The organism is Candidatus Nanosynbacter featherlites, assembly GCF_037013405.1.
GTDB lineage: Bacteria > Patescibacteriota > Saccharimonadia > Saccharimonadales > Saccharimonadaceae > Nanosynbacter > Nanosynbacter featherlites_B.
In genome coordinates this window covers 229,582-456,326 of sequence record NZ_CP146064.1, presented here as the reverse complement: position 1 = coordinate 456,326, position 226,745 = coordinate 229,582, and the positions used below count along the sequence as shown (strand labels likewise).

249 protein-coding genes, 11 tRNA genes, 2 pseudogenes and 1 other annotated feature (2 of these 263 only partly in view) are annotated in these 226,745 nt (G+C 49.0%); of the genes and pseudogenes, 189 read left to right on the top strand and 73 right to left on the bottom strand.

Annotated features, from left to right (window positions below; translation table 11 throughout):
* From typA to V4210_RS02480, 7 genes are all read right to left on the bottom strand, one after another.
* Positions 1-1,764 carry the 5' portion of a translational GTPase TypA gene (gene typA, locus V4210_RS02510; RefSeq protein ID WP_338520475.1) on the bottom strand. The gene continues 60 nt to the left of window position 1, outside the view, so 1,764 of the gene's 1,824 nt are visible here — the first part of the coding sequence; its start codon is at positions 1,762-1,764; its stop codon lies beyond the left edge, outside the window.
* A gap of 44 nt (positions 1,765-1,808) precedes the next feature.
* Complete coding sequence (locus V4210_RS02505; RefSeq protein ID WP_138079080.1) at positions 1,809-2,336, bottom strand: hypothetical protein; 528 nt, start codon at positions 2,334-2,336, stop codon at positions 1,809-1,811.
* A 20-nt stretch (positions 2,337-2,356) separates the two neighbouring features.
* On the bottom strand, positions 2,357-2,818 hold the full coding sequence (locus V4210_RS02500; protein ID WP_338520473.1) for a hypothetical protein: 462 nt from the start codon (positions 2,816-2,818) through the stop codon (positions 2,357-2,359).
* A 61-nt stretch (positions 2,819-2,879) separates the two neighbouring features.
* A complete protein-coding gene (locus V4210_RS02495) occupies positions 2,880-3,542 on the bottom strand; it encodes a hypothetical protein (RefSeq protein WP_338520472.1) in 663 nt (220 codons plus the stop codon).
* A tRNA-Val gene (locus V4210_RS02490) sits at positions 3,507-3,583 on the bottom strand. The genes V4210_RS02495 and V4210_RS02490 overlap by 36 nt, the downstream gene beginning before the upstream one ends.
* Positions 3,584-3,604: 21 nt before the next feature.
* Complete coding sequence (locus V4210_RS02485) at positions 3,605-5,335, bottom strand: LamG-like jellyroll fold domain-containing protein (protein WP_338520471.1); 1,731 nt, start codon at positions 5,333-5,335, stop codon at positions 3,605-3,607.
* 41 nt (positions 5,336-5,376) lie between these two features.
* Positions 5,377-6,006 carry a hypothetical protein gene (locus V4210_RS02480; RefSeq protein WP_138079072.1) on the bottom strand — a complete coding sequence of 210 codons (630 nt, stop codon included), beginning with the start codon at positions 6,004-6,006 and terminating at the stop codon, positions 5,377-5,379.
* Between the two features lie 555 nt (positions 6,007-6,561).
* Here V4210_RS02480 and V4210_RS02475 point away from each other — a divergent pair.
* Positions 6,562-7,854 carry a hypothetical protein gene (locus V4210_RS02475; protein WP_138079070.1) on the top strand — a complete coding sequence of 431 codons (1,293 nt, stop codon included), beginning with the start codon at positions 6,562-6,564 and terminating at the stop codon, positions 7,852-7,854.
* A 73-nt stretch (positions 7,855-7,927) separates the two neighbouring features.
* Positions 7,928-8,012: transfer RNA gene (locus V4210_RS02470), tRNA-Leu, on the top strand.
* A 342-nt stretch (positions 8,013-8,354) separates the two neighbouring features.
* On the opposite strand, the gene V4210_RS02465 is transcribed toward V4210_RS02470, so the two are convergent.
* Positions 8,355-8,726 (bottom strand): EXLDI protein, encoded by a 372-nt coding sequence (locus V4210_RS02465; RefSeq protein WP_138079068.1) that lies wholly within the window; start codon positions 8,724-8,726, stop codon positions 8,355-8,357.
* A 177-nt stretch (positions 8,727-8,903) separates the two neighbouring features.
* Here V4210_RS02465 and V4210_RS02460 point away from each other — a divergent pair, with 177 nt between their 5' ends.
* The 6 genes from V4210_RS02460 to V4210_RS02435 all read left to right on the top strand — a co-directional run bounded on the left by V4210_RS02460 (position 8,904) and on the right by V4210_RS02435 (position 12,928).
* Complete coding sequence (locus V4210_RS02460) at positions 8,904-9,374, top strand: tyrosine-type recombinase/integrase (RefSeq protein ID WP_338521239.1); 471 nt, start codon at positions 8,904-8,906, stop codon at positions 9,372-9,374.
* Positions 9,375-9,626: 252 nt separating this feature from the next.
* Positions 9,627-11,231 carry an FAD-binding oxidoreductase gene (locus V4210_RS02455; RefSeq protein WP_338520470.1) on the top strand — a complete coding sequence of 535 codons (1,605 nt, stop codon included), beginning with the start codon at positions 9,627-9,629 and terminating at the stop codon, positions 11,229-11,231.
* A gap of 63 nt (positions 11,232-11,294) precedes the next feature.
* Positions 11,295-11,381 (top strand) — tRNA-Leu (locus V4210_RS02450).
* An 83-nt stretch (positions 11,382-11,464) separates the two neighbouring features.
* A complete protein-coding gene (locus V4210_RS02445; protein ID WP_138079062.1) occupies positions 11,465-12,205 on the top strand; it encodes a helix-turn-helix domain-containing protein in 741 nt (246 codons plus the stop codon).
* Positions 12,206-12,272: 67 nt separating this feature from the next.
* Positions 12,273-12,647 carry a VOC family protein gene (locus V4210_RS02440; protein ID WP_138079060.1) on the top strand — a complete coding sequence of 125 codons (375 nt, stop codon included), beginning with the start codon at positions 12,273-12,275 and terminating at the stop codon, positions 12,645-12,647.
* Between the two features lie 2 nt (positions 12,648-12,649).
* Complete coding sequence (locus tag V4210_RS02435) at positions 12,650-12,928, top strand: DUF1905 domain-containing protein (protein WP_138079057.1); 279 nt, start codon at positions 12,650-12,652, stop codon at positions 12,926-12,928.
* Positions 12,929-13,200: 272 nt separating this feature from the next.
* On the opposite strand, the gene V4210_RS02430 is transcribed toward V4210_RS02435, so the two are convergent.
* Together V4210_RS02430 and V4210_RS02425 are read right to left on the bottom strand one after the other, a co-directional pair.
* Complete coding sequence (locus V4210_RS02430; RefSeq protein ID WP_338520469.1) at positions 13,201-13,857, bottom strand: hypothetical protein; 657 nt, start codon at positions 13,855-13,857, stop codon at positions 13,201-13,203.
* Between the two features lie 162 nt (positions 13,858-14,019).
* Positions 14,020-14,448: a hypothetical protein gene (locus V4210_RS02425; RefSeq protein ID WP_338520468.1), complete on the bottom strand. Its 429-nt coding sequence runs from the start codon at positions 14,446-14,448 to the stop codon at positions 14,020-14,022.
* A gap of 244 nt (positions 14,449-14,692) precedes the next feature.
* Here V4210_RS02425 and V4210_RS02420 point away from each other — a divergent pair, with 244 nt between their 5' ends.
* Positions 14,693-15,238 (top strand): TrmH family RNA methyltransferase, encoded by a 546-nt coding sequence (locus V4210_RS02420; protein ID WP_338520467.1) that lies wholly within the window; start codon positions 14,693-14,695, stop codon positions 15,236-15,238.
* 3 nt (positions 15,239-15,241) lie between these two features.
* Here the strand turns inward: V4210_RS02420 and V4210_RS02415 are convergent, their stop codons facing one another.
* Positions 15,242-15,625 carry a hypothetical protein gene (locus V4210_RS02415; protein WP_338520466.1) on the bottom strand — a complete coding sequence of 128 codons (384 nt, stop codon included), beginning with the start codon at positions 15,623-15,625 and terminating at the stop codon, positions 15,242-15,244.
* Between the two features lie 551 nt (positions 15,626-16,176).
* A complete protein-coding gene (locus V4210_RS02410) occupies positions 16,177-16,578 on the bottom strand; it encodes a hypothetical protein (RefSeq protein WP_338520465.1) in 402 nt (133 codons plus the stop codon).
* Positions 16,579-17,543: 965 nt separating this feature from the next.
* On the opposite strand from V4210_RS02410, the gene V4210_RS02405 reads away from it, so the two are divergent.
* The 15 genes and pseudogenes from V4210_RS02405 to V4210_RS04365 all read left to right on the top strand — a co-directional run.
* The gene (locus V4210_RS02405) at positions 17,544-17,747 is read left to right on the top strand and encodes a hypothetical protein (protein WP_338520464.1); all 204 of its coding nucleotides are present in this window, start codon (positions 17,544-17,546) and stop codon (positions 17,745-17,747) included.
* A gap of 2 nt (positions 17,748-17,749) precedes the next feature.
* A complete protein-coding gene (locus tag V4210_RS02400) occupies positions 17,750-17,950 on the top strand; it encodes a hypothetical protein (protein WP_338520463.1) in 201 nt (66 codons plus the stop codon).
* A gap of 115 nt (positions 17,951-18,065) precedes the next feature.
* Positions 18,066-18,788 (top strand): PD-(D/E)XK nuclease-like domain-containing protein, encoded by a 723-nt coding sequence (locus V4210_RS02395; RefSeq protein WP_411912118.1) that lies wholly within the window; start codon positions 18,066-18,068, stop codon positions 18,786-18,788.
* A 13-nt stretch (positions 18,789-18,801) separates the two neighbouring features.
* Positions 18,802-19,629, top strand: coding sequence for an ATP-binding protein (locus tag V4210_RS02390; protein ID WP_338520461.1), 828 nt, complete (start codon positions 18,802-18,804; stop codon positions 19,627-19,629).
* 9 nt (positions 19,630-19,638) lie between these two features.
* Positions 19,639-20,445, top strand: coding sequence for a hypothetical protein (locus tag V4210_RS02385; protein WP_338520460.1), 807 nt, complete (start codon positions 19,639-19,641; stop codon positions 20,443-20,445).
* A gap of 2 nt (positions 20,446-20,447) precedes the next feature.
* Positions 20,448-20,906, top strand: coding sequence for a single-stranded DNA-binding protein (locus V4210_RS02380; protein ID WP_338520459.1), 459 nt, complete (start codon positions 20,448-20,450; stop codon positions 20,904-20,906).
* A gap of 13 nt (positions 20,907-20,919) precedes the next feature.
* The gene (locus V4210_RS02375; protein ID WP_338520458.1) at positions 20,920-21,246 is read left to right on the top strand and encodes a general stress protein; all 327 of its coding nucleotides are present in this window, start codon (positions 20,920-20,922) and stop codon (positions 21,244-21,246) included.
* 68 nt (positions 21,247-21,314) lie between these two features.
* Positions 21,315-21,554 carry a hypothetical protein gene (locus V4210_RS02370; protein WP_338520457.1) on the top strand — a complete coding sequence of 80 codons (240 nt, stop codon included), beginning with the start codon at positions 21,315-21,317 and terminating at the stop codon, positions 21,552-21,554.
* Positions 21,542-22,525, top strand: a complete 984-nt coding sequence (locus tag V4210_RS02365; protein WP_338520456.1) for a hypothetical protein — start codon at positions 21,542-21,544, stop codon at positions 22,523-22,525. The genes V4210_RS02370 and V4210_RS02365 overlap by 13 nt, the downstream gene beginning before the upstream one ends.
* Before the next feature lie 653 nt (positions 22,526-23,178).
* Entirely contained in the window at positions 23,179-23,397 is a 219-nt protein-coding gene (locus V4210_RS02360) for a hypothetical protein (RefSeq protein ID WP_338520454.1), read from the top strand.
* Positions 23,390-23,833: a hypothetical protein gene (locus tag V4210_RS02355; protein WP_338520453.1), complete on the top strand. Its 444-nt coding sequence runs from the start codon at positions 23,390-23,392 to the stop codon at positions 23,831-23,833. The genes V4210_RS02360 and V4210_RS02355 overlap by 8 nt, the downstream gene beginning before the upstream one ends.
* A 118-nt stretch (positions 23,834-23,951) precedes the next feature.
* Positions 23,952-24,275: a hypothetical protein gene (locus V4210_RS02350; protein WP_338520452.1), complete on the top strand. Its 324-nt coding sequence runs from the start codon at positions 23,952-23,954 to the stop codon at positions 24,273-24,275.
* Positions 24,250-24,534 carry a hypothetical protein gene (locus tag V4210_RS02345; RefSeq protein ID WP_338520451.1) on the top strand — a complete coding sequence of 95 codons (285 nt, stop codon included), beginning with the start codon at positions 24,250-24,252 and terminating at the stop codon, positions 24,532-24,534. Before V4210_RS02350 ends, V4210_RS02345 begins: the two co-directional genes overlap by 26 nt.
* On the top strand, positions 24,527-24,952 hold the full coding sequence (locus V4210_RS02340; protein WP_338520450.1) for a VRR-NUC domain-containing protein: 426 nt from the start codon (positions 24,527-24,529) through the stop codon (positions 24,950-24,952). Before V4210_RS02345 ends, V4210_RS02340 begins: the two co-directional genes overlap by 8 nt.
* 9 nt (positions 24,953-24,961) lie before the next feature.
* A pseudogene (locus V4210_RS04365) lies at positions 24,962-25,213 on the top strand (pentapeptide repeat-containing protein); the annotation flags it as partial.
* Here the strand turns inward: V4210_RS04365 and V4210_RS04360 are convergent.
* Positions 25,120-25,443 (bottom strand): annotated as a pseudogene (locus tag V4210_RS04360) (pentapeptide repeat-containing protein); the annotation flags it as partial. The pseudogenes V4210_RS04365 and V4210_RS04360 sit on opposite strands and share 94 nt — an antisense overlap.
* Here V4210_RS04360 and V4210_RS04355 point away from each other — a divergent pair.
* The 14 genes from V4210_RS04355 (at position 25,337) to V4210_RS02270 (ending at position 35,903) form a co-directional block, all read left to right on the top strand.
* Positions 25,337-25,921 (top strand): pentapeptide repeat-containing protein, encoded by a 585-nt coding sequence (locus V4210_RS04355; protein ID WP_411912129.1) that lies wholly within the window; start codon positions 25,337-25,339, stop codon positions 25,919-25,921. The pseudogene V4210_RS04360 and the gene V4210_RS04355 sit on opposite strands and share 107 nt — an antisense overlap.
* Before the next feature lie 149 nt (positions 25,922-26,070).
* Positions 26,071-26,391 carry a hypothetical protein gene (locus V4210_RS02330; protein WP_338520448.1) on the top strand — a complete coding sequence of 107 codons (321 nt, stop codon included), beginning with the start codon at positions 26,071-26,073 and terminating at the stop codon, positions 26,389-26,391.
* 10 nt (positions 26,392-26,401) lie between these two features.
* Positions 26,402-26,947 carry a hypothetical protein gene (locus V4210_RS02325; protein ID WP_338520447.1) on the top strand — a complete coding sequence of 182 codons (546 nt, stop codon included), beginning with the start codon at positions 26,402-26,404 and terminating at the stop codon, positions 26,945-26,947.
* A 3-nt stretch (positions 26,948-26,950) separates the two neighbouring features.
* Positions 26,951-28,348, top strand: a complete 1,398-nt coding sequence (locus V4210_RS02320) for a hypothetical protein (RefSeq protein WP_338520446.1) — start codon at positions 26,951-26,953, stop codon at positions 28,346-28,348.
* Positions 28,349-28,375: 27 nt separating this feature from the next.
* Positions 28,376-28,579 carry a hypothetical protein gene (locus V4210_RS02315; protein ID WP_338520445.1) on the top strand — a complete coding sequence of 68 codons (204 nt, stop codon included), beginning with the start codon at positions 28,376-28,378 and terminating at the stop codon, positions 28,577-28,579.
* Entirely contained in the window at positions 28,580-30,892 is a 2,313-nt protein-coding gene (locus V4210_RS02310) for a phage portal protein (RefSeq protein ID WP_338520444.1), read from the top strand.
* 90 nt (positions 30,893-30,982) lie between these two features.
* A complete protein-coding gene (locus V4210_RS02305; RefSeq protein ID WP_338520443.1) occupies positions 30,983-32,881 on the top strand; it encodes a head maturation protease, ClpP-related in 1,899 nt (632 codons plus the stop codon).
* A gap of 18 nt (positions 32,882-32,899) precedes the next feature.
* Positions 32,900-33,550 (top strand): hypothetical protein, encoded by a 651-nt coding sequence (locus tag V4210_RS02300; protein WP_338520442.1) that lies wholly within the window; start codon positions 32,900-32,902, stop codon positions 33,548-33,550.
* Entirely contained in the window at positions 33,534-33,881 is a 348-nt protein-coding gene (locus tag V4210_RS02295) for a hypothetical protein (RefSeq protein WP_338520441.1), read from the top strand. Before V4210_RS02300 ends, V4210_RS02295 begins: the two co-directional genes overlap by 17 nt.
* A 2-nt stretch (positions 33,882-33,883) precedes the next feature.
* The gene (locus tag V4210_RS02290) at positions 33,884-34,225 is read left to right on the top strand and encodes a hypothetical protein (protein WP_338520440.1); all 342 of its coding nucleotides are present in this window, start codon (positions 33,884-33,886) and stop codon (positions 34,223-34,225) included.
* Complete coding sequence (locus V4210_RS02285) at positions 34,222-34,608, top strand: hypothetical protein (RefSeq protein ID WP_338520439.1); 387 nt, start codon at positions 34,222-34,224, stop codon at positions 34,606-34,608. The genes V4210_RS02290 and V4210_RS02285 overlap by 4 nt, the downstream gene beginning before the upstream one ends.
* 19 nt (positions 34,609-34,627) lie before the next feature.
* Positions 34,628-35,134, top strand: a complete 507-nt coding sequence (locus tag V4210_RS02280; protein ID WP_338520438.1) for a hypothetical protein — start codon at positions 34,628-34,630, stop codon at positions 35,132-35,134.
* A gap of 89 nt (positions 35,135-35,223) precedes the next feature.
* Complete coding sequence (locus tag V4210_RS02275) at positions 35,224-35,607, top strand: hypothetical protein (RefSeq protein WP_338520437.1); 384 nt, start codon at positions 35,224-35,226, stop codon at positions 35,605-35,607.
* Positions 35,607-35,903: a hypothetical protein gene (locus V4210_RS02270; protein WP_338520436.1), complete on the top strand. Its 297-nt coding sequence runs from the start codon at positions 35,607-35,609 to the stop codon at positions 35,901-35,903. Before V4210_RS02275 ends, V4210_RS02270 begins: the two co-directional genes overlap by 1 nt.
* Positions 35,904-35,905: 2 nt before the next feature.
* On the opposite strand, the gene V4210_RS02265 is transcribed toward V4210_RS02270, so the two are convergent.
* A complete protein-coding gene (locus tag V4210_RS02265) occupies positions 35,906-36,247 on the bottom strand; it encodes a hypothetical protein (RefSeq protein WP_338520435.1) in 342 nt (113 codons plus the stop codon).
* Positions 36,248-36,303: 56 nt separating this feature from the next.
* Here V4210_RS02265 and V4210_RS02260 point away from each other — a divergent pair, with 56 nt between their 5' ends.
* From V4210_RS02260 to V4210_RS02205, 12 genes are all read left to right on the top strand, one after another.
* Positions 36,304-38,448, top strand: coding sequence for a tape measure protein (locus V4210_RS02260; protein ID WP_338520433.1), 2,145 nt, complete (start codon positions 36,304-36,306; stop codon positions 38,446-38,448).
* Between the two features lie 2 nt (positions 38,449-38,450).
* Entirely contained in the window at positions 38,451-39,338 is an 888-nt protein-coding gene (locus tag V4210_RS02255) for a phage distal tail protein (RefSeq protein WP_338520432.1), read from the top strand.
* On the top strand, positions 39,338-40,426 hold the full coding sequence (locus V4210_RS02250; RefSeq protein ID WP_338520431.1) for a hypothetical protein: 1,089 nt from the start codon (positions 39,338-39,340) through the stop codon (positions 40,424-40,426). Before V4210_RS02255 ends, V4210_RS02250 begins: the two co-directional genes overlap by 1 nt.
* The gene (locus tag V4210_RS02245; protein WP_338520430.1) at positions 40,423-40,923 is read left to right on the top strand and encodes a hypothetical protein; all 501 of its coding nucleotides are present in this window, start codon (positions 40,423-40,425) and stop codon (positions 40,921-40,923) included. The genes V4210_RS02250 and V4210_RS02245 overlap by 4 nt, the downstream gene beginning before the upstream one ends.
* A complete protein-coding gene (locus V4210_RS02240) occupies positions 40,920-41,375 on the top strand; it encodes a hypothetical protein (protein WP_338520429.1) in 456 nt (151 codons plus the stop codon). The genes V4210_RS02245 and V4210_RS02240 overlap by 4 nt, the downstream gene beginning before the upstream one ends.
* Positions 41,372-41,794, top strand: coding sequence for a hypothetical protein (locus V4210_RS02235; RefSeq protein WP_338520428.1), 423 nt, complete (start codon positions 41,372-41,374; stop codon positions 41,792-41,794). The genes V4210_RS02240 and V4210_RS02235 overlap by 4 nt, the downstream gene beginning before the upstream one ends.
* Positions 41,795-41,815: 21 nt before the next feature.
* Positions 41,816-42,148 carry a hypothetical protein gene (locus V4210_RS02230; protein ID WP_338520427.1) on the top strand — a complete coding sequence of 111 codons (333 nt, stop codon included), beginning with the start codon at positions 41,816-41,818 and terminating at the stop codon, positions 42,146-42,148.
* 23 nt (positions 42,149-42,171) lie between these two features.
* Positions 42,172-43,155, top strand: a complete 984-nt coding sequence (locus V4210_RS02225; RefSeq protein WP_338520426.1) for a GH25 family lysozyme — start codon at positions 42,172-42,174, stop codon at positions 43,153-43,155.
* Entirely contained in the window at positions 43,155-43,475 is a 321-nt protein-coding gene (locus V4210_RS02220) for a hypothetical protein (RefSeq protein ID WP_338520425.1), read from the top strand. The genes V4210_RS02225 and V4210_RS02220 overlap by 1 nt, the downstream gene beginning before the upstream one ends.
* A gap of 12 nt (positions 43,476-43,487) precedes the next feature.
* The gene (locus V4210_RS02215) at positions 43,488-43,745 is read left to right on the top strand and encodes a hypothetical protein (protein ID WP_338520424.1); all 258 of its coding nucleotides are present in this window, start codon (positions 43,488-43,490) and stop codon (positions 43,743-43,745) included.
* Positions 43,746-44,335: 590 nt separating this feature from the next.
* On the top strand, positions 44,336-44,638 hold the full coding sequence (locus tag V4210_RS02210) for a hypothetical protein (protein ID WP_338520423.1): 303 nt from the start codon (positions 44,336-44,338) through the stop codon (positions 44,636-44,638).
* Positions 44,639-44,640: 2 nt separating this feature from the next.
* A complete protein-coding gene (locus V4210_RS02205; protein ID WP_338520422.1) occupies positions 44,641-45,618 on the top strand; it encodes a hypothetical protein in 978 nt (325 codons plus the stop codon).
* Here V4210_RS02205 and V4210_RS02200 read toward each other — a convergent pair.
* On the bottom strand, positions 45,615-45,965 hold the full coding sequence (locus V4210_RS02200) for a hypothetical protein (RefSeq protein ID WP_338520421.1): 351 nt from the start codon (positions 45,963-45,965) through the stop codon (positions 45,615-45,617). The two genes, V4210_RS02205 and V4210_RS02200, sit on opposite strands and share 4 nt — an antisense overlap.
* 359 nt (positions 45,966-46,324) lie before the next feature.
* Between V4210_RS02200 and V4210_RS02195 the strand changes: the two genes are divergently transcribed.
* The 9 genes from V4210_RS02195 to V4210_RS02160 all read left to right on the top strand — a co-directional run bounded on the left by V4210_RS02195 (position 46,325) and on the right by V4210_RS02160 (position 54,364).
* Entirely contained in the window at positions 46,325-46,756 is a 432-nt protein-coding gene (locus V4210_RS02195; protein ID WP_338520419.1) for a hypothetical protein, read from the top strand.
* 98 nt (positions 46,757-46,854) lie between these two features.
* Positions 46,855-46,953: a hypothetical protein gene (locus V4210_RS04350; RefSeq protein ID WP_411912128.1), complete on the top strand. Its 99-nt coding sequence runs from the start codon at positions 46,855-46,857 to the stop codon at positions 46,951-46,953.
* A 238-nt stretch (positions 46,954-47,191) separates the two neighbouring features.
* Positions 47,192-47,569, top strand: coding sequence for a hypothetical protein (locus V4210_RS02190; RefSeq protein ID WP_338520418.1), 378 nt, complete (start codon positions 47,192-47,194; stop codon positions 47,567-47,569).
* Between the two features lie 294 nt (positions 47,570-47,863).
* Positions 47,864-48,730: a tyrosine-type recombinase/integrase gene (locus V4210_RS02185; protein WP_338520417.1), complete on the top strand. Its 867-nt coding sequence runs from the start codon at positions 47,864-47,866 to the stop codon at positions 48,728-48,730.
* Positions 48,731-49,150: 420 nt separating this feature from the next.
* The gene (hisS, locus tag V4210_RS02180) at positions 49,151-50,488 is read left to right on the top strand and encodes a histidine--tRNA ligase (RefSeq protein WP_338520416.1); all 1,338 of its coding nucleotides are present in this window, start codon (positions 49,151-49,153) and stop codon (positions 50,486-50,488) included.
* A 26-nt stretch (positions 50,489-50,514) separates the two neighbouring features.
* Entirely contained in the window at positions 50,515-51,798 is a 1,284-nt protein-coding gene (tig, locus tag V4210_RS02175) for a trigger factor (protein ID WP_338520415.1), read from the top strand.
* An 85-nt stretch (positions 51,799-51,883) separates the two neighbouring features.
* Positions 51,884-52,330 (top strand): twin-arginine translocation signal domain-containing protein, encoded by a 447-nt coding sequence (locus V4210_RS02170; protein WP_338520414.1) that lies wholly within the window; start codon positions 51,884-51,886, stop codon positions 52,328-52,330.
* Between the two features lie 41 nt (positions 52,331-52,371).
* Positions 52,372-53,343 carry a hypothetical protein gene (locus V4210_RS02165; protein ID WP_338520413.1) on the top strand — a complete coding sequence of 324 codons (972 nt, stop codon included), beginning with the start codon at positions 52,372-52,374 and terminating at the stop codon, positions 53,341-53,343.
* An 88-nt stretch (positions 53,344-53,431) separates the two neighbouring features.
* Positions 53,432-54,364 carry a thymidylate synthase gene (locus V4210_RS02160; RefSeq protein WP_338521236.1) on the top strand — a complete coding sequence of 311 codons (933 nt, stop codon included), beginning with the start codon at positions 53,432-53,434 and terminating at the stop codon, positions 54,362-54,364.
* Positions 54,365-54,371: 7 nt separating this feature from the next.
* On the opposite strand, the gene V4210_RS02155 is transcribed toward V4210_RS02160, so the two are convergent.
* Positions 54,372-54,875, bottom strand: a complete 504-nt coding sequence (locus V4210_RS02155; RefSeq protein WP_338521235.1) for a dihydrofolate reductase — start codon at positions 54,873-54,875, stop codon at positions 54,372-54,374.
* 47 nt (positions 54,876-54,922) lie between these two features.
* Here V4210_RS02155 and V4210_RS02150 point away from each other — a divergent pair, with 47 nt between their 5' ends.
* Positions 54,923-55,519: an ATP-dependent Clp protease proteolytic subunit gene (locus V4210_RS02150; RefSeq protein WP_338521234.1), complete on the top strand. Its 597-nt coding sequence runs from the start codon at positions 54,923-54,925 to the stop codon at positions 55,517-55,519.
* 1 nt (position 55,520) lies between these two features.
* Here the strand turns inward: V4210_RS02150 and V4210_RS02145 are convergent, their stop codons facing one another.
* Positions 55,521-57,056, bottom strand: coding sequence for a hypothetical protein (locus V4210_RS02145; RefSeq protein WP_338521233.1), 1,536 nt, complete (start codon positions 57,054-57,056; stop codon positions 55,521-55,523).
* A 65-nt stretch (positions 57,057-57,121) separates the two neighbouring features.
* Positions 57,122-57,529 carry a hypothetical protein gene (locus tag V4210_RS02140; RefSeq protein ID WP_338521231.1) on the bottom strand — a complete coding sequence of 136 codons (408 nt, stop codon included), beginning with the start codon at positions 57,527-57,529 and terminating at the stop codon, positions 57,122-57,124.
* A gap of 184 nt (positions 57,530-57,713) precedes the next feature.
* Between V4210_RS02140 and V4210_RS02135 the strand changes: the two genes are divergently transcribed.
* The 11 genes from V4210_RS02135 (at position 57,714) to V4210_RS02085 (ending at position 72,740) form a co-directional block, all read left to right on the top strand.
* The gene (locus V4210_RS02135; protein ID WP_338521229.1) at positions 57,714-58,151 is read left to right on the top strand and encodes an HIT family protein; all 438 of its coding nucleotides are present in this window, start codon (positions 57,714-57,716) and stop codon (positions 58,149-58,151) included.
* Positions 58,152-58,154: 3 nt separating this feature from the next.
* Positions 58,155-58,874, top strand: a complete 720-nt coding sequence (locus V4210_RS02130) for a dCTP deaminase (RefSeq protein WP_338521228.1) — start codon at positions 58,155-58,157, stop codon at positions 58,872-58,874.
* Positions 58,874-59,542 carry a dTMP kinase gene (gene tmk, locus V4210_RS02125; protein ID WP_338521226.1) on the top strand — a complete coding sequence of 223 codons (669 nt, stop codon included), beginning with the start codon at positions 58,874-58,876 and terminating at the stop codon, positions 59,540-59,542. Before V4210_RS02130 ends, tmk begins: the two co-directional genes overlap by 1 nt.
* A gap of 151 nt (positions 59,543-59,693) precedes the next feature.
* Positions 59,694-63,044 (top strand): DNA-directed RNA polymerase subunit beta, encoded by a 3,351-nt coding sequence (locus tag V4210_RS02120; protein ID WP_338521224.1) that lies wholly within the window; start codon positions 59,694-59,696, stop codon positions 63,042-63,044.
* A 1-nt stretch (position 63,045) separates the two neighbouring features.
* Entirely contained in the window at positions 63,046-66,882 is a 3,837-nt protein-coding gene (rpoC, locus tag V4210_RS02115) for a DNA-directed RNA polymerase subunit beta' (RefSeq protein WP_338521223.1), read from the top strand.
* Between the two features lie 91 nt (positions 66,883-66,973).
* Entirely contained in the window at positions 66,974-67,927 is a 954-nt protein-coding gene (locus V4210_RS02110; RefSeq protein WP_338521221.1) for a hypothetical protein, read from the top strand.
* 239 nt (positions 67,928-68,166) lie between these two features.
* Positions 68,167-68,580 (top strand): 30S ribosomal protein S12, encoded by a 414-nt coding sequence (rpsL, locus tag V4210_RS02105; protein ID WP_039327447.1) that lies wholly within the window; start codon positions 68,167-68,169, stop codon positions 68,578-68,580.
* 2 nt (positions 68,581-68,582) lie between these two features.
* Positions 68,583-69,062: a 30S ribosomal protein S7 gene (gene rpsG / locus V4210_RS02100; protein WP_138079010.1), complete on the top strand. Its 480-nt coding sequence runs from the start codon at positions 68,583-68,585 to the stop codon at positions 69,060-69,062.
* Between the two features lie 84 nt (positions 69,063-69,146).
* Positions 69,147-69,821 (top strand): hypothetical protein, encoded by a 675-nt coding sequence (locus V4210_RS02095; RefSeq protein ID WP_338521219.1) that lies wholly within the window; start codon positions 69,147-69,149, stop codon positions 69,819-69,821.
* Positions 69,822-69,942: 121 nt separating this feature from the next.
* On the top strand, positions 69,943-72,033 hold the full coding sequence (gene fusA / locus V4210_RS02090) for an elongation factor G (RefSeq protein ID WP_338521218.1): 2,091 nt from the start codon (positions 69,943-69,945) through the stop codon (positions 72,031-72,033).
* 53 nt (positions 72,034-72,086) lie between these two features.
* Positions 72,087-72,740 (top strand): hypothetical protein, encoded by a 654-nt coding sequence (locus V4210_RS02085; RefSeq protein ID WP_338521216.1) that lies wholly within the window; start codon positions 72,087-72,089, stop codon positions 72,738-72,740.
* Here V4210_RS02085 and V4210_RS02080 read toward each other — a convergent pair.
* From V4210_RS02080 to V4210_RS02065, 4 genes are all read right to left on the bottom strand, one after another.
* Positions 72,700-74,103 (bottom strand): threonine/serine ThrE exporter family protein, encoded by a 1,404-nt coding sequence (locus tag V4210_RS02080; RefSeq protein ID WP_338521215.1) that lies wholly within the window; start codon positions 74,101-74,103, stop codon positions 72,700-72,702. The genes V4210_RS02085 and V4210_RS02080 overlap by 41 nt on opposite strands.
* Positions 74,104-74,231: 128 nt before the next feature.
* Positions 74,232-74,447 (bottom strand): hypothetical protein, encoded by a 216-nt coding sequence (locus V4210_RS02075; protein ID WP_338521213.1) that lies wholly within the window; start codon positions 74,445-74,447, stop codon positions 74,232-74,234.
* 274 nt (positions 74,448-74,721) lie between these two features.
* The gene (locus tag V4210_RS02070; protein WP_338521211.1) at positions 74,722-74,979 is read right to left on the bottom strand and encodes a hypothetical protein; all 258 of its coding nucleotides are present in this window, start codon (positions 74,977-74,979) and stop codon (positions 74,722-74,724) included.
* A 155-nt stretch (positions 74,980-75,134) separates the two neighbouring features.
* A complete protein-coding gene (locus tag V4210_RS02065) occupies positions 75,135-77,102 on the bottom strand; it encodes an alpha-amylase family glycosyl hydrolase (protein ID WP_338521209.1) in 1,968 nt (655 codons plus the stop codon).
* Positions 77,103-77,173: 71 nt separating this feature from the next.
* Between V4210_RS02065 and V4210_RS02060 the strand changes: the two genes are divergently transcribed.
* The 23 genes from V4210_RS02060 to V4210_RS01950 all read left to right on the top strand — a co-directional run bounded on the left by V4210_RS02060 (position 77,174) and on the right by V4210_RS01950 (position 90,224).
* A complete protein-coding gene (locus V4210_RS02060) occupies positions 77,174-78,862 on the top strand; it encodes a hypothetical protein (RefSeq protein ID WP_338521208.1) in 1,689 nt (562 codons plus the stop codon).
* Between the two features lie 176 nt (positions 78,863-79,038).
* Positions 79,039-80,223: an elongation factor Tu gene (gene tuf, locus V4210_RS02055; protein WP_338521207.1), complete on the top strand. Its 1,185-nt coding sequence runs from the start codon at positions 79,039-79,041 to the stop codon at positions 80,221-80,223.
* Positions 80,224-80,357: 134 nt separating this feature from the next.
* Entirely contained in the window at positions 80,358-80,951 is a 594-nt protein-coding gene (locus V4210_RS02050; protein WP_338521206.1) for a hypothetical protein, read from the top strand.
* Between the two features lie 32 nt (positions 80,952-80,983).
* The gene (locus V4210_RS02045; protein ID WP_338521204.1) at positions 80,984-81,919 is read left to right on the top strand and encodes an L-lactate dehydrogenase; all 936 of its coding nucleotides are present in this window, start codon (positions 80,984-80,986) and stop codon (positions 81,917-81,919) included.
* A gap of 104 nt (positions 81,920-82,023) precedes the next feature.
* On the top strand, positions 82,024-82,341 hold the full coding sequence (gene rpsJ, locus V4210_RS02040) for a 30S ribosomal protein S10 (protein WP_039327423.1): 318 nt from the start codon (positions 82,024-82,026) through the stop codon (positions 82,339-82,341).
* Between the two features lie 70 nt (positions 82,342-82,411).
* Complete coding sequence (locus tag V4210_RS02035) at positions 82,412-82,744, top strand: hypothetical protein (protein WP_338521201.1); 333 nt, start codon at positions 82,412-82,414, stop codon at positions 82,742-82,744.
* 184 nt (positions 82,745-82,928) lie between these two features.
* Positions 82,929-83,543, top strand: coding sequence for a 50S ribosomal protein L3 (rplC, locus tag V4210_RS02030; RefSeq protein WP_338521200.1), 615 nt, complete (start codon positions 82,929-82,931; stop codon positions 83,541-83,543).
* Positions 83,543-84,148, top strand: coding sequence for a 50S ribosomal protein L4 (rplD, locus tag V4210_RS02025; RefSeq protein ID WP_338521198.1), 606 nt, complete (start codon positions 83,543-83,545; stop codon positions 84,146-84,148). Before rplC ends, rplD begins: the two co-directional genes overlap by 1 nt.
* A gap of 1 nt (position 84,149) precedes the next feature.
* Positions 84,150-84,470 (top strand): 50S ribosomal protein L23, encoded by a 321-nt coding sequence (locus V4210_RS02020; protein ID WP_138078981.1) that lies wholly within the window; start codon positions 84,150-84,152, stop codon positions 84,468-84,470.
* Positions 84,470-85,309 (top strand): 50S ribosomal protein L2, encoded by an 840-nt coding sequence (rplB, locus tag V4210_RS02015; protein WP_338521196.1) that lies wholly within the window; start codon positions 84,470-84,472, stop codon positions 85,307-85,309. Before V4210_RS02020 ends, rplB begins: the two co-directional genes overlap by 1 nt.
* A 6-nt stretch (positions 85,310-85,315) precedes the next feature.
* Positions 85,316-85,582 carry a 30S ribosomal protein S19 gene (gene rpsS, locus V4210_RS02010; RefSeq protein ID WP_138076977.1) on the top strand — a complete coding sequence of 89 codons (267 nt, stop codon included), beginning with the start codon at positions 85,316-85,318 and terminating at the stop codon, positions 85,580-85,582.
* Between the two features lie 2 nt (positions 85,583-85,584).
* The gene (gene rplV / locus V4210_RS02005) at positions 85,585-86,022 is read left to right on the top strand and encodes a 50S ribosomal protein L22 (protein WP_338521194.1); all 438 of its coding nucleotides are present in this window, start codon (positions 85,585-85,587) and stop codon (positions 86,020-86,022) included.
* Positions 86,022-86,195, top strand: a complete 174-nt coding sequence (locus tag V4210_RS02000) for a hypothetical protein (protein WP_338521192.1) — start codon at positions 86,022-86,024, stop codon at positions 86,193-86,195. The genes rplV and V4210_RS02000 overlap by 1 nt, the downstream gene beginning before the upstream one ends.
* The gene (gene rpsC / locus V4210_RS01995; RefSeq protein ID WP_039327413.1) at positions 86,196-86,831 is read left to right on the top strand and encodes a 30S ribosomal protein S3; all 636 of its coding nucleotides are present in this window, start codon (positions 86,196-86,198) and stop codon (positions 86,829-86,831) included.
* On the top strand, positions 86,832-87,245 hold the full coding sequence (gene rplP / locus V4210_RS01990; RefSeq protein ID WP_338521190.1) for a 50S ribosomal protein L16: 414 nt from the start codon (positions 86,832-86,834) through the stop codon (positions 87,243-87,245).
* Positions 87,245-87,451, top strand: a complete 207-nt coding sequence (gene rpmC / locus V4210_RS01985; protein ID WP_338521188.1) for a 50S ribosomal protein L29 — start codon at positions 87,245-87,247, stop codon at positions 87,449-87,451. The genes rplP and rpmC overlap by 1 nt, the downstream gene beginning before the upstream one ends.
* Positions 87,451-87,762 carry a 30S ribosomal protein S17 gene (gene rpsQ / locus V4210_RS01980; RefSeq protein WP_162324207.1) on the top strand — a complete coding sequence of 104 codons (312 nt, stop codon included), beginning with the start codon at positions 87,451-87,453 and terminating at the stop codon, positions 87,760-87,762. The genes rpmC and rpsQ overlap by 1 nt, the downstream gene beginning before the upstream one ends.
* The gene (gene rplN / locus V4210_RS01975; RefSeq protein WP_138078968.1) at positions 87,759-88,127 is read left to right on the top strand and encodes a 50S ribosomal protein L14; all 369 of its coding nucleotides are present in this window, start codon (positions 87,759-87,761) and stop codon (positions 88,125-88,127) included. The genes rpsQ and rplN overlap by 4 nt, the downstream gene beginning before the upstream one ends.
* On the top strand, positions 88,127-88,447 hold the full coding sequence (gene rplX, locus V4210_RS01970) for a 50S ribosomal protein L24 (protein ID WP_039327403.1): 321 nt from the start codon (positions 88,127-88,129) through the stop codon (positions 88,445-88,447). Before rplN ends, rplX begins: the two co-directional genes overlap by 1 nt.
* Positions 88,447-89,031, top strand: coding sequence for a 50S ribosomal protein L5 (gene rplE, locus V4210_RS01965; protein ID WP_338521186.1), 585 nt, complete (start codon positions 88,447-88,449; stop codon positions 89,029-89,031). Before rplX ends, rplE begins: the two co-directional genes overlap by 1 nt.
* Positions 89,031-89,300 carry a 30S ribosomal protein S14 gene (gene rpsN / locus V4210_RS01960; protein ID WP_338521185.1) on the top strand — a complete coding sequence of 90 codons (270 nt, stop codon included), beginning with the start codon at positions 89,031-89,033 and terminating at the stop codon, positions 89,298-89,300. Before rplE ends, rpsN begins: the two co-directional genes overlap by 1 nt.
* A gap of 20 nt (positions 89,301-89,320) precedes the next feature.
* Positions 89,321-89,722, top strand: a complete 402-nt coding sequence (rpsH, locus tag V4210_RS01955; RefSeq protein ID WP_338521184.1) for a 30S ribosomal protein S8 — start codon at positions 89,321-89,323, stop codon at positions 89,720-89,722.
* A gap of 67 nt (positions 89,723-89,789) precedes the next feature.
* Positions 89,790-90,224, top strand: coding sequence for an NUDIX hydrolase (locus V4210_RS01950; protein WP_338521183.1), 435 nt, complete (start codon positions 89,790-89,792; stop codon positions 90,222-90,224).
* Here the strand turns inward: V4210_RS01950 and cyaB are convergent.
* Complete coding sequence (gene cyaB / locus V4210_RS01945; RefSeq protein WP_338521182.1) at positions 90,163-90,750, bottom strand: class IV adenylate cyclase; 588 nt, start codon at positions 90,748-90,750, stop codon at positions 90,163-90,165. The two genes, V4210_RS01950 and cyaB, sit on opposite strands and share 62 nt — an antisense overlap.
* A 142-nt stretch (positions 90,751-90,892) precedes the next feature.
* Here cyaB and V4210_RS01940 point away from each other — a divergent pair, with 142 nt between their 5' ends.
* The 6 genes from V4210_RS01940 to secY all read left to right on the top strand — a co-directional run bounded on the left by V4210_RS01940 (position 90,893) and on the right by secY (position 95,098).
* Entirely contained in the window at positions 90,893-91,423 is a 531-nt protein-coding gene (locus V4210_RS01940) for a hypothetical protein (protein ID WP_338521181.1), read from the top strand.
* Positions 91,424-91,513: 90 nt separating this feature from the next.
* Positions 91,514-92,047, top strand: a complete 534-nt coding sequence (gene rplF / locus V4210_RS01935) for a 50S ribosomal protein L6 (RefSeq protein WP_138077895.1) — start codon at positions 91,514-91,516, stop codon at positions 92,045-92,047.
* Between the two features lie 2 nt (positions 92,048-92,049).
* Positions 92,050-92,400: a 50S ribosomal protein L18 gene (gene rplR, locus V4210_RS01930; protein ID WP_338521180.1), complete on the top strand. Its 351-nt coding sequence runs from the start codon at positions 92,050-92,052 to the stop codon at positions 92,398-92,400.
* Position 92,401: 1 nt separating this feature from the next.
* Positions 92,402-92,992, top strand: a complete 591-nt coding sequence (gene rpsE, locus V4210_RS01925) for a 30S ribosomal protein S5 (RefSeq protein ID WP_138078960.1) — start codon at positions 92,402-92,404, stop codon at positions 92,990-92,992.
* A complete protein-coding gene (gene rplO, locus V4210_RS01920; protein ID WP_138078958.1) occupies positions 92,992-93,471 on the top strand; it encodes a 50S ribosomal protein L15 in 480 nt (159 codons plus the stop codon). The genes rpsE and rplO overlap by 1 nt, the downstream gene beginning before the upstream one ends.
* 157 nt (positions 93,472-93,628) lie before the next feature.
* On the top strand, positions 93,629-95,098 hold the full coding sequence (secY, locus tag V4210_RS01915; RefSeq protein WP_338521179.1) for a preprotein translocase subunit SecY: 1,470 nt from the start codon (positions 93,629-93,631) through the stop codon (positions 95,096-95,098).
* A 52-nt stretch (positions 95,099-95,150) separates the two neighbouring features.
* Here the strand turns inward: secY and V4210_RS01910 are convergent, their stop codons facing one another.
* Positions 95,151-95,732, bottom strand: a complete 582-nt coding sequence (locus tag V4210_RS01910; RefSeq protein WP_338521177.1) for a hypothetical protein — start codon at positions 95,730-95,732, stop codon at positions 95,151-95,153.
* A gap of 164 nt (positions 95,733-95,896) precedes the next feature.
* Between V4210_RS01910 and V4210_RS01905 the strand changes: the two genes are divergently transcribed.
* The 20 genes from V4210_RS01905 (at position 95,897) to V4210_RS01810 (ending at position 109,008) form a co-directional block, all read left to right on the top strand.
* Positions 95,897-96,364: a CopY/TcrY family copper transport repressor gene (locus tag V4210_RS01905; RefSeq protein WP_338521176.1), complete on the top strand. Its 468-nt coding sequence runs from the start codon at positions 95,897-95,899 to the stop codon at positions 96,362-96,364.
* A 33-nt stretch (positions 96,365-96,397) separates the two neighbouring features.
* A complete protein-coding gene (locus V4210_RS01900; RefSeq protein WP_411912127.1) occupies positions 96,398-98,626 on the top strand; it encodes a heavy metal translocating P-type ATPase in 2,229 nt (742 codons plus the stop codon).
* A gap of 195 nt (positions 98,627-98,821) precedes the next feature.
* On the top strand, positions 98,822-99,067 hold the full coding sequence (gene infA, locus V4210_RS01895) for a translation initiation factor IF-1 (RefSeq protein WP_138078950.1): 246 nt from the start codon (positions 98,822-98,824) through the stop codon (positions 99,065-99,067).
* Positions 99,068-99,121: 54 nt separating this feature from the next.
* Positions 99,122-99,262 (top strand): 50S ribosomal protein L36, encoded by a 141-nt coding sequence (locus tag V4210_RS01890; protein WP_138078948.1) that lies wholly within the window; start codon positions 99,122-99,124, stop codon positions 99,260-99,262.
* Between the two features lie 2 nt (positions 99,263-99,264).
* The gene (gene rpsM / locus V4210_RS01885; protein WP_039327369.1) at positions 99,265-99,651 is read left to right on the top strand and encodes a 30S ribosomal protein S13; all 387 of its coding nucleotides are present in this window, start codon (positions 99,265-99,267) and stop codon (positions 99,649-99,651) included.
* Positions 99,652-99,666: 15 nt separating this feature from the next.
* Positions 99,667-100,056 carry a 30S ribosomal protein S11 gene (gene rpsK, locus V4210_RS01880; protein WP_138078946.1) on the top strand — a complete coding sequence of 130 codons (390 nt, stop codon included), beginning with the start codon at positions 99,667-99,669 and terminating at the stop codon, positions 100,054-100,056.
* A 2-nt stretch (positions 100,057-100,058) separates the two neighbouring features.
* Entirely contained in the window at positions 100,059-100,679 is a 621-nt protein-coding gene (gene rpsD, locus V4210_RS01875) for a 30S ribosomal protein S4 (protein ID WP_338521172.1), read from the top strand.
* Positions 100,680-100,699: 20 nt separating this feature from the next.
* A complete protein-coding gene (locus V4210_RS01870) occupies positions 100,700-101,620 on the top strand; it encodes a DNA-directed RNA polymerase subunit alpha (RefSeq protein ID WP_338521170.1) in 921 nt (306 codons plus the stop codon).
* Between the two features lie 2 nt (positions 101,621-101,622).
* On the top strand, positions 101,623-102,009 hold the full coding sequence (gene rplQ, locus V4210_RS01865; protein WP_338521168.1) for a 50S ribosomal protein L17: 387 nt from the start codon (positions 101,623-101,625) through the stop codon (positions 102,007-102,009).
* A gap of 1 nt (position 102,010) precedes the next feature.
* Positions 102,011-102,442, top strand: coding sequence for a 50S ribosomal protein L13 (gene rplM / locus V4210_RS01860; protein ID WP_138076931.1), 432 nt, complete (start codon positions 102,011-102,013; stop codon positions 102,440-102,442).
* 1 nt (position 102,443) lies between these two features.
* Positions 102,444-102,842: a 30S ribosomal protein S9 gene (gene rpsI / locus V4210_RS01855; protein WP_039327349.1), complete on the top strand. Its 399-nt coding sequence runs from the start codon at positions 102,444-102,446 to the stop codon at positions 102,840-102,842.
* Positions 102,843-102,914: 72 nt separating this feature from the next.
* On the top strand, positions 102,915-103,736 hold the full coding sequence (locus V4210_RS01850) for an alpha/beta fold hydrolase (RefSeq protein WP_338521164.1): 822 nt from the start codon (positions 102,915-102,917) through the stop codon (positions 103,734-103,736).
* Complete coding sequence (locus V4210_RS01845; RefSeq protein ID WP_338521163.1) at positions 103,723-104,685, top strand: RsmB/NOP family class I SAM-dependent RNA methyltransferase; 963 nt, start codon at positions 103,723-103,725, stop codon at positions 104,683-104,685. Before V4210_RS01850 ends, V4210_RS01845 begins: the two co-directional genes overlap by 14 nt.
* A 7-nt stretch (positions 104,686-104,692) precedes the next feature.
* Positions 104,693-105,739, top strand: a complete 1,047-nt coding sequence (gene trpS, locus V4210_RS01840; protein WP_338521161.1) for a tryptophan--tRNA ligase — start codon at positions 104,693-104,695, stop codon at positions 105,737-105,739.
* A gap of 10 nt (positions 105,740-105,749) precedes the next feature.
* Positions 105,750-106,922, top strand: coding sequence for an RluA family pseudouridine synthase (locus tag V4210_RS01835; RefSeq protein WP_338521159.1), 1,173 nt, complete (start codon positions 105,750-105,752; stop codon positions 106,920-106,922).
* On the top strand, positions 106,919-107,734 hold the full coding sequence (locus tag V4210_RS01830; protein WP_338521158.1) for a hypothetical protein: 816 nt from the start codon (positions 106,919-106,921) through the stop codon (positions 107,732-107,734). Before V4210_RS01835 ends, V4210_RS01830 begins: the two co-directional genes overlap by 4 nt.
* A 10-nt stretch (positions 107,735-107,744) precedes the next feature.
* On the top strand, positions 107,745-108,413 hold the full coding sequence (locus V4210_RS01825) for a tetratricopeptide repeat protein (protein WP_338521156.1): 669 nt from the start codon (positions 107,745-107,747) through the stop codon (positions 108,411-108,413).
* 38 nt (positions 108,414-108,451) lie between these two features.
* Positions 108,452-108,528 (top strand) — tRNA-Thr (locus V4210_RS01820).
* 7 nt (positions 108,529-108,535) lie between these two features.
* Positions 108,536-108,620: transfer RNA gene (locus V4210_RS01815), tRNA-Tyr, on the top strand.
* 103 nt (positions 108,621-108,723) lie between these two features.
* Positions 108,724-109,008: a hypothetical protein gene (locus V4210_RS01810; protein ID WP_338521154.1), complete on the top strand. Its 285-nt coding sequence runs from the start codon at positions 108,724-108,726 to the stop codon at positions 109,006-109,008.
* Between the two features lie 60 nt (positions 109,009-109,068).
* On the opposite strand, the gene V4210_RS01805 is transcribed toward V4210_RS01810, so the two are convergent.
* Positions 109,069-109,144, bottom strand: a tRNA-Thr gene (locus V4210_RS01805).
* A gap of 76 nt (positions 109,145-109,220) precedes the next feature.
* Here V4210_RS01805 and V4210_RS01800 point away from each other — a divergent pair.
* Positions 109,221-109,715, top strand: a complete 495-nt coding sequence (locus V4210_RS01800) for a YajQ family cyclic di-GMP-binding protein (RefSeq protein WP_338521153.1) — start codon at positions 109,221-109,223, stop codon at positions 109,713-109,715.
* A 75-nt stretch (positions 109,716-109,790) separates the two neighbouring features.
* On the opposite strand, the gene V4210_RS01795 is transcribed toward V4210_RS01800, so the two are convergent.
* The gene (locus tag V4210_RS01795) at positions 109,791-111,368 is read right to left on the bottom strand and encodes an isopeptide-forming domain-containing fimbrial protein (RefSeq protein WP_338521152.1); all 1,578 of its coding nucleotides are present in this window, start codon (positions 111,366-111,368) and stop codon (positions 109,791-109,793) included.
* A 175-nt stretch (positions 111,369-111,543) separates the two neighbouring features.
* Between V4210_RS01795 and rpmG the strand changes: the two genes are divergently transcribed.
* The gene (rpmG, locus tag V4210_RS01790; protein ID WP_338521150.1) at positions 111,544-111,762 is read left to right on the top strand and encodes a 50S ribosomal protein L33; all 219 of its coding nucleotides are present in this window, start codon (positions 111,544-111,546) and stop codon (positions 111,760-111,762) included.
* Between the two features lie 48 nt (positions 111,763-111,810).
* Here rpmG and V4210_RS01785 read toward each other — a convergent pair whose 3' ends face one another.
* Complete coding sequence (locus V4210_RS01785; protein ID WP_338521148.1) at positions 111,811-113,007, bottom strand: glycoside hydrolase family 57 protein; 1,197 nt, start codon at positions 113,005-113,007, stop codon at positions 111,811-111,813.
* Positions 113,004-114,203, bottom strand: coding sequence for a glycosyltransferase family 4 protein (locus V4210_RS01780; protein ID WP_338521238.1), 1,200 nt, complete (start codon positions 114,201-114,203; stop codon positions 113,004-113,006). The genes V4210_RS01785 and V4210_RS01780 overlap by 4 nt, the downstream gene beginning before the upstream one ends.
* 169 nt (positions 114,204-114,372) lie before the next feature.
* Here V4210_RS01780 and V4210_RS01775 point away from each other — a divergent pair.
* The 7 genes from V4210_RS01775 to V4210_RS01745 all read left to right on the top strand — a co-directional run bounded on the left by V4210_RS01775 (position 114,373) and on the right by V4210_RS01745 (position 118,889).
* A tRNA-Trp gene (locus V4210_RS01775) sits at positions 114,373-114,448 on the top strand.
* Between the two features lie 76 nt (positions 114,449-114,524).
* Positions 114,525-115,079, top strand: a complete 555-nt coding sequence (locus tag V4210_RS01770) for an AAA family ATPase (RefSeq protein WP_338521147.1) — start codon at positions 114,525-114,527, stop codon at positions 115,077-115,079.
* Positions 115,080-115,091: 12 nt separating this feature from the next.
* Complete coding sequence (locus tag V4210_RS01765) at positions 115,092-115,778, top strand: M48 family metallopeptidase (RefSeq protein ID WP_338521146.1); 687 nt, start codon at positions 115,092-115,094, stop codon at positions 115,776-115,778.
* Positions 115,779-115,800: 22 nt separating this feature from the next.
* On the top strand, positions 115,801-117,012 hold the full coding sequence (locus V4210_RS01760; RefSeq protein WP_338521145.1) for a sensor histidine kinase: 1,212 nt from the start codon (positions 115,801-115,803) through the stop codon (positions 117,010-117,012).
* Between the two features lie 90 nt (positions 117,013-117,102).
* Positions 117,103-117,429 (top strand): preprotein translocase subunit SecE, encoded by a 327-nt coding sequence (secE, locus tag V4210_RS01755; protein WP_338521143.1) that lies wholly within the window; start codon positions 117,103-117,105, stop codon positions 117,427-117,429.
* A gap of 18 nt (positions 117,430-117,447) precedes the next feature.
* A complete protein-coding gene (nusG, locus tag V4210_RS01750) occupies positions 117,448-117,993 on the top strand; it encodes a transcription termination/antitermination protein NusG (protein WP_138078902.1) in 546 nt (181 codons plus the stop codon).
* 59 nt (positions 117,994-118,052) lie between these two features.
* Positions 118,053-118,889 carry a hypothetical protein gene (locus V4210_RS01745; RefSeq protein WP_338521141.1) on the top strand — a complete coding sequence of 279 codons (837 nt, stop codon included), beginning with the start codon at positions 118,053-118,055 and terminating at the stop codon, positions 118,887-118,889.
* 16 nt (positions 118,890-118,905) lie between these two features.
* Here the strand turns inward: V4210_RS01745 and V4210_RS01740 are convergent, their stop codons facing one another.
* Positions 118,906-119,457, bottom strand: a complete 552-nt coding sequence (locus V4210_RS01740; protein ID WP_338521140.1) for a hypothetical protein — start codon at positions 119,455-119,457, stop codon at positions 118,906-118,908.
* Positions 119,458-119,545: 88 nt separating this feature from the next.
* On the opposite strand from V4210_RS01740, the gene rplK reads away from it, so the two are divergent.
* The 3 genes from rplK (at position 119,546) to V4210_RS01725 (ending at position 120,910) form a co-directional block, all read left to right on the top strand.
* The gene (gene rplK / locus V4210_RS01735) at positions 119,546-119,971 is read left to right on the top strand and encodes a 50S ribosomal protein L11 (protein ID WP_338521138.1); all 426 of its coding nucleotides are present in this window, start codon (positions 119,546-119,548) and stop codon (positions 119,969-119,971) included.
* An 82-nt stretch (positions 119,972-120,053) separates the two neighbouring features.
* Positions 120,054-120,341, top strand: coding sequence for a hypothetical protein (locus V4210_RS01730; protein ID WP_338521137.1), 288 nt, complete (start codon positions 120,054-120,056; stop codon positions 120,339-120,341).
* Between the two features lie 50 nt (positions 120,342-120,391).
* A complete protein-coding gene (locus V4210_RS01725) occupies positions 120,392-120,910 on the top strand; it encodes an L-threonylcarbamoyladenylate synthase (protein ID WP_338521136.1) in 519 nt (172 codons plus the stop codon).
* Positions 120,911-120,916: 6 nt separating this feature from the next.
* Here V4210_RS01725 and eno read toward each other — a convergent pair whose 3' ends face one another.
* Positions 120,917-122,209 carry a phosphopyruvate hydratase gene (gene eno, locus V4210_RS01720; RefSeq protein WP_338521134.1) on the bottom strand — a complete coding sequence of 431 codons (1,293 nt, stop codon included), beginning with the start codon at positions 122,207-122,209 and terminating at the stop codon, positions 120,917-120,919.
* A 33-nt stretch (positions 122,210-122,242) separates the two neighbouring features.
* Complete coding sequence (locus V4210_RS01715; RefSeq protein WP_338521133.1) at positions 122,243-122,698, bottom strand: hypothetical protein; 456 nt, start codon at positions 122,696-122,698, stop codon at positions 122,243-122,245.
* Positions 122,699-122,880: 182 nt separating this feature from the next.
* Between V4210_RS01715 and V4210_RS01710 the strand changes: the two genes are divergently transcribed.
* From V4210_RS01710 to V4210_RS01625, 18 genes are all read left to right on the top strand, one after another.
* Complete coding sequence (locus V4210_RS01710) at positions 122,881-124,068, top strand: hypothetical protein (RefSeq protein ID WP_338521132.1); 1,188 nt, start codon at positions 122,881-122,883, stop codon at positions 124,066-124,068.
* A gap of 355 nt (positions 124,069-124,423) precedes the next feature.
* Positions 124,424-125,146 (top strand): 50S ribosomal protein L1, encoded by a 723-nt coding sequence (gene rplA, locus V4210_RS01705; protein ID WP_411912126.1) that lies wholly within the window; start codon positions 124,424-124,426, stop codon positions 125,144-125,146.
* A 256-nt stretch (positions 125,147-125,402) separates the two neighbouring features.
* Positions 125,403-126,836: an Ig-like domain-containing protein gene (locus V4210_RS01700; protein WP_338521129.1), complete on the top strand. Its 1,434-nt coding sequence runs from the start codon at positions 125,403-125,405 to the stop codon at positions 126,834-126,836.
* Positions 126,837-126,994: 158 nt separating this feature from the next.
* Positions 126,995-127,133, top strand: a sequence feature (ribosomal protein L10 leader region).
* A 62-nt stretch (positions 127,134-127,195) separates the two neighbouring features.
* Positions 127,196-127,720, top strand: a complete 525-nt coding sequence (gene rplJ / locus V4210_RS01695) for a 50S ribosomal protein L10 (RefSeq protein ID WP_338521128.1) — start codon at positions 127,196-127,198, stop codon at positions 127,718-127,720.
* Between the two features lie 36 nt (positions 127,721-127,756).
* Positions 127,757-128,134 (top strand): 50S ribosomal protein L7/L12, encoded by a 378-nt coding sequence (rplL, locus tag V4210_RS01690; protein WP_338521126.1) that lies wholly within the window; start codon positions 127,757-127,759, stop codon positions 128,132-128,134.
* A 229-nt stretch (positions 128,135-128,363) separates the two neighbouring features.
* Positions 128,364-128,879 (top strand): hypothetical protein, encoded by a 516-nt coding sequence (locus tag V4210_RS01685; protein WP_138078880.1) that lies wholly within the window; start codon positions 128,364-128,366, stop codon positions 128,877-128,879.
* A 62-nt stretch (positions 128,880-128,941) separates the two neighbouring features.
* Positions 128,942-129,814, top strand: a complete 873-nt coding sequence (locus tag V4210_RS01680; RefSeq protein ID WP_338521124.1) for a DUF2797 domain-containing protein — start codon at positions 128,942-128,944, stop codon at positions 129,812-129,814.
* Positions 129,815-129,931: 117 nt separating this feature from the next.
* Positions 129,932-130,444, top strand: a complete 513-nt coding sequence (locus V4210_RS01675) for a GDSL-type esterase/lipase family protein (protein WP_411912123.1) — start codon at positions 129,932-129,934, stop codon at positions 130,442-130,444.
* A gap of 41 nt (positions 130,445-130,485) precedes the next feature.
* Entirely contained in the window at positions 130,486-130,929 is a 444-nt protein-coding gene (locus V4210_RS01670) for a lysophospholipid acyltransferase family protein (protein WP_338521120.1), read from the top strand.
* The gene (locus V4210_RS01665) at positions 130,877-131,191 is read left to right on the top strand and encodes a hypothetical protein (protein WP_338521119.1); all 315 of its coding nucleotides are present in this window, start codon (positions 130,877-130,879) and stop codon (positions 131,189-131,191) included. The genes V4210_RS01670 and V4210_RS01665 overlap by 53 nt, the downstream gene beginning before the upstream one ends.
* 42 nt (positions 131,192-131,233) lie before the next feature.
* Complete coding sequence (dnaX, locus tag V4210_RS01660) at positions 131,234-132,709, top strand: DNA polymerase III subunit gamma/tau (RefSeq protein WP_338521117.1); 1,476 nt, start codon at positions 131,234-131,236, stop codon at positions 132,707-132,709.
* On the top strand, positions 132,710-134,065 hold the full coding sequence (dnaB, locus tag V4210_RS01655) for a replicative DNA helicase (protein ID WP_338521115.1): 1,356 nt from the start codon (positions 132,710-132,712) through the stop codon (positions 134,063-134,065).
* 24 nt (positions 134,066-134,089) lie between these two features.
* Positions 134,090-135,562, top strand: a complete 1,473-nt coding sequence (locus V4210_RS01650) for a glycosyltransferase family 39 protein (RefSeq protein ID WP_338521114.1) — start codon at positions 134,090-134,092, stop codon at positions 135,560-135,562.
* A 38-nt stretch (positions 135,563-135,600) separates the two neighbouring features.
* Positions 135,601-135,891, top strand: coding sequence for a YbaB/EbfC family nucleoid-associated protein (locus tag V4210_RS01645; RefSeq protein ID WP_138078865.1), 291 nt, complete (start codon positions 135,601-135,603; stop codon positions 135,889-135,891).
* 8 nt (positions 135,892-135,899) lie between these two features.
* A complete protein-coding gene (gene recR / locus V4210_RS01640; protein WP_338521112.1) occupies positions 135,900-136,520 on the top strand; it encodes a recombination mediator RecR in 621 nt (206 codons plus the stop codon).
* A 35-nt stretch (positions 136,521-136,555) separates the two neighbouring features.
* Positions 136,556-137,653 carry a DUF3048 domain-containing protein gene (locus V4210_RS01635; RefSeq protein WP_338521110.1) on the top strand — a complete coding sequence of 366 codons (1,098 nt, stop codon included), beginning with the start codon at positions 136,556-136,558 and terminating at the stop codon, positions 137,651-137,653.
* Positions 137,644-139,170: a sensor histidine kinase gene (locus tag V4210_RS01630; protein ID WP_338521109.1), complete on the top strand. Its 1,527-nt coding sequence runs from the start codon at positions 137,644-137,646 to the stop codon at positions 139,168-139,170. The genes V4210_RS01635 and V4210_RS01630 overlap by 10 nt, the downstream gene beginning before the upstream one ends.
* A 2-nt stretch (positions 139,171-139,172) precedes the next feature.
* The gene (locus V4210_RS01625; protein ID WP_338521108.1) at positions 139,173-139,550 is read left to right on the top strand and encodes a response regulator transcription factor; all 378 of its coding nucleotides are present in this window, start codon (positions 139,173-139,175) and stop codon (positions 139,548-139,550) included.
* A gap of 81 nt (positions 139,551-139,631) precedes the next feature.
* On the opposite strand, the gene V4210_RS01620 is transcribed toward V4210_RS01625, so the two are convergent.
* A tRNA-Glu gene (locus V4210_RS01620) sits at positions 139,632-139,706 on the bottom strand.
* The gene (locus V4210_RS01615; RefSeq protein ID WP_338521107.1) at positions 139,692-139,814 is read right to left on the bottom strand and encodes a hypothetical protein; all 123 of its coding nucleotides are present in this window, start codon (positions 139,812-139,814) and stop codon (positions 139,692-139,694) included. The genes V4210_RS01620 and V4210_RS01615 overlap by 15 nt, the downstream gene beginning before the upstream one ends.
* On the opposite strand from V4210_RS01615, the gene V4210_RS01610 reads away from it, so the two are divergent.
* The 6 genes from V4210_RS01610 (at position 139,813) to V4210_RS01585 (ending at position 146,336) form a co-directional block, all read left to right on the top strand.
* Positions 139,813-141,792 carry an ATP-binding protein gene (locus V4210_RS01610; protein WP_338521106.1) on the top strand — a complete coding sequence of 660 codons (1,980 nt, stop codon included), beginning with the start codon at positions 139,813-139,815 and terminating at the stop codon, positions 141,790-141,792. The two genes, V4210_RS01615 and V4210_RS01610, sit on opposite strands and share 2 nt — an antisense overlap.
* Before the next feature lie 54 nt (positions 141,793-141,846).
* Positions 141,847-142,896, top strand: coding sequence for a response regulator transcription factor (locus V4210_RS01605; protein WP_338521105.1), 1,050 nt, complete (start codon positions 141,847-141,849; stop codon positions 142,894-142,896).
* On the top strand, positions 142,897-143,613 hold the full coding sequence (locus V4210_RS01600) for a pseudouridine synthase (RefSeq protein WP_338521104.1): 717 nt from the start codon (positions 142,897-142,899) through the stop codon (positions 143,611-143,613).
* A gap of 34 nt (positions 143,614-143,647) precedes the next feature.
* A complete protein-coding gene (locus V4210_RS01595; protein WP_338521103.1) occupies positions 143,648-144,076 on the top strand; it encodes a hypothetical protein in 429 nt (142 codons plus the stop codon).
* A 69-nt stretch (positions 144,077-144,145) separates the two neighbouring features.
* Entirely contained in the window at positions 144,146-145,579 is a 1,434-nt protein-coding gene (gene der, locus V4210_RS01590) for a ribosome biogenesis GTPase Der (protein ID WP_338521102.1), read from the top strand.
* Between the two features lie 103 nt (positions 145,580-145,682).
* On the top strand, positions 145,683-146,336 hold the full coding sequence (locus tag V4210_RS01585) for a hypothetical protein (RefSeq protein WP_338521101.1): 654 nt from the start codon (positions 145,683-145,685) through the stop codon (positions 146,334-146,336).
* Here the strand turns inward: V4210_RS01585 and V4210_RS01580 are convergent, their stop codons facing one another.
* Positions 146,337-147,308, bottom strand: coding sequence for a GTP-binding protein (locus tag V4210_RS01580; RefSeq protein ID WP_338521100.1), 972 nt, complete (start codon positions 147,306-147,308; stop codon positions 146,337-146,339).
* A gap of 44 nt (positions 147,309-147,352) precedes the next feature.
* On the opposite strand from V4210_RS01580, the gene pth reads away from it, so the two are divergent.
* On the top strand, positions 147,353-147,913 hold the full coding sequence (gene pth, locus V4210_RS01575; RefSeq protein WP_338521099.1) for an aminoacyl-tRNA hydrolase: 561 nt from the start codon (positions 147,353-147,355) through the stop codon (positions 147,911-147,913).
* A gap of 22 nt (positions 147,914-147,935) precedes the next feature.
* Here the strand turns inward: pth and V4210_RS01570 are convergent, their stop codons facing one another.
* From V4210_RS01570 to V4210_RS01555, 4 genes are read right to left on the bottom strand one after another with little or no spacing between them, the layout of a single operon-like run.
* Positions 147,936-149,009 (bottom strand): DUF475 domain-containing protein, encoded by a 1,074-nt coding sequence (locus tag V4210_RS01570; protein WP_338521098.1) that lies wholly within the window; start codon positions 149,007-149,009, stop codon positions 147,936-147,938.
* Between the two features lie 59 nt (positions 149,010-149,068).
* The gene (locus tag V4210_RS01565; RefSeq protein ID WP_338521097.1) at positions 149,069-149,614 is read right to left on the bottom strand and encodes a hypothetical protein; all 546 of its coding nucleotides are present in this window, start codon (positions 149,612-149,614) and stop codon (positions 149,069-149,071) included.
* Entirely contained in the window at positions 149,611-150,510 is a 900-nt protein-coding gene (locus V4210_RS01560) for a GTP-binding protein (RefSeq protein ID WP_338521096.1), read from the bottom strand. The genes V4210_RS01565 and V4210_RS01560 overlap by 4 nt, the downstream gene beginning before the upstream one ends.
* A 2-nt stretch (positions 150,511-150,512) precedes the next feature.
* Positions 150,513-151,274: a nicotianamine synthase family protein gene (locus V4210_RS01555; protein WP_338521095.1), complete on the bottom strand. Its 762-nt coding sequence runs from the start codon at positions 151,272-151,274 to the stop codon at positions 150,513-150,515.
* Positions 151,275-151,350: 76 nt separating this feature from the next.
* Between V4210_RS01555 and V4210_RS01550 the strand changes: the two genes are divergently transcribed.
* The 4 genes from V4210_RS01550 to topA all read left to right on the top strand — a co-directional run bounded on the left by V4210_RS01550 (position 151,351) and on the right by topA (position 156,125).
* Positions 151,351-151,770: a Fur family transcriptional regulator gene (locus V4210_RS01550; protein WP_338521094.1), complete on the top strand. Its 420-nt coding sequence runs from the start codon at positions 151,351-151,353 to the stop codon at positions 151,768-151,770.
* Positions 151,771-152,152: 382 nt separating this feature from the next.
* Positions 152,153-153,025 carry a DNA-processing protein DprA gene (gene dprA / locus V4210_RS01545; protein WP_338521093.1) on the top strand — a complete coding sequence of 291 codons (873 nt, stop codon included), beginning with the start codon at positions 152,153-152,155 and terminating at the stop codon, positions 153,023-153,025.
* A gap of 45 nt (positions 153,026-153,070) precedes the next feature.
* Complete coding sequence (locus V4210_RS01540; protein WP_338521092.1) at positions 153,071-153,712, top strand: CDP-alcohol phosphatidyltransferase family protein; 642 nt, start codon at positions 153,071-153,073, stop codon at positions 153,710-153,712.
* A 67-nt stretch (positions 153,713-153,779) separates the two neighbouring features.
* Positions 153,780-156,125, top strand: coding sequence for a type I DNA topoisomerase (topA, locus tag V4210_RS01535; RefSeq protein ID WP_338521091.1), 2,346 nt, complete (start codon positions 153,780-153,782; stop codon positions 156,123-156,125).
* 52 nt (positions 156,126-156,177) lie between these two features.
* On the opposite strand, the gene V4210_RS01530 is transcribed toward topA, so the two are convergent.
* Positions 156,178-157,332, bottom strand: a complete 1,155-nt coding sequence (locus V4210_RS01530; protein WP_338521090.1) for a PKD domain-containing protein — start codon at positions 157,330-157,332, stop codon at positions 156,178-156,180.
* 140 nt (positions 157,333-157,472) lie between these two features.
* Here V4210_RS01530 and V4210_RS01525 point away from each other — a divergent pair, with 140 nt between their 5' ends.
* Positions 157,473-158,462: a DHH family phosphoesterase gene (locus V4210_RS01525; protein ID WP_338521089.1), complete on the top strand. Its 990-nt coding sequence runs from the start codon at positions 157,473-157,475 to the stop codon at positions 158,460-158,462.
* Between the two features lie 17 nt (positions 158,463-158,479).
* On the opposite strand, the gene V4210_RS01520 is transcribed toward V4210_RS01525, so the two are convergent.
* Both V4210_RS01520 and V4210_RS01515 read right to left on the bottom strand, forming a co-directional pair.
* Positions 158,480-159,322 (bottom strand): hypothetical protein, encoded by an 843-nt coding sequence (locus tag V4210_RS01520; protein ID WP_338521088.1) that lies wholly within the window; start codon positions 159,320-159,322, stop codon positions 158,480-158,482.
* 64 nt (positions 159,323-159,386) lie between these two features.
* Entirely contained in the window at positions 159,387-160,271 is an 885-nt protein-coding gene (locus V4210_RS01515) for a hypothetical protein (protein ID WP_338521087.1), read from the bottom strand.
* A 337-nt stretch (positions 160,272-160,608) separates the two neighbouring features.
* On the opposite strand from V4210_RS01515, the gene V4210_RS01510 reads away from it, so the two are divergent.
* Positions 160,609-160,869 carry a hypothetical protein gene (locus V4210_RS01510; protein ID WP_338521086.1) on the top strand — a complete coding sequence of 87 codons (261 nt, stop codon included), beginning with the start codon at positions 160,609-160,611 and terminating at the stop codon, positions 160,867-160,869.
* Positions 160,870-161,034: 165 nt separating this feature from the next.
* Positions 161,035-162,468: a cysteine--tRNA ligase gene (cysS, locus tag V4210_RS01505; protein WP_338521085.1), complete on the top strand. Its 1,434-nt coding sequence runs from the start codon at positions 161,035-161,037 to the stop codon at positions 162,466-162,468.
* Between the two features lie 43 nt (positions 162,469-162,511).
* Here the strand turns inward: cysS and V4210_RS01500 are convergent, their stop codons facing one another.
* The 3 genes from V4210_RS01500 to V4210_RS01490 form a co-directional block, all read right to left on the bottom strand.
* Entirely contained in the window at positions 162,512-163,645 is a 1,134-nt protein-coding gene (locus tag V4210_RS01500; RefSeq protein ID WP_338521084.1) for an AI-2E family transporter, read from the bottom strand.
* A gap of 92 nt (positions 163,646-163,737) precedes the next feature.
* The gene (locus tag V4210_RS01495) at positions 163,738-164,973 is read right to left on the bottom strand and encodes an ABC transporter permease (RefSeq protein WP_338521083.1); all 1,236 of its coding nucleotides are present in this window, start codon (positions 164,971-164,973) and stop codon (positions 163,738-163,740) included.
* Positions 164,966-165,718, bottom strand: a complete 753-nt coding sequence (locus V4210_RS01490; RefSeq protein WP_338521082.1) for an ABC transporter ATP-binding protein — start codon at positions 165,716-165,718, stop codon at positions 164,966-164,968. Before V4210_RS01490 ends, V4210_RS01495 begins: the two co-directional genes overlap by 8 nt.
* A 74-nt stretch (positions 165,719-165,792) precedes the next feature.
* Between V4210_RS01490 and V4210_RS01485 the strand changes: the two genes are divergently transcribed.
* The 5 genes from V4210_RS01485 to V4210_RS01465 all read left to right on the top strand — a co-directional run bounded on the left by V4210_RS01485 (position 165,793) and on the right by V4210_RS01465 (position 171,663).
* Positions 165,793-166,467, top strand: a complete 675-nt coding sequence (locus tag V4210_RS01485) for a response regulator transcription factor (RefSeq protein WP_338521081.1) — start codon at positions 165,793-165,795, stop codon at positions 166,465-166,467.
* Positions 166,464-167,429, top strand: a complete 966-nt coding sequence (locus tag V4210_RS01480) for a sensor histidine kinase (protein ID WP_338521080.1) — start codon at positions 166,464-166,466, stop codon at positions 167,427-167,429. Before V4210_RS01485 ends, V4210_RS01480 begins: the two co-directional genes overlap by 4 nt.
* A gap of 74 nt (positions 167,430-167,503) precedes the next feature.
* Positions 167,504-167,971, top strand: coding sequence for a GreA/GreB family elongation factor (locus V4210_RS01475; RefSeq protein WP_338521079.1), 468 nt, complete (start codon positions 167,504-167,506; stop codon positions 167,969-167,971).
* Positions 167,972-168,067: 96 nt separating this feature from the next.
* The gene (locus tag V4210_RS01470; RefSeq protein WP_338521078.1) at positions 168,068-169,111 is read left to right on the top strand and encodes a hypothetical protein; all 1,044 of its coding nucleotides are present in this window, start codon (positions 168,068-168,070) and stop codon (positions 169,109-169,111) included.
* A gap of 50 nt (positions 169,112-169,161) precedes the next feature.
* Complete coding sequence (locus tag V4210_RS01465) at positions 169,162-171,663, top strand: cation-translocating P-type ATPase (protein WP_338521077.1); 2,502 nt, start codon at positions 169,162-169,164, stop codon at positions 171,661-171,663.
* A gap of 11 nt (positions 171,664-171,674) precedes the next feature.
* Here V4210_RS01465 and V4210_RS01460 read toward each other — a convergent pair whose 3' ends face one another.
* Complete coding sequence (locus tag V4210_RS01460) at positions 171,675-172,322, bottom strand: hypothetical protein (protein WP_338521076.1); 648 nt, start codon at positions 172,320-172,322, stop codon at positions 171,675-171,677.
* A gap of 280 nt (positions 172,323-172,602) precedes the next feature.
* Here V4210_RS01460 and V4210_RS01455 point away from each other — a divergent pair, with 280 nt between their 5' ends.
* Positions 172,603-176,214 carry a hypothetical protein gene (locus tag V4210_RS01455; RefSeq protein WP_338521075.1) on the top strand — a complete coding sequence of 1,204 codons (3,612 nt, stop codon included), beginning with the start codon at positions 172,603-172,605 and terminating at the stop codon, positions 176,212-176,214.
* 138 nt (positions 176,215-176,352) lie between these two features.
* On the opposite strand, the gene V4210_RS01450 is transcribed toward V4210_RS01455, so the two are convergent.
* Positions 176,353-176,427: transfer RNA gene (locus tag V4210_RS01450), tRNA-Gln, on the bottom strand.
* 102 nt (positions 176,428-176,529) lie between these two features.
* On the opposite strand from V4210_RS01450, the gene V4210_RS01445 reads away from it, so the two are divergent.
* Positions 176,530-176,991 (top strand): type II secretion system protein, encoded by a 462-nt coding sequence (locus V4210_RS01445; protein WP_338521074.1) that lies wholly within the window; start codon positions 176,530-176,532, stop codon positions 176,989-176,991.
* A gap of 52 nt (positions 176,992-177,043) precedes the next feature.
* A complete protein-coding gene (locus V4210_RS01440) occupies positions 177,044-178,378 on the top strand; it encodes a class I SAM-dependent RNA methyltransferase (RefSeq protein ID WP_338521073.1) in 1,335 nt (444 codons plus the stop codon).
* Here V4210_RS01440 and V4210_RS01435 read toward each other — a convergent pair.
* Positions 178,375-180,696, bottom strand: coding sequence for an HAD-IC family P-type ATPase (locus V4210_RS01435; RefSeq protein WP_338521072.1), 2,322 nt, complete (start codon positions 180,694-180,696; stop codon positions 178,375-178,377). The genes V4210_RS01440 and V4210_RS01435 overlap by 4 nt on opposite strands.
* Positions 180,696-181,181: a hypothetical protein gene (locus V4210_RS01430; protein ID WP_338521071.1), complete on the bottom strand. Its 486-nt coding sequence runs from the start codon at positions 181,179-181,181 to the stop codon at positions 180,696-180,698. Before V4210_RS01430 ends, V4210_RS01435 begins: the two co-directional genes overlap by 1 nt.
* 43 nt (positions 181,182-181,224) lie before the next feature.
* Between V4210_RS01430 and V4210_RS01425 the strand changes: the two genes are divergently transcribed.
* The 5 genes from V4210_RS01425 (at position 181,225) to V4210_RS01405 (ending at position 188,053) form a co-directional block, all read left to right on the top strand.
* Positions 181,225-184,488, top strand: coding sequence for an ATP-dependent helicase (locus V4210_RS01425; RefSeq protein ID WP_338521070.1), 3,264 nt, complete (start codon positions 181,225-181,227; stop codon positions 184,486-184,488).
* Between the two features lie 489 nt (positions 184,489-184,977).
* Positions 184,978-185,066 (top strand) — tRNA-OTHER (locus tag V4210_RS01420).
* Positions 185,067-185,514: 448 nt separating this feature from the next.
* Complete coding sequence (locus V4210_RS01415; RefSeq protein ID WP_411912125.1) at positions 185,515-186,630, top strand: tRNA dihydrouridine synthase; 1,116 nt, start codon at positions 185,515-185,517, stop codon at positions 186,628-186,630.
* Between the two features lies 1 nt (position 186,631).
* Positions 186,632-187,111 carry a hypothetical protein gene (locus V4210_RS01410; RefSeq protein ID WP_338521068.1) on the top strand — a complete coding sequence of 160 codons (480 nt, stop codon included), beginning with the start codon at positions 186,632-186,634 and terminating at the stop codon, positions 187,109-187,111.
* Between the two features lie 75 nt (positions 187,112-187,186).
* Positions 187,187-188,053, top strand: coding sequence for a hypothetical protein (locus V4210_RS01405; RefSeq protein ID WP_338521067.1), 867 nt, complete (start codon positions 187,187-187,189; stop codon positions 188,051-188,053).
* Here V4210_RS01405 and atpC read toward each other — a convergent pair.
* From atpC to V4210_RS01350, 11 genes are all read right to left on the bottom strand, one after another.
* The gene (gene atpC, locus V4210_RS01400) at positions 188,050-188,469 is read right to left on the bottom strand and encodes an ATP synthase F1 subunit epsilon (protein ID WP_338521066.1); all 420 of its coding nucleotides are present in this window, start codon (positions 188,467-188,469) and stop codon (positions 188,050-188,052) included. The genes V4210_RS01405 and atpC overlap by 4 nt on opposite strands.
* A 4-nt stretch (positions 188,470-188,473) precedes the next feature.
* Complete coding sequence (gene atpD, locus V4210_RS01395; protein ID WP_338521065.1) at positions 188,474-189,892, bottom strand: F0F1 ATP synthase subunit beta; 1,419 nt, start codon at positions 189,890-189,892, stop codon at positions 188,474-188,476.
* Positions 189,885-190,265 (bottom strand): nucleoside 2-deoxyribosyltransferase, encoded by a 381-nt coding sequence (locus V4210_RS01390; protein WP_338521064.1) that lies wholly within the window; start codon positions 190,263-190,265, stop codon positions 189,885-189,887. Before V4210_RS01390 ends, atpD begins: the two co-directional genes overlap by 8 nt.
* On the bottom strand, positions 190,262-191,143 hold the full coding sequence (atpG, locus tag V4210_RS01385; RefSeq protein WP_338521063.1) for an ATP synthase F1 subunit gamma: 882 nt from the start codon (positions 191,141-191,143) through the stop codon (positions 190,262-190,264). The genes V4210_RS01390 and atpG overlap by 4 nt, the downstream gene beginning before the upstream one ends.
* Positions 191,144-191,146: 3 nt before the next feature.
* The gene (gene atpA / locus V4210_RS01380; RefSeq protein ID WP_338521062.1) at positions 191,147-192,673 is read right to left on the bottom strand and encodes a F0F1 ATP synthase subunit alpha; all 1,527 of its coding nucleotides are present in this window, start codon (positions 192,671-192,673) and stop codon (positions 191,147-191,149) included.
* Between the two features lie 8 nt (positions 192,674-192,681).
* Positions 192,682-193,065 (bottom strand): F0F1 ATP synthase subunit delta, encoded by a 384-nt coding sequence (locus V4210_RS01375; protein WP_138078767.1) that lies wholly within the window; start codon positions 193,063-193,065, stop codon positions 192,682-192,684.
* Positions 193,065-193,613 (bottom strand): F0F1 ATP synthase subunit B, encoded by a 549-nt coding sequence (gene atpF, locus V4210_RS01370; RefSeq protein WP_338521061.1) that lies wholly within the window; start codon positions 193,611-193,613, stop codon positions 193,065-193,067. The genes V4210_RS01375 and atpF overlap by 1 nt, the downstream gene beginning before the upstream one ends.
* A gap of 14 nt (positions 193,614-193,627) precedes the next feature.
* Positions 193,628-193,840, bottom strand: a complete 213-nt coding sequence (locus V4210_RS01365; protein ID WP_138078763.1) for a H(+)-transporting ATPase — start codon at positions 193,838-193,840, stop codon at positions 193,628-193,630.
* A gap of 31 nt (positions 193,841-193,871) precedes the next feature.
* A complete protein-coding gene (locus V4210_RS01360; RefSeq protein ID WP_338521060.1) occupies positions 193,872-194,714 on the bottom strand; it encodes a F0F1 ATP synthase subunit A in 843 nt (280 codons plus the stop codon).
* The gene (locus tag V4210_RS01355; RefSeq protein ID WP_338521059.1) at positions 194,711-194,971 is read right to left on the bottom strand and encodes an AtpZ/AtpI family protein; all 261 of its coding nucleotides are present in this window, start codon (positions 194,969-194,971) and stop codon (positions 194,711-194,713) included. The genes V4210_RS01360 and V4210_RS01355 overlap by 4 nt, the downstream gene beginning before the upstream one ends.
* 262 nt (positions 194,972-195,233) lie before the next feature.
* Complete coding sequence (locus tag V4210_RS01350) at positions 195,234-197,453, bottom strand: ricin-type beta-trefoil lectin domain protein (RefSeq protein WP_338521058.1); 2,220 nt, start codon at positions 197,451-197,453, stop codon at positions 195,234-195,236.
* 82 nt (positions 197,454-197,535) lie between these two features.
* On the opposite strand from V4210_RS01350, the gene V4210_RS01345 reads away from it, so the two are divergent.
* Positions 197,536-197,820, top strand: a complete 285-nt coding sequence (locus V4210_RS01345) for a glutaredoxin family protein (RefSeq protein WP_138078753.1) — start codon at positions 197,536-197,538, stop codon at positions 197,818-197,820.
* Between the two features lie 48 nt (positions 197,821-197,868).
* Here the strand turns inward: V4210_RS01345 and V4210_RS01340 are convergent, their stop codons facing one another.
* Complete coding sequence (locus V4210_RS01340) at positions 197,869-199,653, bottom strand: ABC-F family ATP-binding cassette domain-containing protein (protein WP_338521057.1); 1,785 nt, start codon at positions 199,651-199,653, stop codon at positions 197,869-197,871.
* A 71-nt stretch (positions 199,654-199,724) separates the two neighbouring features.
* Here V4210_RS01340 and V4210_RS01335 point away from each other — a divergent pair, with 71 nt between their 5' ends.
* Complete coding sequence (locus V4210_RS01335) at positions 199,725-200,366, top strand: hypothetical protein (RefSeq protein WP_338521056.1); 642 nt, start codon at positions 199,725-199,727, stop codon at positions 200,364-200,366.
* A gap of 18 nt (positions 200,367-200,384) precedes the next feature.
* Positions 200,385-200,861 carry an SsrA-binding protein SmpB gene (gene smpB, locus V4210_RS01330; protein ID WP_338521055.1) on the top strand — a complete coding sequence of 159 codons (477 nt, stop codon included), beginning with the start codon at positions 200,385-200,387 and terminating at the stop codon, positions 200,859-200,861.
* Here the strand turns inward: smpB and V4210_RS01325 are convergent.
* Genes V4210_RS01325 through V4210_RS01315 form a run of 3 tightly spaced genes read right to left on the bottom strand, consistent with a single transcriptional unit; the run spans position 200,809 to position 203,875 of the window.
* Entirely contained in the window at positions 200,809-202,134 is a 1,326-nt protein-coding gene (locus V4210_RS01325) for a glycosyltransferase (protein ID WP_338521054.1), read from the bottom strand. The two genes, smpB and V4210_RS01325, sit on opposite strands and share 53 nt — an antisense overlap.
* Positions 202,131-203,159 (bottom strand): glycosyltransferase family 4 protein, encoded by a 1,029-nt coding sequence (locus tag V4210_RS01320; RefSeq protein WP_338521053.1) that lies wholly within the window; start codon positions 203,157-203,159, stop codon positions 202,131-202,133. The genes V4210_RS01325 and V4210_RS01320 overlap by 4 nt, the downstream gene beginning before the upstream one ends.
* 8 nt (positions 203,160-203,167) lie before the next feature.
* Complete coding sequence (locus tag V4210_RS01315) at positions 203,168-203,875, bottom strand: uridine monophosphate kinase (RefSeq protein ID WP_338521052.1); 708 nt, start codon at positions 203,873-203,875, stop codon at positions 203,168-203,170.
* Between the two features lie 90 nt (positions 203,876-203,965).
* On the opposite strand from V4210_RS01315, the gene V4210_RS01310 reads away from it, so the two are divergent.
* Positions 203,966-204,775, top strand: coding sequence for an exodeoxyribonuclease III (locus tag V4210_RS01310; RefSeq protein WP_338521051.1), 810 nt, complete (start codon positions 203,966-203,968; stop codon positions 204,773-204,775).
* Between the two features lie 56 nt (positions 204,776-204,831).
* Here the strand turns inward: V4210_RS01310 and V4210_RS01305 are convergent, their stop codons facing one another.
* A complete protein-coding gene (locus V4210_RS01305) occupies positions 204,832-206,097 on the bottom strand; it encodes a PKD domain-containing protein (RefSeq protein ID WP_338521050.1) in 1,266 nt (421 codons plus the stop codon).
* A 145-nt stretch (positions 206,098-206,242) separates the two neighbouring features.
* On the opposite strand from V4210_RS01305, the gene V4210_RS01300 reads away from it, so the two are divergent.
* From V4210_RS01300 to V4210_RS01290, 3 genes are read left to right on the top strand one after another with little or no spacing between them, the layout of a single operon-like run.
* On the top strand, positions 206,243-207,103 hold the full coding sequence (locus tag V4210_RS01300; protein WP_338521049.1) for a M15 family metallopeptidase: 861 nt from the start codon (positions 206,243-206,245) through the stop codon (positions 207,101-207,103).
* Complete coding sequence (locus V4210_RS01295) at positions 207,100-207,906, top strand: M15 family metallopeptidase (protein ID WP_338521048.1); 807 nt, start codon at positions 207,100-207,102, stop codon at positions 207,904-207,906. The genes V4210_RS01300 and V4210_RS01295 overlap by 4 nt, the downstream gene beginning before the upstream one ends.
* The gene (locus V4210_RS01290; protein WP_338521047.1) at positions 207,903-208,694 is read left to right on the top strand and encodes a hypothetical protein; all 792 of its coding nucleotides are present in this window, start codon (positions 207,903-207,905) and stop codon (positions 208,692-208,694) included. Before V4210_RS01295 ends, V4210_RS01290 begins: the two co-directional genes overlap by 4 nt.
* Before the next feature lie 449 nt (positions 208,695-209,143).
* Here the strand turns inward: V4210_RS01290 and V4210_RS01285 are convergent.
* Positions 209,144-209,230: transfer RNA gene (locus V4210_RS01285), tRNA-Leu, on the bottom strand.
* Positions 209,231-209,338: 108 nt separating this feature from the next.
* Between V4210_RS01285 and V4210_RS01280 the strand changes: the two genes are divergently transcribed.
* Positions 209,339-210,604 (top strand): sortase, encoded by a 1,266-nt coding sequence (locus tag V4210_RS01280; RefSeq protein WP_338521046.1) that lies wholly within the window; start codon positions 209,339-209,341, stop codon positions 210,602-210,604.
* A gap of 22 nt (positions 210,605-210,626) precedes the next feature.
* On the opposite strand, the gene V4210_RS01275 is transcribed toward V4210_RS01280, so the two are convergent.
* Positions 210,627-212,117 (bottom strand): PEGA domain-containing protein, encoded by a 1,491-nt coding sequence (locus V4210_RS01275; RefSeq protein WP_338521045.1) that lies wholly within the window; start codon positions 212,115-212,117, stop codon positions 210,627-210,629.
* Between the two features lie 100 nt (positions 212,118-212,217).
* On the opposite strand from V4210_RS01275, the gene V4210_RS01270 reads away from it, so the two are divergent.
* A complete protein-coding gene (locus V4210_RS01270) occupies positions 212,218-213,216 on the top strand; it encodes a hypothetical protein (RefSeq protein ID WP_338521044.1) in 999 nt (332 codons plus the stop codon).
* 12 nt (positions 213,217-213,228) lie between these two features.
* Positions 213,229-214,650 (top strand): glutamate--tRNA ligase, encoded by a 1,422-nt coding sequence (gene gltX / locus V4210_RS01265; RefSeq protein WP_338521043.1) that lies wholly within the window; start codon positions 213,229-213,231, stop codon positions 214,648-214,650.
* Between the two features lie 22 nt (positions 214,651-214,672).
* Here gltX and V4210_RS01260 read toward each other — a convergent pair whose 3' ends face one another.
* A complete protein-coding gene (locus V4210_RS01260) occupies positions 214,673-215,323 on the bottom strand; it encodes a WhiB family transcriptional regulator (RefSeq protein WP_338521042.1) in 651 nt (216 codons plus the stop codon).
* A gap of 244 nt (positions 215,324-215,567) precedes the next feature.
* Here V4210_RS01260 and V4210_RS01255 point away from each other — a divergent pair, with 244 nt between their 5' ends.
* Together V4210_RS01255 and V4210_RS01250 are read left to right on the top strand one after the other, a co-directional pair.
* A complete protein-coding gene (locus V4210_RS01255; RefSeq protein WP_338521041.1) occupies positions 215,568-216,623 on the top strand; it encodes a sigma factor-like helix-turn-helix DNA-binding protein in 1,056 nt (351 codons plus the stop codon).
* A 37-nt stretch (positions 216,624-216,660) separates the two neighbouring features.
* Complete coding sequence (locus V4210_RS01250; protein ID WP_338521040.1) at positions 216,661-219,303, top strand: type IV secretory system conjugative DNA transfer family protein; 2,643 nt, start codon at positions 216,661-216,663, stop codon at positions 219,301-219,303.
* 129 nt (positions 219,304-219,432) lie between these two features.
* On the opposite strand, the gene V4210_RS01245 is transcribed toward V4210_RS01250, so the two are convergent.
* The 6 genes from V4210_RS01245 to V4210_RS01220 form a co-directional block, all read right to left on the bottom strand.
* Entirely contained in the window at positions 219,433-219,888 is a 456-nt protein-coding gene (locus V4210_RS01245) for a nucleoside 2-deoxyribosyltransferase domain-containing protein (protein ID WP_338521039.1), read from the bottom strand.
* 902 nt (positions 219,889-220,790) lie between these two features.
* Positions 220,791-221,693, bottom strand: coding sequence for a hypothetical protein (locus tag V4210_RS01240; RefSeq protein ID WP_338521038.1), 903 nt, complete (start codon positions 221,691-221,693; stop codon positions 220,791-220,793).
* Positions 221,694-222,857, bottom strand: a complete 1,164-nt coding sequence (locus tag V4210_RS01235) for a UDP-N-acetylglucosamine--N-acetylmuramyl-(pentapeptide) pyrophosphoryl-undecaprenol N-acetylglucosamine transferase (protein WP_338521037.1) — start codon at positions 222,855-222,857, stop codon at positions 221,694-221,696.
* Positions 222,793-224,079: an FtsW/RodA/SpoVE family cell cycle protein gene (locus V4210_RS01230; RefSeq protein WP_338521036.1), complete on the bottom strand. Its 1,287-nt coding sequence runs from the start codon at positions 224,077-224,079 to the stop codon at positions 222,793-222,795. Before V4210_RS01230 ends, V4210_RS01235 begins: the two co-directional genes overlap by 65 nt.
* A complete protein-coding gene (mraY, locus tag V4210_RS01225) occupies positions 224,072-225,109 on the bottom strand; it encodes a phospho-N-acetylmuramoyl-pentapeptide-transferase (protein WP_338521035.1) in 1,038 nt (345 codons plus the stop codon). Before mraY ends, V4210_RS01230 begins: the two co-directional genes overlap by 8 nt.
* Positions 225,110-226,745, bottom strand: partial view of a peptidoglycan D,D-transpeptidase FtsI family protein gene (locus V4210_RS01220; protein ID WP_338521034.1) — the 3' portion only. Its footprint extends 110 nt past the window's final position; the window shows 1,636 of its 1,746 coding nt (coding positions 111-1,746); the start codon falls outside the window, past its right edge — the gene reads right to left on this strand; it ends in the stop codon at positions 225,110-225,112. It abuts the gene before it with no gap.

Here is a 226,745-nt window from a genome sequence, read left to right as displayed (position 1 = left end):
AGATTTTGGCGTCACTTCCAGCAGCTCGTCGTCCTCGATGAAATCGATGCATTGCTCCAGACTAAACTGCGTAAATGGTGTTAGCTGCACCGTGCCATCGGACGATTTGGAGCGCATGTTGGTGAGGTGCTTAGCCTTGCAGACGTTAATTTCGATGTCTTCTTGGCGGTTATAAATACCGACGATCATCCCGGCGTACACTTCCGTACCCGGCCCGACCAAAAGTTCGCCGCGCGCTTCGGCCGCCTGCAGAGCATATGGCGTGGTGGTGCCAGCTTCAAAGGCGATAAGTACGCCGCCGCGGGTCTTTGGCAATTTGCTGCCCAGCGGTTGATAGCCATACGGCAGGGAATTCATAATCACCGTGCCTTTGGTGGCGGTCAAGAGTACGTTGCGCAGGCCGATCAACGCTCTCGTCGGCAGCACATAGGTGATGCGGGTAGCGCCGCTAGCGGTGGTTTCTTGCGACTTCATTTCGGCGTGGCGGGCGCCGAGCTCTTGGCTGATTGCACCGATAAATTCGCTGCTAATCTCGATTTGTAGCTCTTCAATTGGCTCTTTTTCGACACCGTCCTCGGTGATAGTCACCACTTGCGGGCGGCCGACTTCAAACTCAAAGCCTTCGCGCCGCATGGTCTCGATCAAGACGCTCAGGTGTAGCTCGCCGCGGCCAGACACTGTAAAGCCGATGCCGTTTTCTTCGACGCGTAGCGCCACGTTGGTTTCCAGTTCTCGCCGCAAGCGGTCGCCAATCTGCCGCGAGGTGGTAAACTCACCCTCACGTCCTTTCATCGGGCTGGTGTTTGGGCCGAGGTACATGCTCAGCGTCGGCGCTTCGATGGCAATTGCTGGCAAGGCTTCTGGCTGTTCTTTGTCAGCAATCGTATCGCCGATGTGTGCCTCGCTGACGCCCACCAACGCCACAATGTCGCCAGCAAACGCCTCTCCAAGCTCTTCGCGGTTCAGCCCACGGTAACCAAAGACTTTCTCGATTCGCGCCGAGCCTGATACTTCACCCTGTTTCATCAGGCTAACCACCAGCCCGCGCTTGACCGACCCGCGAGCGATCCGCCCAATGGCATATTTACCTTGAAAGGTATCGTACTGCAGGCTGGTCACCAGCATCTGGAAACCGCCGTCAGCCGTGACGCTCGGTGCTGGGATATCGTTGATAATCGCTTCAAAAATTGGTGTGAGATCGGCGTCTTCAGTCGGGTCAGTAGGAATCTCCCGCCACGCCTTGCCATCGCGCCCAACGGCGTAATAAATCGGATAATGCAGCTGACTATCATCGGTCGCCAACTCCAAAAATAGATCGCTTAGCTCATCTTCAACCTCGGCAATTCGCCGGGCAGGTTTATCAATTTTATTAATCACCACCACTGGCTTCAAGCCCAGTTCTAGTGCCTTGCTCAATACAAACTTCGTCTGCGGCATCGGCCCTTCCTGCGCATCGACTATCAATAGCACACCGTCCGCCATCTGTAGCGTCCGCTCGACCTCGCCCGAGAAATCGGCGTGCCCCGGCGTGTCGATGATGTTGATTTTATAATCACCGTAAAAAATTGAAGTCTGTTTGGCGGTGATGGTGATACCGCGTTCGTGCTCCTGATCACCCGAATCCATGATCAGTTCTTGGCTCATCTCGGCCTGGTTGTCACGAAATGTGCGCGACTGTTTGAGTAGCCCATCAACCATGGTCGTCTTGCCGTGATCGACGTGGGCAATAATGGCAATATTTCGAATCTTGCTAGCGTCCTTCATAAAAATATGGTCTGATGTTAGTAGCAGACCTTCCTTTAGGGTTATTATAACACGTATGTCTGTGCTTCGTCCAATTGTTCAGGAGTAAATGTAACGGTACGCGTGATGCCATCTGGTCTTTCTTGCAGTTTAATTTCTGGCAGCTCCGGTCCGTTCATTTCCTCTGTTATACCATTCATCACCACAAAGAGACCACAAGCAGCCAAGTCTAGTTGTGTCTTGCTCACGCGCAGTCCACGCGGTAGCCTACCAAATTCTGTGAGGTCTGCTCCATAAACAGCGGGGATAGGGTGAAGCGGTGGATAGGCAAGGCCTACAGCAAGAAACGGTTCATCTGGTAAGAACGGTGTTTTGTCAGGATTCCATGACTTCCGCTCTGTCTTTAAAGGTGGATGTAATGATAAGAATTTTTCATAGCTTGACTGATGATTGCCACTTGGAGTAACTACCAAGTGAGCTGTTGTTTTCTCTAATGTTTGAGAAAATATCGCAAACCCAGCAGGGCGAGGATTTTCGCGCTTAACTTTGTCTGGCTCTAAGATGGTTGAAGTGAATGATAATGTTTCTTGCATGTATTCCTTGAATGGTTAAATTATAGTGCTATTTCTTTGGCCGCTCGGGCAATGGCGCGCCTGGATAGCTGCACGGTGCCCATGGTGTTTCTAAATGGGCCGAGATCATATCGCTCATACAAGACGACATGCAAGGCGCACAGCGCCAATCGTCGTGCTGGTTCAGCAACTGCCATGGTTTTTTCAGTGGTTTGCTTGAAAGGAATAATGCTCGGTAGCCTGTCAATATTCTCATCAAACACACCAAGTCCCAGCTCGGCGCTGTGATGCTGCTTTTCGTCGGGCATCGCTAATCGCTGTTTTGGTGTCAGATGGCGTAAATATGCAGCGTACAAATCTTCGTGCATTCCATCCGAACTGAGAACTAAATCTATGCCGTCTGGTTCACGAGCACCAGGGATCGCCAAGCCAATGGGTACTGTAGATGACTCGTGAGGAGGCACGTCAAATACGCCCACATTTACCGTAACTTTTCTAAACACTCAAAATATAATACTACAATGATTAGAAAAAGTCAATACTCATGCATGGTATATAGTTAGTCTAGAGGTAGGCCCGTTCAACGATCTTATTGAAGCTGTAAGCAGGTGCCCCCTCCACGTAGATAGCAGGGCGTTTTGCTGCTTCTAACGAAAGAATATCGTCATTAGTGAGCGGCACTTCATTTGGTAATTGTCCAGTTATTCGTACCGTACGCATAACATCCCGCAGTGCATAGCAGCCGATAGCTAAGACTTCTGGGACAATTTGCGCTTCTACACTGCGTGTATTAAGATGATCTTTGTCGTACCATGCACGAACAACCGAGTCAATCGACTGGGCGCTCACTCCTCTGGTTATGATGTCAACAATTGTCTTCTCTTTGCTTCCAGTGACGGATTTTTTGCTCCCGACGATTCGCTCAACGCTGTTTTGTGCCAAACGTAGATCTTTATGAACCCCTTCTTTTCGTACGTCCATGGTATAGCGCACGGAGTCAGGACTAATAGCTACTTGTCCGATGATGCCAAGGATTACGGGAGATTGCTCAGGAAGCGTGGGCTTGGCAGCCTCTCTGTGGCGCACCTCAAACTCCACTGGAACAGGTCTCTTACGGAACCCACCTCTTTCGACTGTCAGGGAAGAGGGTATAATCTTTTCGTCAATTACTTCAGGCATAATAGGTAACAATGGTGGGAAATACAGGGCTCGAACCTGTGACCTCACGAATGTGAATCGTGCGCTCTAGCCAACTGAGCTAATTTCCCATACTTATATATTATACACTATTATGACGCACCTGCCAAGTAGTGGTCACGAGCCTGTTGTTCGGTGAGGGCGGTTGTATAGACTGAGCTGTACTGCATGCTGCCGGTAAAATATTTAGGACCCTGGTAGTCACTGCCGTCAGCGTTTTTCCAATACGTCAATTTGCCGCAGCCAACTTTCCAATAGCCACCATTAGGTACATTTTCGCCGGCAGTCATGGATGGATTGGTATCTACTTTAGCACCGTCAAGATATAGTGCCGCGCCATTTGGCGACATAGTAGCAACGACGTGATGCCAGCGACCATCAGCATAGTTTACGCCAGCTTGTGAAGTGACGAGCCTGATGCTGCCACTGTAAACACCGAACACAACGCGCCCATCTTTATCAATGTAAATATGGCGATCACTTTGTCCGCCACCGTTATAATCACCTTCATACAGTGAGCTAAAACCCATCAGCCGTCCATTACTTTTCCTGGTAGTACTAAACCAGACTTCCAGGCTGAAGGTGTTTGGGGCTGGGTTGACCTTTTGGTCTGCTGACGTTCCGTGAGTCAAGCAGGCATTCACTCCGTTGAACACTGAAATACGGCGGTCGTCACGCACACAACCGGTGTTTGATACGCTGGCACGGCTAGGTGAGCCATCGCTTGGCGAAGGTTTGCCGTTGTTGCCGTTACCAGAGAGGTCCGTCACGACAGGATTAGCCGCATAGTCGCTATTGAGCGCCCAGGCAAAATACGGCTGAGGATTTGGACGGATCTGTGAACGGCTCCAGGTGGCCTCAGAGCACTTAAAGTAGGCGCGAGCTTGAACGTGGTTGGTGCTATTTTGTATGGTCGCGGTAAATCCTGCTAGGGAAGATAATTGTACGGTCAGAAGCACTACTTCAAACAAGATGATAATAGCGAGCAGTGCCATGTTGCGATTCCGCTCATGAACAAGTTGCAGCCCAGTGATTTCTTCTTCTGGTGGTGGCAATTTTACCAATAGCGCTATGAAGAGCGGCAACAGACACCACAACAGCGCAAACACCACGCCCGTTGGCCCAAGGGACGGTCGTGGCACGTAAATGTAATGCCCCTGCGCGTCAGTTTCGGTGGCGCGAACGATGGCAGTTTGACCAGTGTGAACACGGTTGCCGTCATCATCACGAATGGGGAAAATGCCCGTGTTGACAATGTGAAGTCGCACGTCATTTTTCTGGTGTGTAGCGATACTGAGCATGTCAGCGCGAAGCCATGGGTTGAGGATCAGCGTCGCCAAAATAACCACCAATGTCCCGCCAATGATGCGAACTGGCCAACGCCAGCGCTCGCGTAGCCGTTTGATGCACGAAAGCAAATAGACGATAAACCAGCCAATGAGCAAAATTGGTGCGGCCCGCCAGACCCAGCCCCACACAGGCGCAATCACCACCGCCTTGCCAATCACATCTCGGTTAGCCACCGGCAGAGAATCTTCTACGGCATTGAGGTCACCTTTAGTGGTGTAGCTGTGGTCGTCATTGATCTTAGTTAGGCGGTGAGTGTAGACGCTGCCGCTACGATAAAATGTGATGATGTCATCTTTGTTGTAAGATTGCTGCGGCTTAGTGACGACTAGTGTTCCGACTGGAGCGGTTTCGCCCATGCTTGGTGTTGCGATGGTAAAAAAGCGAAAACCAGCCAGGTGTAGTACGAGCACTGAGCCCAAACTCAGTAGGCTCAGTGCTGCGACTACCCAAATGCTGGTCTTACTAAATTTCATTACCCTTTAGTGTATCAGATTTTACGGCTATTTATGAGATGCTAGGCGCTGAATTGCCAGGTGATTGGCTGTGAGATTTGGCGACCCTGGAAGCTGGCGTCAGTGTTTGCTGGGAGTGCAGCGGTGATGATCAGTGTGACGGTCTCGTTCGGTGCAATTGGGTGACCAACGACTGTCTTGATGTCTTGTGCTGCTGCTTGCTGGAAAGCTTCTGCAGTACCAGTCCATACTTGTGTGCCGTTAGCACGGACGGTAACAGTCATTTTGCTACACAAATTACCAGTACCAGAGACTGATGCGCCTGGTGCGTTCTCAGTTGTACAGGTGCCACCCTTGACAGTAAAGGCGCTGGCAGCGATACTACCCTTGTTAGTGATTTTCACCGTGGTGTCAGTGCTGCCGCCTGGAACGAGTGCTTGGCCGCCATATTTGTTGATGGTTGCACAAGTCGCACTACCACTACCTGTAGTAGTACAGGTAACTGATCCATCCTGGTTCTTTTCTTCCATCACTAATGTACCAGTTGATGCGGTGTTTACGCTGTTGGTGATGGTTGCAACAACACCCGCAAACGTCGGTGTCAAGCTAAACGCTACCATCAGCGTCATGATACCACCGACAACCGCCAGGCCGATGCGTTGCCGCTGGAAATAATTATTTGCTTTGCTCATAGTGATATAAACCCTCCTCGACTACCTAAAAGTAGATGTCTTGTATTATTTTCTATCTTGGCGCGATTGTAGCATATGCGTTTTGATATAGTCAATAAGAATTTTTATTGTTGAGATCAGTCTGTATAAATCGCTTTGTAATAAGAAAAACATCACCATTATAGGCGATATTTTTGAATACCAATTCTGGTGCGGCAGAAAGGACTTGAACCTTCACGCCCGAAGGCACTAGCTCCTAAGGCTAGATAATTAAGTTTCCTTTTCACTTAGCGGAGGGAACTACGCACACTGCCGACAAGAGGCCTACAGCGGGCAAGTAATGGGCAATAAAGGCAAAATGATATAAGAGTTCTAACTCGTTGTTTTTGTTTGTTATTGTACGGGGCCGCAAGGAGTCAATTCTGGAGTCTAGGGCGGAGTTTAATTAGCCAAATTGAATAAGTAAAGTTCTCTACTCTTAGAGGTGGTCAATTTTAAAAACAAGGGTGATATAATGGTGTTTAAAGTTTTTAATAAGGAGTGGCGAATCAACTAAGTAAAAAGGAATAATGCTTCATGAGTAAATGGGAAGATCGTATACAGAATAGTGCCACATACACTGCAGCCAAGAAATTATTAGCCAGGTTTAATGAGATAGACTCTGACAGTATGTCTCTTGAAGCAATCGATGCTATCAATCGGGCAAAATTGGTCATTGAGCTTTTAGTGGATAGACTTGATAATACAGATAGTCGTCTATTATCAATATCAAATCTTGACAATATCAGCAGTCACCTTTCAAATGCAAGTTCGTGTTTTGATAACTGGCAAAACACTCGCGATGATATGTATCTAGGTATTTCTTACATGAATGGATATATCGATAATATATTGTCGTACATTCCTTCATTAACGCCCACTATGGACATAAAGGAAACTCGCAAGGCTATTGCGGGATTGAATAGGTCAGTCGGTCAATATAAGCGCGTAACAACAAAAGAGATTAATAATATATCTGTTAAAGGAACTGCCGCAGAAAAGACCATTGACGAAAAAGTTACTGAAGCTAAAAACGAGTTTGAAGCACTTGGTGTAAAAATAGATGAACTTAACAAAGATTTAAAAGACATAAAAGATTCATCAAATAGCATATCTACCGAGCAGCAACTATCATTTACAAAATCTGAAAATATACGTAATGAGGCGGTTAATAAATTCATCGAAGATCAGAAACGTACAATTGAAGAAACATTTAGCAAAAAGAGTGATGAAGCCGATCGCATTACGGATGACATAGATAAAAAGCTAAACGCTACTGAGGCGAAGGCAGAAGATAGTCTTGCTAGAATAGATGAATTATTGAATATGGCTGGAGATAAAACACTAATCCACGATTATTCTAGTAGTGCTAAGGAAGATAAAATAGCTGCTTATGTGTGGAGTGTAATAACAACGATTTTATTGCTTATCATGTTAGGATTTTCTTGTTGGGTAGTTTATGAAATTATTCACACTAAGGATGCTTCATGGCAATTCTTAATAGCTCGAGCATTTGTTATGCTATTTGCTGGGGGTATAGCAGGATACACGGCCACTCAATCAAGCGAACATCGCAAAGCACAGCGAGCTAATCAACGAACAGCTCATCAACTTAAAGCACTAAAGCCTTATCTGCTAAGTATTGAAGGTGATGTAGAACTAAGAAATGAAATTATCAAAACAGTTGCATACCGAATATTCAATAATGAAGAAAATAATCAAGTCAAAAAATCAAAAAAATTATTTAAAAGCAAAGAGGAAGCTCCTATTATGAGTTCGCAATTAATTGAGTTATTATCAGACTTAGCAAAAAAGATTCCTGTTAAATAATGCTAAAAAATGTGGTAATTTATTTTATCTGCTGATATACTTACTTACAGAAATATTTCACAATATCAAATATGCGGATGTGGTGGAATTGGTAGACACGTATGCCTTAGGAGCATATGCCTCACGGCGTGAAGGTTCAAGTCCTTTCATCCGCACCAAAATCTGAATTTTTTCGAAATTGTCGCTTGAAAAGCGACTTTTTCATATATTCTTTTATCTCTCTTTTTTCTTTCTTCCTTCCTGTTTCTGTTGGCTGATGAGCTTTTTTCCTTTGTTTTGTAGCTGCTTGATTTCTTCATCTGTCATTAAAATTTTTTTCTTTTATATTTTCATTTTTTCTTTTCCTCTCTTTCTATTTTTAAGCAAAGAAAAAACAGTAAACCTTTTTGATTTACTGTTTTTATACTATTTTTATTTAATTGATATTACTAAGATTAGGAATTTTACGTGCTTGAGTAGATATTATATTTTCAGTCAATGCTTTATTCTTCATAACACAATCAAATATCTAATATCTCAACAATTTCTCCATTGTGCTGTTTCAATTCAATCTTCCGAATTATTTCTTCTCCTAAATATTTAATAAAATCGCTTAATTCTGATGAAACTTCAAATATAATGTTGTGTTTACTATCATTCTCCGGATTAAATGTTGAATTATAATTTCTTTCGCTTGACCAATAATTCCAATTTACATCCGTTCTTTCGTAATAAACATAATTCTGTTTTTTTGTAATATATATTCTTTTGTTGATCAATACCTTTTCATCTTCAGATTTAAAAATATCAGAATATATTTTTAAGCCCTCAAATTGCTTATATTCTTTAATTTTATCATTTGAAACATTAAGCTTTATTTCTTTATAATCCATAATCTTTCCTCCTTAAACGTGTTGCCTATACTGGAGATATTATAGCATTTTTAAGGCATTTTACTCTATAACAGACCATCCATACTACGGTTTATTCCTTATCATGTGTCATTATGAATTACGACGCGGTGAAGCGTTTGGCTTGCACTGGAAAGACATTGACTTTACCGAAAAACTATACATATCAGGCAGCAAGTTTATCTCGTAGGACATGAGTCAAAAATCGGCTCACTCAAAACAAGGACAAGTGCTCGCGATCTGCCACTTCTGCTGAGTATAAAACAGGAGCTGCAAGCAGAATATGAACGATGGCTCTATCCAGATGGCGACGAACTTCTCTACCTTACTAAAAAAGACAACCCGATAGACGGTAGAAGCTTTATCAAAACATTTAAAGATGCTGCTCGAAAAGTGGGATTAAAAGAGATAACGCTTCATGAGATTCGCCACAGCGTTGCTACAATGCTCAAAGAAGCTAACGTCTCGGCAAAAGACGCACAAGTTATCCTTGAGCATTCTTCAATAACAACAACCTTGCAAATCTATACTCACTCAACCGAAACAGAAAAATCAAATGCACTTCTCGCTGTAACCGATAAAATTTACAATAAACATAACGACAATGATCAAGCAAAAACATCCTTATAAACGATAAAGGAGTCTAAAAGAGGAGTCTGTTGCAAGAATAGACTCCTCTTTTAGTAAGAAAAGGCTATATTAACCCTATAAAATACAAGAACAGGCAAGCGAGCTTGTTAGCTCCTAAGGCTAGCGCGTCTACCAATTCCGCCACTGCCGCATGTGGTGATTGTAGCATATGCGCGGCCAAATTACCACCCAAATAATATTCATTTTCGTTTTTGGTTGTGCTAAAATTAAACATAAATAGGAAAGGGGAATATGAATAAGGTTGCGACGTATCTAAATGGACATTTGACTGGAGAGGTTTTGGTCAATGATTTGCTATTGGATGCGGCGCAATCAGACGGTAGTGTCCTGGCGCGTCGCCCAGAGATGATCGCTCGGCCGTCAAACGTCAATGACATTCGTAAAATCATGCGGTTTTGTTCGCAGTTAGCTGACAAAGGTCACATCCTTTCTGTGGTCGTTCGCGGAGCAGGCACCGACAGCAACGGTGCTGCTACTGGCGGCGGCGTATCTTTGGATATGCAAGCATACATGCGCCACGCCAAAGGTATCGACCCAAAACAACAATTGGTCCACATGCAAGTTGGCATGAAGTACAGCGCGGTGCGCGAACTGTTGTCTATGTATAAAAATTTAGCACTGCCAGAAGTCTCAGCCATCGGTCAAGACGGAACCATCGGTGGAGCAATCGCCTCCGGCGCGGTAGCTTCCTCTGTCGGCTTAACGACATTGTTCACTGACGCCATCTCTCAGATGGAAATCGTTTTAGCAAATGGCGACGTTATCCAAACCGGCCGCATCAACAAGCGCGAATTAGCAAAGAAAAAAGGCCTGTCAACACTGGAAGGCGAGATCTATCGTCAAGTGGATAACCTGCTGGAGGATAATCAGCAAATCATCGACGCTATCAAGCGCCGCGAAAAAAGCACAGCTGGATTTTGGGGAATCACCAAAGTCAAGGACGAGGACGGCTCATTTGACCTAACGCCACTGTTTGTGGGTTCTCAGGGCGCACTAGGTATCATCAGCGAAGTGATCATGAAAGCAGAATACAGCAGCAATGACGCAACGGCCATCACGGCAACATTTGGCGATATGTCTGAGGCGCAAGCGGCAGTTGACGAAGCCCTGAAGCACAAAGTTTCCAAAGTTGACATCATCGACGGGCGAATCATGGCACGGGCTGCTAGTGAAGGCAAGAAATTCTCCTGGGCGCCACGTGAAGCGTTCAAAGGCGCAGCAGTCATCATCACCATGAGCGAGTTCTCTGACAGGGCTCGCGGGCGCGCCGCCAAAAAATTAGCTCGCAAGCTAGAGAATATTCATCCAGTTGGCTTAGCCATCCACGATATCCAAACCCAAGAAGTCGCTTCACTCTATACTCCATTGTCATTCATATTGCACTCAACTGAAGAACGTGCAACCTGTCCAGCGGTATTTTCAGGACTATGGCTGCCACTAGAACGATTGGACGGATTTCTGAGCGAACTACGCAAAGTGGAAGCTGAGACCAAGCTGGCGCTGCCAGTTTTCGTGGACGCGGTCAATGGCTACGTTGATTTGTTACCAATCTTCAACCTGCACAAAGTGAGCGAGCGTCGAGTACTATTAAAATTAATTCCAGAAATTGCCAAGTTAGTCGCCGAAAGCCGCGGCAATGTCGCTGGTCGCTACGGCGATGGTCGCCTGAAAGCTGGTTTGATGCAAGCAACCGTCTCACCAGACGAAACAGCCATTTATTCTCAGATAAAACACATTTTCGACCCAGCCAACATCTTGATGCCTGACATCAAAAAAGAAGTCCCGGCCAAAGAACTGGCTGACGAGCTCAACGTGTGGTGTCGCACGAAGTCATAGACTCAAATCTCTTGCGTATCAGCCATTGGTGTCGTATAATTAGCTGTGCAATCCAAACCATGCGCGGATGTGGCGGAATTGGTAGACGCGCTAGCTTCAGGTGCTAGTGTTCGCAAGAACGTGGAGGTTCAAGTCCTCTCATCCGTACCAAGGTAGCAGAGTTACGAAAATTACCGCTCATTTGGGCGGTTTTTTGCCTAGAGCTTATGGTTTACTTTGGGTATAATACGACTATGTATATACCCACCCAGAATGGGATAAAAAGAGCGGTGCATTCGGTACGATATGCCGAGACAGCACCGCCAGACACTTTAGCGAAATTAGTGCATTGTTTTTGGTGGCTACAGACTGATACGTTGCTACCGAGCGATTTTCATTACCATGTGCTGCCCGATGCTTGTGTGGATATCGTGTTTGATTTATCATCTCGTCGGATGGCGACGATTATGACGCCATATACCACATCGACTACATTAAATCTCGGTAAATCATTCCGTTATGTCGGTATACGGCTGTTGCCGGGTGTGTGGCGGGATGATATAGCAAATGTTGTGGGCGGTCACATTGATGTATCACAGATTGGAACTCAGCCGATAGCTGAAGTTTATGACCGTCTATGTGGGCGGCCATCTTTCGCCCAACAAAAGGTGCTGGTGCAATTTACCAAGAATCTAACTGCTGAAAATGTGATAGCACCAAACAAATATATTATGATGATTCTTGATCAGTTAGATACTATACATACCGTAGCGGATATGGCAAATGTAGTAAATCTATCGCCTCGGCAGCTTCAGCGTATTTTTAAGCAAATGATAGGTTTTTCTCCGCACGATTTTCTTAAAGTTGTTCGACTACAACAATCATTTAACCAGCATTATCTCACGGTATATACTGACCAATCGCACTTTATCCGCTCATTTCGGAGAATTACTGGCTATACACCGAAAAATTACGCAGGAACATTTGATGTCTGATTTTTACAATACATTAAACTTTCACCAAGGTATAGTTTAAGTGGGAAATCTATAATAAGGAGATAACATGAAAGCAATGTATCCAATTACCATCACGGCCAAATTGAATGAATGTAAGGAATTCTATGTAGACACATTTGGTTTTAGTGTGGTGTTTGAGGCAGACTGGTATATACAGCTGCTGCACAAACCGAGCGGTGTAGAGTTAGCTTTTATGAAGCCAGACCTCGACAATCAGCCTGCTCAATTACATGCTGAGTTTGACGGTAAGGGTATTGTTTATAGCTTTGAAGTCGATGATGCAAAGAGTGAATACGAGCGTGTGCAAAAAACCTCGGCTGAGATATACCATCCGCTGACCACCGAAGAATGGGGACAGACTCATTTTATGGTGACTGACCCTGCTGGTGTGACAGTTGACATAGTGGAGCAGGCAAAATAGCCATGGCAAAACCATATACATTTACAGCCGAGGTGTGCTTATTTCCGCAGGCTGGTGGCTGGTATTATGTTGCTGCGCCTCAAGAATTCACTGACGAGCTCAAGCCGCTCGCGGTGAGAGGTTTGGTGGCAGTAGAAGCCACGGTTGGCGGCTCATCATGGCAGACGTCACTATTGCCGATGGGTGATGGTTCGCAGTTCCTGGCGCTGCCCGCGAAAGTCCGTCAGAAAGAGCAGATCACCATCGGCGATGTGATTGAAGTTTCGTTTGTTGTGAGATAGTGTGGAAGCTTGAGTGTGAGCTGCATTCCTCGTGATGATAAGATTTTTGTCTCTTTTCCTGGCGTTTGCTACAATAACAGAGATGCAGGACACACGAAATGTGATTGACAAATTCAAGGGCCGGAGCGAGGTGATAACCAAATCATCCGTTAGTTGACTACTGCTCATACCCATGCGCGTCAATTGAGGATGCGTCACCAGCGGTACCAGCGACGTTGCCGGCTGGGGTTAGGTATTAAGACAAGATTTCAAAATTCCTGCCATAAACCAATTTATACATATCTCTCATCGCCAACCTCTGAGACGTTATTTAACATGGCTTCAAAGGCCTGAGCGTTCTTTTCCCAGATGTCGCCGTCTGTACTGATGGCGATAAACCGCGCCAGTCCATCATTTTTACCAACAGTCAGGCGAGCTTTGGTGACGAACGTCGCTCTGCCGACCTCGCAGCTGATCGTTATGTAGGCGATTCCCACTGTGTTGCCGTATTCTTTGTGATCTATGACTTGAGTAGAAGAGGGGTCTGTGGTGCACTCAATGGTAGTACTATTCTTCAGGGATTGCTCAAGCGTTTTTCTGATGTGCTGTTCTGTCATCAGCGACCTTCGCAACCTGTTGTATATTTGGGTTGAGGCGTTGGCTGGGGCGACAGGCTCACGACTTTGTGACAGATACACTAATGATTCTGACTTATTGTCTTTGAGCTTTTTATCACCAAAGCCTGCATAGACGTAATCATCTGTTTCATAACTCAAATTATTGATTCGCTTCCACTGCTTGGGCCGCTGCCAAGAGGTTTGTCCAGTTTTTTCTTGGACAAGATCTTTGACAGAGACAAATCCGTCCATGTACACCAAATAACTAAAGGACAGAAAAGCACTAATGATAGGGTAGAACCAGAATTTTTTGACATAGCTAACTTTACGCATAACGGTTATGTTTATCATAACATAGTATCTACACTAGGTTTTGGTGATTGCGCTAACTACAAGAAAATCACCCTGGGCTAGGGTGATTTTAGTAATGTAAAATTCAGGGTCTACATGACAGGCAATCGTAAAAGAACAATTGCCTGTCATGCAGACTAGAGCTTAGTGGGTGGGGACGCAGATGACGAGCAGTAGCCCATCATCGAGTTTCACCTCCTCTCCTAGATAGAGGAGGTGAAGGAGGTGGTCTTCCATCTCGCTCTTCAGAGATCTATATAGTGACAGATCCTCTTTGGATAGGGCGATATGCCTTTGGATGAAGCGATCGACCGCTTCAAACGCCATCACAACGTCATCGACGTCGTCAGTGATATCACCTGTGGAGAGATGATTCTCGACATATGTCTCCAAATCTTCTATGCACGCAGTGAAGCTTCTAATGAGATGGATGAACCGCCTAACTTGGAACATTGAAGCATACCCCTCCTTGCATACTAGAGTGACAACTTTGTGCCACGTTTCATCCAGGGTGATAACTTCGCGGGCAATGTCATCTGATGACATGATACTCTCCTCGTCTTCGATCCTCATCTCTGCGAGTGTGCAGTGAAGTACTGTTCTTTACAATACAAGATGAGATTTTATCTCTCTTAGCGTTCAAAAAAGAAATAAAACCTCATCTTGTATTCGATTGCCTGTCAAAGTTCACTTTTGGACAAGGATTTACTCAACTCATCAACGAAAGCTGATTTTCATTATATCACACTTATGCTAAAAAGTCAATAGATATACGGGACTTTGTCTTTTGTTTGATGATTTTGCTACAATAACAGAGATGCAAGATACTCGAAATGTGATTGACAAATTCAAAGGTCGGAGTGAGGCGGAGATCGTAAAGGAGCTGGACGCCAAGGATCACGGCTTGGTGATTGCTCTGGAGAACACCGAGCGGGATTTTAATATGGGGACTATCGTCAGGAGTGCCAATGCGTTTGGTGTGCGGCAGATTTACGTCATCGGCAGGCGGCAGTGGAACAAGCGAGGTGCCATGATGACGGATAAATATTTGCACATTACATATTTGGCGACGACAGAAGAATTTGTTGAGAAGATGCGTGAGGAGAGCAGGGAGATTATTGCGATTGACAATATCCCAAGCAGTGTCAATATGGCGGAGACGAGCTTACCAGAGCGTGCGGTGCTAGTGTTTGGCCAAGAAGGCCCAGGGATCTCTGAGGAGATGGCACAGGCGGCGGACAAGATAGTGGCCATTGAACAGTTTGGCTCGACCCGCTCCATCAATGTCGGCGCGGCAGCGACTGTAGCGATGTATTGCTGGCTGCAACAGCATGTGTTAAGGCGACAGTCTGCTGTGGACTAGCTATCACCAGTTCAGCTTTTGCTTCACTGTTGCCAGATAATAATGATAATAACTATTCGGATCTGGAACGGAAAACGATTCATTCATCTCATCATTCTCACGAACTTCTATATACTTATCGTCGGTATACGGCTTGACGAGGTTGGTGAATTCAAATTCATATTCTCCGGAAATCTGTTTGAGCTCTACACTCTGATTAGTGGGGTTGGGATAATCAGTCATTACTAGCGCGAAGAAGGATCCATTTTTATCAGCAAACAGATGAAATGCCGTATCAGGACAGAGTGGTATAAGCGACGCCAGCTGGCGAACATACGACGCATCATTGATAATTGGAAAAGCCTCATTGATTATTTCCGGAAATAGGATATTTGAATAATTATTCATACAGCAACCTTAATTATATCAAGAAAAGTGGACAGTTTTATGACTTATCCATGTCTGTTGGCCTAATATAGGCCGGTCAGATAGACATCTAGTCTCAGATTGTTGCCATTCATGGTCGTGAATCTGTTGTCTATTATGGTGTTGCCTCCTTCATCAGTAGGTAGTCGCCAGTAGACGATATTTTCACTAAGTGGCCACCTGTAGCTTTCACATGACCGTGGCCATCGTTAGGAATGTTATCTACCTACCACCGTAGTAGATATTGATCATTCCTCCGGACCGATAGATCTTTGCCTCTCTTCCGTCAAAGCGGCCGCGTTGCTCCATGATAACTCCTCTTGGAGTCGGGCAGGGAAATACTCTCCGCGAAGTGGGAATTCCCTCATTCATACTAGCTGGGGAGGAGCTGAAATAAAGAATAAGCAAGTATTTGAATCTTATTATGATGAGATTATGAGCAGTTGGGTGACAACTTCCGCTGATGAAGGTGGTCTGATTTATGTACCTGAGGAGTGAATTGTATGAAACTCATTCTATAAAGACGCTATCGATCATCGCTCCACCCAATCTGGCCTGTATGTCGCCTCCGTTAAATAGTAGCACCAATTCCCATGAGGATCTCGTATGTCGTAACCTGCCTCCATATCGTCATGTTGGCGAAGTTCTATGAACTTATTATTTCTATATGGAGCGACAATACGCGTAAACTCAAACTCGTATTTACCTGTCATCTCCTTTAATTCGTAGCTTTGGTCAAACGGGTCAGAATAGTCCGTAGCAACAAGGATAAATGAGCGTAGTGAATCGTGGCCTGCGCTTTGGAATAAATAGAATTGGGTATCTGGGTACAATATAAAAAGTCCTGCGAAAGAGCGTATATATTCTGCGTCTTCAAGAACAGGGAAAGCCTCGGTTATAAACTTTGGCAAAGATAATTTGATGCTATTTTTCATAGTCCTATGATTATAACCTACATTTAAGAAGTATGGACAGTTTTATGACTTGTCCGGGTCAATGGTTCCAGAGCCTAAGCTCTGTCATCGCAGATCATTACCTCCAGTAACGTCCCACGAGTTGTCGACGATCGTCTGACCGCCTTCGTCCTCTGGAAGTCTCCAGAATACGATGTTCTCACCAGTGGGGCCGCCTGTTGCTCTGACATGGCCATGGCCATCGTCAGGAGTGTTACCGCTCCTGCCGCCGTAGAGTATGTTGGTTGTGCCGGGAGAACGGTATACAGCCGCACTTCTGCCGTCAAACTGACCAGACTCTCTAAGAGGGCTATTAGATCGCCCTTGGCAGGACGGGCACTGAGACTTACGGTGAATCACGACCGTACCATGAGACAGAATCTGATATCTCAAGTCTGAATCGAAATTGCACTCATACACACTGGATCCGGTGGGGGCCTCACTTGGTGTTGTCACATAGTGCTATCCGTTGGAGAGCCGCCTTAAAATGCAGTTGTCGCCACATCTAATGTCTCCCTCGCTCATGATAACTCCTTCTGGAGTCGGGCGGAGAAAGGCTATTCTCCGCGGAGTGGGGCGTCTCCAGCCTGGTGGCTCCAGGCGAAACGCCGGCCTCTGCATGTGCAAAAGCTGATATATATAAATCACGAAATAATCTTACATGATATAAACAGCGACTACCTCTGTTAGTTAAATCTATCAACCATGAATCGACTTCGCGTCGATTCTTTTTTATTTGACGTAAAAATGAGGCTAGAAATCCTGTACGTTCAGCGTTTGTAGCTTCATTGAAACGTCAGAGCGGGTTTTTAGAGATTTGAGTAACAGCTGGTCAGAAATTAGAGACAGCGGACTACAAACCGCTTAAAACACGACAGAGACGAGATATCTAACAGTACGAGAGTGACTGCGAGCACTCTTGTACGTAAAACGAAAGGAGCTGAAAAATGGCAGCGAAAAACAAACAGATCAAAAAAATCATTAGCTGGGTAGTTGGACTACCAGCCGCGATAATCGCAATCAGCGAGCCAACAGATCTGCGTCTCTGGTGGGTGCAGTTCGTAGCAATCGCGGTTCTGGCAATTGTGCTGTTTGTGAACGGTGCGTTCGACGAAGCTATACAAGAATTAAAATCGCGAAAGGAGATTTAGCGATGAAGATACACGTAAACGTGATGCCGTCACCAGTTCAGCTGGTGTCGGTGCATAAGCGCGAGCCACTTGACAGGGTGATTGACAAGCTACGCGAGTTGAATGACCACGACTTCGATAAGTCGGTCAAAGCAGCGAAGTGGCTGCGGATTTTTGACAAAGGTATGAAGTGGATTGAGGGCAAGTTTTATGGACGAAAATAGTTTGTTTGAAAAATTGGAAAACCTAATCGATCCGACGTTTCTTGACCGAGCTTTGGCGGGGGAGGCGTAAGTGGCAGACGCTTACTATAGCCGACCAGAGTGGTCATATTCGTCAATGAAGCTGATTCTCGATCACGGTATCGATTATGCAGTTGCAGCTAAACGCGGAGACTTGCCAGACCTAGACAGCAAAGCTATCGATTTGGGGCAGCTGGTTCACATGCTGATACTCGGCGGCGAGGATCAATTCGCCATCAGTCCGTTTGAGAACTTCTACTCGAAAGAATCAAAGGCGTGGCGTAACGAACAGAAAGCTGTTGGCAAACACATCATCACTTTAGGCATGTTCAAGGCTGCTGATCAGATTTTGAAGAATATCGAGAACCACCCGCTAGCGAAGCAATACATTTTTGCTAAAGGCGCAACCTTTGAGCACGAAATGTATGCTCGCACCGCTGACGGCGTAGATATGAAAGGTAAGGCTGATGTGCTGATTCGCACTAATGAATCGGCCATGATAACCGACTTGAAAACTACCGCAAAGTTCGACAAGTTTTTCAAAACCGCACAGTCAATGCATTACGATTTACAGTCAGCAGTTTACACGCTGGTGACGGCGTCAAGCTTAGAGCTAGACCCGGCGCTAGTCAAGTTTGCCTACTGTGTGGTTGAGTCCGTCGCACCATACCGCGTGCAGTTCATGATTGCTGGCATCGATTTTGTTGAAGCTGGCGAACGCAAGTTGCGTACGTGTGTCGACGAGATCATAAAGTTTGGCGACAGCGAGCCGAACTTTCTCATCGAGGAGGTGAGGGAGTTAGGCGACTGGAGCCTGTAAAAGAAAGGAGAATATGAGAGTCTTTAATAGTTTAGATCCGACCGAAAAACCATCAATTCTGATGGTTGTGTATGGCGAGGGCGGTGTCGGTAAAACAACGTTTGCAGCCACCGCCCCACGACCTATCATCGCTGACTGCGAAAATGGTAGCAAATACTTTGGACTTCGCGGTATCGCGGCCGACGTGGCACTGATCGAAAAATGGGACGACATGCAGGAGTTCATGCAAATCGCACTTACTGAGGACTACGACACGGTAATTATCGACCCGATTGGCGAGCTGATGGAGAAGTTGATTGCCTATATGCGAAATAGAGCTGACAGTAAACTGGTCCAGCGCGACGGCAACCCGACCATGGCTGGCTGGGGCTGGCTGAAATCGACCATGCGAAACTTTCTGAAAACCATGCGCGATAGCGGTAAGCATATCGTTATCGTGGCTCACGTTCAGGAAAAAGACGATGACGGCCGCGTCATTAAACGTCCGATGGTCGCCACAAGACTATCTGAGGAACTGGTCAATCTGGTGGATATCGTCGGCTACATGACGACGATCAATGATACCGAAACTGGCGACACCAAGCGCCTGATTATCGTTGATCCAGCTAGTGACAAGTACGTTGCCAAAGACCGCACGGGTCGGCTAGGCCGCTACATCGAGCCAGATTTCACGAAAATCGTCGATGGCGTAAGAGGCGACGCTGAGTACGCGTGGATTGCACCAGCACCGACACTGGCGAGCCGAGAGCAGATTGAAGCGGCTGCCAAACCAACCATTCCAAGCTCACGCGTCGAAATGACCGGCGCTCGCCTTGGTAAATCTGAAGCAGACAGGAAGTAAAGGAGGAATATGTCACAACTACAAGAATACGTCGATTCGCAGGTTGCTACGATATCGCCGTTCAAAATCAAATCGCAAGAGCTTTTGGAACAAGCCAAAGCTAAAGAGATAACCGACGACACTACCGCTAAAGAAGCAGTCGCAATCCGCAAGCTGATCACCTCTCACCGTACTGAAGTCAAGAATGCACGGCTGGCGATCACTCGCAACTTTGACAGCGTCAAGTCACAATTCATCGACGCTGAAAAGGATGTACTGGCACCGGCCGAAGAGGCGTTAGAGAATATCAGCCAAAAGATTCTGGCTTATCAAGAGGAGCAGGAGCGACTGGCAAAACAGGAAGCGGCACGCGTTGACGCTATTTGCGCCAAGTTCGCTACCAACGCTAAATCATTACGCAGCCAGAAAGCCTGCGATGAGCGAGGTGCTGAATTGAAGCAGGTATTCGCTGAGCTACCAGAAGCTGATCAGAACCATGCTGAAATCAAGCTAGCATTCACCAAAGCCATCAACGAACTGCTGACACGTAAAGACGAATTGACGACCGCCGAACGCGACGAAGCTGAAGCAGCCAAGCTGGCAGCACAGCGTAAACGCGAGCAAGAGATTGCTGAGGCTGAAGCAGCCAAAGCTGCTAAAACACAGAAGCCAGCCGTCAAGTCTGGTATTAAAACGAAAACGGTATTCACGGTTACCAATCCTGAGTTAGTGCCACGCTACTTGTGTGAGCCGAGCGACAAACTAATCCGCGAAGCCATCGCCAATGGGCTACGTGAAATCCCAGGTGTTGAAATCCGCGAGGAAAAGAGTTTCTGAGCATGGCAGCAATCAACACAGTAACTCTAATCGGTCGCGTCGTCCGAGACATTGAAGTCAAAACGACGAATAGCGGCAAGTCCGTAGCCTCATTCGCACTAGCGGTTGATGGATACGGCAAAGATGCCGACGCTAGCTTTATCGATTGCGTTGCCTGGAATAAAGCAGCCGAACTACTGGCAGAATATGCACCGAAAGGCAAGCAGATTGGCATAACTGGCAGATTGCAAACCAGAATCTGGGAGAAGGACGACATCAAGCGCAAAGCCACTGAAGTCATCATCGACCAGTTCCAGTTTTTGAGCGACGCCAAGGGTAGCGGCAATAACGCTGTGCCAGCTACTGAGCGATACGCCGAAGCCGACGCTAAAGCGACAAACACAACGACTAATCAAGCAGCGAAAGCGACCGAGGATATCGACCTCGACGCGCCGATTGATTTGAGCGAAATACCATTTTAAGGAAAGGAGAATCATGGCAGGAACGGAAGCCGGCGGCAGAAAAGCTGCCGCAACAATTCTCGCGAAAAACCCAAACTTCTACCGTGAAATCGGCAGAAAGGGCGGATCGAGGTCAAGGGGCAGCAAAACTGGCTTTGCACTCAATCGGGAGGCAGCTCGGATTTGCGGACGGATCAGCAAACGTAGACCCAAACAAAATGACGAGCTGGCTGAATTTGAACAAACCGCACCGTACGGCAGATGCAGTATGTGCAATTTGGCGCTCATTCAATCTGACGCAGAGCGAAAAGACTATCCAGACATGCACGAAAACTGTATGTATGAGAGGTTTGGAGATTGAGGAGTCGTGACTAAAAAAGCACTTCGCAAAAAACAGCGCCGCAAGCGCAAGAAATTGGAGGCTACGTAATGTCTCTAGTGAATTACACATTCACCGTTCGCTGGAGTGACGACAAAAACAAGCCGCACGCGAAAACCTACGAAACAGAGGTGGCAGCCAAGAAAGCTAAGAAATGGCTGCTGGAGCACGGCGTTCGCAGCGTGGATATTGCGGTAAAAATTAACAATAAGCCAGCTGGCAGCCTACAGGATAGTGAAAAGCAACCTGAGGCTGCGGCTGAGCAGAAAGGATTTTGGTGGGAAAAATGATCGACGACAACCAATTCGACATATTCCAGTGGGCAAACTGGGCTGACGCACATAAGAAAGACCTACTCATTGACCTGTTCATTTTCAACAAAAACTTTACACCATATGTCTTGCCATTGGATTCAGAGAAGATGGAAGAGCAGATGCGAGTATTATTTCTCTATGAAATACTTAACGCGGTTCAAACCGGAGCAGCGACTGGACTGTCAATCAAAGACTATGCAACAAACGATCAGATAGACAATGTCCTGATGTACAGCGAGCTTGAAAGCATCCAGCGTGCTCATACTCTCGTTTATTTCCTTGGTGATGATCGCATCTCTCAATTCGACGATCAAGAACACGAACTGAAGCGTATGCACGGTATTGTAGCGCGGTTTAGCGATCCAAAGGATCCAGACAAGACCTTTTACGTCGCCAAACAGCTCCAGCGGTCGCAGATGTTGAGCGGCAGCCTTACGTGGCAGACCAGTGGCAGCAAGTTTGGTGAACTCAAGGCTGATGCGGCATTCAAAATACCAGCAGACAACCAAGTGCTAATCGCCGGCGACAAAGTGTTCGCGTTCAATCCGAAAAAGTTCGTCAACCTGTTTAGGCAAGATCCGTCAAGCGACATTGTAACTAGGCGAATCGCCAAACACCTAACTGAGAAGTTTGCGTTGTCATTCCCAGAGGGCTTGTCGTTGGAAGAGTTAGCTGACAATAGTAGGTCGCTGACCGACACACTGCTAAAGCTAGACGTTGAACATCTACCAGACCGACAAAGGGTCGTTGATCATGCTGACGAAATGAACTTGGCGCTCATGACAGACAATAATGACGGCATTATCATCATGGATAACCGTGACGCAATGATGTTCGTCAATATTTTGGCCGACAATTACGTCGATAGCAATCTGACCGGATCGCACTATCTCGCAACCAGTAAAAAGCGGATCGATGGCGACTCGCAGATGAACATGAACATATAAACGCTGTTTACCATTGACCTACCATACGTCGAAAAACTGGGTGAACATTAACAATTCAACCGCATAACTGGGTAGACGACCTCCACATATCGTCTACTCAACTGGACAGATGATATGCACAACTCCTTATCCGCCGTACGCCATCCCACCCCGGCGTGTCAGGCAAAAATCGTGAAACGTTGTGAGTCGGCTCATACAACCGCAGTGTAACGTGTATCGTCTGTTCAACTGGTAGCGCCAACGCACCTTTAATTGTTACTTAGGGAAAAAATTGTATACCTATTTATAGCTATTCTAAACAACTATATTTTGGTGCTATCAACTGGCAACATCATCAAGACAAATTAACCATATTAGTGCTTTACAAATGGTGTTGCTGAATGGCTATATAAGTGGCGGAATAGGTAGACGCGTGTTCTCTCATTATTTTCGTCTTGGGTTTGCATCCTTGACGGCTTGATGAGATTAAAGCTGACAGAATTGTCGACAGCACCACGATGAACACTAAGGCAGCTATCGGCTGGAAAAATGTCGTGTGATGTGACTTTACGAAACCTAATTCCCTCATATTCGAGGAAATTAAAACTCGGCAAATCATCACCTTATATAGCCACCAGTTATGCGGTTGAAATTAGACGGAAGAAAGGGACACTATGTTGCAGGCTGATCAAAAACAGGTCATAGACTACATCAAAGATAATATTGATTCATGTTTGGCTTTTGCTAATTTCGAGTTTGATTCCATTGCAAGAAGCGGAGTTGACGGGACTATGCTACTGTTGCCGCGCATTGAGGTGACTATGAACATAGATTACGAGAGCCTTATTGACTACGTAAATAAAAAGAGGTTAGAGGAGCTGGACGATGACTGACATAAAACAGCGAGGCGACCCTCGCGCGCTGTCATGCAACGATGGACACGATCTGTGCTATTGCGCTGGTCGTCCAGAGTGCCACAACTGCGGCCAGCCGCTATGGGACGATTATGTTAAAGAACCGCTAGACCACAGCGACTACAACTACAACCACGCAGCATGCTGCGACCTGGTTTTAAGTCATTTCACCTACGACGATTGGGAAATAGGCGACGATGACAAGTTGCGGATGCACGATTATGTTTTGGTTGTCTATCCAGATGCGGAGACTGGCAATAAGATTAATATCGTCTGTCAGATTGTAGAGATGTGTGGCGTGGGATTACCGGCGCTTAGAGCATTAGAGACTGGCGACAGGACAAGCATTATGGGCACGTACATTACAAATTGTCGCCTGGTGCGAATTAAGAAGCCAGAGGAGAAACAATCATGACCATAATAATCGCGGTAATTTTCGCAATCGTAATACTAACAGTCCTAATCGTGCCAGCAATCGAGGACGAGATCGAGTATCGAGAGTGGCTAGATGAATCTAAGAAGAGGAGGAAGTAATGGACAGAATCGAACTTAAAGAGTCGGCGTTTCGGCAGTCTTTTGACGGGCTTGCTGTCGGCGATAAAGTGTATTTCGCCTATCGAGATGAAAGAAAAAGTAATCCCGACAGATATGGACTTGGCGTTGTTGTTGCCGGCGGAGTAACCGAGGAGCAACATACTACGCGCCTACTTGATGGACTCTTCGTAATATCCAAAACCCGAAAAGTTACCAAGGTGCTGGTTGAAATGAAAGATGGCGAGAACACCGAACGCTTTTTGAGGAAGCCGAGTGAGTGCTTCAAGGCTGGAGGCAATGAAAAATATGAGAAAAAACTTTAATTCTGATGTTGTATATATCGTTCGAATAGTCAATCCGCATATTAACGAAGATTATCTACTCAAGAATGCTATTAGTGAAGTTGTTGCCTTTAAGGATCGTGACGACGCTATCGCTGCCGCAAGATTGCGCATCAGAAAAAGATTCTTTGTTGAGTATTTTGAGATTTATCAGTATCCATTGTGGATGGTTAAGGAGTGGCGAATGCCAATACAGATACGCTACAGAGTGCCTAAAGAGAAAGGAGGAGGAAATGCCTAATCTCGCAAACATAGATAATCCATACGAAGACCAAGAGCAGGAGGCGTTTGTTAAATGGTTGGACGATAACGGCTATCCACGTTTCAGAGTACCTAACGAAACCTATACCAAAAGCCATAAGCAGCGAATCAAGAATAAGAAGCTTGGCGTGAGTTCTGGTGTGCCAGACTTGGCCGTAGTTGTGCCTAACACAGGAACACGACGAGTCTACGTAGAAACACTTGATAGCGACGATAGCGCTGATTACGACCAGCCTATTAGCCGCTTGGTGTTCATCGAAATGAAACGCAAGAAAGGAGGCGTGACATCAGGGAACCAAAAGAAGTGGATTAAGACACTCAACGAGGCCGGTGTTGAGACTGTTGTCTGCAAAGGCTGTGATGAGGCCATTAAGTTTATCGAATCAATAACTAAATAGGAGACTAAAATGTCCAAAGTAAAAATTGAAATTAAATCATGGTTCAGCGGAGATGTATTGTTTGAGTACGAATCAGACAACGCCACGATGAAAAAAGCAGTTGAAGCAGCTGTTGACGATAACGCTAACCTGAGGGACGCTGACCTGAGGGACGCTGACCTGAGGGACGCTGACCTGAGGGACGCTGACCTGAGGGACGCTAACCTGAGGGACGCTAACCTGAGGGACGCTGACCTGAGGGACGCTAACCTGAGGGACGCTGACCTGAGGGACGCTGACCTGAGTGGCGCTGACCTGAGGGACGCTGACCTGAGTGGCGCTGACCTGAGGGACGCTGACCTGAGGGACGCTGACCTGAGTGGCGCTGACCTGAGGGACGCTGACCTGAGTGGCGCTGACCTGAGTGGCGCTGACCTGAGGGACGCTGACCTGAGTGGCGCTGACCTGAGGGACGCTGACCTGAGGGACGCTGACCTGAGTGGCGCTGCTATTTATTACTCGGACAGCAATTTTGACGTCAATTATCGTAGAGGGTATTTCTTGAGTCTCACGAATCTTGAAGAGATTGAAACGGAGATGCATCACGGTGTTAAAAGCTGTCGTCGATGGTCGTTTACTTGGAAAAACGTTTTGAGAATCAAGAGCTGGAAGCTGAAGCCTGCCGCTGGCTCTTTTGAAGCGGTAGCTAAAAATGCTAGCGCCGCGTCAAAGGCAATTGCTGATGGTGTTAAATCTCAAGCCGACGAGAAATGCGCGCAGCCTGAAACGCCAGGGGTTAAAGTTGGCGACAGGGTTGCATTTAAGCATGGCGACGAACCGATAGAGGCGCTGTGCGGCGATGTGATTGCGATAAAAGGAGGCGAAGCGGTGATTGAAGTGAAGCAGCTGTTGGGACGTCAAGCATTCATCCTACCGTTTGACAAGCTGATCGTCATTCCGCCGAAATCACAAGAGCAATCGAACGATTGAGAGGTTTATGACTGAAGTGGAACGCTTGACTGCTTGATAAAACAGTCAAAGCATTTTATAGCTAGGCGCTGGTGAGATTGAGCGGTTGGGAGGCCGCGATTGCCAGCGCCTAATCTGTATATTTCAGAGGTAGAGGAGGGATAACAAACATGGTCAAATGGCTAAAAATCGACAAACAAGACAAGACAAGGCGACGCCGTCAGGAGATCGGGCAGGTCGCCATTTATTATATTTCGAAACAGGCAATTATTATTGGTGATGAGCGAAAATGCAAGCCGTTGTCGCACTACATCCTCTTGCAGTCTTGGCAAGATCGAAACAAAAAACCATACCAGAATATGCTACGCAAGTTACAAAGCACTAAAGACCTGACTCTCATGCAAGCACAGCTCATCGCAAACAGTTACGGCGTGTATATTTCATCTGTCTCTGAGCAGTCAATACCAAAAGAACTACGCGTCAATCTCTAGAATTATAATCATGAAAGATGACTTCAAATCATGTCCTAAATGCGGCCGAAAGTATAAGCGGCAAGACAATTACGATATCCATGTAGCTGGTTGTAAACGTACGTCACCATCAACTCATGGCGGAGCTAGGAAAGGCAGCGGCGGAATTAAGGGCAAAAAGACCCAGAAGGTTCTCGACCGTATGAAAGAGAAGCAGCGTATTTTGGATCGAATCACCAGAAACGCTGACAAGCTGTATGAGGCACAGTTCCGACTGGCGACGGGCGTGCAGTTGCTGTTTGTGATAAAGACCGACCGAAAAGGCAATCGACTACCGGCTGAGCAAGTTACTGACCCCGAAACGATTGCGGCATTTCTCGACGGTGAGCTTGATGGCGTGGATGACGAGTACTATTTCATCGCCACGCAGAAGCCAGACAACAAAGCTATTAAGGACATGCTAGACCGAGCTTTTGGCAAGCCAGTTGATCATGTTGATTTGTCTGTCGATGTTCGCGAGAAGCAGCCGCCAAAGATTGTATCGACCATCAAGCCGCGCAAAACGAAAGGCGAATAGCCCATGTCGCTAGAATTAAAGCCGAAGCAGCAAAGCGTTGTCGATATTATTAACGACTGCCCTGAAGTCGATACTATTTATTTGATTGGTGCAGTTGGCACCGGCAAGACAGACATCGCGGCGAGTATCGGCATCGATATTTGTGACACATTTGAGAAGACATATTGGACGGTTTTTCGCAAGAATATCAGCACGGCGAAGCGGTCGGTGATTCCGTCATACCTGACTATGCTCGACCGCAAGAACTTCAAGGAGGGCGAGGATTACACGTACAATGGCCAAGATTACGAGATTAAGTTCCCTAACGGCTCAAAGATTGGATTTGTGGAGGCGGACGAGACAAAAGATAGGAGCGGCCAGAAAATTAAAGGTATTAACGCTACCGCTAGCCATATTGACGAGGCTGACGAATTGTCGCTGACGATGTTTACCACGGCTAAATCTCGCAAAGGACGCCGCAACACTAACGGACAGCCGAGCATCGCCATTATCACCCTAAACCCAAACGATGTTGAGCACATTAAAGAGGTATATATGCGCTGGAAGTATGGCGGAAACGGCAAGTATGAGCCACTACCGTCAAATATTCGTGTGGTCGAGTTCGATTTATCTGATTCATGGCAGATGCAATCAGATATCGATGCAATGATGACCAACCCGACATGGTGGGTTGAGCGGTACCTCAAAAATAACTGGGAATACCAGGACGAGAGCAAGACTATATTCCGTTCGAGTATTTTCGCCAAGGCAATCGTCAAGAGCTACGATCCAGGACGTAAGACGACTGGCTACGACGTGGCGCGTGATGGTGTTGACCGCAGCGTGGCGGCAGACTGGGAGAACCTGACACTGATTGATGGCAGTATCACGAAAGACTCAAGCGAGCAGATGGAAACAGGCAAGCAGGCAGAGTGGTTGATCGAGCATTCAGATAACTTCGCGATTGGTTATGAGAATATTGCCATTGACGGCGTGGGCGTTGGTGTTGGTGTTATCGATGGCGGTAAAGACCGCGGTGCTGAGTTTGCGGTATTTAAGTCCGGCTTTGCACCTGATCCATTTTTGACATTTGGCGACGAGCCAAAGAGCCGAGAGGACGCTGAGCGTTCACAGGAGCTGATGGCGTTTAATAATTTACGTTCACAGTTGGCGTATATGCTGGCGATGGGGTTAGACAGCGGCAAGGTCAAAATACTCGAGAGCTTTCCGTTTCTCAATGAGTTTATCAAGGAGGCACAGATGCACCACCACGAGTACAAAGACAAGGTGTTCGTGTTGGAATCCAAGGAATCAATCAAGAAGCGGCTCGGCAAATCGCCTGACATATTCGACTCTGTATTGATGGGTCTCTGGCTACAGCTGAAGCACGAGGTAGTGATGGAGTGGGGCGGAATTATGTAATCCGTATATTTACAGTTAGAGGACTATATGAAATTGAAAGACTTTTTGCGCAAATTAAAGTTTCAAAAGCCAGACAGGGACACTGTCATTGAGGCGTGGATAGGGCTGCTGATGTTCATCGGTGTGCCGTTTTGTATTTGGCTATATTATGGCGGCAAGGTCGCCACAGTGGTATTTGTCGGTGTGCAGCTAATATTTTGGTCGGTTTATTTATACAGGAGTAATAAGTAGATGGGAATTATTAAAACAGCTATGGGATTAAGGGGCGAGCGCCGGGTGAGTGGTGTCGACCCTGCTTTTCAAAGATTATCGATGTTCGATCATTACCGAGCCAGCAGTTACGCGACGGCTTATCCTAATATTCGCACGATTGCCAATAAGTACATGACGGTGCGGCCGTTTGCTATTGACGGCAACGGCAAGCAGGTGCCACACGAAGTCATCAATGCACTGTACCACCCAAACAAGTCTGACAGCTCCGTAGCGTTCGCAGAAAAGGTAGCCGTATCGACACTGTCACTGCGTAAGACATACATTTTGGTATGGAGTAACTACGGCGGCACAGCAAAACCTGGCGGCGACTTCATGGGGCAGGGCGGCAAGAATATCGCCGGCTTTACATTCCTGGAGTTTCCACGAGTCTCTAGAGTTGGCGGCAAGACGACATATACGGTTGGCTCGCAGACGTTCACTGAGGACGAGGTGCTAGTGCTGCCTGGCGGCGTTGATCCAAACGACCTGTACGCTGGCTATTCACCGTCTGAAGCATCACGCCGTTGGGCAACACTCGACGACTACATTGCCGATTTCCAAGCTGGCTTCTTCGAGAATGGAGCAGTGCCGGCTGGGCAATTCATTATTACCGCACCAACACAACAGTTGTTTCAAGAAAGCGTGGCAATGTTGCAAGATTCTCATCGCGGAGCTGGCAATAATAACAACATCACATACACGCACCGTCCAGTCAATATAAAGACTGGCATCCCGTCAGGCAGTGCAGCCATTGAGTGGGTGCCGTTCTCGCAACCGAACAAAGATATTGACTTCGAGAACTTATTTAAGCAGGTGGATAGGCGAATTGATACGTCATTTGGCGTATCGGCGATTATGAAAGGTATCGATGACACAGCTACGTACGCTAACGCACAAGTGTCAAAGCAGGTGTTTGCTGAGAACGTCGTTGACCCATTATTGCTACGCAACTACACACAGCTGACGCACGAGCTGAACCGAATCACCGGCGGCATGGGCGTGGCCATCACCTACGAGTTTGCTATTCCGCAGGTTGTCGATGAGGTCAAAGTGCAGGCTGAAGCTGATGATATTCGTATCAATTCCATTTTGAAGCTGGAGGCAGCAGGCTATAGCACCGAGAGCATCATTGATGCACTAAAGCTACCTAATAATTTCAAGCTATTGCGTAAGGGCGACTATAAACCGCCAGAGATTGAAAATGATAAGCCAGATGTTGACGAGGGCGATGAAGTGGCAGACGCGCCAGACCGCCGCAAGGTTGGCGACACGGGGGTTTGGGGAGAAGCGAACGGCACCAGCCCAAAAGCATCAGCCGATGATCAGCCGCAGACGCTCGATGATTTTGAGCAGCTGATTTATGACGCAACGACTGAGTTTATGCAGAAGCAAGTCGACCGAGCGATTGCTGAATCACGCCAGACGGCCGAAAACAGCACTGAAGAGGACGACGAGCAAAACGAATTTGCCGAGGCACTGCTGCTGATTATCGTGGCGTTGATGATTGTACAGGGCGCAATTTACTTTGAGGATGGTAAGCAGCTACTGATAGATAACGGAGTGTCTACCGCCGAGCTAACGGGTTTTGTGGTGGCAGCATCAACACAGGAAGCATACCGAGCATATCTACTAAATGTGGCTCGCTCATATGCTGACGATACGGCCGCCTCAATCCGCCGTGTGCTTGATCATGCAGCATCGCACGGCTGGGCACAATCTGAGCTAGAGGAGAAGCTGCGTGGCATTATGAAGACCGACGAATGGCGGGTGCAGCGAATGGCTCGCACTGAGATATCACGAGCTGACGCACTGTCAAGCGTTGAAGCCATGAAGCAGGTGCAAAACCAAACAGGAACGCTGATCGAGAAAGCGATGGAGAGTGAGACCGGCAAGCCGTGTGAGTTTTGTGCCACGCTAATCGATAAGTGGGTGGCAGTTGATGAGCCGATCCTGAATCTGAATGAAGCAATCATTGGCAGGGACGGCGGCATATTCATCAACAACTTTGCACAGAACGATGGCTATGATGTCCACCCGAACGGTCATTGCCATCCGAAGTACCGCGTCGTCAAGGCGTATCTCAATGCTGAGCGGCGAATTATCGATGACGAGATGGCTGATTTAGATTTGCGATGCGAGGAGTGCGGCCGCTACCTAAACATCAAGGGTGTCACGCAGATGATCGCACAGGTGCGTTGTAGCAATGCGAAGTGCAAGCACGTCAACAACATCAAGATCGTCAACGCTACCTCGACAGACGACCAGGTGCGTTATGAGTTCGATAAATCGTAATCTGTAGTCTTAGAAATAAGACGAGAGCAAAACGCTCAAATTGGACGGGCAAGCAGGAGTCGAAAGCAAACTTTAACAAGGAAATAAAGCATGAAGTTCTGGAAGTGGAGCAATTCCGTTTCGTCGAATAATCAAGAGCTTATACTTGACGGGCCTATCGCGAGCGATACCTGGTGGGGTGACGAAGTCACACCCGACCTCTTTCGCGAAGAACTCAAGCAGCATGCGGGCGATTTGACAGTTGTCATTAACAGCCCCGGCGGCGACGTATTTGCAGGCTTGGCAATCTATAACGCACTTGTGAATCATAACGGAAATGTCACTGTCAGAGTTGATGGTTTAGCGGCGTCGATTGCATCAGTAATTGCGATGGCAGGCGACAAGATTATCATGTCGCCAGGCTCAATGATCATGATTCACCGCCCGTCCGTTTACGCGGCTGGCACGGTGGACGACATGGAGAAAGCCAAAGACGTTCTGATGAAAATCGAGGAGGGCATCACGCCTATCTACGCCAAGCGAACAGGGCTGAGCGATGAAAAGATCGCTGAGTTGCTGGAGGCGGAAACGTGGATGCTTGCCGATAAGGCTGTCGAGCTTGGTTTTGCCGATGAGGTGTCTGAAGCACCAGAGAAGCAAAAACAAGACGAGAGCGTGCAAAATGCGATGGGTATGAACTTTGCGTTTAGTATGTCGGCCGTAAAGCAGGCAGATGCCAAGCCAATGCAGAGCCTGGTTGAACAAATCAAGGCGAAAGCAGAGGCTGAAGCAGCTAAGGCGGCAGAGCCGACCGAAAATGCACCTGAACCTGAAACGAAGACTGACGAAACAGCGGTACCGGAAGCCGCGCCAGAGGCAGAGCCTACTGACGAAGCTGAGCAATCAGAGCCGGATGAACCAACTGATAACAATCCTGAGGAGGATACGGAAATGGATCCGAAAGATATTGCAAAGATGCAAGTTAAAGAACCAGCTGATCCAGCAGCTGTCGACAAAGGTACTGTCGTAAATTACCTGGACACGCCAAAGGCATTAGAAGATTTTGCTGACGTGCTGGTAGCACAGGCAGGTGCTGGTGCGGCCGCTGTTCGTGAAGCGTGGATGGACAAGCTTGAGGCTAACGGTGTACAGATGGCTGTCACTGGTGCCGACAAACTATTCCCAACACCAGTCGTTGAAGCGATTGAGAGTGCATTCAAGGCGGGCGGCCCGATTTGGAATCTGGTCGACAAGACTGGATTGGATGCCTACAACACAGCTTGGGACACCAATACTGACGGTGCGTTGGGACACCAGGCTGGTAAAGACAAGAAAGAGGCTACGATTGCCATCGAGAACCGCGTGCTTGAGGGTCAGTACATCTACAAGTACCTCACCCTTGACAAAGAGACTATCCGCAAGAACAAGAGCACTGGCGCGCTGTTGCGTTACGTATTGCAGGAATTGCCAAAGCGGATTATCGCGTCAATCGAGCGTGCAGTGGTTATTGGCGATGGTTTAGAGGATACTAGCGACGACAAGATCAAATCGTTTGTGTCTGTCAAAGCTGACGCTAAGGCTGGCAACGTGTTTGCTAAAACCTACACGCCGAAAGCCAAAGAAAGCCGTCGTACTTCAATTCTGAATGCGATGGACTTGATTGAAGCCGAGGGTGATGTCTACATCGTTGCAAAACGCGGCTACATCACTTCGTTGAAAGATGAGCGTGGTAGCGATGGACACATGCTGTATACGCCAGGTGTCAATATCCTAGAGGATTTGGAGTTGGCTGGTAAAATCACACCGCAGTGGTTCAACGACACCAATGATCCTGATAACGACGCATATCTGATTGTCTTCAATCGATACAAGGTAGTCGGCGATCAATCAATCGAGAGCTACACCAACTTTGCGTTGAAGCAGAACAAGCACGAATACTTGCAGGAAATCTTCGCAGGTGGTGGCTTGAGCGGCATCGCGACAGCAGTGGCTATTAAACATGTAGCCTAACAGAGAGGGGTGTAAGAGATGGCAGCACTGGTAACTAAAGAAGATATCGAGGGCGTACTTTTACGCCCCCTTTCTGATACCGAAAATACTTACTTTGAACGGCTATTGCAGCAGGTGACAGAGACACTGGAAGCGCTGCTGGATGTCAAGATGCAGGGCGAGGCAAATACGTCACGTCGGTATGAGGCAGCCTGCGGCTCACGTTTTCTAATTGTCGATCCGTTCACCAGCTTACTACCAGAGGTAACCACTGAGAGTGGCAAGCCGCTGGTAGTCAAGTGTGTAAGTCAGTTTGACGAACTGAACGCCAGCTGGTTCAACATCATTGAGATGGCTGAGCCACTGGAGACGGGGCGACATGTCGTCAAAGCAGCGTGGGGATATGGCGAGCCGTTGCCATACGGCTTGAAAATCCTCATCGCAAGGCTATTTGACACGCTGTCAATAGCTAATCAAGGTAGTTTTTACAACAACGTAAAATCTGAGACGGTGCTGAGTCATTCAGTGACGTATGACAACACCAAACAAGTTATTGACCAGTTCGCCGAGGCGAATGTCGACCTACTGGCGAAGTTCGTACGGCCAGTCAGCTCGTGTGTAGTATCTGGTGATACGTTCGGTGCACCACTGAGCCAGCGTGGAGTTCATCGCTATGATATTCCGCGATAGCATCACCTTGGTCGCACCCGTAGACGGTGTATACCGCCAGACGGGAGGCGAGCGGCACAATGTGAAGTGTGTCATCGAGCAGACAAGTGGCTTGACCCGCGGCGGTAGCTACGATGCCATGACAGGTGATGCTAGAGCGTATCTGGACGGCCGAGATAGCTGGTTGTCATCAACTGGATACTCGATCGAGGGATATTTTGCCGAAGTGACGCTGTTTGGCGTTAAGCGAGTGTACCGCGTTGCTAATGTGGCAGTTGGTAGAGCGGTTGTCACCAGCGGTACAGTACAGCATGTCGAGATTGAGCTGACAAGGCTCGACAGAGAGGTGTGATCATGCCGGTGGTCGACAATACAGTCGCTGTTAAACGATTCTTCCAGAATCAGGCGGCTACAGGACTAAACGCCATGGCAAATCACACGCTGATGGTTGCTAACCTCACCGCACCATTCAAGCGTAGGGGGTCGCTCAAGTCTCGCAATGTCGAGGTGAGGCGAATCGGTAGAGACGCTATCAGATTGACGTGGAAGCCGGTTTACTCGCAGTACCAGAACCGCGGCAAGCGTGCGAATGGCACACATGTGGTACGTAAGTACACCACGGCCGGCACTGGCAAAGGTTTCGTTGACGGGGGTGTGAGAAGCACCATGAAAGATTACAAGAGGTTTTTTAGATGAATGTAACATTGGAGATTGCAAAAGTTGTGGCTACTGCCATTGGCGGAGAGCTTGGCAAAAATGTGTTCGTCGGGCGGTTGCCGGCAAGTAAGATCCAGGACGGCATGGTAGCAGTTGCGGCTAGCGGCGGTGAATACGACGGCGGTAACTTAGGTAATACCAAGCTGACTACCGAGCTAACTATCACCGTAGTAAAAGCCGATGCGGCCGAGCTGTACGAGCTTGACAGCAAGCTGAGAACGGCATTGATGCAATTGCCATACACCGACGCGAGATTCATTCGTGTGAGTGTATTTCCGATGCAAGACAGTGCCTACGAAGCCTCTGAACTACGGATGGGGGTATGGAGTGCCCAATCTGTAACATTAGTTTTGAAAGATTAAGGCAAAAGGAGAGAAAGCAATGGCAATTGAATATTCTGGGCTGACACACGATTTGTACTTTGGTACAAAAGACGGCAAGAATTTTAAGAAAATTCTGGGCGTACACGATCTCGAACCAGACAATGACGATGACAAGGTGACGCGCGATTTTATAGACGGCACAAGCCTAAAAGTGGTCAAGAAGTTTACTTCGAGTATGAAGTTTAAAGTTACCGATATTGGTCAGGAGAACTTGAAGAATATCGTACCAGGTCATGTTTATGACAGTGGTGAGAGAATCGACAACGTAGACGGTGTTACTGTCGGCACAAGTGGTGCAGTCCAAGTTGGATTAAAAAAGGGCTCTTCGACACAAGTGCCCGGTACCTTAAAGCTGGTACCTAAATTGGCATCACAGGCGAAGCATACTATTTATATTTTAGATGCAGACGCAACATTAACTGACTGGTCACTGGAAGATGGCTTGACTGAGTACGAAGTTACTGTCAACGGTCAGTTTGTCGAGGGCGAACTGACATTTGCGTAACAGGGGTGGCACGGTACTAAAAACACCGTGTCAATACCTAAATTGATAAAAAGTAATGTAGTTTTTACAACTATGAAATGGAGGATAAGATGGCGTTTAAGTTTAATAAAACTCAAAGCCAGACTAGTGCGCCGCGTGTTGTCATGGCGCTTGAAATGAGCGACAACGGTAATGTGAGTACCTTGAAATATGTTGTTCCGCGACTGAGCCGCACAAAAGTGGTTGCAACTCAATATGATGCTAGGCGTAGCGTCAAGGGCGTGGGCGGTGCACAGCTACAGGCAATCGTTTCCAATTCGCTAAGTGGTGAGCTGCTTTCTAATCTAGAGCCAATTGATGGCGCACCAGAAGTAGATAAACTCGTCGAGTTAATCGGAGATGAAAACCTCGAAGCATTCATGACAGAGCTATTCAGACTAGCGACTGAGGATTACGCAACACTTCGTGCTGAGGGGGTCGAGGTATTGCAGTAATGGAAGACCACGAGCAGCAGTACGATCCAGAAAAGCTAGCCTTGCTGATTGAAAAACAGACCAAGGATATTTTGAAGAATCAGAAAATCACCGCTGCTGCTCTAGTTTACTACTATCAAATACCGTTTGCTGAGGCGGTAGAGATGCCATACGGAGACTCTGAATTATTAATCAAAGCAGCTCGTGTATTCAAGGCACAAGAGGCGTTACAGCAAATGGCGATAATTACCGCTGCGCTTGGTGGCAAAAAGGCCAACAAGCTAATCAGTTTATTGGAGAAGCAGGCAAAATGGTAGGGTTATTTGGCAGATTCAAGGTATTTTTCCAGATGAGACTCAAACTCGTCAATATTTTCAATGTCGGAGATGACAAGCGAACCACCAATGATTTTTTCGCCAATCGTCGTAATCCCGATGGTATTGCCATTTCGCACAAAGCCCTCTATCGTTCGATAATTGATTGTACGAGTGAGCCTACCATTTCTGAACTTGATGGCGGTATCTGTCAGCTCAAAAGAAACGTTGCGGTATTTTCTATAGGCGAGCCAAGCGGTTACACCAAATGTAATCATGTGCAGCCAAAACCAAAAAACCAGCTTCTTTATAAGCCATTCTTTAGACAGATGATGTTGTTTATTCATTTAAGAGTTCCTTTCGTCTTATACCACAATCATAGCATAGACAGGGTAATAACGTCATGAACCAAGGTGAGATTATTATCACATATCGTGTTGATTCGAGTGGTGCAATCACCGCTATGAGCAATGTCCAAAAAAAGATGCACGAGAGCGAGAGAAATCTCAACTCGACTCAATCAAAATATGGCAAGTTTTTTGACGGGCTAAATCGGGGCTTTGGTGGCGTTGCTAATACGATAAAAAAATTTGGTATCGTCGCTGCCGGGGTTATCGGTGGCGGTACATTTGGTGCAAAACAGTTTATCGACCTCGCCAGTGGCTTGCAAACAACACAAGCGCAGATGGCGTCGCTCACTGGGTCAACCGAGGCGGCCAACAAGGTTTTTGGTCAACTGTACAATCAGGTACTTGGTAAGCCAATCGCTTTTCCCGATGCTTCAAAAGCAGCCTCTACGTTACTAGGCTATGGACGCACGGCACAGCAGGTCATACCAGACATGGATACCCTAGGTAGGCTGTCTATCGTTTCTGGTGCAAATTTGCAGAATTTAGCACTGGTTTTTGGACAGGTTACGAGCCGTGGTGCGTTATTTGGACAAGATGCTCTACAGCTGATCAACAATAATATCCCGCTAACTACAATCTTGGCCAAGAAATTTGGTATTTCTATGGAGGAAGCTGCCGGTAGAATCAATGGCGGCAAGGTGAGCGCCGAGGAGTTCACGGCGGCTATGGCGGAGTATGCACAAAGTCTTGATATTAGCAAGTTCTCAAACACGTTTCAGAACAGAATGATTAGCTTGCAGGGCTCGATTCGGTCACTCGGACTAGAGATTATTGGTGTACGGGTGGATTCTGAAAAGGGGCTGATAGTTGACCAAAATGGACTATTTGCCAGGTTTAGTGACGGCGTCACAAAGCTCACCGCCTTTCTGAAAGAAAACAAGCAAACGATTGTTGGTTTTGCCAATTTCATCATAGACAATGCTGTGCCAGCCATTGCAGCGCTAGGCTCGGCGTTTGTAGCAATGAAAGTTGGTCAGTTTGCGACAACGATAGCAAAAAGTGCCATCGGTTTGCGAGGTTTCATCGGTGCTTTAAAGAATGGGCAGTCGACCATGGCGGCATTCAATGCGGTAGCCGGGCTAAATCCATTTACAATCATAGCCGTGGCAATTGCCGCAGTCGTCGGTGCACTGGTATTTTTGCAGGTAAAGTTCAATATCTTTGGCCAAGCGTGGAACGCTATCACGGCAGTATGGGGCGCAGCAGTTGGCTGGTTCAGCGGAGTGTTCGGAGCTATTGGTCAGGTTGTTAGCGGGTTTGTTAGTGGTGTAGTCGGCTTTTTTAGTAGTATTTGGATAGGTATCACAACCGTATTTAATAACGTTGTAGCTTTCTTGCAGCAATGGGGGCTTACAATTTTGGCGGTGATATTTGCGCCAGTGGCGCTGATCATCGGGCTGTTCTTTACGTTTAAGGATCAAATATTTGCCGTCTTCCAAGCCGTCTGGGATTTCATCGTAGCGACGTTCACCCCGGTGGTGCAGTTCTTCGGCGGAATATTTACTGGAGCCTGGAATCTTATTGCGGGCGTATGGGGAGCGGCTGTCGGATGGTTCGGCAGCATATGGGGCGGTATAGTCGGCGTGTTTAGCGTCGTAGCCGGTTGGTTCGGTGGCGTATTCAGAGGGGCTTGGAACGCTATAGTTAGTGTATTTGGAGGATTAGCGGGCTGGTTCAGAGGTATCTGGAACGGTGTGGTTGGTATTTTTGGTAGCGTAGGTGTGTCTATAGGCAATGCTATCGGCGGGGCGTTCAGAGGTGCCATAAATGGTGTGCTAGGCTTTGTTTCTGGAATGATTAACGGATTTATCAACTCGATAAACTGGGCGACAGGTATTATCAACGCTATTCCTGGCGTCCATATTCCAAAAATACCGAACCTCAATATTCCGCAACTTGCAGAGGGCGGCATCGCTACAAAAGCAACCCTAGCCATGATTGGTGAGGGTAGTGAGCCGGAGGCCGTTATCCCACTGAGTAAGCTGAGTCAGTTCTTGAAGAACTCTATGAACGAGAGAGGTACTGGCACATCATCTAGCGGCAATACACCTCAAATCAACCAAACCGTCAACCTCACCAACGGCATCGACGTTGACCAGTATAACCGCAGCTTGGTGCAGCAGATGAGGAGGGGCTAGATATGAGAACCTATGACGTGCAAATTACCAACATGCGCACTAACGAGAGTGTATTTCTGGCGGGCAGCAAACAGGGGCTATCCCACCTAACACCGCCACTGAAGGGCTTTGGTGACCCCGATGTTCGCAACAGCCAATATGTGTTTTCTGGTGCCGATGGCGGTAGTGTAGATGAGCAGTTTTACGGCGTGCGACAAATACCATTGAGCTTTTTCGTGTTGGTGGAGCATGACGGAAAATTGGCCGAAATGCACGCCGAGATGGCAAAAATCGCTAGAACCATCAAGATCCGTGACAAGTTGCGGGTGCAGCTATTCACGCCAACTGGACGCGTTTATCAGACTATTACCAAGCTGACACAGCCTCTTGATCCAAAGATTGAGTGGCCGCTCATTGCCGACTATGACATCGAGCTAGTAGCGGGCGATCCGCGAATGTACGACTACACTGACGGTGCAGCACAGAGAGTTACGCTCGAGCGACCGCGTGACGGTGGTTTATTGTGGAGCCCTACGGGATTGCTTTGGGAGCGTGACGGCTTGCACTGGGTGGCCGGCGGAGGAGTGAACCACGCCATCAACGACGGCAATACGTACGTCTGGCCAACAATCACAATTACTGGCAAAGTCACCAATCCGACCGTGTCCAACCAGACAACTGGCGAAATATTGGCACTAAATATCAGCACGACAGACAGCGACACAATCGTATTTGATACATACAACCGAGAAGTGACGCTAAATGGGGTAGGTATCGATAACAACCTCACCAGCAGCCAATACTGGCGTTTAGTGCCAGGGCTAAATGAGCTGATTTTCAATACCTCGAACAGTGCTGATACTGGCACAGCTATCGTCGAGTGGTACAACGGCTACACGGGAGTTGCGTAATGGATGAATACGTACCACCACGCTACACTATCGAGCTATGGCATCGTGGCAAAACAAAGGTAGCCGACATCACCAGACTTTGCCAAGACCTCGACTGGAGCATGACGCGAAACGGCGTAGAGTCGCTAGACTTTAACATGTCAATGCCAGACTGGGAGGAGAAGTGTCGGCGGATTAGCGAAGACCCAAACACGATTCTAAAGCCGTGGGTGAGCGACATCAAAATCAAGCGTAATGGCGAGTATCTGTTTGGCTCGGTAGCGGTGGAAGCGAACCGCAACCTGAATACCGACAATGCACGAGTGTTGGTGCAGTGCGACGGCTACTTGAATCTGATTGACGCGCGATACTTGAACGGCCGCTGGAAAGGTATTGAAACTACGGACATTGCCTGGGGCGTCATTCAGGAGGCGCAGAATCGCCCGAACGGCGACGTCGGCATCACTAGAGGTAGCAGGCAGTACCGCACCGGCATACAACGCGACAGAATGGACGACTGGGAGGATATCAACGCCAAAGATGCGCTGGTGTCGCTAACGAACTTGCAGGACGGCAAATTTGACTTCCGTTTCACCTACGACCGCAAGTTCGAGACGTTTCAGACACTGGGCAACGAACGGCCAGATGTAGTGGTACATTATCCTGATGACGGCTTGGGTATCGGTGCGATTCGTATGGAGCTGCCGCAATCTGGGGCAAACCTGTACAACAACATCATAGGCAAGGCCTCTGGTATGGGTGAGGAGACAATCCGCTATAGTGCTGAGGATGTATTGAGCCAGCAGGAGTTTATCCTGCGCGAAAAAGTGCAGCTATACAATAGCATCAAGAACCTATCGACGTTGGCGGGGCATTGCGAGGCTGATGTTGCCGTGATGAGTCGCCTGGTCGACCTGCCGCGCGTCACAGTGCGCGGGACGCAGTTTGACTTGAACAGCATCGGCGTGGGCGACCGTATCGTAGTTGAGCAAAATAAGTATTCATCTTGCCCACTAAGCGGCTACTATCGTATTGAACAGCTGTCAGTGAAAGTTGATGAGAACATGAGCGAGGAAATAACTCTAACGCTGGATAATTACGACTTATGAGCGGACGATTGAATCTAGTGGAGGAGCGGCGTGCCATTGGCAGATTGCGGGCGCTACTGCGTGCCTCTGAGCAAATGAAAGCGGCGCAGAGAACCAGCAACAACTCTGGCATTATTTATTACGAAACGAAAAGTGTACAGGAATACGACGCGATGATACCTGTCACATATGACCCGACTTTTCCTAGTGGAAGAATAATCAAAATTGAAACAACATTCACCGCACGTAAACAGCAGTGGCCATACGTGCTGTTTTTGCCACAGTTTTATATCGGCGATAACCCTGACACGCTAGCGGGCGCGCAGCCGATTACTGGCAGTATTATTGATCAGAGTTCGCCAGATATCAATAAGTTAGAGTTGCCATATCAACTGGTGTTTAGTGCCAGCGCCACTATCGACAGTCCACGACCAGGGCAAACAAAATACGTCTACGCCAAGTGTATTTTTCTGGGGACAGATAAGGGGTCGTTCGGCATGAAAGCGAGCCTGCTATGAATCGGCTGAGTATGTTGCCTGAAAACCAGCTGACAGACATTCTAACGTCACTTGATCGCAACATCCGCGACCTCAAGACTAGCCAGGTGATGGCATCAAACGGGCTGGTGTTTTACGAGAGTGCCAGCAACGACGAGTGGGATTTCAATCAGGTTGCTAACGTGGTTGGCGGACAGCAGCAAGCCTCTGGCGTGCCATTTATCATTACGGCGACGGCAAGAAAGGACAAGACGTTCTTGTTGGCTGATCTGATTATTGACAAGATACTGATAAACAGTGCAGCACCGACGCGTATTGACATAATACCGATATCAAGCGACGCGCGGCATGTTCGCAGATGGTTTGCATACGCGTACGTGCGAAAGGGACTGAGTAGCGTGCTGGCGCAGATGAAGTGTGCCGTGGTGGCAAATACTAGTGTCGATTTGACAATCGAAAGTAGGATGTTATGAGGATTCAAGAGATAGACGGCGAGACGATGGCGCGAATCATTACGCGGTGCGAGCGTGAAATTACCGAGATGAAAGCAGCACAGCGTGTTGGTGCTGACGGCGTGCAGGTATTTCGTATCAAGTTAGAAGCGGCGATCGACAAGCGTGACGCAATGTTTCTGAGGCGGTTCAAAATCGTATTTACGCCGAAAGCTAGTACGTATCAGTCGGGTATGGTTTTTAAGCTGATGGTTGGCAGGCGCAGCAGCCATGGTTCAAGACTAGAGGATGTTACTCGCTATTTCCAACGCCGGCGAAGCAATGGCGGTGTACAGACGTGGCTAAATATATCAGATTTTTTAGTCGACCTCGGCAGCAACACGTTCAAAATCTACGCGTTCGCTACGTCTGACGGTGAGCTGAGGGTTGAATATGTCTAATCTGTAATGTGGTAAGTGAGAATGAACGATAAACGAGACAAGGAATCGATGAATCAAACACCCAAAACGGTGCGGGAATTGGGCATCATGATGACTGCGCGCGACGACGTACTGAATGAGCGGCTGAGCTCAATAAACGATAATGTGTCGCGGCTGGCGGAGTCGGTCAAACAGCTAGCTGAATCGAAAGCCGATGCCGAGGAGCTTAAAGCCCTGATAGCCCGCGTGGAACTGATGCAAGGCAATTATCTGTCCAAGAGCGAAGCCAAGATTGGTGCTGGCGTAATGACAGCGGTAATTACCGTGATTGGCTTTATGGTCGATTTGATTGTGAGAGTCGTGAATAAACCGTAATGATTAATTTAATAGGAGGTCAAATGAAAGGCATCGACATATCAAGCTGGCAGGCTGGCTTGGACGCCGGTAAAATCCCGGCAGATTTCGTAATAGTAAAAGCAACCGAGGGAACTGACTACGTCAACCCAAATTGCGACGAGCATTATCAGCAGGCGGCCGCAGCCGGCAAAAAGCTCGGTGTTTATCACTTTGCGAGAAATGGCAGCAATGGCGCAATCGCTGAAGCTGACTTTTTCGTCGACAATATCCAGGGATACATTAAGCACGCTATGCTTATTCTCGACTGGGAAGACGGCGGAAATGTTGGCGACGTAGCGTGGGCAAAGCGCTGGCTCGACCGTGTACAGGAACGCACAGGAGTGAAGCCGCTCATCTACATGTCAGAGAGCGTGGTAAACAGCCACGATTGGAGCAGCGTCGCTGGCGCTGACTATGGACTTTGGGTGGCGAAGTATCGCGACATGGCCGTCGACTTCAACTACGACATGAGCCAGGCCGGCACGCCGCCAAGCGTCAAATACTGGGACGGCTACGCAATGTGGCAGTGGACATCAAGCGGCCGACTTGACGGCTGGGGTGGAAACCTCGACTGTAACGAGTTTTACGGCGACGCTGAAGCGTGGGATAAGTACGCAGGCGGAGCGCCAGCACCAGCTGGACACAGCGGGCAAATTGCTAACCCACAACCAACACCAGAGCCACAGCCGACATACACAGTTCAGCCAAACGATACGCTGAGTGAGATCGCCGAAAAATATGGCGTAGATTACCACTACTTAGCAGCCATCAACGGCATTCAGAATCCAAACCTGATTTATGCAGGCCAAGTATTGCGAGTACCAGGCGGAAGCGCGCCGGCCGAACGAACCGTGACGGTTCAATGGGGCGACAACCTCAGCACTATCGCGGCTGCGCACGGCACAGACTGGCAGACGCTGGCTCGAATCAACAACCTGCCAAACCCGGATCTAATCCACCCAGGCGACGTTTTGAGGTTACCATAATGGCGCCAGATTTATCAAAAATCACCATCACGAAGTCGAGCCTGTACTTCCGCGAGTGCAAAGCTTGCGGCTGCGTGACGCTGCACGTTGGCGAGACCACGCCAGAGATGCCAGCAGGCTCGACATACAACGATTGCCTGCAATGCTTAGTGGACGCGCACAGCGTCCCAGGCTTGAGTAGATGGCACGATCCCAAAACGGGCGAGCCGCTGAAAGACCCGCGAGGTGCTGTAATCCAGCGAACAATAGACGCTAAAATTCAAAATACCGAAAACTGTCTGCTAAAGAGCGGCTCCAGCAGCAGTTTTGGATTAATGTAAGGAGAGAATAGCATGAAATCACTAGAAGCACTGAAAAATATCAACTACAAAGATGTTGTTGCTCGAGCATTGTGGACGTTTCTACAAACGTTTATCGCAACATTCTTATTAGCAGGCGTAAACCTAGTAAATTTGTTGTTTGCGGCAAGTTGGCGCGAGTTGTGGGCACTGGCACTAGCGACTACGCTATCTGCGATTGCTGCTGGACTGTCGGCCGCTAAGACGATAGTCATTGAGTTAGTGCGTCAGATGCAGCAGGCCGTTGAGTAGTTCGGTATTTCCGAACAACTGAAAACCGCCTCGATAAGCTCCGAGGCGGTTTTTGAACTAGAAAGGATTTCTTTATAGTTTAGACTGCGCCAATTGCGATCCAGCTGAAGTAATATGAACCTCTCAGCATAGCACCATCAAAGCGGCGACATCTCGCCGCAAATGATGAGTTTGTGATACTAACCGCCCCAATTGCCGCACCAGCCCAAGACGGATTTGGTGCGTCCGTCCATGGATCACTACTGTTGCCGTATCCGTTGTAGGTGCAAATAACAGTCGGTACCGTTCCACTCTTAAATATTTTCGGAAACGTAACGGTCGTCGTAGTCTCTATTGTGTCGGCTGGGGCTACTACTCTTGCTCGACCATACTGAAAAATGACAGGTTCAACTGGCTGGTTAGTGCTGTCTCGTTTCGCCTGAATGAAGTCTGACCATTTTAAGTGTCGTGGTAGGACTATACTATAATTAGAATATGTTTATTATACTCAAAAGAATCGTTATTCGCCTATATAAAGAGTACCGCTATATTTTCCACGGCAAATAATGTCAAATCGCCTAATCTGTACATTTATAATCAGGAGGATTCATATGGAAAACACTGAAAAAGTACAGAATTATAAGGGCGGCGAGATTCGTCGAACAGTTGACGGCTATTATATTTTCGTCAAAGGCGATGCACACAGCGGGCCGTACGTGAGTATTTCGGCAGCCAAAGGCACGGTCGACACCACCGAGGCTGAGGCTGAAAGCGAGCCTACTGAGCCAGAGACACCAGTAGTAGAGTCTGCTGACGAGGTTGTTGAGCCAGAAGTTGAAAATACCAATGATGATGCTGAGGTCGAGACGGTCGACACCACCGAGGCTGAGGCTGAAAGCGCTGACGAAAAATAACTATGGCGCTAGGTTTTCCTAATAGCAACGGTGGCCGCACTACTGATAGCGCACTATTCCACGCACTCGGAAATGCTTTTGTCGGCTCGTGGATTAGCGGCTTTAGAGTGCGTCAAGCCAGCCCTGTCGGCATGAATGTGCTGATCGGCGGGGAGAATGGTATACCTGACGATCTACTGGTGCGTGACGCTATGTCGGCAACGTTTCCAGTGAGCAACTTGAGTACGCAGCCAGTTCAAGCGAGTGTCACCACGGCAAACAGCGCCAATCCGCGAATTGACGCGGTGGTGATTTACATCGACACAAACGTGGCTGCGTCGCAAGCCGTCGCTAACAACGAGAATCGCACAAAGGCCGTTGTCGTTCCAGGCACGCCAGCGACTAACCCAAGCGCACCAACGCCATCGCAGATCAAGGCGAAGATTGGTGCGTCTAATCCATATGAAGTCATCGCTGAGATACGCGTAAACGCTGGCACGACGACAATTCTCGACTCTGTCATCACTGATAGGCGTAATCCAGCCACGTTGGCTGATGGACGGATTAACAGGGCTGAAATGTTCAAAAACGGCGTGATTGGCTCTGACGCACTTGGCAATGATATAGTCCTACCACGACATCTCAGCTCATCAGCTCTGTTAGCATTCAGTGCTGACGGTGTCAGCCAGAGCGTTACTGGCAATATCTTAGTGCAAACTGGCTGGGTGCAATTCTGGGGAAATAGCACGAAAAGACAGCCAGTGCCTGTTGTTTTTCCAAAGCAATTCAAGCAGGTGTTTTCAATGTCACCGACCTTAATTGGCTACAAGACAGGCGGCAAAGCTACCAGTATCAGCGAATTTAATCAGGTGATCGGCAGTGGACTGAATATTGAGTCTGGCGTTGTTACGAACACCGGTACGACACTCAACGCTTCAACAACTGGCATATTTGGTGGGGCTTGGCATGGGATTTCATGGGTGGCAATTGGAATTGTTTAGGCTTTTTTCACATATTGTATGGTGACAAATGAGGTCTTATATCCAGACTGATCAGCGTAGGTTTGAATGTTGACATTATTATTGTCGACATAAACCGTCACCGTGTAAGCTTGTTGATCAGCAGCGTGAGGTAAGTTGATAGTTGCGCCAATACTGTCTTCTTTCGCAATACCACGAATATTGATAACCATATCTAGTTTTTCAATGCCATGCGGTTTCGTTGTTTTACCAGCAACTTTTAGGCCACCCATCGCAAATGTCTTCTGGTAAATTGTGCGGCCGTCAATCCATTTCATGCCGGTGTCGACTTCTGACGTGCTGCGGTCGCCACGAGCTGCTGGCGACAAGTGTCGTGGTAGGACTATACTGTGTAATATTGCGAGTTTTCCACAGGTTTAACGGGGGTGATGAAAAATGTCGAAAAATCTCTGACTTTTTTGGTAAAACGTGTTGACATACGGCAACACGTTTGCTATACTAAAGACATGGTTGAGGGGCAACCAAGCAACAATTAACAATTCGGCGGCAAAAGAAAGTAGGTATAAAAATGTTCAAATCAACCTTTCAGTTTTTCAGAATTAAAATCACTGTAAAATTGGAGATTGTAAATAAACGAAAAATCAAAACTAGAAAATAAAACCTAGAAAACACAAACACTAAAAAATAAACAGCCCCTCAACCGCCGCCGCCAAGAAAGGATAAGAAAATGGCAACATTTACAGGGTGGTACTACACGGGCGACCAACCAACACAAGAATTCACTTTTGAAGCAGATAAGAGCTTGAGGGGTGATATAGAAGAACTTGAGACGGTTATGAAGAGAGAGATGCGTAAACGATTCAGCAGAAGTACAGCGGAGAACGCTACAATCGAGAACATCAGCATCGAATTGGATGAAGAGGCTATGCTAGAGAATATCATTGAGACGGTGAAGGAGCTAGATAGATATGAGGATTATGAAGCGGTAGTAGATAACGGTACTATATTCTTTTACAATGACGACGACGAGCTGGCAGAGGTGTTTAATGCTGGAGAGGCGCTCAGAAACGCAGTAGAGCAGATTGAATCGAGTGGTAACGATGAAGCTGAAATTCGCTACGACGGATTGAAATATTTTACCGTCAGTGCTATTTATTAAATATTAACAGAGCCCTGCCCGAGGCATCGTATCGGGCAGAAAGGTATAGTGTGAAAACTAAACATATACACATAAAAGTTTCAGAGAGCGATCACGAGATGATCGTCAAGCGTGCCGCCGAGTTGAATATGACAGTTAGCGAATATATACGACGGCTGGTCGTTACTGACGTTGCTGTTGCGGAATCTAATAAATAGTGATAAACTGCAAACGCATGGTTTGAACATCCATGTACCTATTCCGCCCTCTGAAAATGGGGGCGTTTTTGTTGACAAGATGAAGCAGATTTGCTACAATCGACGGTGAACGTACAGGATTTTCAGCCCGCCCAGATGTAAATCAGGGCGGGCTGTCTGTATCTGGCCTCAAAAAATTGTTATCAATTTTAGAGGCTATTTTTGTTTGTCAAGAGCAAAATGGCATTTTGAGGGTAAAATGGGGAACATAACCATAGACGAGCGACGAGTTCAGAAAATGCAGCAGCGATTAGGCAAGGCGACAAAGCTAATCACCGATGATAATTACCTGCCGATGTTTAGAAATCGACAGATCAATTATGCGAGAGAGTTCGATTATTCGATTAAATTGGCGAAACGAAAACGTAATCCACGCAAGTACTTCGCATTTATTTGGTCAAGTAAGAATCTGGCGAAGACGGTGGATTGGCTGCGCAAACTGATCGCACAGGCGAAGGCCAGGGCAGCAGAGGAACGCCACAAGCAGAAAATGCAAGAGCAGGCAGCCTTACCGATCAACATTGATGGATTAGATAAGCTGGCGCAGATGAAGCACAGCTACAACCTGATAACGTAGCAATCACTGCTGACATTTTGACGCCGCTCGCGTAGCGGCTTGTTTGCGTTTGCCTGTATACAAATATTATGCAATAATCCTAGATATATGCGAGTATTTGGGAGTTTTGCGTAATGAAAGCGGCCGTCTGGCCGTATTTTTTATTCAAGTTAGTGCAAATCCGCCCGCCACCGCCCATTTTTGATAACAGAATTATCAGAAAATTAAATGTGAGGGTTCTATATACAATTGAGCTTTTAAGGTTCGTTATAAGCAATTCTATATAGAACTGGTTTTTTAAGTGGAGTTAAAATCATGACGAAAAATACAATTATGCCAATCGAGCGAGCTTTTGACGAATATCTGGAGTACTGCGAGTTTACGCGCCGGATGAGCCGCCAAACATTGAGTGCTAAACGCTGGGTGATGATGGATTTTCGGGCCAACGTGCCGGCCAAAACACTAGGAGAGATCACAACACAGCAGGTGAACGATTGGATAGCCGCTCAGGCACGACGCGGGCTAAACAGTCGGACTATCAATACGCGAATTTGCCATGTGGTGGCAATGTTCAGATATTTCAGAGATATGGGCGTGGAGATGCCTGAATTAAAGATTCGCCACATTGTTAAGCAAAAAGAGACCGAGCCGATTCGCCGCGTTTTCTACACGAGAGAGCAAATCGAGCAGGTGTTGGGATATTGCAATCAGATACAGTGGCTACTGATTAAATTATCGTTTGACTGCGGCTTACGTATCACTGAGCTGCGGAATCTGCGACTATTGAATATCACCGACAGAATGATCGTATTCACTGGCAAGGGCGGCAGACGGCGGGAGGTACATATGAGCCGAGAAGCTCGCGAAAGATTGACACAGTGGGTCGTTAGTCGGCGTATTGATGACTATTTGTGGCAGAAGTCGAGCGGCACACTGCTTAGTGTAGAGGAGCTGCGGCATTTAATGCGGCAGCCGTTTTATCTGGCGGGATTTCGCAATTTTCACCCACACTCGCTGCGGCATTCGTTCGCTACAGACATTCAACGCAATGGGGCGACGCTCATGGAATCGCAAGAGATGCTCGGCCATTCAAACGCGGTAATTACGCAGCGATATTTGCATGGATTGGACGGACAGATGGCGGCATGCTTTGAAAGATTGAAATTTAGCGCAACATCATAATAACAGAGGTAATGGTGCGGACTTTTCCACAGTTTTCGCACCATTTTGCCCATTTTTATAACGCAAGCGTATTGACAGAACGCTTGCGTTTTGCTATACTGAAGACAGTTCAGATGAGCGGCAACCACCGCCATCAATGGCCTTTAACATCACTGGAAAAACAAGATTCATGGTTGAGCGGTTTGCTCTATCATGTAATATTTTTCAGTGATTTATATATATCAATTATTCGCGTACTTGTCAACAAACATGTTTACAAACAGTCTATAATACCCTATAATTAACCTATGATTTCATTCACATTCCATCATCCGCATGTGTTGCCGAGGTAGAGCTCTGATTTTTTGATTGTCCGCGCCGAGTTCTGCCTCGGCGTTTTTGATTGATATATAGAAGAAATAATGACATAATGGAACTAACATGAGCAGTTTATCAACACAAAGTTACAAAGGTTCGCGAGACTATTTCCCAGAGGAAAAACGTCTGCAAAATTATATTTTTAACGTTTGGCGCAAAACCGTCGAAAGTTTTGGCTATGAAGAATACGGCGCTCCGTTGCTGGAGCCCATGGACATCTATCTGGCAAAGTCAGGTCAAGAATTGGCAGGTGAGCAAACCTACGCGTTTGAAGACCGTGGCGGTCGGCAGGTGACCATTCGTCCAGAGATGACGCCGTCAATTTCCCGCATGGTGGCAGCCAGACGACACGAATTTGCGGTGCCAGCACGTTTGTATTCGATCGCAAATTTCATGCGCTACGAACGCCCACAACGCGGGCGAGAGCGTGAGTTTTGGCAGCTAAACGCCGACCTGTTTGGTGTGGACGGTCCCATGGCTGATGCCGAAATCATCGAGATGAGTTATCGCTCAGTGCTGAACTTTGGCGCGCGCCCCGACATGTTTACAGTGCGAGTAAATAACCGCCAACTGGTCAATCAACTCCTTGGTCAATTTTTGGGGCTGGATGTCATCGGCGCAAATATGATGACAAAGCTGCTCGATAAGAAAAATAAGATTCCGCCGGAGACCTTCAAGCAGCAAGCCATTGAAATTTTTGGTGCTGAGGGCTCGCGTGAAGGGCTGCCGAAACTAGCTCAGATGATTAGCATGAAGAGCGTCGATGATTTACCAGCTGAGCTGAGCGATAGTCCAAGTGTTCAGCAGATACGCACCGTCATGAACCTGCTGCGACAAAAAGGCGTGACCAATGCGGTATTTGACGTGACATTGATGAGAGGCCTGGACTACTATACTGGCACGGTTTTTGAGTTCTTTGACAATGCGCCAGAAAACAATCGTGCTATGTTTGGCGGTGGTCGGTACGACGGGCTTGTCGGATTGTTTGGTGTTGAACCGATGGCGACGGTTGGTGTCGGTATGGGTGCAACGACCATGCAGGTATTTTTGGAAGTCCACGGGTTGTTACCGGAGCTAGCCACGCACACTGATGTGTACATCATCCCAGTTAGTCCAGAAGTCATGAGCGGCGCCGATGCGCTTGCCAGGAAGTTACGCTCTGAAGGGGTGTTTGCTGAGCTCGACATCACGGGTCGCAAGATCGACAAACAACTGAAAGCTGCTCTGAAAAAGCGAGTGCCGTTTGCCGTGTTTGTGGGTCCAGAAGAGTTAGAATCAGAAACCTACACCGTGAAAAACTTAGTCGAATCAACTGAACAAAAAGTCAATTTCACCCGCATGATTAGCGTGGTGACTGATCACCGATACGATGGTGATGAGGACGCCTTATTTGAGGCTTAGCCCTATATCTGTTATAATCAACAGATATGAAGACGACTGTAAAGAAACTATCAGATACTAAAGTAGAATTGACCATCTCACTGGGTAGCGAAGAGCTGTCAGCTGCCGAGCAAGTAGCGCTTACTAAAATGGCGGCTGATGTGAAGGTGCCGGGCTTCCGCAAAGGCAAGGTCCCCGTTAGTGTTGCCGCAAAACATGTCAACCCAGCGGCGCTGCAGGAGCAGACCTTGGACAATGCTCTGAGCAAAGCAGTAGCCGAGGCCTTCATGGCAGAAAAGATCCAGGCTCTGGACCGTCCAGCGGTTGATGTGAAGAAATTTGTGCCAGGTCAGGAACTGGAATTCACTGCAGAAGTAGAGATCATCCCACCGGTCAAATTGGGTAACTACAAAAAACTGAAGGCTAAACGGCAAGCCGTCAAAGTTGAGGACAAAGAAGTAGAGGAAATCATCACTCGGATGCGTGAAAACTTTACTGAGAAAACAGAAGTTAAGCGTGCTGCCAAAGAAGGTGATGAAGCGGTCATCGACTTTACTGGCAAAAAAGATGATGTGCCATTTGATGGTGGTGCAGCGAAAGACTTTGCGCTAAAGTTAGGCTCTGGTCAATTTATCCCTGGTTTTGAAGAGGGGGTGGTTGGTCACAAAGCTGGCGAAACCTTTGATTTGAAATTGACGTTCCCGAAAGACTATCACGCCAAGGAGTTGGCTGGTGCTGACGTCGTCTTTACGGTGACCTTGCACAAAGTCAATGAATTGTCACTGCCTGAAGTGAACGATGAATTTGCTGCCAAATGCGGTCCATTCACCTCAGTAGACGAATTCAAAGCTGACATTAAACGCGAAATCACCAATCAGAAAGAGCGTGAAGCTGACGAAAAATTGAAAGATGATTTGGTGGGAGAATTGGCGGAAGCTTCTAAGGCGGCATTGCCTGAGCTGTTGATTGACGATCAAGTCCGGTCAATTGAGCAAGATTTGATGCAGAACTTGATGTACCGTGGATTGACACTTGACAGCTACCTACAGACACAAAAGTTTAAGGACAAGGATGATTGGCGAGCCAAAGAAGCCCGTCCTGCTGCCGAAAAGCGTGTCAAGGCTGGTTTGGTGCTGGCAGAGTTGTCCAAAGAGCTGGGCGTAGAAGTTTCTCACGAAGAACTATCCACGCAAATTGAGGCCATGAAGCAACAGTATGGCAAAGATCCAAAGATAGCTGAACGCTTCAACGATCCAAATGTCCACCGTGACATTGCAAACCGCATGATCACCGACAAAACGGTCGAAAAACTGATAGAACTGAACAAATAGTCCTTCAGGGTAGCTCGGGCGACACTTATACCGCTTCTGCTGGTATTGACAAAAATGCCTTTATGGTGTAAAATAGTAATCAGTTATGTGTGAACGTCACGAAGGTTATACTTCAACCATTTTCCAGTGCGGTTCAGAGCCAGAGCAAAAACCGTTACTAGAGCGGGTTACGATGTCTCGCCGTCGTTTTTTGGGACTTTCTGCGGCGGTTGGTGCCGGTGCTGGATTAGTAGGAAGCGTAGGATACCAGCTTGGGGCTCAATATGGAGGGAAACTTTCTCAACCCAAGTCGCACAAGTCGCAGGAGGCTGCTAGTTCATTACCGCCATATGGTATCGCTTTTGGTTCGGTGATTTTGCAGCCAAAGGGTCACAATAACCACAGAGGTACTAGTGATATCGTAACAGAGGTTCAGCAGCAAACAGGATGGACAACTGACACAACTGCTGGAGCTTATACATTTACGAAAACACCTCATTGGATAGATGAGACCCCTCCTGATCTTCCTAATGGGGTTTTTCTGACGGATTGATAGAAAAAATTGCTCGGTCGCACTATGAAAAGTACAGAAAGATGTTGGGTAATCAGGCCATTATTGCCGTGATGGTCAATGGTGGCGATACAGAGGGAAAAAATTATGGCGGCCGAGCATTCCAGAAGCCTGACAACGCAGATGGGTCATATTTCCCGTGGTTTACTGCTAATTACAACCGTGCTCCTAGTAGTATTATTGCGCATGAAGTAGGTCATTTACTGGGTCCAGAGTTGGGCAAAGGACTGGGGCATCAATTGTTGATGCCAAACCAACTCCAAGGCGAGGATGGAGAGCTACGCATAGCGTGTGCGTTTGATACCATACAAAACCTTCTGCAAGCTGGTTTTGATCTGGAAAAAGTGCCGGGAGACCCTTCTCAAGTACAGCAGTATGCCTCGCCGTTTAGTGTTATGGGGCGACCAGATCTATTCGAAAAGAGCGCTGGTATTATTTCCAACACTTCCAATCTTTCTAAGAATTCCAGACTGCTATTTTCGCCGCCGGAGCTGAAACACCTTGATCCACGCCGTAAAGTTAATGACTTTGAAGGTCATTCAGAGACAGTACGGTACTCATTGTCTCAAGAATTTGATGAGCGACTAGGGGTAGTCATGCCATTACCGGCTGATCATGTATTGAAAAAGATTTTGCCAGATATAGAAAATATTTTCTTTGGACCAATTTGCGGACCACTGTTCGACGAACAAGGAAACAAAATCGAGCATCCTATCCAGAAGATTGGTGTATTTGCCACCTGGAAAGACAACCGTGGTACGGCATTGCTTGAAACGAGCCCATTTAACCTAATTGATTATACTTCTCAAACGGAATCAGTGAATTATGCGGATTCGCAATTGGGTAAATCGGGTGTTTTGGTGACCTCCGGATACAACCTTCGCGACGGTGTCTATATTAATGTTCGAGACCTCAATAGCTCAGAATCGCAGGAGATTCTTCGGGCTGAACGTGAACGGGTAGCCGAGCGCAACCAAATTATTATGAATAATTAGTATTTTATATATTTGCTAATCATTTCCGTAGCTTCCAAGAGCTAATGAGTATTTGGTATACTAGTTGTAGTTAAAGGGAGTAGGAAATATGAGGCAGTATCTAGACGCGTTACAGCAGGTTCGCGACAGCGGCGTAAAAAAAGGCGACCGCACTGGCACGGGAACGACGGAAGTGTTTGGTGTGCAGACGCGGTATGATTTGGCGGATGGTTTTCCGGCGATGACTACTAAGAAATTATATTTCAACAGCGTGGTACATGAGCTGCTGTGGTTTCTCAAAGGCACTGGCAACATTGAATATCTGGCGCAAAACGGCGTGCACATCTGGGACGAGTGGCCGTACAAGAATTATTTGGAGAAAACCGGCCAAAGCATTCCGGAAATCAATGGCGAGGAGTGGCGCACTGGCATGAAAACATTTATCGGTAAAATCGCGACTGATCACGCCTTTGCTGAGGAGTGGGGTGATTTGGGACCAGTGTACGGCGTGCAGTGGCGCAAATGGCCGGACGGTAAGGGCGGGACGATTGACCAGATCCAAAACGCCATCGACATGATAAATAATAATCCAACGTCGCGACGCAACATCGTCAGCGCCTGGAATGTGGCGGAAATTGACGAAATCGTGCGTTCGGGCGGGCTGCCGCCGTGCCATACTATGTTTCAGTTTAATGTTCGGCCAGATGAGAATGGCGAGAAACTAGATCTGGCATTGACGCAGCGCTCGGCAGATATATTCCTAGGTGTGCCGTTTAACATTGCTAGTTACGCATTATTACTTTCGATGATCGCCCAAGTAACTGGCAAGCAGCCAGGTGAGTTTATTCATACCTTGAATAGCGCGCATATTTACAATAATCACCGTGCGCAGGTCGACGAGCAATTGTCGCGCCGTCCGCTGCCGCTGCCAAAGCTGTGGCTGAACCCTGACGTTAAGAGTATTGATGATTTCACTATTGACGATATTCGCCTGGAAAATTACGAGCACCATCCACCGATCAAGGCGCCAATCGCGGTGTAAATTGCCGTTATTGTGCGGCTTTTCGCCGATAGATCACAAAGTCAAGAGCGTAGACATTAGCTTCATCTGCTGGGCGGTGGACACGGTCAGTCTCTTCCCAGACGGTCATGTCTAGCTCTGGGAAAAAGGTGTCGGCGTCTGGGGACGTAGCGTCGACTTCGGTGGCGTAAATAGTGTCAATCTCTGGCACGCCCAGTGCATCGCCGTATACCTGTGCACCACCGATGATAAAGGTTGGGTAGCGTGACAACGCTAGGGCGCTTGACAAGTTTACCGCCGTAAGGACGCCTTTGACGCCCGTCGGTCGTGAGGAGATAACGATGTTTTCGCGCTCTGGCAGCGGGCGAGAGCCGATTGACTCAAAGGTTTTCCGACCCATGATGATATCGCCACCCCTGGTTAGCCGCTTGAAATGTGCCAAATCTGCTGGCAAGCTCCGTCCCCATGGTAAATCACCACCTCGCCCGATGGCGCGGTTGGTATCATACGCAACGATGATAGCTTTCTGCATATTCTCAGTGTACCATGAGGTGCTGGCTATATGCTATAATATGGTTCATGAATAAAGTAAATAGCTACCTGGTACCAACTGTTATTGAAAAATCTTCTGATGGCGAACGAGCGTTTGATATTTATTCACGTCTCTTGAACGAGCGAATAATTTTTCTGGGTGAGGAAGTAAATGAGCACACCGCCAACATTGTGGTGGCGCAGCTGCTGCACTTGGCTCAGGTTGACCCAGAGGCTGACGTCTCGCTGTACATCAATAGCCCTGGTGGTAGCGTGTATGACGGTTTAGCGATTTACGACACCATGAATTTCATCAAGCCTGACGTCGCGACCTACGGCATCGGTTTGCAAGCTAGTATGGGCGCATTCTTGCTCTCAAGCGGTGCCAAGGGCAAGCGATTTTGCTTGCCGCACGCCAAAGTGATGATCCATCAGCCATCGTCAGGTACGCGTGGTAAGGTGACTGACATGGAAATTGACCTGAAAGAGACGCTGGAGATGAAGGAAATGCTGGCAAAAATCATGGCCAAAAACACTGGTCAAAAGCTCGCCAAAATCAAAGCTGATATGGAGCGCGACTACTGGATGAAGCCAGAAGAAGCCGTAGCCTATGGCCTGATCGACGCGGTGGTCAAGAAAGCGTAACTTATATCTCGCGAATATCATCAAAGCGCGCGCCAGCACCGTAAAAACCAGCTTGAGCAACAAGGTTGCGCAGATTATCAGCGTTTCGCGGCATAGTTGAACAGCGTTGCCAGGTTGCTGACGCTTCGCTATAGATATCATAAATGCGTTGACTGAAGTCTCTGTTGAGCATTACTATTGCCTGATAGCCCATTTTCATGGTTCTGGTTTGGCCGTCCAAATAGTTTTTGTAGCTTGGATCAATCTCACTCAACGGTGCTATACCCTCAGTGGTTTGAACGGGCGGATCGATCAGCCGCGCCTTCAGGGCTGGCAGCCCAATGGCGATGCGCCCCATATCTAACGCCATACCTTGCTGTGCTGTATTGTTTCTTTCTATCTCCACCTGCGGTGCGACCAGCATGAAATTGCGGGATTTTGGGCAATACGAGGTCAATGGGTCAGGGAATTCGGGAAAGTCACCTTTCATCTCGCCAAATAGACTGCGGAGATCTGCTTGACGTGCTCGCTTGTAGATTTGCCGCTGATGATAACCAATAGTCTCTAATATTCTCCTGAGGGCAGCGTCGCCACCGCTAAAAGCGAAGCGAAAGTCCGAATCGATGCCATACATGCGGTCACGAGGATGGACAGGGTGAGTTAGAGGGACCCCGTCACTAAAATGTCCACCACCAGTCAGTGCTTGCTTGGTAGCGGTTTGCAATAGTTCAAGTTGTAGTCGATGCACTGGCTGCGCCCAGTGCTCTGTCGGTAAAATACTGTAACCGGCGGCAAAGCGACGAGCAAACTCTTGATCTGTGATTTCTAACATCATGTGGTCATTGATGCGGAAGAGAGACTTGGGATCTTGGAGCCGATCTTCATATTGCATGATGCCCATTGGCCAGCCTGACCAACGCAAAACTTCGCGCATACCGTAGTCAACTCTATCAACACACAAAGCCGGTGACGGACACTCCACCCAGTCTTCTGTCTCAGGGAAGACGGTTTCCTCCAGGGTTAGGCCATAGTCGGCTAATGTTTCATCGATACCAAACGTCTCCAGTAACGCCCTCAAATCTTGGTCGTGGAGGTTTTCTCCGCCTTGGATACCTTGGAAAATCCAGTCTCCCAAGTGTGAGAAAGCCGTCTGTCCAACATCAGAAAACAGCGTTCGCAGCTCCAATACGGTTCGCTGTCGGTCATCGAACCGATCATCACCTTCGGTCATTTTCCGCACAAAAGCCAAGCTTCCCCAGATGTGTTGCCACCGGGAAAAGAGGGTTGTGTTGGGCACTGTAGAGAACGATGGTGGCAATGTCAGTTGCTCGACTGCTTGCAGTCTGCGAAACAGCGGTGAACGTGCCAGCTCCATGAGTAGTGAATCGTACGGCTGTCGGTCACCAATTAAGCAGTCTCCCCATACTGCATCATGAATCACCATTGAATTGTCCTCCAATTCATAGGACGGCATGTGTAATGCTCCCATGATAGTCTCGCCTGGATCGCCTTGATATCCCGGCATGATGTCTTCTCTGAGGTACAGTTTGTCTGACATACTCTTAGTATAAGATGTTTATAAGCGTCGCCCAAGCATGAGCGATACGCTAGAAAGGGAGCGGTCTATTCTTCTTCGGTTGCTGCCTGGTCTGGGTTGAGCACCATGACGCCTTTGCCAGTTTTTGGGTCGTAACCAAAGACGGCGGCTCGCCCCAGTTTTCTCGGCTCTGCGTCCGGGTCTAGGTCTGGTCGTATTTCCACGGCATTACCGACGATATGAGATTGACCGGGACTACTCTCCTGAGGCAAACATTGATCAATATCAACAGCGACTATCCTGTGTGGAGGCACGAGAGCTTCGTCAGGAGTGCTGGGTGTTTCAACCTCTCTAATAATCCCTTGCGGGTCGGCGACTACAAAAGCAGTCTCCCATTTTGAGCCTTCGCCAGTACCAGTGGTTTTTGTACTGAGGCCTAACTCATTTGGTCCAAAAATAACTGGTAAGCATGTTAAGCTATTTTTATGATCCATGTATTTCTCCTTGTCTCTCACTATTAACAATTTGATCAAATACTTTTTATATAATAACAAAAAAGTGTTGATATGTCAATGATGTGATGTTGCTAGAAGTTGTATTTGAGGGCGAAAACCAGTGTATGATGCTCATGCCAGACGTGCTATACTTTTAACAGATACTGAGGAAAACGGAGGAAACATGGTTTATCGGCGACGGTCGACAGAGCAGCGCTATGTCAAATATCGAAAAATGATGAAACAGCAGGCAGCACCTGGGTGTAATTTTTGTCAATTTAGTCCAGAAGACAAGCAAGTGCGAGTAGCGCATGAATACTTCTTGGTGACAGACAACCTGTTTCCATATGAGATTTGGGACAGTCATGAAGTCGCTGACCACATCATGGTCGTCCCCAGGCGTCATGTTGAAGGCATCTACCAGTTGGACAAGACAGAACGAGCTGAGTTGATGGACGTGATTGCTGAGTACGAAGAACAGGGATACTCTGTTTATGCTCGAGCTCCAGAAAATAAACAAAAATCCGTCGCTCATCAACACACCCACCTCATTAAAACACATGGCAAACCAAAAAATATGTTATTCACTAGTGTTAAACCGTATATTTTGTGGAGTAAATAAATCATGACTGTTTATAGCAATATCGAAATCCGCCAAGCCATCAACGACGACATTATCGTCTGTCAGCCGTTCAATCCTGACCATGTGGCAGAAGCCAGTTTGGATTTTACGCTGGGTCACTACTACTATAAGCAGGAATTTGAAGGCGAATATCGCGTCTATAATCCCTTTGACGCGGCGTATGTTGCTAAATATTTCAAAGGTCCGCTCAAAGCTATGCCGCATGCCGAATGGTGCAAGGAGCACGATGCAACGCCATTTCAAAACATCCCACCAGACCATCCGATCATCGTGCTGCGTCCTGGCGAGCGGATTTTGGCGCACACGCACGAGTTTGTCGGTATTCGCGCACAGGGCGGCGCAGCGCAGGTGTTGAGCCGTAGCTCATGGGGGCGCAATGGCGTGGCGGTGTGCTTTGATGCTGGCTGGATCGATCCAGGGTATATCAATCGGATTACGCTGGAAATTTATAATCTCAACATGCACGAGAGCGTTGTGTTGCCGGTTGGCGAACGCATTGGTCAAATGATTTTTCACAAAACTGGGCCAGTTGAGGGTGGCTATGGTTCTGGCGCGCGTAAGGTCAGTGATAAATATCAGACCGGGAACGATTTGAAGGAAATCATCGCCAGTTGGCAGCCAGATATGTTACTGCCAAAGACGTACCGTGACAGGCGCAAAACCCCCGTACCAATTGACGGCTTGAGCCAGGGGCTATTGTGATGGAAAATTCGCCAAATGTCGCAGGCAAATATCTCGTCATTGAAGGCAATGACGGCACCGGTAAATCCACGCAAGTGGATATGTTGGCAGTGTGGCTGAGAGAACGCGGGCGTGAAGTTGTTGTTGTCGAGGAGCCAGGCAGCGATGATGAGACTAAAACCACGCCAGTCGCCAATGAATATCGGAGGGTTCTGAAAGATAATCGGTTTAAGTTGGATCCGGAGGTCAATCTACTGTTGTTCAGTGCAGCGCGGCGTGAGCTGTGGTTTCACAAAATTGAGCCGGCTTTGCGTCGTGGCGCGGTGGTGTTGAGCTCCAGGAACTATTTGTCGACTTTGGTCTATCAAGGTCATGGCGAAGGTATAGCCCAGGAAGCCATCATCAACATGACCAAGCGTTTTACTCATGAGCGGTACATGAACCCTGACTTTGTTGTGGTATTATTTGCGGATGACCGTGTCAGGCAGCAGCGCATCGCCGAGCGCGGTACGACAGAGGCGGTTGATAGTTTTGAGTCACGTGATGATGCGTTCCAGCAGAAGATTAATGATGGCTATCAAACTGTTGCTAAAACGCACAATATTCCACTGATTTTGGCTGAGCGTTCGCCGACTGACGTACATCAGCAAATTCTTCAAGAAATCTCCAGAAATAATATTGATTTTTGACCTGGTTTCGTGCATACTGGTACTTAGAGAAGTAGTGTATTCACGACAGGAAGAAACAAAGCGAACAGGCAAATCGCTTTTGTTGCAGTCGTGAATTAGGGATCTTCCGGCCGTGATCACTAAATTAAACTAAAGCGAGGAGTTCATACCTGTGGCAAAACAACAGTCCACGGATGGCGGACGCGTGTTCTTCACCTCTGAAGACAGCTCGTTGCCGCTGCCAAACCTGATCGCTCATCAAGAAGATTCTTGGCGTTGGTTCGTCGAGGATGGTTTGAGCGAAATCTTTTCAGAAATTAATCCAATTGACGACTATACTGGTCAGAAATTGTCATTGCGATTTGGTGCGTATCGATTTGACGAACCAAAGACCACCGATCAGTTCGCCAAGGAGAACAATTTGACGTTTGAAGCGCCACTGCACGCAACCGTTGAACTAACCAACAAAGTCACGGGCGAAGTCAAAGAACAGGAAATCTACCTTGGTGATTATCCATGGATGACCGAGCGCGGTACCTTTATCATCAATGGTACTGAGCGCGTGGTGGTCAGCCAACTGATTCGCTCAGCTGGTGTATTCTTTACGGCTGACACCGTGGCTGGCCGCAATTACTACGGTGCCAAGATGATCCCAGGTCGTGGTGCATGGCTGGAGTTTGAGACTGCGCCAAATGGCACGATTTATGTCAAGATTGACCGTCGTCGCAAATTGCCAGTGACGACATTGCTGCGTGCTTTGGGTCATCCAAAAACGTCAGAAATTCGTGAACTATTTGCTGACATTGACACTGGTGAGACCAGCTACATCCAAGAAACTTTGGACAAGGACACAACTCGTGGTGCCAATGAAGCGCTGATCGAGGTTTATCGCCGTCTCCGGCCGGGTGATTTGGCGACAGTCGACAATGCACGTCAGATGATTGAGCGAATGTTCTTTGATTTCAAGCGCTTTGATTATTCTCGTGTTGGTCGCTACAAGCTGAACCAACGCCTGGGTCTGGACGTTGCCAATACCGCTGAAAACCGTATTTTCCAGATGAGCGACTTGGTAGCCATCATCCGCGAAATCATTCGCCTCAACAACACCCAAGAGCCAGCCGATGACATCGACTCATTGAGCAACCGTCGAGTGAAGCTGGTTGGTGAATTGGTAGCTCGTCAGTTCCGCGTTGGTATGCTCAGGATGCAGCGCAACGCTATGGACCGCATGAGTGTGGCAGACATGGAAGGTGTAACGCCAAGCCAGCTGATCAATGCTCGCCCAGTGGTGGCAGCAGTTCGTGAATTCTTCACTAGCTCACAGTTGAGTCAGTTGATGGACGAGGTCAACCCGCTGTCCGAACTGAGCCACAAACGTCGTTTGAGTTCGATGGGTCCTGGTGGTTTGAGCCGTGAACGTGCTGGTTTTGACGTTCGTGACGCTCACCCAACACACTACGGTCGTATCTGTTCGGTGGAGACACCAGAAGGTGCTAACGTTGGTTTGGTGCTAAACCTCGCCACCTACGCACGGGTCAATGAATACGGCTTTATCGAAACGCCATACCTCAAGGTTGTCAACGGCCGCGTGACTGACGATGTTGTCTACTTGGACGCGGCGCAGGAAGCCGCTGAAGTGATCGCTGATGCTGGTGCTGTGTTGAACGAAGACGGTACGTTCCGTGATGAGCGCGTGTCAGCTCGTAACAATATGCAACCATCTCAGGTTGATGCTGATCAAGTTACCTACATGGACGCAGCACACAAGCAGATTTTGGGATCAACTGCAGCCTTGGTTCCGTTCATCGAAAAGAACCGTATCGACCGTAGCTTGACTGGCTCAAACATGCAGCGCCAGGCAGTACCGCTGCTCACACCAGAACCAGCAACTGTTGGTACGGGCGTCGAAAAGTCCATTGCTGCAAACAGTGGTCACTTAACCTTGGCGTCAGGTGACGGTGAAGTAGTCAAAGCTGATGCAAATGAAATTCACGTCAAATACAGTGGCGGCGTCAAAGTATATGAGCTCCGTCATTTTGTTAAAAACAATGACGACCGCTGCTACAACCAGAAAGTTCGCGTCAAGCGTGGCGATAAGGTAAAGCAGGGCGATGTCCTGATCGAAGGCGCTTCAGTTGCGGAGGGCGAAATTGCACTGGGACGTAACCTGTTGGTGGCCTTTATGCCATGGGGTGGTTACAACATGGAAGACGCGGTGATTTTGTCTAACCGATTGGTACAAGACGACACACTGACATCCATCAACATTAAAGATTACAATGTTGAAGTTCGTGAAACCAAATTGGGTCCAGAGATTGTTACCCGCGATATTCCAAACGTTTCTGAGGAAAGTCTACGCCACTTGGACGAAAACGGTATCGTCCAAATTGGTTCTGAGGTCAAGGCCGGTGACGTCTTGGTCGGTAAAATTACACCAAAGGGCGAGCAGGAACTTAGTTCCGAGGAGCGCTTGCTCCGCGCCATCTTCGGTGAAAAAGCCAAAGACGTTCGCGACACCTCACAGCGCATGAACAATGCAGGTGGTGGTAAAGTCGTTGGCGTCAAAATCTTTAGCCGCGAAAATGGCCATGACTTGAAAGCTGGCGTGTTGATGCAGATTCAAATCTTTGTGGCCCAGCTCCGCAAAATCGGTGTTGGTGACAAGATGGCTGGTCGTCACGGTAACAAGGGCGTGGTCGCCAAGGTTCTGCCAGTTGAAGACATGCCATTCATGGAAGACGGTACGCCAATTGACGTAATTTTGAACCCACTCGGTGTGCCAAGTCGTATGAACCTTGGTCAGTTGTTTGAAACACACCTTGGTATGGCGGCACGAGCATTGGGTTACCGCGTCGCAACTCCATCATTTAACGGTGTGCCATCAGCAACAATTTCTGATGAACTAGAAAAAGCAGGACTAGCACGCGATGGTAAGAGTCAATTGTTTGATGGTCGAACCGGTGAAGCCTTTGAAGAGCGCACCACAGTCGGTGTGATGCACATGATCAAATTGCACCACATGGTTTCTGACAAGATTCACGCCCGCTCAACTGGTCCATACACCATGGTTACTCAGCAGCCGCTCGGTGGTAAAGCACAGAACGGTGGTCAGCGCTTCGGTGAGATGGAGGTCTGGGCACTGGAAGCCTACGGTGCCGCCGCAACCTTGCAGGAAATGCTAACCATCAAATCTGACGATGTCTATGGCCGCGCCAAGGCGTACGAGTCGATCATCAAGGACGAGCCGATCGTCGGTCCGAAACTCCCAGAGTCCTTCAACGTGTTGGTCAAGGAACTCCAGGGATTGGGTCTGAAGGTTGACTTGGTGGATGATGAAGCTGTCGTTGACGCTGAGCACGTGATCGCGTCCAGTGGACCTGAAGATAAAACCACGCCTGCGGTAACGTCTGAGGACGAAGAAGCAGAAACTTTCTTGGATGAATCTGATGATATCGGAGAAATCGAAGGGGGCATGAGCGTACAAGACATTGACGAAGTAGAAGAAATAAAGGAGGATGCGTAAGATGGCGCAATTTGCATTCAATGCTACTGGCATTAGCGATTTTGATGCAGTACGCTTAGTGGTTGCCAGCCCAGAAGATATCCTGAAATGGAGTCACGGTGAAGTTACTAAGCCAGAAACGATCAATTATCGTACTCAAAAGCCAGAGCGTGACGGTTTGTTCTGTGAACGAATTTTCGGTCCCGTTAAGGACATCAATCCACACGACTCAAAGCTAAAAGGTGTTCGTTCACGCGAAGCGGCGGTTGACAAAAATGGTGAATTAGTTACCAAGTCAATCGTTCGCCGTGAGCGCATGGGTCACATTCAACTGGCCGCACCAGTCGCGCACATCTGGTTTATGCGCGGCACACCAAGTGCCATGAGTCAATTGCTCGGCATGACAGTTCGCAACTTGGAGCGAGTAGCTTACTTTGCGACCTATGTCATTTTGAAAGTTGATGAAGCAACTCGCGACCAATACCTCGCAGATCTAGAGGCTGAAACTGAAGCTGGTCGTGCTGCTATCAAGATTCGCTATGAAAAAATGGCAGAAGAAGACGGTGCTGACATCAAAGCCTTGGCCAAAGAGCAGAGTCGTGAAGTTGAAGAATTGAACGAGAAATACAATACTCGCAAAGCACAGCTTGACAGCCTAAACAAGGGCGCGTTGTTGTCTGAAACTGACTACCGCAACTTGCCAGAAGAATACGATGAGCTCATCGAAGTTGGCATGGGTGCTTCAGCATTGAAGACATTGCTAGACGAGATCGACTTGCCACAGCTGATCGCAGAGTTGACCGAAGAGGCTGAAAGCGCCAAGGGTCAGCGCGAGAAGAAAATCCTCAAGCGTTTGAAGATGCTCGAGAGCATGCACGCCGCTGGCATCAAGCCAAGCAGCTTGACACTGAGTGTATTGCCGGTCATCCCACCGGACCTTCGCCCAATGGTAGCCCTTAGTGGTGGTCGATTTGCTACCTCAGACCTGAATGACCTGTACCGCCGCATCATCAACCGTAACAATCGTCTGAAGAAATTGGTTGAGCTCAATGCACCAGAAGTCATTCAGCGCAACGAAAAGCGCATGCTACAGGAAGCAGTCGACGCATTGATCGACAACGCTGCTGCTCGTGGTGGTCGCGCCGTCAGTTCGACTGGTGGTCGCCGCCGCTTGAAGTCAATTTCCGACATGCTAAAGGGTAAGCAGGGACGCTTCCGTCAAAACCTGCTCGGTAAGCGTGTCGACTACTCTGGCCGTTCAGTCATCGTCGTTGGTCCAAAATTGAAGATTCACCAGTGTGGTTTGCCAAAACAAATGGCGCTTGAACTGTTCAAGCCATTTGTTATCAGCTGGCTGATCCGCAATGAATTTGCTCACAACATTCGCTCAGCAACGCGGTTGATCGAATCAGGCGAAGCAGTTGTTTGGGACGCATTGGATGCGGTGATTGAAGGCAAATACGTGCTGTTGAACCGTGCTCCGTCACTTCACCGTTTGTCAATCCAATCCTTCCAGCCAGTTTTGGTTGAAGGAAAAGCCATCCAACTGCATCCGCTAGTTTGTGCCGGCTTTAACGCTGACTTTGACGGTGACCAGATGGCCGTTCACTTACCACTCTCTAAGGAAGCGCAAGCCGAGGCACGCGAATTGATGAGCGCTACTGCTAACTTGCTGAAGCCTGCTGACGGTGCGCCAGTCTTGCACATTTCGCAGGACATCGTGCTGGGTAACTATTACCTGACCTATGACAAGCCACAGGCGCAGACTGACCACATCAAGTCATTTAGCTCAGTTTACGAAGCAGAGTTGGCATACGACAAGGGTGATATTCAGCTACAAACGCCAATCCGGATTTTTGCTAAAGGCAAGGTGCGTCAGACAACCTTGGGACGCGTCTTCTTTAACGAGATTCTGCCAGAGGACTTCCCTTACGACAACAACGTCCAGACCAAGAAACAGCTGAAGAAGGTCTTGGCGCAAATCTTTAACAAGTACGGTGCCGAGGAGACTGCCAAAATCGCTGACCGCATGAAGGGTCAGGCTTTCCGCTTCGCGACAACCGCGGCGGTGTCGACCGGTATGACCGACTACGTGCACTTCGACGAAATCCCTGAGTTCGTGGCTGAGGGTGACGCTAAAGCGGCTTTGATCTCTGAGCAGTTCGACCAGGGTCTGATCACCGAAGAAGAGCGTTACAACTTGACAGTGAATGCCTGGCGAAACGTCGACAATAAGATTACCGCGTTCTTGAAGGATCAATTGGCGCACATGGACACCAGTATTTCCATGATGGTTAACTCTGGTGCTCGTGGTGATATTTCCAACGTGAAGCTGGCGAGCGCCATGATCGGTATTCAGATGGACGCAACCAACCACGAAATTGAGCTGCCGATCCGTAGTTCGTACACCGGTGGTTTGTCCAGCCTTGAGGCCTTCGTGGCAACCCGTGGTGCGCGTAAGGGTCTGATTGACACCGCGCTCAAGACCGCCGACTCAGGTTACCTGACCCGTCGTTTGGTCGACGTGGCGCAGGATGTCTTCACCGTTGAGGACGTTGAAGGTGACGACGAAGGTTACGCAATTTACCGTTCAGAAACTGAAGAAACGATGATCGACTTCTCGAACCGCTTGGCTGGTCGTTATGCCGCTGAGACGATTCCAGGTCACGTCAACAAGGACGAATTGATCACTCGGGAAATCGCTGACTCAATTGATGACGATGAAAGCATCCAGAGCGTCAAGATCCAATCAGTCTTGTCAACTAACAACCTCAACGGCATTCCACAACGCAGTTACGGTGTTGACATGTCAACTGGCAAATTGGTTGGTAATCATCAGCCAGTCGGTGTCATCGCTGCTCAGTCAGTCGGTGAGCCAGGTACTCAGCTAACCTTGCGTACCTTCCACAACTCTGGTGTCGCTGGTGGTGACATCACCCAAGGTCTGCCGCGTGTTGAAGAATTGTTCGAGGCGCGCACACCAAAGGGTCAGGCGTATGTCACGGAAATTGCTGGGTTAGTTGACGTCTGGGAAGATGGCAAAAAGTACATCGTCCAAGTTACCCCAGAATCGGGCAAGGTTGAGCGCCTGCCGCTGGACGGCCGAACCGTCGTGGTCAAGGCTGGCTCAAGCGTCAAGGCTGGCGACGTATTGGCAACTGGCGAAGGTGACACTCGTCCGCTGGTCGCACCATTTGACGGTGTGGTTGAGGCGGCTGAGGACACCTTGGTCATCGCTGCTGAAGCTGGCGCACCAGCTCGTTACGAAATCCCAGGCACCATGCAGTTGGTCGTTAAGGCTAACGACGTCGTCGAGGCTGGCGACCGCCTAACAGCTGGTTCATTGAACCTACACGACTTGATGCGCCTGAAGGGTGTCGAGGCCACCCAGCGCTACATCATCAACGAAGTGCTGCGCATTTACGCCGCTCAGGGTCAAGACGTGGCCGACAAGCACCTGGAGATCATCGTTCGCCAGATGTTCAGCCGTGTCCAAATCGAAGATGCGGGCGACAGCGACTTTGTGACGGGTGACATCGTCTCCAAGGCTGCGGCGGTGAACACCAACAAGCAGCTGGCCGCTGAAGGCAAAAACCTCATCAGCTACACTCAGTTGCTACTCGGTATCACCAAGGTGTCCATCTGGAGCGACTCATGGCTATCCGCCGCGTCCTTCCAGGACACCACTCGCGTGTTGATCAATGCTGCCGTATCTGGCCGCGCTGACCACTTGCATGGTCTCAAAGAAAACGTCATCATCGGCCGCAAGATCCCAGTGGGGACGGGCGTTGTCGAAGAGGATGAAACCTTGGCTAGTGACAACACTGAGGAAATGGTTGAAGAATTCTCAGAGATGTAGTCACACTCAAGTCTAGTGACCGTGCAATATTCTCCCCTCTATAACAGAGGGGAGAATTGTATATTGGGACAATTTATGGTATAATAAAACTATGAGTGAGCTGCTTGAGCAAATTGGCCCTATTGATATAGATGCTATACAATCACCTCAACCAGTTGATAGTGAGTTGAGGGAGTCTGTTTATCTGGCGGATTCTACGCTCTCGGATGGTGAGTCGCCAGTTGCCGTACTTTTTTCGCAATGGTCGGACTACGGTGAGCGAGCAAAACAGCAAGGGAGAACGGAAGTCCTAGCAGACCACATCAAGGGGTTGGCAGTTGCAGTGGATAATCCAGGAGTGAGTCCACATGCAGACCCTATGAGCTCGGAAATGAAACAAGCTCTAAAAGAAGGCGATCTTTCAAAAGTGTCAATATTGCAATGGGATGCTATAGGTACGGCGCTCAACCAGGAGGGCTATGACCTTGGTGACGTAGAGCGACTGGTTGGTTATTCACTAGGTTCGCATTTGGCAGCATCAGCAGCAAAACATGCGCCAGGGGAAGTGAGCTTATCACAACTAGACTTACTTGAAACGCCATTGATAAGCAAAAAGACTAGTCAGGCTAAAACCATGGCCACATTAGTCATGCGTTTTCTTGCTCACGGTGGTGATAAATTGACAGAGACTATCGCTGCAAATCCTGATTGGGCAGCTCGATGCCGCGACGAAGACCCATTATTGCTACCAAAAATGGTACTGCAACGGCCATCTGGTCTGTGGCAATATCCTCGAGCTATCACCTATCCTAAAAATGATATTATCAGTGATTTGATGAGCGCCAGGCATCGATCGCTGCGCGAAGCAGTGGTGACAGTGAGTGCCACTGATGCTGACAAAGTAAGCCCCATCGGAGATAATGAACGATTGGTGCAACGATTGGGCGCGGCTGGTATGTCAGTAGTGGGCTTCAAGGTTATGGATTCAGTCCACGCTTCCCAAGACAATATGGCCTGGTGGAAGGGCGTCCTGGAAGAGATTGACGCTCGAGTTAAAAACCAGTAGATTTTTTAGGTTATGTGTGGTAAAATTGTCCCAGAGTTTCCTCTTTTCGGGGCAAGCGGTGGTTTGAATGTGTACAGGCTGCATGCTCGGCAGAAAAGGTATAGACACGGGGCGGAGTTGCTGAATCCAAGCCGTAGGCGCTAAGAGAAGCTGGTTTTTTCGTGTCAATGCCGCACCAGCCCGCTAGAGCCATTAGGCGAATATCGCCAGTATTAGTAAATCAACCAAGGAGAAATTGGATGCCAACTATCAACCAATTGGTGCGTAAACCGCGCCAAACGGCTAAGAAAAAGTCCAAGTCACCAGCACTGGGTCGCATTCATAACGCCCTGAAAACGCGTTACTACGACCAAAATGCACCGCTCAAGCGTGGTGTGTGTGTGCGTGTGACGACCAAGACGCCAAAGAAACCAAACTCAGCGCTGCGTAAAGTTGCCCGCGTGAAACTGAACAACGGCTACGAAGTTTGGGCCTACATTGGTGGTGAGGGTCACAACTTGCAGGAGCACGCTGTGGTCTTGATCCGCGGTGGTCGTGTGCCTGACCTTCCAGGTGTGCGCTATCACATCGTACGCGGTGCGTTGGACCTTCAAGGTGTTAACAACCGCAAGCGGGGCCGTTCGAAGTACGGTACCAAGAAAGGGGATAAGTAATCATGCCTCGTAAAGTTACCAAAAAACTACAACGTGAACTTAAGCCTGACCGCCGCTACCAAAGCGTGTTGGTGCAGCGCTTGATCAACAAGTCAATGCTGGACGGTAAGAAATTGGCAGCTGAGCGTGCTGTTTACACCGCCCTGGAAACTGCTGCGAAGAAATTGGATTCAGAAGATCCGTTGGCAGTGTTTGAAAAAGCATTGAAAAACGTTAGCCCAAACTTTGAGGTGAAGAGCCGCCGCGTCGGTGGTGCGAACTACCAGATTCCGTTCCCAGTTCAGGGACACCGGCAGCTACACTACGCGTTTAGCTGGCTGGTACAATCAGCTCGCGCTCGTAGCGGTATGCCATACTCACAGCGTTTGGCATTGGAAATCGTTGACGCTTACAACGAAGCCGGTGCTGCTTTCAAGAAGAAGGAGGACACTCACAAGATGGCCGAAGCCAACCGCGCCTTTGCGCACTTTGCTCGCGGCTAATTATCTGAGCATGCAAGATATCATCCGCTCCAGGTAATCGGGGGCGGATTTGCATTTTATGTCTAATTATGATATTATCAAAAGATGAATGAGCAACAATTTTCACCTGACCGAAAGCATAATTGCTATATTGACTTTACTGGTGCCGCCCAGCGAATGCAGGAGAGGATAACAACTTTTGAGGAGACCCACAGAGGTCAGAGTGGGTTAGGTTATGTTCTTGATGATATCGCACAACCACATAGCGCGCAGGAAATGGTGAGCAGGGTAGCTAAAGGGCTGGGGGTCATCATAAATCCACGGGATCTATCCACTGGTAATCCTTTCCATGATCCGGTAAAGGTCATGATTGAGACCGCCAAAGGTGCAGTTATCGGCCTGGGGCTTTGCAAAGAGCAGCTTCGCGATACCGGCATATCTCCCAAGGACTTAGTACCGAGTGATTTGAAGAGTCAAATGCATAAGCCGGGCGATATGAATGAACTACACAAGCTGGCGGAGCGGTATCTTGAACTCTCCAGTCATGGGCTGGCGTTGATGGACCCAGCTACGCAAGAAATAGTAGAATCCTGGATTGATGAAGCAACCCCGCAAATTGATCGACAAATCTTTACTAAAACAGGTCTAGGCATCTTTCTCCGCAATGCTAATTTCAAATTGCAAGAGTGTGACGCGTACAAGATGAGGCACGAGGCTAATGCTGGTGGAGTGGACTGGGACGACTTGCTGGGCTATTGCCAAGAAAGTCTTGAGAACTAACCCATAAAATCGAGCTATTATTTTCTGTGACTATCTGGTATAATTGGCAATAAGAGTAGTTTTTTGGTGCCAAAAAATTGACCAAAGATCTCGACAAATTAACGTAATATAAAGGAAAATTATGGCAGAGACGAATGTTCCGCTGAAAAATTTTAGAAATATCGGTATTATCGCCCATATTGACGCCGGTAAAACGACGACAACTGAGGGTATTTTGTACCGCACTGGTTTGACCCACAAAATCGGTGTGGTCAAAGGCGACGGCGACGGCGCTACCACTGACTGGATGGCGCAGGAAAAAGAACGTGGTATCACCATCACCTCGGCAGCGGTGACTTGTTTCTGGAAGGGTCACAAGATCAACATCATCGACACCCCAGGGCACATCGACTTTACCGCCGAGGTGGAGCGTTCACTCCGCGTCCTCGACGGTGCAGTGACGGTGTTTGATGGTAAGATGGGCGTTGAGGCACAGTCTGAGACCGTGTGGCGCCAGGCTGACAAATATGGTGTGCCGCGTATCTGCTTCATCAACAAGATTAACCAAACTGGTGGTGACTTCTGGAAATCTCTGGAATCAATTCACAACCGTTTGAGCAAGCAAGCGTTCCCAATTCACATCCCAATTGGTTTTGAAAAGACTATCAATGGTGTGGTTGACCTCGTCGACATGAAGGCGTACACCTATACTGACTTTTCTGACCATGAGTTGGTGCAGGGTGAAATCCCAGCTGACATGCTGGAGAAATGCCAAAACGCCCGCAGTTTGTTGGTGGAAAATGCCGTTGAAGCTGATGATGAATTGATGATGAAGTTCCTCGACCAGGGCGAAGAGGCTATCACGATTGATGAGCTGAAGTCTGCCTTGCGTAAGCGCGTGCTGGCTGGTGACTTCTTCTTGGTCACTGGTGGTGACGGTCGTGGTGTCATCGTCGAGAAGGTGCTTGACCTGATGGTTGACTACTTACCAAGTCCGTTGGACGTTGACGAAATTTGGGGTAAAAATCCAAAGACTGGCGACGAAGTGAGCCGCAAACCAGACGACAAGGAGCCGATGAGCGCCTTGGCCTTCAAGATTGCGACCGACCCATTTGTTGGTAAATTGATATTCATCCGCGTTTACTCAGGTGTTTTGAACTCTGGTAGCTACGTCCTGAATACCACGACTGGCGACAAAGAGCGCATTGGTCGTATCGTCCGAATGCATGCCGACAAGCGCGAGGAAATCGACAAAATCGCTGCTGGTGACATCGCTGCGGTGGTTGGCTTGAAAAACACTGGTACTGGTAACACCTTGACTGATCCAGCGCACCCAATTGCCCTGGAGAGCATTGAATTCCCAGAGCCACCAGTATCCATCGCCGTTGAGCCAAAGTCAAAGGCCGACCAAGAGAAGATGGCATTGGCCTTGCAACGATTGGCTGAGGAAGACCCAACCTTCCGCATTCACACTGACGAAGAAACTGGCCAGACTATCATGTCTGGAATGGGCGAGCTGCACCTGGACATCTTGATCGACCGCATGAAGCGCGAGTTCAAGGTTGAAGCTAACATTGGTGAACCACAAGTGGCCTTCCGTGAGTCAATCAAGGGTAAAGCTGAGGTTCAGGGTAAGCACGCCAAGCAGTCTGGTGGTCGTGGTCAGTACGGTGACGTCTGGGTACGCTTTGAGCCAAACGAGGCTGGTAAAGGCTTTGAGTTTGTTGACGAAATTAAGGGTGGTGTGGTGCCACAAGAGTATCGCCCAGCTGTCATGAAGGGTATTCGTGAAACCTTGGAAGGTGGTGTTATCGCTGGTTATCCAGTGGTTGACGTCAAAGCAACCCTGTACGATGGTTCATACCACGATGTTGACTCCTCAGAGCTGGCCTTCTCATTGGCAGGTTCGTTGGCAGCCCGCGAAGGTATCAAACAGGCAACGCCAATTCTGCTTGAACCAGTCATGAAAGTTGAAGTCACCACCCCAGAAGAGTTTATGGGCGACATTATCGGTGACCTGAACTCACGTCGTGGTCGCATTGATACCATGGAAGATTTGATGGGCGGCGCCAAGTTGGTCAAGGCCTTCGTGCCACTGGCAAACATGTTTGGCTACACCTCAGACATCCGTTCGATGTCACAGGGTCGCGCTGCGTCAACCATGGAGTTGGCTCAGTACGAGGAGGTTCCACCAAACGTTGCTCAAGAGATAATCGAAAAGCGCAACAAATAATCACCAAAAGCCCCGGTCACTAGCCGGGGCTTTTCATATGGTATAATGTATTCATGAAATCATTCATTCTGTCAACCCAGAAGCTTGCGCCCGCAAAGTTGACTGTTTGGATGACGCTGATTTTTTTGGCAGGGATCACTCTGTCGGCGTTCTTAACGTCAGAGCCGCAATGGGTAAACTGGAGCTTCAGTGCTCTGGGTGAGCGCGGCGAGCTATCTTCATTTGTATTCAATATTTCCATTGCCATGATGGCAGTCATCATGTGGTGCCTGGCGGAGTCGATGTCTGACATTTTGGAGCAGGCTGAGGCAGTGGCTACTGCCAGGTTGAGTTTGGTGGCGCTGCGAACCATAGCTTTTTGCGGCATGGCTATAGCCATATTCCCTAATGACACTCAACACGGGCTGCACTATATCTTTTCACGCCTGTCCATCATCGTCTTTGCATTTTATGCCTTCATGCTGCCGTTCACTACCAGTCTGTTCACACGCCAGCAAAAAAGCATCATGCTAGGGCTGTCAGTAGCTGCCGTCATGGCGTGCGTTCAAGGATTTGTGCACCGAGAATTTTCGTTCGTGGTCTATGAGGCCGCTGCTGGTGGACTTGGGGCGTTATGGTTCTATCTGACTAGCAAATTCGCCCAGCAAGCTGTTCACGCGTCAACTGCTACTCTGCAGTCGTCGGTATCCCAACAAAAAGCTTCCTGATTTGACTGCGAATGGGACGACCAATGGCATTACCAAATGACGCGCCTACAGCAACAGCAAATCCAATCATGACAGCTCGTGCCAAACTGGCCAAAGCGACAACGTAGCCTGGGTCTGATGGCGCCTGACTGATGATACCCATCAAGCCGTTGTACAATGACAAACCTGGGACCAGCGGCACGATACCCGCGCCGATGATAGCCAAAGACGGGATGCGCCACAGTCGGGACATGAAGGTTGCCACCAAACCGATGGCTGCAGCTGCTGCACCGCTCGCCAGTAATACATCCCAGCCGGCATCAGTCAACAGCTGAAATAGCCCCCAACCGCTAGCTCCCACGATGCCAGCCAAGATAGTGCCAAAGAATGGCGCGTGATTGCCAATGACAAATGCTGAAGCGATGACTGCCGCACCGATGTACTGCGTATAATTATCCACCAACGTCAAACGGTCTGGGGTGGTTGGAAAACTAATACCCAATCTGGTGGCAATATGAAGGCCAATAGCTACGCCAACCACGATACCACCGGTTGCCATCAGCACTCGCAACAGTCGGGCGTTTGCTGTAACATAATATTCATCAATTGCATCCTGAAACGCACCGACGATCATCATGCCCGCCACCAGCAGGACGATTCCACCGATCACGATCAATGTCGGGTTAAACGCCAAATTAAACTTGGTATTGACACAGACAACAGCAGTGGCGATGAGTGTGATACAGAGTGACATGATGATCTGTGTGAAAAATACCGACACGCCGAAACGCCACAACAGACGCATGGCAGCCGTGCTGAGTGTGCCGACCGCCATAGCCAGGAGTGCCATCTGTAAACTACCGCCATACATCACCACCACACCAGCGCTCAACGCACCGCCTGATAGGGCGACGAGAGATCGGGGATGACGTTTTTCAGGATTGATGATCTTTTCTAGCCGTTCCTCAGCCTCGCTCAAGTGAATGTGCTGATAGCGGATTTCTCGGGACAATGTCTGCAGCGCTTGGATGGTCTGATAATTGACATCCACTAAGGTGATAGCGCGAATCAGGGTCAGTGGCTCACGGTTGATGCCGCGGTCTTGCGACACCGTAATGAGCGTTGAGCTGATGTCCATGTGAACTGGCTGTTTACAGTAAGTTTTGGTGATGCCAAGCATCATATGCACCACGTCTCGCGCCGACACACCCATGCTGAGGAGTTTTTCGGAGATGGTCAGAACCAACCGCAAAGCGCGCATGTTCGGCGTCAAACTCTCGTCAATTTTCTCAATCACTTGGGCAGGAATTGGCAAGGGAAGGCGAGCAATTTTGCCGAGTGACTGTAGTAAGATTTCTGGTACTTTTTTATTTATCCTGTTCATCAATAATTAGTGTATCAAACTTTATCAAATTTTTGCCAAGAAAAACCCCACGACATGCGTGGGGACGCGGTGTTTCCGCGATTTTGCAGACATTTCTTAACGCGCGCCTCTGCTGGCGCGCATACACCTCACTCTTCCTCCTCATCTTTGATGAAGAGGGTGGTGGTCAGGACCGCGAGTGCGGCCCCGATCACCACGAGCGTGACCACCCCTGTAACGGGGCTATTCAACCAGGACGGAACGTCCTGGTTGAATTGGGCGGCCATCCCTGCGATTGCGGGGATGGCCAATGCGATAACCAGAATGGCTATCGTATTGGCCTGTATTCTCCAGATGGGCATCATTCTCACCCCCTCTCGGGATCAATATGAGGTGCGGCCTTTCCGCGCCTCAAGCCACCAAGCATCTGGCTTGGCGGCGAAGTGCAGTCAGTGACCTCATGAGAGGCACTGAACAGGCTAACTTATAATATAGCACATATTTACAAAAAAGTCAATGACATGAAAATAGCCCACCGAACTGGCTCAAGCTGAATCGGGTGTGGTCAACCCGAGAATGCTATGAGGCACTCAATCAGGTTGAGCCGATTCGGCGAACTATTTTCGGTGGGCAAGATTGTTACTTGCCCTGGTTGTATCCCCATGAAAATGACGTGAGGACACTAAACAGGCTCAGCCCCGCCATAATGGCAAAACCGCCTTGTAGCTCATGGGCATTTCCCTTGAGCGGAAGAACCCAATATTGCCCGATGGCCAACAGGGCCACGACCAGCAGCGTGGCATTCCACGTGCTCTTACGACGTACAATCCGTCGCAACAGCGCTACTACTATGAGTAGCACCACGACCAGTAACGCTGCCCCCAGCAAGAACCACATCTTCTTCACCTCCTCTCGAAAACTCAGAAAAAAAGATGCAATTGGACAAGTACTCTTTTCAAACGCCTCACGACAAATGAAAAGCTACTTTTATGATATCATACTACAGCAAAAAAGTCAAGTATACCGCTTACGGTCAAACAAACCGCCAAACCCTAGTCAACCCTGCGCAGAATCAGCCCGCTGCGCGCAGGTAGATATACCTGGATGTTATCGCCATGCGCCCCTAGTGTGGTAAAATACTGCTGGTCTTGCTGAATTCGTCCGTGACCACCAAACTGCTGGTCGTCGCTGCTGAGGGCTACTCGGTATGACCCAGCCGCTGCTGGCACGTCATAATCCGTCCACGACTGGTCGGGTGAAAAATTCATGGTAAATAGCAGATTGCCGCGTATGAAACTAACCACATGGTCGTGTTGGCGAATGGTCAGATAGTGAACGCCGGGGTCATCAACGGTTTGGATGAGCTTCATCAGTGCCGCATCAAACTCACCCAGCCATTGGTACTTGAGAAAACCATTGTCGCGTAAACTCCATTGTCTGCGAGCATGTTTGAACGACCAATGATTACCCTGACGCGGAAAGTCAATCCACTCGGGATGCCCAAATTCATTACCCATAAAGTTGAGGTAGCCGCCGCCGTGCAGTCCAGCTGTCAGCAGGCGTATAAGTTTGTGTAGGGCTATGCCACGTTCCACGGTTAGGTCGGGGTCGGCTTTATCCATATGCCAATACATGGCTTTGTCGATCAGTCGAAAAATCAGCGTCTTGTCGCCAACCAAGGCCTGGTCGTGACTCTCGGCGTAAGTGATGACTTTTTCTTCTGGGCGATGCGAACTTAGCGTATGTGCCAGCTCGCCCAAGTCCCAATCTTCGTCGCGCTTTTCCTTCAGCGTTTTGATCCAGAGGTCGGGCGCGCCCATTGCTAATCGATAATTAAAACCCAAACCGCCATGCTCAGCCGGTGCCGCCAGCCCGGGTAGCCCGCTCATTTCCTCGGCAATGGTCGTAGCATCGGGGCGAACGGCGTGAATGACGTCATTGGCCAGTTTGAGATAGACTAGTGCGTCCTTATCAACATCGTCGCCAAAATAATCATCATAACTGGTGAAGCTTTTTCCTAAACCGTGGTCGTGATATAGCATGCTGGTCACGCCATCAAACCGAAAACCGTCAACACGGTACTCATCCAACCACCAGCGGCAATTGCTGGCGAGAAAGTGCAGTACTTCCGGTTTGCCATAATCAAACAGCCGCGAATCCCACGCTGGATGGTCGTGAGCTTTGAAGTATTGCGTCGGATCACCTGCGAAATTACCCAGGCCTTCGACTTCATTTCTGGCGGCATGGGCATAGACTATGTCAATAATGACGCGCAGCCCCAATCCGTGCGCCGTATCAACCAACCGCTTAAAATCATCGGGCGTGCCAAAGCGCGATGACACCGCGAAAAAGTTGCTGACATGATAGCCGAAGCTGCCGTAGTACGGGTGCTCGGCGATGGCCATTAGCTGGATGGTGTTATAGCCAGCTTGCTTGATGCGCGGCAGGATATTAGCGGTAAATTCGTTGAAGCTAGCAACCTTTTCCTCCTCACTGCTCATGCCGACATGCGCTTCGTAAATCAGCGGCACGTTTGGCGCAGGTGGAATGTCATGCTGCCACTGATATGGCTTATCCGGCTGCCACACGACGGCCGAGAAATCCACCGAATCATCGTCTTGGATGACGTAGGTGGCGTATGATGGTAAGCGCCAGCCGTCGCCGTTCGGCCAATAGACGCGCAGCTTATATTTCTGCCCGTGATGCAGCGCGTTCTCCGGCAAGTCAACACTCCATTCACCATGTGTGCCAGGCTGTAGGGCAAACTCCTCGCGCTCCTGCCAGTCAGAAAAATCGCCAACCATCACTATGCGCGTAGCATTCGGTGCCCACTCACGAAACATCCAGCCCGCCGCCGTCTGATGTAATCCAAAATGATGAAAGCCTAGTGCGAAATCTGCCGGCGATTTACCATCCAGCACCCTCCGCAGCGTCGACGAAATATACGCCTCGCGCGCCTTGATGACGGGTTCATGCGGCGCCAGCCACGGATCAAGCTCAACCAGGGTTTTCTTGCTCATGGTTATAGTATACCGCATGGAGCGATGATTATGCTTGAAGTTTAGGCTGGAGAGGTATACGATACAACTATATGAAATCACCACAAGTAGAGACCAGTGTCAATCTCTTGGGTCAATTGTCGACGGACGATTGGCGAGAAATTGCCATGGCCAATCTACAGCTTGGTAGTGATAAAGAGGCTATAGCATTGGGCGATATCGAGCGAGTGATGCGCACGGACGAAATTGAAGGCGAGCGGGTGAGGGTCATCGGTTATGCCCAAGCTGAAGACGGTTCGCACGGTCTACAGGCTGTTGAGGGCGTGGCGGACGTGGTGACGTCGCTGGAGATTGACCTTGATGAGTCAGCGCCGTTTGCTACGTACACCAAGGAGATGGCGGCTTTATGTGTGCGTATGGTGCAGAATGATACGGCGATGGACTATTATTTCCCAATTGACCGACAAGCGATTGCGGTAGCAGAGATCTTGCCCGATACCAGTGGTGTACCACGTTACATCCGCAAGCTGCGCCACTATGTCGATAAGACTGAAGAAGTCGTAGAGCTCAATGATATTCAAGATGCTGCGTCCAAGAGGGAGCTGATAGGTGATTTGAACACGATGTTGAGTGAAATGATCTATGGTACTGGCGTGCGAGTGGAGTGTAAAGCATACATTCGGCGAGTTGGCGCGAATGAATATGGCGTTGATGTTGAGGCAGATAAGCAAGTTCTCTTTGGTGACCTACCAATCTTTACCTGGCGTGGCAATCGCCCGGTCTTGGAAATGTTTGACAAAGAAGATCAGTCAGTGCTGTTTCGGGTCGACCTGAAAGACGTAGTGGATATCATGCCGACTGACGAGGAAGGTATTGAGGACGGCGCTGACTTGTTTGAGACGGTTTTTACTGAGGAATTTCAGCAGTTAGCGTGGGAACTGGCGACTGATCTTTCATACACTGAGGAAGCTTATCTTCCGGATGCACTGCGCGAACATGTCCAGACGCTGAACGACGCATTGCCGTATGTTGGTGAGCTTGATGCCGTCAGCTTGTCGGGTTTTGTGTTGGCGCCAAGTGGTACGGATGGTAATTTGAAGCTTGAGTTTGTCGACAGTGATAGGGCATATGTCAGTGAGGCAAAATTTGTTAAATATGACGAATCCTTTCACGCGGTGATTGAGGTAGGTGTGTTTGATTATTCAAATAGCCAGTCGCGAAGTGTCTATGTAATCCCTAGTCGTGACAAGTTGTTACGATTTGAGAGTTTAGACACCGACACTGAAGATCTGAGGATTGCTGTTGATGAGTTACATAACATTGCTGAGGACGCTGGAGGCGTGTTCGAGGAGGCGTTCTATCAGTTTTCTCTAGAAGAGCAGCTTGAGATCTTGAAGCAATATGATGATGAAGCACATGGCGTGCTGGGATTCATCGACAACCCGCATGACTTTGATGGCGAGTGTACAGTCATGGCGTATCGCTGTTTGCCAAGCGACCTGCTGAACGTTGTTTCGTGGAGCGACGTTCAGTTGCAAGAAGTCGGTGACGACAAGGGCGCTGAGCCATTTACCTTGCGGGCGGATCGTCTAACGGTGTGGAACCCAGAACTAAATGAACCGCCAAGTCTAGATGGAAACATCCAAAACGTTACGGACTTACCGCTGAGTTTTGGTGAGCCAGTGCTGATGATAGGCGACCGTGAAAATGATATGTTCTATCTGGTGCGCGCTCGCGACATCATCGGCTTGTCACGACGCACTGAACAGGACGTTTCGTGACGCTATTTACGCTAATCCTATTCACCTAAACCTCCCGAACGGTACATTTTGTAAAATCAGAGACGATTTCCTTGCGAAATATTATAAAACCCGCTATAATTAAGCGCATACGCCGTGGAGCCTTTAATTGGTCATACCCGCGTGAAATAATAATTAAATAAGGAGAACTTCTACAAATGGCAGATGCATTTGACCGAAGCAAACCGCACGTTAACGTGGGTACAATGGGCCACGTTGACCACGGTAAGACTACGCTGACCGCTGCGATTACTGCAGTGTTGGCTAAGCGCCTTCCAAGCGCAGTTAACAAACCAATTGCGTACGACCAGATCGACAACGCACCAGAAGAAAAAGCCCGCGGTATTACCATCGCGTCTTCACACCAAGAATACGAATCACCAAAGCGCCACTACGCGCACGTTGACATGCCAGGTCACGCCGACTACGTCAAGAACATGATCACCGGTGCTGCTCAGGTTGACGGTGCAGTTTTGGTTATTGCCGCAACTGACGGTCCAATGCCACAGACTCGTGAGCACGTGCTGCTTGCAAAGCAGGTTGGTGTGCCTAAGTTGGTTGTCTTCTTGAACAAGATGGACATGGCTGACGAGGAAATGGTTGAGCTGATCGAGGAAGAAGTTCGCGAATTGCTTGAAGCTAACGGCTTTGACAAAGACGCTCCAATCATCAAGGGTTCAGCTTTGAAGGCTCTTGAAGGCGACGAGAAGTACGAAGACGCCATCATGGAATTGGTTGAAGCTATGGACAGCTACATTCCAGAGCCAACTCGCGACATGGACAAGCCATTCATCATGCCAATTGAGGACGTATTCTCAATCAAGGGTCGTGGTACTGTGGCAACTGGTCGTATTGAGCAGGGTGTTGTTAAATTGAACGACGAAGTTGAAATCGTTGGTTTGAAGCCAACTCAGAAGTCAGTTGTGACTGGTATTGAGGCCTTCAAGAAGTCTCTTGACCAAGGTCAAGCAGGTGACAACGCTGGTATTTTGCTTCGCGGTATTGAGCGCAGCGATATTGAGCGCGGTCAGGTTCTGTGTAAGCCAGGCACCATTACGCCACACACTGAATTTGAAGCTGAAGTATACATCTTGAAGAAGGAAGAGGGCGGTCGCCACACTCCATTCTCCAAGGGTTACAAGCCACAGTTCTACTTCCGCACCACTGACGTGACTGGTGAAGTTGAATTGCCAGCTGACAAAGAAATGGTTATGCCAGGCGACACCGTAACCTTCAAGGTTAAGTTGCTCGCCCCAATCGCTATGGAGCAAGGTTTGAACTTTGCTATCCGCGAAGGTGGCCGTACCGTTGGTGCTGGTGTGATCACCAAGATCAACAAGTAATCACTCTGGTAGATTACCCAAAATACCCTCGATCATCGGGGGTATTTTTTGTATTGACAATCACCAGCCGCATTGGTATGGTAATGGGTAAAGGGTTGGGAGAGGGTAATAATAAGCAAAAAAGGAGTAATCATATGAACAGAGAAGCAGGGTTGGAATACGGTTTTTCTTGGTGGAGGCGAGCTGCAGCTGTGGCGGCAGCTGGTACACTGTCGTTAAGCTTAGTCGGCTGCGAAAAACCAGCAGATGAGCAGCATGTTGCGCAGCCAGAGGTTGTGAGCACGGAAGATACCTCTCCAGTTGACGGTGGTCTTGATACTGAGGCTTCGCCAAAATACCCAAACATAGAAAATACGGCCGGTTTCTCTGACGATGAGAGCTTGAGACTGTGTTTTCAGGACAAAGAATATGTATTGTCCTGGGAGAATGCACTGATTAGTAGCGGATGGGATAAAATTGCCACAGAGGTCGACTCCACGCGCTGTGAGGGCAAAGGATATCCGCGTGATGGTTGGAAAGAAAAGGATAATGGTGGCGCTCATATGTGCATTCCACGCCAGCTCCCTGAGGGAGAGATACATTACTACTTTGTTGATGCCGACCCAAATGCTACTGGTGGGTATAATATTCGTGCCATGGATCAAGGCCGAGCTAGGGAGGGCTTTGGCCTCGAGGAGTCTTGCAACCTCAACCCAGACCCTAACGACATAGTACCTATGGTAAAATAGTATAGACAATACATCTAACACAAAAAGGAGATATGGTGAATAAACAGAAACTGGTGATTATCGGTGGTGGCGGAATGGTTGGCGCGACGACGGCGTATGCGTGTGCGCTGCGCAGTGTGATTGAAGAAATTGTATTGATCGACCGCAATGCGGATTTGGCGTGGGGTCAAGCCGCGGATATCAACGACGCCATGGGGCTTGACCGCAACGTGGTGGTGCGCCCGGGGGACTACGCTGATATCAACGACAATGACATCGTGGTTATCACTGCCGGTTCGCCGCAGTTGCCAGGTCAGACGCGACTGGAGTTGGTCGGTGTCAATGCTAACATCATGCGTGACATTGTCAAAAACATCATGGCTGGTGGCGCCAAGCCGTATTTGGTGGTCGTCAGCAACCCAGTCGACGTCTTGACCTACGTGGCGTTGAAGGAATCAGGACTGCCAAAAACCCGAGTGTTCGGCACGGGAACGACACTGGACACGTCACGGCTAAAGTCGTACCTGGCCGACGCGCTGAATGTCGACAGCAAGGCGGTCGACGCGTACATCTTGGGCGAGCACGGTGACTCTTCGTTTTCGACCATTGAAACGGCGCAGGTCGGCGAAGTACCGATTCGTGAATATCCAGGCTTCACTGAGGAATTGGTTGAGGGCATTGAGCAGAAAATCCGTGACCGCGCCTACCGAGTGATTGAGACAAAGAAGTCGACGTATTTTGCCATTGGCTTTGTGGTTTCTAAGATTGTCTCGGCCTTACGTCAATCGACACGCACGGTCTATCCAGTTTGTTCACTGGCTGAGGGTGAATATGGACTGGACAATGTGGTACTGGGCTTACCGTCGATTATTTGTTGTGACGGCGTAAAAATTTTGACGGGCTATCCACTGACTGAACGCGAAAAGGAGTCTCTCAATAATTCCGCTGCAATCATCGGTGAAATGATTGCCCACCTTGATAAAGCCTAGGGAAATTGGTATAATCACCTAGTTATTACTAATTTATCTCGAGAACTCGGTCGTTCGTACAGTAGAATGATTAGAGGTTACGGGATTGTACATAAGGAGGAGCCATGGCTCAAGATACCGGGATTAAAATCCGCATCCGACTGAAGGCGTATGACCACAAAGTCATCGACCAATCAGCAAAACAAATCATTGACACTGCAATTCGCACCGGCGCGAACGTTGCTGGCCCAGTGCCGCTGCCAACTCGCCGCAGCACCTACACAGTGGTAAAAAGCCCACACGTATATAAAATGGGTGGTGAGACCTACGAGCGCCGTGTTCACAAGCGGTTGATCGACATCACCAACGCGACACCAAAGACCATCGACAGTCTGCAGAACTTGAACTTGCCAGCTGGCGTTGACGCTGAAATTCGTATGTAATTTTACCATGTCAGAAATTTCCGCCTCTTGAACGGGGCGGATTTTTTATGCTATAATTTTCATCAAGCTTATGACAAAACAAAAATCTCGCACCTACGCCCGCAACCGCTCAAAGTCCAGCGCTTTGTTCAGCCGCAAAGGACGTGAGCGAATTTATGAAAACGACGGCACCTTTTTCTTGAAATTGGTGATATTTGTCATCCTCAGTGCACTGTGGTTGCGTCTCAAAAACCCCTTTGAGTTAGGCGCTTTCACTGTGCAGGCCGTGCCAGTTGGCTTGTTCGTAGCGCTGTTGCTAGTTCTGAAGATTGAACAGTATCAATTTAACCGCAAAATTTGGTACGTTACCCTCATTTTGATGGCAATTTTGACCTCATTTACGCCAGTGGGCGTGATGATCTGATTTACTTGACTTTAACCAATGTTTTGTGCTAGAATTATAAGGTAATTTCTATTACGCGTAATATCAACTGTTCTCCTTGATGAATGAGCAGGTCTGGCTATGATTGAAGCGCTTGTCATGAACGCCTCACTCAGAACCCAGAAACCGCACGTCATCAGGAGTATTTAAGTGGGAGTGAGGAAAAGTGAAAACACTTCTCGGTACCAAACTTGGTATGACCCAGCTCTTGGCTGAAGACGGCAAAGCTATTCCGGTGACGCTGATCCAAGCCGGCCCTGTCACCGTGACTCAGGTGAAGACTGTCGAAACCGACGGTTACAATGCGGTACAGGTCGCTTATGGAGAGGGTAAGAACCTGAGCAAGGCCGTGGCTGGACACGTGAAGCCAGCCCAAGTGACCCCGAAGTACATTCGGGAATTCCGCGTCGACGAGATCCCTGAGGGTATCAAAGTTGGCGACGAAATCAACGTTTCCGCGTTCGAAGTCGGCGATTCTGTCGATGCGACCGGAACCAGCAAAGGTAAAGGTTTCGCTGGAACCATTAAACGCCACAACTTTAAGCGTCACCGCAAGACGCACGGTGGTAAAGGTAATACTCGTAAGCCAGGTTCAATTGGCTCGATGTATCCACAAAAAGTGTTCAAGGGTAAGACGATGGCTGGCCACATGGGTCACGAGCGTGTTACCGTCAAAAACCTGGAAGTGGCATATGTTGATCCAGAGACCAATCTGATCGGGGTGAAGGGCGCTGTGCCTGGGCCACGAAAAGGGCTGATTATTTTAGGAGGTAACAAGTAATGGCTGAATCAACCAAACTTCCTAAAGATATTTTTGCTGTTGAAGTGCCAAATCACGAACTGTTGAAATTGGCATACGATAGCTACCTAGCAAACGCCCGCCTAGCAAGCGCAACCACCAAGCAGCGCGGCGAAGTTTCCGGTGGTGGTAAAAAACCATGGAAGCAAAAGGGAACTGGTCGAGCACGTTTCGGTTCAACCCGTAACCCAATCTGGCGCGGTGGTGGTGTGGTCTTTGGTCCACGCGGCAACGAAAACTACACCAAAAAATTGTCTAAAACCGCCAAGAAAGTGGCAATTCGCCAAGCCTTGACGGTAGCACATGACGCGAAGAAGATTAGCGTATTGCCGTATGAAGAAAAGGTTACTGGCAAGACTCGCGATGCTGTCGCCTTTTTGAAGCAGTTCAAGCTTGATAGAAAAGTACTGCTTGTCACGAGTGAAAAGACGCCAGAGTTGATGCGCGCAACTAACAACTTACAAGAGGTATTGGTGATCCGTGCCAATTACCTTAGTGTGTATCATATCCTGAACGCTGATCATATTGTTATCTCACCACAAGCCCTCGACATCATCACCGCATGGCTGGGTAAGGAGGAAGCGTAATATGAAACAGATGACAATTATCCCACGCATTAGCGAGAAAGCCTACGCACAGAGCGCCAACGGCGTGTACGTGTTCCGCGTTCCGCTCAACCTGAATAAAAACGAGATCAAAGCAGCAGTTGAAGCGCAATTTGACGTTACCGTTCTGAAGGTGAAAACCTTAGTCCAAGACGGCAAAGCTGTGCGTTTCTCACGAGGCAAGAACCGCTATCCTGGCACGACCACGCGCAAGGACTGGAAGAAAGCTTACGTGACGCTGAAAGATGGCGATAAGCTCGATGTGTTTGACGCAGTAGAGCAGCAGATGGAGGAGACCAAGTAATGCCAGTGAAAGCTTACAATCCAACCACTCCTGCTCGTCGCGGCATGACGAGTCAGGACTTGTCGGACATCACGACAAGAAAACCGCTCAAAAGTTTGATCAAAGCCAAAAAGCAAAATGCTGGCCGCAACAACCAAGGCCGCATCACCGTGCGTCATCGCGGCGGTGGCGTTCGTCGTCACTACCGTTTGGTGAACCACAATTTGCCGGCTGGTCTGACACTGACGGTTGAAGAAATTGAGTACGATCCAAACCGCTCAGCGCGCATCGCTCGGGTGAAAGATCAGTACAATCTGTACCACTACGTGTTGGCCGACACCTCAATGGTCAAAGGCAAGACGATTCAGACTGGCGAGACAGCACCAATTGAGGCATCAAACCGCCTGCCACTGTCTGCTATCCCTGTTGGTACGATGATTTATGCTATTGAACTGACTGCCGGCAAAGGTGCGCAAATGGTTCGCGCCGCTGGTGCCAAGGCTCAGTTGATGGCCAAAGAAGGCAATTACGCAACTATCAAATTGCCATCTGGTGAAGTTCGCAAAGTTCGCCTGGAAGCAACCGCTGCCATCGGTACAGTCGGTAACGTCCAGCACCAGAACGTGAAGATCGGTTCAGCCGGCCGCCGCCGCCGCAAGGGTATTCGCCCAACGGTTCGCGGTGTCGTCATGAACGCCGCAGATCACCCACATGGTGGTGGTGACGGTGGTCGCCACGGTACTGGTAAGGCACCACGTACGCCATGGGGTCAATTGACGCTGGGTTATCGAACTCGCCGCCGCAAAGGCTCAAATAAATTAATCGTACGCACGCGTCACGACGCGAAGAGGAAGAGGTAAATCACGATGAGTCGTTCATTAAAGAAAGGTCCATTCGTCGATGTGAAGCTTGCGAAAAAAGTCGCTGCTCTCAGCCTTGACGATCGAACCGTTATCAAAACGTGGGCGCGCGCTTCGACCATCACCCCAGAAATGGTCGGTCGAACGATTGCTGTCTACAACGGTAAGATGCACGTGCCTGTGCTGATTACTGAAAACATGGTTGGCCACAAACTCGGTGAGTTTAGCCCAACTCGTAAGTTCCGTAAGCACGGCGGAAAGGATAAGAAGTAATCATGGCTGATACAACTTATACTGTTCGCGCTTACGCCAAAGGTGTTGACCAAACACCACGCAAGGTTAGCTTGGTGGCTGCACTAGTACGCGGCCGCACCGTCGCTGATGCATTGGTTATCTTGGAGCACGTACCAAAACGCGCTGCTATGCCAGTTAAAAAGGCTATCGACAGTGCCAAGGCAAACGCTATCAACAACCACGGTTTGGACGCTAAAAGCTTGGTGATCACCACATTGAGTGTTACCACTGGTACGCGTCTGCGTCGCTTTAAGCCAGCGTCACGCGGTCGTGCCTTGCCGTTCCAGAAAAAGACGTCAAACATCTTGGTTGAAGTAACTGGCACGGAGAAGCCAAAGAAGGCACCTGCGAAGAAACCAGAGACCAAGGCAAAGGCAGAGACCAAACCTGCCAAGCCTGCAAAGAAGGAGGAAGCATAATGAGTGTATTGAATCCAAACCATGCTCCTACCCAAGCTGAGCGTGCAATGCTTAATGAAGGATTGACAGTATCTCTAGGAAAAGTCGGTATCACTAGCGATGTGATTAGCTCTGAAGATATGCGTCAGCTCACTGTTGGTCAATATCTACCAGAAGAAGAGGAGGAGAAGTAAATGGGTCAAAAAGTGAATCCAATCAACTTCCGCCTACAAGTTCACAAGAACTGGAGCTCTCGTTGGTTTACGGCCAATAAGAAAGAGTTCGCGGAGGCAATTCGCCAGGATCACGAAATCCGCGAATTGATTGAGAAGAAATTTGCCTCACGCCCAACCATCAATCGCATTGAGATTGAGCGGAGTGCCAACTTGATCACGGTAACCATTCACACAGCGAAAGCTGGTGTGGTGATCGGCCGTGGCGGTGCTGGCGTGAATGAATTGAAAAAACAAGTTGAGAAGATCGTCGGTCAGGCGGTTCGCATCAACATCGAAGAAGTGCGCCGACCGGAACTAGCAGCCAAATTGGTGGCAGAGAACATCGCCCGCCAGTTGGAGCGCCGCATCAACTTCCGCCGCGCAACCAAAATGACCGCACAAAACACCATGAGTGCTGGTGCCAAAGGTATCCGCATCGAGGTGGCTGGTCGTTTGAACGGTGCTGAAATGGCACGCCGCGAAAAGGTGATTGAAGGCTCTGTGCCACTACACACTCTTCGCGCTGATATCGACTTCCACTGCGCTCGCGCCCAGACACCAGCTGGTATTATCGGCGTGAAAGTGTGGATTTATAAGGGAGAAAGGAGTCGCTAAATGCTGTTACCGAAAAAGACTAAATATCGCAAAGTGCGCATCGGTAAAAACCGTGGTCAAGCAACCCGTGGTAATTACATCGCGTTCGGCGACTTTGCACTGCAATCACAATCAAACGAGCGCATCAACTCCCGCCAAATCGAGTCTGCTCGTCAGGCAATGACCCGCTACATCAAACGTGGTGGTAAAATTTGGATCCGGATTTTCCCACACACCCCAGTTACTCGCAAGCCACTTGGTTTGAAGATGGGTGGTGGTAAGGGTAATCCAGAGTTCTTTGTTGCCAAGGTCAAGGCCGGCACGGTGATGTTTGAAATGCAGGGCGTTTCCGAGGAAGTAGCCCGCGAAGCAATGCGCCTGGCGAGCCACAAACTACCAGTCAAATGTAAGTTCATCAAACGGGAGGACGCATAATGGCTGAGACAAAGAAACCTACAAAAGCAGCAGTCGTAAAGACCGTTGACGATTTGAAGAAGGAGCTTGCCGAAAAGCGACATGACCTGCTTCAGGCAAAACGTTCTCACGCTGCTGGCGAATTAGTTAATCCAAAAGCGTTGCGTTCACTCCGCAAGGACATCGCACGCCTGCTGACACAAATTAACGAAAAGGAGAGCAAGTAATGGCCCGACGAACACTGATTGGCGTCGTAACGAGTGCCAAGCGCGACAAGACCATCACTGTGACGGTCACCAGCCGCGAAACGCATCCGCTCTACGGCAAACAGTACACCGTGACTCGCAAATACACTGCTCATGACGAGACCAATGAAGCAGGCGAAGGCGACAAGGTGCAAATCGAAGAGACTCGCCCAATTTCCAAGACCAAGAGCTTTACGCTGGTCAAGGTGATTGAAAAGTCTCGCGGTTCTATCAAACTAAAGGCTGAAGTTTCTGGTGAAACTGAGGAAGAGACCAAGGAGGATGACAAATGATCCAACAAGAATCTCGCCTCAAGGTAGCTGACAACTCGGGTGCCAAAGAAGTATTGTGCATCCGCGTCCTCGGTGGTACCCGCCGCCGCTACGCTCGCGTTGGTGACGTGATCGTCTGTTCAGTCAAAGACGCCAGCCCAACCGGCAACGTCAAAAAGAAGTCTGTCGTTAAAGCTGTGGTAGTTCGCACCCGCGACCAAATCCACCGCAAAGACGGCTCAACCATTTGCTTTGATGACAACGCCGTGGTGATTATCAACGATGACAAACAGCCAAAGGCTACCCGTGTCTTCGGCCCAGTACCGCGCGAACTACGCGACATGGGCTACATGAAGATCATCAGCCTAGCTCCGGAGGTACTCTAATGGCTCGTATTCACAAAGATGACACCGTAAAAATCATTGCTGGTAAAAACAAAGGTACGACTGGTAAAGTCCTGAAAGTTAACACCAAAGATCAAACTGTTTTGGTCGAAGGTGTTGGCGTCGGACACCGCCACGTCAAGCCAAGCCAGTACAATCCAAAAGGCGGCAAGAAAGATATCCACGTACCGATGGACATCAGCAAAGTCGCACTGGTTGTTGACGAAAAGTCAGGCAAAACCAGCCGGGTTGGTTTAGTAAAGAACGCTGACGGCGGCAAAACTCGCGTCGCTCGCCAAGCAAAAAATAAGGAGATCAAATAATGGCAGAGAAGAAAACCGTCGTGCCAGCTCCTCGCTTGAAAGCCTTGTACCAGGAGAAATACCTGAAGGAACTGCAAGCCGAACTAGATCTAAAGAACGTGCACCAAGTGCCAGCTTTGGAAAAGATCATCGTGAGCGTTGGCACCGGCAAAAAGAAAGATGACAAGCGTCATTTTGAAATTGTCAAAAACACCGTTGAGAAAATCACTGGTCAGGCACCAGTTGCCCGCCAGGCAAAGAAGTCAATCGCTGGCTTTAGCATCCGTAAAGGTATGGGTGCGCCAATCGGCGTCAGCGTCACGCTGCGCGGGGCTCGGATGTACGAGTTCATGGATCGTTTGATCAACGTAGCCTTGCCACGCGTGCGCGACTTCCACGGCGTTGGCCTGAAATTTGATAAAGGTGGTAACTACAACCTAGGCATCATTGAGCAGTCAATCTTCCCAGAACTGACGTTCGAGGAAACACAGATTTTGCACGGCTTGCAGGTAACATTTGTCATCAAGAACGGTAACAAAGAAGCTTCAAAAGCCTTGCTCGAGAAGTTTGGCATGCCGTTTGAGAAGAAAGGAGGCGTCAGGTAATGGCTAAGAAATCAATGGTCGCTCGCGACAAAAAGCGTCTGAAGATGATTGCAAAATACGCTGCAAAGCGCGCTGGGCTCAAAGAACTTGGCGACCTCGACGGACTGCAGAAATTGCCTCGCAACTCGAGCCCAACTCGGCACAAGAACCGCGACAGCATTTCCGGCCGTCCACGTGGCTACATGCGCCAGTTCGGCCTGAGCCGCATCAATTTCCGCGAAAAAGCAGCCAAGGGCGAAATCCCAGGCATAACAAAGAGTAGTTGGTAAGAAGGAAAGGAGATTCGACAATGTCTATGCAAACTACAGACCCAATCGCCGACCTTCTGACGCGCATTCGCAATGCGAAACTGGTTGGCAAGACGGAAGTTCGTGTTCCGTCCAGTAAGATGAAAAAAGTCATCGCTGAACAATTAGTCAAAAACGGCTACCTCGCAGATGTTAAACTGGAAGACGCCAAGCCTCGTGGTGTGCTGGTCGTGACCATCAACGAAGAGGGCGCTAACAGCACCATCAACGAAATCACCCGCGTATCAAAGCCAGGTCGTCGTGTTTACGTCGGCGCCAGCGAGATTCCAAAGGTGAAATCTGGCCGCGGTCTAGTACTCATCTCAACCTCAAAAGGTGTCATGACTGGCGCCGAAGCAGCCAAGGCTAAACTTGGCGGTGAATTGTTGTTGAAGGTGTACTAAGCCTTACGCGAATCAAATAAACGTCCTCGTTGCAGGGCGTTTATTTTTTATGATAAGCTTTCATCATATGGGAGTTAGAGCACTAAAAGACATAAAATCAGCATATCGAGTAGTAGTCAAGGGATTAGTGCGTGATTATTCAGGCAAGCTACTGTTCGTTCAAGAGAGAAGTGATTCATGGGATCTTCCTGGCGGCGGTCTGGAACATGGTGAGGATGTTACAGAAGCGTTGAAACGAGAGTTTCTGGAAGAATTAGAAGCAGATGTCGAAGTCTCTACAGAAAATCCCTTGATTATTCCAACTTGGAATACAAAGTTCGACGACCCTGTTTTGATTATTGTCTACGAAGTTACTCTATTAACGGCACCTCGTAAAACAAATGAAGTCTCAAACTTTAACTATTTCGATATTCATGAAATCAAACAAGAAAAATTGGATTCTACGCTAGTCGGCAACCTCTCAAAGATATATCCATGCAAATATCTCGATACGGTCGAGTGATGATTTCAAACTCCTGAACTCCTATCCGCGCTTCAATATCCTCAATTCGCCGCAAAGCCAACTCTTTATCTTCGCTGATGATTTCCGTTTCTATAAAAACACCCGCACCGCTGATCTCGTCGATAGCAATCGTTAGCCCCGGCTCATCGTCACACTTAAATATGCGTCGAAACTTATTGACCTCAACCAATTTCACCATACCAAGATTTGCTAGCAGCTGCTTAGCGACAGCCGTATTCTCTGGATTGACCGGCAGATTAGTTTCTGGCTTGACGATAACCCCATCCTCAGTGCGCGTACGCTGATTGGTCGGTGGCTTATAGGTTATTTCAGTAAAATCATCACGCTGCCGAATCCGCAAACATTCGACTGTCTGCATGAAATCAACGTCAGGCCGAGAATAGTAGCTATCAATTTCGGTAGTTTCGCTAGCCAAGGAAAATCCCTGAGAGTTCAGCTGCACAATAAACGCCTCCAAATCGCCCACAAACTGACGCTTACGCTCTATTTCATACTGTTCTGTCACGCGGAACCTCCAACTTACTTACGCAATACTAAAAGTATATAGCAATTTACGAACTATCGCTAATCCGGTAGATATGTACAATTTTTATCAGCGTCGTCATTTTACGATATTTAAGAATTATATTTTGCTATACTGTAATCATATGCGTAGCTTCCTCCATATGACAAAAACGTCAAACCAAGCAGAAATAACTGTTAAAGATGTCTTAGCTGTTGATTTTTTACCCTTCTTGTTATCTATTGTCGTTATGGTGCCGCTACTGTACGGAATAGGTTGGCTTATTGGCAGCACTGACCCCAGGCAGGGAATCCCCAGTTATTATATTCAAGTACTATTTATGGAAAATCCTCTCGTTGAGTTAATCATGGTCGCCGCTGCCTGCTTTATGGCTGTCGGACAAAAGCCACAAGCACGCTTCTGGTCGACAATGGGGATGGCTACATTCATTGCTCTAATTGATGCATCAAACTTTCTTTGGCATATTGATGTCAGCGGCTATTTAAGTATCTTCGCTGGTATTCTTTTAATGATCTCTGGTTGGCGGCTATGGGATTATTACGAAGTGCGTAAAATCTACACCATGCCAGAACCGTATTTGACCAAGGCTGCGCTAGCAACATATATTGCTCTCGGCATTTTGGCGATTATTCTACTCATTCCATACGGTAACTAAGCAGAACGATCAAAAACCTTGCATTCTACCCCTAATCTATGCTAGAATACCAGGGTTAATATCAAATCACACGAAAGGTGAGTAATGAGTCTGAGTCGAATCGGAAAACTGCCGGTGGTTATTCCGGCCGGTGTGACAATCACGGTTGACTCTGGTGACGTGGTCGTAAAGGGCCCGAAAGGTGAATTGACACAATTCATCACGCCAGCAGTTGAGGTGAAAGTCGAAGACGGACAAGTCACGGTTCATCCGAAGGATGAGTCCAAAACTGCTCGCGCCCAGCACGGTCTGATGCGCGCGCTGATCAATAATATGGTAATCGGCGTGACCAAAGGTTACGAAAAGCGCCTCGAGGTCAATGGTGTCGGTTTCCGCGTGAGTTCCAGCAACAATGAGCTGGAAATGGCGCTCGGGTTTTCACACCCAGTCAAATACAAAGCCCCAGAGGGTATCACCGTTACCAACGAAAAGATGACCATCATCGTTAGCGGTATCAATAAACAGCAAGTCGGCCAAGTCGCTGCGGAAATCCGCGCGCTGAAGAAGCCTGAGCCATACAAGGGTAAGGGTATCAAGTACGCTGACGAGCAAATTTTGCGTAAAGCAGGAAAGACAGGTAAGTAATCATGGCTGAAAACAAGAAATTACTCAACCGCGCTCTTCGCAAAAACCGCGTTCGCGCGAAAGTTTCAGGAACTGCAGAGCGCCCACGCCTGACAGTCACCATCAGCAACCTGCACGTTAGTGTTCAGCTGATCGACGACGTCGCAGGCAAGACATTGGCTGCCGCAACTACCGTTGGCACCAAAGCAAAAGGTACGATGAGCGAAAAATGCGCTACCATCGGTACTGAAATTGCCAAGAAAGCAAAGAAAAGTAAAATTAGCGCAGTGGTCTTTGACCGCAATGGCCGCCAGTATGCTGGTCGCTTGAAAGCATTGGCTGATGCTGCGCGCCAAGAAGGATTGGAGTTCTAGTATGGCAGAACAAGCTGCAAATACTACCCCACGCGCAGAAGGCCGTCGGCCTCGCAGTCCGCGTGGTGGTCGCCGCGATGACCGGCGAAATGTGCGTGATGACGCACCAAAAGAGTTTGAAGAATTGGTTATCAACATTGACCGCGTGTCCCGCGTGGTCAAAGGTGGTCGCCGCTTCCGCTTTAAGGCGTTGGTGGTTGTCGGCAACCGCAAAGACAAGGTTGGTGTTGGTGTGGCCAAGGGTGCCGACGTACAAGCTGCTGTTGCCAAGGCAACCTCAGTTGCCAAGAAGCATTTGATCACTTTGCCACTCAACGGCGAGACTATTCCACACGACAGCGAAGTCAAGTTTTCAGGCGCCCGCGTGCTGATCAAGCCGGCTGCTCCTGGTACTGGTATCATCGCTGGTGGTGTTGTCCGACAGATCATCGGCGTGACGGGTGTTCGCAACTTGCTGACCAAGTCACTTGGTTCAACCAACAAGGTGAACATCGCCTACGCAACTATTGAAGCATTGAAATCACTCGTTCCACGCGAAGAATGGCTCAACGCTCAGCCAGTCAAAAAGGCTGCTAAAAAGGAGGCTAAGTAATGAAATACAACGATCTCCAAGTTTCAGCAAACAAGAATAAAAAACGCGTTGGTCGCGGTATCGCTGCTGGCCAGGGTAAAACCGCTGGTCGCGGTACCAAGGGTCAGAACGCCCGCACTGGTAAAAAGCTTCGCGCTATGTTCCAGGGTGGCCAGCGTCCATTGGCTCAGGCTGTGCCAAAAGCTCGCGGCTTCAAGAGCTTGCGTACACCAGCTCAGGTAGTCTACCTCGACCACTTGAACGCCTTTGACGGTAAAACCGTCGATAACGCATTGCTATTCACCGAAGGCTACATCGCCACACCGTTCCACACGGTCAAGGTGATCGCCCGCGGTGAGTTGAAAGCCAAGGTTGACTTGAAGGTGCAAGCTGCTTCCGCTTCAGTCGTCAAAGCGATTGAAAAAGCTGGCGGCTCGTTCGAAAAAGTTCCGACACCTTTGCGTAAAAGCGCAAAAGACATCGAGTCTGACGAAAAATAAGACCTATCTAGTCTTGTGATCAACAAAAACGCCTCGCTAGCCCGGGGCGTTTTGCTTTGCTGGTATTTTTAGGTTCAACACTGGTATTTAGCCAAATACTCCTGTATACTGGTTAGAGAATTCTATATATTGAAATGACAGAGGGGAAAGTACACGTATGATTAGCTGGAAGACCATTTGGCGGTCATTGAAAAATAGAGATATGCAAAAACGCCTATCAATTGTAGTAGGTATCATTGTCGTATATCGATTACTCGCGCACATTCCAGTGCCATTGGCTGAGCCAACACAGTTGCGCCAAGCCATCAGCTCCGCATTAGGAAGCACAGATTTAGGAGGGTTCCTTAACCTTCTGTCCGGCGGTGCTTTGGCGAGCTTTTCTTTGGTATTGGTTGGTTTGAGCCCATTCATTACCGCCAGCATCATCATCCAGCTGCTGACAAAAGCTATTCCAAAACTAAAGGAACTCCACGACGACGGCGAAACTGGACGCCGTAAAATTCAGCAATGGACACGTCGCATCACCGTTCCACTGGCCATCGTTCAGTCAATTGCTTTCATCTTCATCTTGCGCCAGACCATCTTGGCTGGCGGATCAACCGTCTTGAGCGATCCAACCATCATGGAATGGACAGTTTCGGTTGTCGCCATGACCGCTGGATCAGTCTTGTTGATGTGGCTAGGTGAGCTCATCACCGAGCAGGGAGTAGGAAATGGTATCTCGCTGTTGATTTTCGCAGGAATCGTCAGCCAGTTACCTCAGATGCTAGCCACTGTCATCCGTTCACTCTTTGACACCTCAAGCGGCTCATTGAGCGTATTTGGCTGGTTCCAATTGCCGGTCAGTCCAACTATGTTCTGGATAGTATTCTTCCTCTTGCTCATGATGTTAATCGTCCTGTACTTCCTCGTGAAGATCAACGAAGCACAGCGTGTTATCACTATCAACTACGCCAAGCGTGTCCACGGTAACAGTAACTACGGCGGCATCAAAAGCATCCTGCCAGTCAAACTAATCGCCGCTGGTGTGATCCCGGTCATTTTCGCCGTGGCTTTCTTGAGTCTGCCACAGTTCATCGGTCAAATCATGAAAGCCTCTGATAACGAAGGGTTGCAATCACTAGCAAACACACTGATCACCTGGTTCCAAGCACCAAACCCAGGCAGCTTTACCGGCAGCACCGCTGAAGCCTTCATCTATCCTGTCCTGTACTTCATCTTAGTCATCGCTTTCACATACTTCTACACTGGCTTTAGCTTTGACGCCACCGAAATCTCCGAAGGCTTGCAAAAACAGGGCGGCTTCATTGAAGGCATTCGCCCAGGCAAGCAAACCGAAGAATACCTCCGCCGCACCGTCAACCGTTTGGTCTTGTTCGGCTCATTGGCACTTGGCGTGGTCGCCATCTTGCCGTTCGTCGCTGAATATCTGATCTATCACATCACGGGGCTGACCGGCACTCGCTTATCAATCGGTGGTACCGGTATCTTGATTATCGTCTCCGTAGCGCTCGAATCCATCCGCCAAATCAGCTCGCGCGCACTGATGGTAACCTACGATGACTTTGATGCCGACGATTTGGCAAGCGATAAACCAAAAAAACGGCGATTGCTCCGCAAAAAATAATACACTAAATCCCCGCACGAAACGGGGATTTTTATTTGGTACAATACCGAGACTAACGTACTCTGTAAGAATAAGTCAGGGGAGCATTCTCTGCAGCGCGACTTTCATTCTGGCAAACCGGTGCGATTTCCTTGCTGATATTATTTTCATCAGTCATTTTACAGCTTGGAACCTCAAACAAGTTAAACTGATTTGTTGGTGAAATTGCTTTCCAACCATCGTCTTTCTTTACTGCAAACATCCGCGCGAGCGTGTTGCCACAACCAAAGCCTAATAGTAATTGTTTTTCGTCTTGAGAATACGCAATCACGCTGACCGCACCATTGTTATCTTTGCAACCTGATCGCTCATTTTCTTTTTTCAGAAACTCACGAATTTCTTTTACGGACGCGTCGTGCCGAGCGATCGCCTTATTTCCCTCAAAACGAAAGCCCAATGAGCCCAAACTCACGAAGCCGCTGCCAATCTTTTCCGTCGCTGCGTATGGTTTGTGTGGTGATTGACAGTTCAATTTCCACACCAAACAACCAACAATCAGCATCAACACTGCTATCACACCAATCAAAACGGGCACCAGCAGCTCAACTTGTGATTTTTTTGTTTGAGAGTTTGTTCGATTTTTCGTACTTGCCATAAAAATCCTTATGTTAAATTTGATAGCTCAAGTATAGCACATAAATTTATGGAAATATGTTGTGAGATAATACATATGTGACAAGACTATACAAAAAACGATTACTGTTGTAAACTATATAATGTAAAAAGATTACAAACGTAAACATTAAAGGAGGTAAGAATGTGAAAGAAAATTGCAGAATCGATAAAAAACAGCATATAACCGATGCAGAATGGGAAGTAATGCGAGTTGTGTGGGCAAATAGCGAAGTTACGAGCAAGTTTGTGGCAGAGGTGCTTTGTGAGAAAATGAACTGGAAACAGGCTACAATAAAGGCGCTGTTGAATCGGCTGCTGAAAAAGAATATTTTGAAAAAGAAGGAAATTGGGAACAAGTATATTTATTCGACAGATTTTACAGAAAAGGAAGTTGCTAACAGTTATATATTAGGAACTTTTGATAAAATTTGTAAAACGAAAGTTGGAGAAATGATAGGGAAAGTTATTGAGAACAGTGAACTGAGTTTTGACGACTTGGATTTGATTTTAAAGGCTGTTGAGGAAAAGAGGAAAACGGCTATGGGAGAAGTTTTGTGTGATTGTGTGGAGGGGCAGTGTAATTGCGAACATAGCGGACATAAGCATATTTAAGATATAGTGTGCTAAATGAAGGAGGAAAAGATTATGGCAGAAAAAAACTATACAGTAACTGGAATGAGCTGTGCATCTTGTGCCAATACTGTGGAAAAGGCACTTAATAAAAATAATGATATTAACGCTTCAGTTAATTTTGCAACTGAAAAATTGAATATTGAATATGATGAGAAGAAGTACAATTTTGATAAAATTAGGGAAATAGTGGAGTCGGCTGGGTATGGACTGGCTGAGGATATGACAGAAGATAAAAAGGTGGAACTTTATCAAGAAAAAATAACAAGTTTGAAAAATCGATTAATTTTAGCAGTTATTTTTGTTGTTCCACTTTTGTATATTTCGATGGGGCATATGCTTGGGGCAGTACTTCCTGAATTTTTGAATCCTAAGGTAAATCCGCTTAATTTTGCGTTGGCACAGTTTGTGTTGACTTTGCCTATTATTTATGCTGGGAGAGATTTTTTTTCACATGGATTTAAAAATTTAGTAAGAAAATCTCCAACAATGGATTCATTAATTGCTATTGGGTCAACGGCGGCGGTACTCTATGGAATTTACGCAACTTTTGGAATTGTAATTGTAGACCCTGAAGCACATATGGATTTATATTATGAGTCGGCTGGTGCAATTATTACGTTAATCTTGTTTGGAAAACTGCTGGAGGCAAAAACAAAAGGTCAAACTTCATCGGCAATAAAAAAACTTATCGGACTTCAACCTAAAAAGGCTAAAATTATTGAAAATGGAGCGGAAAAGGAAGTTCTGATTGGAAACTTGAAAGTTGGAGATATTGTTATTGTGAAGCCGGGAGAAAAAATTGCGGTGGATGGAAGAATTGTGGAAGGGGCGACTTCTGTTGATGAGTCAATGTTGACAGGAGAAAGTTTGCCAGTAAGCAAAAAAGTTGGAGATAAGGTTGTTGGCGGAAGTATAAATAAAAATGGAAGTATCAGATTTGAGGCGACTGAAATTGGTAAAAATACAGTTTTGTCACAAATTATAAAGCTGGTTGAGGAGGCACAGGGGTCAAAGGCTCCGATTTCTCGAATGGCAGACATTGTGTCAGCATATTTTGTGCCGATTGTTATTGGGATTGCGATAATTACAGGAACTGCTTGGTTTCTAAGTGGAAGTGGATTGGTTACTGCAGTGTCGTTTTTCATCGCTGTACTTGTAATTGCGTGTCCGTGTGCATTGGGACTTGCAACACCTACATCAATAATGGTTGGGACTGGAAAAGGGGCTGAAAACGGTATTATTATAAAAAGCGGGGAAGCTCTTGAAACAGCATACAAAATAAAAACAGTTGTATTTGACAAGACTGGTACGATTACGAAAGGAAAACCTATACTTACTAATTTGATTGCTTATGGGAAATATAATGAAAATGAATTGTTAAAAATTGCTGCAAGTGTGGAAAATGATTCAGAGCATCTATTGGCAGAAGCAATCGTAAACAAAGCAAAAGAGAAAAATATTGAAATTAAGCCGTATGAAAAATTTAGGGCAATGCCAGGTTACGGTATTCGTGCAACATTTGAAGGCAAGGAAGTTCAAATTGGAAATAGAAAATTGATGGAAAATCGAAAAATCAATGTGGAAATTTCTCAAAAAGATTATGATATTTTGTTGAATGAAGGAAAAACGCCAATGTACATTTCGATTGATAACGAATTGGCGGGACTTGTTGCAGTTGCAGACGTTATCAAGGAAACAAGCAAGGAAGCTATAGAAAAACTGAAAAAAATGGGAATCAAGACAGTAATGCTAACTGGGGATAACGAAAAAACTGCCAAATTTATCGCAAAACAAGTGGGAATAGATGATGTAATTTCAGAAGTGCTGCCTTATCAGAAATCTCAAAAAGTAAAGGAACTTCAGGAAAAAGATGAATTTGTTGCAATGGTTGGAGACGGAATTAACGATTCACCAGCACTTGCTCAAGCAAACGTTGGAATTGCGATAGGAAATGGAACGGATGTTGCTATAGAATCCGCTGATATCGTCTTAATTAGAAACGATTTGAGAGATGTTGCGGGTTCAATAGCATTAAGTAAAGCAACAATCACAAATATAAAGGAAAATCTATTTTGGGCATTCTTTTATAACGTACTTGGAATACCATTTGCCGCTGGAATATTTTATGCATTTTTCAATGGACCAAAATTGGATCCGATGATAGCGGCTTTTGCAATGTCATTTAGTTCAGTATCTGTTTTGGGTAATGCTTTAAGATTGAAATTTTTTAAAGTTAAATAGAATTTTAAAAAATAGGTTGAAGTTTACAATATTATAATTTATAAATAGCAATTTACAAACTTGTAGAAATGATATAAAAAAACTTAAAAAGTCTATTCTAAGAAATGTTGTGAGATAATACATATAGCACATAAATTTACGAAAATACCTCTTGCCAAACTGCGCTGCGTGCTGTATAATTGACAACTGTAACTTATGGCGAGTCAAAAGGAAGTCATCAAAATGATCGGTAAGGTAGTGGAAGCACTGCCTAATACTCAATTTAAGGTGGAACTGGAGAATGGCCATAGTATCATCGCGCACATTTCAGGACGAATGCGCAAGCACTATATTCGCCTGGTGCCTGGTGATAAGGTTGAAGTTGAGATGACCCCTTACGATCTGACAAAGGGACGAATCAGCTTCCGCCTACGCGACGACCGACCTCACCAGGGTCGCTAGTCAAATATTAACGTTAATCTCGGGTTTACTCGGGAAGGGAGATTTACGCACTTTATGAAAGTTCGTGCAAGTGTTAGAAAAATCAGTCCCGATGACGTACTCGTGCGCCGCGTTGGCCGTAAAAAGGGCAAGCGTATCGCCAGACTGCGCGTCATCAACAAGAAAAAACCTAAGAATAAGCAAAGGCAGGGTTAAGCATGGCTCGAATTGCTGGGGTAGTTATCCCAACAGAGAAGCAAGTGCAAATCGCGCTCACCTATATTTATGGGATTGGGCCAAAGCACGCTTCGAGCATCCTTGCGGCGGCTAAGATTGAGCCGACCACTCGGGTGAAAGATCTCACCGAGGCTGAAGAAAACAAGATTCGCGAAATTATCGACAGCGAATACACCGTCGAAGGTGATCTCCAGCGCTTGGTAACTAACAACATTAAGCGCTTGAAGGATATCAACGCCTATCGCGGTCTTCGCCACAAAGCAGGACTGCCGACACGCGGACAGCGGACTCGTACGAATGCACGAACTCGCAAGGGTCGCGCCATCGCCGTGGGCGGTACACAACCAAAAGCAGCAAGTAAGACCTAAAGAAAGGACTAAGAAATGGCAGACGCAAAATCTACCAAGAAGAAGCAGCGCCGATCAGTCCCAGCTGGTCAGCTGCATATTCAAGCAACATTTAACAATACCATCGTTACCTTTTCTGACAAGAAGGGTAACGTGTTGACCGCTTCATCAGCTGGTGCATGTGGTTTCCGTGGTAGCAAAAAAGGCACCGCCTATGCTTCACAGGTTGCTGCTGAAAAAGCTGCTGAAGCTGCGAAAACGCAGTATGGTTTGAAATCAGTTGACGTTTTCGTCAAAGGTGTCGGTTTGGGCCGTGACGCCGCTATTCGTGCGGTTGGCGCTTTCGACATCTCAGTAGAAAGCATTAAGGACGTAACTGGCGTGCCTCACGGCGGTGTTCGTCCACGAAAGGCACGGAGGGCATAATTATGGCACGAGATAATTCACCGATTGTCAAGCAAAGCCGCCGCGAAGGTTATGCGCTTCATCCAAAAGCACATAAAGTTTTGGCACGAAAATCTGGCATCCCAGGTCAGCACGCACACAGCCGACACAACAAACCAAGTCTGTACGCTACACAGCTGCGCGAAAAGCAAAAAGTTCGCCGCTTGTACGGTTTGGTTGAAAAGCAATTTGCTCGGCTGATGGACGAGGCCACACGCGCCCAAGAAGGTCTGGCAGGCGAGAACCTGTTGAAGCTGCTGGAACGCCGCCTGGACAACGTTGTGTACCGTGCTGGTTTTGCAACCAGTCGCCGCGCTGCTCGCCAGTTGGTTGGACACGGTCACTTCCTACTAAACGGTCGTCGTGTTGATATTCCATCAATTCGCGTCAAAGCAGGCGATGTGATCGAAGTACGTCCAAAGAGTACCAAGTCAGTATACTTTACGCACATCGACGACGTTGTCAGCAACTCAATTCAAGGTCCGCTCAGCTGGATGAAGAGTGATGTCAAGAAATTGAAAATTGAGATCACTGGACAGCCAAAGCGTGAAGAAGCAGAAGCTGATATCAACGAGCAATTAATTGTTGAGTTTTACTCACGATAAAAGAAGGGTTAGGGAAAAGTATGGCAAAAGCAATTTATAATCCAGCTCTGGCAAGCATCGAAGATGTTTCTGACACCAGTGCAACCTTTCTGATTGAACCGCTCCACTCAGGCTACGGCAACACGTTGGGTAACTCAATGCGCCGCGTCTTGCTTTCAAGCATCCGCGGTGGCGCAATCGTCGCCTTCCGCATCGAGGGTGCGACACACGAGTTTACCACCGTCGAGGGTATCAAAGAAGATGTCGTTGACATCATGCTGAACTTGAAGGGTGTGCGACTCCGCGTTCACACTGACGAGCCAGTTGAGTTGCGTCTGGAGAAAACTGGTGGTGTTATCACCGCTGGCGATATCCAAGCAAACGGCGAAGTAGAAGTTGTTAACCCAGACCACATCATCGCTACCGTTGATGATCCAAAGAAAACGGTCATCATGGACTTGGTGGCAGAAGCTGGTCGCGGTTACCAGACGATTGAAGACTCCAGCGAATCACGTCTGCACTCAGACATGATCGCTCTAGACGCAGTCTTTACTCCAGTTTTGCGCGTGCGTTACAAGGTTGACCCAACTCGTGTTGGTGACGAAACTGACCTGGACAAATTGACCATGACGATTGAGACTGACGGCACCATGACGCCACGTGAGGCATTTGAAGAGGCTGCAGCTATTTTGGTCAATCAATACACAGCCTTGGCTGGTAGCACCACTGTCGTGAGTGCACCTGCACTTGGTACAACCACTGAAGACAGTGAGGCTGAATTGGACACATCCATCGAAGAATTAAACCTAAGCGCCCGCACGACGAACGCGCTGATTAACAATGAAATCCGCACGATTCGCGACCTGGTGACTTTGACCGAGCAAGATTTGCGAGAATTGAAAGGCTTTGGCTCAAAGGCGCTGGATGAAGTACGCGACAAGATGGCGGAGTTGGAGTTTTAACTATGCATAGACACGGATATCAAGGGCGCAAGTTCGGCCGTGAGCGTGATCAACGGCGAGCCTTGCTCAAGGGTCTGGCAACCAGCCTGGTTGAGCACGGCAAAATCGAGACCACCTTGCCGAAAGCCAAAGAGCTGAAGCGCCACATTGAAAAAATCATCACCAAGGCGAAGAAGGGCGATCTAGCCAGCCGCCGCCAGGTGATCGCAGCACTCAGCACCCGCGCTGCTGCTTACAAGCTCGTTGATGAAATTGCCCCACAACTCGGCGGCCGCACCAGTGGACACGTTCGCGTTGAGCGCACCCGCCTACGTGTTGGCGACGGCGCGCAAATGGCAATCATCGAGTTTGTCGACGACATCAAACCAATGCCAAAGGAGGAGAAATAAGATGAAGACGTATTCACAAAAACCATCTGACGTTTCTCGCCGCTGGGTATTGTTTGACGCAAGCGAGTTACCACTCGGTCGTTTGGCAACTGAAATCGCCAAGCACTTGACTGGTAAATACAAGCCAACCTATACACCGCACGTTGATGGTGGCGACTACGTCGTGGTTATCAACGCTGCAAACACCGTCGTTACTGGCTACAAGGAAACTGACAAGTACTACTACCGTCACAGTGGTTTCCCGGGCGGTATCAAAGAAACGCAGTTCAAAGAAATGCGTGAACGCCACCCAGAGCGAATTATTGAAGAAGCTGTCAAAGGTATGTTGCCAAAGAACAAATTGCAAGCAGAACGCCTCAAGCGCCTGCGCGTATTTGCCGGCAGCGAACATGCTCACACAGCACAAACCCCAGAGAAAGTTGAGGTAAAGTAATATGGCTACTGATACCTATTTCTACGGCTTGGGACGACGCAAAAGCGCCTCAGCAAGTGTTCGCTTGCTTCCTGGCAAAGGTACCATCACCATCAACGGCAAAGCAGCCGCTGAGTACTTGGATGGCAACAAAACCTTGCTCGCCGAAGTAACCGACCCACTAGCTGTCGTCAGCAAGCAAAAGGAATACGATGTTACCATCTTGGTCAAAGGTGGTGGTCTCGCTGGTCAAGTTGACGCCATCAAGCTTGGCATCGCCAAAGCATTGACGGCTGCTCACGCTGATCTGCGCCCGGTCTTGAAAAAGGCTGAGCTGCTCAAGCGTGACCCACGCGAAAAAGAGCGCAAGAAATACGGTCTGCGTTCTGCCCGCAAGCGCGAACAATTCTCCAAGCGTTAAACAGAGGAGAGACCAATTCTCGAAAATACTCCGTCATGTACAGGCGGGGTATTTTCATAGTATACTGATATAATGTTTGACCGACTTATCCATCGCTGGCTGCGTGTCCCGTATAAACTATACGTTCATGATTTTCAAGCGCCGAAACACCCTCGCGCTACAGTGGTCTTAATTCATGGCATTGGAAGTTCATCGGCGATGTGGCAGCGAGTCGTAGGGCGCCGTAGGATTGATAAAACTACTCGCGTACTGGCGATTGACTTACTGGGTTTTGGCAATTCGCCGCGACCGCACTGGAAGACCTATGACGTCAAAACGCAGGTTGATTCACTAGTCGCAACCTTGGCGCAGCAGAAAGTCGATGGACGAATCATCTTGGTTGGCCATAGCTTAGGGGCACTCGTGGCGGTGCACACTGCCCGATATTATCCTTCATTGATCGATTCGCTCATCCTGTGCAGCCCACCGCTGTATCACCAACAGGGCAAGGATCGTTTGGCTGAACGCCAACTGCGCGCACTATACCAAAAAATCATTGATAAACCAGCCCTCGGCAAGGTAATCGCCAGTGATTTTGCCAAGAAATATAAATTATTCAACCCTGGCTTTCTCGTCGATGAGTCAAACTTACAAATCTTTCTCGACACCTTAGACGCGGCCATCGTCAACCAAAAAGCGCTGACGGAAATTGCCGAATTGACCATACCAGTCGAAATATTTTACGGGCAATTCGACCCAGTCATCATCAATAAAAACTTACGAAAATTAGCAAAACAAAAGCACATCGCCGTCACCAAAATCTTAGCAAGTCATGAAATTGACAGACGCTACGGTCAATTTGTCGTCCAGGCCATTAATCGGCACGTCACCGGGGATGATTATGGCCAAGCGTAAAGACTCAGTTCAGGAGCGCCAGAGAAAGCGTGAGCTCTGGATCAATCGCACTAGCAAGTGGAGCGGTCTACCTCGCGCCGAGGTCGAGGCGAAACTAGCACAAACCCGCACCCAGAGTTTTCGCCTCAATCCGCTGGTCGATGGGGAAGTTGCCCCCGAATTGCTGAGCCGCCAGGTTGCCTGGTGTCCGGATGGCTATGAAATTATCTCCGAGCACCTCGCTGATTATCAGCAGCTGGCTGACAGCGGACGTGGCTACATCCAAAATGCCGCCAGCTGGCTACCAGTGTTAGCGCTTGCACCTGCGGCGGGTGAACGCGTCCTCGACCTGTGCGCTGCACCCGGCGGTAAATCCAGCCATATACAAGCCATGTCCGCTGGTCAAGCCGACCTGGTGTGCAATGACAATTCCAAGCCGCGCCTGATGAAACTCCAGGCCAACCTCAAACGGCTCAACGCCCCGGCCGAGTTCACACTAGCCGATGCTCGGCATATTTCCCGCCGTCAGCTGGAGGCCTTTGACAAAATCCTTCTCGACGCTCCGTGTTCCGGCGAGGGGCTGATGAGCCTGAACGCTCGTGACGTCTCGTTGTTTGACAGCTGGTCGGTGGCGCATATCCGGAGACTGAGTGATCTACAAAAGCGCCTCATCCTCGAAGCTTGGCGCCTGCTAAAACCTGGCGGCACACTTGTTTACAGTACCTGTACCATGGCGCCAGAAGAGAACGAAGCAGTCGTCGATTGGTTGCTGCGCCGTCAGCCTGACGCTGAGCCCATACCGATCGACATCGCACCGCTGCCAAATCGCGTTCCCGCCGTCCAGTCCTGGAACGACCGTGACCTGACGCATGACTTAGGCGAGTGCTTGCGTCTGATGCCAGGCCCCTTGACCGAGGCGTTTTTTGTTGCGGCATTTCGTAAAGCACCTCTCGCCGAATCAATGGTATAATAGGACTATGAGTAAACCCGTCATCCTCACTGGCGTGCGCGCCAACAACGATATTCACATTGGCAATTATTTTGGTGCCATTTTGCCGATTGTCGACATGGCGAAGCGCCGCTCGGCCGATTTTGATATCAATCTGTTCATCCCCGATCTACATAGCTTCACCACGCCAATCGACCACAGTAAACTGTACGACAGCATTCTCAACAACGCCCGGATTTATACCGCCGCGGGGCTGCCGCTAGATAATCCAGCCATTCATCTGTACCGCCAAAGTCGCGTCCCAGCCCACAGCGAGCTGGCGTGGATTTTGGACTGCTTCACCGGGTTTGGCGAGATGAGCCGGATGACGCAGTTTAAGGATAAATCCGACAAGCTTCACGGTGACCAGATTTCCGTCGGCCTGTTCAACTACCCAGTCCTGATGGCCGCCGACATCTTGCTCTACGGCGCCACCTACGTGCCAGTTGGCGACGACCAGACGCAGCACCTAGAATTTACCCGCGACATTGCCGAGCGGATGAACCGCAAATTTGGCAATCTGTTCGTCGTACCCAAACCAGTCGCCCAGCAGCATCAATTCTTCGGCAACGACCAAGGCCTGAGGATTAAAGATCTGATGAACCCGACCAAAAAGATGAGCAAATCCAACGACAGCGGCAAGGGCATCATTTTCCTCGGCGACGAGCCGCAGATAGCACACAAAAAAATCATGAGTGCCACCACCGACTCACTAGGCAAGGTGCAGTACGACCGCGACAACCAGCCGGGCATTGCTAATCTACTAGAGATCTTGACGTTGGTGCGCCAGGACGCTGGACGAGACGTCAGCTTGGAGCAGACCATTAGCGAATACGCCGGCATGGAGCGCTACGGAGATTTCAAGCGAATCGTGGCCGATGAAGTAGCGGAATTCTTGGCGAATTTCCAAGCGCACCTGGCGGCAGTTGACGAGCAGGCAATTGAAAGTAAGCTGGAATCCAGCGAGCACGATATGAACCTCGTCGCTAACGAAACTTTGCACCGCGTCCAAACAGCCGTGGGGCTACGGAGATAGGAACGCTCGCGTGAAAATTTCGCCGCGCACCGTCCTCAAGATCGCCAGATTGTACCAGCTGGCAGACGACAACACGCCCGTCAAGGCCTTGCGCCACCTGAAGATTCAGACGGACGAGTCGCACATCGTAGCGGAATTTATTTTGAATAAGCAGCATTTCGCCGTGCTGTACGGCTCGATCGTTGACGAGGAATCAATTGACGAATTATGGCTTGATAGGCCTGCCAACGCTGAGATGTTGCCAAATCCGCTTGACTCGAGCTTCACCGAGACACCGTTTCAGGGCAAGTTTGTCATGATGTTTCGAATTGTACCGACCAAGCAGCGCCTAGACGTCCACTTGTCCACGGCATTTGATCCGTCAATTTCGCGCAGCCTCTGGCAAAAATACATCAAAGCCGGCTACGTGTCGGTCAACCAGTGCGTGGTGACAGCGCCAAAGTTTGAGGTCGACGAGACTGACGAGATCGCCGTCAAGCTACCAGAGCAGGAGCAGGCCAGTGCAGAACTGCCGATACTGTACGAAGATGATGACGTGATGGTAGTGAACAAGCCAAGCGGACTCCTGACTCACGCCAAAGGTGGACTATCGACCGAGCCGACGGTAGCGGAAATTATTCGTCCCAAGACTTCGTTTGCCTCGGACACCGACCGGCCAGGCATCGTCCACCGACTCGACCGCGACACTTCAGGCATACTGATTATCGCTAAAAATCCTGACGCTGCCGCCCATCTACAAAAGCAATTCGCCCAGCGCACCACCAAAAAAACTTACCTCGCAGTGACCGACGGCGTACCAAAATTAAGCGCCGCAAAGATCGACCTACCGATTGGTCGCAGCCCAGCCGCACCCAGCACCTTCCGCGTCGACCCGAACGGCAAGCCCGCCCAAACAACCTACCGCGTACTGACAGCAACTGATAACCAGGCGCTCATTGAACTCAAACCCACCACCGGCCGCACCCATCAACTCCGCGTCCATATGGCGCACCTAAATACACCAATTCTCGGTGACCGCGTCTACGGTAAACCAAACGCCAGCCGCCTGATGCTCCACGCCCACAAACTGGAAATCACGCTACCATCAGGTGAACGAAAAACCTTTGAAGCGGCTATTCCTAGTGTATTTACCGAACTATTTCCTAATTGCGCCCAAAACATAAAAGAGCCAAACGATCAATGAGTCAGACGCCTCTCATCTCCACCAACGACCAAGCCACAGTTGAGCAATTAGCAAACCATTTGCCGCAATCATTGATGATCATTGCCGAACCCGGCCTAGACGGAGCAGGGGTAGCCCGCCACCTGGCACATCACTGCAAGTCAGACGTCCTCACCGTCAACCCGCTCCCGCAGAAAAACACCATCTCGACCGAACAAATCCGCGACCTAACGGCCATGCTACGCACCTACAGCTCTGCCCGCCGCGTTGTCGTCATCAACCCGGCAAACCTCATGACCGAGTCCGCACAAAACGCACTGCTCAAAACACTTGAAGAGCCAAACCCTAACACTCATTTTCTCTTGATCACCACTGCCAGCACAGACCTCCTCCCAACCATCCAGTCCCGCTGCCAGCAGCTGACGCTCCACCGCACTACCGCCAGCCAAGACGCTAACTTGTTAGAAAATACCAACCTAACGCCTCAAGAAAAGCGCCAAATAGCATTTCTCGCCGCTGGATTGCCGCTCCTCATCGCCGAACTGAGCCACGACGCCACGAAACTGGCAGAGCGCCAAGTCATCGCCGCTGACGCCAAGCACATTTTGGAACATCCCAGCTCCTACGCGTCCCTGAAATGCGCCCTGCGCTACACCGACCGAGCAAGCGCCCTGCAGCTCATTGACATTCTCCTACGCTTCATCCATTTCCAGCTAAAACACGCCACCCAGCCGCCAGCCATGCATCAATTACTCCAAAAAGTACTACAAGCAGAGAAGTCTCTCCTAGCAAATGGCAATACACGCCTCGCTTTATTGAGAATTGTGCTATAATTAAGCAGATATGTTAAGTTTGATATTCATTTTAGCAATTATCATTTGGGCGATCACCTACAAACCTTCCGAAGAAAATTCTGCAGATTTTCCAGCCAAGATTTCTGAAAAATTAGATCAGTTGTGGGCTATTGCGCAAGAATCCATTCGCGACAACAAATATCTCAGGGCAGAGAAGGCGCTGTTGACGATTTTGCGTGTCGACGAGAAAAACGCCACCGCTTATAACCGCTTGGGCATTTTGTATGCCAAGCAGCAGGCCTACAAAGACGCCATCGAGTGTTTTGAAATCGCTCAGAGTTTGGAACCAAGCGCCTCTAGCCTGCACAATGTCGGCTTGATTTATTATGAAACAAAGAATTATCCCAAGGCAGCATTGGCTTTTGAGCAAGCCCTAGAGATGGAGGACGATTTGGCGGCGCGCTACATCGCCTACGCCAAGGTCCAAGAGAAAATGGGTAATGGCAAAAAGATGATCGCTGCACTGGAAAAAGCAGTTGAACTTGACCCAATTCCACAGACGCTCACCGTCCTGGCTGAGGCGTATGACAACAACGGGCAAGCAGAGTTAGCCTCTGGGTTGCGCAAAAAAGCTGCCGCCATGTTGGTACCTGATAGCCACGGCACCGTACCGCGTCAGCGCCGTCAGCCAAAACAGCCCAAAAAGTTGGTAATGTAGTTGCTTAGCCTATTTTTTTTTGCTATAATCACAGCAGTGCCGCTTTAGCTCAGCTGGCTAGAGCAACGGTTTTGTAAACCGTAGGTCCTCGGTTCGAGCCCGAGAAGCGGCTCCAAACACACGCCGGAATCGTGTAGTGGCAATCACAGGAGACTGTAAATCTCCCGCCGTAAGGCTTCGTAGGTTCGAGTCCTACTTCCGGTACCAATCAAACACCGGCTCATCAAGAGGCGGTTTTTGATTGCCCATAATTCCGTCAAGTAGACCTCTATCCATTGACTAAATACAATATACATGCTATAATCTAGTCATGTTCTTATTATTCAAACAATTCTTAACCGAATGGAATAGCAACAAAAACCAGCGCACCAAACTACAACAGGCGTATTTCCTGATCATCATCTCACTGGCAGTCGTAGCAGGCTTTCTGTCTCTGTTAAACAGCGACTTCGGACGCGTACTCATGATCATCGCTGCCTTTACCGCTGTCGTATACATCTTCAACGGCATCGTCTGGGCACTACTGGACGCATTCATCGCGCCAATCTTACCAAAGCACGAAGCCAAAAAGACAACCAAACGAAGCAAAAAATAAGCTCGTACAAGTTACAAACAAAAAGGTCGCTCATACAGCGGCCTTTTTACAAAATCAACATGGAGCCACGATCGGGGCTTGAACCCGAGACCTCATCCTTACCATGGATGCGCTCTACCAACTGAGCTATCGCGGCGTCATACTCACAGCTGATTATACCAAATTATCCTCTCAGTGAAAAGCGTTTGCTATAATAATTACCAGGAGGAATTATGGCTCAATTTAGTTTTGATATAGAAAGTACGTTTAATAAGCCAGAGATGAATAACGTTCATCAGTTAGTCGTGCGGGAAATTGCCAACCGCTTTGATTTTAAGGGGACGCCAGCTGATGTCGAGTGGCTGCCAGATAAAAAGGGCTTTAAGGTCATCGGCGCAGATGAATTTCAGGTGCAATCAATCATTGATATGATCGGTCGGCAGCTCGCCAAACGCAACATGACCAGCAAGGTGCTCGACCTTGGCGGGGCGCACAATGCCGCCAATATGCGCGCCTGGCAAGATGTGCCGTTCAAAGACGGCCTCAGCCAAGAAAACGCCAAAAAGATTACCAAGCTCCTGAAAGAAGCACACCCCAAGGTAAAAACCCAGATTCAAGGCGACAGCGTGCGCTGCACCTCAAACAGCAAAGATGAACTGCAATCCGTCATGACGACGCTCAATCAAGCAGATTTTGATTTTCCACTAAGCTTTGGTAACTATCGGTAACTGTTCGCCCACCAACAATAAATCCGCGCCGGTTCTGTGGCGCGGATTTTATCGTAGTTATTTGTTATTTGCAGATTAGCGCAAGCTGCGACGGCTCATCACATAAGCGCACGTTACGCTCACCAGTCCGCCAAGCCCCAAGATGCCGCTAGCGGTGTTCAGAGTACCAGTGAGAGGCAATTCCTTAGTGGTTGGCGCGGTAGGAGTTGGCTGTGGCTGCGGCGTGGCAGCAGGAGGCGTGGTTTGATTGGTAGTTGGTGGTGTAGTCGGCTCAGTCGGTGTCGGCTTATTCGGCTCATTCGGTACTGATGGCGTAGGTGTCGGCTGCGTTGGCTTATTTGGCTCAGTTGGTGGTGTTGGTGTTGGTTGAGTTGGTGGATTTGCTGGAGGTGTCGTTACTGTGTACGTTTCGGTTGTCGCATCATCACAAGCATCTGGAGAGCCAGTGATGGTCGGCGTGTCGACACAAACAGTGTTCTTGTGCTTGCCCTCAACGAACTTCGCGTACTTAGCCGCCAAAGAGAATGTTTGTGATTGACCAGCAGGCAAGTTAGCGATGGTGTGCGTCCACTTACCGCCATCAATCTTACCAGCACTGCTGTTTGACAGCGTCACTTCTTTTGGTGCAGTGTCACTGACGACAACATCTTTCAGATCTGTTTTGCCAGTGTTTTTAACGGTAATTTCATAGGTGAAATCACTGTTGACTGCCACTTTGACATGTTCTTGTTTGTTAACTGTTTTTGTGATGCTGACTGACGGCTTTGGTTCTTCTGGTTTGTTTTCCTCAGTGATGGTAAAGCTGCCGGCACAGTTAGGACTGGTTACTTCACCGATACTGGTAACTGCTGTTGCTTGAACTTTGTATGTACCCGGCGTCTTGAGTTCAACACCCATACCAGTCTGATCGCCAGCTACACCACCAGCGTCGACAAGTTTGCCTGATGGGTCATACACCCTGATGTGGATTGACTGGATGGTGGCACCATTTTTAGCTGATGCTTTAGCACTCATATGGTAGCGATTGCGTGACAGTTGAGTAATAGTCAGGTTGTCACAAGTGGCAACTGGTTGCGGTTGCGGCTGCGGTGTTGGCTTTGGTTGTGGCGTTGGCGTCACTGGAACAGCCTGCGGTACGCTATAGGTCAACAAGTTACCACAAGAAGACATGATGCGGAATTTGCCTCGGGTGGCCGAACTACCTTCCCAACCCATGTACCAACTACTGTCCCATAACTTCTGCGGACGGGAGTAAATGGTACGTCCGGCAACCGTGTGGGCTTTTTGACCCTGAGCTTCAGAAAACCGTGAAGTCCAACCCCATGACTGAGCAGAAGAGTCAACCTCATAACGCACCTTGGTGCTAGAAATATTCGCCAATTCTGCTCTAGTGATACCGTTATAGGTTAGTACGTCGCGGAAATTGTTGGTATTTTTGTCATAATGCGCCAAAATTGCTTCTTTGCTGCCGACACCGCCTTGGATCATGTCGTCTGATGCGGCTTGCGCATAATCCTGGAAGAAGACTACCGACTGCAGCACCATAGCCATCACCATCATACCGATGCCCAAATGTTTTACGGTTGCCTGTTTTGATGTCGTCACTGCTTGCTTCAAGCGAGCTACATATATTTTCCACGACTGTCTAGCCATACCCTCACTCCTTACTGCATCATCTCCACCTGATGCGTTATATCTTACTATTACTACCGTATCATATATTTTACAGAAGCACAATGAATGAACATTTGATAATTGCTTGAACTAATTTGCATAATCTGTTATATTGTATAATCGAAGTTTAAGTACAAATTGTTAAAGGGAAACTATGGCAAAGAAGAATACGAAACGCAAGTTGATCGCTTTGGTGAGCAACAAAAGCAAGCACCGAACTTACTACACGACAATCAATACACAGAACCGCACTACCAAAGGTCAAGGTAGGTTGACGCTGCGTAAATACGACCCAATTGCTCGCGAGCACGCAACCTATACCGAAACCAAGAAAAATCTTGGTCGCAACGAAGTTAAAGCTCGTAAAAGCTAGTTTCTTATCGCGCATATCATTAAAAACCCACGTATATAACCGTGGGTTTTATGTTATTGGGCGAGCATGCCTCGAGCGCCAATAGATATCCCGCAAGGCATTCATCACATACAACGAAGCTTCATATGGTGAGCTATACGGGCTGAAATAGGCGTGAACATCGCCATCAGACGACCACTTGGTGCACATGTAGTAGTAATGATCAGAGGTTTGCAAATTACGCCAATCGCTGATCAATTGAGAATCACCAGACGCCAGTACTCGCGGCGCCAGCTGATACACATAGCGCAGAGCTTCTTGTTGCAAAGCATTGCCATTCCAAGCCGTCAAATCTCTCTCGCTGTCAGCCCAAGTCACCGTCTCTGGCATACTGATCTCTCCGACTGGTGCGTTCGATAGAGCTTGCGACACCGTATTAAACTGACCGCCAGCTGTTATCCATTTCCCAACAAACCGCTCAAAGAAGGTGAAAATACCGTGTTCTTTCCACTGGTGTTCGCCAAACGTTTCATAGTCCATGAACAAATTGACCAATGGGCCGCCCGATGCTGTAAGCCATGAACTGTAGGTTTCAGCCGTCAGTGGCCAGCCACTCCACTTTTTGTTGCTGAACCGAAAGGCAATGTCGTCACTCAAGCGATAGTTCTTTAGGAGTAACCTTGTGTGCGTGGCGCCTTTTGGTTGATAGACATAATTTGGGCTGCGCCAACCCAGCACTTTGTCCCAGCCTTCAGCCAGCACACCGTCATACCCGTGTGCTTCCGCCCAGGCCCCAAGCTCATCATTGTATGCCAACTCAGTGTTTGCCAACACTCTAGGCGAGACACCAAATAGTCGCTTGATTTTCTCAGCATGGAGAGCAACTTGTTTCTCAAATTCAGACTGATCGTAGAAAAAGGCCAGGCTGTGATGATAAGGACTAGCCAGTAGCTCCACGCGTCCTGTTTTCACGAGTCGCTGAAAACTCTCAATCACATCTGGCGCAAACTGCTCAGCTTGCTCCAAAAATACTCCAGACAGACTCAGTGACAAACAAAACCCTGGATGTTCATGTAACAACTTTTCCAGCAGTGCGTTCATCGGTCGGTACGATTTGTTGGCTACTTTCAGAAAAATCTCTTTATTATCCTGGTCGCCGTCACCACTGAAATAATCATGACGATTTGCTGTATCGAGTGCACCATAACTGCGAACGCGCCATGGCTGGTGGGCGTGCAAGTACAGGGTAATCGCTGGACGGCTCATGCACCACCGCCTTTTATTCGAGCCTGCTCGTACAATTTCAAACAATGCTGAGCCGCGTCATGCCAGGACAGTTGGGCATATTCTGTTTTCACATCCTCCTTGAGAATTTTCAAAAGAGCAGGCGAGCGCGCCAGCATGACAATTTGTCGTGCCAATTTGTTAGTATCCCAATAGTCAAATCGTAAAATGTTGTGCAGCACTTCGCCGACGCCAGACTGGCGACTGATGAGTAGTGCTGTGTCATGATGCGCCGCTTCTAACGCCGTCAGTCCAAACGGTTCTGACACTGAACTCATGACAAATACGTCGATCAGATGATAGGCATCGCGCCACTGCCGACCGCGCACAAAACCCGTAAAGACCACTTTGTCACTAATGCCCAGGTGCGCTGCCAAAGCAACCAGTTCGTCGCGCTGCTCGCCACTACCACTCAGCAGTAACGCAATTTTCTGATGCTGCTTTATGGCCTCAGCCACCGCCCGAATCAGATAGGTCAAACCTTTTTGCACTGTCAACCTGGTCAATGCGCCAACGATGATATAGCCTTCTTTTTTCAGGTCTTCCAAGTATTGATAGGTGCCTTGGTCGTATTCGTGTGGTGGCAGTTCATCCAGGTCAATGGCATTGTAGACAACTTCGATTTTCTCTGGTGGAATATGATAATTCTTGACAATGATATCTTTGGTGATGTGGCTCACGGCGATGATTCGGTCAGCCATCAACAACCCTTGCTGCTCGATTTCATGTACCAATGGATTGCCTTCATTCTCACCAGAACGGTCAAATTCGGTCGCATGCACATGCACGATCAACGGCGCATTACACTGCTGTTTAGCGATGATGCCCGCTTCCATGGTTAACCAGTCGTGAGCGTGAATAGCATCTGGAGGATGCTGTTTGACAAATTCTTTCACAAAGCAGTTATATCGTCGCTGCACCGCCCGCATACCGCCCAGCCCGCAATCATGCGCTTGCTTGTCCGAAGTGCCCAAATCATCATAGGCACCAAAGCCATCTTTTGAGGCTTCCAAGTGCGTCGCTGCGTGCACATTCATGAAATCAATATTCGGATGCTCAGCGGAGTAGGGCACAACAAAATCAATATCCACACCACAGTCAGCTAGTGCCCGTGACATCTGATAACATGCGACGCCTAACCCTCCGCTATTATGCGGAGGTAATTCCCACCCAAGCATCAATATTTTCATACCTACTATTTATCATAAAACGATGCTTATGTTTTTTCAATAGTTTTTCACGGTTTTTCAGGAGTATTTCACGCAGCGACCTGTCAGATAGCCTCCTCAAATCACCCAAAATGAGTTGCCGAGGACGGAAAAATCATGTAAAATAACGCCAAGACACAGGGGAGTAGCTCAGTTGGTAGAGCACCGGTCTCCAAAACCGGGTGTCGCAGGTTCGAGTCCTGTCTCCCCTGCCATAGAGCCGTAGAGCCATAAAATAGCAGAGGTTTTCCCTCTGTTTTTTTCTCACCAGGCGTGTGGTATACTGATTTCATGAAACCATTGCAGTTATCTTCGCCGCACTTGATTATCATGGTCGGCGCACCGGGGGCGGGAAAAACACAGTTTGCGACTGAATTTGCCAAAATGTTCAATGCGCCAATGTTAAGCAGTGACACGCTGCGTGAATTGTCGAGTGATGACGCGCTCATTCACAAGACTGCGGTTGACTTACTTCGAGAGTTACTCAAGCCAAGACAGACAATCATTTTCGACGGCAACACCGAAAAGCGTGCTTGGCGTTCCGACATCGCCAAAGTCGCTCGTGAGGCTGGATTTAAGCCATTGTTTGTGTGGGTGCAGACTGATCCTGCCATGTCCAGAGCTAGATGGCTCCGTTCACACAACGGCGATGAAGCACTGTTCGAACAGAAATTACGAACTTTCTCACCACCACACGCTAGCGAGCCTTACATGGTCATCAGTGGCCGCCACACTTACAATACGCAGGCAAAGACGCTTTTGAAAAAACTCAGCGACGCCACCCGTCCAGCTGCTTCTATACGTACTCAGCCACGGTCAATTGGCGGGCGCGTTCGCGTACAGTAGACGGAGGGTTCGATGCCAACCATCACTGATTCTGAATTTGGCGAGATCACTGTCACCAGGCGCGCATTAGCCAGTCGCGTCAGTTTGCGTATCGCACCAAACGGTCGTATTCGTATCACCATGCCGCTTCACGCACCGCTAGCTTCCGCCAAACTCCTCGTCAAACAGTCACGCCGCAGCATCCACCAACTCATCACCGAACAGCAAGGTGATTTTCCATACGGTACACCTCAACAAATTGGTAAAAGTCACAACCTACTAGTGGAGCAGGGAGCACCCGCTATCAAAACCGTCAGAACCACCATTATCGTCAGTGTAACGGACGAGCAAGATTTCACCGACCCCATGTTTCAACAATCCATTCGTGACCATGTCGTCAAAGCCCTACGCAAAGAAGCCAAAAGCTATCTGCCACGCCGCCTCAAATTCTTAGCAGAGCAACACGGCTTTCATTACGACAAAACTCGACTCACACACTCGTCCAGTCGCTGGGGCAGTTGTTCCTCAAACGGTACTATCAGTCTAAATATCGCCCTCATGAATCTACCGTTTGAACTATTGGACTACGTTCTCATCCACGAACTATGCCACACGCGCCAGATGAATCATTCGCAAGCATTTTGGCATGAGGTCGCCGCCATCGACCCGCACTATAAACGACACCGCGACGCCCTGAAAAAATACACCCCACACGTATAATGCTTATGGTATACTGGTACATATGCAGGGAGGGAATCTTATCTATGCCATCATTATTTTACTTGTCATATCATGGCTGATGTTTCTAGCAGTCGTCGTCATCGCCTATCGTGGACGACACCAGTCACGCCAAGAGCTACGACGTAGTCGCTCCCGTGAACGGCTGGAACGCGACCGCGTATTGACACTAGTGAACAACCTCACCGACGCCATCATCAGCATGGATGCCCACGGCATCATCGGCCTCTACAACGCCGCCGCTTTGAGTCTACTTGACACCAACGCCAGCATCCAAGGCGTACACATTGATGAGTTATTAAATTTTGAAACCAACGACAAACAGCCAGTTCCTGTATTCAAAGAGTTGCGAAAATCGCCAGCCATTCGTACCCGCGACGACATCATCATGCCCCTTGAGGGCGGTGACCGCGTGCGGCTGTCAGCTACTTTCGCGCCGGTACAGGGCGGCAGCGACACACTCACTTCGGACGGCTACGTCCTCATTTTGCGCGACATCACGCGAGTCAAAAGTCTAGAAGAAGAGCGCGATGAATTCATCAGTGTGATCAGCCACGAACTACGCACTCCCATCACCATCGCCGAGGCATCGCTCTCCAACGTTCAGCTCATGATGCACCGCGGTATGACTGACAAATTAGACGATTCGCTTGCCGAAGCCCACAAACAAATCATGTTCCTGGCACGCATCGTCAACGACCTCAGCACGCTGTCTCGCGCGGAGCGTGGTATTGCTGATGAATCAGAGCTCATCAACGTCACTGAACTGGCTGAAAAGCTTCGCCACGAATACGAACCGCAAGCAACAGAAAAGAAATTGGCGTTCAACCTAGACGTTAGAGCAGGCGTCGGCAATGTCAATGTGTCTCGGCTATATCTTGAAGAATTATTGCAAAATTTCATCACCAACGCCATCAAATACACCCAAAAAGGCTCAGTCACCCTCATCATGAAGCGCAGCGCTGGCAAAGTCTACTTTGGCGTCAAGGACACCGGCATCGGCATCGGGCGCAGTGATCAGAAAAAGATTTTCGATCGCTTCTTCCGCGCCGAAGATTACCGCACGCGCGAAACCAGTGGTACTGGACTAGGGCTCTACGTGGCGGCCAAGCTAGCCCGCAAGCTCGGCTGCACCATCAAACTGGAAAGTCGTCTCAATCACGGATCAACCTTCAGCTTCAGCCTGCCACCGGCAAAGCCCGCCAAAAAGCGATAATACCGCTCAAACTTGCAATGCATGCATTTTTTGTGCTAAGCTATACTTGACAGTCTGTGAAAAACAGACTTTTTAATTTGGGAGAAACACATGGCAGAAAAGGGTAAGCAGACAGGGAAAACTACCGTACGCCGCATCAAGGCAACGGATGATTCCCCTAAAAAAACCGTCAAAAAGAAATCAACCACCAAACCAGCACGCGCTATTCAAAAGACTGAAGCAGATTCAGGCATGCGCGACTCATTTGTTGGTTATTTCAAGGGAGCGTGGGCCGAGCTGAAGCTAGTTCGTTGGCCAACCCGCGCCAACACTTGGATCATGACTGGCACCGTGATTGGCTTTACTTTACTGCTTACCACATTGATTTTATTACTTGACGCTGGATTTAACTGGGTCTTTGAGCAAATTTTGAAATAAAGGTAAAAGGAGTTTTTTATGGCAAATAATCGTTACGACTCAACCCGTCAGTGGTACGCTATTCACACCTATTCTGGCTACGAAGAAAAAGTAGCAGAATCCATTCGTCAGCGCATCAACGGTGTTGACATGGCAGACAAAATTTTCGACGTCATGGTCCCAAAAGAAAAACAAATCCAAATCAAAAACGGCAAACGCAAAGTCGTTGAGGCCAAGATCTTCCAAGGCTACGTTTTAGTAGAAATGAACCTAACTGATGAAACCTGGTACATCATCCGCAACACGCCTGGCGTGACTGGATTTGTCGGTGCCGACACTACGCCAACACCAGTTTCTGACAAAGAAATTGCCAAAATCAAAAAGCGCATGGGCGTCGAAGAGCCAAAGCACCAGATTGACTTCTCAGAGGGCGAAGTTGTTTCCATCACCGATGGTCCGTTCAAAGGCTTTGACGGTGCGATCGCCGAAATCGACCCAATCAAAGGCAAAATCCGCGTCATGGTCAGCATGTTTGGACGTGACACTCCAGTTGAACTTGACGCTTTGCAGGTGAAAAAGGTCTAACGCGCGGGACCAGACAGGCAAATTTATCATTATTATCAAAAGGGTGGAGAGGTTTTACCATGAGCACACTAGAAATGCCACAACCCAGTGATGATAACTCCAATAATAACGAAAATATTGTACAGCCCGGTGACGACACTGCCCAGGAGGCTACCAAAGCCTCAGAAGAATGGCTAGAAGCACTAGGTGAGCCTGATGGCAATGAGTTAGCAGATGCCTCCCGTAAACATCTAGCTGCCATAAATAGTTTAATCACAACCTTCGAAAGACTATCTGCCAACCAGACTATTGATGAGCAACAGCGTGTTCTAAATAAGTCCAGCACCTTATTAAATATGCAGTATCTCCCAGCATTACGAGAACTCGCCACCCATTATTTACAAGACTTACCGACAACGCCAAAGCAAAAGGAATCTTTGCTCACTTGGTTTGCCGATCTGATGGAAAGCGATAGACAGGCGGTTATGGCTGCAGCACATGCCATCGCTCCAGACAGTATTCCAGAAAAGCAAGCAGACATACCAGCGCAAGCTAAACTACATGTAAACCAACTGTACGAGGAGTCCGTGGAAGAGTGTGAAGAAGACCCCTCACGTATGCCTGCTTATTTTGCTGCCAATTTTGCAATATCCCTGGGGCAACACCAGGCTAATATGATAAATTCCACATACGACAGCATACCTACCGTATCAAAAGAAGCACAGACGCCAAAGGACGACACTCCTCCACCTGAAATTCCAACCAGCCTTGAAATCAAAGACCCCAAAATAGCTCGCATGTTGATGCTCTCAGAAATTGGCAAAGAAGCCGTCAAAGCCTTGACTATCGCTGGCGGCGTGGCAGCTGGCATCGTTACCGGCAATGTCATCACGCACTTTCTGTCACGCAAAAAATAATACATCGCGCATCAAGCTACCAAACGTCTTTAGCTTGCACGACTTCACTGGTGTATGCCAGATAGTGCTGCAGCAGAAAGATGATCAACGCCACGGTGATAAATCCCAACAAAATGATCACCACCCACAGATTACCCATCTGTAAAATACCAGCCAACAAAACCGGCACCGTTGCCACACCGCAAGCCAGCACCTTACCCACCAGCAACGTCACCAACGTAACGGGACACTGACAAAACCGCACTGACCGCTTCAACATCCGCGAACCGCCGCGCCCTAGCCAATAGGTGAGAGCCGTAAGGGTGATGACCAGCACCAACGCCGTGGCAATCCCCAACGCAGCACTCAACAGCTGAGCCGTCAACGGCTCTGGCTCTGTCGGCACTGTCTGCATCAATGGTTCTGCGGTGCGCAAATTCACTGACAGTCCAAAGAACTTACCGCGACGCATCAGCCACACTACAGCGGACAAAGAGATGATCGCATAAACAAACAAGAGCAATGTGTAGCCCACCGCACCAAACGCGTTAATGATGCGCTTAATCGGGAGCGGGCCTCGCACGTTCATGCTTGAATTATACCACACTTTTTTGTATAATACCTATGTTACGCACACTTTCAATACGCTTCAACTAATTTTGAAAGGGTTTATCATCATGGCAAAGAAAGTCATTGGAAATCTAAAACTACGTATTCCAGCTGGTCGCGCTACCGCTGGGCCTCCAGTTGGTTCAACCTTGGGTCAGTGGGGACTAAACATGATGGACTTTATCAATCCATTTAACGACGCCACCAAAGATCTGATGGGTAAAGACGTTATTGTACACATTCAGGTGTTTGAAGACCGCACTTTCGCATGGAAATCATTGGGTCAGCCAGTGGACGATATGATCCGCGAAAAAGCTGGCATCCAAAAGGGTAGCGGCAAACCACATACCGACAAGGTTGGTAAAATTACCCGCGCTCAGCTGGAAGAAATCGCTGAAGTCAAAAAAGATCAGCTCAACGCCATCGACACAGACGGCGCCGTCAAAATCATCGCCGGCACTGCTCGCAGCATGGGTGTTGAAGTTACTGACTAATCAGTTTCTCGCGTCAACTACAATTACTCTCGCTCAGGCGGGAGTAATTGTACATTATAACCAAATATGATATAATATGGGTATGGATCTGGCAGAATTTGCAAAGCTATCAACAGAGAACGAAAGAGGACTCAAAGACACCATCAAATCCGTTGTCGGTGCAGTAGCCATTACCTCTGCTTTGTTTATTCCGCCAGCGATCATACTGAAGGAAGCGGCCGATACCGCTGCTAATTCTATTCACATCAACACCGAACCTACCGCAACACCTTCAGCTGAGCAAACATCATCGACCCAAGAGCCAGACCAAACACCACCGCCAGCCCCCAGAGGCTTTTTGCAAACTATCATCGAAAATCTTGGTGGCTAATCTAACGAAATAATTCAATGCTCATCACAAATACCATATCCGACCCCCGTGTGTCAGAGGCACTCACTAGTGCCAAATTGGTCGTCCTCAGAACCGACACCATCTACGGCATCGTTGCTGCCGCGACTAACCACTGTGCCATGGAGCGCCTGTATCGCGCTAAACATCGTCCAGCTAACGAATCCTGCATCATCCTGGTCGCTGACATCTCCGACATCCCGGGTTTAACTGCTACTCGACGTCAGCACTACCTACAGCTGAATGCCGAGCGACCGACCAGCATCATTGTACCAGCCAGCAACGCTTTTTTGCACACCACCCACCAAAACGGCACACTAGCTTTTCGACTGGTCACCGGCAATTTAGCACGTCTCATCAACCAAACCGGCCCCTTGTTGGCACCCAGCGCCAACCCAGCTGGCATGCCACCAGCCAAAAATATCACCGAAGCCATCAATTACTTCGGTGATATGGTGAGTGTCTATGTCGACGGCGGAGAAGTAACAACTGCAGTCGCGTCACGCATCATCAAGTTGCAAGCTGGCGACATCGTCACTATTCGCGCTTAGTCCGTCCTACATCTGCACAAACGGTCGCGCCAGCTCGATGTCAGGGCGCAGCTCTGAGATACGCATCAGCTCATTGTACTTAGCGATGCGCTCCGAACGAGACATTGAACCAGTCTTGATTTGTCCAGTTCCCAGGCCAACCGCCAAGTGAGCGATGGTAGTATCTTCCGTCTCGCCAGAACGGTGGCTCATCACCGTGTTCCAACCAGCTTCTTTGGCCATCTTGACTGCGGCGATAGTCTCGGTCAGTGTACCAATTTGGTTTGGCTTGATGAGGATGGCATTGCCAGCTTTTTGCTCAATGGCCTGTTCCAGACGCTCAACATTGGTTACTAACAAGTCGTCGCCAACCAACTGCGTGGTACCACCCAACTCCAGCGTCAACTTCTGCCAACCACGCCAGGCTTCTTCGTTCAGTCCATCTTCGATGGAGACGATCGGGTATTGTGCACGTAATTCTTTATACATCTTGATCATTTGGTCAGTATCCAGCACGCGGTTTTCCGTGGACAAATTGTACTGCTCAGTCTGGCTCTGATAAAACTCACTGGCAGCCACGTCAAGTGCAAAGGCAAAGTCACGCTCCAGCAAGTACCCAGCCTGCTCAATGGCACGGCTGAGCAAGGTGATTGGCTCAGAGTTACCGTAACGAACGCGAGGTGCATAGCCACCTTCATCACCCACAGTCGTTGGGTAACCCTCTTGTTTGAGAACTTTTGCCAACACGTGGAACACCTCAGCGCTCATGGTCACTGCGTCTTGCATGGTTGACGCGCCAACTGGGATGATCATGTATTCTTGGATGTCTGTTGCACCCAACGCGTGCTGACCACCGTTCATGACATTGACCATCGGCATCGGGAAGCTCATCTGCGGGTTACCAGCCAACGTGTTGATATAGGTGAACAGTGCCACACCGCGTGACGCTGCTGCTGCTTTGGCAGTTGCCAAACTGACCGCCAAGATGGCATTTGCGCCTAAACGACCCTTGTTTGGCGTTTCGTCTAGGGTGATCATCTTTTGGTCGATAGCTTCTTGGTCAAACGGACTCATACCACGCAGTGCGTCAGCAATTTCCGTGTTGACATTTTCAACCGCCTTCAAAACGCCTTTGCCACCAAATGGCAATTCATCATCTCGCAGCTCTACCGCCTCGTGAGACCCAGTGCTAGCCCCAGAGGGAACGGCAGCCCGACCAAAACAACCGTCACTCAATATGACATCTGCTTCAACCGTTGGATTGCCTCGAGAATCTAAAATTTGACGTGCTCTGATGTGTGTAATTGTAATAAAGTCCATATAATCTATTGTATCAGAACACGTGATAGACCACTAACTGTAGTGTACGTCGGCAAATCCTGTCTTACCTGAATGGGCTATTATACCCGACATGCAGCTCGTTACTGTCACCGTCTTGCCATCCCGCGAACCACGCATCTTAAGAGGTCCCGCACAGTGGCCAGTAAGACGATCTACATCATCCTGTAGTCTACCCGATTGCTGGTCAAAGTTGTTTAATATTTCTAAAGCCTCTCTTTGCTGATGGCTTGTAGCACTAGCGGCTATTTGATCTATCTGGTCATCTGTTAACGGCACCAAAGCCTCATGACCTGCCTCTCTCATCATCAGTAAACGTTTCTTTAGCTCTTCAGGATCCGCGCTCAGACCTTCTTGCACTTCTTTGCGTATACAAGCTATCTCTCCTAGATTGTGCTTTAGCACTGGACAGTCTCGGCACTTCTCGGGAACAGCAGCCACGTCTTCGCCAGTTATGCTTGCTCTCGCCATAATGTCATCAAAGGTCGCGCTAATAGTTGTTTCATCGTGCCCACCAGGTGTAAGATTACTGTTCTTCTTGCGTTCCATAGTAATTACAAATACTATCATATTGTTGCTAAATACGCAAATATTCCATGAAATGCACTCACTGCTATTGATTTTTCTGCAATTCACTGGTATAATATATGTACATGAGTGAAGCACCGTTTCCTAGTCCCCAAAAGCGACCAATTGTTCTGGACGGCCTGATGGATATGGCCTACAACAGGGAAGCGACGCTAGACCTACCAGATGAGACATTGCAGACAACCCTGAACAACCAACTATTCACTCCCGAGTTACTAAGCAAGCCGGTCGACATCACCGCCATAACCTCTCACAACAACAGTGACGGCGAGCCTACCTTAGGTGTTGAACAGTTCTCAGAAGCAGTCGCACGGTTTGAGGTCAGTTCAGAGCTGGGCGAACGCACGGTACGCTTGGCGCTCGATAACGGCGACCGCTTGGATGTATCTCACATCATGGAGATTCGTCAACAAGAGCCAGAAGAGCCGTCGGACTACGCCGAACTGGTTTATGATACCGGTGGACTAGTCAACCGAGTTTTGTCGAGGAAATCATTCAACAAGCTTGATCCCGAACAACAGCAACTCATCATACAACGACTCACCGAAAGAGCTACCAGGAAGTTTGATGAGCTGCTTGCCGACTCAGAGCATTGTCAAGCCATTGTGAATATTTTTAAACAAACCGAGCCAATCATCGCTGACAAGCTCGCTGTATTTGTGCCAGTCGTTTTAGAAGACGGGGAAGCCAAACTGCTGCCCAAACTTCATATCGAAATGACTCACGGTGCAACAAAGACCATCGTACCGTTTGATCAGCTAGCAGATATCGACCTCATCTACCCTGAACAAAAAAACGACGACCAGTCAGTTGACTACCTGGCGACTTTTCAGGACGAATGGCGTAGTCAGTCAATCCAGGCCACCGAATATCTACTTAACGATCGCGTCACTGATTTGAGTCAGCGCAACATCTCAGCTGAACGCGTCACTAAACTAATGCAAGCCGAGGCCTCAGAGCTATGTGCCCAGCTCATGGCTGATGAGAATTTTTTGACGGAACATATGCTTGAGCCAGGTGAGTTTCATATTGACGGGATATTCTACACTGACAACGACGGTGAATGGCAGGAGATGTTTGACGACCTTACTATCAATGCCAAGCCAGAACTGCACTGTGAGGAGATATCCGGACAGTGGCGATTTGGGCTACGACTCGTCCCGATAGACGACAGCTCACAGGCAAACCTGTTTGTGGTACCTAACAACACCTTCGTCACAGCCTTTCGGCGTTCGACACACGAGCCTCATTGAAAACAGTCACCAAAACTGATATAATCAACCGGAATAATAATCAATGCTGGGAGGTGAACCTCGGGAAAAACCGAGCACCGATTGTACCACAGAAAGGATATCACTCATGGCCAAAAAAGCCGAATTGCTGGAAAAAGCAGCAGAACTAAACCTAGAAGTCAGCGAAAAAAACACCATCGCTGAAATCGAGGCTGCCATTGCCGGCGCTGAAAAACACGAAGTTCGCGAAGCACACGTCGCCAAAGCAGGCAAGCGCAGCCAAAAAGCTTTGGACGAAGCTGAAGCTAAAGCAGAGAAGGAAGCTCGCAAAGAAGCAGGCGACACCACTCCGCAAGACGAAGACGCTGAAGCACACATCAAAAAAGGTCCAAAGCCAGTCACCCGACCACGCCTAGAGCGCCGCGGCAAAAAATACCAAGAAGCTGCCAAAAAGATCGAGAAAGACAAAGTGTACACCCTGGAAGAAGCTTTGAAGCTGGCGACCGAGACCAGTCCAGTCAAATTTGACGCATCAGTGGAGCTGCACGTTCGGCTCGGTGTTGACCCACGCCAGGCAGACCAGAACATTCGCTCAACCGTGTCACTGCCTCACGGTACCGGTAAAGAGGTACGCGTCGCAGTATTTGCACCAGAAGAAGAGCACGCCGCTGCCAAAAAGGCTGGCGCCGACATCATTGGTGATGAAGAGTTCTTGAAGCAGCTGGACAAAGAAGAGCTGAACTTTGACATCTTGGTAGCAACGCCACAGTACATGCCAAAACTTGGTAAATACGCTCGCTTGCTCGGTCCACGTGGTTTGATGCCAAATCCAAAGTCTGGCACCGTAGCAACAGACGTGGCGACTGCCGTCACCGAAGCCAAAGCTGGTAAGGTGGAGTACCGTGTCGACAAACAAGCCATCGTTCACTTGAGCGTCGGTAAGGTGTCGTTTGGTACAGAAAAACTACAAGACAACGCCCGCGCATTTTTGAGCAGCCTAAACGCCCAAAAACCAAGCAGCCTCAAAGGCGCCTACGTCAAAAGTGTTGCCGTGACTACTACCATGGGTCCTAGTATCAAAGTTGAAAACAACCTCTAGACATAGTTAATCTCGCAGTTTAACCCATCAAATCCCGCCGATCATGGCGGGATTTTTACTGGGGTGACGTCGCCGAGATAGCCGTGGGAGTATTGCATTTTTCTGTATTTTATGCTAGAATAGTAAAGCCCAGTGGGATACGGATGTGCTAGAGTCATTTTTGATTCGCTGTTCCAGCCCAGCTGGACGCGAACCGAAATGTACTTTAACATCTGTATCCATTCCAACTCCCTATCATAGGAGATTTCCCATGCCCATGAAGAAACGTGGGCTAGCAGCGCTGTTTGCGCTGCTAGCTATGGTCTTCGGGTTCTCGGGGGTGGCAGCTGCTGTCCCCGAGAGCCCCGACACGACGGCAGCAACGTCGTCGTGCACTCCCCGGCCGATCTCGGCGGGGGAAATCAGCGCGGAGTACATCCGCACCATGGACGGTAAAGATTTCGCGGCCTACAAGTCCGTGGAATTCGGGTTTGGCTTGGCCCTCGAGGAGGGTCATTGTGAAGGTGATAGCATCACCTTCACACCACCGGCGGAACTGGGGGATTACGGTACCCCCATCAATCTCGCCACCGAAAATGGCGAGATTATCGCTCACGCCGTCTACAAAGGCGGTAAGGTCAGTATCACACTGACCGATGCCGTTGAGGTGGCCAACCATTACGCCTTCGAGGCGTATGGCTGGTGGCGCGTCGACATTGACGACACGCTCGTTCCCGGGGAAACCCGGGACCTCCTGTGGGAGATCGGCGGTCAAACCCGCCGGACTGAGATCCACGTGGGGGAGTGTCCGGGCTGCAGCCAGCCCGGGCCTGGAGCCTCGAAATGGGGTGTCGTTCACCCGAATGACCCCTCATTGGTCGAGGTTACGTTAGTAACCCCGACCGCTACCACGGACGCCCAAGAGTTCATCCTGAGGGATGAACTCACGTCTCAGGGCCAAGTTTTCTCTTGCGACAGCAACACCGTGCTGTCGCAAGCAGGAACTTACAGAGAAGCGAGTGTATGGGGTAGACCCCTATACACTCATCGCACGACAGTCGATACAATGGAGTGCTCCTCCACTGTATTGACGATGAAACTCACTCTAAACGAGGGTGAGAAGGCACGCGTGGAGTTCTATCTCCACGTTGACCCCACGGACCCCGGTCCGTGGACAGACAGTGCGACTATCACATCCCAGGATCGCTCCTGGGATGCCTCCGCCACCGTGCGGAGGGCAGAATCAGGAGGTGGCGCAAGCTACCTCCTGAAGCCGGAGCCGTCACCGTCGCCGACACCGGAGTCAACTCCGACGCCGACCCCGAGCCCGACTCCGTCGGTGACGCCGTCACCGGAGCCGACGCCATCACCGAGCACAACACCGACCCCGGAGCCGAGCCCGACTCCGGAACCGTCGCCAAGTGCAACGCCGGAACCGTCGCCGACGCCCAGCGCGTCAGCAACGGTCACGCCGACACCGAAGGCCACGCCTTCGGCGACTGCGCCGGCCGCCTCCCCGACCCCAACAAGGGGCCAGGAGGTCGTCGCGCCCCCCGCCCAGCCGCCGCACGGGCGGCCAGGTGGGGGACTGGCGCACACCGGCACCAACGGTGACCTGCTGATTAAACTATCAGCAGGTCTGGTTATCGTAGGACTGGGCTTTGGCGGTTTCGTCGAAGCCCGGCGGCGTCGCTCCTCGCGCGAGGAGTGACATACCACCGAGGGATGCTAGTCATCATGGCTAGCATCCCTCGGTGAGGAGAATGAGATACAGAGAGAAGGGAGGTTCGCCGCCCGCTCCACCACGGAGCGGGCTTTCTCTTTGGTTTGATATAATATACCTGTTGCATTTCGTTGTCATTTCTGCTACAATGGTAAGGAACATTACCAAAGACAGCGGCGATCTGCATAACAAACAGATGTAAACATGCCGCCGAGGGATGAAACGAACAGTTTTATTTGACGTCTTTGGTAGTGCGAGAATCAAAGACGTCTTTTTGATTCTCCATTACCGCACGTTAACAAATTGGCGAAAAGAATGAAATTAACTCAATCAAAGAAAGGATTTTTATGGCAATTTCACGCGATAAAAAACAAACTTTGGTTGCTGAACTAACAGAGCTTCTAAAAGACGCCAAAGGTACGGCATTTGCGCGGTACCAGGGTCTGAGCGTGGCTGAACTACAAGAGCTGCGCAAGGCTGCTCGCGAGGCAAACGTCGTCATCAAGGTGGTTAAAAACCGCTTGGTGCGCGTAGCACTAGAGGGCGTCGACACCTACAAAGAAACCGATACCGACCTCCTGGTTGGCCAATTGGTCTACGCCATCAGTGCCGAAGACGAGGTCATGCCAGCGAAAGTTTTGGACACGTTTGCAAAGACGCATCCAGCACTGCAGTTGGCTGGTGGTTTCTCAGGTGAAGGCCTCAGCATCAATGAAGCTGACATCAAAGCATTGGCGGGTCTACCAAGCAAAGACCAGCTTGTCGCCGAAGTGGTGGCACAATTGCTCTCACCAGTCCACGACACCGTGGGCGCGCTGGGCGGCAATTTGCATGGTCTTTTGGACGGCATCGAAGCCAAAGCTACGGCTTAAGTTTAGCAATCAATTAATAATCTAAGGAGATATATCATGGCTGATATTAAGAAATTGGCTGAAGAACTGACCAAGTTGACAGTTCTGGAAGTTAACGAATTGAAAAATCACTTGAAAGAAGAATACGGCATCGAGCCAGCTGCTGCAGCTGTCGCTGTTGCTGGTCCAGCTGCTGGCGGTGACGCTGCTGCGGCTGACGAAAAAACTGAGTTCACCGTCACCTTGAAAGACGCAGGTGCTCAGAAAGTTGCAGTCATCAAGGCTGTTAAAGAAATCACCGGCTTGGGTCTGGGTGAAGCTAAAGCTATCGTTGACGGCGCACCAGCACCAGTCAAAGAAAAAGTTTCAAAAGACGAAGCTGAAGCTGCAAAGAAGACTTTGGAAGACGCTGGCGCTAGCGTTGAGCTCAGCTAATTTCATTCTGAACATGACGCCAATTTGTTTTCGAAATCATTATGCCGCCCTATACCATGGGCGGTATTTTGATTGCAAGGGTAAAATTTGCAACAGTTTTGCAAGTACCCCTTAAAATGCTGTGGAAATCTGAAATAACTTGCTTATGTAAGCCTTGACCGAACCTTTTTCCTATGCTATATATAGAACGAGAACTATCAAAAATAGACAGGGAAATGCGAGAATCACTATGTCTGAATTACCAGAAAAACAAGTAAAGCGGCTTCGCTCATTGATACAAGAGGCAGAAACCAATTTGGCAGCAGCAAAAGAGCTATTGATCAGTATCATCGGTGATGACGGTCAAGTTGTCACGCCAAAAACTTCCACCGAAGACGTAACCGGCAAGGTTGTCGAAGGTGTGTTTGACGGTCAGACCATGCTCGGCCCAGACGGCAAGAACTACCCAATCCCAGCCAACTACGCTTCAAAATCAAAGCTTGTTGAAGGCGATATTTTGAAATTAACCATTGCTGATGACGGCAGCTTCATCTACAAGCAAATCGGCCCAGTGGCGCGCAAGCAAGTCATCGGTACACTGGTGCAACACGACGGCGTCTACTACGTCGAGGCTAACGGCCGCGAGTATCGCATTTTACTCGCCAGCGTCACGTTCTTCCGCATCAACATTGGAGACCAAGTCACCATCATTGTGCCAGAGGACAATCCTGACGCTACGTGGGCAGCTGTTGAAGCAGCACTGTAAAACATTTTTGACATTTGAAACCGTCCGCGCAGTTGCCGGGCGGTTTTTGATATAATTGTGCTATGCCTGAGGAGTTCTTACTAAGCTACGCCAGCTTTGACGCTGAAAATCGGCCGTTTCTGGAATGGCAGGTTGATGGTAGGGCTGAGCGTGGTGATGTTTTGGGGCAGGAGTTGTCACTGGAGTTTGACTTTTCCACCAAATATTGCACCGGCTGGCTGGATTTTGCCAATCACTGCAGCCAGGCTTGTCCTGACGGCGCCACGGTTGATGAGAAATATGAAAATTGTTTGAAGTGTCGCAATCGCACCGGTTTCAATCCAGCGTTTTACCACGCTGATTCAGTGTCGGCACAGCAGGAAAAGATTAATCAAAATCCACATTTTTTGTATTTGGCGTATTTTTCACCAGAGGTGATCAAGGTCGGCATTTCGCAGGAAGCGCGCGGTATTCGGCGGCCGCTAGAACAGGGGGCACGCGTGGCATTGAAACTGGAGACGTTCGCTTCGGCGTTGATCGCCCGGCAATATGAGGCGAAAATTGCCAGTCTGAATGGCATCATGGAGACGGTGGCTGCCAGCAAAAAACTGGGGCTGATCAAGCAGCCGCTCGATACTGCAACGGCGGAACAAGCCCTAGCTGACGCATTGGTGCGTATCCAACAAAAGCTGGGGCTGGATTTTCCAAGCCGAACGCTCATTATGTGCGACGATTATTTTCATACTGAGGGTCGAGACTTCAGCAGTGTGATTGATATGACAGGGAATAAGGTTTTGGCTGGCACGGTTGTTAGCGTCATTGGCTCAGTGCTCATCACTGAATATGACGGGCAACTACTGGCGTATAGCCTGAAAAAGTGCATCGGGCATCGGGCACAAACAGCGCAAGGTACGGTTGACCTTGAGATACCTAACACGCAACTGACGCTATTTTGACAAAACATGGTATAATATGAAAAACGGAGTTTATGTATGAGTAGCAACCACGCAAGCAAAAGGGTTTTTATTTATGGCGATTCTAATGTTTGGGGAGACAGTTTCGTTGGATCACGAGTGCGATACAGTGACCGGTGGGTTAACCGCCTGAAGCGAGAACTGCGAGGCAAAGTGCATATCATCGCCGACGGGCTGTCAGGTCGCGTAGCGGGAGATTTTTGTAAGGCAAAGCCGTACAAAAATGGTAAACATACGTTTGCAGAAGCTTTGCAACAGGCGAGCAATGTGGACATCGTCATCATCGCCCTTGGCACTAACGATTTACAACAGCAATACGGTAGGACGGCGCAAGCTATCATTCACGATTTGACGGATTATCAAAAACTGGCTGACAGCGCCGACGTCATATACCTCTTGCCGCCAGCATTTTCAACTGGTGAAGACTCTGGCCCAGAGTTTACGGAACAATCAGAAGAAATACGACAAGAAATCTTGAGAGATAAAGATTCGCTTGGTGAGTACATTGAGCTGCCGTTCATACCACTATCTGATGGTATTCATTTTTCAGCAAAAGGGCATCGCTTAGTGGCGCGCGCTGTTAAGCAAGCTTTGAAAGCGAGGCAGGCATGAGCAGGGGAAAGAAACCGCTCTTACAGACTATAGGTCGGGAAATGGCCATTACCACTCACGGCTTTGACGACATACCAGAAGGCCCGAATGTATTCGTAGCAAATCATGCTTGCATGCGTGATATCTTTGCTATACCAGCAAGCCTACCGGAGGATTGTGACGTTGTCATTAGTTCGCGATTGGCGTATAAAAATAGCTCTGTGGGCACGGCAGTGCGGCGACTAGTAATAGAAAAAGCACTACACACCATACCGCTCGAGGTGCACGGTGGCAAAGAATATTTAGAAGTCGGACTCAAAATGGCCAGACAAGCATTGCTTGACGGACGCTCACTACTCATCTTTCCAGAGGGCGCATATACCGGTGATGCTCAAGTTACCAAAGGCCGAACGGGCGCATCGCGAATTTTATTTGGAGCAAGCATAGGGGGGGGTGAAACCCAACCTATTGCCAGTAGGAATTCACTACAAGCCGTGGCCTACTGATCTGGATGCATACATACCGCAAGATGAGCAAATCCACGTTACTCTGTGTGACCCCGTTGACTATGTAGCAGCGTATAGAGATTATACCGCTTCGACAGACCACGAATCTCGACGTCAGGCTCTACGTGCACCGATAGACATGGCCATGCGAGCCATTGCAGAAGCGACTGACTTGCCGTATGTTGACAGACCAATAGAACTCTGGCCAAGAAAGACCATGATTTTAGAAAGCGGCGAAGAAGTTCCCATTTCTGACCGCTAAAGAGCTTACTAATCCTGCACTTTGCGCTATAATACATAAGTAATGAGTCAGGCACTGTACCGCAAATATCGCAGTCGTAGCTTGGACGAGGTGTTGGGGCAAGATCACGTGACCAACATTTTGCGCCGAGCGCTGGAGCAGGGGAAAATCGCCCATGCGTATTTGCTGACGGGTCCGCGCGGCGTGGGCAAAACCAGCGTAGCGCGCATTTTGGCGCATGAGATCAATCAGTTGCCATACGACAAGGAAGCCTCACACCTGGATATCATTGAGATTGATGCCGCCAGCAATAACGGTGTCGACGATATTCGGGCATTACGCGAAAAAGCGCAAGTCGCGCCGGTTTCCGCGCCGAAAAAAATCTACATCATCGACGAAGTCCACATGCTGTCCAAACCTGCCTTCAACGCACTGTTAAAGACGCTGGAGGAGCCGCCAGCACACGTAGTATTCATCCTCGCCACCACCGACGCCGACAAGCTGCCTGCCACCATTCTCAGCCGCGTCCAGCAATTTTTCTTTCACCCCATCTCAGTTGACGTCATGGCGCGCCAGCTGATGACTATCGCCGAGAAAGAGGGCTTTGCCATCGAGGCGGACGCTGCTCGGCTAATCGCTGAGCGCTCGCACGGTGGGTTCCGCGACAGCATCAGCATGCTCGATCAATTATCAATTTTGGCCACGCCCGACCAGCCACTGACCGTCGCCATGGTTACTGAATACTTAGGCTTAAGCGACGCAGCCACGCTGGAGAAGCTGCTTGATTTATATCAATCAGAGGACAGCGCTGATATCCTTAATATTCTGCAAGAGTTGGAACAAAGTGGTATCAGTCCAACTGTGGTATCACATCAATTATTGTCAATCGCTCGCGCCAGACTGCGCACAAACCCAAGCCTTGTTGAACTCATCCAGCAGCTCATCGAGGTTGATCGCCACCCGCACCCAGACCTGAAATTATTGACTATTTTCATGCAACATCACACTCAGCCAGACAGGCCGAAGAAGACAGTTGCCCAAGCTGTCACAGTAACGCCAACCGTCATTTCGACACCAGCCAAGCCAGCGTCGTCAGCAGAAAAGCCACCAAAAAGCCAGAGCACCAAACCAACTGAGCCAGTGAAAAAAACGTCCGAAAACCAAGACGCCAAACCAGCCCAATCAACCAAAAAATCGCCTACAAAATCACGTAAATCTGGTGCGCCACTAGAGCTGGACTGGCAAAAGGTAATCGAGCAGGCCAAGGAAAAATCAGTCGGCCTGTCGTCACTGCTCCAAAAAAGTCAGTGGGCGTTTGACGGAGATAAACTAACTATTTTTGCTGGTAGTGCGTTTTACAAGAAAAAGCTGGATGATGCAAAAAATCGACCATTGCTGGCAGAAATCATCACCGCAGAGACGGGAATGGAACTGGAAGTTGATATAATTGGAGAGAAGAAACCACCTGAAGACGAAAAATTGGCAGAAATCGCTGCTATGATGGGCGGTGGCGAAGAAGTGAATTTGGAGGAATTATAAGTGAGCGAAGCAAGTCAACATACATCATCAGGCAAACTGCCCCCGCAAAATTTGGATGCCGAAAAGAGTTTACTGGGCGCGATATTGATCGACGAAGAAGTTTTGGCAGATGCGACCGAACACGTGCATCCTACTGATTTTTATGATAAAAATCATGGACTAATTTTTGCGGGCATGATGCGGCTGTTTGAAAAGCACAAGCCAGTCGATCTCTTGACTTTAACTGATGAACTGAAGCGTAAGGATGAATTAGAACTCATTGGCGGCTCGGCATATCTGACAGAGCTCACCAACTATGTGCCGACCGCTGCGCACGCTGAAGCATACGCCGAGATGGTGGCACAAAAAGCCGTACGGCGCCGACTCATCAAAGCCAGTGCTGACATCACCGAACTTGGCTATGACGAATCGACAACAACTCAGGAGTTATTGGAGAAGGCTGAAGCTGAACTATTTAGCGTCTCCGACCAATCGCTCAAACAAGACTTGATCAGCCTGGAAAATATTCTGACTGATAGTTTTGACCGAATTGAAGAATTGCACCGTAACAAAGACACGCTCCGTGGCATTCGCACTGGCTACCGCGACCTCGACAATATGACCGCTGGTTTGCAGCGCTCCGACCTGATCATTCTGGCCGCTCGTCCAGCCATGGGTAAGACCACGCTGGTGACCAATTTGGCGTACAACGTGGCGACCATCGAGAAAAAGCCAGTGCTGTTTTTCAGCCTGGAGATGAGCAAAGAGCAATTGGTTGATCGTATGTTGGCAGACGCCTCAGGTGTTGACAGCTGGAATATTCGCACCGGAAACTTGAGTGATAATGATTTTGCTAAGCTGTCCGAGGCCATGGGCGAGATGGCAGAAGCGCCAATTTACATTGATGACACGCCGGGCCTCAGCATTCTGGAAATGCGCACCAAAGCTCGCCGTTTGGCACATGAAGGCGAAATTGGCCTGATCATCGTCGACTACTTGCAGCTGATGCAGGCCACCAACAATCACAACGGTAACCGCGTCCAGGAAGTGTCAGAAATTTCCCGCGGCCTGAAGTTAATTGCCCGTGAGCTTAACGTGCCGCTGATCGCCCTGAGTCAGCTGAGTCGTTCCGTCGAGTCGCGCACGCCACCAATTCCACAGCTAGCCGACCTGCGTGAGTCCGGCTCCATCGAGCAGGACGCCGACATCGTCAGCTTTATTTACCGCCCAGGTTACTACGAACCAGACAATCCAGAAGTCCAAAATATCACCGATCTAATCATCGCCAAGCACCGTAACGGTCCGGTCGGTAAAGTCCAATTATACTTCCACCCAGAACGCCTCCGCTTCATGAGTCTGGACAGACGACACGATTAACGAAACATGCTATAATAAACCGCAGTGAAAAAGAAAACTCTCTCTCATCTGTTCCTTTACCGTTGGCGCTATCTTTGGGGCTACAGTGCTTTGATATTGATATTTTCCGCGGTCATCAGCGTGGCGTTGTTGTACGCGCCAGGCGGTATCAGCCAGTCAGAGATCAACATGGTCGCACGAACCAACTTGCTTATGGAAGGTAATTGGTCCATCGTCAATCTGCCACTACACGCATTCCAGGCGGCGCTGTTCTTGCTATTTGGCGTCAGTACACTCACCATCAAGCTACCAGCCGTCACACTGATGTGTTTAGCGGCGCTGGCACTCTTTTTCCTCCTCAGGCACTGGTTCAAACCGGGCATTGCGGTATTGTCTCTTTCTCTCATGATCGCCACTGGTCAATTTATCTACCTAGCACAAAGCTTCACGCCTGGCATCATCTACATCACCACGGCGTCATTGATTTTGCTGTTCGCCAGCCTCATCATCCAAAAAGCCAAATTCGCCCAACTCTGGAAAATCCTCCTCGCCGCCGTCATGGCTGCCAGCTTATACACGCCATTTTTCTGGTACCTCAACCTTGGTCTCATCTTAGTAGCGTTATTACACCCATACACACGCTACATTCTCGTTTCACGAAAATATCGCGCCAGCTGGACGCCAGCATTCATCGTCTTTCTGCTAGTGAGTGCGCCGCTGGTGTATTTCTGCCTGAAAAATCATGGCTTCTTGCTGGACGTGTCAGGCTGGTCGTCACTCAACTTTGATATATTAGCAAACCTCAAAATCATCGTTCGAACCTATCTCTGGCCAGTGCCGTACATTTCCAACGGACAAGTGCTGCCAGCTATCGACGTCAGCACCGTAGCGTTGATGTTCCTTGGCATGATCATCACTTTCCGCAACTGGCACACCGCTCGGTCCTACGTGGTCAACATTTGGCTATTTTTGTCATTGCCGCTACTCGCCCTGGCGCCTCAAGTCAATATGATCATCTCTGTGCCAATGTTCATTTTGCTGGCTACTGGCGTAGAACGACTGCTGTACGAGTGGTATCGATTATTCCCAAAGAACCCATACGCGCGCGGCACTGGACTCGTACTGATGATCATCTTGGTCGGTGTCATGACCCTGAGTGGTGTCAATCGATACGTCCACAGTTACCACGATCTACCCGACGCCGTGCGCGAACATTCCAAAGATTTGAGTCTTGTGCGTGACACACTACTGCGCGACACCGCAAACAAGAAATATATATTCGTCGTGGCAGCTGCCGAAAAACCGCTGTACGACGCCTTGTCCAGCCACATGAATAAGCATAATAGGGCAATATCCATCAGCGATGGCTTGCCAGCAGAGGGTGCTCAAGAAGAAGTAGTCGTCACGCGCGCTGCTCGCCAAAATATCACTGGCATCCCAGGAACTATCACGCGCGTCATTACCAATGATTGGGCTGAGGCGGGCGATCGGTTTTATGTCTACAAACTTAGTGAATAATGCGGTATAATAAGTGAGTTAATTGAAGGAGGAACATTATGGCTTTTGATCAGGTGAAAATGCTGCAACAGCTACGTAAAGCACAAAAACAACTCGGTAAAGAAATCATTGAAGTAGAGGCTGGTGATGGCGCGGTCATCGTTCAGATCACTGGTGAATTAAAAATCAAATCAGTCAAGATCAACCCTGACATGGTAGATTTGGACAATATTGAGCAGCTTGAGCACTGGATTCAAATTGCGGTGCGTGATGGCTTGGCAAAAGCTCAAGAAGTTGCTGCTGAAACGATGAAGCCACTGATGGGCGGCTTGGGCAATCTGGGCATCTAATCTTAGCGATGAGTGCTCATATTTTACCAAAAGCGCTGATAACGTTGATTGATGAATTTGGTAGTCTGCCGGGAGTTGGTCCGCGAACTGCCGAACGCTACGCTTATGCTGCTTTGCGGCGCGAGCCAGGACAATCCAAAAGGTTAGCTCAAGCTCTAAATGAGTTGCATCAACGCGTCAAAACGTGTCCGGTAACCTTTGCGCTAATTGACGATGGCGATGACGTATCGCCGCTTTATACTGACAGCCGCCGCAATCGCCAGCTCATCTGCGTCGTCGAAGAACCGTTAGATATCATGGCACTGGAACGCACTGGCCAGTTTGATGGCACCTACCACGTACTGGGTGGAGCGATTTCACCAATCGACGGTATTGGACCAGAGCAGCTACACATTCCTGAGCTGATTGAGCGCATCAAGAACGACAGCGTCACCGAGATCATCATCGCCACTAACGCTTCAGTAGAAGGTGAATCGACCGCGCTGTTTCTGCAACGATATATCCAAGAAGCCGGGTTGACGCTGACTGTTTCGCGACTGGCTCGCGGCATCCCTGTGGGGGTCGACCTAGAATACGCTGATCAGATCACGTTGTCGCATGCGCTTGAAGGCCGACGCACCTTGTCTTAGTTTTATTAGCATAAGCGACATGCTATACTAATCATATGGAAAAGCCTCGAATTCCTCAGGATAAACTCATCAATCACTCTAAATTCAAAGCGTTCACTCAGTGGGTCCACAAACACCATTTGGCACTGGCACTTGTCGTAGGCGCGGCGGTTGTTGCGATTATCTTCATCATCGCCATGTATTCCGTCCAATCAGACAGTGGTTCGCCATTTTTCGCTGGCAGCAAAAAGCCAAAAGAGAAGTTCTATTCGGCACTGACCGGTCTGGAGGTGGCTGATGCCAATGCGGTCAAAGCTCCCGTCGCTGGTGTAATTGTCGAAAACAGCCCTAACGCCCGACCACAGTCTGGACTATCAAAAGCCGGCATCGTTTACGAAGCTGTCGCTGAGGGTGGTATCACTCGTTTCTTCGCGTTGTACCAGGGAAATAAGCCAGCCAAAATTGGTCCAGTGCGCAGCTTGCGCCTGTACTATTTACAGTGGTCAACGCCGTACAAGGCCTCAATTTTCCATGTTGGCGGTAGCGCCAACGCCCTCAGCACAGTTCGTAACGGCAAATATCACGATATCGACGAGTTCAGCAATGGCAACTCATACTGGCGGGCCAATGATCGACGCGCGCCACACAATGCCTACACCTCAGGTGAGAAGATTGATCAAACCAACACTGCCAAAGGACACACTGAATCAGTATTCACTGGGTTCAAGCGTGCCGATGGCAAGCCTGCTGAAACACCAAATGCAACTCAGATTGCCATCAATTTCAGTGGTCCACTATTTAACACCAATTACACCTACAACAAAGAGTCTAATACCTACGCTCGCACACTAGCAGGGCAGCCACACAATGACGCCGAGGCTGGGCAGATTGCGCCAAACAGCATCGTGGCACTGGAGGTGAACGTCGAACATCGCCCAGGCAGCCGCGAAGGGTACGAGGATGTCATCACTGTTGGCACTGGCAAAGCGTATATTTTCCAAAATGGCGTCGTAGCTCAAGCCACCTGGAAGCGTGACAATGAAAACGCCGAATTGAAATTGGTCGACGCCGCCGGCAAAGACATCGCGTTGAACCGCGGCCAGACGTGGATCGCCGCCTTTACACCGGGGCGAGGAAGTATTGCATGGCAGTAACCCGTCGCCGATCGATTCGCGACTACAATCGATATTACATGCGTCGGTCGGTATTGCTATTGCTGCTGCCTGTCGGCGTCGCTGCTGCTTTTGCGACCATCACTCATCTCATATTGACGAACCTGGCCGCCGTTGAAGTTAATTGGTACATCATCATCCTGCTCGGCGCAGTCGGAGGCATCATCGGCGCCATCACCATCACACCATTCATTAGCAAACCGATGCGTGACGTCCTCTACGCCACAGCCTACAAAACGGGGGAGCTAACCGCCGAAAAGCCAGCCAAGATCAACTCGCCAGCACACGCACGCACTGGTTTCCAAACCGTGCTTGAGGCCATCTATACCAACGGTGCGCCCGCCAAACCAACTGCCCAAAAAGCTTCGTCTCAACTTGACGCCATCATTCAGTCGTTCAATCACACGCCGTGTGGCATCGTCGTATTGGACCACCAAAAAAACATCATCTTTGCCAATGAAACCGCGCCTGTGGTCTCCAACATGGACGGCGTGCTAACGTTGGGGCTAGATTTTATTGATGAAATTTCCATCAATGAGTGGATCCAAGAAGTCGCCAAAGACAACATCACCGCTCACCACCAGTGGACACGCGTACCAGCTCAATCCAAAACCTCCGCGCCACAAAAGTTCTATGACGTCAGCGCTTCCTACGAAAAAGGTGCAGCTGGCGAAACGGTCATCATCCTCTTTGATCGCTCAGCCAAATACTTACCCGAAGAAGAGGATCTCAATTTCATCGCCTTTGCAGCGCACGAACTCCGTGGACCCATTACAGTCATTCGCGGCTACTTGGACATCTTGGAGCAAGAGCTTCACGACCGCCTGCGGGACGATGAACCGCAATTGTTCAATCGTCTGACCGTTTCTGCCAACCGCTTGTCCAGCTATATCAATAACATCCTCAATGTTTCAAAGTTCGATCGGCACCACCTGTACGTGCATCTGCGCGAGGACACATTGGAAGCCATTTACGCTACCATCGCTGACGACATGCAACTGCGCGCCTCGGCTCAGCACCGCATGTTGAATGTATCCATCCCCAGCAACTTGCCGACCGTAGCAGCCGACCGTGGTAGCATCGGGGAAGTGATTTCCAATCTCATCGACAATGCTATCAAATACAGCTTCGAAGGCGGAGTTGTCCAAGTTTCTGCCGTGCAAAAAGGCGAATTTGTAGAAGTTTCCGTCTCAGACAACGGCGTCGGTATGCCAGCTGGCGTGATCAAAAACCTCTTTCGCAAATTTTACCGCTCACACCGATCACGCGAAACAGTGGCAGGCACCGGCATCGGCCTATACATCTGTAAAGCCTTTGTCGAGTCACACGGCGGCAGCATCTCCGCACGCAGCCAGGAGAACCAGGGTTCAATTTTTTCCTTCACCATTCCTGTCTACGCCTCGGTGAAAGAAAAATTATTAGAAGACGGCCAGCTAAACAATCGGCTCATTCGCACTGACGGCGGGTGGATAAAAAATCACAAAATGTATAGGGAGTAATCATGGCGATCAAAACAATTTTATGCATCGAAGACGACAGATTTATCGGCGAAATGTACGTGCGCAGCCTGGAGCGTGCCGGCTACACCGTCACCTGGATGGTGGACGGCAATGACGGTTTGGTGGCGGCGCGTAATCAGCCGTACGATTTGATCATTTTGGACTTGATGTTGCCAGAACAGCGCGGCGACCAGATCTTGGACGCCCTCAGAAACGGCGAAACCGATCTAGTGCCTAACAGCAAGATTCTCATCATGACCAATTTTGAGCAAGACGACCAATCCAAGTCGCAGCTACTGCCCAGAATCGACGGCTACCTCATCAAAGCTGACATCACACCTCGGAAGCTACTGGAGGTGATCGAACAGCTAGGCGACTAGCACAAGAACACGGCTTTCAAAACAAATCATTACAATACTAAAAAAGAACTGCCCAAGAGGGCAGTGCTGATAATTTCTCTATGGTGACCTCACGGGGAATCGAACCCCGGTTGCCGGGATGAGAACCCGGTGTCCTAACCGCTAGACGATGAGGCCAACACTAAGCATCATACCATGACGCAGCCGCTTTTGTCTATACCGCCGCGCCAGCCAACAGAGACGCGCTTGCGTTTTACCACAGTTTGACGCTATACTTAATATCATGAAAGAATCGAGGGTGGGGCAGTCTGACAGAACATTTTCCAAATTTTGGCTGCGCCGTCTCAGTAAAGCCTCGCTACTAGTCAATCTCTTCATTCTCCTCACATACGCATCAGCTCGTTTTTTGCCTGGCAATTATCGCTTTACTATTGGCGATTCAGTGACTGACTTGGCCGCCGCTATCAGCGTATTGTCCGCAGTTTGGGCGCTTGGTCTCTGTGTTTGGACGCCCAAAAAACAACGCGCCTACCTGGCATGCGCCACCTATGCGTCGCTCATCATCACCATCGCCGCACTCATCGCCACCAGCGGCGGCATCTATTCTCCATTTACCAGCCTCTGGCTCATGGTGACTATCTTTGCTGCAGTATTTGGGCTGTGGCTGACTGGTGGCATCATCTTGTTAGTCGTGGCGCACATCGCCATGATTCATTTCGAAACACCACTGACACTAGAACAGATAACCATCAGCGCAGTGCTTGGCATCATGCCACTCGTCCTGAGCATTGTTCTATGGCGATACCAACCACAGAAAAAACTCGACGATCGATTTACTGAACTGGAAAATAGGCTAACCTCCGCCGAGGGTAAATCTGATGTTGTCATCAATACCATTGACGACGGCGTGATGGCTATTTCCAATGACGGTATCATTGAGCTCATCAATCCAGCTGCGCAACAGATGATTGGCTGGGACAAAGGCGACGCTTTGGGGTTGAGTTGGCAGAGCGTCCTCAAACTAGTGCTCAAGGACGGATCTGACATCCCAGAGGGCAAACATCCCGTTGCTCAAGCATTGTCTTCAAACCAGCCCACCCACAGCGATAACCTATTTCTCAAAACCTCTTCAGACAAACGACTACCGATCACCATCGTTAGTTCTCCCATAGGCCCACAAAAGGAAGGTGTCATCATCGTGTTCCGCGACATTTCCAAAGAACGCGCCGAAGAGCGAGAGCAGGCCGAGTTTATCTCCACTGCCAGCCACGAAATGCGCACGCCCGTGGCTTCCATCGAGGGGTATCTGGGCCTAGCGCTCAACCCAGCCACTGCCCAAATTGACGACAAAGCACGCGACTTCATCACCAAAGCGCATGCCTCCGCTCAACACCTGGGCCGGTTATTTCAAGACTTGCTGGATATCAGTAGAGCCGAGGACGGGCGCCTCAAAGATGAGCCAAAGCTATTTAACGTAACTGATTTTGTGGCAGACATCTTTGAAGGTCTGGCGCACAAAGCCGCCGAGAAAAATCTGCTCTATTCGTTTCGGCCGCACGCACTAGCCAAAGACTCCGCTGATCAGCATTTGCAGCCCATTTATTACGCCTTTGTCGACCCCGACCATTTCCGGGAAATTACCGCCAACCTCATAGAAAACGCCATCAAATACACCAAAGAAGGCGAGGTGGTGGTTGACGTCACTGGCGACTCGTCAAAGGTGGTTGTCAGTGTGATGGACTCTGGCCTAGGCATCCCCGCAGAAGACGTGCCGCATCTTTTCCAAAAGTTTTATCGGGTTGACAATTCAGCCACTCGCGAAATCGGTGGTACTGGCTTGGGATTGTATCTGTCTCGCCGACTCGCCGAAAGCATGTCGGGCGATTTACGTGTCGAGAGCGAGTATGGCAAGGGAAGCACTTTCTTTTTGGAAATACCGCGAATCTCCAAAGAAGAAGCCGCTCACAAAGAAGCATCCTTGCAGCCAGTACCAGTTCAGTACCATCAACCGCAAACTCCAGTAGCTTCTGTCGTCACACCCGCTGAGCCGCCAGTGACGCCTCAGCCTCAGCAACCAATAGAACAGCCTCAGCAGCTAACCGAACCTGCCCTAGTCACTGAGCCGTCTGTCCAGCCCAACCAACCACCACAGCCGCAGCCAACACCAACCAGCCCAGAACACGCCACGCTTGCCGACATCGAACATCATTTAGAGACCAGCCGCCGCGCCATCAGCATACCGCGGAGAACCAATAATTCATAAAAGCATAAGAATGATAGCAATTTTAATAATAATATCGTATAGTAGGTAGTAGATATGACAAAAATTTTACTCGTTGAAGATGACAAAAGTTTACGCGAAATCTATGGCGTACGATTATTAGCAGAGGGATACGACATCGTGTCCGCAGGTGATGGCGAAGAAGCGCTCGCCATGGCCATCAAAGAACGCCCAGCGCTCATCCTGAGTGACGTGATGATGCCGAAAATTTCTGGCTTTGACATGCTGGACATTTTGCGTTCTGCCACCGAAACCAAAGACATCAAAGTGATCATCATGACTGCTTTGTCTTCAGAAGACCAACGAGCCCGCGGCGAACAGCTAGGAGCTGACCGATACCTTGTGAAATCCCAAGTCGGTATCGAAGACGTCGTACGCACCGTCCACGAAGTTTTGGGTGATGTTCCGGGACTTACGCCAGCGCCGCAACCACAACCAGCCGCACAGCCAGCAGCACCTCAGCCAGCGCCAGCTATGCCACAGTCACCGCAAATGCCGCCGGTCCGACCTGATGTCTCAGCATTGTCACCGCAGCCAACATTGCAAGCTGCCGCACCAGCGCCAGCTACCTTGCCACAACCAACTGCGCCTTTCTCATCTTCGGCGCCACGTCCTGCCAACCTGGGTGAACGTGTCATCCGCCCGCTTGAAGGTGCCAGCCTGACACCGACAGAAGATGTTGCCAAACTCATGGAACAAGAATTAGAGGGTATTCCAAATCTTAAACCACAGTCAGCCACACCTGACAACACTCCAGAGGAAACAGCACCAGCTCCGCAAACTGATAAAACTCCAGAAGAGACCATTCCAACGTTGACAGCTGTCCCAGCTCTTGAAACTCCAGCAGAGCCTACTCACATTCCCGTGACGACACCAGCGCCTCAAACTCCACAGAACCTACAAAGCATCACCGCTCCAGAGCAGCCAGCTCCAACCATTCCAGCAGCACCGGTAATCAGTCCAGCTCCGCAAGCGCCAACAAACGCTGCGCCGATTCATACGCCACCAGCTCCAGTCCTGCATCCGCTTCCGTCTCAGCCGCCACAACCGCCGCAAACTCCTCCACCAGCACAACCACAAGCATAAATGCCAGACAATACCACACCGACTCATGAACCCACTCAGCGCCTCAACAAATTCGTGGCGCTGGCGCTTGGTGTATCGCGCCGCCAGGCTGACGAGCTGATTGAGCAGGGCACGGTCACCGTGAACGACCAGCCCGCCCAGCTCGGCCAACGCATCACCACAGCCGACATCATTCGCTACGACAACAAACCACTCACCGCTCAAACCCACCAACTCATCCTCCTCCATAAACCTGTCGGTTACCTCTGTTCGCGCGCCTCGCAGGGCGGCGTACCGACTATTTACGAATTATTACCGAAAGACCTCCATCACCTCAAGCCCGTCGGTCGCCTCGACAAAGACAGTTCTGGGCTCATCCTCCTCACCAACGACGGGGATTTTGCCCATCAAATGACACACCCATCGTTTTATAAAATCAAGCGCTATCTCGTGACGCTCGACCAGCCGCTGCAGCCGCTCCACCGGCAAATGATCAATGACTTTGGCGTGCAACTACCTGACGGGCCCAGTCGCTTGACACTGGAACGCCAGCACGACGGCGACAACCACCGCTGGATCGTCCAGATGAGCGAAGGCCGCAACCGCCAAATCCGCCGCACCTTTGCCGCTCTCGGCTACACCGTCACCAAACTCCATCGCACAGACTTTGGCAATTACACCCTTGGTAACATCAAACGCGGGGAATTCCAAGAAAGTAATTTGACAGCAGATCAATAATTGGTATATCGTATAGATATTAGGAGGACATACCATGCGAGAAGGTAACAGATTTTCAATCGAAACTAATGTCGAGTCATTGCAGAAAAAAGTAGGAGTCGTGCTCGGCACAGTAGCCAGCGCTGCACTGGCTTTATCAGGCTGTGGTGCGCCAATAACAGAAACAGCACCAACGGCAACTACAGAAGGATCTACAATCAGCTCGGAGCTAGACTCAACCAACCAGTCCAATATCGATTGGCAGACTGTTGACCAGAACTGTCTTGATGAACCTGACTGCAAGCGTGCAATATCATCCGTAGAGAAAGGTTGTGATGGTACCACGCTACTATACAAATATTACAGCTACAACGGGCAAGGCGGCATTACAGCAGTTCCTAACAGTCCCGAATGCACCGCTTCACAAGCACCAGAAAGTAGCCCAACACCAGTTGCTACGGCAACACCCACTCCGGCAGGCTAAGGCTAGCCCCATTTCGCATACCGCTTATCCTCGCCAAATCGCCGCGCCTCTGGTATAATAGGCGTAATTATGTCTCATAAATTACCCACCGTCGCCATCATCGGCCAAGCTAACGTTGGCAAAAGTTCATTGTTCAATCGCTTGACGCGCGCCCGCACCGCCATCGTCGCCCGCGAAGCCGGCACCACCCGCGACAACGTTGTTGGCAAAGTTTCGTATAAGCGCCGCGCCTCATCTCCTGACGAGGCAAGCCAGGCTGAGTTCTGGCTCATCGACACCGCCGGCCTCAAGCCCGCCGAAGACGAATTCGAAGCCACCATCCAAGACCAAATCGCTGATGCCTCTGCCGCGGCCGACGTCATCCTCGTCGTGGTCGATTCCACCGTCTATCCATCAGATGCCGATCGCCAACTGGCTAAAAAAGCCCTCAAAAGTGGCAAGCCCGTCCTCCTCATCGCCAACAAAGCCGACCTCAAAGGCTCGCTCCACACCGACGAATTCAAGCGTCTCGGCATCAAAACCATCATCAAAACCTCTGCCGAGCACAACATCGGCATCTCCGAGCTGCTCGACGACATTGCCGATCTCATCCCGCCAGCCACTCAAACCGAAGCTGACGACATCATTCGCGTCGCCCTCATCGGCCGGCCAAATGTCGGCAAAAGCAACCTGTTCAACACCCTAGCAGGCAAGCAGCAAGCCATCGTCGCCAATGTCGCCGGCACCACCCGCGACGTCAACCGTGTCCAAGTCCGCTACCATGGCCAGACCATCGAGCTACTCGACACCGCCGGCATTCGCCGCCAAGGCAAGCAAGAGACCGGCATCGAAAAGTTCTCGGTCCTGCGCACCATGCAAGCCATCAACGAAGCCGACATCTGTTTTCTGCTGATGGACGTCAATGAATTAAACGTTGGGCTAGACCAACGACTGGCGGGCATCATCGATGAAGCAGGCAAGGGGCTCGTCCTAGTCGTCAGCAAATGGGACTCCGTCGAAGGCAAAGACGCCTACACCCACGACGAGCTAGCACCGCAAATTAGTTATCATTTTAAATTCACACCCTACGCGCCACTGATCTTCACCTCATCAGTCACTGGCCAAAACGTCGCCAAATTGTTCGACCTAGCCCTCGACATTTACAAGCGCCGCCACCAAGAGTGTAAAACCCGCATCCTCAACGACCTCTTGCAAAAAGCCGTCGCCGCTCATCCACCAGCCGGCCTAAAGAACTCGCATCCAAAACTCCGCTACATCGTCCAGACCGATACGGCCCCGCCATGGTTCGTCATCTACGGCAGCAACCTCAAATTCGTCCACTGGAGCTATAAACGCTACTTGGAGCGCACCCTGCGTGAAGCCTTCAACTTTGCCGGCACGCCCATTAAACTATCCTTCCGCGACGAAAAGCAGCTCAAAGCCAACCGCGAACGCGTCGCCCGCGGCCTGGCGCCCGTCACCAAAGCCTACAAACAAGCCAAAAACGCCGAAAAGGGCATATAGCCTTTGATAATTCACACCTCGGCTTAAGCCTCTTTGGGTGGGCTATTTTCATGATCAATACACTATTTACAAATATGAGCTGTTGTGGTATAATACAACATATATGGAAAACTTGACAAACTCTACACACTCTGAACAGGCAACCTCTCATACCATTGTACGCCCCGATCAAACGCCACCTATTGATACCATAGACCCTAAGCATACTATCTTTGAGGTCACCGTTAAATCTTTTTTTAGCAAAAAGGCAGACGAATATTCCATGCGTATCGGCTCAGTCGATGATATCCAAGTACTACCGCAATATGACGAAAACACAACGAGTGAGGAGACTATAGTAGGAGTTACTCTCATTGCTGGAGACACTGGTAACCACCAACCACTACTTGACCGTGCTGGTAAAAAATCATCCATCTTTGACATGCCCAAAGCTACTGGTTGCACAAGTGCAAGCATGTCTGTGACAGCAGAGCCAGGTGACGCCGAGTACCCCAACTTTAGTGAAGTTATTACTGGTGTTGAGATACCAGGAGTAGCAGGTGAAAGTCCAGCAGAACTAGCTGAACGAGAACAAGCTGCCGAGAACTTCATGCGAGCAGTTGGAGAGGTTGCAGCCTACGGATTACTTGGACCATTTTCCGAACTACAGGAAGGTTTTACTCTTACTGTGAAGCCTGCTGAGATAGATAAAACAAAAAAAGGTAAATCATACCAAACCATCACTGTCGATAGCCCAGACACCGCAGGAAAAAGCTAATCATCCACCATACATGAGAATGTGCGCTTGCAAAATATCGCGTGTAATTTCATCTGCTCGCTCACCGATCAGCACAATTTTTACTGCCTCATCTGAGCGTGCATGACGAATCTCAATTTGATACTGCGTCGCCTCAATGTGCCGCCTCTCACCACGGTCGTTTATAAAACAACCTTTCAGCCGCCTGAGACCATATGCCGCAAACAGCTCTGGCCACAGCTTTTCAAACACCGCTTCACTGACAGTGACGGCCGATAAATCAACCACGCTATAGGTTGGATTGTCCGGCACCGCGAGCTCGCCATCATACTGGTCGAAAAATGCCAGCAGCCCCGACGGCGTGGTGATTTTACTGAGGTCAAACTGGCCGTGTGGGGCGCTCAGCACCTTGGCATAGGGCAGGGCGCGGCGCTTGGCCTCGTATTCAGCTCGTTCATTATCCTTCAATAGATCTTCCTTGGTCACCAAAATCACATCTGCCGCTTGTAGCTCAATTTCATGCGCCGGCTCGACACCGCGTAAAATCTCATGCGCATCGATCACGTAAAAACTCTGCATCAGCTCGTACTTAGCAAACATCTTAGCGCTGATCAATCGCTCCACCAAATTCATCGTCCGTGCCACGCCCGTCGCCTCGATGAACACTGGTGCAGGGGAATAGCAACTAAAATCCATCAGCATCTTGGTCAGTGCATCCTCCGAGCCACAGCAAACACAGTCGCCAGCCAAGGTCGTCACCATGTCTGCCAAGCCCTCCAACCGGTAGCCATCGACATTTTCGTTGGCATATTCATTTTCAATCACTCGCGCGCCCGTAAAGTCACGTTGTTGCAATAAGAATTCCAGCACGCTCGTCTTACCAACGCCCAGCGAGCCATTCACCAGATACAGCGGTACTTTATCAACAATCGTCCGCGTCTCATCAAACGCTGCATTGATACTAAATTCCAAATCATCATCGCGCTTTGCCATATAGCTATTATACGCCATCACGTCCGAGGTGATATACTGAAGACATGAAAGTCATTCTAGCCCTCGGTAATCCTGGCGACAAATACACGTACACGCGGCATAACGCTGGCTTTTTGGTGGTCGACCAGTTAGCGGCGGAGCAAAGTGCACAATTTAGCAATAAGCCAAAATTCTCGGCTGATATTACCGAATTGAACATATCTGGAGAGAAGATTCTACTCGTCAAACCGACAACATACTACAACGAAGTTGGCATCGCAGCGCGAGCGCTCATGGATTTTTATAAGCTGACGCTTGATGATTTACTGATTATTCACGACGATACAGCGCTTGACTTTGGTAAAATTCGCGTCCGCAAGGGGGGCGAAAGTGCTGGCAATAACGGTTTGAAATCACTGCATCGACACGTTGGCAGTGAGTTTTGGCACATCCGCATCGGCACCGACAACTTGCTACGCCGGCAAATCGGTGATGTCGACTTTGTCCTCAGTAAATTCAACGCCGACGAACGAACAATTCTCCGCGATTGGACGATCCCTGAGTCAATCAAGCTAGTTAGCGCATTTCTTGATGGTAGCATTGAGCCTCTAAGCGTCAGACTCTAATTGCAACAACGTTGCAAAACGCTTATCGTTTTCGGCGTTTGATTTTTGCTGCTGCTTCTCGCAGCCTGATAGATCGTGCCTCCAAAACACTACTGCCGACCGCCAAGCTCACAAACAACAACCCCAGGCCGCCTGTCGCCCATTCTGGTAACTCCAGATGAAACAGCTTCGCAATCATCATCATACCAAGCGCCGTAATCGCCCAGTGTGCACCATTTTCCAAATACTTATATTTACTGAGTACGCCCGTGCGCAACAGATACACTGTCAGCGACCGTACCCAAACAGCGCCAGCCGCCAGCCCAGCCACAATCAACAGGACACTACTGGTGATAGCAAACGCACCGATGACACCGTCAAAACTAAAGCTAGCGTCCAACACTTCAAGGTACAACAAACTTGCAAATGCCGCCCAGCCAGTCTTGATTTTGATAGATTGAGCATCTTCCTCGTGGAAAAAGGATCCAAACAATTCCAGCCCGATGTGCAGCATAATCCCCAGGATAGATGAGATCAAAATCAGCGACTGATGTGCTGGCTCCACCGTGAAATACAAAATAGTCGCCACCGCCAACATCAAACAAACTTTGAAGTTTTCAAATCGCCCAGCCTTGGCCAGCCACGGCTCAACATGACTGACCCAGTGGATACGCTTGTTATAATCGATGAAATAGCTCAGGCCGATCATGATCAAGAACGCACCACCAAACGCGTCAATCATTGGTGACGCCTCGTGCAAGATGTGACCATACTCAGTCGGCTTATTAATAGCCAGGTCGACCACCTCAGTAAAACCATGACCACTCGCCACCATAACGATGAAAATTGGCAAAATAAACCGCACTACAAACACCGCCACAAAAATCCCAACCGTCAAAAATACTTTTTGCCACGTCGAGCTCATACCAGCCAATACTTTGCTGTTAATCACCGCGTTGTCAAAGCTAAACGTCACTTCCAACACCACCAAAATAGCAAATAGCCAGAGGCCACCAAGACCCAAGTGTATGAACGTCAAGCTGCCCAAAATCAGCGTCAACAGTGTTGAAAACCAAAAAATTCGAAATGGATGATGTGAACGCCAGAGATGTTTCATATTGCTTTAGTATAGCATATCTACATAGAATCATCTGTACTTAGTTGGCAGGTTATAAGTTATGCCGCACAGCCCACATAGTCCTGCCATTTTTTGACAATTCCATCCTCCTGGTAGTACTCATGCGCACGCCAAATGGATACGAAAACTTCATCTCGTTCAATTTCACCAAGGAGCGGAAAAATCTCACTAAGTAGCATTTTGTCGGGGTATCGTTCGTCGTCCGTCAGGAGACATTGCCCATTATTGCACAAGTGTGCATTTAAAAATGTGAAGCGCTTGGTGCAAATATAGCCGGGCTTCGAGCAGTGTAAGCGAAAATCGTGCATGGTTCGAATCGGCTGCGCCTCGTCCTGGTAGGCCTCAAACTTGTACATCACCCAAACTAGTGGCGTATCAAACGTCATGTCATCAGACAGTTGCTGCTGCTCATGTCGCAGATCGTCCAACTCTATTCGTATCTGTTCGACGTCGCTATTCTTCAATTTCGCCAACGCCAAACGGCGCTCCGCAGCAGTAATCTTTACTGTCAAAGTCTTATACTCATCATACATATCAAGTAGTCTATCAACCGCCGCTCTCGCATTATTCGTACCTTCCATCATCCCAACTCCTTCATAATTACTGCGCGAGTAATCTCACGCGCCCGCTCGCCAATGATAACTAATTTTAATGACTCGCCAGTGGCACCGCGCGTAACCAGTACTTGCTGCGGCGTTGCTTCGATGTGAAATATCTCGTCACCATCAGCAACCGCGCCTTTCATGCGCCGCAAAGCATATTTATCTCGCAAACTAGCCCAGATATTCTCAATCTTCTCAGCGCTAATAGCCAACTCAGCCACATCAACCACGCTATAATTTAAAGCATTCTCAGCCGCGTTTTCCGCAGGCTCGTGCAGTAGTAAATAATCCAAAATCTGCGACTTGTCACCAAGCTGGACCAGATCAAATTTGCCGTGATCCATCCTCATAACATTAGTCAGCCCTTGTTGCGACAGTGTCTCAATGAGCTGCTGACGGTCATTTTCAGCCAGCAAATCCAGCTTACTGATTAGTACCGTATCCGCTGCCTGAGCTTCCGCCAGCAACGCCTCCGCCAAACCATCAGCTCTAGCTTCAGCTCCATCCACAACATACAACGACTGTTTCAAATCATACTGCTCAAAGATATCACCAGCCAGCAATTTCTCGACCACCCGCAGAGTGTTAGCGACGCCAGTTGACTCAATGATAACCGGTGCTTTTCCGCTTATTGCAAAATTGTGCAAAATATCAATCAGCTCTTCGCCGCTACTGCAGCAGATGCACTCGCCAGCAATTGTCGCCAGCTCATCAACGCGCTGTGCTAATGTGCAACTGTCAATACTTTCCGACGCAAACTCATTTTCAACCACTCGCGCGCCAGCAAACTCAGGCTGTTGCACTAAAAAATCAACCAGCGTCGTTTTGCCAGCACCCAGCGCGCCGTTCACCAGATATAATGCAATTGTATCGTTCATAATTAGCCTTTCTTGTACACATATACTGAGTTAATGATATCGTCGTCAGGGTTATACTCGACCAGCAGCTGTACGCGCCGCAAACTATTCGGGTCAAACGCTGGGTATAACAACGTTTTCGCGCCATGGGCGCCGCGCACAATGATCCGCCCGCCAGGCCGAAGCGCTGGCAAAATATTATCAATAATTTGCTGCTTGGCTTCAACCGAATCGCCCGCCAGTCCAGCCACATACATCACGTCGTAAGCACTATCCGGCAAAGCTACCGCCGCTCCGTCCGCCAACAAACACTCGCCAACTGGCCAAGCAATCGCCCGTGCCAGCTCGCGCGACTGCGTCAAAGCAACCGGCGCCACATCCACCAAATCAACCGCCGCGCCTGTCTGATGCCACAGACACCAAGCGGTCAAAGGCAGGGGACCGCTGCCGATCATCGCCACGCGACTACTATTACTCAACATCAAACCCGAGCCACCCATTAGGCCAATCTCACGTCGCACCAACTCGCGATAATTGTCAATATACCAAAACGTTTCCAGCTCCTGCTGCGGACGAGCTGAGCCGGTAATTCGCCGCGACCAATACATTTCCATCTCTGATTCTGATAGGGAACAACGGCGTTGCACCTCGCGGCACACTTCATCATTGCACCAGGTCGGTAACGCTGTCGCCTGCACAACCGACGCCACCAAGCTAGAAAAAGCCGCATTGACGTCTGGTGATGGTACAAAATCGTGCAAATTCATCACTGTTTTAATTGCCATATCCATAGCTTTTCATAATGCCAAACCCTCCAAATTATTGCAAATTTGTCGCAATAAGTGATATAATTGCAACAATATGACGATAGACGAATTGCTCAAACAGCACAACTTGCGTCTGACTAAACCGCGCCAGCAAGTATTTGAGGTATTACAGCAGTCAGCTGTTCCACTAACCATTAGTGATATTGCAAAGAAGTGCAAAAACGTTGACCGAGCCAGCGTCTACCGCACACTTGTTACCTTTGATCAACTGCACATCGTTAGTGCCGTTGCCATTGGCTGGAAAAACTACTACGAACTCGCTGAGCCGTTCATTCCGCATCATCACCATCTCTATTGCATCCGTTGCCAAAACGCTGAACCCATCCAGACGCCAGAATTGGAACAGCTTGTTGGCTATCTCAGCCGCAAACACCAATTTACCGTTGTCAAGCACCACTTTGAGCTGGAAGGGATTTGTAAGAATTGCCAGCAAGCTAAACAGCATAGAAAATAATTTCCCAACTAAAAAAGCGCCAGGTAAGGGTGGGCATCACCTGGCGCTTTGTTACCCTTCAACCCACCCGAGCTTCCATGTCATGGCAAAGCGTCTGCGGTCAAAACTCCAAAAGACCGGCGCCTGACGAATCGTCAATACAGTGCGTACTCACCATGAAACAGAGGTCGCCTTAATCAAAAGGGCAGTTAAAGGGGTTAGTATGCGCGTAACGTTTAACGCAAAAAGTGGAGGGTAAGATACTTAATGCCATTGCGCGCAACCTAACATATAGTTAGAATAGGGGGTATAAGGTGCATTTGGTTGAACTCGCTGATCAACCAATCGTGTATCATTATAGCAAAGATTTGACATAGTGTCAATACTTTTTGCAATAAAAGTCATGGAAATCAATACAGTACTACCAGAGGAGCATATTTTCACCAAGAGGTTGGTCAATATTGCCAAGCCGCCAAAAAGGTTATGTTTTATGGGAAAACTCCCAAACAGCCAGGCTCCTCGAGTCGCAATCGTCGGTACACGCAAGCCAAGTAGCTATGGACGCGAGGTTACCGAACGGCTAGCGACAGACCTGGCGCAAGCCGGGGTGGTCATCATCAGCGGACTGGCACTTGGCGTTGACAGCATCGCCCAAACCGCAGCCCTCAACGCTGGCGGCACGGTCATTGGCGTCGTCACCTCAGAACTCCCAGACATTGCGCCGCGCAGCAACCGAGGGTTAGCAGAAAACATCATCAAACAGGGCGGAGCAGTCCTGTCAGAATGGATGCGTGGCGACGGCATGAAAATACGCAAATGGAGCTTTTTGCAAAGAAATCGTCTGGTCAGCGGTCTGGCGGATGCCATCATCATCACTGAAGCTGCCGAACGCAGCGGCACACTCAATACCGCCGCATACGCTCTGGAGCAAGGGCGCGACGTGTTTGTCGTTCCTGGCAATATCACCAGCCCGTTATCTGCAGGATGTAATAACCTACTACTTCAGGGCGCCAATCCAGCGCTCTCAGCCAAAGACGTATTGAACGCCATTGCCCCAACTTGGAAATCAACCCAACCCACCCAATGCGCATTACCGATTGGTTCTACACCAGACGAAATTACCATCGCCAAGCTCATCAAACATGGTGTACGCAACGGCGATGAGCTACAGAAACAGTCGGGGCTATCAGCAGCTGATTTTGCCACCGCACTCACCATGTTGGAGATTAATGGCGTGATCAAGCCACTCGGGGCAAACAACTGGACGCTACGATAACGCCTATGCTTGAATATACTTCACCATAGTGGTATGATATTGTCAATGAATGCAGAACATCAACCACAGTTTCGTCCCACCAAGTCCCCAGAAGAACAACCTGTCTCAGACGACATAGTAACACTACCGAACGGTGTGACGGTAGCAGGTGCGATGCTCAGCCTATACGGTATCAAGCATGCCGACTCCCTCAAGGGCATGGCAGCACTAGTTGCTGGTGAGTTGTCAGACAAAGTCGATGGTTCACTGGCGAGGGCCCTTAACCAACAGTCAAAATTAGGCATCAAGCTAGACCCCATCAGGGATAAAATCGTTGGAGCAGCAGCACTACTGAAGTTATCACAAGAGGACCCCACATCAAAAGCCATGGTGGCGACAATTGCTGGCCTAGAATCAACAAAAGCCATTGCTACCGCTGTTGCCGAATACAAACACAAGCAACTCCCTGATGAACGCGAGCCACTTCGCCCAACTCAAGCAGGACGAGTCAGCAGCGCACTGCTCGCAGCAACCACGACATTACTCATCATCGGCAAGTCAGCAGAGTCCTTGGGTTATCAGAAAACCGCCAAGGCACTGAAGGGGCTAGGTACACTGAGCTTTGCAGGCTATCTTCCTGTGGCAGGAGTAGCGGCTGGACAATACGTTAAGCGCGCCCGCGATCTGATGGACAGTAACCAGAAATAGCGCAGAAACCGCCACGCTCAAACGGCCATTATTTGATGGGTCGTCCGATATGGTATAATATAAAGCTATGAAAAATCTCGTCATCGTCGAGTCACCAGCTAAAGCCAAAACCATTGAGAAATATTTGGGCAAGGATTTTCATGTTTTATCAAGCGTGGGACATATTCGCTCAATTGTCAAAAAAACCAAGGACGGTACACCACCGATTGATGTGGCGAATGATTTTTTTGCCGTCTACGAAGTTGATCCCGAGAAAAAGAAAGTCATCACTGAGCTGAAGAAAAATGTCAAAACCGTCGGCAAAGACAATGTCTGGCTGGCCACCGATGAAGACCGCGAGGGGGAGGCTATCGCCTGGCACCTCTGTAAAGTGTTGGATTTGCCAGTTGAGACGACCAAGCGCATCGTTTTTCACGAGATCACCAAGGATGCAATCACCAATGCTATCAAGAACCCGCGCACCGTCGACATGAACCTGGTGCAGGCACAGCAAGCCCGGCAAATCCTCGACCGGCTGGTCGGCTTTGAGCTCAGCCCAGTGGTCTGGCAAAAAGTGCCAGGCGGCAAATCGGCTGGCCGCGTTCAGAGCCCGGCAGTGCGGCTGCTGGTCGAACGCGAACGAGAAATTATGAAATTTGCAGGCAGCTCACAGTTCAAGGTGACCGCCATATTCATCCACGACAATCAAGAATTCAAAGCCGAGCTCAACCAAAAATTTGACTCTGAAGCAGCCGCTCACGAATTCTTGAACAGCCTCAAGCCAGCCACATTCACCGTCAGCGATATCTCGAAAACGCCTGGCACGCGCAACCCAGCCGCGCCGTTTACGACGTCAACCTTGCAGCAGGAAGCTAACGCCAAGCTCGGCTTCAGTTCCAAAGCTACCATGGCCTCAGCCCAGCGGCTCTACCAAGACGGTAAGATAACCTACATGCGTACTGACTCGGTCAATTTGAGCGGGCAGGCCATCGCCAGTGCGACTGACTTTATCAAGCGGCTGTACGGCCCGGATTACTCCACTGTGCGCAAATTCAAGACCAAATCCGCCTCCGCCCAAGAAGCCCACGAAGCCATCCGCCCGACCGATATCACCCGCGAAACCGTCACCTCCAACGAGTACGACCAAAAACTCTACGACCTCATTCGCCGCCGCACCCTGGCATCCCAAATGTCGGCAGCCAAATTAGAGAAGACGACAATTTCCATAGATATCCAAGGAAACGACAAGTTACATTTTGAAGCCAAAGGCGAAGTCATCACCTTTGACGGCTTCTTGCGTGTCTATGGTGGCGGCAAAGACGAAATCTTGCCAAAGCTCCACACCGGCGACACACTTAAAACCCACGACATCACCGCCCGCCAAACCTTCGCCCGACCACCAGCCCGCTACACCGAAGGTTCACTGGTCAAGAAGCTCGAGGACCTCGGCATTGGCCGACCAAGCACCTATGCCACCATCATCGACACCGTGCAAACCCGCGGCTACGTCGAAAAAGGCGACAGCGAAGGCCAACCGCGCGACGTCATCGTCCTCAGTTACAACGGCGAAGAAGTCAGCCGCGACGTCGTCCAGGAAAAAACCGGTTCCACTCGCGGCAAGCTCATCCCAACACCAAGCGGGGAACTAATTGCCGACTTTTTGACCGACCATTTCACGCAAATCGTTGACTATAATTTCACCGCCAATGTCGAAACTGAATTTGATAAAATCGCCGCCGCTAACCTGGCTAAAAGCGCCATGCTGCAGGGATTTTACACGCCGTTTCACAAACTGATTGAACAATCAGGCGGCATCGACCGCAGTAAAGTCGGCGCTAACCGCGAAGTCGGCATTGATCCGAAATCCGGCAAACCAATCCTGGCGCGCTTTGGCCGCTTTGGCCCAATGTTACAGCTGGGCGCCACTGACGACGAGGACAAACCGCGCTTTGCGCCACTGCCAAAAGGTGCAAAAATTGAAACCGTCACTTTAGAACAAGCACTAGAAATGTTCAAGTTGCCGCGCGTCGTTGGCCAAACCGAAGACGGGCAAGACATCAAGGCCAACATTGGCCGCTTTGGCCCATACATCCAAGTTGGCAAACTCTTCGTCTCCATCAAACCTGAAGACCCACACACCATCACCCTAGAAACAGCCCGCGAGCTCTATGCCGCCAAACTCCAGGCCGAAGCCGAGAAGAATATCGCTGACTTTGGTGACGGCGTCAAAGTCCTAAACGGCCGCTTTGGCCCGTACATCACCGACGGCATTAAAAACGCTAAAATTCCCAAAGACACCGACCCAAAAACCATCACTCACGAGCAGGCACTAGAACTTCTCAAAGCCGCTCCCGCAAAAACATCTCGCCGCGGCCGCACCGCAACCAAGTCAAAAACTTCCACCAAAAAGCCCACAGCTCGCAAGAAAAGCTAACTAATCAAAATACCCGCTCGATATCAAGCGGGTATTTTTCATCGTCAACTATCTACAAGCGGCGGCGACTGATGACGTAGGCGACAGCTGCCGTAGTCAATCCACCGAGTCCCAGTACTGAAACAACCATGTTCTCAGTACCAGTCCGTGGCAATTCAGGAGTTGTTGGAGGAGTAGGAGTCGTTGGCGCTGGTTGACACTTACTCATGTCAGTCGTGTGCTTTGACTCAGTAAACTCTTCCTTTTTAATCTCACGAATCTCTTTCGTTTCGATGACACAAACCTTGATCTTAGCTGGAGCTTCCTTGCAGTCGTTCGGGTTCTTTGAGTGCTTCTTAGCGTCAAATTCTGAAGCCTTGATAGTTACTGGGTACTTCTTGTCGGATAATCGGCAGACTTCCATGGTAGGCTCAGGATTAACCGTAACAGTGGTCTGACAGTTTTGGCTAGTTTTTTGAACATTGGAGCCTTCTTTACCATTCACCGTAACGGTAACTTTATAGTTACCAGCTTTTGCGTATGTGTGTTGAATTTCAGATGAGGTAGTCGTTTTAGTGGTGCCGTCACCAAAGTTGTAGGTGTAGCTGGTAACACTTGCGCCGCCCTTAGCAGTCGCTTTAGTGCTAAACTTGAAAGTATCGCGAGATACTGCAGTTTTTTGCATCGCATCACAAGTCAACACAGGCTTTGCTGGAGGGGTTGTTGGCGGACCCCAAACCGGGTTACCACAATCCTTGATCACACCAGTGATGAACTTACCGTCATTGTCAAACCAAGCATAAATTTTGTACCGGGTAATACCGTCGATAAAGCTCTGGCCAGTCGTGTACTGGTAGTAGGTGTGACCAGCAGCACTATACTGACGAGAAGGCGTCACCTGGCGAGTACCAGCTTTTGCCTGGACAGTTACTGCATTAGTGGCAACAACACGACCATCAACAGTAATATTTCCGTTAGCGTCAACCACACCTTCACGCATGTTTGAACCGCCTTGTACCATCTCATCATTGATGTACCATTGGTTGTACAATGATTTGATCTCTGGACGAGCATATGCGGATTTCAATTCTGACAGAGAATTGGTACCACAGTGGACAACGTTAAAGTTACTACAGTTGGCAGCCTTAGATGGAGTCGCCATCCAAATACCACCGATGAGAGCAATCCCCAAAGAGATAGCTATACCGATTTTCTTAAATTTATTCATAAAAACTCCTCTTCTTTTGATCCTCACCTCGGACCTTATGTGTCCATATTATCATAAACTTTATTTTTTGTCAATAATAGTGGCCATTTATCGCATATTATCACTCTCTCAGTAAAAACCTCGTCTGCTATAATAAGGACATGTTTGATACCGCCCAACAACTCATCCAATCCGCCAACAACATCGTCATCATCCAAGCTGAAAATCCTGACGGTGACAGCCTGGGTTCTAGCTTGGCGCTGGAGGAAGTGCTGAGTGATTTGGGTAAGACCGTGACACTGTATTGCCCAGTTGATATCCCCAAATATCTGCGCTACATCCGCGGCTGGGACCGGGTAGTTGGCGATTTTCCAGCCCATGCCGACTTGGCTATCATCGTGGATACCAGCGCCGACGTGCTACTCAGCAAGGTCTTAGAAACGCCGGGCGTACGGCATTTTTTGGAAACGCACCCAGTTTTGGTCATCGACCACCACACTGCCGAGTCCACGCTGAGTTTTGAGCACACCATGCTCTCTGATACCGTAGTGGCTACTGGGGAATTACTATACCAATTGTTCACACATGCCGGCTGGATCATCAACCAGCAAGCAGCGGAAAATTTGTTAATCGCCATCATGTCTGACAGCCTGGGCCTCACCACGCCAAACACCACTGCGTCGACCTTTCACGTCGCTGGTGAATTGACCGCACTCGGTGCATCTAACGCCGAAATTGAAGAACGACGACGTGAATTTATGAAAAAATCGCCAGAAATTTTGGCGTACAAAGGCAAGCTAATTGAGCGAATCGAATATCTGCTGGACGGGCAATTAGCGCTCGTGCACGTGCCGTTTGAGGAAATTCAAGCCTACAGCGACGCCTACAACCCCGGCGCGCTGATCGGCGACGAACTACGGTTGGTCGAGGGCGTGGCGCTCAGCTGCGTCATCAAAACCTATCCTGACGGTAAACTGACCGCCCGCCTGCGCGGCAACCTGCCCATCGCCGACACTGTGGCTGGCTACTTCGGCGGCGGCGGCCATCCGTATGCAGCTGGATTTCGGGTGTACGAAGATTATGAGGAAATTGTGCGGGAACTGGTCCAGGCAACTAGCCGAGCTTTGGAAGAAGCAAAGGATATAGACTAGATCATTTGACAGGTTTACTATTTGTAAATATAACTCAGGCCCGCTTGCTCCAAGCGCTGAATTATGCCCTCATGCACCGCAAAGGCATCTTTTGCAGTCACGGGACCATTGACCTCTCTTCGTACCTTTTCTACTCGATCGGACAAACTAGGGTATCTCAACATCATTCTATCCTCGTACATTAGATGATCCTGAAACACCTTACCTACGGCATAGGCTCGCAGCTCAGAGCAGAGTCTTGCTCGGTCATCTTTGGGATATATCTCCACAACTGGGTCCATAACATAATCACGCGCATGATCTGTCTCGTGAGACAAAGTGGCGACATTGATAGCCATAAGTCCACTATTAGCTACGCTGACAACAGGACGAGAATATATATAAAGGTCCATGTCAGTTACCATGGAGAAACTGGTATGACAAGATCCGGTGAGCTTTCCTGTCTCTTTTGTCATAACAGGCGAGGCCTTTATCTGATCATATATTTCATCGCCATACACTCCGGCATACTTGTCGCTGGCGAGAGCCTCGTCTATTTTAGCTTTTTGGACTGGCATATGAGACATCTGTTTTCCAGAGATAACAAACTTATCACAACCAATAAGCGGTATAATATTTTTATCCGTCCAATCAGAGTCAGGATGACTATCTCCTAGTTCTTCACCCTCAACCCATTCCATAGGCTCCAGCATTTGAGCCGTGTCATATAACCCTAGGGCTACCGCTCCCAGCTTATCAAGTATCTCAGGATTCTCTAAAGCACCTAATAGTTTATCTTTCATGTACTTTAAAGAATCTAGCGGGATAGGGTTATCATAGCTAGGGGTTGACGGGTTAATGATGTACAGTTCGTCTCTCATAACTATCTTTTTATTATACATTATAATTAGTATTTTGTCAATTGTAAGGCTCAAGACATAAGCTCTACTGATAAATATGACCCAAGCCTGCTGCAATCAAACGTTTCACCAAATCATCATGTACCGCAAAGGCATCTTTTGCAGTCACGGGACCATTGACCTCCTGACGGATAGCTTCAACTCTGCGAGATGCTAACGCAGCGCGCTCCATTAACCCGTGAGTCTCGGCAAGATACCGCTCGACACAGTCGCCAACCGCGTACGCCTTTAACTCACGAGCAAGTTTAAGACGAGATTTGAAACCTGTTAACATGGCGGCTGATAGATCTTTTTTGTCACAAACATAGAGGAATGGAGTATTCACATGATCCAACGCGTGCGTCGCTTCATGGACCATAACCGCAATGTCGATTGGTTCAATGTCAGTAGAGTTCATGCCTATAAAAGGCCGACCTGCAACATGAGAAATATCGTCTTTAGTAAGATTAAAATATTTTGTCACTGCGCAACATGTAGCTAGACTCGGACGATCAACCTTCATCATCTCGCTATTATATTTACTACCTAACACTCTCTCTAGCTGAGGAATTAATATTTGACCACATTCATCGCTGGTTAGCTTTTTGTTGATGGCTTCAAGTTGCATAGGCGTTGGCGCAAGCTTAAAATGCGAGGTGAATTTTGTATTTCCAACTAGCGGGATACTGTTCGGGTCAGACGCCAGCAACTCATCCGCTCTGACAATACCATCCCTATTGTACGTAACAGGATGTAGCTGCTGAGCAACCTCGGCAAGTTCCAGCGCCAAACCTCCCAGTTTGTCAGTGATTTCAGGACGATCCAGCGTTTCTACCAACTGGTCCTGAATGCGCCCAAGCTCCGCCGGGTTGTTAATCGGGTGCCACCTCTGCCGCGTGGGTGATGTGCTGCCAGGACGTCGCTCACTCATAGTCATCAAATTATACACTATATTGTTAATACTGTCAATGATTATGCCTTGGCTAACAGGGGATCAGGGCTGTGTCTTTGATGATAGACGTTGACATTTTATTTAATTAGTGGTATAAAGATAGTAGACTTTTGTTGACGAAGTTTTATGGCTTTGTCCAAAAGTTGTATGTTGACAAGCAGTTGAGAATAGAGCAAGGTGAGATTTTGTGGTGGTATTTTGAAGTGAAAATGGCGCCATGAAACCTCATCTTGCTCACGCGCCATCCGGGTGCTGAGCAGTGTTTTTCCTGAGGGAAAACACGAGCACTCCGCTCGGATGAGGAGAGAGTGGAAAGATGGATACAAAAACCGTCCACCGTATTATGAGAGCTCTTTCGTCCGGTAAAGTCGGACGCCGAATCGAGGCCTCCTCCTATGGGGAGGCTACCTTCTATCTAAAGCATGGCGAAGTTCTCTTCGCTATTGCCCAGTACCCGACACATAGGGTTCTGCTAATTGTTGATACCGCTGAGCGGTATCAACAATTAGAGTATAAGGAAACCCCTTATACTCTATACGCCATAGACGAGAGAGAACTTAAACAATTTCTCTCCTGAACCCGAACTGGCAAGCCGCTGAGAACTCTATCTGGCGGCTCTCTCCGCCGCGGTATTATTCTCCTGCTTGTCAGTTCGCTCCATAGATGTGTGTCTGTGCTGATGAGTCGGAAACGACGAAAGCGAACTTTGAAAAAGCGGCCTGTCTGCCGTACAATAGAGTTGATGATACAGCTCTACAACACCCTCACTCGCCGTAAAGATGAACTAAAACCGCTTGACGGGCAGACGGTTCGCATGTATACCTGCGGGCTGACGGTGTATTCGCAGCCGCACATCGGCAACTGGGTTGGCTATATCTATTGGGATGTATTGGTGCGCTTGTTGCGCTGGCAGGACATTCCAGTGATTCGTACGCAAAATATCACTGACGTTGGGCATTTGACCAGCGATGATGATAATGGCGAGGATAAGATGGAGAAGGGGGCGCGCCGCGAAGGGAAAACCGCTTGGGATATTGCCGAGCAGTACATCGCCATCGCCGACCACGAAGCATATGAGGTATTGAAATTAGTGCGGCCCGACCATTTAGTGCGGGCAACAGACTATATCCAGCAGCAGATCGACTTTGCCAAGGGGCTGGACGAAAAGGGATTTTTGTACAAGATTGACGGCGATGGTATGTATTTTGATACGTCGCGACTACCGGATTATGGCAAATTGGCGCGACTGGACGTGGCGGGCCTAGAGGCCGGCGCGCGGGTCAGCGTGGCAGGCAAGCGCAACATCACCGATTTCGCCGTCTGGAAGTTTTCACCAACCAACGCCAAGCGCGACATGGAATGGGACAGCCCGTGGGGCGTCGGTTTTCCAGGTTGGCACCTAGAATGCTCGACCATCGCTCGGGAGACGCTGGGTGATGCAATCGACATTCACACTGGCGGCATCGACCACATTCCGGTGCATCATACCAACGAAATTGCTCAGAGCGAGAGCCTGACTGGGCAGCAATTCTCTCAAATTTGGCTGCACAATAACCACATCAAAGTCGACAGCCGCAAGATGAGTAAGTCGCTGGGCAACATCATCACCCTTAGCGATATCACCGCCCGTGGCTTTAGCCCGATGGCCTTCAAGCTAGCGATTCTCAGCAAGCATTACCAAACCGAAGGCAATTTCACCTGGGAGATTTTGGAAGCAGCCCAAGCCCGGCTGGATCATTGGCGTGGCTATGCGGCGCTGCGGCACCAGACGCACGACACGCTGGATGATGACGATGAGAAGGACGAGCAGGAAGGCACGGTGTCGCTACTGGCGGCGCGGCAGGCGCTCGTTGAAAAACTGAATGATGACTTGGATACGCCAGGAGCCTTGGCTCTAATCGACGAAGCGTTTTCACGGCTAGATCATGCGCCGTTAGAGAAAATCCATCGCGGCGGCTTGTTGCAATTGATTGAAATTATCGATGAGGTTTTAGGCTTGGATTTGGCGGCATCGACCCCTGACATCACTGACGATTTGAAAAGATTGATCATCCAGCGACGCAGCGCCCGCGCCGAGAAAGACTGGCAAGAATCCGACCGCATTCGCGATGAGCTGTTGGCGGCTGGCATCGCCATTCGCGACACGCCAAGTGGCAGCATTTGGGCATGGAAATAGCCCGCCGGAGCAACCGAGCGGGCTAGCTCATGGCGCAGCTTGATTAGTCTTCGTTTTTCATCTTCTTTACTAACTTGTTGAGCGGCTTCGCGCTTTCAAGACGATTTTTCTTGGCTTGTTCCAAGTAGTTTTCCAACAAGACCTTGACCACACCGGCCGCTGGGATGGCGATCAAACTTCCCAATAGCCCACCGACATAGAGACCAATAGTCACTGATGATAGCACCATCAGTGCTGACAGCTCTAGCTTCTTTGACTGAATTGATGGTGCAATGAAATTATTTTCAATCTGCTGGTAGATGATGAAGTAAGCAGCATAGATGATGCCAGCAGTGACGTTATTGAAGAATAATAATAGCGCAATCAGTAGACCAGCCAGAGTGGCGCCAAACATTGGGATAAGCGTCAAAATGAAGGTGACCATGACAGTCAACATTGCCAGGTTTGAGTCAATAGCTGGGAACGCCAGACTCAAACAGAACACCACCACACCAGACAATACAGCGTCAATACCCGACACCGTCAATTGTCCAGACACATAGCCTGTGACCACATTGTACATCTGTCCAGCTAGCTTTTTGTGATTTTCCATCTTGCTTTGGTCGTTGTAGAGTCCCCACAAGCGCTTCATCCAGGTTGGGCCTTCCAGCAGCATCAAAAACGACAAAACCAATACCAAGAACAGGGAACCAAGGAATGACGCCAGCGAACCTACGCTTGAGATCAAGTTCGTACCCGCGCTGGCTGCCCATGAGGAAGCTTGTTGCTTCAAGTTGTTCAATGTCGCGTCAACTTGCGGACGCCAGCCATTTTTATCGATTAGCTCGTTGATGCCGTGCCACTGCGAACCGGCTTGATCAACCAAGCCCGGCACGCTCTCAACAAACTTGGCGGACTGCTGGACAATTGGCGGCACTGCAAACCACGCCACACAGCCCAGTAGCGTCACCAACATGACATAGGCTAACGCCGTACCGCCCAGACGGCTTTTACCAGGCAGCAGCTTCGCCAGAGCCGAAACGGGTCGGTTCAAAGCCAGAGCCAAGAACAGGGAAATACCAAGGAGAATCAGCGCACTCTTTGCCGAATAAATTGCTACTCCTGCCAGTCCAAAACCAATCACCACCAGCCAGAACCGCACAAATGTTTTTGTGTCTATTTCAATACGTACTTTCATAGGTAACATTGTACAATCTTATACCGAGTAGCGCAAGCAAAACGAGGCGCCCAACCACTGAACGCCTCGCATTGTAACTGAATATTTGACGGTTAATTTTTCGCCGCTTCGTCACGTCGAGCCCGCAAGACTGACAACGACAATTTGCTGTCATACTGCATGGCACCGTAGCGAAACAGTTTGACCGCCACCACAACCGCCACAAAGGCACTGGCTGCCAAAATAGCCACGGCGATAACCGCCTCGTGAACTGGCAAGTTACCGACGGCATTGCGGAGCAGTAGTGGAATTGGTGCAGTCAATGGGAAATAGCTGAAAAACTGCACAAATGGTGAATCTGGATATGATACAAATGCACTAGCACCATACAGTGGAGCAAATAGAGCAAGGATGACAATAGTAAACCAGGAGGATGCTTCTTTGGCGGTTGGCATCATGGCACCAACCGCAACTAACAGACCGGTAAACATCATAAATCCTGTGGCAAATACCCCCAGAGCGATGCCAATTCTCACTGGGTCGAATACCAAATTGCTCAAATCTAACGATGGTATATGCAGCTTTTGACCTAAGGTGAAGTACAGCACCAATACCGGTACAATGATGACCAGCCCCTGAATCAGCGCCAGTGAAATCATCGCCAAAATCTTTCCGGTGATCAACGTCTTAGCCTTGACTGTCGTCAGTAGCATTTCCACTGTACGGTTTTCTTTTTCCTCAACCGTGCTGTTGAGCATCTGCCCACCAAAGAAGGCAATTAGCATATAGAACAGCACCAAGAAAAAGCCCGGTACGATCATTTCCTTCACGCCGTCAAATTCAACACCGTTACGGTAGGTAGTCGTTTCCGTTTTCACTTTCTTTTGCAAGATCGCTTTGGACTGTGGATCTATTTTCCCCTCAATCGAAGCCGTCAACAACGTCTCAGCCACCGCAGAATAACGACTATTTTGGAACATACCAACATCTTTACCATAGGTCTGTACGGTATTCTGTTCCAAGTTAGCAGGGAAGTAGATAAATCCATCCAGACTACCGTCTTTGACGCGCTGAATACCCTGGTCTTTGCTACTTAATTTTTCCAGCTTCATCTGCTCAGCCAATTGTGAGTTAACAACGCCTGAGTTGTCAACGATAGCTACTTTGAAATCTTGTTCTTGAAGCTTTTTGGTAGCTTCCATAGTGGCTTGATTTGACCAAAAGACGATGCCGAAAATAGCAGCAAACATCAGCGGGAAGCCGAGCGCCATCGCCCAAAAGCTGAATTTCTTCAGCATGCGCATGATCTCAAATTTAACCACCGTTCCCAAATTGTACATGTTACGCATTGACCGCCTCCTTTTCCTCGCCGCCGTAAATCTTCACAAAAATATCATCCAGGCTCTTACCGCCATATTTCTTTCTGATATCCGCCACGGTGCCGTATTCTACTGCTTTGCCGTCTTTTAGGAGAACTACTCGGTCGCACAAACGCTCGACTTCTTCCATCTGGTGCGTCACGAACACCACGGTGGCGCCAGCCTTTTGTCGCTCTTCAATGATGTTCATCAGTAGTCGGCGATTGACTGGGTCAAAACCCTTGGTTGGCTCGTCTAAAATGAGTAGCTCTGGGTCACCCATGATAGTAACGCCCAGCTGAATTTTTTGTTGCTGACCACCTGATAATTTGTCCAGTCGAGTTTTTGCCTTATCACTCAAGCCAACTCGCTCCAAATACTTGATTGAAAAATCGCGAGCCTCTTCCTGGCTCAGACCTTTCAAGCGACCAAAGTAAATCATCGTGTCAATGACTTTTTCTTTTTTGTACAAACCGCGCTCTTCCGGGAGATAGCCTAGCTTGACGCCATCTTCAACTGCATACGGTTTGCCATCAACTAGCAGCTCACCAGCCGTTGGCTCGTATAGCCCCAACAGCGCCCTGAGTGTGGTGGTTTTTCCTGAACCATTGCTACCCAAAAATCCGAACACTTCGCCGCGCATCACCTCAAAGCTCAAATCTTTGATGACCGTTTTGGTGCCAAACTTCATACTAAAATTTTTAATTTGAATAATGGGATTTACCTCTTTACCCATACACCTCCTTGGTTATTGTCACCATCAATTATAGCATTCAGGGTTTTTTCAGAAAACCAGGGTATAATGGGCATATGAGACTATTGGTCGTCGAAGACGAAAGAAAAATCGCCCGAGTTATCGCCGCCGCGCTGCGGTCAGAAGGTCACGCCGTCGACATGGTTCATGACGGAGAAGAGGGATTGGCTATGGCAGAAACTGAGCCATATGACCTATTAGTACTGGACCGCATGCTACCAGGCAAAAGCGGCACCGATATCATCACCTCACTGCGCCAAGCCAACAAAACAATGCCTATTTTGCTACTGACGGCACTTGGCACAACCGAAGACAAAGCTTTTGGTCTGGACGTCGGCGCTGATGACTATCTGGTCAAGCCATTCGCCATCGATGAGCTGACTGCCCGCGTCAGGGCACTCCTGAGGCGGCCGCCTTTGGCACATGATGACGAATTGACCGTTGCCGATCTGACACTCAACCAGACCCAGCGCACTGTCAAACGCAGTGGTAAAACCATTGAGCTGACTGCCAAAGAGTTCGCGCTGTTGGAATACCTGATGCGCCATCCTGGTCAAACCTTGAGTAAAGAAACGCTGATCGCCCATGTGTGGGATTTTGATGCTGATATTTTGCCGAACAACGTCGAAGCTTACATCAAGCAACTGCGCAAGAAAATCGACAAGCCGTTTCGCCGTCCACTGATCCACACCGTGCGTGGCTTTGGCTATAAAGTGGAGGCAGGCGCGTGAAACTATTCACCTCCGCCACCATCAAACTAGCAAGCTGGTATCTGTTGATATTGATGATGGTCAGTCTACTGTTTAGCGGCATCATCTTTAACATTGCGCGCTCGGAAATTGACGCTCGACTGCAAGGTTTCGCCGTCAAGCGTGGACTAGTCAGCGGCAACTCACTGGACAAACCACTGAGCGAGCAGATGGAGGCCACCGACACCAATCTCATCATCAGCTTGGCGTATCTCAACCTGGTGGTACTACTCGGCGGTGGGGTTATCGCTTATCTTCTGGCGCAGCGCACCTTAGAGCCAATTGAAGCCGCACACCAAGCCCAATCACGCTTTGTCGCTAACGCCAGTCATCAGCTACGCACACCACTGGCCATCATGAAAGCCGAGGCCGAGCTGGCATTGCACAATCCCAAAACGCCCAAATCAGAGCTGCGGCAAACACTGACAAGCAATCTTGAGGAGATCAATCGCTTGAACGAGCTTGCCACCATGCTTTTAGAATTATCCCACAGCGAACGACAGCTCTCGTCCAACATCGAAAAATTTGACCTGGTAGAGTTAACCAACAATCTGATCAGTTCCAGGCCAGGCAAGGAGCGGGTGACGCTGCACGCCCCCGATGACTTGGCGGTCACCATGAACCGACCAGCAGTGCGAGAAGTGATTGCAGTGCTTTTGGATAATGCCGTCAAGCACAGCCCCGACACTTCACCCATTAGCCTCACCATCAAACCCTTCAAAACGACTGTCGTCATCACTGTCACCAACCATGGCCCAGGTATCAACGCCAAAGATCTGCCGCACATATTTGAACGATTTTACAGCGGCCAGCAACACGCCAATAGTTACGGGCTGGGGCTCAGCCTAGCGCATCAACTAACGCGTGCTTTGGGCGGGCATATTTCTGCACGATCCACCCCTGGAAAAGTCACAACATTTACACTTTCGCTGCCAAAACGCTAAATTTCAGGTATTTTTCAGGTAGACATGGTGTACTAGATAGTGTCGGTTGGGTAAGCAACCGGGAAAGGGGTACTATGAGTAATGTACGAACGACGCATCTCAGTCAAAAAGGCTTTAAAGAATTACACAAAGAAATTTCTCAGTTAGAAGCACAAGAAAAAACGCTCCAGTTCACCTTGCGTGAAATCGGTCGTGCTAAATCCCGCGACGATAAATTGCAGCGCAATGAGGTCATCATGAACCTGGAACTGGTCAGTGGTAAATTGGCCAATTTACGCCACATGCTAAAGAATGCCAAACCGCTACCACGCAAACGCGACCGCTTACGCGTCGCTCTGGGCTCAATCGTTGACTTAGTCGATCAGCAAGGTCGCATGCTTCACTACATACTGGTTGACAGTCTGGAAGCCAATCCGACAGACGGACGCATCTCCATCGACAGCCCGTTGGGTCGCAGTCTACTAGACAAGCGCCCCAAAGACACCGTTTCCTGGTGCGCTGGCGTCAAATTGCAGCACGCCCAGCTGGTCGCCATCCGATAACTACGAACCACCACACCCCCTTCAGCTTCCGTCATCATGGCGGAAGCTCTTTTGGTGCGATTGACAATTTAGCATAAACAAAATATAATACCGCTTATGCGTAGAAGACAAAAACAACAGATCTTTATTGGCGTTTTCATTGGCTTATTTGTCATTGCAGTCAGTATCCTAGGGATCATATTTTATAATCACCATCAAAAAGAGCAGATCAATCAGCGTCTGGCTGCCAACACAGTTCATTTCGCCTCTGATGGCTACAATATCGCTGCTACTATGTTGCTGCCGAAAGACCAGTATTCGTACGAGATCAAAAGCGAAGAGCGTCCGCGCTTTCCAACCATGACCATCAAAGACAAGGGCGAAACATACACCATCACCGCCAAAATCGCGCAGGTCGGGAAAGCCAGCCGTGCCAACGACCTCGAGGCTGCCAAAAAACGAGGCAACTTCACCGAGCTCAAAGCTGACAAAGCCACTGGCGCACTGGGAGGCTATGCCTATGATGACAATTCATATCACTACATCGTCAAAATACCACTGGTTCAGCGTGACCAAGAATGGTACGAACTCCACCTAGACATTGAAAATATCAGCAATGCTTCAGGCAGTAAAACCTTGTTCGAGTCATCCAGTATCCAGTCATTGGTCAAGTCTGTCAGGTACGACAGTAATTACCAAGCGCCCGACCAAGAATACACTTCAGATGACCGAGAAATCGTGAAGGTAAACAAGTTCGCTAATGAAATCGACGGCTTTAGCATCACGCAACGGTCCAGTGCTGATGACAAAATCACTTTTGTTGGCACCAGAAATAATGTCCAAATCAGCCTCACAGTTCGTCCTGTTTCCACCTCTAAAACACTAGAGCAGGCGACTGCAGATGATTATTATGTAAAGGCTGGCACCCACAAATACGACCAAATTACCAAGTATAATTCCAAAGAAGTACAACACACAGCGCCACAAAGTGACCCGACAAGCTACGTCACCTTCTTTTACTATTTTGAAAAGGACGGCGTGATACTACAAGGGACTGGCCGCTACAACGCTGAAGGCAAGAATGCCTTTGACCAAATGGCCAAAACCGTCTTTGAAACAGTCCAAGTCGACAAAGCTCGCGCCAAAAAATACGTGCAGTAGCCAAAGAGTGCGAATAGACCGCTTATGCTTTTTGCTTTATAATACGAAGCATGACATTTTACGCCACGCCCGCTCACGAAACCCTGAAAAAATTACGCACAAATGAATATGGGCTAACAGCCAGAGAAGTTAAACGCCGCCAAAAACAGTACGGCATCAACGTTATCAAGATTGAATCCGAGCCGCTCTGGAAAAAGATTATAGAACCGTTTTTGGATATTTTCATGCTGGTGCTAGGGGTGGCAGCCGCCATCAGTTTGTGGCACGGCGATAACATTGACGCGGTCATCATTTTGGTAATCATCGCCATCTCAGCAATCATTTTCTACGTCCAGCGATTTTCGACTGACCGGGTTCTCCGCAGCCTATCCAAACGCAGCGTACAAAAAGTTGACGTACTGCGCGGCAATCACACAGCTCGCGTTGACGCCTCGCAGCTGGTACCTGGCGACATCATCACCCTGGCTGAAGGCGAAAAAATCCCAGCAGACATCAGACTCCTCCGAACGGCTAATCTGCGAGTTGATGAGTCACAATTGACCGGTGAATCATTGCCCATCAGCAAAAAACCTGACGTACTCGAGGGCCATAAAGAATTGTATGAACAAACCAACATGTTGTTTCAAGGCTCGTTCATCATCAGCGGCACTGGCACTGGCGTCGTGGTTACGACTGGTAATAACACCGAGTTCGGCAACCTTGCCACGCTGTCAAAACGGCAAAATACCCAAAGTCCCGTCCAGCAAAAGATCGACATCTTGATCACCAGAATCATCGCTGTTGTTGCTGCCGTCAGTGTTGTAGCTTTTGGTCTCAGCCTGCTGCGCAGCATGGACGTTCTGGAGAGCCTGCGCTTTGTCATGGCTCTGGCTGTCAGCGCCGTTCCCGAGAGTCTACCAATTGCCATATCTGTTGTGTTGGTTCTGGGTATGCGACGCATGGCTGCCAAAAAAGCTTTGGTACATCAGATGCGAGCCATCGAAACCATCGGCGTCATCACCACCATCGCCACAGACAAAACTGGCACGCTGACCAAAAACAAATTGACCGTCCAAGAAACCTGGTCGCCTAACGACACGGCCATCATCGACATCATCGCCCGCACCATCAACCGTGGCGACGCCAAAAGCCACGACCCGCTTGATATTGCGCTGGAAGAATTTGTGCGCACACACGGCGTCCAAGTCAAAAATTCGCCATTTCGTGAACTACCATTTAACCAAGATTTCAGTATGTCTGCTGCGGTGTGGCATCATGGCAAGGATTTTCAGCTGTACCTCAAGGGCGCGCCTGAGCAGATTTTGGCAGCCTGCAAAGTAACCGCCGCTGTCAAAAAACAAGCTCTGGCAGCCCTGGAAGCATTTGCCGCCAAGGGACAGCGAGTCATCGGCCTGGCGTCCTACACGTCAGCACATCCAGTTCATGAATTTTACGAATTGAAAGGTAAGAAATTAACCTTTGAAGGCTTTGTGGCAGTCAACGATGTACTGCGCCCAGAAGCACCTCGAGCAATTCGTGCCGCTCTAAAAGCCGGCGTGTCCGTACGCATGATCACCGGCGATCATTTTGAAACAGCCTACCAAATCGGACATCAACTAGGCATGGTCAAGGACCGCGACGAGGTATTTGACTGTCGCCAAATGAATAAGCTAACAGACGAGCAGCTCAACCCAATCGTCGAGCGAACCAAAGTCTTCTCTCGCGTCATCCCCGAGCAAAAATACCGCTTGCTGACCATTCTCAAAAAGCATCACATCACCGCCATGACAGGAGACGGCGTCAATGATGTGCCAGCGCTCAGCAATGCTCACATTGGCGTGGCTATGGGTTCGGGGTCGCACATTGCGCGTGACGCTGGAGCTATCATTTTGCTGGACGATAATTTCAAGACTATCATCGACGCTATGCGCGAAGGGCGAACTATCATCGCCAATGTCCGCCGTATGTTGTTTTATCTGCTGTCGACTAACACCGGCGAGCTGATCACCATGATTGGCGCGCTGCTGATTGGCATCAAAACCCCGCTGGAACCGGTGCAAATTCTGTGGGTCAACCTGGTCACTGACACCTCAATGGTTATCCCACTTGGCTTGGAGCCAACAGAGAAGGGGGTGATGAACCGCCCGCCCGAAAAGCCAGATGCTCCAATTTTGAACCACATGATGGTCTGGCGAATGGTTATCGTCGCCGGCACCATGTCAGCTATCGCCTTGGCGGTTTACATCTTCTTTGAACAACGGCAGGGACACGCATATGCCCAAACCATGGCCTTCATCGCCCTGGTAGTCAGCCAGTGGGCAAATGCGTTCAACGCTCGCTCCGACGACGAGTCGCTCCTGAAGCACCTAAAAGTCATGAACAAGAGTTTCTATGCCGGCATAAGCTTATCTATCGTCCTGCAAATTTTAGTCTTCTTTGGGCCTCTTGGTGGAATCCTCCACATCGCACACGTCGCCCTCAGTGACATGATCATCATCAGCCTGGTATCATTCATCATCCCGATTGCCGTCTCTGAATGGCATAAGTATGTTACGAGGCAGAGTAAGGGCTAAGATAATATCATCTAGTCTTCGCTATACATCAGCACAACCCACAAGAAATCCTGACCATCCAGCGCCTGCATATACGGCGCTTCAGTGATATCGCGTCGCATCAGCTCACCTAAATATAGTGCTGCATCATTCACTAGGGCATATTTTTTACCCTGAGATACGGCAGCGGGCTTATCTATACCACATATTTCGGCGACCTGTTTCATGACTACATCACGGTAGAGCGCAAATGAATGACAGTCACGCGCTGCGAGCAGGTAAGCCCAAGTGGATGGAGCAAATTTTTTGTCTGACATCAAGAATTGTGTCATCGCCCCAGCGCTATCAATATTCTGATCGACAGACTCAGGCGTTGCACGCCATAGCTCATTAATGACAGCGTGAGCATTCGGGCGCTGCAAAAAATCTTTCAAATCATCAATGTCCCGCCAATTAGCAAAATTACTAGTACTTGTGTGGTGTGTCAGGATGCGCGCAACCTCTGCAACTGACTCTTTAGTAACTGATTGGTACTGCGCCAACTCCTTGTTGAGGCGAGGCAGAATATCCCATTTATATAATTCATCCCACAGCTTAGCATCGCCAGAATACCGTCGCCGAAAATAGTCCTCTTTATGAAGATCATAAAATGCTTTTAGCGCGACTTTGTTGATTTCCATCTTTTTCCTTTCTGTTAATAACTTCAAGACATACAATGACTTTATTATAGACCCTGTAATCATATCATTAAATGGTTATTTTGATCGTTATTCTCTGGACCTTTCAAAAGATATTAGTCGGTGCGTTGTCATGAATGAAAATAACCGCGCTGATATATTAGCTATACACACATAAACCTAGCACATCAGACGAACGTGATAAATATAGACCGCTGTAAGGCGTGTAACCGTCGGCGAGCTATCAAGCTATGTATTAATATAAGTGCTATAATTCTATATTATGAGCAGTGGCGACTCGGCAATACCCAAGGGATGCACAAACCCCATATCCGCATCTGGCGATGGGTATGTTTTTGAGCATTCCGTGCAGGCATTTTTTGTGATCCAAATGATCACAGGTGGACTAGTGCCTAGGATGGACAACTGCGAAGTAACGAGGATAGTATTCCAGGCAGAGCGATATGGAAGGAAGACTGATGATTGCGAAGTAACCCTTAAAGACCTGAACAACCCGAGAAGAGAAAAGACGCTACTGGTTCAGGTAAAGCGAAAAGTTCGTCTTTCAAACGGTGAATTTACAAAAACCATAAAAGATGCTTGGAACGATTTTAACAGCCAGAGCTTTAATAGGAACTCTGATAGAATAATGCTCGTCACTGGCGAGCTTGAGAAGAGTGGAATTGGGCTGAAGAATATACTGACTCATATTCAAAGCTCTTATCAGTCGGCTGATCAGTTCTGGGAAAACTACGATAATAATGTTTTAGGCAGAAATAAAGATGAGCTTAATGGTCTTAGGTATCTGCGCGAAAAACTAACACTAGCAAACAATAACATTGCCTTAGATAGAGAAGTGGAATTTGAGTTCTTGAAATCTTTCTTCATAATAAAATCTGACATGCATGAGAATCTGTTTGAAGACGGTGATATTAATGTCGCCTTGATTCATAGCATCTTGGCACAGAAAAAATGGAAAGATAACGTAAGCCCTAAAGTTGTATGGGAACGGCTCTGTCATTATGTAGCTACTCGTAATAAAGACCAGATAGAGCTATTAAAAGATGATCTGCCTAAAAAACTACTGGAGATATTCAAAGAAGAGAAAGTAATCCGACAAGATGATGTAGTGAGCTTACAGGATGAAAATCAATTAGTCAAAAAAGCAGAACCGTCAAAAAACAAGATCACAATTAAAACAGCACACAAAAAAGAGCTAGCATTACTATGTTTAATTGGTGAATTTGACTCTGCAAATTCAAATGATAAAAAAATAGTGTCTGAATTGCTAAGATGTGATGAAGACTCCTTGTTGGACGTAGTCCAAGAAATAAATTCTACCGATGATCAAGTACTAGAACTAAGAGATACTACGTGGAAGGTTCTTGACATTAAATCTACGGTTGAGCAGCTAAGTAAATGCATTTATGACAACCATATTGATGTTTTTGCGGATATTTACTTAAGGATCCTGAGTGAAATTAATCCAGCGCTAGATTTGCCAATAGACGAAAGATATATGGCTAATATTTACAAAAAGAGCCGAGCATACTCAGCGACAATTAGGACTGGCGTAGCAAATGGTATGGCCATGCTTGCGAATAATCAAGGTATGTTTAGCAAGTGCTCTGCCAACAAAATAGCCAATACGGCAAATAATATAGTGTCCGGGCTACTTTCTGATAGTCAAAATCCAAAACTATGGATGAGCATCACAGACAACGCCTCTTTAATCGCTCAAGCATCTCCAGTTCAGTTTTTGTCAAGACTAGAGAGCACCCTTAAAATAAAAAATGATAATCCAATTGCGACAGGTATAAAGGAAAGTTCAGGTGACTCATTCTTTCAGCCAGATTACATGACTGGTTTATACTGGGCGCTGGCTGATTTATCTTGGGATAAAAAATATTTTTCACGAGCTAGTCTAGTGTTAGCTAAGATTGCAACCCTCGAAATTGATCAGACAGAGAATAAAAAGCGTTCCCTAGATACCATCCTACATACGATCCTGCCGTGGCAGCCGAAAACGCTTGCCCCCTTAGAGGTTCAACACGGTGTGGTCGAAAAAATAGTCAATGAGCATAAAGCTGTCGGGCGAGAGCTACTCAAGGGTTTACTGCCGAATATGACTCAAACAACCATGGAGAGGAAACTTCCAGAATGGCTAGATATTACCAATACTCTTCAGCCTGTTACGCAACAAGAGCTATGGAAGGAGAGTTCATACTACTCAAATCTCTACATAGATACAACCGAGTCTCTTCAAGAAATCGTTGATGCAATCAATAGCGTTAACCATCTTACCGATGATACTTTGCCGAGTTTTACCAACCAACTAAATAAGCGCCTGCAAAACATGACTGATAAAGATAGGCAAGTAGTATGGGAGGTATTACTTAAAAAAATAAATAATCTAGATCGGCGCAGTAAAGATGAAGACGAAAGGGTAAAGATACTCAAAAAAATTGCCAGTGATATAGAGCCTGAAGATGATTTGTGTAAGTCTATATATCTATTTAGTAATTATGACCATGATCTTATAGGCTATAACGACTGGGAAAAAGGCAAGAAAGAACTGGAAGAGAAACAGCGAGAATCACTTCTCAAGATTTTAAACTCAGATAATGCCATTCGCCAGCTGAATGAGCTTATTAACCAAGCCAAGATGCCGTACACCATAGGATCTAGCCTGGGCTCTATAAATTATCCATCCATCGAAAACATGCTATTACCTAAATTCCTCAACGAGAATAAAGCTGAAAAAGAATTTATTAGTAACTTCATTTATACGAGATATTTCTATTATAAAGGTGATATCAACTGGGTTAATAAGTTAGATTTTGCCAGCTGGAATAACGAACAGAAGATTCTACTTCTTCTAGCTTTGCCATTTAGCCAAAGCACCTGGGACCTATTGGACGCACAACAAAATAAAGACCTTACTAAAGGATATTGGGATAGGGTCGATAATTTTAGACATACGATTGATGATAAATATTCCGAAGCTGCAGTTAGAAACCTTCTGAAGGCCAAGCGCCCTCTGGCCGCAATTGAATATATTGCCTCAGTGATCATTATGGGTGATAGCTCCATCAAACAGCAAATTGATCCAGAACTATGTCTAAAAGCACTAATGGCATCATTAAATACCACTGAAAACATTTCAGGCACAAATAACTTACAGTACGAAATAGGTCGAGTATTCAAGTATTTATACGACAACATTGACTATACAAGAACGAACCTATGGGAGGCGGAGTGGGGCTGTATTAGTCTTTTTGGAAAACATGGCATAGGACAACCACGAGCATTAATATATCGAATTGCAAATGATGCAGATTTTTTCTGCGATCTAATTAAGACTGCCTACAAATCAGAACTTCCCGATGTCAAGCAGCAAGAGATTGACGATGCTATCCAATACAGATTATTAAAAATATTATCGTTTAATGACTTTATGGTTATGCCAGGCATAGACCAATATGGCACATTCCGAGAAGATGATTTTATTACCTGGATATACAAGGTCGAAGAGATATGTAAGATGAGTGGGCACTTGGGTATCGCCCAATCTGTTATAGGTGGATACCTAATAAACTCTCCTGAAGATAAAAGCGGCTTATGGATCAACAAAACGGTAGCAAGAATTTTAGACCGAAATGATTCAGTATCTATGAGATCTGGGTACAACATGGGTATTCATAATGCACGTGGTATGCACGTAGTAGACGAAACGGGCGAGGCTGAGGCCTCCTTGAGAGATAAATGGCGGAATCGTGCAAATGAGATTGAGTCTTTGGGTTTTATAAATCTTGCAACATCACTACGTGAGCTTGCAGAGACTTATGAGAGAGAAAGAAACCGCATAATTAAGCAAGAGCGGTTTAGAGATTAATATATTCCTCACACTCAATACATTTGGCGCTAGACCTACGCAAGATATAGGCACAAAGATAGGGGGTATCTATACAATAGACCAAATCATACAAACAAACCGCCCAACCACTTCTGGCTAGACGGTTGATATACAATGTGGCTGGGCCGGAGGGATTCGAACCCCCGAATGCCAGGACCAAAACCTGGTGCCTTACCACTTGGCGACGGCCCAATACGAGCAACGCGTGTGAGCGCAGCTACGTGTAACATTGTACCACATCAGGGCAGAGATACCAAGCTTGCCAATCCGCCAACGCCGCCGTATAATCAAACTATGCATAAGCACTATGGTTTTACAATCGTCGAAGTATTGGTAGTCGTCTTAGTCCTCGGCATCTTGATGACCCTCGGTGGCCTAGCGTGGCGCGCTGCCCGCGAAGACGCCATCAATAACGAAAGCAAGACTGAATTATTAACCATCCAAAACGCCGTCGAAGAATATTACAGCCAAAATGGAGAATATCCGTGGCCTGCGTCCTGCAGTAAATACAGCTCGGCGACCAACCGGACGTGCGACGCTGGCGAGCTCAACCCATTACTGGTGCCAAAATATCTCAAAGAATTACCGACAGACTGGCGTGGCAAACACTACGAATACACCGTCAATAAAAGCCCCGACAATCGCTACGGGCTGCTGATGTACCGAGCTAACGGCACCAAATGTCGCGTCGGAAAAGGCATCCTGGCGATGTGGTGGAACACACCAGCACCAGCGGCTGAAAATTGCGACTTCTAAGCCGCTACTTGACTATTTCCCAAATGCGGTCTATTTGGGGTACAATAGGGCAATGAAGAAAGCGCAGACTGCAACCCTAACCCTGGAAAACATCGTGGGCGGTGGGCAGACCATCGGCACGCTGACAGATGGCCGTAAAGCATTTGTATGGGGTGGATTGCCAGGCGAACAAGTGACTATCAGGGTGACCAAGAAAAAATCAAAGTTCGTCGAAGGCGTTATAACTGAGGTTCATCACGCCAGTTCTGAGCGCATCACTCCGGTCGATCCAGACAGTTACCTCAGCACCAGCCCCTGGCAAATCATGAACTTTTCAGCAGAGCAGCAGTACAAAGCCCAGTTGATCGCCGAAGCGTTTGAACTACATCACGTTACCTTGCCGACTACACCGACAGTCTATACAGACGAGCAGCAACTGGCGTATCGTAATAAAGTTGAATACAGCTGGTACAGCGACACAGACCCGGACTCAGAAACTGATACGCTTGATTTGGCATTTTTCCGACGTGGCTCAAAGGGTAAAATCACCGTCGACGGCACCTCGCTTGCTCGTCCCGAGATCAACACGCTAGCCTTAGAAATTCGCGACTTGCTGCGCACCAAGCCAGTCACCGCACGCAATCTGAAAACACTACTCATCAGATGTAGCCGGTCAGGCAAGTGTATCTGGCAATTATACCTCAAAGACCACCTGGAAGATGTCATCACCGCGGAGGAAGCAGCCAACCTGTCAGCCCAAGGTGGAGAAATCATCTATTCCAACCCCAAAAGTCCTGCCAGTGTCATCACCGAACGGCTAGCGGCGTTTGGTGACACCGTTCTCACTGACGAGATACTAGGCGTTCCGTTTCGCTATGTCGCTGAAGGATTTTTTCAGGTCAATTTGCCGGTGTATGAGCAGGCACTCACCGACATGGCAGCGTGGATTCGTACCGCGTCAGTAGAGTCAAATAACGCTCTATCAACTGTTGATATGTATTCGGGTGTTGGTACTATCGGCCTCACTATCGGCAGAGAACATGTCACTTTGGTAGAAATTAACGAACATGCTGTCCAGGAAATGCAGCGCAATATTCACGCTTTGGGACGTGAACACAATGCCAAAGCCATCTTGGCAGCCAGTGAACAAGCCCTTGATTACATCCACCCCAACAATCTCATCATCGTCGATCCGCCACGAGCTGGCTTGCATGCGGACGTCGTCGACCGCTTGTTAGAACAATTGCCACCACGCATTGTCTATCTGAGCTGCAACCCTGTCACTCAAGCTCGGGATGTTGCTTTGCTCAGTGAGAAATATCACATCGTACATCATCAGGGCTACAATCTCTTCCCGCGCACGCCACACATTGAGAATCTGGTGGTTTTGGATAAAATGCCGCATTAAGACTGCGAAGATCTGACCTTCACACCAGCGCGCAGTGCGAGCCACCACTGTAATATTGCTGCCAGGACGATGACACCGAGCGCTGGCAATAGGACGATGATGTCTGGCTTGGTAAAGTCAAAGAATCGGCGGAGTGGACCGATACCAAAGCTACCAGCTGCTACAATACTCACCGCCAGCATATACAACAGGCGCGCTTTTCTGGCGTTGCGCGTTAAGGTGACGCCCAGCATTGGTCCGACCAAAAATACCAGATAGACGCCATAGAATGTCGCCGTCAGTACCGTCATGGTGGCAACTTCCTCCGGACGATCAGGGAAGATGGCAGAGCCGATCCAATAGGTGAACGCCACTGTCAGACCCGTGATCAGCGCGATGGGCATCACGTTCATCAGCGTATGACGCCAAAACAGACGAGGATTGATGCGATGGTTTGGCACAGGCGGAAAAAGTGTCCACATCAAAGTCGGCAGTGTCACCAGGAAAATATTCATAAAGGTGATGTGACGCGGCTGATATGGATAAAGCATGCCCAACGACAGCGTACACATTAACAGAACCACGCCATAGATAATTTTGTGGAAGAACAGGGTAGCGATCACTTCAATCGCTTGCATAATTCGGTTACCTAGCCGCATACCAAGTGGCAAAGAGGTGAATGAGTTATTCAACAGGATAATATCTGAGACGCGACGCGACGCTGGTGCGCCCGCGTGCATAGCCACGCCAAGATCAGCCTTTTTGAGCGCCAGCGCGTCATTGACGCCGTCACCAACCATGCCGGTGAACAGGGCCTGATCTTTATAATGCGCAATCAGCCGCTCTTTCTGCTCTGGATGTACCCGAGCAAATATAACGTGTTCGTCAGCCGCCTTGACAAAATCTTTGTCACTCAATGCAGCCAGCGCCGCACCAGTGATGGCTTTGTCAGAATTATTAATGCCAGCCGCCGAAGCGATGAACTGCACCGTCCGCGGGTTGTCGCCAGATATCACCCGGATACTGACGCCTTGGTCTTGCAAAAATTGAACAGTTTTCTGAACACCATCGCGCAGCGCATTGCGCAAAATCACCGCACCGATGGCACGGCCAGACCCAACAGGCAAATCCTTCAGAGCGCTCCGAGAATCATCAAACTCAGCCAACAGCAGCACACGCAGACCCGCGTCAGCCCATTCGTTAATTTGACGCTGACCCATTGCATCAACTGGCGCCAACTCTGTAACAAACTCTGGTGCGCCCATGACGACTGTGTGGATTTTGCCCTCAGACTCAAACCGCAGACCCGCCATTTTACGCGCAGACGAGAACGCCATAACGTCAATGATTTTGGCGTCCTTGAGCGGCGTGGCTGCTTCCAAGATAGCTTGACCAGTGATATTGCCACCACTGGTTTGCTCCGCGATCAAGGCGACAATTTTCGAAAGCGTTTCGTCTGATTGATCGCCACTACCCAAAGCAACGATTTTTTCCAACGTCACTTCGTCGCTGGTAAGCGTGCCAGTTTTGTCGACACACAACAAGTTGAGTAGCGCCATGGCTTCAATGGCTGACAGTTTCTGCGGTAAGACTCTGGCTTGCGCTAATTTGATCGAACCAAATGCCAAGAGCAGTGAACTTGCTAGCAGCAGCCCCTCTGGCACAACCGTCACGGCCGCCGAAGTGATGGTTTTCAATATCTGCACCGAGTCCTGACCAGATGTCATGTAAGCGATGAAAATCAACGCTGCCAGCCCAAACGCACCAAACGTCAAAAAGCTAATGGCTCGTTGAATTGCTCGTTGCAAAGGGGTCAGCTCTGGCTTGTACTGTTTCAACACTTGACTGATGGCACCGGCTTTTGTATCCGCACCAACCGCTGTGACGCGAGCCTCGCCAGAGCCAGCCAACACAGTGGTCGCCGCCCAAGCTGTATCACCAACGCTTTTTTCTACCGCCGCCGATTCGCCAGTCAACATACTTTCGTTTAACTCCAGACCTTTAACCTCAAGTACCTCTACATCTGCTGGCACTTCATCACCAGCAATCAGCTGAATCTTGTCGCCAACGCGCAACGCATCATACGCCACTTCCGTCACGGAACCATCAGCCGACAACAACCGCGCTCGTGGCTGACTCATCAACTCCAGCTTCTTGAGCGCTCGTTTGGCACGAATTTCCTGAACAATACCAATCAACGAGTTCACGACAATCACCACTGAGATAAACCACGCATCGCGGTACTCCCGAGCATAAATCAACGCGCCCGCCAGCAGAAAAATTGCGATAACAATCGGCGAAAACAAATTGCGACGAATAATTTCCCAGTAACCGTTCATTATTTGGCGCGGACCTTCCTGTAGGCAAACCGTGCGCCCACTCGCCATTCGCCGTGAACGTCAGGGTCAAATTGATGGATTTCGCCATTTTTGATTTCTGAAACCACTGCCAGGGCAGGGTTATATGGCGCCAATGTTCGGTAAAAAATCAAATCCTCCTCAGACTGTACCGTCATGCCAGGGAACACTTCTTGAAATTTTTGGCGACCAAGAATGTCAAAATAATCCGGCTGGTACTTCGGCGGATAGAACTCGTCCAGCCTAAGTCCCATGCGCACTGCTATTTTTTTGACATCCGCTAGCGTCATGTTAGAAGACGCGCGCAAATAGAGCAATAATTGATTGTTCGACGCCATAAAGACCGTCGCCTGCGCCGTGCGGCCAACATCAGACAACGGCAAGATAAATCGCTTTACTGAGACATCAACATCAAAGGCTTCACTGATTAATGCTTCCAACTCCGACGCGGTCACTATAGGCTTCATGGCTTTATTTTACCATTTTCAAGTGCACGCGTATACTGTAAGTATGGATTTTTCTACACGCTACGCCAACCTCAACGCCAATCAACGTTCTGCTGTCGATACAATTCACGGGCCACTGTTGGTCATCGCGGGTCCTGGCACTGGCAAAACTGAGCTCTTGAGCATGCGAGCTGCCCACATATTGCGCCAAACTGACACCTTGCCAAACAATATCTTATGCCTAACCTTTACTGATTCGGGTGCGGTCAATATGCGCCAGCGATTGCAGCAAATCATCGGCGAAGATGCCTACAAAGTCGCCATTCACACCTTCCACAGCTTCGGCTCAGAAATTATTAACACCAACCGACAATATTTTTTCCGCGGCGCAGATCGGCAGCCGACTGACGAGTTGACGCAGCAACAAATTCTACAAGAAATTTTCGAAGGTATGGATTGGGATAATCCACTCAACGCCAAAAATAATGATGAATTTATCTACCTCAAAGAAACGCTCAAAACCATTTCCGAGTTCAAAAGCAACGGCCTGGCCTCTGAAGAAATACAACATATTTTGGACGATGTGGAGCAAACAATCACAGAAATTTCTGAGGCCATCAAACAACTTTTCCAAGCCACCATCAAAAAATCAACCATCCCGACCTTTGCCAACGTTGCAGAAATAGCAGCAGCCATCACACCGCAGCCTCTGCTAGCAGCCATCACACCGTACGCCAACGTTCTGGCGCTCAGCATGGCCAACGCCGCACAAGAGGCCTTGGAGAATGACAGCACCAAACCCATCACCGCCTGGAAGAATGCGTGGTGTAAGAAGAATGCAGCAGGGGAGTTTGTCTTAAAGGACAGTGAATCAATCACTAAACTGCGTGCCGTCACTCACGTATACGACCAGTACCGCAGTGCGCTGGCACAGCGCGGATTGTTTGACTATGACGACATGATTTTAAATGTGCTAGATGCCTGCAAACACCAGCCAGATCTGCGCGCCAACCTCCAAGAGCAATACCAGTTCATCATGGTTGACGAGTTCCAAGACACTAACTTGGCGCAGTTGCAGTTACTATTCAATCTGACTGGCGACGAGCCTGAGCCAAACATCATGGCAGTGGGCGACGACGACCAGGCCATCTTCAGTTTCCAAGGCGCCAATGTCGGCAATATCCAGCGCTTCCGTCAGCACTATCATGACCCAGCCGTCATCGTCCTGACCGACAACTACCGCTCGGCAGAGCAAATCCTCACCACCGCCCGCAGCGTCATCACCCAAGGTAGCGACCGCTTGGAAAACACTATTCCCGACCTATCCAAACAACTCACCGCCCACGCTTCATCATCAGGCGCCACCGTGAACCTTAGTCGTTTCATGACGCCGCTGGACGAAAGGGCAGGCGTTGCTAGGCAAATTGCACATCTCATCGCTTCAGGTACGCCGCCCGAAGACATCGCCGTCATATCCCGCCGGCATCATGAACTGATTGAACTCTTGCCTCATCTCTACCAAAACAACATCAGCGTCAACTACGAACATCACGACGACATCCTGGAACTAGACAGTATCAAAGCGCTGGAGCTCGTAGCTCGCATCGTTGTCTCACTTCACAACAACGACCTAACCAACGCCAACAGCTTACTGCCAGAGCTACTGGCGCATCCAGCATTTGACTTCGCCGCCACTGACATCTGGAAATTAAGCCTAGCTGCCTGGCACAAACGACAGTTCTGGCTGGAAGCCATGCTCACCCAAACAACGTTCGAACCATTGGCTCAGTGGTTACTAGAGCAAGCCAAAAACACCCCCAACCTCACACTCGAAGAACACATTGATGAATTACTAGGTCTCACCGAAACCGCCACCAACCGCGCCCTCTATACCTACTACTTTTCACCAGACAAATTACAGTCAGACCCAGAAGCCTACCTCACCACCCTAGAAGCGCTGCGCACCTTGCGCCAGAAATTACGTGACCATTACACTGAGGCAACGCCAACCTTGACGCAGCTTCTCCAGTTCATCGATCTCCACCATTTAACCAAGACTCGCCTCACCAGCATCAGACCAGCCGCCGAGCACAAATCAGGCTCAATTAATCTCATGACCGCCCACAAATCAAAGGGCTTGGAATTTCCGCACGTATTCATCATCGGCGCGACTGACAACATGTGGGGTGAGAAAGTCCGTGTACGCAGCCGGCTCATCCGCTATCCAGCCAACCTGCAGCTGCAACCAGCAGGCAACAACTACGACGAGCGTTTGCGCCTATTTTTCGTCGCCATGACTCGCGCCAAGCAAACCCTGCACATCAGTCATAGCCTCACAGACACTGGCGGTAAAGACAATTTGATCGCCAGCTTCCTAAGCTCTCTACAGCTAGATACATCGACCATTGATACCTCTGAGACTGCTGACGCGACCGAGACGCTGCTCACCGACTGGCACGCCAGACTGACTGAACCACACGGCACAACCCTACAGGAAGTCTTGGCGCCAATCTTACAGCACTACAAACTGTCCGCCACCCATCTGAACAATTTCCTCGACGTCTCACATGGCGGACCTCAAGGATTTTTGTTAAATAATTTGCTTCATTTTCCGCAAGCCAAAAGCTCATCCGCTGCCTACGGAACCGCTGTCCACACCTGCCTACAACAACTACACGATATGTTCGTCGCAGACGGAAACTTGCCACCACGCTCAGAGATTATGCGTTTGTATGCTCAAACCTTAGCAGCGCAACATCTGTCACCAGATGACACCAAACTGTTCACCGAAAAAGGCCAGTCAGTCTTGACCGCTTTTCTGGACGCCAAACAGAGCAGCTTCACCCAGCAGCAGCTGGCTGAACTTAATTTTGCCAATCAAAATTCCTTCGTCGGCCAAGCGCAGCTGACAGGAAAGCTGGACCTGGTTGATATAGATAAAACAGCAAAGACCATCTACGTCACCGACTACAAGACCGGCAAGCCGTCGCACTCCTGGAAGGGCACGTCTGATTATGAAAAAATCAAGCTCCACAAATACCGCCAACAGTTGATGTTCTACCAGCTCTTGGTCAAGTCATCGCGTGATTATGGCAATTTCACCTTCACCGGCGCCCGCCTGCAATTCGTCGAGCCAGACATGAAAACCGGCGACATTCTCAGCCTAGAGGATACGTTCTCCGAGGAGGAATTAGCTGAATTTGCTCGGCTTGTCGGCGTCGTCTGGCGTAAAATCACCACCCTGGATCTGCCAGACATCTCTGGGTATTCCGCAGACTACAAAGGTATGCTGCAGTTCGAAAATGACTTATTGACAGAAGAAATATAATTATTTTCCATATATTGTTGCTATTTTTTACAGTTCGTGTTATGATATTCACTAGCTTTTGTTCGTGGAGCTAACTTCTCGATTTGACGCCGCAAATGGCGTCAAATCCTGACCATGCTTCGCACAAAAGCGTGGTTCGAGAGAGGGTTAGCTCTTTTTCTTTTGCCGCAACTGCGGCGGAAAGGGGGTGAGACCCTTGGCTGGAAACCAGACCGATGAGCGACGCCGTGCGCAGGAAGACTATGAGTATGCCTGCAAACATAAAGCGCCGCGAGAAACTCTCAACTGCCTCTACGCGATCCTGCTCGAGAAGCAGGCCATAGAAAACGCGGCCACAGGTCGGAGCGACCGTCCCAGGAAGCTCCACTGGTAGAGGTTTGACAGTCGGGGTTTGTGCGACCCCGAAACCACTGACCCCCACGGTCAGTAAAGGGCGTCTGTCCGCCCCTGGGGTGATTCGCCCAGCTGGTAGCCCAGAAAAGAATCACAGGACATATAGCTCTTAAATGGCAGAGCGCCCGCGTCGACAACGGTGTCGACGCAACGGGAGGCTGCGGGTTCGAGTCCCGCTGTGTCCGCCGTCGCGGTTGCATGCGCAGCCACACGGACTCATCACCCGTGTAAAGCCGTGTGTAAGCGAAAAAACTTGGGTGTTTCACCACTCCGCCTGAGTTTCATTGACTTCTCACCTTTGTTTTGTGGTCCAATGACGTACAACAAAACAAAGCAGGTGTATACCGCTACATCGAGAAGACCAATGTTTTCAACACAGAATGGTCAGGGTGTGCCAAGTAGGGAGACAGGACAATCGAAGTCCACCGTCTCGCGGGTTCGACTCCCGTCACATCCACTGAGATGGCACAATGGAGTGTCATCTCTCCCTCCCCGGGTTCGCGAGATTCACTCGTGGCAGTTTTTCTCACCGTCGAGATCAACTCCGAGCAGAACCGCTTGAGCCCACCAACGCCCCTCATTCTCAATGGCGAGAGTGAGGGGTTTTCTCCTTTGTATGGTAAAATAACAGAGATGACATCATTTTGGGACAACCTACCGCAGCCATTTTTCATCTTGGCACCCATGGAAGCCGTCACTGACGTGGTATTTCGCCATGTCGTGAAAAGGGCGGGCGCGCCCGACGTGTTTTTCACGGAGTTTGCCAATGCCACCGGCTGGGTACACGCTGGCGACAAAGCCATCGCTGGTCGGCTCGTCAAAACTAACGACGAACATCCATTGGTCGCCCAGATCTGGGGCGGCGAGCCGGGCGACATGGAGCAATTTGCCACTCACTGCGCCAAGCTCGGCTTCGACGGCATCGACATCAACATGGGCTGTCCCGCCAAATCCGCCATCAAAAGCGGGGGCGCAGCGCTGATCCGCCGACCCGACGTCGCGGTCGCCGCCATTGCTGCTGCTAAAACTGCTGGATTGCCAGTTAGCGTCAAAACACGGCTCGGCTACACCTACGTTGACGAATGGCGCGAGTGGCTGAGCACACTACTGGCGCAAAACCTCGCCAACCTAACCATCCACCTCCGCACCAAAAAGGAGATGAGCAAAGTCCCAGCGCACTACGAACTCATCGACAACATTGTCAAACTACGCGATGAAATCGCTCCGCAAACTCTCTTGACTATCAACGGCGACGTCCGCGACCGAACCCACGGTGAAGAACTTGCCCGCCAACACCCCGGCATCAACGGCCTGATGATCGGACGGGGAATTTTCAGCAATCCGTTTTGCTTTCGAAGAGACAGAGTGTCTTCAGAGATCGAGGATAAGCGGGTGATAGTCGGTGGGGCAGCACCCACTTCTGAACAAATCTCTGATTTTTCAGAAGAAGGGGCGGACCGACTAGCAGGACCCGCGTCCAGCGACCTACGTGCCGTCACAAACGGCGACGATGGGAGCGGTAATGTTAAATCGGAACTTATATGTCTATTACATTACCACCTTGACCTCTTTGACCACTACCAATCAACCCTCGGCCGCCCCTACGAAACCCTCAAACGCTTCTTCAAAATCTACATCCGCGATTTCGACGGCGCCAAGGAACTGCGCGACCAGCTGATGCACACCAAGACGACCGACGAGGTGCGATCAATACTTGCACACAACGATCGTCCACATTATACTTATTGACATGACAACAAAAAAACAAAAACTGCAAAAACAACAGACTATAGACACATGGATCGTTATAGCATTATGGGCAAGTGCTATCTGGTTCTCGCTCGCACGCGGATTCATTACTGGCATCGGCGGTTGGGTACTAGCACTACTTGGCCCGTGGGCACTTATCGTTAGCTGTATCTGTCTTGCAATCATCTCCCGACAAGTGAAAAAACGCCATGCATCAAAAGACTATCTCACCACAATAGTACGTGTTTCCTTTATCGTCATGTCAATCTCATTATTTATCTGCGGCCTTGCAATGCCTGATTTTAGCGACATAGAGACCTTTTCAACATTATCCGTGTATACAAATAACGCTATTTCATTTGAAACATCAAAAGCTATCGCCATTATCTCAGGGTTTGTAGTAGTTCTGTCTCTATTCGTGGCTGTTACTTTTGGCATCGCTGAAGACAGAGAAGAGACGACGGAAGACGTCGCTATTTAGATTAGTATTAATTAGAGTCTTAGCGCTATACGCAAATTGCTTGATAAAATATAATGCTTATGGTATAATAGTAATATGGGTGAAATTAGCAGAGTTCCATTATTATCTATCAATCCCGAGCAAACAACAAAGGGCTTAACGCCCCGATTACAGCAACTACCAATGGATCATCTGTTATTAGTTTCTGACAATCATGAAACCGTAGACTCTTCAACGACAGCCGCCATGCTTAACCCAAGAGAAGATTACGAAACAGGACGCGATAATAGCGTACAAAAAGTACATTTCGCAGACCTGTCTGTATTAGGCGATAATGAAATACTCAGCACTCAACCAGTTGCCATCAAGCCTTTTGATGTCGAATGGCTAGCCACGCGTGATTATCGTACAGCCATAAAACTCAATGAGGGTGGACATGTAACATTCGAGCCAATCGGCTTTTTACGAAAAGAAGATGGACAGGGCAGGAATAAAATCTGTACTATAACAAAGTTTGAACAAGGCGTGACAAGCTGTGATAACATTCTATGGGGAAATAACGAGCGCCAAAGACCTGCTGATTCTAGTATATCTCTAACACTCGGTATAGCGGCACAAAGCCTCATAATGCTCCATGACCGAGGATTGCATCATGGTGATTTTCAAGTCAAGAACACAGCCTATGATATAACCCAGCAGCCACGTATTATCGACCTGACTAGTGTAAAGAAACAAAACGACCCATATAAATTTGGCGAAGATTTGTCGTTATATCTAAGCTCGTTATCACGATATGGCAAGCAAACACCCTACCCAACAGAAGAGCAGGTTGAAGATCTATTCCTGCGGCCATATCATGATCAGATTGACAATATATTTCCTCACAGCAAAAGACAGACGATGCGTAAAATCATCGCCTGCCTAGCTATCAATATTAATGATGTGATGAACGATCACTACTAGCGTCGCCGCTTATGCCGCTGCAAATCTGCTACCTTTAGCCGCACTAAGTGTCGGTCGATAAGCTGCTTGGCTTTCTCGCGCTCTATTTGGTCGTCGGCGTTGTCACGTGCTGCGATGGCTCGCTCTAGTGCCGCCTGGGTTTCTGCCTCAATGATGTCGTCACCATGGTCGGCTTCATCAACCAAAATTCGCACGCCTGTTTGATCAATTTCTACCACACCGCCGGAGATAGCAAAAAATTCTTCTTCCTGCGTCTCCTTGGTGCGACGGACAGTGATGACGCCGTCCCTCGCCACCGTCACCAGCGGTTCGTGACTCGGCAGCACCGAAATCTCGCCGTCAATCGTCGGAATGGTCACCGAGTAGACCATCTCATCCAGCTTGACACCACCGAGCGTTACTAGCTTCAAATTCATCAGGCTAGTCCTTCTTTGCCTCTGGTTGCTTTGCGCTTTCAGCGTCGCAAGCTACCTGGTCAGCCAGCGTGCCTTGTACCATGTAGAACCAGCTTTCTGGCTTGTCGTCGTATTTACCAGCCAAGATATCAGCGGCGTCGCGGATGGTGTCCTCTAACTTGACATATACGCCTGGGTTACCAGTAAATTTCTCGGCCACGTGGAACGGCTGCGCTAGGAAGCGCTGGATGCGGCGAGCCCGAGCAACGATTTGCTTCTGGTCGTCCGACAATTCTTCCATGCCGAGGATGGCGATAATGTCCTGCAATTCTTTGTACTGCTGCAGCACTCGCTGCACTTCGCGGGCCACACGGTAGTGTTCCTCACCGACAATTTCTGGGTCGAGCGAATTGGAGCTAGAATCCAACACGTCAACAGCAGGGTAGATACCAATTTCCGTCAAAGCACGGTTCATCACGATGGTCGCGTCCAGGTGAGCAAAGGTCGTCGCTGGCGCTGGGTCGGTCAAGTCGTCAGCCGGCACATACACCGCCTGAACAGAGGTGATCGAACCCTTTTTCGTCGAAGTAATGCGCTCCTGCAACGCACCCATTTCTTGCTGCAAGTTCGGCTGATAGCCCACAGCGCTTGGCAAACGACCAAGCAGCGCCGATACCTCAGCACCAGCCTGAGTGTAGCGGTAAATATTGTCGATAAACAGCAGCACGTCTTTACCTTCGTCACGGAAGGCTTCAGCCATCGCTAGACCCGACAGTGCCACGCGCAAACGTGCTCCAGGCGGCTCATTCATCTGACCAAACACCAGCGATGTCTTGTCTAGAACGCCCGCTTCTTCCATCTCATAGTAGAGGTCATTTCCTTCGCGGGTACGCTCACCAACACCAGCAAAGACCGAGTTACCAGAGTGGAACTTGGCGATGTTGTTGATCAGCTCGGTGATCAAGACGGTTTTACCGACACCAGCACCAGCGAACAGACCAGCTTTACCACCTTTGGCTAGCGGTGCGATGAGGTCGACGACCTTAATTCCAGTTTCCAAAATCTCCGTCTTGTTCGACTGCTCAGACAGATCCGGAGCAGGGCGGTGAATTGGTGCGGTTTTACTCTTTGGTTGTGGTTTCTCGTCAATCGCTTCACCAACCACGTTAAACATGCGCCCCTGAGTCTCGGCACCCACTGGCACAGAAATCGGCGCACCAGTCGCCACCACGTCCGCACCGCGAGCCAAGCCGTCAGTCGACGACAGAGCAATCGTCCGCACGGTGTGCTCGTCCAGGTGCTGTGCTACTTCCAACACTAGCGTCTCTTTGCCATTCTTGACATGCAACGCGTCATAAATTGCCGGCAATTTAACGTCACGTGGAAACTCCACATCGACCACCACGCCAACAATTTGAATAATTTTTCCTAGTGTTTTACTCATCAATTCCTCCTTTGATCTTGCTCATATCTCCATTTACCACCGTACAATCAATTGCCATCAAATCTTCAGCAAAGGGCGACTTTGCGTCAATTGGGCGTAGCGCGTACACTGGCTTTCCAAGCGCAAATGCCCAGCCAGCCTCAAAGAAACACGACGCACCAATATAGCCATCGCCACGTTCATCATCAAAATTCGCCAGCAGCAAAGCATTGCTGTCTTGCAATCGGCTCATGTGTTCATCAATATACTGCCGCTTCGTCAGGCGCTCCTCGGTTTGAGGCATTGTGGCCTGATAGCCTGCTGCTTCCAATAGCTCCTGCAATGCAGCGAATTTATCTGCATGGCGCATCGATGCTGAAACTAGGATTTTCATTGTTCCATCGCCTCCACACCACCGGAAATTTCTGCCAGCTCCTGGGTAATTGCACCTTGGCGAGCTTTGTTCATCGCCAGCGTCAAATCGTCCACTAGGTCAGAAGCATTGTCCGTCGCATTTTTCATTGCCATCATCCGCATGGAGTGCTCACTGGCGCGAGCGTCCAGTAGCGCTTGAAACAATCGCGCACCCGTCAAACGGTAGGCAACGGCGTCCAGTACCTCTGGAATACTTGGTTCATACTTGGCATCAGAAACCGTATTTGAGACCTCGCTTGGATCAACTAAGGCCTTGGTACCTGCCGGTAGCAAACGCGACAGTTCCGCTGTTTGCACCATGCTATTCACAAATCGTGTATACACCAACGTCACCGCGTCAACCTCGCCATTCTCAAACATGCTGATGGCAGTGTTCAAAATCGTGTGAAAAGTAAGTCCCGTTGGCTGATCTGGCAAATTATCATAATTACCCACCACTTTGGTATCCTTCAAGCGTGATGCAAACTGCGAAGCTCGGCGGCCGACGGTCAAGGTAAGATTCTCAATGCCGCGCTCATCGTCGCGTTTCAGCAGCTCCAGATATTTCTTCAGAACATTGGTATTATACGCACCAGCCAGGCCTTTGTCGCTGGCAATGACGATGATCAAGCGCTTAGTGATTTTGCGGCGCTTAAACAGCGGGTGGTTATCAGTTGCACCTTGACTGGCCAGGTAGCTCAGCAACTCCTCGGCTGCCATGGTGTAGGGAGCTGACGCCTTGTCCGCCTCTTGCGAACGGCGCATTTTGCTGGCCGCCACCAACTGCATCGCCTTAGTGATTTGCTTGGTCGAATCCACCGAGCGAATGCGATTTTTCAGCGCACGAGTACTCGGCATGGATTACTCCTCAAAGCCTTTCGCTGCCACCTGCGTTGCCTCGTCAATGACCTGGAGTTGCTCGTCAGTTGGCTTGGCGCCCTTGTTCAATTCACGCATGGTGTCTTTAGCGTTATTCCAAAGTTGCGTCAATAGGCCAGCCTGCGCTTCCTTGATCTTAGCGACTGGCACATTGTCAAAGGCACCGCTAGTCACCGCGTGGATGCTGACAAATTGCTCCCAAACGCTCATTGGCTGGTACTGCGGCTGCTTCAAGAGTTCAGTCAGGCGCTGGCCGCGGTCAATTTGCGCCTTAGTCGCATCATCCAGGTCTGAGCCAAATTGCGCGAAACTAGCCAACTCACGGAACTGTGAAAGGCCGAGCTTCAGGTTACCACCAACTGATTTAACCGCCTTAGTCTGGGCAGCACCACCGACGCGGGAGACCGATAGACCAGCAGAGATAGCCGGGCGAATACCTTGGTAGAACAAGTCAGTCTCCAGAAAAATCTGACCGTCGGTGATGGAAATCACGTTGGTCGGGATGTACGCCGAGATGTCGCCAGCCTGCGTCTCGATGATTGGCAGAGCAGTCAACGAGCCGGCACCCAATTCGTCCGACAACTTGGCTGAACGCTCCAACAGGCGAGAGTGCAGGTAGAAGACATCACCAGGATACGCCTCGCGTCCCGGTGGACGGCGGAGCAGCAATGACATCTGGCGGTAGGCCACCGCATGCTTGGTCAAATCGTCATAAATCATCAGCGCATGGCCGCCGTTGTCGCGGAAATATTCACCCATGGCCGTACCAGCATATGGTGCCAAGTACAAGAGGGAAGCCGCATCCGACGGGCTGGTCGCCACCACGATGGTTTGCTCCATCACGCCTTCTTCTTTCAGGCGATCAACTAACCTGGCAATCTTTGATAATTTCTGTCCAATCGCCACGTAGACGTTGACCACGCCGGTCTTTTGCCGCGCCTGGTTGATCATGGTGTCGATGGCAATGGCCGTTTTTCCCGTCTGACGGTCGCCGATGATCAGCTCACGCTGCCCGCGACCGATTGGGAACATGGCGTCGATTGACATGATACCGGTCATCAGCGGCTCGTGCACCGACTTACGACCCATCACGCCAATGGCTGGGCGTTCAATCAGCCCTCGCTGCTTCGTCTTGATGGCTGGTCCGCCATCGAGCGGCCGACCGAGCGGGTCAACCACCCGGCCGAGTAGCTCCTCGCCAACTGGCACATCCAGCACCGCACCCTTGCGGCGGACGCTGGCACCAGCCTTGACTTTTTCTTCACCGCCAAGGATCACCGCACCGATTTCGTCTTCCATTAAGTTCAGGGCGAATGCTTCCACTACGCCACCATCAGTTTCAATTTCTAGCACTTCGCTATAGCCAGCTTTACTGAGGCCGTGCACCCACGCCACGCCGTCACCGACACGGATGACCACACCAGCGTCCTCTAGTCCTTCCGTCGCCTCCAGCTGCGCGATTTTTTCCCGCAGGCTTTTGGCTAGTTCTGTCACATCAATCTTGCTCATTTTTCCTCCTAGATTTTCTTCGCCCGCAAGTCGTTTAATTTCTTGGCAATCGTCGCATCCAGCGTTGCGGTTGGCGTCCGTAGTTTGAAGCCACCGATGAGTTCTGGACGAACAACTTCGCTCAATTGAACAACCGTCTGAGGCTTCTTGAGTAGCGTCATGATGGCCGAACGCGCCTCATTCGTCAATGCTCGCGCTGATTCAACCGTCGCCACCGTTAAGCCACGCTCCGCTAGTTCTGCTTGAATGTCGCGCACCAACAAGTCAACTTCACGCTGACGTTTTTCATGACTTAGCAGCGCTGCCACCTCATCCACAACCGTCACATCGTTGTTCATCAATCGTTCAGCCACATACCGAGCCAATTTGCGACGCGACGTTCGTGCAGGCATTAGCGCGCCTCCTTCAGAGCTTTCTCGATCAATTTGCCGTCTTTTTTAGCGTCCAATTTCTCGTTCACCAGGGTGCCGGTCGCTTCAGCCACCAATTGCAATGTTTCGTTATGCAAAGCTTGGCGCGCAGCCGCAACTTCGCCAGCAATTTCTGTTCGGGCCGCTTCAATGATGCCGTCCGCTCGCGTTTCAGCTTTCTTGGCTGCAGCTTCAATGATTTCTGCCGCCTCGTTCCTCGCTGAAGCAACGATGTCACGCGCTTCTGCTCGTGCCTTGCGCATCGAGGCGTTGATCATTTTTTCCGTCTTGTCAGCATTTTCACGCGCTGATTTGGCAGCTTTTTCAGCCGTTCGAAGATCTTTATCACGCTTGTCCAGCATCGCTGCTAGTGGCGGATATACCCATTTGCTCAACACAAACAGCAATATCAAAAATGCTACCGACTGCAGCGCCAACAGCTTCCAATCGATTCCCAAAGAGCCAAACAAATCAGCCTTATCAGCTGCGTGAGCTTCAGCACTCGCAAATTGTGTTACCAATCTTTCCACAATTTACCTCTAAATTACATAACCTTACCGACGATGGCAGCCACGAAACCGATAATTGCCAAGGCGTCGATGAATGAAATACCAAGAATCATCATGGTACGCAAGTCGTTAATTTTCTCTGGGTTGCGACCTGCGGCGTTCATCGCTGCAGCACCGATCATTGCGGCACCAATTGCTGCGAAGGCTGCTGGGATTGCGTAAGTTAAGGCAAAAGCTAATGCTTCCATGATTGATATTCTCCTTATAATTATTACTTAACTACTTATTTTCATTCTCTGTCATTTTCTTTGAAATATCAACAGGGGAATGAACATGCGCATGGCTGGACTCGTTGTGGTCACCGTGAGGAGTGAGTCCTAGGGAGATAAATACCGTTGACAACATAAAGAAAATATATGCTTGAATACCGCCGATAAATAACTCGAACAGATAGAACGGCTGTAGCATCGCCGGTGAAGCGTACTTTGTTAGATAGGCGATCATGATCAGCAGTACTTCGCCCGCCAGCACATTACCAAACAAACGGAAACTCAGTCCCAGTAAGCGCGAGAACTCTGCTACCAACTCCAAAATACCAACAAATGACATGATTGGATCTTTCAGTGGATTGACGAAATATCGCCCCATGTTGCCGCGGAATCCCAAGTAGCGGAACGCATAAATTTGCGCCGCAATGATGGTGATGATAGCCAGCCCAAACGTCATGTTTAAATCAGCCACGCCGCCACGAAACAGGGGAGTGTCGTGCTCTCCAACTGTCACAGGACCAACGAAAGGCAACAGCCCCAGCCAGTACTGCGCTATTACAAAGAAAAATATCGTGATAGTCAATGGCGCCACTCGCGCCGCCCAAACGTCATCTTGAATGACCTGTTTGACCGTGCCGTACAAGCCATCAAACGTCCAGTTAACCAACCGCGTCACAAAATTAGGCTTCTTTTTGCCCAGCGCTGCCGCACGCGTTCGCAGCATAATCCATACCAAAACTAACAAGCCTAAAGCACCCAACAGGTGAGAGTTGGTGACTGAAATGCCGCCAACCTGTACTATCTCGTCTGCTTTGACTGAAATATGCAGACTGCTTGCAAACTGGTGTATCATTGACTAGCCTCTCTCTGTTTTATGAAACGTATTTGCTGATAAATCAATCCTGCTGACGCCGCCAGACCCACGATAATCCCTGCAATCATCAGCCAGGGTTTGGTGTGCAGAATCAGATCGGCCCACAGCCCCACCAACATCAGACCGATACTCGGCACAAACATGCGCCACGTCGTCCCGATGATGGTTTTCATCATAACCGCAGTGGCATCTACGTCTGTTTTTTGGTCGCTCTGAACCTTAGGTTTTTCAGCCATTACCTATACTATATCAATCTGCTATACTATTTGACAATATGCCGAGGAAAAATTATCCAAGATCTCAACCAGTCCAGAAAAATAGACAGCCGCTAACTACTGTACATGAGCTCAACAATTGCCATCAAAAACGCCGCTTTTCAACCCAACAACAAGCCGAAAGGGAAATAGCTAGCCGTCAGCTAACTGATCCGCAGCTGCTCCTGGCGACCTACAAATGCCATTGGTGCGGCGGCTGGCACCTCACGTCACGCTAGAACCACTAGAATACGAGATGTTCTTGGATTGGCACATTCGTGTAACGACCCAAAATTGGCACCGTTGAATCAGTGGTCGTACCGTCACCAAGTTGTCCTCGGTTATTGTTACCGACTGTATACACACGGTTATCAGTCGTAAAGATCACAGTCGTACCCCCACCACTTTCCACGTGCTTAGCACGAGGGGCAGTTGGGCTACTGCCAAACAACTGCATTGGTGTTGGTGTATTGCGGCTTACCTTATCACCAGTACCCAACTGACCATTTTCATTAGAGCCAGCACCGTAAACCTTACCGTCATCACCCACTACAAACAAGTTACTGACACGCCCTGCATAGGCTGTTGACCAGATGTCAACCGCTTTCACGCCGGCTGGTAGCATGAATTTTACTGGGGTTGGGTTCCTCCAGTTAGTCGCCCCGTTCGCATGGTTGGCACTATTACCAAACACACCATGATAATTACTACCAGTACTGTACACATTTCCATCAGATGTACGATATGATGCAAATAACTCGTCCGTAGAAATCTGCTGTACAAAACCCGGGACGCCAAGATCTCGAATTTTTGGTGTCTGAAGCCTGAAGAATATATGCTTATTAGTTGGTGGGCAACCAGCAGATATCGCCATTGCTGTACCAGAAGCGTTAGCTGCTAAACAGTGATTACTCGCACCTCGACGGAAAATACGATCCGAGCCATATGATACCATGCGCCAGCGCTGAATAGCAGCCGAAGGGTTACAATTCGCCAAACGAATATTCACCAAGTCACCGGCAGTATTTTCCACACATTTACCGTTTATCTTGATCTGCTCTTGCGGCGTGTATTCAAACTGCTGCTGGGAGCTGTCATTACAACTACGAGGAGCTACTGTAGTAGGACCAACCGCCTCCATGCAACGACCCTCTAAAAATCGCCAACGGAACACTAGGTTATCTTTACCGACCTCCAAATGGTTTGAGCCACCCACGCCATAAACCTTACCATCATTCGCCAAAATATATAGTGTACCTCCGTCAAAGGCCAGCTGCATGGCGCGTGGTTTACCGGGATTACCAAAGTCACCAATTCTTACTGGCGTTGATGAACTTGATATATTGGCGCGACCCAACTGATAGTAGTCATTCGCACCCCAACCATACACGGCACCATTTTGCATGATGACATAAGCGTTATATCGGTCCTGCACCAAGTGAGCAGTCGGAATCGTTCCTGGATTACCAGGGTTCGGGAAAGGCAAGGCAACACGCTTTGGAGTAGACCTATTACTACAGGCGGTCGCATACGCCGGAGCAACGGTATAATCACCAGTACCCAATAGGCCGTAGGTACATTCACCAGCAGCATAGATATTTTTATCATTCCCCAGTACAAAGTTTGCCCAACCTGAGTTGACAGTAACTGCTTTAACTCCAACCGGCAAGCCAAACCTCACTGGTGTTGAGACGGTCGGACTCATATAGCCAGCACCCAATTGACCGCGATCATTTTTGCCCGCACCATACACCGCACCGTTCTCATCTCGAATCATCAAGTTTCCACCGACAGAGACAAAGTTGGTGTGCACTGAAACTGCGCGCTGGGACATATTAAATCTCACTGGCGTTGGCTGAGCTGTCGAAATCAATCCAGCACCCAATTGACCGCGGTCGTTCGCCCCAACTGACCGGACACGTCCAGCAGAGTCAATTGTCGCAAAGAATACTTTGTGCTGTATGCCGTGCATATCACCCTCATATCCAAACGCCAAGGTGTCGACACGTGTTTGCGCTCCAGTGGCCAATGACAACACTCGGGTATACGTTTTCCACACGCCACCGCTTGGTCGCAATAACTCAACATAGCCGGTAGCGTAGGCCTGCTGGACCTCACCACCGGTTGAGCCAAGAGGAGGGACAGTAAACCGCGTTCGAATATTGCCCTCATGCATCACAGTATTTGACTGACCAGGCTCTGGATCACCCGCACAGTTTGTTTCTGGAGCTAGATTTTTTGATCCCCATGGCGAAATCATACCGTTGCTGCGCAAACAAGACACAGCATATGCAAGACCACTTTCAGCAGCTTCGCGCGCCAATTGGTTATAATACCGGTCCCGTAACGCCGCTGCATATGAAGCAGCCAGCTGCATGGCCACCAAAAGTAAGGTCAGCATAATTACTGAAGTGATGAGAACTGTTGGCAAGGTAAATCCTGTTTTTTTGCTGTCCGCACCCATGATTACTCATCATTATACACTTGTCGATAAGCATGTACAATATGCTATAATAGACTTACGTAAAGAAAGTTGAGGGGAATATATGAGCGAAGATACAGCAACCAACCACAGCGCCAAAGTAACCGTCTACAGTACCAGTTGGTGCGCATTTTGTCACACTGAAATGGAATGGTTGGAAAAACTGGGAATTGACTTCATCAAGAAAGACATTGAAGCAGAACCTGCAGCCAAAGAAGAACTACTAGCAAAAAATGGCGGCAATTTCCAAGGCGTGCCAGTGACTGACATTAACGGCGAGTTGGTGCTTGGTTTTGATCGACCAAAACTACAAGACTTGCTGCGCAAGAACGGCTTGTTGGCTGATTAAAAATAAGCGTCTGAATACGAATTATCCCGCCTAACAGTGGCGGGATTTTTATGCTGCGCCGATTTGCACCACTTCGCCGCCGATTGCTTGGCGGAAGTAATTGTCGTGGCTAACGTACAGGATAGCGCCAGAATATTTCGCCAGTGCCATCTCCAGTTCCTCGATACTCGGCAAATCAAGGTGGTTGGTCGGCTCATCCAAAATCAGCAGCTGCGGGTCATTCGCCAGCATGGCAATAATCTGAAAGCGGGCTTTTTGCCCACCCGACAGGCGCGCCACTGCCGTCATCCGATCCGCTTCGGTAAACAGATAATCAGCTAGCAATTGGCGGATTTTCGTCTCAGAAATCGGCAGGTCACGGCTCAGATACAATTTCTCGATCGCCACCTCCAGCGGATCCGCCAAATACTGCTCATCGATCTCTTGCTCATACACACCCACCCGCACCTGCGGATCGAGGAAGAGGTTGCCGGAGTAGAGGATAGGAGCGGCAGGTGCGACACCTTCTACGCCAGAGGCTGTGGAACGTTCGCGAGTAGCGGACGTTTCAGCCGAACGCTCGCGAAAAATCTCCGATGGAGATTTGAGCGAAGAGTGTGCTCTGGCGGAGGACGGTGGAGTGACTGCCGCCCTACTATTTAACAACATCCGAATCAGCGTCGTCTTACCAGCGCCATTACGACCACGCAGCTCCATCGCCTCACCCTCACGCAAATCAATATCCACCCCCTCAAACAGTATCCGCTCGCCAACCCCAACTGCCGCATCCTCAACTCGCACCAGCACATGCTGGCTACGGCTAGCCGCATCCTTCATCGATAGCCGAATATTGCGCGCCTTGAACTTGCCGTAGTGCTCAGCCGACTTATAATCAAGCTGCTCAGCTGACTCCTTGTCAATCCAAAACGTCGGCTTGTCCATCTCTGATAATTCCGCCAGCTCGGCCCGCGCCTCATGTTCCAGCCGCTTGAACTTTTGGATAGTGCCGGGGTTTCGCGACTTTTCCTTTAGCCGCTGATAATCCAACACCTTTTGTCGAAGATTAGTCATCCGCTTCTCAATTTGCTCAAAATTATTCATACCCGCCGCCGTCGCCTGAGCATTTTGCTTGAGGTAAGCATCATAATTACCGCGGTAGCTAACCGCTCGACCATCTTTGAGCTCAACAATTCGATCCACCCGGCCCAGCACATCGCGGTCGTGCGTGATGATCAACATCGCCTGGCGCGGCTGCGAACTCATCCAGTCGATGAATTGCTGCTTGGCCACATAATCCATGTGGTTGGTCGGCTCGTCAATCAGCGCCAAATGCGCCTCCGCGTGCATAATCTTAACAATCTCTACCAGCCGCTTCTGCCCGCCCGATAGGGAACCAAGCGGCCGCTTGCCGCACCCGCTCAGCTGAAAATTATCAAGCTCTCGGGCAATCTTCTCCTCAACCTGATAAAACCCTTTCTGGTCAAATCGCTCCAGCGCCTGGGTATACTCCTCGATTTTTCGCATATTATCGCCCATGGTCTCGGGGTACTCATCGATAATTTTCTTTAAGCTCGCATATTCCGGTAACCCCGCCAAAATGTAGGCAAGCACCGTCTGATCACCCAAGCCGTGGTGTTCCTGCGCCGTACTAGCCACGGTGATGCCGCGCCGAAAAATCACCTCACCGGTGTAGTCGGTGTCCGTGCCCGCCAAGATGCCAAACAACGTCGACTTGCCGACGCCATTGCGGCCGACCACGCCGACCTTTTCGCCGTCATCCACACTAAACTTGACGTCGCGCATCAACGTCTTGTCGCCAAAACTCTTCTCGGTGATGTGGATGTCGGCTATCATTAGGCTATTGTACCACACGCCACACCATAAAGGTATTGAAATATATGATTTTTTGTGGTATAATACGAGTTATGGAAAATGATTCTCATCCAACCCAAGAAGCTAAAGTTATCCCTCTTGCTCCGTACCTCAACAAGAAGGCCATGCGAGAAGCTGGCCGTATTGTGTTTCGACGACTTGATACGGACGCTGGGGAGTCACAGCCAGAACCATTAGCCCGGGTTTATGATATTTCCAGTCGTCTCCCAAAACCCACGACTCCAGAAGTCACTATCGAAGATATGGCTACCGAGGAGCAGGATAGCGAAAAGGAAGCCATCGCAGAAGCGCTGGCCGATGTCATGACAAACCTTGAGGCGCTGCCAAAATATAACGGCGACCTAGGAGGATTTCTAGACACTATCAATGATCAATTAGAGGACTGCTATGAAGAGCTTGATGCCAAACAGAAGAAAACTCTCGCTATCAAGCTAACCAGCGTCCTGGGCGAGTCCCACGAAAACCTCTCTAAAGCAATAGTCCATCACCCAAACCTTGTAAAGGTCCTAGGCGTTGCCCTTGACATGCAAAATGACCCTAACTTTCAAGAAAGGAGTCGGCATCCAAGCTATCGACCAATAAGGGATGCAATTAGGACAGCCACTCTCGTACTAAGCCTCACCCCAGGTGAATACGATTTTGACACTGGTGCCTATACACCACCGAAACACTAAACCTGCTATAATGGGACCATGCCAAAGCCCAAAGCAAAAAAGCCAGCTACCCACGTCGTCGTTAACCGTCGAGCACGGTTTGACTATGAGTTGGGTGAGGAAATCGTGGCCGGACTGGTGCTAACAGGACCAGAAGTACGAGCTGCACGCGACGGGCATGTCCAGCTCAAAGGTGCCTTTGTCAGCCTGAGAAATGATGAACTATGGCTCAATAACGCGAGTTTTTCGTTGCGACTGAATGTTCGTGGTCAGGCAAACACAAAAAGCGTCGATACCTCAGCGCGAAAGCTACTAGCTAGCCGTAAACAAATTGATCGATTTGCTGCCGCCAAACAACAGGGGCTTACCATCGTCCCGACCAAATTATTGACCAATGGCCGCTTCATTAAGATTATCATCGCACTCGGGCGGGGTAAAAAGCGTTACGACAAACGCGAGACCATCAAGCGTCGTGATCAAGATCGTGAGACGCGTCGGCAGCTTTCTGGTCGATAAGCTCTTGATACAATTTTTCCAGCTTCTTCACTTGGCGATTCTCAGTAAATTTGGCCGCCAATTTTTTACTGATAGCCCCAAATTCTTGACGCTTGTTGGCGTCCTCTAGCAAGGTAATGATCGCTCGCCCAAAGCTGGTCGGATTATCATTCGCGATGAAGCCATTCACGCCGTCTTGGACCACTTCTGACAGCTCTTTGTCCACTAGCACGATCGGCAACCCTGCGTGAGCCGCTTCATGCAGCACCCAACCCTGCGTGTCTTTCAGAGATGGAAAGGCAAACACGTCCAGCACCGAGTACGCCAGGCCGAGCTTTTCGCGCGGCATAGCGCCAGTGAAAATAATTCTGTCAGCATATTTGGTCGCGGCAGCCATTTCCTCCAGCGTCTTTCGGTATTCAAAATCACCAACAAACAATAATTTTGCCTTGGGCCGCTTCTTAGCGATGTGCCGCTCAAACGATTTGATGAGCAGCGGCAAATTCTTTTCTTCACCCAACCGACCAACAAATCCAAAAATTTCATCATCTTCTGCCAAGTTCCACTGCTCACGAAATGCTTTTACCTCAGTTTTTGTTGGACGAGGCAGCGCATTTACGCCATTTGGCATTAGCACCAATTCGTATTGATAATCATCGTACTGCCAGGACTTTAGTTGCTTGCAGCTCTTTCGACACAAGGCAATGACCGCGTCTGCTTTGCTATACAAAATGGTGATGACGCTTTCAATGATATCTTTGTTCCACTTAGTGACGCCCGCTCGCGGCTTGTATAATTTGGCGATTTCTAGTAGATCATGACCGCGCAATCTCACCGACACCGGGAAGACAATTCCCGCCAGCGCCAAGGCACCGGGCAGCACTGCTGGATAGTGATCGACGAACTCATAGATGTCAGTACAGTGCTGAATCACCAACGGAATATTATTCTTTTTGGCAGCCTTCACGCCAACCAAACCAATCTGCGACGGCGTAAACACATGCACCATGTCGAGTTCCATCTCTTTGATGCGACGCTGTACTGCCGGCGGGAAGAACACTGATGTGTCATAATCATCAAAAAACGCACCTTTGATTGATGGGAAACGGATGATACGTGAGTCAGAGTCTTCGTTGAGCAATTCGGCTTGTTTGGACGGGCTCATTGACTTGGCAGGGCAAAACACATAGACTTCATGCCCCAGGTTCTCCAGCTCTCGCTTGAGCGATTCAACCACAAAAACGATGCCATTGATTGATGGTCGATAGGTATCAGTAAACAGTCCAATTCTCATGATTCTAGTACGCTCCTGTAAAATTCCACTAATCGCTCGCCGCCAGCTCGACTGTCAAACCGTTTGGCAATCCGACCAGCTGCAGCAACTTGTTGTTTATACCATGTAGCATCATTCCGCAACTTATCTATCACCTTAACAGCATCTTGAGCTGAGGAAATAAACTGAGCATCTGGGCGAAATGTGTCGTCGTATTCATGAATATCTCTCAGGATGATTGGCAGTCCAGCACCCGCGGCTTCTAACACGCACATTGGGTGATTCTCTTGTTCAGCAGGCAAGAAGAAGGCGTCAGCCGCATGTAAATAGGTCATGACGTCTTTATGTTCAACTACGCCCGTGATGATCACATTGTCAGGAGCCGATGCTATCAAGTCTTGCATTTTGCCATATTCTGCGCCCAAATGTTTGAAAGGGATGCCGCCCACCCAGATAAATGTCGCCTCAGGCAAAGCTCGTGCCGTTTCAAAAAACGTGTCCAGACGCTTACGCGGCTGAACCTGTCCATTACCAACCACCACAAAGTCTGACGGCTTCAGTTTCAGTTTTTTACGAGCAGCTCGTTTGGTTTTTAGAGTAGACGCATAGCGACTCATGTCGACCGTATTGTATAGTACCTCCACGCGCGTTTTCAGCTTCATCGGACCAGTCATAGTTTCCTTAACCATGTTAGAACATGCTAATACCAAATCCGCTTGATTATACACCCAGCGCATATACGCTCGCACCAACCACTGCATTCTACTCATACCTTTGATGCTACCAACCAAGGAAGCAGGGATGACATGACCAGAGATAATCTTTTTACCACGCGAACGTTTGAGCATCCACATTGAATACAGGCCGATGGTCTGGGCATGGACGATGTCTGCATCAGAGCGGGCTTGATTGACCACGACGGACGTGTCTTTTCTCGCCTTAAGCGCATTTGTCATCTCTACAAAAGCAGTGTGAACACCATGGCCTTGGACAGTAAACTCACTCTCGGAAATCATATCGACGTTCAGTCGAGTCTTGCGTGTCATACTACCTATTATACCACAAGTCGCGTCCCAACCGCTTCGCCCCTGGCAGCACGCACGATATTGCCGTCACTCAGCAAGTCGCAAATAATCATTGGCTTTTTCTCTTCAGCAGCCAAGCCAATAGCTGCTTTATCCATCACGCCAATATCTGGATTTGCCAAAACTTCGTCATAGGTCAATTGGTCAAATTTGACAGCGTCAGCAAACTGGACCGGGTCCTTGTCGTACACACCATCCACCTTAGTAGCTTTGATCACCACATCGCACTGCATCTCTAGCGCCAAATTGACGGCTGCCGTGTCAGTGGTCAAAAACGGCCTTCCAGTACCGCAGCCAACCACCACTACACGACCTTTTTCTAAGTGACTGACTGCTCGTCGGTAGGTATACTGATCGACAAATTGATTCACTTCCACTGTCGACAGGGCACGCGTTGCCAAACCGTCATCATTAAAGACATCAGCCAGCGTAATGGCATTAATCAGCGTCGCCAGCATACCTGCGTTGTGCGCCGTCACGTCACCAATGCCACTACCAGCAATTTGTGCACCGCGCACATAATTACCACCGCCAACCATGATGACGACTTGCGTTCCGCTCGCCACCACTGGCTTAATTTGTTCGGCAATCCACCGCGCTCTGGCGTGATCAAATCCACCAGCATATTGTCCTTGTAGTTGTTCGCCCGAAAGCTTGAGAAGAATCCTGTTATACATACTTTCATTGTAACAATTTATGCCGCTTCTTGCACAAACCCCGCCATACCAAGCCTATACGCGGCTCACAAAACCCGCTACAATAGCCACATGAAGCTATTTTCCTGGAACGTCAACGGCATCCGCGCAGTCCTGAACAAAGGCGAGTTTGCCACATTTATCGAAACCTACGGCCCGGATATTATTTGTTTGCAAGAAACCAAAGCCCAACGCGGGCAAGTCGAGTTAGATCTGCCACAATTTTATGAGCATTTCTATTCGGCAGCCAAAAAGGGCTATTCTGGCACCGCCATATTTTCAAAGCAACCAGCGCTGAACTATCTTGACGGCTTCCCGGCGGACATCGCCGACAAATACAACCTATCCGCCGACGAGTATGGCAACCCCAATGATGAGGGGCGTATCATCGCTGCTGAGTTTGACGGGTTTTGGCTAGTTACATGCTATACGCCAAATTCCAAAGGCGACCTCAGCCGCCTCAGCCTGCGTCATGACCGGTGGGATCCAGCTTGTCTAGAATATCTCAAAGGGCTGGAGCAGGGACGTTACGGCGCCGCCAAGCCAGTACTGTACTGCGGCGACATGAACGTGGCCCATCAAGACATCGACCTTGCCAGACCCAAAGATAACGTCGGTAAGCACGGCTTTACCGACGAGGAACGAGCCGGCTTTCAGGCGTATCTGAACGCTGGTTTTGTCGATGTGTTTCGCGCACACCATCCAACAACAGCAGACGCTTACACTTGGTGGACACACTGGGCCAATGCCAGAGCCCGAAACGTTGGTTGGCGCATTGACTATTGGCTGGTAAGCCAAGAACTAGCACCGTCCATCAAACAAGCACGCATCCACCCTGAGCAACTGGGTTCCGATCACTGTCCAGTCAGTATAGAACTCTAGCCCACAAAAAAGCACCCGAGTTGTCCGGGTGCTTTTAGTGTTAGTAAGCGCTCAGATTATTGGCGGCGGCTTACGATGTAGGCAACGGCAGAAGCAGCAAGTGAGCCGAGACCAAAGATTGAAAGGAGCGCGTCAGTCGTACCAGTTCGTGGCAACTCAGTTGTTGTTGGAGCTGGTGGGGTAGGTTGCTTAGGAGCAGGAGGGGTAGTCGGAGGAGTGCTTGGCTTACATGCGTCGCTGTCCACTGATGCGTATCCCTCGTTCTTTTGGTCCTTAGTCCAGACGCTGATGATCTGCTTGGTCTTGATGTCACAGACTTTAACCTTACAGTCTTCTTCGTTCTTTGAGTAACCTTCCTTGTTTTCTTCACTCTTGCGTACGGTTATGATCTCACCAGTTTTGGTGTCACAAACCTTGACTTTTTCACAGTCAGCAAAGTTCTTTGAGTGTTTGCTTGTGTCGTATTCACTTTCTTTGATAGTGACAATTGTGTCAGTCTTCAAGTCACAAACTTGAATTTTTGGCTCTTCAGTCACCGTGATGGTAACTTTACAGTTTTGGCTGGTTACGCCATTGTTGATGGTAACAGTTGCAGTGTAAGTACCAGCCTTTGTGTAGGTGTGCTCAGCCTTGTTGCTGCTACCAGTTGTCTTTTGGCCATCGCCAAAGTCGAAAGTATAGCTACTAATGCTTGCACCATTCTTTGCAGTTGCAGTCGCAGCAAAGGCGAACTTGTTGCGGGTACCAGCGACTTTTTGCGCGCTCAATGCGTCACACGTCAATACTGGCTTTGGAGCTGGTGTTGGTGGAGGTGTTGGTTCACCCCAAAGTGGGTTACCACAGTCCTTGATAACTGCCTGAACGAATTTACCATTACCGTCCAACCATACAAACACTGGCTTCTTACTTGCCACTGGCATAAAGCTGTGACGAATCAAGTAGCTTGGGTATGATTTACCACCAATTTGCTGGTAGTTGATTGGGTTGGTGTAGTTAACGTGACGGCGCTGAATGGTTTTTGCATTCGTTGCTACGACACGACCGTTCACTGTAACGGTGTTGTTTGAAGCGTCTGCCACACCTTCGTGCATACCAGCGCCCTCAACCATTGATTGTGTAATGCCGAAGTAGTTGTAAATACCACGGACTTCGCTGTCGCTGTGATAAGCCGACTTCATGGCACTATGAGTCATAGTACCACAACGAACGATCTTGATATCTGAACAGCCGACGGCATCAGAAGGCGTAGCATACCAAATACCACCGATAATTGCGGCAGTAATAGAGCCAGCCAAAAGTACTCTCTTTACTATTTTATTCATTGTTTCCTCCTCAACCTTACTATTTCTCACCGGTTGTTACGGTCCATATTAGCACAAACTTTTGTATTTGTCAATAAAAATGTATAAATATATTGCTTATGGTTTCCGTAAGTCTGCTATAATAGAAAATATCTAGAGGTAATGCATGAAAATTCAAAGACAATTTCCTTGGAAAGAACTGATCAAATGGGGAAGCGCCGTTTTGGCGTGTCTTGGTGTTGCTTATTTGCTGTATCTCAATAACCAATACGAAAGGAAGCCAGTAGACAACACACCAGGCCAAATCCAGGAAAAGCCCGCCGTCGAATCAGCACCGGCACCAGCACCAAAAGAGGTCCAGGTCGCGCTGCCTGGAGCTACGCCAATTTCAGCCAGACAAGAGGACTACCAAGCCGACGGCAGTATCTGGCAAATCGTCAACCAAACGCGCGGCTTCAAGCAGCCAACCTATGTGCCGAGCGACCTGCAAACCGCAGATGTACCGACCCTGCCAGGTAGGGGGCCAGAAGAGCGATCTCTACGAGCAGCGATTATGCCAGATCTAAAAGCATTGATGGCAGCAGCCGAAAGCGCTGGCTCACCAGTACGCCTGGGGAGTGGATATCGCAGCTATCAGACGCAAGTCGGGCTATTTAACCGATACGCCCGTCAAGTTGGTGAAGCACAGGCAGCACGATTTAGTGCCCGACCTGGCTATAGCGAACATCAATCCGGCTTAGCTCTAGACTTTGGCTCGCCAGACGGCAGGTGCTGGGTGGACGATTGTTTCAAAAACACCAAAGCAGGGAAATGGTTGGCGGCCCATGCTCACGAATACGGCTTCATCCTGCGCTATCCAGAAGGCAAACAATCAATCGTTGGTTATCAATACGAAGCCTGGCATTTCCGTTACGTCGGCCGTGAACTCGCTGGCGCGCTGCACCAGTCCGGCTTAACCCTGGAAGAAGCATTACCATATCTAGAAAAAGCACAAAATGAACTGAAGCAAAAGGAGACGTCGTCATGAAACTATCAGCTGGGCGGGCAGGGCTGGCATTCGTATTATCTGCATGGGTAACGTTTAGCGGGCTGCTGATATGGGGTGGCTTACAGGCCAGTCAACAGAGCCAAGAAGTTAATCAATTAGCAGCAACCTCAGTCTGGAAACCAGACGCTGTCGTGGAGTTCACTCATAATAATACAACCGAGAAGTTGACCATACCAAGCTGGCGACGACTTGATGATGGCAACATCTGGGCGCACGTTTGGAAACAACACGGCCTTGATCCAAACTATCAGCCAGAGCTGGCAAATCTTGAAGAGGTGAAAGTTGGTAAATGGGTCGAGGACAAACGCCTGCGCCCACAAGCACTGAACAATCTCAAGCCATTCGCAAAAGCCGCGGAGGCAGCCGGTCATCCCATATTGGTCACCAGCGCTTATCGCTCCTACGCCGACCAAGAAAAGACCCGCAAAGAGCTAGCTCGCACCAACGGGCAATTGTACGCTGATGAATTCGTGGCAGAACCAGGCAAGAGTGAGCATCAACTGGGGCTGGCGGTGGACTTTTCATCATACACCGAACAATGCATGGAGAAGTTTACCGCCTGCCGCCTCGACAAGGCTTCCGCCGAGTGGCTGGCGGCTCATGCTCACGAATACGGCTTCATCCTGCGCTATCCAGAAGGCAAGCAGGCCATCACTGGCGTCGCACCAGAATCCTGGCACTTCCGCTATGTCGGCAAGGACCTAGCAGGCTTTATGCACCGCAACAAGCTCACGCTCGAAGAAGTGATGACACAGCTAAAGAAAGCTCGTGAAGCCTCATGAATTCGTCATACTGGCAGCGTCAGGAGCCAGGCAAGCCTCTGTTTCCTGATGTTGAGTGGAATCGTCCCGAACGGCTTGACCAGTCTGGGCGCTTAGCCATCATCGGTGGTAACAAACTGGGCTTTTCGTCTGTCGCTGAGGCCTACGCAACCGCTCAAACAACTGGTGTTGGCCAGGTTCGCGTATTACTGCCCGACGTTCTCAAAAAAAGCGTACCGTCCAGTATGACTGATGTTTTGTTCGCGCCAACCAATCCATCTGGCAGCCTAGCGCAAGCAGCACTCACGGAAGCCGTATCGCTCCGTGACTGGTCCGACGTACTCTTACTGATCGGCGACTCTGGCAGAAATAGTCAAACCGCGATCATCCACGAAGAACTGGTTAAGCACTCACAACAACCAGTCGTCATCACTCGTGACGCCATCGACCTACTACAAAACAGTTTTGCGGAGATTTTGGACAATCAGCATGTGGTATTTGTGGCTTCTTTTGCTCAAGTACAAAAAATATTTCGCTCAGTGTACTATCCAAAAATGCTGACGTTCAGCATCCAACTAGCACAGTTCGTCGACATACTTCATAAATTCACCATCACCTATCCAGTCACCATCTGCACCTTCCACGCCGAACACGTAGTCATCGCCCACGGCGGTACCGTCGTCACCCAAGCCTGGCATGAGCCGATGGCCATCTGGCGTGGAGTCGTTGGCACAAAAATCGCCAGCTACTTGGTATGGTCACCCAGCTCACCACTAGCCGCTGCCAGCACCGCTGTCTGCACAGGGTAATTACTCGCAGCAAGCATTGACATTTTATATTTTTAGTGATATAATGCAAGGTAGCTTTCGCTCGAAGCTTCGTCAAAGGGCGGAAGTCGCCCTTTAGCTTTGAGCGATACACTCCTGAGAGGAGGTGTATTATGCTCAAATGGGGGGAGACAGAAATCCCGCTCTCATTTGGCCTGGCTGTAGTCTGTTCTATTACAGCAGCCGGCCTCGTTCTCACCACCGAAGCCTGGTGGTGGATTATGGCCTGCCTGGTCTGCTCCATCGCCTTTACCTGTCACGGTATAAGGCGGCTGAAGTGATAAGATACCCTATGAGGTATCCTAAGCCCGCTGAGAAAATAGCTCGCCTTGAGGCCTCACGTCTCGGCTGGAGCCTCTCGGTGGGCTATTTTCTTTGCTCATATATAAAAATCGCCCAGTCAGTGGGCGATGGTTGCTTGGAGCGACCTCTGGTACCGCGGGCCGGACTTGAACCGGCACGAGCTATTGCTCACCAGATTTTGAGTCTAGCGCGTCTACCAATTCCGCCACCGCGGCACGAGAGAGCGCTCCAAAACTACTGGTTATTATATCACGTCATCCTCGCCCTCGACAAGGGGATATTTTTGTTTTTTTGGTGATTTTCCTGTATCATTAAACATAAGTATGAACCCCGGAAGTCCACGACCATTCCAACCGCCAGCGCGCGACCAATCATCGACGCGCAATGCTGCTGCTGATGTTATCCGCGGGCAAATCAACTCGATCTATACTGGCAATTCATCTGATGCTGCACCCCACACTACGCCTGCGCCAGCCAGCACAACGCCACAAGAGCCAGCACTGCAACCGCAACCTCAGCCACAAGCCGCTACACCAGTAGCCAAACCAGCTCCACAGACCGAGCCGCAGGGCCACCGCCTTAATACTACGCCACCTACTGACACGACCACCGCAACCACCAGCCAGCCCACTCAACTAGCCAACAGCACACCACAAGCCACGCCAGATCAGTGGCAGCAATACCACAGTGCCTGGCAAAAATATTATCAGATGTATTATGAACGGTATTACGCCAACCACCTGAATGCTCAACAGTCTCCATCTCAGCGGCCGCAAACCAGCACTCCAGAGGCAGCAGACACCTTGTCACCACAACAGCAGGCCATTCGCGATCTGCGCTCCAAGATCCGCAATACCGTCAACGACTCCGCCAAAAAAGTGCGCAATTCTCGACATTTCATCCCAGCCCTTGCTGGAACCATGGTCATGTTGGCCTTTGTCTTCCTGCAATACAACCGAGTCATTTTGGGTACTGTCGCAGCCTATACCAGCCCCGGCAATATTGAGCCACAAAACATCATCGTCGACCCAAGCATTGACACCAAAGTCAGCGCTGAACCAAAGATTATCATCCCGAAGATTAATGTTGATGCACCCGTGGTGTACGGCGCCGCACCAGATGTACAATCACAGCGCAAAGCCATGGAAAAAGGCGTAGCGCACTTTGCCGTTTCTGGAGCAAGCGCGCTACCAGGACAGGCAGGAAATGTTGTATTGGCTGGGCACTCCAGCAATGACGCCTTTGCCGCCGGAGGATATAAATTCATCTTCGCCCAAAACGAAAAACTTCAAAAAGACGACGTCATATATCTTAACTACGAAGGCAAACGATACACCTATAAAATCACTGGTTCAGAAGTCGTCAAACCGAACGAGGTCACCAAAATCCAAACTGGCACCCAAAAACCAATGCTCACGCTGGTCAGCTGTGTTCCTGTTGGCACTGCCGACAAGCGTCTGTTGGTCTATGCTGATCAAATCAGCCCAGACCCCAACACCGCTTCTGCTGCTGCTGAAAACAACGCAACAGGACAAATACCAGGCAATCCATCGCCAACCGTCTTGGAGCGTATCTTTGGCGCTCGATAACCGGAAAATCACCTCCTTGAGTTTATGATTCGGTCGTCATCTTCAAACGACTGAGAACTAATTTGTCACCGTCACCGACAAACGAGTAGAGATATTTACCGTCAGGGGACAGCGCTGCGTCGTAACCAGTAGCCACGGGAGTCAGTGTGTGCGCATTGGTGCCATCAAACTCCTGGATCACCAAGTTGCCACTCGCGTTACGTCGCCAGACATAGAACTCATCCAGCCATTTGAGCTCACTCGCTGCATCAAGCGCGATGACTGGCGAAATAGTCTCTCGCTCGATGTCATAATTAACAAAGCCTGTCTCATCTTTGACGATCACCATTCGACCGTCACTGTTTAGCGTCAGATCTTTGATGGTCCGTCCAAACGCTACCTTTTTCACGGAATTCAAAAACTTTTTTACCGCTTCTGAGTCCTCGGTTGGTGGACGCAAATCACCGCGATAGATCTGCGCTGTGTCATTGACCGTCACAACCACGGTGTCTTTATTGAAATACTTTGAAGCCTTGATTTTGACTATATCATCAGTCTGCGCTGACGCAGCTCGATACATGATGCGCGACTGTTCCCAGCCTTTTTTCCACACACCAGCCACTTTGACATTTGCTTCAGTACCGACATAAGCGATCGTCTCACTGCCATACAACACAAACGACTGAACACCAGATAACACTGGACGCGACAGGGAAGCACCGCCCACATTCATCTGGCGTACATGACCACCATTTTGCAAGACGTATAGCTCATTACCATTCGTACCGATGAAATGCGCGTCCAAAATATCCACGCTGGCGATATTCGTCACATCAATCATTTCTTTTGGATTATCCCGGTCAAAGCGCAGCCACTGAATCTTGCTGTCAGAGCCCTCTGGGGTGTAAGTATGCTTGAATAGTACGTAGCGGCCCGCAAAGTCCCACTCAGCGATGGCAAATTGATGCTTGGTCGTTGCCACATCATACTGCGCCAAATGTTGTGTGCTAATGTCAGTTTCCGTAAATTTAGGATTGTTGTACGACCGAACATCACCCCAAAACAGTTTCGGTGTTCCGTTCACCACGCCAGTACCAGCCATGAACCGCCCGCCAGGCGCAAACTTAGCTGATTCTAGCACTGGATATTCTTTCAAATTGGTGACCTCTTTCTTCTCGGGGATCATCCGAGCATACACCAAATGCGTCACCGTACCAGCCTTGATGTCCAAAGTCTTTTGCCATGGCTCATAGCCGTTCAGTTTCATAGTGAATTGGTGTTGCCCAGGTACGATCAGGCCCTTGGTTTGAGTCAGATTAAATGCGTTGCCATCGATTGACACCTGTGCGCCACGCGGGAATGAATCGTATTGCACTAAGCTGTTTTGTTCGATTTTCAGATCTTTTGAATTGAATTGATAGCCAAAGTTGTGCCACAAAAGAACGATGATTAGACCAATCACCATCAGCGTCATGGTAGTGTACACCAAAGTACGACGCACGATTTCTTTTGCGGAGGTATTGTTGTGGTACATAAAACGAATTATACCACATTTTCGCCCTTGCAAAAACCGCTGGCACTTTGTACTATAATATATAGAAGTTCGCGAGGGAACATCGTAACAAGGGGAAGAAATGAAACAAGAATTTATCAATGTCAATGGTAAGGCATACGACCCAGTCACAGGACTGCCATTACCAATCTCAGTCGCAACATCACCAACCGTAGCGCCAACGCAGCCCAAACGCGTCGTCAAGGCATCAACCGCACGCGGTACAACTACTGCAACTATTCACCGTGTTCCAGTACAGAAATCAGCCACCCTCAGCCGACGACACATCAAACGACCCCCTCAAAAATCCCTCGCTACTCGTCCAGTTAGGACCCCACATACGGCCGTACAGCAACACGTTGCCGTGAAAAAATTCTCCCCTCAGATAGCTCAAAAACCAGCAGTAGAGGCGCTCAAAAAACCTGTTCAGATAGATCGTCCGGCAGAAGTGCACCCAGTTGTACAACGCGCCAAGCAGCGACAAATTACCAAGGCGCCCGTCGCGCCAATTCAGAAAGCCGAGCCAAAGCCAGCATCAATTCTCAAAAATGAGGCCATCAGCGAAGCCTTGGCTAAAGCTCAAGAGCCAAAACCAGACAAACATCACCGCGCCAAGCGCAAGCAAAGCAAACTGAAGCGGTGGACCAGCCTGGCTTCTGCAGGGCTTGCCATCATGCTACTCGGTGGCTATTTCACCTATCTCAGCATGCCAAACATTTCCATTCGTGTCGCCGCCCTGCAGTCTGGTATCAACGCCACTTATCCTGGTTACAAACCAAATGGCTATGCGCTCAACGGCCCAATTTCCTTCAAGCAGGGAGAGGTTAGTATGAAATTTGCATACGCTGACGGCACTGCTAACTACACAATTTCTCAGAGCAAGAGCAACTGGGATTCAGCCGCTGTCAAAGAATACATCTCAGGAAAATCAGGTGCGCCAGCTACAACCATCGTCGATGGCCTGACTATTTTTGCAGCAGGAGAAAATGTCGCTTGGGTCAATGGTGGCATCTTGTACCAAATCAACAGCCACGCTCCACTCTCCAGCGAACAGATTCGCAAAATAGCTACCAGCATGTAGTATAATGTCATCATGACTATTCGTACTCGTTTTGCGCCATCACCAACCGGCTATATTCATGTTGGAAATGTTCGAGCGGCTTTGTTCCCGTGGCTACTGACACGCCAGCAGGGAGGCTCATTTATCTTACGCATCGAGGACACTGACCGATCGCGGTTTGTGCCTGGCGCTGAAGATTTGATATTGGACACCTTGGAATGGCTCGGCATCGACTGGGACGAAGGGCCACGCAAAGGTGGATCACATGGACCATACCACCAGTCAGAACGGCTAGAGATCTACCACACCTGGGCAAAAAAGCTGGTAGAAAAGGGGCTCGCCTATGCCGATCCGTACACACCTGAAGAGGTACAAGGCTTTCGAGAAGAAGCACGCGCCTTGAAAAAAGCTTTCTTATACCGTGACTATCGGCCAGAAAATCCCCCAGAGTGGGACGGCACTCAGCCACTCCGGTTCAAAGTGACCTCTCTCAAACGATACACGTGGAACGACCCTGTCATGGGCGAATTGTCAGCTGGTCCTGAGGCTCTAGACGATTTCATCCTCATCAAAGCCGATGGCTATCCAACCTACAATTTTGCGCACATCATTGACGACTTTGAGATGGGCATCACTCACGTCATTCGCGGACTGGAATATATCTCCAGTACTCCTAAATATTTGAGTCTATACGAAGCCCTGGAAATCACACCACCAACCTTGGTTTGCTTACCACACATCATGGCTCCAGATGGCAGGAAAAAACTTGGTAAACGAGACGGCGCCAAAAGCGTGACTGATTACCGAACTGACGGAATCCTGCCAGAGGCCATGCTGAATTTCTTGGCATCTATGGGCTGGAACGATGGCACTGAGCAGGAAATCTTCAGCAGGCAAGAGCTGATCGATAAATTCAGTCTCGACCGAGTACAGCGTTCGGGCGCACGTTTTGACGAGAAGCGTTTGCTGTGGATGAATGGACAATGGATCCGCCAAATCAACCTAGACGACCTCTACCAACGAGTAGAGAGCTATTGGCCACAATCAGCTGCCCAGTTTGATGCGTCATACAAACACCAAGTCTTGGCTCTAGTGCAAGATCGGCTCAAAACACTGGCTGAGCTACCCATGATGAGTCACTTTTTCTTTGAAGAGCCAGAAGTCAACTGGGAACTGATCACCAGTAATAAGCAGCTGAAAAAATTATCTGATGGTGAAATTCACGCGCTACTGCAAACCGCACATGACAAGCTGGCAGAGTTGGCCGACTGGAGCCCTGAAACCATCCAAGAAACGCTAAACCAGCTACTAGAAATCACTGGTCAAAAGCCTGGCGTACTGTTCAGTCTCATTCGCATCGTCACGACATGGGCACCTTTCAGTCCACAGCTCAACGACACGCTGGCATTGTTTGGCAAAGACAAAACCCTCAGCCGCATCGCTAGCCAATTGTAATGATATTCGCATTTAGGGATGACTATGACTTTTGGTCAGTCTCGTGTATTTTTTCCTTGATTTCCTTTAAGAGTCCTAACCGATCACGAGGAGCGTAACCACCCTTGACACCTAACGTTTTAACATCCTTAGTACTAAATCGAGCCTCTTCCGCAAGCGCAGTCTTCAGGCAGTCAGTCTTTACTGGACATTTTTCACACAGCTTAGTAGTAAATGTACCAACCGCTCTCTTAGCACATAGTTTGCGCATATCCCAGTCTGGATTTACTGCATCATGATTACCAACAACCTCATTAATGGCAGCCTGAAGCGGAGGCACAAACCTCTCCGAATTAACAGGCTCCATTACGGCTGGTTGATATCCTTCAGACGCACCACTAAGGTGGTAGTACGTGACGGTCGTATTAGTATCTTGAACAACCGTTTTTTTCAAACATTCAAAAGACCCGTCCTCCTCAGCTTCAATTTCACTTAGTGCTTGTCGAATTGTTTCATTAAACAGACCAGCTTTAATGAGAGACTTGGAGCCGTGAGCTTCGCACCACTGCTGAGATAGCTGCGGCACCGTCATTGATTGCCCATCTGCCAAGCAGTCAATGATGAAATTTTGCACCGCTTTCAAGTCTTCTAGAGACGCTGTTGTTTCCATCGAGGTTTTTCCTAATTCATTCATAATGATAACTATATAATATAGCTCATATTTTACAAAGCATAGCCGTAATCACTAGTGCCATACCATATAAACCGCTTATTGTATATACATCAAACAACCCATTGCAAAAATCGTAAAGAACGTGCTATAATTTGTAAAAGCAGCACAAATATTTGACTTGAGTTACATATTGTTGTATAATCAAGCACATAGAGATGATAAAAATATATGCAGGGTGTGGCAGAGAGGATACTTGGAATATACCATGAGCAAACCAGAAATAGCTGACGCGGCAGAGAGTTTGAATACAGCGGTTGCGGATATTCTTGGTAGCATTTCTCAAGAGCGTGAGCGTGAAATCATTTCACGTCGCTTTGGGCTGGAAGACAGGAAAGAGACATTGGAACAGATCGGTGAGATGCTGGGCATTACTCGTGAGCGCGTTCGTCAACTTGAAAAAGCCATCCTCACCAAACTGCGTGCGTCAGTAGCAGAAGACAAATTGCCATCTGTTAATTCTGCCGAAAAGCTCATCGTTTCGCATCTGTCAGAAATGGGCCGTGGTGCTCGTATGCAAAACTTGACATCGCACATTTTGGGTCGTGATGCGACACTCCTGGAGCGCTCAGCTGTCGCTTTCTTGGCAGAATTAGCGCCAGGCTTGACTGTTATCAATGAAAATGACGATTTCTATCAGTCCGCGGTCATCTCATCCGTCGGTGACGAAAAGTCAGTGAAAAAACAAGTTGAAGAAATTGTTAAATTCATCAAAAAACACGGCCAGCCAATCACCGCTGAAGCAATTCACGAGTCCATGGACTATGAGCATCCACAGAATATCGCAGCACTGGCGTCCATCAGCAAGAAGCTGGCTGAGCTGAAAGGGAACTGGGGACTCATCAAGTGGCCAACCGTCAATCCGAAAAATATTCGCGACAAAATTTTTGTCATCCTGGACGACAACGGCAAACCAATGCACTTTTCAGAGATCGCCAAGGCCATCAAAGACAGCGATTTTAAGCGCAAAAACGTCACCACACAAGCGATTCACAACGAACTCATCAAAGATAGCCGCTTCGTGCTGATCGGTCGCGGTATCTATGCGCTGGACTCATGGGGCTACAGCCGCGGCACTGTTGCTGATATCATCACCGACATCCTCAAAGAAGCTGATCAGCCACTGCACCGCGACGAGATCATCAAACGAGTTTTGGACAAACGCCAAGTCAAAGAAACGACTATTTTGTTAAACCTGCAGTCAAAATCACAGTTCAAGCGTGTCGCCAAAGCCACTTACGTGTTTGAACAGCAACAAGCCTGATTGTATTGTTACATCAAATATGGGATAATTTAATAGCATGGAAATATTTTCCTGGACTATAACATTATTGATGCAGTGGTATGTTTGGTTGCCGCTGGTTATTTTGTTATCTTTTTTGACGTGGCGCAATTATCAACAGCTCAATGAATTTATCTCGAGCGACAACGTTTTGCTCATTTTGGAGATCCCAAAAACCAATGATAAGAAAGAGCTTGCTGCTGAGCAGTTGTTTGCCAGCTTGCACGGCATCCTGCGTGATAAACGTGAACTCAAACTGAGCAGGGGAGCGCAGGAACATTTGAGTTTTGAGGTGGCTTCGGTCAATGGGCAAATCCGGTTCTATGTCTGGACACCGCGGTCTCTGCAGAGCTTCGTCGAGGGGCAAATCTACGCCCAATACCCAACCGTCCAAATTCACCAGGCTAGTGAAGATTATACCGAGCACGAACGTGATCATTCAGTAACATACACTACTGAGATGACTTTGACGGCGTCTGAATTTTTACCAATCAAAACATTCCAAACCTTTGAAGTTGACCCGCTGGCTGGCATCACGGGAACATTAGCAAAGCTAGAGTCAACAGGCGAAGAATTGTGGATTCAAGTGCTGGCTAAACCAGTTGAGGACTCATGGCAAATCGAAGCTGACCACTGGATATCACGCCTGCGTGAAGGCTCTGCCAGCATCCTACCAAGTGTTGGTGGTAGCATGCGGTGGCTCGGTGGTTTGTTTGCTGCTTTGTGGCGACCACCAGAGGAAGGATTGGCTGGCGGCAAGGGTCCAGAAATATCTGAGCGCAATAAAACTCGCATCGCTGAAGCTGAAAAGAAAGCCACCAAACTGGGCTACGAAGTAAAAATCCGCTTAGCATATCTGGGAGAGAACCAAACCAACGCCAAGCTGCGCATGCAAGCCTTGGTGGGGACTTTCAAACAGTTTAATTCTACAAACCTAAACGGCTTTAAGCCCATCAAAGCCGCCTACGGCAAAGAATTTTTAGAAAAATATCGTCGTCGTGCATTTTTTGGCGATGGTTTCATCCTCAATATCGAAGAGCTGGCTTCTGTCTTTCACCTGCCACACACCAATGTTGAGACGCCAAACATCGTCTGGGCCAGTGCTAAAACCGCCGAACCGCCGTCCAAGCTACCTGTCCTGACTGGTAGCGACGCCAATGACGACCAGATTTCCGCCTTTGGCGTCACCAATTTCCGCGGTATCAACCACCAATTCGGCATGCTGCGCTACGACCGCTCGCGCCACGTCTACATCATCGGTCAGACCGGAGCAGGTAAGTCTGGGTTGCTTGAATTATTCGCGCTCAGTGACATCTTTCACAACCAAGGCTACGCCATCATCGACCCGCACGGCGACTTCGCCATCAACAACATGAAATTTATCCCCGGCTCACGCCTGAACGACGTCGTCTATTTCAACCCGGCCGACACCGCCTATCCACTCGGCTTCAACCCGCTGGAAGTCACCAACCCGAACCAAAAAACGAACATTTCATCAGAGGTCATCGGCGTTTTGAAGCGCATGTTCGGCGAGAGTTGGGGGCCGCGACTGGAGTATATTTTGCGCTACACCATCCTGGCGCTGCTCGACCGGCCAGAGACGACCATGCTCGACATCACCCGCATGCTAACTGATAAAAATTTCCGCAAAGAAACGCTGGGCTATTGCCGCGACACCGTGGTCTTGCAATTCTGGAACGTCGAATTCGCCAGCTGGAACGACAAGTTCGTCGCCGAGGCGGTCGCGCCAGTCCTCAACAAAGTCGGCGCCTTTACTGCCAACCCCATCATCCGCAACATCATCGGCCAGCCCGAATCCACCTTCAATATCCGCCAAATCATGGACGAGGGCAAAATCCTCATCGTGAATCTATCCAAGGGCCTCATCGGCGAGGACAACGCCGCCATCCTCGGTTCATTCTTGGTCACCAAGATTCAGCTGGCCGCTATGTCGCGCTCTGACATCCCAGATATCCGCGACCGCCGCCCATTTTACCTCTACGTTGACGAGTTCCAGAACTTCGCCACCGACTCATTCGCCACCATCCTGTCCGAAGCCCGCAAATACGGCCTTAACCTGACCGTCGCCAACCAGTACATCTCACAGATGAATGAAACCGTGCGCGATGCAGTCTTTGGCAACGTCGGCACCATGATCTCATTCCGCGTGTCTGCTGATGACGCACCAATTCTCGCCAAACAATTTGAGCCGAATTTTGAAGCCGTCGACCTCTTGCAGATGCACAATCGTAACTTTGTCATCAACATGGTCATCGGGGGAGAGAAGACGCCAGCCTTCTCCGCACGCACCCTCGAACTTCCGCCAAGCCAGGCCGATAATACCCTGCACATCATCGAGCATTCACGACGCATGTACTCACGGAGCAGGGAGGATGTTGAAAAAGAAATCAATGCGGCTATCATGCCGCAACCACAGCCGCAGAAGCAGGCGCCTCGGCCCGCCGCTCAGCCAATTACCAAACAGCCAGCTCAGCAACCTATTGCTACTGCCAATGCCCGTCCAGCCCAGCCGCAACCAGCCCCAAACAGCAATGAAGTCGTTTTGCAGATCCGCGGCAATAGCGCAAACACCACAGCTGACTCAACTGCTACCACCGCACCAAAAAAGCGGCGACGTAGGCGGAAGAAGAGTGCTGCGTAAAACAAACCATTACAATAGCCGACACCTTCAGCTACAATAGTTTTACAGTCCCTTAAGTAAGGATTATACCAATATCTAAATTATTAGGGAACTATAACGCTGTCCAGCTATGCGGTTGATGTCATTTTATCAAATACTAAGCGCACCTACAGCAGCTTGCACCACATCAGCAAGCTCACTATATATTGGAAAATCAGGGTCATAACAGCGCACCTGTGTAATGATATCAAATCGTCTCGAATACTCTGGATGTACGCCAATCACCACACGCGATCCGCTCTCAAGTTCCTTACCCAGCTCAAACAGCGCGATAGGGCAGAGGGACTCCTTTGGAAACCAAAACAACACCACTCGCGCCCGCTTGAGGTATCCATATTCCCACTCTATCTGATGCGTTGCTCCTTTGCCTTGAAGGGCTAGTGCTCTCTTACGACGTGGATTGGCCACTGCTATGTCTTGATCGCGTAGCAGCGCGAGCGCCTCCGCTTGCCAGTCTGGGCAATTGGTAATACCTCCCGCTAAAAACAAATCTACCGACGGTACTATCTCGTGCAAACCCCTATTGTCAGGTGAAATAACTCTCATATCCCTATGATAATATCATCCAGCAAAAACAGCAACCGTATCTAAGGCGGCAGAGAAGTGATCCCTGCCCAGCTGACACGGCACCAACCTCGCCTTCCGTCAAACCTCACATGCGTTAGTCACTGAAGGATTATAGAACAAAAAGGGAACTTAAAATATTAGCATATACCGTACGCCAGCACATAGCCATAGCATCCTGATATATTGCTATGGTTCGGTAAACAAGGAGCCTCAAGGCTCAAGATCCAGAAGCTAGAAATTCACGATATAGACAAAATGATCAACAGACATATGGCAAAGGGCAAGCTAAGTAATTTTTAACCGACCAAACGCCACAGGCAACTAAAATCCAATTGTAACATATCAAAATCAATGAGTGTGTATTCATAAAAGAGAAATATTCTTAATGTCGCACAATGTATGTTTTACGAACTGTATAGGAGATAACCATGTATGATAATGAGTGCGGCACACATAGCTATATAAGGATATATCCAGCTAACTAAGCAGGGGCTTTGGAGTCTACCATCTTCTACTGCGCGAACAAATTGTAACTTTTGCTCTTATCATTACTCATCACACACTGTGCCTTGAAATATAAGTATATACCCACACGCTTGTATGGCTTCTGAAAGACCCATGCAGTAAAACTACAAGCGCCCAACGTAGTATTTACTACATTATACCGTGATCAGTTTTCCACATTATAACATCTTGGATGATCGACCTGTATTTGACTTTTTTCTTTTTTTATTCCCCCGCTCTGTTTTTTTGTGGATTCCCTACATTTGACTTTTTGGTTTTTGCATATTGTAATATATATTTTTGCCATTCTCATTTTAGAACAAAAAGAGAACAAGGCATCAGGCTGGGTGATACCCCACTTCACTAACCTATATCCCCTATTTATAAAATACTCGTTGGTCTACCCGCACGTCGAGATACTCTGGTCGCAGTCGCCTCTCGTCGATGAAGCGCATAGCTTTAATGGCTTGCTCAACTTGTGCCACTGCTGCCCTGTCGACGGTCATCTTGACTGCATAGCCCTTACCCTCAATCAAGAACAGCACTTGACGAACGGTATCTTGCGGCAAGACAATCTCTGAAACGGATAGCTTGTTCTTGGTAAATTGCGAAACAGCCTGCCCCAAAAAGCTCAAAAAACGTTGATTGACCACCTCTTGCCCACCAGAAAGCGGTGCACCACTTTGGTCTTTAACAGTCAGCTTTGGTGGTGCAAAATAATTACGTTCAAACGTTACGCCCGATTCATCAACAAAATATGTCTTTTCACCAGAAGACCACTGCGCAAGCGGCTGGCGAAACGTGAGTTTAGCGGTCGCCATACCAGCGCCAAATGTCTCTATGCGCACGGTTTTGACCTCTGGCGCGTGAGAAAGGAAATATTGATGCAATGCGTCTTGGTTGAGGAATGGCTTGAATCGCTCAGCAGGGCGTGAAGCATAATAATCAGTTAAAACCTTCTTGTAGGTCGCAGCTTGCTGACCGCTGGCTGTATCAGGCGTTTGTATGGAGATTGATAGCGACAGCTGGAAAGACAATAGAATCAACACCACCAAAGCAGCTAATATCATACCTATCCGCTGCATGAAAGCTTTTTGTAGATCCTGGCGTTTATGGTGGATGGTTCGCTCAGAGACTTCATCTTGCTGCTTTCGAAAGCTACTGATGGTACGGTTGAGCTGGAAGGCGGACGATTCTTTGATGATATCATCACGCATTCGACGCGGACTATTGTTGGCCGGTGACCGCTGTTTTATTTTTTTCCTGCCAAGCAGTGACATCTACTGTCGCCTCCCCTGTTTACCAGCAGCTTCCAGGATCATTTCAGCCATATCACCAGCAGCATGCGGTTTAGCAAATTTGAGGAAATTACTACCCAAATCATGACGAATCTTCGGGGATCTGAGTAGTTTGATTAGTGTATCGCCTAGTAGATCAGGGTTCTTATCTAGTTGATCTTCGTTCACAATCACCGCAGCCAGGGCGTCTTGATAGACCTTAGCGTTTTTCAGCTGGTGGCCGGCTGTCAGCCTGCCATTTGGGATGATGACTGTTGGCATACCCAGCGCCGCCAACTCTAATAGCGTTGTTGCCCCAGCTCGCGCGACGACCACATCTGCAGCCGCTAACGCCTGTGCCATTTGTGGTCCATGCAAAAACGATTCCAAGCGCCAACCATCACGACGGTCCAAAGTTTTGCTCAGCTCGTTGTATTGATGTTGTCCAGATATCAAAAATACCGAGGCGGCCTCCAGAAGCCTATCACGATTCTTCGCCACAGCGTTGTTGATGCGCACAGCACCCAGCCCGCCACCAGTGACAACCACTAGCGGCCGTGACGGGTCAAACCCTAACTGTGCCTTGATGTCTCGCTTTTCCACGTCAGTATACGGCCGGAACTTATCTGAAATTGGTACCCCAACATATGTTGCTATCTGAGGAGAATAGCGATAATACTCGAGCGGTGCGCCCGTACCAATGCGCTTAGCAAATGGCGACAGCAGCCTGTTAGTCAACCCTGGATGAGCGTCAGAGTCATGCAGCACCAATGGAATTCTCAGTAATCGCGCAGCATAGCCAACTGGCAGACAAACATAACCACCTTTGATGAAGATGACGTCAGGGCGCCACATTAGCAGCTTGCAAAAGCTCTGCACAAAACCAATGATAACCTTGCACAAGTCGTATAAGTTAGGAAATAGGATTGAGGGTGCTAAATGCTGCAATTTGCTCTCACCGTGATAGCGACGCAATTTACCGGCGGTGATGAACGAAACCGGAATATCATAGTCGGATTCTGCAACCACTTTCTTTGCCGTTGGCCCAAACTTGCGGTCGCACCAAAATCGTAGCTCGTGCTCTCCCCTATTCTTTAACTCCTTAAACACGGCGACCACGGGCGTAACGTGTCCGCCCGAACCGCCGCCGACCGCTAAGATCCGCATGGCTATCCTTCCCTTCTGTTAATGGCTTGTGCGATGTGTAGCAAGACAGCTGAAAAACTAATCCAAGGGCCGCAGCGATGAACAGCATGCTGGTTCCACCATAACTCAATAGTGGCAATGGGATACCAGTCAATGGTGCCACCCCCGTCATAGCTGCCACATTCAATATCACGTGAGAAGCAACCCAACCAAACACACCAGCTGCCACTAATCGAAGTCTAGGGTCAGGCAGTCGCGCAGCAATGTGCAAAATACCAAGCAGCAAGGCGGTAAATAGCCCCAAAATGATCAGCAGTCCAACAAAACCAAATGTCTCACCCATGATGGCAAAGATCGAGTCGTTGATAGCCTCGGGCAGGTAGCCCGACACCTGCACGCTCTTCCCGATACCCAGTCCTAAGATACCACCCGAACCGATGGCGATGCGTGCCTGCTGCACGTGATAAGTGTTGCTGCTGCTATCCATAGACGATGTGTTCGAGTGATCACCCTGAAAGAACGTCATGACGCGCTCCAAGCGGTGCGGCGCGATGAGGATGAGCATGACGCCCGCCGCCAACAGAACGCCCACTATTTTCCAGAGAATATCTGACCGCATACCTGAGACCACCAACATAGACAAAACGATGGCGACCAACGCCAATCCAGTTCCCAGGTCCTTTTGTAGCACTACCACGATGAACATGGCTATCGCTGCTGCAATACCGAGCGGGATGAGCGTTTCCTCCACGTCGTTGATTTTGCCTTGTCGCATACGTTTACCCAAAAATCCAGCGATAAACACTAAGATACCAAATTTTAACAATTCAGCCGGCTGAAAACTTCCCAGCCCGCCGAGGTAAAACCAGCGATACGCACCATTGGTTTCCTGCGCAAACGAAACGCCCAGCATACCCAACGCCACCAGCAAAAAGCAGAAAAACAAGCCACCGACAAATAGCCAATTTGCGTATTTTTCAGTGAAAATTTTATATGGAATAATAGCACATGCAGCAAACGCTGCAAAGGAAATCACAACAGAAATAAGCTGCTTGTTAAAGAAGAACATATCGCTATAGTTCGTGCCGTATGCAAAATTCATGACATTGGCTCGTTGCGGCCCCAAAGCATACATCACCACCAAACCCAATAGCAACAATAGGCTGACATATAACGCCACCTGATAGACCGGCCGATGCTTACGAATCGTCCCGGCTGGCACACTAGGCATAGTATTACGCAATATGCCCTCCTGCCAAAGCCACGAGGAAACCGATGAACGCCATCACACATCCAATCACCCAAAAACGCATGGTAATCTTGGTCTCCGGCCAGCCACTAGCCTCCAGATGATGGTGAATTGGTGCAGATTTGAAAATTTTTCGGCCAAACAGTCGCTTGCTGGCAATTTGTAACGCGCTAGAACCTGCTTCGACCACAAATAACAAACCGATGATCGGGAGTAATAGTAATGAGTTTGTCAGCATCGCCACCACGCCCAAGCTTGCTCCATAGGCAAAAGCACCTACATCGCCCATAAAGAACCTCGCTGGATAGATATTAAACCACAGATAGCTGAGTAGCGCGCCAACGACCGTAAAACAAAAGCCAGCCAGCAAGAAGTTTCCCTGCAGTAGCGCAATCACGCCAAACATCACAAAACTGATAGCCAGCAGTCCGCCCGCCAGGCCATCCAGGCCATCTGAAATATTAACCGCATTACCCGTAGCGACGACCGCAAACGCGAACAGAGGTATGATCAGCCAACCAACTGATAGATCGCCATAAAACGGTACGTGAAAACTACTAACGCCCAATTTAGCAAAGAAGAACCATCCAAGCACCAAACCAATCAGCGTAATCAGCGCAAACTTAACTGGCGCCCGCATGCCAGCGTCTTTTTTATTACTACCAAAGATGTTCAAATAATCATCGATCAATCCCACAGCCGCGCCACCAACAAAAGCTGCCAACGGCAACCATGTTTGCCGGCGGTCCAGGTTAAATAACAGCGTGATCAAGACGATGGAAACTACACCAATAATGCCAGCCATCGTAGGGATATGGCGACGCAATTTCTCCTCGTGAAGTTTATCAAACACCTGCAACTTCTCGCCAGTCACCGCAGAAGTGCGTTGCCGTTTCCAGAACTGATATCTATAAGCAAAGAACGTATAAATTGGCGTCAAAAACATTGCCAGTAGGAACGCTGCTAGACTCAACACGAATATATATGTCATTTCGTTTGTTACCGTTTGTATATAGCTTTTCATTTAGGATCTCCTCGGTGATAATTTCAAATACTCAATCATCCAGTTCGAAATATCAGTAAAAATTGGCGACGCATGCACACTACCTTCCAGCGCAACATGTTTATTTGGTGCCGATACCCTTATCATTATGACATATTCTGGCTTATCTGTGCCACCAAAACCAACATAGGTACCAGCCGTTTCTTTCATGCTATATGCACCATTCACCAACAACTCCACCGTACCCGTTTTACCACCGATCAGATAGCCCGGCTTGTCATCTTTGCCGACATAGAACGAATGACGCGCCGTATCTAGCATCGTGCGCATCTGAGTAGACGTCTCCGCGCTTACTGTGTGGCGTAGCGGCTGTGGTTTTGACCACTCGACAGCATCGCCCTTTTTCACCCCAGCGACAACCGTTGGACGGTAGTACACTCCTCCGTTGATGATTGAGCAAAACGCCGAGGTAACTTGAATTGGTGTCAAATTTATTCCCTGACCGAACGTCATGTTTGCGTACCGAACTTCATTTCCCTCTTGTTCAGTCGGACTAGTGATCAACCCTTGCGCCTCTGCAAGCTCAATTCCTGTTTTCTCACCAAAACCATATTTATCATGGAAATATTGATAAATCGTCTGTCGTGCAGCGTTATTGATATACGAGCCGTCGCCTAATTTTCGCCCAACTGTCACTGTACCAACATTGTGAGAGTTGTTTAGCGCTTGCTGCATGGTGGTCGTACCAGTCAAACCGCGCACTGCATTACAAATTTTACGGTCACCGACTTGGGTACAATCAGTGTTTTGGTAGGTCGTGTTTGGAGTGATCGCGCCTTTGTCAATTCCCATCGCCATGGTAAATGATTTCATGATTGACCCCGGTTCTTGCGGCGTCATGGTCGCGGCGTTGATGAACGCAGCAGCATTTTGAACCTTGTTATACTCGGCAGGATTGAACGTCGGGTAATTCGCCATGGCCAGCACTCGGCCATTGTTTGGATTCATCACCACTACACTACCCTCGGTACCACCTGCCTTTTGCAGGCCACGTTTGAGGGCTTCTTCGGCATAACTCTGAACGTTGCGATCAATTGACAACACTAAATCTTCGCCCGCCTTCGCCTCAATATTTACATCATTCTTACCTATCATCAGCGGCACATTTCGCACATCTGTCACTGCTCGTAGCAGCCCATCACTACCTTTGAGTCGCTTGTCCAACGCGCCCTCTACGCCATACTGACCTTCACCATTCGCATTTACAAAGCCCAGTACCTGCGCGCCTAAAGCCCCTTCTGGATAATTCCGAACCGAGTTGAGCTGATACAATACGCCTGAAAAATCCTTCTTCTTCATCTGCTCAGCCTGATCTAACGTCAAACCGCGCGCCAAAACTTCATAGCGTGACTTTTTATTAGCAAGTCGCCCCTCAGCATTCTCCATGAGCTTATCGCCAGCTATCTGACGCAGCGCTTGGATGATCTCATGACGCTGACTGTCAGAAACGGTTTGTGGATCAGCCACCACATTAAATATCATACGGTTCAGCACCACCGGAGCCGGCGTCTTGCCGTCCATCATGTAAATTTCACCTCGCGTGGCCGGAATCACCAACGTGCGCTGCTGATTGCGCGCTGCCAGCTCGACATACTTA

What these genes read in the sequence shown, in the direction of transcription:
- rpoC (WP_338521223.1), top strand. Translation starts at nt 63,046, where the DNA reads ATGGCGCAATTTGCATTCAATGCTACTGGCATTAGCGATTTTGATGCA.
- V4210_RS02305 (WP_338520443.1), top strand. Translation starts at nt 30,983, where the DNA reads ATGAAGTTCTGGAAGTGGAGCAATTCCGTTTCGTCGAATAATCAAGAG.
- rpsM (WP_039327369.1), top strand. Translation starts at nt 99,265, where the DNA reads ATGGCTCGAATTGCTGGGGTAGTTATCCCAACAGAGAAGCAAGTGCAA.
- V4210_RS02330 (WP_338520448.1), top strand. Translation starts at nt 26,071, where the DNA reads ATGGTCAAATGGCTAAAAATCGACAAACAAGACAAGACAAGGCGACGC.
- V4210_RS01670 (WP_338521120.1), top strand. Translation starts at nt 130,486, where the DNA reads ATGGCCATTACCACTCACGGCTTTGACGACATACCAGAAGGCCCGAAT.
- rpsG (WP_138079010.1), top strand. Translation starts at nt 68,583, where the DNA reads ATGCCTCGTAAAGTTACCAAAAAACTACAACGTGAACTTAAGCCTGAC.
- V4210_RS01760 (WP_338521145.1), top strand. Translation starts at nt 115,801, where the DNA reads ATGCAGGGAGGGAATCTTATCTATGCCATCATTATTTTACTTGTCATA.
- V4210_RS01360 (WP_338521060.1), bottom strand. Translation starts at nt 194,714, where the DNA reads ATGATACACCAGTTTGCAAGCAGTCTGCATATTTCAGTCAAAGCAGAC.
- V4210_RS02070 (WP_338521211.1), bottom strand. Translation starts at nt 74,979, where the DNA reads ATGTGGTTCTTGCTGGGGGCAGCGTTACTGGTCGTGGTGCTACTCATA.
- eno (WP_338521134.1), bottom strand. Translation starts at nt 122,209, where the DNA reads ATGGACTTTATTACAATTACACACATCAGAGCACGTCAAATTTTAGAT.
- V4210_RS01415 (WP_411912125.1), top strand. Translation starts at nt 185,515, where the DNA reads ATGACATCATTTTGGGACAACCTACCGCAGCCATTTTTCATCTTGGCA.
- V4210_RS01470 (WP_338521078.1), top strand. Translation starts at nt 168,068, where the DNA reads ATGCGTAGAAGACAAAAACAACAGATCTTTATTGGCGTTTTCATTGGC.
- secE (WP_338521143.1), top strand. Translation starts at nt 117,103, where the DNA reads ATGGCAGAAAAGGGTAAGCAGACAGGGAAAACTACCGTACGCCGCATC.
- V4210_RS01730 (WP_338521137.1), top strand. Translation starts at nt 120,054, where the DNA reads ATGGATCTGGCAGAATTTGCAAAGCTATCAACAGAGAACGAAAGAGGA.
- V4210_RS02145 (WP_338521233.1), bottom strand. Translation starts at nt 57,056, where the DNA reads ATGTCAGACAAACTGTACCTCAGAGAAGACATCATGCCGGGATATCAA.
- V4210_RS01340 (WP_338521057.1), bottom strand. Translation starts at nt 199,653, where the DNA reads ATGATAGCCGACATCCACATCACCGAGAAGAGTTTTGGCGACAAGACG.
- rpsC (WP_039327413.1), top strand. Translation starts at nt 86,196, where the DNA reads ATGGGTCAAAAAGTGAATCCAATCAACTTCCGCCTACAAGTTCACAAG.
- rpsN (WP_338521185.1), top strand. Translation starts at nt 89,031, where the DNA reads ATGGCTAAGAAATCAATGGTCGCTCGCGACAAAAAGCGTCTGAAGATG.
- V4210_RS01280 (WP_338521046.1), top strand. Translation starts at nt 209,339, where the DNA reads ATGAACCCCGGAAGTCCACGACCATTCCAACCGCCAGCGCGCGACCAA.
- V4210_RS01315 (WP_338521052.1), bottom strand. Translation starts at nt 203,875, where the DNA reads ATGTATAACAGGATTCTTCTCAAGCTTTCGGGCGAACAACTACAAGGA.
- V4210_RS01320 (WP_338521053.1), bottom strand. Translation starts at nt 203,159, where the DNA reads ATGACACGCAAGACTCGACTGAACGTCGATATGATTTCCGAGAGTGAG.
- V4210_RS01645 (WP_138078865.1), top strand. Translation starts at nt 135,601, where the DNA reads ATGGCTTTTGATCAGGTGAAAATGCTGCAACAGCTACGTAAAGCACAA.
- dprA (WP_338521093.1), top strand. Translation starts at nt 152,153, where the DNA reads ATGGAAATCAATACAGTACTACCAGAGGAGCATATTTTCACCAAGAGG.
- V4210_RS02360 (WP_338520454.1), top strand. Translation starts at nt 23,179, where the DNA reads ATGTTGCAGGCTGATCAAAAACAGGTCATAGACTACATCAAAGATAAT.
- V4210_RS01275 (WP_338521045.1), bottom strand. Translation starts at nt 212,117, where the DNA reads ATGTACCACAACAATACCTCCGCAAAAGAAATCGTGCGTCGTACTTTG.
- V4210_RS02485 (WP_338520471.1), bottom strand. Translation starts at nt 5,335, where the DNA reads ATGAAATTTAGTAAGACCAGCATTTGGGTAGTCGCAGCACTGAGCCTA.
- V4210_RS01710 (WP_338521132.1), top strand. Translation starts at nt 122,881, where the DNA reads ATGAGTGAAGCACCGTTTCCTAGTCCCCAAAAGCGACCAATTGTTCTG.
- V4210_RS02080 (WP_338521215.1), bottom strand. Translation starts at nt 74,103, where the DNA reads ATGAACAGGATAAATAAAAAAGTACCAGAAATCTTACTACAGTCACTC.
- V4210_RS01635 (WP_338521110.1), top strand. Translation starts at nt 136,556, where the DNA reads ATGGAAAAGCCTCGAATTCCTCAGGATAAACTCATCAATCACTCTAAA.
- V4210_RS02325 (WP_338520447.1), top strand. Translation starts at nt 26,402, where the DNA reads ATGAAAGATGACTTCAAATCATGTCCTAAATGCGGCCGAAAGTATAAG.
- V4210_RS01245 (WP_338521039.1), bottom strand. Translation starts at nt 219,888, where the DNA reads ATGAGAGTTATTTCACCTGACAATAGGGGTTTGCACGAGATAGTACCG.
- rpsJ (WP_039327423.1), top strand. Translation starts at nt 82,024, where the DNA reads ATGGCTCAAGATACCGGGATTAAAATCCGCATCCGACTGAAGGCGTAT.
- V4210_RS01510 (WP_338521086.1), top strand. Translation starts at nt 160,609, where the DNA reads ATGGATACAAAAACCGTCCACCGTATTATGAGAGCTCTTTCGTCCGGT.
- V4210_RS02165 (WP_338520413.1), top strand. Translation starts at nt 52,372, where the DNA reads ATGTTGGGTAATCAGGCCATTATTGCCGTGATGGTCAATGGTGGCGAT.
- rplD (WP_338521198.1), top strand. Translation starts at nt 83,543, where the DNA reads ATGGCTGAATCAACCAAACTTCCTAAAGATATTTTTGCTGTTGAAGTG.
- V4210_RS02275 (WP_338520437.1), top strand. Translation starts at nt 35,224, where the DNA reads ATGGCGTTTAAGTTTAATAAAACTCAAAGCCAGACTAGTGCGCCGCGT.
- V4210_RS02290 (WP_338520440.1), top strand. Translation starts at nt 33,884, where the DNA reads ATGCCGGTGGTCGACAATACAGTCGCTGTTAAACGATTCTTCCAGAAT.
- V4210_RS02205 (WP_338520422.1), top strand. Translation starts at nt 44,641, where the DNA reads ATGGCGCTAGGTTTTCCTAATAGCAACGGTGGCCGCACTACTGATAGC.
- V4210_RS02405 (WP_338520464.1), top strand. Translation starts at nt 17,544, where the DNA reads ATGGCAGCGAAAAACAAACAGATCAAAAAAATCATTAGCTGGGTAGTT.
- V4210_RS01770 (WP_338521147.1), top strand. Translation starts at nt 114,525, where the DNA reads ATGAAACCATTGCAGTTATCTTCGCCGCACTTGATTATCATGGTCGGC.
- V4210_RS02255 (WP_338520432.1), top strand. Translation starts at nt 38,451, where the DNA reads ATGAGAACCTATGACGTGCAAATTACCAACATGCGCACTAACGAGAGT.
- atpD (WP_338521065.1), bottom strand. Translation starts at nt 189,892, where the DNA reads ATGAGTAAAACACTAGGAAAAATTATTCAAATTGTTGGCGTGGTGGTC.
- V4210_RS01845 (WP_338521163.1), top strand. Translation starts at nt 103,723, where the DNA reads ATGGCCAAGCGTAAAGACTCAGTTCAGGAGCGCCAGAGAAAGCGTGAG.
- V4210_RS01610 (WP_338521106.1), top strand. Translation starts at nt 139,813, where the DNA reads ATGAAAGAATCGAGGGTGGGGCAGTCTGACAGAACATTTTCCAAATTT.
- V4210_RS02135 (WP_338521229.1), top strand. Translation starts at nt 57,714, where the DNA reads ATGGTTTATCGGCGACGGTCGACAGAGCAGCGCTATGTCAAATATCGA.
- V4210_RS02215 (WP_338520424.1), top strand. Translation starts at nt 43,488, where the DNA reads ATGAAATCACTAGAAGCACTGAAAAATATCAACTACAAAGATGTTGTT.
- V4210_RS01270 (WP_338521044.1), top strand. Translation starts at nt 212,218, where the DNA reads ATGAAACAAGAATTTATCAATGTCAATGGTAAGGCATACGACCCAGTC.
- V4210_RS01335 (WP_338521056.1), top strand. Translation starts at nt 199,725, where the DNA reads ATGGAAAATGATTCTCATCCAACCCAAGAAGCTAAAGTTATCCCTCTT.
- rpmG (WP_338521150.1), top strand. Translation starts at nt 111,544, where the DNA reads ATGGCAAAGAAGAATACGAAACGCAAGTTGATCGCTTTGGTGAGCAAC.
- V4210_RS01390 (WP_338521064.1), bottom strand. Translation starts at nt 190,265, where the DNA reads ATGAAAATCCTAGTTTCAGCATCGATGCGCCATGCAGATAAATTCGCT.
- V4210_RS01825 (WP_338521156.1), top strand. Translation starts at nt 107,745, where the DNA reads ATGTTAAGTTTGATATTCATTTTAGCAATTATCATTTGGGCGATCACC.
- V4210_RS01910 (WP_338521177.1), bottom strand. Translation starts at nt 95,732, where the DNA reads ATGGCAAGTACGAAAAATCGAACAAACTCTCAAACAAAAAAATCACAA.
- V4210_RS01310 (WP_338521051.1), top strand. Translation starts at nt 203,966, where the DNA reads ATGAAGCTATTTTCCTGGAACGTCAACGGCATCCGCGCAGTCCTGAAC.
- V4210_RS01950 (WP_338521183.1), top strand. Translation starts at nt 89,790, where the DNA reads ATGGGAGTTAGAGCACTAAAAGACATAAAATCAGCATATCGAGTAGTA.
- V4210_RS01550 (WP_338521094.1), top strand. Translation starts at nt 151,351, where the DNA reads ATGACGATAGACGAATTGCTCAAACAGCACAACTTGCGTCTGACTAAA.
- V4210_RS02110 (WP_338521221.1), top strand. Translation starts at nt 66,974, where the DNA reads ATGAGTGAGCTGCTTGAGCAAATTGGCCCTATTGATATAGATGCTATA.
- V4210_RS01350 (WP_338521058.1), bottom strand. Translation starts at nt 197,453, where the DNA reads ATGGGTGCGGACAGCAAAAAAACAGGATTTACCTTGCCAACAGTTCTC.
- V4210_RS01765 (WP_338521146.1), top strand. Translation starts at nt 115,092, where the DNA reads ATGCCAACCATCACTGATTCTGAATTTGGCGAGATCACTGTCACCAGG.
- V4210_RS01425 (WP_338521070.1), top strand. Translation starts at nt 181,225, where the DNA reads ATGGATTTTTCTACACGCTACGCCAACCTCAACGCCAATCAACGTTCT.
- V4210_RS02455 (WP_338520470.1), top strand. Translation starts at nt 9,627, where the DNA reads ATGAATAAGGTTGCGACGTATCTAAATGGACATTTGACTGGAGAGGTT.
- rplK (WP_338521138.1), top strand. Translation starts at nt 119,546, where the DNA reads ATGGCAAAGAAAGTCATTGGAAATCTAAAACTACGTATTCCAGCTGGT.
- tuf (WP_338521207.1), top strand. Translation starts at nt 79,039, where the DNA reads ATGGCAGATGCATTTGACCGAAGCAAACCGCACGTTAACGTGGGTACA.
- rplX (WP_039327403.1), top strand. Translation starts at nt 88,127, where the DNA reads ATGGCTCGTATTCACAAAGATGACACCGTAAAAATCATTGCTGGTAAA.
- V4210_RS01800 (WP_338521153.1), top strand. Translation starts at nt 109,221, where the DNA reads ATGGCTCAATTTAGTTTTGATATAGAAAGTACGTTTAATAAGCCAGAG.
- V4210_RS01455 (WP_338521075.1), top strand. Translation starts at nt 172,603, where the DNA reads ATGAGCAGTGGCGACTCGGCAATACCCAAGGGATGCACAAACCCCATA.
- V4210_RS01445 (WP_338521074.1), top strand. Translation starts at nt 176,530, where the DNA reads ATGCATAAGCACTATGGTTTTACAATCGTCGAAGTATTGGTAGTCGTC.
- rplQ (WP_338521168.1), top strand. Translation starts at nt 101,623, where the DNA reads ATGCATAGACACGGATATCAAGGGCGCAAGTTCGGCCGTGAGCGTGAT.
- rpsL (WP_039327447.1), top strand. Translation starts at nt 68,167, where the DNA reads ATGCCAACTATCAACCAATTGGTGCGTAAACCGCGCCAAACGGCTAAG.
- V4210_RS02425 (WP_338520468.1), bottom strand. Translation starts at nt 14,448, where the DNA reads ATGAGGATCGAAGACGAGGAGAGTATCATGTCATCAGATGACATTGCC.
- rplL (WP_338521126.1), top strand. Translation starts at nt 127,757, where the DNA reads ATGGCTGATATTAAGAAATTGGCTGAAGAACTGACCAAGTTGACAGTT.
- hisS (WP_338520416.1), top strand. Translation starts at nt 49,151, where the DNA reads ATGAGCAGTTTATCAACACAAAGTTACAAAGGTTCGCGAGACTATTTC.
- V4210_RS02210 (WP_338520423.1), top strand. Translation starts at nt 44,336, where the DNA reads ATGGAAAACACTGAAAAAGTACAGAATTATAAGGGCGGCGAGATTCGT.
- V4210_RS02285 (WP_338520439.1), top strand. Translation starts at nt 34,222, where the DNA reads ATGAATGTAACATTGGAGATTGCAAAAGTTGTGGCTACTGCCATTGGC.
- V4210_RS02375 (WP_338520458.1), top strand. Translation starts at nt 20,920, where the DNA reads ATGGCAGGAACGGAAGCCGGCGGCAGAAAAGCTGCCGCAACAATTCTC.
- V4210_RS02150 (WP_338521234.1), top strand. Translation starts at nt 54,923, where the DNA reads ATGAATAAAGTAAATAGCTACCTGGTACCAACTGTTATTGAAAAATCT.
- V4210_RS01715 (WP_338521133.1), bottom strand. Translation starts at nt 122,698, where the DNA reads ATGGCGAGAGCAAGCATAACTGGCGAAGACGTGGCTGCTGTTCCCGAG.
- V4210_RS02380 (WP_338520459.1), top strand. Translation starts at nt 20,448, where the DNA reads ATGGCAGCAATCAACACAGTAACTCTAATCGGTCGCGTCGTCCGAGAC.
- V4210_RS01940 (WP_338521181.1), top strand. Translation starts at nt 90,893, where the DNA reads ATGCGTAGCTTCCTCCATATGACAAAAACGTCAAACCAAGCAGAAATA.
- V4210_RS02045 (WP_338521204.1), top strand. Translation starts at nt 80,984, where the DNA reads ATGGTGAATAAACAGAAACTGGTGATTATCGGTGGTGGCGGAATGGTT.
- V4210_RS02225 (WP_338520426.1), top strand. Translation starts at nt 42,172, where the DNA reads ATGAAAGGCATCGACATATCAAGCTGGCAGGCTGGCTTGGACGCCGGT.
- V4210_RS02140 (WP_338521231.1), bottom strand. Translation starts at nt 57,529, where the DNA reads ATGGATCATAAAAATAGCTTAACATGCTTACCAGTTATTTTTGGACCA.
- V4210_RS01890 (WP_138078948.1), top strand. Translation starts at nt 99,122, where the DNA reads ATGAAAGTTCGTGCAAGTGTTAGAAAAATCAGTCCCGATGACGTACTC.
- V4210_RS02095 (WP_338521219.1), top strand. Translation starts at nt 69,147, where the DNA reads ATGAATGAGCAACAATTTTCACCTGACCGAAAGCATAATTGCTATATT.
- V4210_RS02320 (WP_338520446.1), top strand. Translation starts at nt 26,951, where the DNA reads ATGTCGCTAGAATTAAAGCCGAAGCAGCAAAGCGTTGTCGATATTATT.
- V4210_RS01255 (WP_338521041.1), top strand. Translation starts at nt 215,568, where the DNA reads ATGAGCAAACCAGAAATAGCTGACGCGGCAGAGAGTTTGAATACAGCG.
- pth (WP_338521099.1), top strand. Translation starts at nt 147,353, where the DNA reads ATGAAAGTCATTCTAGCCCTCGGTAATCCTGGCGACAAATACACGTAC.
- V4210_RS01460 (WP_338521076.1), bottom strand. Translation starts at nt 172,322, where the DNA reads ATGGAAATCAACAAAGTCGCGCTAAAAGCATTTTATGATCTTCATAAA.
- V4210_RS02395 (WP_411912118.1), top strand. Translation starts at nt 18,066, where the DNA reads ATGAAGCTGATTCTCGATCACGGTATCGATTATGCAGTTGCAGCTAAA.
- trpS (WP_338521161.1), top strand. Translation starts at nt 104,693, where the DNA reads ATGAGTAAACCCGTCATCCTCACTGGCGTGCGCGCCAACAACGATATT.
- V4210_RS02190 (WP_338520418.1), top strand. Translation starts at nt 47,192, where the DNA reads ATGGGGAACATAACCATAGACGAGCGACGAGTTCAGAAAATGCAGCAG.
- V4210_RS01295 (WP_338521048.1), top strand. Translation starts at nt 207,100, where the DNA reads ATGAAACTATCAGCTGGGCGGGCAGGGCTGGCATTCGTATTATCTGCA.
- V4210_RS02220 (WP_338520425.1), top strand. Translation starts at nt 43,155, where the DNA reads ATGGCGCCAGATTTATCAAAAATCACCATCACGAAGTCGAGCCTGTAC.
- V4210_RS02155 (WP_338521235.1), bottom strand. Translation starts at nt 54,875, where the DNA reads ATGCAGAAAGCTATCATCGTTGCGTATGATACCAACCGCGCCATCGGG.
- rplO (WP_138078958.1), top strand. Translation starts at nt 92,992, where the DNA reads ATGAAATACAACGATCTCCAAGTTTCAGCAAACAAGAATAAAAAACGC.
- V4210_RS02310 (WP_338520444.1), top strand. Translation starts at nt 28,580, where the DNA reads ATGGGAATTATTAAAACAGCTATGGGATTAAGGGGCGAGCGCCGGGTG.
- V4210_RS02435 (WP_138079057.1), top strand. Translation starts at nt 12,650, where the DNA reads ATGGCAAAACCATATACATTTACAGCCGAGGTGTGCTTATTTCCGCAG.
- rplN (WP_138078968.1), top strand. Translation starts at nt 87,759, where the DNA reads ATGATCCAACAAGAATCTCGCCTCAAGGTAGCTGACAACTCGGGTGCC.
- rplM (WP_138076931.1), top strand. Translation starts at nt 102,011, where the DNA reads ATGAAGACGTATTCACAAAAACCATCTGACGTTTCTCGCCGCTGGGTA.
- V4210_RS01830 (WP_338521158.1), top strand. Translation starts at nt 106,919, where the DNA reads ATGAGTCAGACGCCTCTCATCTCCACCAACGACCAAGCCACAGTTGAG.
- atpC (WP_338521066.1), bottom strand. Translation starts at nt 188,469, where the DNA reads ATGAATTTGAAGCTAGTAACGCTCGGTGGTGTCAAGCTGGATGAGATG.
- V4210_RS02445 (WP_138079062.1), top strand. Translation starts at nt 11,465, where the DNA reads ATGTATATACCCACCCAGAATGGGATAAAAAGAGCGGTGCATTCGGTA.
- V4210_RS01345 (WP_138078753.1), top strand. Translation starts at nt 197,536, where the DNA reads ATGAGCGAAGATACAGCAACCAACCACAGCGCCAAAGTAACCGTCTAC.
- V4210_RS01465 (WP_338521077.1), top strand. Translation starts at nt 169,162, where the DNA reads ATGACATTTTACGCCACGCCCGCTCACGAAACCCTGAAAAAATTACGC.
- V4210_RS02350 (WP_338520452.1), top strand. Translation starts at nt 23,952, where the DNA reads ATGGACAGAATCGAACTTAAAGAGTCGGCGTTTCGGCAGTCTTTTGAC.
- V4210_RS02250 (WP_338520431.1), top strand. Translation starts at nt 39,338, where the DNA reads ATGGATGAATACGTACCACCACGCTACACTATCGAGCTATGGCATCGT.
- nusG (WP_138078902.1), top strand. Translation starts at nt 117,448, where the DNA reads ATGGCAAATAATCGTTACGACTCAACCCGTCAGTGGTACGCTATTCAC.
- V4210_RS01795 (WP_338521152.1), bottom strand. Translation starts at nt 111,368, where the DNA reads ATGGCTAGACAGTCGTGGAAAATATATGTAGCTCGCTTGAAGCAAGCA.
- rpsD (WP_338521172.1), top strand. Translation starts at nt 100,059, where the DNA reads ATGGCACGAGATAATTCACCGATTGTCAAGCAAAGCCGCCGCGAAGGT.
- V4210_RS02355 (WP_338520453.1), top strand. Translation starts at nt 23,390, where the DNA reads ATGACTGACATAAAACAGCGAGGCGACCCTCGCGCGCTGTCATGCAAC.
- V4210_RS01615 (WP_338521107.1), bottom strand. Translation starts at nt 139,814, where the DNA reads ATGATATTAAGTATAGCGTCAAACTGTGGTAAAACGCAAGCGCGTCTC.
- V4210_RS01305 (WP_338521050.1), bottom strand. Translation starts at nt 206,097, where the DNA reads ATGAATAAAATAGTAAAGAGAGTACTTTTGGCTGGCTCTATTACTGCC.
- rplE (WP_338521186.1), top strand. Translation starts at nt 88,447, where the DNA reads ATGGCAGAGAAGAAAACCGTCGTGCCAGCTCCTCGCTTGAAAGCCTTG.
- V4210_RS02235 (WP_338520428.1), top strand. Translation starts at nt 41,372, where the DNA reads ATGAGGATTCAAGAGATAGACGGCGAGACGATGGCGCGAATCATTACG.
- V4210_RS01870 (WP_338521170.1), top strand. Translation starts at nt 100,700, where the DNA reads ATGGCAAAAGCAATTTATAATCCAGCTCTGGCAAGCATCGAAGATGTT.
- V4210_RS02240 (WP_338520429.1), top strand. Translation starts at nt 40,920, where the DNA reads ATGAATCGGCTGAGTATGTTGCCTGAAAACCAGCTGACAGACATTCTA.
- rpsI (WP_039327349.1), top strand. Translation starts at nt 102,444, where the DNA reads ATGGCTACTGATACCTATTTCTACGGCTTGGGACGACGCAAAAGCGCC.
- V4210_RS02075 (WP_338521213.1), bottom strand. Translation starts at nt 74,447, where the DNA reads ATGATGCCCATCTGGAGAATACAGGCCAATACGATAGCCATTCTGGTT.
- V4210_RS01410 (WP_338521068.1), top strand. Translation starts at nt 186,632, where the DNA reads ATGACAACAAAAAAACAAAAACTGCAAAAACAACAGACTATAGACACA.
- dnaX (WP_338521117.1), top strand. Translation starts at nt 131,234, where the DNA reads ATGAGTCAGGCACTGTACCGCAAATATCGCAGTCGTAGCTTGGACGAG.
- V4210_RS02440 (WP_138079060.1), top strand. Translation starts at nt 12,273, where the DNA reads ATGAAAGCAATGTATCCAATTACCATCACGGCCAAATTGAATGAATGT.
- V4210_RS02130 (WP_338521228.1), top strand. Translation starts at nt 58,155, where the DNA reads ATGACTGTTTATAGCAATATCGAAATCCGCCAAGCCATCAACGACGAC.
- V4210_RS02230 (WP_338520427.1), top strand. Translation starts at nt 41,816, where the DNA reads ATGAACGATAAACGAGACAAGGAATCGATGAATCAAACACCCAAAACG.
- V4210_RS02400 (WP_338520463.1), top strand. Translation starts at nt 17,750, where the DNA reads ATGAAGATACACGTAAACGTGATGCCGTCACCAGTTCAGCTGGTGTCG.
- rpsK (WP_138078946.1), top strand. Translation starts at nt 99,667, where the DNA reads ATGGCAGACGCAAAATCTACCAAGAAGAAGCAGCGCCGATCAGTCCCA.
- V4210_RS02505 (WP_138079080.1), bottom strand. Translation starts at nt 2,336, where the DNA reads ATGCAAGAAACATTATCATTCACTTCAACCATCTTAGAGCCAGACAAA.
- V4210_RS01605 (WP_338521105.1), top strand. Translation starts at nt 141,847, where the DNA reads ATGACAAAAATTTTACTCGTTGAAGATGACAAAAGTTTACGCGAAATC.
- cysS (WP_338521085.1), top strand. Translation starts at nt 161,035, where the DNA reads ATGATACAGCTCTACAACACCCTCACTCGCCGTAAAGATGAACTAAAA.
- rplB (WP_338521196.1), top strand. Translation starts at nt 84,470, where the DNA reads ATGCCAGTGAAAGCTTACAATCCAACCACTCCTGCTCGTCGCGGCATG.
- V4210_RS01430 (WP_338521071.1), bottom strand. Translation starts at nt 181,181, where the DNA reads ATGAAGCCTATAGTGACCGCGTCGGAGTTGGAAGCATTAATCAGTGAA.
- V4210_RS01685 (WP_138078880.1), top strand. Translation starts at nt 128,364, where the DNA reads ATGTCTGAATTACCAGAAAAACAAGTAAAGCGGCTTCGCTCATTGATA.
- V4210_RS02315 (WP_338520445.1), top strand. Translation starts at nt 28,376, where the DNA reads ATGAAATTGAAAGACTTTTTGCGCAAATTAAAGTTTCAAAAGCCAGAC.
- V4210_RS01850 (WP_338521164.1), top strand. Translation starts at nt 102,915, where the DNA reads ATGTTTGACCGACTTATCCATCGCTGGCTGCGTGTCCCGTATAAACTA.
- tig (WP_338520415.1), top strand. Translation starts at nt 50,515, where the DNA reads ATGAAGACGACTGTAAAGAAACTATCAGATACTAAAGTAGAATTGACC.
- V4210_RS01680 (WP_338521124.1), top strand. Translation starts at nt 128,942, where the DNA reads ATGCCTGAGGAGTTCTTACTAAGCTACGCCAGCTTTGACGCTGAAAAT.
- V4210_RS02300 (WP_338520442.1), top strand. Translation starts at nt 32,900, where the DNA reads ATGGCAGCACTGGTAACTAAAGAAGATATCGAGGGCGTACTTTTACGC.
- V4210_RS02270 (WP_338520436.1), top strand. Translation starts at nt 35,607, where the DNA reads ATGGAAGACCACGAGCAGCAGTACGATCCAGAAAAGCTAGCCTTGCTG.
- V4210_RS02340 (WP_338520450.1), top strand. Translation starts at nt 24,527, where the DNA reads ATGCCTAATCTCGCAAACATAGATAATCCATACGAAGACCAAGAGCAG.
- rplP (WP_338521190.1), top strand. Translation starts at nt 86,832, where the DNA reads ATGCTGTTACCGAAAAAGACTAAATATCGCAAAGTGCGCATCGGTAAA.
- V4210_RS02085 (WP_338521216.1), top strand. Translation starts at nt 72,087, where the DNA reads ATGAAATCATTCATTCTGTCAACCCAGAAGCTTGCGCCCGCAAAGTTG.
- secY (WP_338521179.1), top strand. Translation starts at nt 93,629, where the DNA reads ATGATTAGCTGGAAGACCATTTGGCGGTCATTGAAAAATAGAGATATG.
- V4210_RS01540 (WP_338521092.1), top strand. Translation starts at nt 153,071, where the DNA reads ATGAATGCAGAACATCAACCACAGTTTCGTCCCACCAAGTCCCCAGAA.
- rpsS (WP_138076977.1), top strand. Translation starts at nt 85,316, where the DNA reads ATGAGTCGTTCATTAAAGAAAGGTCCATTCGTCGATGTGAAGCTTGCG.
- V4210_RS02410 (WP_338520465.1), bottom strand. Translation starts at nt 16,578, where the DNA reads ATGAAAAATAGCATCAAATTATCTTTGCCAAAGTTTATAACCGAGGCT.
- V4210_RS02390 (WP_338520461.1), top strand. Translation starts at nt 18,802, where the DNA reads ATGAGAGTCTTTAATAGTTTAGATCCGACCGAAAAACCATCAATTCTG.
- V4210_RS02245 (WP_338520430.1), top strand. Translation starts at nt 40,423, where the DNA reads ATGAGCGGACGATTGAATCTAGTGGAGGAGCGGCGTGCCATTGGCAGA.
- V4210_RS02475 (WP_138079070.1), top strand. Translation starts at nt 6,562, where the DNA reads ATGAGTAAATGGGAAGATCGTATACAGAATAGTGCCACATACACTGCA.
- V4210_RS01580 (WP_338521100.1), bottom strand. Translation starts at nt 147,308, where the DNA reads ATGGCAAAGCGCGATGATGATTTGGAATTTAGTATCAATGCAGCGTTT.
- V4210_RS02420 (WP_338520467.1), top strand. Translation starts at nt 14,693, where the DNA reads ATGCAAGATACTCGAAATGTGATTGACAAATTCAAAGGTCGGAGTGAG.
- V4210_RS01365 (WP_138078763.1), bottom strand. Translation starts at nt 193,840, where the DNA reads ATGGAAGCATTAGCTTTTGCCTTAACTTACGCAATCCCAGCAGCCTTC.
- atpA (WP_338521062.1), bottom strand. Translation starts at nt 192,673, where the DNA reads ATGAGCAAGATTGATGTGACAGAACTAGCCAAAAGCCTGCGGGAAAAA.
- V4210_RS01325 (WP_338521054.1), bottom strand. Translation starts at nt 202,134, where the DNA reads ATGAGAATTGGACTGTTTACTGATACCTATCGACCATCAATCAATGGC.
- V4210_RS01375 (WP_138078767.1), bottom strand. Translation starts at nt 193,065, where the DNA reads ATGCCTGCACGAACGTCGCGTCGCAAATTGGCTCGGTATGTGGCTGAA.
- V4210_RS01585 (WP_338521101.1), top strand. Translation starts at nt 145,683, where the DNA reads ATGGAAAACTTGACAAACTCTACACACTCTGAACAGGCAACCTCTCAT.
- V4210_RS01625 (WP_338521108.1), top strand. Translation starts at nt 139,173, where the DNA reads ATGGCGATCAAAACAATTTTATGCATCGAAGACGACAGATTTATCGGC.
- mraY (WP_338521035.1), bottom strand. Translation starts at nt 225,109, where the DNA reads ATGAAAAGCTATATACAAACGGTAACAAACGAAATGACATATATATTC.
- gltX (WP_338521043.1), top strand. Translation starts at nt 213,229, where the DNA reads ATGACTATTCGTACTCGTTTTGCGCCATCACCAACCGGCTATATTCAT.
- V4210_RS01565 (WP_338521097.1), bottom strand. Translation starts at nt 149,614, where the DNA reads ATGATGGAAGGTACGAATAATGCGAGAGCGGCGGTTGATAGACTACTT.
- V4210_RS01290 (WP_338521047.1), top strand. Translation starts at nt 207,903, where the DNA reads ATGAATTCGTCATACTGGCAGCGTCAGGAGCCAGGCAAGCCTCTGTTT.
- V4210_RS02160 (WP_338521236.1), top strand. Translation starts at nt 53,432, where the DNA reads ATGAGGCAGTATCTAGACGCGTTACAGCAGGTTCGCGACAGCGGCGTA.
- rplJ (WP_338521128.1), top strand. Translation starts at nt 127,196, where the DNA reads ATGGCAATTTCACGCGATAAAAAACAAACTTTGGTTGCTGAACTAACA.
- rpsQ (WP_162324207.1), top strand. Translation starts at nt 87,451, where the DNA reads ATGGCCCGACGAACACTGATTGGCGTCGTAACGAGTGCCAAGCGCGAC.
- V4210_RS02020 (WP_138078981.1), top strand. Translation starts at nt 84,150, where the DNA reads ATGAAACAGATGACAATTATCCCACGCATTAGCGAGAAAGCCTACGCA.
- rpsH (WP_338521184.1), top strand. Translation starts at nt 89,321, where the DNA reads ATGTCTATGCAAACTACAGACCCAATCGCCGACCTTCTGACGCGCATT.
- smpB (WP_338521055.1), top strand. Translation starts at nt 200,385, where the DNA reads ATGCCAAAGCCCAAAGCAAAAAAGCCAGCTACCCACGTCGTCGTTAAC.
- V4210_RS02265 (WP_338520435.1), bottom strand. Translation starts at nt 36,247, where the DNA reads ATGAATAAACAACATCATCTGTCTAAAGAATGGCTTATAAAGAAGCTG.
- V4210_RS01780 (WP_338521238.1), bottom strand. Translation starts at nt 114,203, where the DNA reads ATGCTTGGGTGGGAATTACCTCCGCATAATAGCGGAGGGTTAGGCGTC.
- V4210_RS02060 (WP_338521208.1), top strand. Translation starts at nt 77,174, where the DNA reads ATGAAATCACCACAAGTAGAGACCAGTGTCAATCTCTTGGGTCAATTG.
- V4210_RS02170 (WP_338520414.1), top strand. Translation starts at nt 51,884, where the DNA reads ATGTGTGAACGTCACGAAGGTTATACTTCAACCATTTTCCAGTGCGGT.
- V4210_RS01555 (WP_338521095.1), bottom strand. Translation starts at nt 151,274, where the DNA reads ATGGCAATTAAAACAGTGATGAATTTGCACGATTTTGTACCATCACCA.
- V4210_RS02480 (WP_138079072.1), bottom strand. Translation starts at nt 6,006, where the DNA reads ATGAGCAAAGCAAATAATTATTTCCAGCGGCAACGCATCGGCCTGGCG.
- rplR (WP_338521180.1), top strand. Translation starts at nt 92,050, where the DNA reads ATGGCTGAAAACAAGAAATTACTCAACCGCGCTCTTCGCAAAAACCGC.
- recR (WP_338521112.1), top strand. Translation starts at nt 135,900, where the DNA reads ATGAGTGCTCATATTTTACCAAAAGCGCTGATAACGTTGATTGATGAA.
- V4210_RS01435 (WP_338521072.1), bottom strand. Translation starts at nt 180,696, where the DNA reads ATGAACGGTTACTGGGAAATTATTCGTCGCAATTTGTTTTCGCCGATT.
- V4210_RS02465 (WP_138079068.1), bottom strand. Translation starts at nt 8,726, where the DNA reads ATGGATTATAAAGAAATAAAGCTTAATGTTTCAAATGATAAAATTAAA.
- V4210_RS01485 (WP_338521081.1), top strand. Translation starts at nt 165,793, where the DNA reads ATGAGACTATTGGTCGTCGAAGACGAAAGAAAAATCGCCCGAGTTATC.
- V4210_RS01500 (WP_338521084.1), bottom strand. Translation starts at nt 163,645, where the DNA reads ATGAAAGTACGTATTGAAATAGACACAAAAACATTTGTGCGGTTCTGG.
- V4210_RS02295 (WP_338520441.1), top strand. Translation starts at nt 33,534, where the DNA reads ATGATATTCCGCGATAGCATCACCTTGGTCGCACCCGTAGACGGTGTA.
- topA (WP_338521091.1), top strand. Translation starts at nt 153,780, where the DNA reads ATGAAAAATCTCGTCATCGTCGAGTCACCAGCTAAAGCCAAAACCATT.
- V4210_RS01240 (WP_338521038.1), bottom strand. Translation starts at nt 221,693, where the DNA reads ATGTCACTGCTTGGCAGGAAAAAAATAAAACAGCGGTCACCGGCCAAC.
- V4210_RS01740 (WP_338521140.1), bottom strand. Translation starts at nt 119,457, where the DNA reads ATGAACGTGCGAGGCCCGCTCCCGATTAAGCGCATCATTAACGCGTTT.
- V4210_RS01560 (WP_338521096.1), bottom strand. Translation starts at nt 150,510, where the DNA reads ATGAACGATACAATTGCATTATATCTGGTGAACGGCGCGCTGGGTGCT.
- rplV (WP_338521194.1), top strand. Translation starts at nt 85,585, where the DNA reads ATGGCTGATACAACTTATACTGTTCGCGCTTACGCCAAAGGTGTTGAC.
- V4210_RS01900 (WP_411912127.1), top strand. Translation starts at nt 96,398, where the DNA reads ATGGCAGAAAAAAACTATACAGTAACTGGAATGAGCTGTGCATCTTGT.
- V4210_RS01515 (WP_338521087.1), bottom strand. Translation starts at nt 160,271, where the DNA reads ATGAGTGAGCGACGTCCTGGCAGCACATCACCCACGCGGCAGAGGTGG.
- atpG (WP_338521063.1), bottom strand. Translation starts at nt 191,143, where the DNA reads ATGCCGAGTACTCGTGCGCTGAAAAATCGCATTCGCTCGGTGGATTCG.
- V4210_RS02260 (WP_338520433.1), top strand. Translation starts at nt 36,304, where the DNA reads ATGAACCAAGGTGAGATTATTATCACATATCGTGTTGATTCGAGTGGT.
- V4210_RS01530 (WP_338521090.1), bottom strand. Translation starts at nt 157,332, where the DNA reads ATGAATAAATTTAAGAAAATCGGTATAGCTATCTCTTTGGGGATTGCT.
- V4210_RS01490 (WP_338521082.1), bottom strand. Translation starts at nt 165,718, where the DNA reads ATGGGTAAAGAGGTAAATCCCATTATTCAAATTAAAAATTTTAGTATG.
- rpsE (WP_138078960.1), top strand. Translation starts at nt 92,402, where the DNA reads ATGGCAGAACAAGCTGCAAATACTACCCCACGCGCAGAAGGCCGTCGG.
- V4210_RS02370 (WP_338520457.1), top strand. Translation starts at nt 21,315, where the DNA reads ATGTCTCTAGTGAATTACACATTCACCGTTCGCTGGAGTGACGACAAA.
- V4210_RS01300 (WP_338521049.1), top strand. Translation starts at nt 206,243, where the DNA reads ATGAAAATTCAAAGACAATTTCCTTGGAAAGAACTGATCAAATGGGGA.
- fusA (WP_338521218.1), top strand. Translation starts at nt 69,943, where the DNA reads ATGGCAGAGACGAATGTTCCGCTGAAAAATTTTAGAAATATCGGTATT.
- V4210_RS02065 (WP_338521209.1), bottom strand. Translation starts at nt 77,102, where the DNA reads ATGAGCAAGAAAACCCTGGTTGAGCTTGATCCGTGGCTGGCGCCGCAT.
- V4210_RS01355 (WP_338521059.1), bottom strand. Translation starts at nt 194,971, where the DNA reads ATGGCTGAAAAACCTAAGGTTCAGAGCGACCAAAAAACAGACGTAGAT.
- V4210_RS01525 (WP_338521089.1), top strand. Translation starts at nt 157,473, where the DNA reads ATGTTTGATACCGCCCAACAACTCATCCAATCCGCCAACAACATCGTC.
- V4210_RS01570 (WP_338521098.1), bottom strand. Translation starts at nt 149,009, where the DNA reads ATGAAACATCTCTGGCGTTCACATCATCCATTTCGAATTTTTTGGTTT.
- V4210_RS01600 (WP_338521104.1), top strand. Translation starts at nt 142,897, where the DNA reads ATGCCAGACAATACCACACCGACTCATGAACCCACTCAGCGCCTCAAC.
- V4210_RS01235 (WP_338521037.1), bottom strand. Translation starts at nt 222,857, where the DNA reads ATGCGGATCTTAGCGGTCGGCGGCGGTTCGGGCGGACACGTTACGCCC.
- tmk (WP_338521226.1), top strand. Translation starts at nt 58,874, where the DNA reads ATGGAAAATTCGCCAAATGTCGCAGGCAAATATCTCGTCATTGAAGGC.
- der (WP_338521102.1), top strand. Translation starts at nt 144,146, where the DNA reads ATGTCTCATAAATTACCCACCGTCGCCATCATCGGCCAAGCTAACGTT.
- V4210_RS01595 (WP_338521103.1), top strand. Translation starts at nt 143,648, where the DNA reads ATGCGAGAAGGTAACAGATTTTCAATCGAAACTAATGTCGAGTCATTG.
- V4210_RS02050 (WP_338521206.1), top strand. Translation starts at nt 80,358, where the DNA reads ATGAACAGAGAAGCAGGGTTGGAATACGGTTTTTCTTGGTGGAGGCGA.
- V4210_RS02415 (WP_338520466.1), bottom strand. Translation starts at nt 15,625, where the DNA reads ATGAATAATTATTCAAATATCCTATTTCCGGAAATAATCAATGAGGCT.
- V4210_RS01810 (WP_338521154.1), top strand. Translation starts at nt 108,724, where the DNA reads ATGTTCTTATTATTCAAACAATTCTTAACCGAATGGAATAGCAACAAA.
- V4210_RS01475 (WP_338521079.1), top strand. Translation starts at nt 167,504, where the DNA reads ATGAGTAATGTACGAACGACGCATCTCAGTCAAAAAGGCTTTAAAGAA.
- V4210_RS02035 (WP_338521201.1), top strand. Translation starts at nt 82,412, where the DNA reads ATGACAAAACAAAAATCTCGCACCTACGCCCGCAACCGCTCAAAGTCC.
- rpmC (WP_338521188.1), top strand. Translation starts at nt 87,245, where the DNA reads ATGGCTGAGACAAAGAAACCTACAAAAGCAGCAGTCGTAAAGACCGTT.
- V4210_RS02185 (WP_338520417.1), top strand. Translation starts at nt 47,864, where the DNA reads ATGACGAAAAATACAATTATGCCAATCGAGCGAGCTTTTGACGAATAT.
- V4210_RS02195 (WP_338520419.1), top strand. Translation starts at nt 46,325, where the DNA reads ATGGCAACATTTACAGGGTGGTACTACACGGGCGACCAACCAACACAA.
- V4210_RS01785 (WP_338521148.1), bottom strand. Translation starts at nt 113,007, where the DNA reads ATGAGCCGTCCAGCGATTACCCTGTACTTGCACGCCCACCAGCCATGG.
- V4210_RS01260 (WP_338521042.1), bottom strand. Translation starts at nt 215,323, where the DNA reads ATGAATGAATTAGGAAAAACCTCGATGGAAACAACAGCGTCTCTAGAA.
- V4210_RS01440 (WP_338521073.1), top strand. Translation starts at nt 177,044, where the DNA reads ATGAAGAAAGCGCAGACTGCAACCCTAACCCTGGAAAACATCGTGGGC.
- V4210_RS01700 (WP_338521129.1), top strand. Translation starts at nt 125,403, where the DNA reads ATGAAGAAACGTGGGCTAGCAGCGCTGTTTGCGCTGCTAGCTATGGTC.
- V4210_RS02345 (WP_338520451.1), top strand. Translation starts at nt 24,250, where the DNA reads ATGAAAAATATGAGAAAAAACTTTAATTCTGATGTTGTATATATCGTT.
- V4210_RS01250 (WP_338521040.1), top strand. Translation starts at nt 216,661, where the DNA reads ATGGAAATATTTTCCTGGACTATAACATTATTGATGCAGTGGTATGTT.
- infA (WP_138078950.1), top strand. Translation starts at nt 98,822, where the DNA reads ATGGCGAGTCAAAAGGAAGTCATCAAAATGATCGGTAAGGTAGTGGAA.
- V4210_RS02280 (WP_338520438.1), top strand. Translation starts at nt 34,628, where the DNA reads ATGGCAATTGAATATTCTGGGCTGACACACGATTTGTACTTTGGTACA.
- V4210_RS01520 (WP_338521088.1), bottom strand. Translation starts at nt 159,322, where the DNA reads ATGAGAGACGAACTGTACATCATTAACCCGTCAACCCCTAGCTATGAT.
- V4210_RS01495 (WP_338521083.1), bottom strand. Translation starts at nt 164,973, where the DNA reads ATGCGTAACATGTACAATTTGGGAACGGTGGTTAAATTTGAGATCATG.
- V4210_RS04350 (WP_411912128.1), top strand. Translation starts at nt 46,855, where the DNA reads ATGATCGTCAAGCGTGCCGCCGAGTTGAATATGACAGTTAGCGAATAT.
- V4210_RS02385 (WP_338520460.1), top strand. Translation starts at nt 19,639, where the DNA reads ATGTCACAACTACAAGAATACGTCGATTCGCAGGTTGCTACGATATCG.
- V4210_RS01745 (WP_338521141.1), top strand. Translation starts at nt 118,053, where the DNA reads ATGAGCACACTAGAAATGCCACAACCCAGTGATGATAACTCCAATAAT.
- V4210_RS01630 (WP_338521109.1), top strand. Translation starts at nt 137,644, where the DNA reads ATGGCAGTAACCCGTCGCCGATCGATTCGCGACTACAATCGATATTAC.
- V4210_RS02000 (WP_338521192.1), top strand. Translation starts at nt 86,022, where the DNA reads ATGAGTGTATTGAATCCAAACCATGCTCCTACCCAAGCTGAGCGTGCA.
- V4210_RS01405 (WP_338521067.1), top strand. Translation starts at nt 187,187, where the DNA reads ATGGGTGAAATTAGCAGAGTTCCATTATTATCTATCAATCCCGAGCAA.
- V4210_RS02430 (WP_338520469.1), bottom strand. Translation starts at nt 13,857, where the DNA reads ATGCGTAAAGTTAGCTATGTCAAAAAATTCTGGTTCTACCCTATCATT.